The 230,686-nt window shown below is 46.0% G+C and carries 206 protein-coding genes, 7 tRNA genes, 1 other RNA gene, 3 pseudogenes and 1 riboswitch (2 of these 218 running past the window's edge); of the genes and pseudogenes, 84 read left to right on the top strand and 133 right to left on the bottom strand.

Features of this window, described 5'->3' with window-relative positions:
* From IC571_RS04840 to IC571_RS04815, 6 genes are all read right to left on the bottom strand, one after another.
* Positions 1–990: the 5' portion of a 2-isopropylmalate synthase gene (locus IC571_RS04840; RefSeq protein WP_215317677.1), read on the bottom strand. 558 nt of this gene lie to the left of the window's left edge; 990 of the gene's 1,548 nt are visible here — the first part of the coding sequence; its start codon is at positions 988–990; its stop codon lies beyond the left edge, outside the window.
* Positions 991–1,219: 229 nt separating this feature from the next.
* Positions 1,220–2,083, bottom strand: coding sequence for a CDP-diacylglycerol--serine O-phosphatidyltransferase (gene pssA / locus IC571_RS04835; protein ID WP_215317676.1), 864 nt, complete (start codon positions 2,081–2,083; stop codon positions 1,220–1,222).
* Positions 2,084–2,108: 25 nt separating this feature from the next.
* Positions 2,109–2,756 (bottom strand): phosphatidylserine decarboxylase, encoded by a 648-nt coding sequence (locus tag IC571_RS04830; protein ID WP_215317675.1) that lies wholly within the window; start codon positions 2,754–2,756, stop codon positions 2,109–2,111.
* Between the two features lie 39 nt (positions 2,757–2,795).
* Entirely contained in the window at positions 2,796–3,812 is a 1,017-nt protein-coding gene (gene ilvC / locus IC571_RS04825; protein ID WP_215317674.1) for a ketol-acid reductoisomerase, read from the bottom strand.
* Positions 3,813–3,867: 55 nt separating this feature from the next.
* Positions 3,868–4,359, bottom strand: a complete 492-nt coding sequence (gene ilvN, locus IC571_RS04820; protein WP_011902903.1) for an acetolactate synthase small subunit — start codon at positions 4,357–4,359, stop codon at positions 3,868–3,870.
* Positions 4,359–6,146: an acetolactate synthase 3 catalytic subunit gene (locus IC571_RS04815; protein WP_215317673.1), complete on the bottom strand. Its 1,788-nt coding sequence runs from the start codon at positions 6,144–6,146 to the stop codon at positions 4,359–4,361. Before IC571_RS04815 ends, ilvN begins: the two co-directional genes overlap by 1 nt.
* A gap of 191 nt (positions 6,147–6,337) precedes the next feature.
* Here IC571_RS04815 and IC571_RS04810 point away from each other — a divergent pair, with 191 nt between their 5' ends.
* The 4 genes from IC571_RS04810 to IC571_RS04795 are packed head-to-tail and all read left to right on the top strand — an operon-like array spanning position 6,338 to position 8,571.
* Positions 6,338–6,907 (top strand): RNA polymerase sigma factor, encoded by a 570-nt coding sequence (locus IC571_RS04810; protein ID WP_215317672.1) that lies wholly within the window; start codon positions 6,338–6,340, stop codon positions 6,905–6,907.
* Complete coding sequence (locus IC571_RS04805) at positions 6,904–7,371, top strand: DUF3619 family protein (RefSeq protein WP_215317671.1); 468 nt, start codon at positions 6,904–6,906, stop codon at positions 7,369–7,371. Before IC571_RS04810 ends, IC571_RS04805 begins: the two co-directional genes overlap by 4 nt.
* Positions 7,316–8,035, top strand: coding sequence for a DUF3106 domain-containing protein (locus IC571_RS04800; protein ID WP_251373511.1), 720 nt, complete (start codon positions 7,316–7,318; stop codon positions 8,033–8,035). Before IC571_RS04805 ends, IC571_RS04800 begins: the two co-directional genes overlap by 56 nt.
* Entirely contained in the window at positions 8,035–8,571 is a 537-nt protein-coding gene (locus tag IC571_RS04795) for an RDD family protein (RefSeq protein ID WP_215317670.1), read from the top strand. The genes IC571_RS04800 and IC571_RS04795 overlap by 1 nt, the downstream gene beginning before the upstream one ends.
* A gap of 17 nt (positions 8,572–8,588) precedes the next feature.
* Here IC571_RS04795 and IC571_RS04790 read toward each other — a convergent pair whose 3' ends face one another.
* The 8 genes from IC571_RS04790 to IC571_RS04755 form a co-directional block, all read right to left on the bottom strand.
* On the bottom strand, positions 8,589–11,087 hold the full coding sequence (locus IC571_RS04790; protein WP_215317669.1) for an ABC transporter permease: 2,499 nt from the start codon (positions 11,085–11,087) through the stop codon (positions 8,589–8,591).
* Positions 11,084–11,869, bottom strand: a complete 786-nt coding sequence (locus IC571_RS04785; protein WP_215317668.1) for an SDR family oxidoreductase — start codon at positions 11,867–11,869, stop codon at positions 11,084–11,086. Before IC571_RS04785 ends, IC571_RS04790 begins: the two co-directional genes overlap by 4 nt.
* 47 nt (positions 11,870–11,916) lie before the next feature.
* Complete coding sequence (locus IC571_RS04780) at positions 11,917–12,894, bottom strand: tripartite tricarboxylate transporter substrate binding protein BugE (protein WP_215317812.1); 978 nt, start codon at positions 12,892–12,894, stop codon at positions 11,917–11,919.
* A 12-nt stretch (positions 12,895–12,906) separates the two neighbouring features.
* The gene (locus tag IC571_RS04775; protein ID WP_215317667.1) at positions 12,907–13,533 is read right to left on the bottom strand and encodes a membrane integrity-associated transporter subunit PqiC; all 627 of its coding nucleotides are present in this window, start codon (positions 13,531–13,533) and stop codon (positions 12,907–12,909) included.
* Positions 13,530–14,465, bottom strand: coding sequence for an MlaD family protein (locus IC571_RS04770; RefSeq protein WP_215317666.1), 936 nt, complete (start codon positions 14,463–14,465; stop codon positions 13,530–13,532). The genes IC571_RS04775 and IC571_RS04770 overlap by 4 nt, the downstream gene beginning before the upstream one ends.
* Entirely contained in the window at positions 14,462–15,256 is a 795-nt protein-coding gene (locus tag IC571_RS04765; protein ID WP_215317665.1) for an ABC transporter ATP-binding protein, read from the bottom strand. Before IC571_RS04765 ends, IC571_RS04770 begins: the two co-directional genes overlap by 4 nt.
* Positions 15,256–16,446, bottom strand: a complete 1,191-nt coding sequence (locus IC571_RS04760) for an ABC transporter permease (protein WP_215317664.1) — start codon at positions 16,444–16,446, stop codon at positions 15,256–15,258. The genes IC571_RS04765 and IC571_RS04760 overlap by 1 nt, the downstream gene beginning before the upstream one ends.
* Positions 16,447–16,534: 88 nt before the next feature.
* A tRNA-Arg gene (locus IC571_RS04755) sits at positions 16,535–16,611 on the bottom strand.
* 18 nt (positions 16,612–16,629) lie between these two features.
* On the opposite strand from IC571_RS04755, the gene greB reads away from it, so the two are divergent.
* On the top strand, positions 16,630–17,130 hold the full coding sequence (gene greB, locus IC571_RS04750; RefSeq protein WP_215317663.1) for a transcription elongation factor GreB: 501 nt from the start codon (positions 16,630–16,632) through the stop codon (positions 17,128–17,130).
* A 17-nt stretch (positions 17,131–17,147) separates the two neighbouring features.
* Here the strand turns inward: greB and IC571_RS04745 are convergent, their stop codons facing one another.
* The 4 genes from IC571_RS04745 to IC571_RS04730 are packed head-to-tail and all read right to left on the bottom strand — an operon-like array spanning position 17,148 to position 21,408.
* The gene (locus tag IC571_RS04745; RefSeq protein WP_215317662.1) at positions 17,148–19,550 is read right to left on the bottom strand and encodes a bifunctional (p)ppGpp synthetase/guanosine-3',5'-bis(diphosphate) 3'-pyrophosphohydrolase; all 2,403 of its coding nucleotides are present in this window, start codon (positions 19,548–19,550) and stop codon (positions 17,148–17,150) included.
* 15 nt (positions 19,551–19,565) lie between these two features.
* On the bottom strand, positions 19,566–19,769 hold the full coding sequence (gene rpoZ, locus IC571_RS04740) for a DNA-directed RNA polymerase subunit omega (protein WP_215317661.1): 204 nt from the start codon (positions 19,767–19,769) through the stop codon (positions 19,566–19,568).
* Positions 19,770–19,813: 44 nt separating this feature from the next.
* The gene (gene gmk / locus IC571_RS04735) at positions 19,814–20,452 is read right to left on the bottom strand and encodes a guanylate kinase (protein WP_215317660.1); all 639 of its coding nucleotides are present in this window, start codon (positions 20,450–20,452) and stop codon (positions 19,814–19,816) included.
* A gap of 11 nt (positions 20,453–20,463) precedes the next feature.
* Positions 20,464–21,408 (bottom strand): YicC/YloC family endoribonuclease, encoded by a 945-nt coding sequence (locus IC571_RS04730; RefSeq protein ID WP_215317659.1) that lies wholly within the window; start codon positions 21,406–21,408, stop codon positions 20,464–20,466.
* A gap of 35 nt (positions 21,409–21,443) precedes the next feature.
* Between IC571_RS04730 and rph the strand changes: the two genes are divergently transcribed.
* The 3 genes from rph to hemW are packed head-to-tail and all read left to right on the top strand — an operon-like array spanning position 21,444 to position 24,010.
* Positions 21,444–22,184 (top strand): ribonuclease PH, encoded by a 741-nt coding sequence (rph, locus tag IC571_RS04725; protein WP_215317658.1) that lies wholly within the window; start codon positions 21,444–21,446, stop codon positions 22,182–22,184.
* Positions 22,185–22,203: 19 nt separating this feature from the next.
* Positions 22,204–22,827, top strand: coding sequence for an RdgB/HAM1 family non-canonical purine NTP pyrophosphatase (gene rdgB, locus IC571_RS04720; protein ID WP_215317657.1), 624 nt, complete (start codon positions 22,204–22,206; stop codon positions 22,825–22,827).
* Positions 22,820–24,010 carry a radical SAM family heme chaperone HemW gene (gene hemW / locus IC571_RS04715; RefSeq protein ID WP_215317656.1) on the top strand — a complete coding sequence of 397 codons (1,191 nt, stop codon included), beginning with the start codon at positions 22,820–22,822 and terminating at the stop codon, positions 24,008–24,010. Before rdgB ends, hemW begins: the two co-directional genes overlap by 8 nt.
* A 16-nt stretch (positions 24,011–24,026) precedes the next feature.
* Here hemW and IC571_RS04710 read toward each other — a convergent pair whose 3' ends face one another.
* A complete protein-coding gene (locus IC571_RS04710; RefSeq protein WP_215317655.1) occupies positions 24,027–24,830 on the bottom strand; it encodes an enoyl-CoA hydratase/isomerase family protein in 804 nt (267 codons plus the stop codon).
* A gap of 5 nt (positions 24,831–24,835) precedes the next feature.
* The gene (locus IC571_RS04705) at positions 24,836–25,816 is read right to left on the bottom strand and encodes a tripartite tricarboxylate transporter substrate binding protein (RefSeq protein ID WP_251373510.1); all 981 of its coding nucleotides are present in this window, start codon (positions 25,814–25,816) and stop codon (positions 24,836–24,838) included.
* A gap of 152 nt (positions 25,817–25,968) precedes the next feature.
* On the opposite strand from IC571_RS04705, the gene IC571_RS04700 reads away from it, so the two are divergent.
* Positions 25,969–27,210 carry a CaiB/BaiF CoA-transferase family protein gene (locus IC571_RS04700; protein ID WP_215317654.1) on the top strand — a complete coding sequence of 414 codons (1,242 nt, stop codon included), beginning with the start codon at positions 25,969–25,971 and terminating at the stop codon, positions 27,208–27,210.
* 72 nt (positions 27,211–27,282) lie between these two features.
* The gene (gene trpR / locus IC571_RS10535; RefSeq protein ID WP_215317653.1) at positions 27,283–27,579 is read left to right on the top strand and encodes a trp operon repressor; all 297 of its coding nucleotides are present in this window, start codon (positions 27,283–27,285) and stop codon (positions 27,577–27,579) included.
* On the opposite strand, the gene IC571_RS04690 is transcribed toward trpR, so the two are convergent.
* The 3 genes from IC571_RS04690 to IC571_RS04680 form a co-directional block, all read right to left on the bottom strand.
* Positions 27,534–28,136 carry a flavodoxin family protein gene (locus IC571_RS04690; RefSeq protein WP_215317652.1) on the bottom strand — a complete coding sequence of 201 codons (603 nt, stop codon included), beginning with the start codon at positions 28,134–28,136 and terminating at the stop codon, positions 27,534–27,536. The two genes, trpR and IC571_RS04690, sit on opposite strands and share 46 nt — an antisense overlap.
* A 101-nt stretch (positions 28,137–28,237) precedes the next feature.
* Positions 28,238–28,825 (bottom strand): aminodeoxychorismate/anthranilate synthase component II, encoded by a 588-nt coding sequence (locus IC571_RS04685; protein ID WP_215317651.1) that lies wholly within the window; start codon positions 28,823–28,825, stop codon positions 28,238–28,240.
* Positions 28,810–30,423: an anthranilate synthase component I family protein gene (locus tag IC571_RS04680; protein WP_215317650.1), complete on the bottom strand. Its 1,614-nt coding sequence runs from the start codon at positions 30,421–30,423 to the stop codon at positions 28,810–28,812. The genes IC571_RS04685 and IC571_RS04680 overlap by 16 nt, the downstream gene beginning before the upstream one ends.
* Positions 30,424–30,516: 93 nt before the next feature.
* Here IC571_RS04680 and IC571_RS04675 point away from each other — a divergent pair, with 93 nt between their 5' ends.
* Complete coding sequence (locus IC571_RS04675; protein ID WP_215317649.1) at positions 30,517–31,428, top strand: transporter; 912 nt, start codon at positions 30,517–30,519, stop codon at positions 31,426–31,428.
* A gap of 13 nt (positions 31,429–31,441) precedes the next feature.
* On the opposite strand, the gene IC571_RS04670 is transcribed toward IC571_RS04675, so the two are convergent.
* Both IC571_RS04670 and IC571_RS04665 read right to left on the bottom strand, forming a co-directional pair.
* Entirely contained in the window at positions 31,442–33,577 is a 2,136-nt protein-coding gene (locus IC571_RS04670; RefSeq protein ID WP_251373508.1) for an alkyl/aryl-sulfatase, read from the bottom strand.
* A 109-nt stretch (positions 33,578–33,686) separates the two neighbouring features.
* Positions 33,687–35,120 carry a sensor histidine kinase gene (locus IC571_RS04665; protein ID WP_215317648.1) on the bottom strand — a complete coding sequence of 478 codons (1,434 nt, stop codon included), beginning with the start codon at positions 35,118–35,120 and terminating at the stop codon, positions 33,687–33,689.
* A 188-nt stretch (positions 35,121–35,308) separates the two neighbouring features.
* On the opposite strand from IC571_RS04665, the gene IC571_RS04660 reads away from it, so the two are divergent.
* The gene (locus IC571_RS04660) at positions 35,309–36,205 is read left to right on the top strand and encodes a hypothetical protein (protein WP_215317647.1); all 897 of its coding nucleotides are present in this window, start codon (positions 35,309–35,311) and stop codon (positions 36,203–36,205) included.
* A 232-nt stretch (positions 36,206–36,437) separates the two neighbouring features.
* Here IC571_RS04660 and IC571_RS04655 read toward each other — a convergent pair whose 3' ends face one another.
* From IC571_RS04655 to IC571_RS04620, 8 genes are all read right to left on the bottom strand, one after another.
* Positions 36,438–36,689 carry a hypothetical protein gene (locus tag IC571_RS04655; protein WP_215317646.1) on the bottom strand — a complete coding sequence of 84 codons (252 nt, stop codon included), beginning with the start codon at positions 36,687–36,689 and terminating at the stop codon, positions 36,438–36,440.
* Between the two features lie 93 nt (positions 36,690–36,782).
* The gene (locus tag IC571_RS04650; RefSeq protein ID WP_215317645.1) at positions 36,783–36,935 is read right to left on the bottom strand and encodes a hypothetical protein; all 153 of its coding nucleotides are present in this window, start codon (positions 36,933–36,935) and stop codon (positions 36,783–36,785) included.
* Positions 36,936–37,002: 67 nt separating this feature from the next.
* On the bottom strand, positions 37,003–37,836 hold the full coding sequence (locus tag IC571_RS04645; RefSeq protein ID WP_215317644.1) for a hypothetical protein: 834 nt from the start codon (positions 37,834–37,836) through the stop codon (positions 37,003–37,005).
* A complete protein-coding gene (locus IC571_RS04640) occupies positions 37,826–39,352 on the bottom strand; it encodes a hypothetical protein (RefSeq protein ID WP_215317643.1) in 1,527 nt (508 codons plus the stop codon). Before IC571_RS04640 ends, IC571_RS04645 begins: the two co-directional genes overlap by 11 nt.
* 17 nt (positions 39,353–39,369) lie before the next feature.
* Positions 39,370–40,185, bottom strand: a complete 816-nt coding sequence (locus IC571_RS04635; protein ID WP_215317642.1) for a protein-glutamate O-methyltransferase CheR — start codon at positions 40,183–40,185, stop codon at positions 39,370–39,372.
* Positions 40,186–40,195: 10 nt separating this feature from the next.
* Positions 40,196–41,302 (bottom strand): chemotaxis response regulator protein-glutamate methylesterase, encoded by a 1,107-nt coding sequence (locus IC571_RS04630; protein ID WP_215317641.1) that lies wholly within the window; start codon positions 41,300–41,302, stop codon positions 40,196–40,198.
* Between the two features lie 123 nt (positions 41,303–41,425).
* The gene (locus IC571_RS04625; protein WP_215317640.1) at positions 41,426–43,981 is read right to left on the bottom strand and encodes a filamentous hemagglutinin N-terminal domain-containing protein; all 2,556 of its coding nucleotides are present in this window, start codon (positions 43,979–43,981) and stop codon (positions 41,426–41,428) included.
* A 19-nt stretch (positions 43,982–44,000) separates the two neighbouring features.
* Entirely contained in the window at positions 44,001–45,635 is a 1,635-nt protein-coding gene (locus tag IC571_RS04620; protein ID WP_215317639.1) for a ShlB/FhaC/HecB family hemolysin secretion/activation protein, read from the bottom strand.
* Positions 45,636–45,879: 244 nt separating this feature from the next.
* On the opposite strand from IC571_RS04620, the gene IC571_RS04615 reads away from it, so the two are divergent.
* Genes IC571_RS04615 through IC571_RS04605 form a run of 3 tightly spaced genes read left to right on the top strand, consistent with a single transcriptional unit; the run spans position 45,880 to position 50,717 of the window.
* On the top strand, positions 45,880–47,259 hold the full coding sequence (locus IC571_RS04615; RefSeq protein WP_215317638.1) for a hypothetical protein: 1,380 nt from the start codon (positions 45,880–45,882) through the stop codon (positions 47,257–47,259).
* 36 nt (positions 47,260–47,295) lie between these two features.
* Positions 47,296–49,245, top strand: coding sequence for a methyl-accepting chemotaxis protein (locus IC571_RS04610; protein ID WP_215317637.1), 1,950 nt, complete (start codon positions 47,296–47,298; stop codon positions 49,243–49,245).
* 8 nt (positions 49,246–49,253) lie between these two features.
* Positions 49,254–50,717, top strand: coding sequence for a mechanosensitive ion channel family protein (locus IC571_RS04605; RefSeq protein ID WP_215317636.1), 1,464 nt, complete (start codon positions 49,254–49,256; stop codon positions 50,715–50,717).
* A gap of 38 nt (positions 50,718–50,755) precedes the next feature.
* Here the strand turns inward: IC571_RS04605 and IC571_RS04600 are convergent, their stop codons facing one another.
* The 3 genes from IC571_RS04600 to IC571_RS04590 form a co-directional block, all read right to left on the bottom strand.
* Complete coding sequence (locus IC571_RS04600) at positions 50,756–51,223, bottom strand: putative 2OG-Fe(II) oxygenase (protein WP_215317635.1); 468 nt, start codon at positions 51,221–51,223, stop codon at positions 50,756–50,758.
* A gap of 242 nt (positions 51,224–51,465) precedes the next feature.
* Positions 51,466–51,553 (bottom strand) — tRNA-Ser (locus tag IC571_RS04595).
* Positions 51,554–51,587: 34 nt separating this feature from the next.
* Positions 51,588–52,724 carry an NAD(P)/FAD-dependent oxidoreductase gene (locus IC571_RS04590; RefSeq protein WP_215317634.1) on the bottom strand — a complete coding sequence of 379 codons (1,137 nt, stop codon included), beginning with the start codon at positions 52,722–52,724 and terminating at the stop codon, positions 51,588–51,590.
* A 142-nt stretch (positions 52,725–52,866) separates the two neighbouring features.
* On the opposite strand from IC571_RS04590, the gene pgi reads away from it, so the two are divergent.
* From pgi to nadC, 4 genes are all read left to right on the top strand, one after another.
* Positions 52,867–54,369, top strand: a complete 1,503-nt coding sequence (pgi, locus tag IC571_RS04585) for a glucose-6-phosphate isomerase (RefSeq protein WP_215317633.1) — start codon at positions 52,867–52,869, stop codon at positions 54,367–54,369.
* Between the two features lie 5 nt (positions 54,370–54,374).
* Positions 54,375–55,760 carry a phosphomannomutase/phosphoglucomutase gene (locus IC571_RS04580; protein ID WP_215317632.1) on the top strand — a complete coding sequence of 462 codons (1,386 nt, stop codon included), beginning with the start codon at positions 54,375–54,377 and terminating at the stop codon, positions 55,758–55,760.
* 39 nt (positions 55,761–55,799) lie between these two features.
* Positions 55,800–56,927 carry a quinolinate synthase NadA gene (nadA, locus tag IC571_RS04575; RefSeq protein ID WP_215317631.1) on the top strand — a complete coding sequence of 376 codons (1,128 nt, stop codon included), beginning with the start codon at positions 55,800–55,802 and terminating at the stop codon, positions 56,925–56,927.
* 80 nt (positions 56,928–57,007) lie between these two features.
* Complete coding sequence (nadC, locus tag IC571_RS04570) at positions 57,008–57,865, top strand: carboxylating nicotinate-nucleotide diphosphorylase (RefSeq protein WP_215317630.1); 858 nt, start codon at positions 57,008–57,010, stop codon at positions 57,863–57,865.
* Positions 57,866–57,879: 14 nt separating this feature from the next.
* Here nadC and IC571_RS04565 read toward each other — a convergent pair whose 3' ends face one another.
* From IC571_RS04565 to IC571_RS04545, 5 genes are all read right to left on the bottom strand, one after another.
* Positions 57,880–59,259 carry a TAXI family TRAP transporter solute-binding subunit gene (locus tag IC571_RS04565; RefSeq protein ID WP_215317629.1) on the bottom strand — a complete coding sequence of 460 codons (1,380 nt, stop codon included), beginning with the start codon at positions 59,257–59,259 and terminating at the stop codon, positions 57,880–57,882.
* Positions 59,260–59,343: 84 nt separating this feature from the next.
* On the bottom strand, positions 59,344–60,999 hold the full coding sequence (gene nadB, locus IC571_RS04560; protein WP_215317628.1) for an L-aspartate oxidase: 1,656 nt from the start codon (positions 60,997–60,999) through the stop codon (positions 59,344–59,346).
* 100 nt (positions 61,000–61,099) lie between these two features.
* Positions 61,100–63,994: a formate dehydrogenase subunit alpha gene (fdhF, locus tag IC571_RS04555; RefSeq protein ID WP_215317627.1), complete on the bottom strand. Its 2,895-nt coding sequence runs from the start codon at positions 63,992–63,994 to the stop codon at positions 61,100–61,102.
* A gap of 29 nt (positions 63,995–64,023) precedes the next feature.
* On the bottom strand, positions 64,024–65,826 hold the full coding sequence (locus IC571_RS04550) for an NADH-ubiquinone oxidoreductase-F iron-sulfur binding region domain-containing protein (protein ID WP_215317626.1): 1,803 nt from the start codon (positions 65,824–65,826) through the stop codon (positions 64,024–64,026).
* A 188-nt stretch (positions 65,827–66,014) separates the two neighbouring features.
* Complete coding sequence (locus IC571_RS04545; protein ID WP_215317625.1) at positions 66,015–66,239, bottom strand: hypothetical protein; 225 nt, start codon at positions 66,237–66,239, stop codon at positions 66,015–66,017.
* Between the two features lie 142 nt (positions 66,240–66,381).
* Here IC571_RS04545 and IC571_RS04540 point away from each other — a divergent pair, with 142 nt between their 5' ends.
* Positions 66,382–66,972 carry a DUF1080 domain-containing protein gene (locus IC571_RS04540; RefSeq protein WP_215317624.1) on the top strand — a complete coding sequence of 197 codons (591 nt, stop codon included), beginning with the start codon at positions 66,382–66,384 and terminating at the stop codon, positions 66,970–66,972.
* A 79-nt stretch (positions 66,973–67,051) separates the two neighbouring features.
* Here the strand turns inward: IC571_RS04540 and IC571_RS04535 are convergent, their stop codons facing one another.
* The 4 genes from IC571_RS04535 to acs form a co-directional block, all read right to left on the bottom strand.
* On the bottom strand, positions 67,052–67,357 hold the full coding sequence (locus tag IC571_RS04535) for a YciI family protein (protein ID WP_215317623.1): 306 nt from the start codon (positions 67,355–67,357) through the stop codon (positions 67,052–67,054).
* A gap of 27 nt (positions 67,358–67,384) precedes the next feature.
* Entirely contained in the window at positions 67,385–69,109 is a 1,725-nt protein-coding gene (locus tag IC571_RS04530) for an amidohydrolase (RefSeq protein WP_215317622.1), read from the bottom strand.
* A gap of 114 nt (positions 69,110–69,223) precedes the next feature.
* Positions 69,224–69,314, bottom strand: a tRNA-Ser gene (locus tag IC571_RS04525).
* 59 nt (positions 69,315–69,373) lie between these two features.
* On the bottom strand, positions 69,374–71,347 hold the full coding sequence (acs, locus tag IC571_RS04520; RefSeq protein ID WP_215317621.1) for an acetate--CoA ligase: 1,974 nt from the start codon (positions 71,345–71,347) through the stop codon (positions 69,374–69,376).
* Between the two features lie 176 nt (positions 71,348–71,523).
* Between acs and IC571_RS04515 the strand changes: the two genes are divergently transcribed.
* From IC571_RS04515 to IC571_RS04495, 5 genes are read left to right on the top strand one after another with little or no spacing between them, the layout of a single operon-like run.
* On the top strand, positions 71,524–73,047 hold the full coding sequence (locus tag IC571_RS04515; protein WP_215317620.1) for a fumarate hydratase: 1,524 nt from the start codon (positions 71,524–71,526) through the stop codon (positions 73,045–73,047).
* Positions 73,048–73,094: 47 nt separating this feature from the next.
* The gene (murI, locus tag IC571_RS04510) at positions 73,095–73,916 is read left to right on the top strand and encodes a glutamate racemase (RefSeq protein WP_215317619.1); all 822 of its coding nucleotides are present in this window, start codon (positions 73,095–73,097) and stop codon (positions 73,914–73,916) included.
* On the top strand, positions 73,913–74,596 hold the full coding sequence (locus IC571_RS04505) for an energy transducer TonB (protein ID WP_215317618.1): 684 nt from the start codon (positions 73,913–73,915) through the stop codon (positions 74,594–74,596). The genes murI and IC571_RS04505 overlap by 4 nt, the downstream gene beginning before the upstream one ends.
* A gap of 5 nt (positions 74,597–74,601) precedes the next feature.
* Positions 74,602–75,294 carry a MotA/TolQ/ExbB proton channel family protein gene (locus IC571_RS04500; RefSeq protein ID WP_215317617.1) on the top strand — a complete coding sequence of 231 codons (693 nt, stop codon included), beginning with the start codon at positions 74,602–74,604 and terminating at the stop codon, positions 75,292–75,294.
* 2 nt (positions 75,295–75,296) lie between these two features.
* Positions 75,297–75,710, top strand: a complete 414-nt coding sequence (locus IC571_RS04495) for a biopolymer transporter ExbD (RefSeq protein WP_215317616.1) — start codon at positions 75,297–75,299, stop codon at positions 75,708–75,710.
* A gap of 21 nt (positions 75,711–75,731) precedes the next feature.
* Here the strand turns inward: IC571_RS04495 and IC571_RS04490 are convergent, their stop codons facing one another.
* Together IC571_RS04490 and IC571_RS04485 are read right to left on the bottom strand one after the other, a co-directional pair.
* Positions 75,732–76,205: a hypothetical protein gene (locus tag IC571_RS04490; protein ID WP_251373506.1), complete on the bottom strand. Its 474-nt coding sequence runs from the start codon at positions 76,203–76,205 to the stop codon at positions 75,732–75,734.
* A 27-nt stretch (positions 76,206–76,232) separates the two neighbouring features.
* A tRNA-Leu gene (locus tag IC571_RS04485) sits at positions 76,233–76,320 on the bottom strand.
* 135 nt (positions 76,321–76,455) lie between these two features.
* On the opposite strand from IC571_RS04485, the gene IC571_RS04480 reads away from it, so the two are divergent.
* From IC571_RS04480 to purU, 4 genes are all read left to right on the top strand, one after another.
* On the top strand, positions 76,456–78,915 hold the full coding sequence (locus IC571_RS04480; protein ID WP_215317615.1) for a penicillin acylase family protein: 2,460 nt from the start codon (positions 76,456–76,458) through the stop codon (positions 78,913–78,915).
* 86 nt (positions 78,916–79,001) lie between these two features.
* Positions 79,002–79,415, top strand: a complete 414-nt coding sequence (locus tag IC571_RS04475) for a surface-adhesin E family protein (RefSeq protein WP_215317614.1) — start codon at positions 79,002–79,004, stop codon at positions 79,413–79,415.
* A gap of 14 nt (positions 79,416–79,429) precedes the next feature.
* Positions 79,430–79,801 carry a hypothetical protein gene (locus tag IC571_RS04470; RefSeq protein ID WP_215317613.1) on the top strand — a complete coding sequence of 124 codons (372 nt, stop codon included), beginning with the start codon at positions 79,430–79,432 and terminating at the stop codon, positions 79,799–79,801.
* A gap of 85 nt (positions 79,802–79,886) precedes the next feature.
* On the top strand, positions 79,887–80,741 hold the full coding sequence (gene purU / locus IC571_RS04465) for a formyltetrahydrofolate deformylase (RefSeq protein WP_215317612.1): 855 nt from the start codon (positions 79,887–79,889) through the stop codon (positions 80,739–80,741).
* A gap of 8 nt (positions 80,742–80,749) precedes the next feature.
* Here purU and soxA read toward each other — a convergent pair whose 3' ends face one another.
* The 6 genes from soxA to IC571_RS04435 are packed head-to-tail and all read right to left on the bottom strand — an operon-like array spanning position 80,750 to position 85,541.
* Positions 80,750–81,547 carry a sulfur oxidation c-type cytochrome SoxA gene (gene soxA, locus IC571_RS04460; RefSeq protein ID WP_215317611.1) on the bottom strand — a complete coding sequence of 266 codons (798 nt, stop codon included), beginning with the start codon at positions 81,545–81,547 and terminating at the stop codon, positions 80,750–80,752.
* Positions 81,544–81,873, bottom strand: a complete 330-nt coding sequence (locus tag IC571_RS04455; protein ID WP_215317610.1) for a thiosulfate oxidation carrier complex protein SoxZ — start codon at positions 81,871–81,873, stop codon at positions 81,544–81,546. Before IC571_RS04455 ends, soxA begins: the two co-directional genes overlap by 4 nt.
* 12 nt (positions 81,874–81,885) lie before the next feature.
* The gene (locus tag IC571_RS04450) at positions 81,886–82,350 is read right to left on the bottom strand and encodes a SoxY-related AACIE arm protein (RefSeq protein WP_251373505.1); all 465 of its coding nucleotides are present in this window, start codon (positions 82,348–82,350) and stop codon (positions 81,886–81,888) included.
* Between the two features lie 52 nt (positions 82,351–82,402).
* Positions 82,403–82,846 (bottom strand): sulfur oxidation c-type cytochrome SoxX, encoded by a 444-nt coding sequence (gene soxX / locus IC571_RS04445; protein WP_215317609.1) that lies wholly within the window; start codon positions 82,844–82,846, stop codon positions 82,403–82,405.
* An 18-nt stretch (positions 82,847–82,864) separates the two neighbouring features.
* Positions 82,865–85,081: a xanthine dehydrogenase family protein molybdopterin-binding subunit gene (locus IC571_RS04440; RefSeq protein ID WP_215317608.1), complete on the bottom strand. Its 2,217-nt coding sequence runs from the start codon at positions 85,079–85,081 to the stop codon at positions 82,865–82,867.
* A gap of 10 nt (positions 85,082–85,091) precedes the next feature.
* A complete protein-coding gene (locus IC571_RS04435; RefSeq protein WP_215317607.1) occupies positions 85,092–85,541 on the bottom strand; it encodes a (2Fe-2S)-binding protein in 450 nt (149 codons plus the stop codon).
* A gap of 136 nt (positions 85,542–85,677) precedes the next feature.
* On the opposite strand from IC571_RS04435, the gene IC571_RS04430 reads away from it, so the two are divergent.
* Both IC571_RS04430 and IC571_RS04425 read left to right on the top strand, forming a co-directional pair.
* Positions 85,678–86,025, top strand: a complete 348-nt coding sequence (locus tag IC571_RS04430; protein WP_215317606.1) for a CidA/LrgA family protein — start codon at positions 85,678–85,680, stop codon at positions 86,023–86,025.
* The gene (locus tag IC571_RS04425; RefSeq protein WP_215317605.1) at positions 86,018–86,746 is read left to right on the top strand and encodes an LrgB family protein; all 729 of its coding nucleotides are present in this window, start codon (positions 86,018–86,020) and stop codon (positions 86,744–86,746) included. The genes IC571_RS04430 and IC571_RS04425 overlap by 8 nt, the downstream gene beginning before the upstream one ends.
* A gap of 5 nt (positions 86,747–86,751) precedes the next feature.
* On the opposite strand, the gene IC571_RS04420 is transcribed toward IC571_RS04425, so the two are convergent.
* Entirely contained in the window at positions 86,752–88,101 is a 1,350-nt protein-coding gene (locus tag IC571_RS04420; RefSeq protein ID WP_215317604.1) for an aspartate aminotransferase family protein, read from the bottom strand.
* A gap of 82 nt (positions 88,102–88,183) precedes the next feature.
* Here IC571_RS04420 and IC571_RS04415 point away from each other — a divergent pair, with 82 nt between their 5' ends.
* Positions 88,184–89,164 carry a tripartite tricarboxylate transporter substrate binding protein gene (locus IC571_RS04415; RefSeq protein ID WP_215317603.1) on the top strand — a complete coding sequence of 327 codons (981 nt, stop codon included), beginning with the start codon at positions 88,184–88,186 and terminating at the stop codon, positions 89,162–89,164.
* Between the two features lie 19 nt (positions 89,165–89,183).
* Positions 89,184–90,773 (top strand): gamma-glutamyltransferase family protein, encoded by a 1,590-nt coding sequence (locus tag IC571_RS04410; RefSeq protein WP_215317602.1) that lies wholly within the window; start codon positions 89,184–89,186, stop codon positions 90,771–90,773.
* Here IC571_RS04410 and IC571_RS10515 read toward each other — a convergent pair whose 3' ends face one another.
* The 14 genes from IC571_RS10515 to scpB all read right to left on the bottom strand — a co-directional run bounded on the left by IC571_RS10515 (position 90,774) and on the right by scpB (position 107,742).
* The gene (locus IC571_RS10515) at positions 90,774–92,114 is read right to left on the bottom strand and encodes an ATP-dependent RecD-like DNA helicase (protein ID WP_215317601.1); all 1,341 of its coding nucleotides are present in this window, start codon (positions 92,112–92,114) and stop codon (positions 90,774–90,776) included. It lies immediately after the preceding gene.
* A gap of 54 nt (positions 92,115–92,168) precedes the next feature.
* A tRNA-His gene (locus tag IC571_RS04400) sits at positions 92,169–92,244 on the bottom strand.
* 54 nt (positions 92,245–92,298) lie between these two features.
* Entirely contained in the window at positions 92,299–93,384 is a 1,086-nt protein-coding gene (gene dusA, locus IC571_RS04395) for a tRNA dihydrouridine(20/20a) synthase DusA (RefSeq protein ID WP_215317600.1), read from the bottom strand.
* A gap of 108 nt (positions 93,385–93,492) precedes the next feature.
* Positions 93,493–93,747 carry a hypothetical protein gene (locus IC571_RS04390; RefSeq protein WP_215317599.1) on the bottom strand — a complete coding sequence of 85 codons (255 nt, stop codon included), beginning with the start codon at positions 93,745–93,747 and terminating at the stop codon, positions 93,493–93,495.
* Positions 93,748–93,781: 34 nt separating this feature from the next.
* Positions 93,782–94,690, bottom strand: a complete 909-nt coding sequence (locus tag IC571_RS04385) for a pseudouridine synthase (RefSeq protein ID WP_215317598.1) — start codon at positions 94,688–94,690, stop codon at positions 93,782–93,784.
* 10 nt (positions 94,691–94,700) lie between these two features.
* Positions 94,701–97,052 (bottom strand): Tex family protein, encoded by a 2,352-nt coding sequence (locus IC571_RS04380; RefSeq protein WP_215317597.1) that lies wholly within the window; start codon positions 97,050–97,052, stop codon positions 94,701–94,703.
* Positions 97,053–97,148: 96 nt separating this feature from the next.
* Positions 97,149–98,966: a translational GTPase TypA gene (gene typA, locus IC571_RS04375; protein ID WP_173955573.1), complete on the bottom strand. Its 1,818-nt coding sequence runs from the start codon at positions 98,964–98,966 to the stop codon at positions 97,149–97,151.
* Between the two features lie 59 nt (positions 98,967–99,025).
* Positions 99,026–99,937: a tRNA pseudouridine(55) synthase TruB gene (gene truB / locus IC571_RS04370; RefSeq protein WP_215317596.1), complete on the bottom strand. Its 912-nt coding sequence runs from the start codon at positions 99,935–99,937 to the stop codon at positions 99,026–99,028.
* A 1-nt stretch (position 99,938) separates the two neighbouring features.
* Complete coding sequence (gene rbfA / locus IC571_RS04365) at positions 99,939–100,307, bottom strand: 30S ribosome-binding factor RbfA (RefSeq protein WP_215317595.1); 369 nt, start codon at positions 100,305–100,307, stop codon at positions 99,939–99,941.
* A 12-nt stretch (positions 100,308–100,319) separates the two neighbouring features.
* The gene (gene infB, locus IC571_RS04360; protein ID WP_215317594.1) at positions 100,320–103,076 is read right to left on the bottom strand and encodes a translation initiation factor IF-2; all 2,757 of its coding nucleotides are present in this window, start codon (positions 103,074–103,076) and stop codon (positions 100,320–100,322) included.
* A gap of 13 nt (positions 103,077–103,089) precedes the next feature.
* Positions 103,090–104,571 (bottom strand): transcription termination factor NusA, encoded by a 1,482-nt coding sequence (nusA, locus tag IC571_RS04355; protein ID WP_215317593.1) that lies wholly within the window; start codon positions 104,569–104,571, stop codon positions 103,090–103,092.
* Positions 104,568–105,059: a ribosome maturation factor RimP gene (rimP, locus tag IC571_RS04350; protein ID WP_215317592.1), complete on the bottom strand. Its 492-nt coding sequence runs from the start codon at positions 105,057–105,059 to the stop codon at positions 104,568–104,570. The genes nusA and rimP overlap by 4 nt, the downstream gene beginning before the upstream one ends.
* Positions 105,060–105,243: 184 nt before the next feature.
* The gene (gene rluB / locus IC571_RS04345; protein WP_215317591.1) at positions 105,244–107,019 is read right to left on the bottom strand and encodes a 23S rRNA pseudouridine(2605) synthase RluB; all 1,776 of its coding nucleotides are present in this window, start codon (positions 107,017–107,019) and stop codon (positions 105,244–105,246) included.
* Between the two features lie 6 nt (positions 107,020–107,025).
* Positions 107,026–107,742, bottom strand: coding sequence for an SMC-Scp complex subunit ScpB (gene scpB, locus IC571_RS04340; protein WP_215317590.1), 717 nt, complete (start codon positions 107,740–107,742; stop codon positions 107,026–107,028).
* Positions 107,743–108,025: 283 nt separating this feature from the next.
* Between scpB and IC571_RS04335 the strand changes: the two genes are divergently transcribed.
* A complete protein-coding gene (locus IC571_RS04335; protein ID WP_371742909.1) occupies positions 108,026–108,841 on the top strand; it encodes a patatin-like phospholipase family protein in 816 nt (271 codons plus the stop codon).
* A gap of 28 nt (positions 108,842–108,869) precedes the next feature.
* Here the strand turns inward: IC571_RS04335 and IC571_RS04330 are convergent, their stop codons facing one another.
* The 5 genes from IC571_RS04330 to IC571_RS04310 all read right to left on the bottom strand — a co-directional run bounded on the left by IC571_RS04330 (position 108,870) and on the right by IC571_RS04310 (position 115,277).
* Positions 108,870–109,523 carry a C40 family peptidase gene (locus IC571_RS04330; RefSeq protein ID WP_215317588.1) on the bottom strand — a complete coding sequence of 218 codons (654 nt, stop codon included), beginning with the start codon at positions 109,521–109,523 and terminating at the stop codon, positions 108,870–108,872.
* A 138-nt stretch (positions 109,524–109,661) separates the two neighbouring features.
* Positions 109,662–111,299, bottom strand: coding sequence for an ABC transporter ATP-binding protein (locus tag IC571_RS04325; RefSeq protein WP_215317587.1), 1,638 nt, complete (start codon positions 111,297–111,299; stop codon positions 109,662–109,664).
* Entirely contained in the window at positions 111,296–112,321 is a 1,026-nt protein-coding gene (locus IC571_RS04320; RefSeq protein ID WP_215317586.1) for an ABC transporter permease, read from the bottom strand. Before IC571_RS04320 ends, IC571_RS04325 begins: the two co-directional genes overlap by 4 nt.
* On the bottom strand, positions 112,318–113,388 hold the full coding sequence (locus IC571_RS04315) for a microcin C ABC transporter permease YejB (RefSeq protein ID WP_215317807.1): 1,071 nt from the start codon (positions 113,386–113,388) through the stop codon (positions 112,318–112,320). Before IC571_RS04315 ends, IC571_RS04320 begins: the two co-directional genes overlap by 4 nt.
* A gap of 11 nt (positions 113,389–113,399) precedes the next feature.
* Positions 113,400–115,277 (bottom strand): extracellular solute-binding protein, encoded by a 1,878-nt coding sequence (locus tag IC571_RS04310; protein ID WP_215317585.1) that lies wholly within the window; start codon positions 115,275–115,277, stop codon positions 113,400–113,402.
* A gap of 50 nt (positions 115,278–115,327) precedes the next feature.
* Between IC571_RS04310 and fabI the strand changes: the two genes are divergently transcribed.
* From fabI to IC571_RS04280, 6 genes are all read left to right on the top strand, one after another.
* Entirely contained in the window at positions 115,328–116,113 is a 786-nt protein-coding gene (fabI, locus tag IC571_RS04305) for an enoyl-ACP reductase FabI (RefSeq protein WP_215317584.1), read from the top strand.
* Positions 116,110–117,447, top strand: a complete 1,338-nt coding sequence (chrA, locus tag IC571_RS04300) for a chromate efflux transporter (RefSeq protein ID WP_215317583.1) — start codon at positions 116,110–116,112, stop codon at positions 117,445–117,447. The genes fabI and chrA overlap by 4 nt, the downstream gene beginning before the upstream one ends.
* A 35-nt stretch (positions 117,448–117,482) precedes the next feature.
* Positions 117,483–118,367, top strand: coding sequence for a MaoC family dehydratase N-terminal domain-containing protein (locus IC571_RS04295; RefSeq protein WP_215317582.1), 885 nt, complete (start codon positions 117,483–117,485; stop codon positions 118,365–118,367).
* Between the two features lie 9 nt (positions 118,368–118,376).
* On the top strand, positions 118,377–119,753 hold the full coding sequence (locus IC571_RS04290; protein ID WP_215317581.1) for an MmgE/PrpD family protein: 1,377 nt from the start codon (positions 118,377–118,379) through the stop codon (positions 119,751–119,753).
* Positions 119,754–119,778: 25 nt separating this feature from the next.
* Positions 119,779–120,624: a CoA ester lyase gene (locus tag IC571_RS04285; RefSeq protein WP_215317580.1), complete on the top strand. Its 846-nt coding sequence runs from the start codon at positions 119,779–119,781 to the stop codon at positions 120,622–120,624.
* Positions 120,625–120,713: 89 nt separating this feature from the next.
* Positions 120,714–121,703, top strand: a complete 990-nt coding sequence (locus IC571_RS04280; protein WP_215317579.1) for a tripartite tricarboxylate transporter substrate binding protein BugD — start codon at positions 120,714–120,716, stop codon at positions 121,701–121,703.
* A gap of 69 nt (positions 121,704–121,772) precedes the next feature.
* Here the strand turns inward: IC571_RS04280 and IC571_RS04275 are convergent, their stop codons facing one another.
* From IC571_RS04275 to IC571_RS04265, 3 genes are read right to left on the bottom strand one after another with little or no spacing between them, the layout of a single operon-like run.
* Positions 121,773–122,396, bottom strand: coding sequence for a hypothetical protein (locus tag IC571_RS04275; protein WP_215317578.1), 624 nt, complete (start codon positions 122,394–122,396; stop codon positions 121,773–121,775).
* Positions 122,393–123,664, bottom strand: coding sequence for an exo-alpha-sialidase (locus IC571_RS04270; protein ID WP_215317577.1), 1,272 nt, complete (start codon positions 123,662–123,664; stop codon positions 122,393–122,395). The genes IC571_RS04275 and IC571_RS04270 overlap by 4 nt, the downstream gene beginning before the upstream one ends.
* A complete protein-coding gene (locus tag IC571_RS04265) occupies positions 123,661–125,406 on the bottom strand; it encodes a glycosyltransferase family 39 protein (RefSeq protein WP_215317576.1) in 1,746 nt (581 codons plus the stop codon). The genes IC571_RS04270 and IC571_RS04265 overlap by 4 nt, the downstream gene beginning before the upstream one ends.
* Positions 125,407–125,595: 189 nt before the next feature.
* On the opposite strand from IC571_RS04265, the gene IC571_RS04260 reads away from it, so the two are divergent.
* The 3 genes from IC571_RS04260 to IC571_RS04250 all read left to right on the top strand — a co-directional run bounded on the left by IC571_RS04260 (position 125,596) and on the right by IC571_RS04250 (position 127,778).
* On the top strand, positions 125,596–125,928 hold the full coding sequence (locus tag IC571_RS04260; protein WP_215317575.1) for a c-type cytochrome: 333 nt from the start codon (positions 125,596–125,598) through the stop codon (positions 125,926–125,928).
* 9 nt (positions 125,929–125,937) lie between these two features.
* A complete protein-coding gene (locus IC571_RS04255) occupies positions 125,938–127,212 on the top strand; it encodes an NAD(P)/FAD-dependent oxidoreductase (RefSeq protein ID WP_215317574.1) in 1,275 nt (424 codons plus the stop codon).
* A 107-nt stretch (positions 127,213–127,319) separates the two neighbouring features.
* On the top strand, positions 127,320–127,778 hold the full coding sequence (locus IC571_RS04250) for a phosphate-starvation-inducible protein PsiE (protein WP_215317573.1): 459 nt from the start codon (positions 127,320–127,322) through the stop codon (positions 127,776–127,778).
* 13 nt (positions 127,779–127,791) lie between these two features.
* On the opposite strand, the gene IC571_RS04245 is transcribed toward IC571_RS04250, so the two are convergent.
* On the bottom strand, positions 127,792–129,204 hold the full coding sequence (locus IC571_RS04245) for a TAXI family TRAP transporter solute-binding subunit (RefSeq protein ID WP_215317572.1): 1,413 nt from the start codon (positions 129,202–129,204) through the stop codon (positions 127,792–127,794).
* A 77-nt stretch (positions 129,205–129,281) separates the two neighbouring features.
* Here IC571_RS04245 and IC571_RS04240 point away from each other — a divergent pair, with 77 nt between their 5' ends.
* Positions 129,282–129,983, top strand: a complete 702-nt coding sequence (locus tag IC571_RS04240; protein WP_215317571.1) for a pirin family protein — start codon at positions 129,282–129,284, stop codon at positions 129,981–129,983.
* Between the two features lie 32 nt (positions 129,984–130,015).
* Here IC571_RS04240 and IC571_RS04235 read toward each other — a convergent pair whose 3' ends face one another.
* The 4 genes from IC571_RS04235 to IC571_RS04220 are packed head-to-tail and all read right to left on the bottom strand — an operon-like array spanning position 130,016 to position 133,725.
* Complete coding sequence (locus tag IC571_RS04235) at positions 130,016–130,987, bottom strand: tripartite tricarboxylate transporter substrate binding protein (protein WP_215317570.1); 972 nt, start codon at positions 130,985–130,987, stop codon at positions 130,016–130,018.
* Positions 130,988–131,006: 19 nt separating this feature from the next.
* Positions 131,007–132,056: an Ldh family oxidoreductase gene (locus tag IC571_RS04230; protein ID WP_251373504.1), complete on the bottom strand. Its 1,050-nt coding sequence runs from the start codon at positions 132,054–132,056 to the stop codon at positions 131,007–131,009.
* Positions 132,057–132,062: 6 nt separating this feature from the next.
* On the bottom strand, positions 132,063–132,797 hold the full coding sequence (locus IC571_RS04225; protein ID WP_215317569.1) for a GntR family transcriptional regulator: 735 nt from the start codon (positions 132,795–132,797) through the stop codon (positions 132,063–132,065).
* Position 132,798: 1 nt separating this feature from the next.
* Positions 132,799–133,725, bottom strand: coding sequence for an SMP-30/gluconolactonase/LRE family protein (locus tag IC571_RS04220; protein ID WP_215317568.1), 927 nt, complete (start codon positions 133,723–133,725; stop codon positions 132,799–132,801).
* Positions 133,726–133,872: 147 nt separating this feature from the next.
* On the opposite strand from IC571_RS04220, the gene IC571_RS04215 reads away from it, so the two are divergent.
* Positions 133,873–134,808 (top strand): 3-hydroxyacyl-CoA dehydrogenase family protein, encoded by a 936-nt coding sequence (locus tag IC571_RS04215; protein ID WP_215317567.1) that lies wholly within the window; start codon positions 133,873–133,875, stop codon positions 134,806–134,808.
* Here IC571_RS04215 and IC571_RS04210 read toward each other — a convergent pair.
* Entirely contained in the window at positions 134,795–135,940 is a 1,146-nt protein-coding gene (locus tag IC571_RS04210; RefSeq protein WP_215317566.1) for a mandelate racemase/muconate lactonizing enzyme family protein, read from the bottom strand. The genes IC571_RS04215 and IC571_RS04210 overlap by 14 nt on opposite strands.
* A 61-nt stretch (positions 135,941–136,001) precedes the next feature.
* Between IC571_RS04210 and IC571_RS04205 the strand changes: the two genes are divergently transcribed.
* From IC571_RS04205 to IC571_RS04190, 4 genes are all read left to right on the top strand, one after another.
* The gene (locus IC571_RS04205) at positions 136,002–136,964 is read left to right on the top strand and encodes a tripartite tricarboxylate transporter substrate binding protein (RefSeq protein ID WP_215317565.1); all 963 of its coding nucleotides are present in this window, start codon (positions 136,002–136,004) and stop codon (positions 136,962–136,964) included.
* Positions 136,965–136,991: 27 nt separating this feature from the next.
* Complete coding sequence (locus IC571_RS04200; RefSeq protein WP_215317564.1) at positions 136,992–138,539, top strand: UxaA family hydrolase; 1,548 nt, start codon at positions 136,992–136,994, stop codon at positions 138,537–138,539.
* A gap of 61 nt (positions 138,540–138,600) precedes the next feature.
* Positions 138,601–139,581 carry a DnaJ C-terminal domain-containing protein gene (locus IC571_RS04195; protein ID WP_215317563.1) on the top strand — a complete coding sequence of 327 codons (981 nt, stop codon included), beginning with the start codon at positions 138,601–138,603 and terminating at the stop codon, positions 139,579–139,581.
* Between the two features lie 4 nt (positions 139,582–139,585).
* A complete protein-coding gene (locus IC571_RS04190; protein WP_215317562.1) occupies positions 139,586–139,906 on the top strand; it encodes a chaperone modulator CbpM in 321 nt (106 codons plus the stop codon).
* Between the two features lie 4 nt (positions 139,907–139,910).
* Here the strand turns inward: IC571_RS04190 and IC571_RS04185 are convergent, their stop codons facing one another.
* A complete protein-coding gene (locus tag IC571_RS04185) occupies positions 139,911–141,827 on the bottom strand; it encodes an ATP-binding cassette domain-containing protein (RefSeq protein ID WP_215317561.1) in 1,917 nt (638 codons plus the stop codon).
* Positions 141,828–141,894: 67 nt separating this feature from the next.
* On the opposite strand from IC571_RS04185, the gene IC571_RS04180 reads away from it, so the two are divergent.
* Positions 141,895–142,491: an AAA family ATPase gene (locus tag IC571_RS04180; protein ID WP_215317560.1), complete on the top strand. Its 597-nt coding sequence runs from the start codon at positions 141,895–141,897 to the stop codon at positions 142,489–142,491.
* A 49-nt stretch (positions 142,492–142,540) separates the two neighbouring features.
* Here IC571_RS04180 and IC571_RS04175 read toward each other — a convergent pair whose 3' ends face one another.
* The 4 genes from IC571_RS04175 to IC571_RS04160 form a co-directional block, all read right to left on the bottom strand.
* Entirely contained in the window at positions 142,541–143,194 is a 654-nt protein-coding gene (locus tag IC571_RS04175) for an OmpW family protein (RefSeq protein WP_215317559.1), read from the bottom strand.
* A 167-nt stretch (positions 143,195–143,361) separates the two neighbouring features.
* Positions 143,362–144,777 carry an oxygen-independent coproporphyrinogen III oxidase gene (gene hemN, locus IC571_RS04170; protein WP_215317558.1) on the bottom strand — a complete coding sequence of 472 codons (1,416 nt, stop codon included), beginning with the start codon at positions 144,775–144,777 and terminating at the stop codon, positions 143,362–143,364.
* 6 nt (positions 144,778–144,783) lie between these two features.
* Positions 144,784–146,412, bottom strand: a complete 1,629-nt coding sequence (locus IC571_RS04165; RefSeq protein ID WP_215317557.1) for an NAD(P)/FAD-dependent oxidoreductase — start codon at positions 146,410–146,412, stop codon at positions 144,784–144,786.
* 27 nt (positions 146,413–146,439) lie between these two features.
* The gene (locus IC571_RS04160; RefSeq protein WP_215317556.1) at positions 146,440–147,426 is read right to left on the bottom strand and encodes a tripartite tricarboxylate transporter substrate binding protein; all 987 of its coding nucleotides are present in this window, start codon (positions 147,424–147,426) and stop codon (positions 146,440–146,442) included.
* Positions 147,427–147,504: 78 nt separating this feature from the next.
* On the opposite strand from IC571_RS04160, the gene IC571_RS04155 reads away from it, so the two are divergent.
* Together IC571_RS04155 and IC571_RS04150 are read left to right on the top strand one after the other, a co-directional pair.
* Entirely contained in the window at positions 147,505–148,053 is a 549-nt protein-coding gene (locus IC571_RS04155; RefSeq protein WP_215317555.1) for a YaeQ family protein, read from the top strand.
* Between the two features lie 9 nt (positions 148,054–148,062).
* Positions 148,063–148,473, top strand: a complete 411-nt coding sequence (locus IC571_RS04150; RefSeq protein ID WP_215317554.1) for a putative toxin-antitoxin system toxin component, PIN family — start codon at positions 148,063–148,065, stop codon at positions 148,471–148,473.
* A gap of 16 nt (positions 148,474–148,489) precedes the next feature.
* On the opposite strand, the gene IC571_RS04145 is transcribed toward IC571_RS04150, so the two are convergent.
* Positions 148,490–149,488: an LLM class flavin-dependent oxidoreductase gene (locus tag IC571_RS04145; protein WP_215317553.1), complete on the bottom strand. Its 999-nt coding sequence runs from the start codon at positions 149,486–149,488 to the stop codon at positions 148,490–148,492.
* A 29-nt stretch (positions 149,489–149,517) separates the two neighbouring features.
* On the opposite strand from IC571_RS04145, the gene IC571_RS04140 reads away from it, so the two are divergent.
* The 4 genes from IC571_RS04140 to IC571_RS04125 all read left to right on the top strand — a co-directional run bounded on the left by IC571_RS04140 (position 149,518) and on the right by IC571_RS04125 (position 150,723).
* On the top strand, positions 149,518–149,739 hold the full coding sequence (locus IC571_RS04140) for a hypothetical protein (RefSeq protein WP_215317552.1): 222 nt from the start codon (positions 149,518–149,520) through the stop codon (positions 149,737–149,739).
* Between the two features lie 12 nt (positions 149,740–149,751).
* Complete coding sequence (locus IC571_RS04135) at positions 149,752–149,952, top strand: SlyX family protein (RefSeq protein ID WP_215317551.1); 201 nt, start codon at positions 149,752–149,754, stop codon at positions 149,950–149,952.
* A gap of 68 nt (positions 149,953–150,020) precedes the next feature.
* On the top strand, positions 150,021–150,368 hold the full coding sequence (locus IC571_RS04130) for a phage holin family protein (RefSeq protein WP_215317550.1): 348 nt from the start codon (positions 150,021–150,023) through the stop codon (positions 150,366–150,368).
* Between the two features lie 13 nt (positions 150,369–150,381).
* The gene (locus IC571_RS04125) at positions 150,382–150,723 is read left to right on the top strand and encodes a zinc ribbon domain-containing protein YjdM (protein ID WP_215317549.1); all 342 of its coding nucleotides are present in this window, start codon (positions 150,382–150,384) and stop codon (positions 150,721–150,723) included.
* A gap of 20 nt (positions 150,724–150,743) precedes the next feature.
* Here IC571_RS04125 and IC571_RS04120 read toward each other — a convergent pair whose 3' ends face one another.
* Positions 150,744–150,962 carry a YdcH family protein gene (locus IC571_RS04120; protein ID WP_215317548.1) on the bottom strand — a complete coding sequence of 73 codons (219 nt, stop codon included), beginning with the start codon at positions 150,960–150,962 and terminating at the stop codon, positions 150,744–150,746.
* Positions 150,963–151,195: 233 nt separating this feature from the next.
* Here IC571_RS04120 and IC571_RS04115 point away from each other — a divergent pair, with 233 nt between their 5' ends.
* On the top strand, positions 151,196–152,017 hold the full coding sequence (locus tag IC571_RS04115; protein ID WP_215317547.1) for a hypothetical protein: 822 nt from the start codon (positions 151,196–151,198) through the stop codon (positions 152,015–152,017).
* A gap of 14 nt (positions 152,018–152,031) precedes the next feature.
* On the opposite strand, the gene IC571_RS04110 is transcribed toward IC571_RS04115, so the two are convergent.
* The 5 genes from IC571_RS04110 to IC571_RS04090 all read right to left on the bottom strand — a co-directional run bounded on the left by IC571_RS04110 (position 152,032) and on the right by IC571_RS04090 (position 156,849).
* On the bottom strand, positions 152,032–152,295 hold the full coding sequence (locus tag IC571_RS04110; protein WP_215317546.1) for a hypothetical protein: 264 nt from the start codon (positions 152,293–152,295) through the stop codon (positions 152,032–152,034).
* A gap of 29 nt (positions 152,296–152,324) precedes the next feature.
* Positions 152,325–152,412: transfer RNA gene (locus IC571_RS04105), tRNA-Ser, on the bottom strand.
* Between the two features lie 60 nt (positions 152,413–152,472).
* Positions 152,473–153,783: a serine--tRNA ligase gene (gene serS / locus IC571_RS04100; protein ID WP_215317545.1), complete on the bottom strand. Its 1,311-nt coding sequence runs from the start codon at positions 153,781–153,783 to the stop codon at positions 152,473–152,475.
* A 62-nt stretch (positions 153,784–153,845) separates the two neighbouring features.
* Positions 153,846–154,529 (bottom strand): outer membrane lipoprotein carrier protein LolA, encoded by a 684-nt coding sequence (locus IC571_RS04095; RefSeq protein WP_215317544.1) that lies wholly within the window; start codon positions 154,527–154,529, stop codon positions 153,846–153,848.
* Positions 154,530–154,536: 7 nt separating this feature from the next.
* A complete protein-coding gene (locus IC571_RS04090) occupies positions 154,537–156,849 on the bottom strand; it encodes a DNA translocase FtsK (RefSeq protein WP_371742898.1) in 2,313 nt (770 codons plus the stop codon).
* Positions 156,850–156,888: 39 nt separating this feature from the next.
* On the opposite strand from IC571_RS04090, the gene trxB reads away from it, so the two are divergent.
* Positions 156,889–157,845, top strand: a complete 957-nt coding sequence (gene trxB, locus IC571_RS04085) for a thioredoxin-disulfide reductase (RefSeq protein WP_215317542.1) — start codon at positions 156,889–156,891, stop codon at positions 157,843–157,845.
* 91 nt (positions 157,846–157,936) lie between these two features.
* Here the strand turns inward: trxB and IC571_RS04080 are convergent, their stop codons facing one another.
* Positions 157,937–159,997, bottom strand: a complete 2,061-nt coding sequence (locus tag IC571_RS04080) for a sodium-translocating pyrophosphatase (RefSeq protein ID WP_215317541.1) — start codon at positions 159,995–159,997, stop codon at positions 157,937–157,939.
* 171 nt (positions 159,998–160,168) lie between these two features.
* Here IC571_RS04080 and ppa point away from each other — a divergent pair, with 171 nt between their 5' ends.
* The 3 genes from ppa (at position 160,169) to IC571_RS04065 (ending at position 162,768) form a co-directional block, all read left to right on the top strand.
* Positions 160,169–160,705, top strand: a complete 537-nt coding sequence (gene ppa / locus IC571_RS04075) for an inorganic diphosphatase (RefSeq protein ID WP_215317540.1) — start codon at positions 160,169–160,171, stop codon at positions 160,703–160,705.
* Positions 160,706–160,738: 33 nt separating this feature from the next.
* Positions 160,739–162,358: an NAD+ synthase gene (locus IC571_RS04070; RefSeq protein WP_215317539.1), complete on the top strand. Its 1,620-nt coding sequence runs from the start codon at positions 160,739–160,741 to the stop codon at positions 162,356–162,358.
* Between the two features lie 71 nt (positions 162,359–162,429).
* A complete protein-coding gene (locus tag IC571_RS04065; RefSeq protein ID WP_173955517.1) occupies positions 162,430–162,768 on the top strand; it encodes a P-II family nitrogen regulator in 339 nt (112 codons plus the stop codon).
* A gap of 30 nt (positions 162,769–162,798) precedes the next feature.
* Here the strand turns inward: IC571_RS04065 and IC571_RS04060 are convergent, their stop codons facing one another.
* Together IC571_RS04060 and IC571_RS04055 are read right to left on the bottom strand one after the other, a co-directional pair.
* A complete protein-coding gene (locus tag IC571_RS04060; RefSeq protein ID WP_215317538.1) occupies positions 162,799–163,821 on the bottom strand; it encodes a helix-turn-helix domain-containing protein in 1,023 nt (340 codons plus the stop codon).
* A 101-nt stretch (positions 163,822–163,922) separates the two neighbouring features.
* Entirely contained in the window at positions 163,923–164,552 is a 630-nt protein-coding gene (locus IC571_RS04055; RefSeq protein ID WP_215317537.1) for a response regulator transcription factor, read from the bottom strand.
* A 230-nt stretch (positions 164,553–164,782) separates the two neighbouring features.
* On the opposite strand from IC571_RS04055, the gene ilvD reads away from it, so the two are divergent.
* The gene (ilvD, locus tag IC571_RS04050) at positions 164,783–166,474 is read left to right on the top strand and encodes a dihydroxy-acid dehydratase (RefSeq protein WP_215317536.1); all 1,692 of its coding nucleotides are present in this window, start codon (positions 164,783–164,785) and stop codon (positions 166,472–166,474) included.
* 92 nt (positions 166,475–166,566) lie between these two features.
* On the opposite strand, the gene IC571_RS04045 is transcribed toward ilvD, so the two are convergent.
* From IC571_RS04045 to oxlT, 6 genes are all read right to left on the bottom strand, one after another.
* Positions 166,567–167,049 carry a copper chaperone PCu(A)C gene (locus IC571_RS04045; protein ID WP_251373503.1) on the bottom strand — a complete coding sequence of 161 codons (483 nt, stop codon included), beginning with the start codon at positions 167,047–167,049 and terminating at the stop codon, positions 166,567–166,569.
* Between the two features lie 38 nt (positions 167,050–167,087).
* On the bottom strand, positions 167,088–167,564 hold the full coding sequence (locus IC571_RS04040; protein ID WP_215317535.1) for a TlpA disulfide reductase family protein: 477 nt from the start codon (positions 167,562–167,564) through the stop codon (positions 167,088–167,090).
* Positions 167,564–168,703, bottom strand: a complete 1,140-nt coding sequence (locus tag IC571_RS04035) for a sialidase family protein (RefSeq protein ID WP_215317534.1) — start codon at positions 168,701–168,703, stop codon at positions 167,564–167,566. The genes IC571_RS04040 and IC571_RS04035 overlap by 1 nt, the downstream gene beginning before the upstream one ends.
* A gap of 104 nt (positions 168,704–168,807) precedes the next feature.
* A complete protein-coding gene (locus IC571_RS04030; RefSeq protein ID WP_215317533.1) occupies positions 168,808–171,006 on the bottom strand; it encodes a TonB-dependent receptor in 2,199 nt (732 codons plus the stop codon).
* A gap of 69 nt (positions 171,007–171,075) precedes the next feature.
* A complete protein-coding gene (locus IC571_RS04025) occupies positions 171,076–171,447 on the bottom strand; it encodes a DUF2946 domain-containing protein (protein ID WP_215317532.1) in 372 nt (123 codons plus the stop codon).
* Between the two features lie 126 nt (positions 171,448–171,573).
* Positions 171,574–172,836: an oxalate/formate MFS antiporter gene (gene oxlT, locus IC571_RS04020; protein ID WP_215317531.1), complete on the bottom strand. Its 1,263-nt coding sequence runs from the start codon at positions 172,834–172,836 to the stop codon at positions 171,574–171,576.
* 620 nt (positions 172,837–173,456) lie between these two features.
* On the opposite strand from oxlT, the gene IC571_RS04015 reads away from it, so the two are divergent.
* Positions 173,457–174,053, top strand: coding sequence for an SHOCT domain-containing protein (locus IC571_RS04015; protein ID WP_215317530.1), 597 nt, complete (start codon positions 173,457–173,459; stop codon positions 174,051–174,053).
* A 60-nt stretch (positions 174,054–174,113) separates the two neighbouring features.
* Here IC571_RS04015 and IC571_RS04010 read toward each other — a convergent pair.
* From IC571_RS04010 to IC571_RS04000, 3 genes are all read right to left on the bottom strand, one after another.
* A tRNA-Thr gene (locus IC571_RS04010) sits at positions 174,114–174,189 on the bottom strand.
* Positions 174,190–174,204: 15 nt separating this feature from the next.
* The gene (locus tag IC571_RS04005; protein ID WP_215317529.1) at positions 174,205–174,684 is read right to left on the bottom strand and encodes a DUF1854 domain-containing protein; all 480 of its coding nucleotides are present in this window, start codon (positions 174,682–174,684) and stop codon (positions 174,205–174,207) included.
* Complete coding sequence (locus IC571_RS04000; RefSeq protein WP_215317528.1) at positions 174,681–177,038, bottom strand: ABC transporter ATP-binding protein; 2,358 nt, start codon at positions 177,036–177,038, stop codon at positions 174,681–174,683. Before IC571_RS04000 ends, IC571_RS04005 begins: the two co-directional genes overlap by 4 nt.
* A gap of 203 nt (positions 177,039–177,241) precedes the next feature.
* Between IC571_RS04000 and cphA (IC571_RS03995) the strand changes: the two are divergent.
* Positions 177,242–179,401 (top strand): annotated as a pseudogene (gene cphA, locus IC571_RS03995) (cyanophycin synthetase); the annotation flags it as partial.
* Between the two features lie 33 nt (positions 179,402–179,434).
* Positions 179,435–182,005 carry a cyanophycin synthetase gene (cphA, locus tag IC571_RS03990; protein ID WP_215317526.1) on the top strand — a complete coding sequence of 857 codons (2,571 nt, stop codon included), beginning with the start codon at positions 179,435–179,437 and terminating at the stop codon, positions 182,003–182,005.
* Between the two features lie 92 nt (positions 182,006–182,097).
* Here the strand turns inward: cphA (IC571_RS03990) and IC571_RS03985 are convergent, their stop codons facing one another.
* The 6 genes from IC571_RS03985 to IC571_RS03960 form a co-directional block, all read right to left on the bottom strand.
* Positions 182,098–183,093, bottom strand: coding sequence for a class 1 fructose-bisphosphatase (locus tag IC571_RS03985; RefSeq protein WP_371742897.1), 996 nt, complete (start codon positions 183,091–183,093; stop codon positions 182,098–182,100).
* Positions 183,094–183,175: 82 nt separating this feature from the next.
* Positions 183,176–185,785 (bottom strand): aminopeptidase N, encoded by a 2,610-nt coding sequence (gene pepN / locus IC571_RS03980; RefSeq protein ID WP_215317525.1) that lies wholly within the window; start codon positions 185,783–185,785, stop codon positions 183,176–183,178.
* Positions 185,786–185,832: 47 nt separating this feature from the next.
* On the bottom strand, positions 185,833–186,408 hold the full coding sequence (locus IC571_RS03975) for a TMEM165/GDT1 family protein (RefSeq protein ID WP_215317524.1): 576 nt from the start codon (positions 186,406–186,408) through the stop codon (positions 185,833–185,835).
* A gap of 98 nt (positions 186,409–186,506) precedes the next feature.
* The gene (gene ald, locus IC571_RS03970; protein ID WP_215317523.1) at positions 186,507–187,625 is read right to left on the bottom strand and encodes an alanine dehydrogenase; all 1,119 of its coding nucleotides are present in this window, start codon (positions 187,623–187,625) and stop codon (positions 186,507–186,509) included.
* Positions 187,626–187,634: 9 nt separating this feature from the next.
* Entirely contained in the window at positions 187,635–188,963 is a 1,329-nt protein-coding gene (locus IC571_RS03965) for an amino acid permease (protein ID WP_305848879.1), read from the bottom strand.
* A 314-nt stretch (positions 188,964–189,277) separates the two neighbouring features.
* Complete coding sequence (locus tag IC571_RS03960; protein WP_251373502.1) at positions 189,278–190,045, bottom strand: ThiF family adenylyltransferase; 768 nt, start codon at positions 190,043–190,045, stop codon at positions 189,278–189,280.
* Between the two features lie 20 nt (positions 190,046–190,065).
* Here IC571_RS03960 and pdxH point away from each other — a divergent pair, with 20 nt between their 5' ends.
* Positions 190,066–190,725 carry a pyridoxamine 5'-phosphate oxidase gene (gene pdxH / locus IC571_RS03955; protein WP_215317521.1) on the top strand — a complete coding sequence of 220 codons (660 nt, stop codon included), beginning with the start codon at positions 190,066–190,068 and terminating at the stop codon, positions 190,723–190,725.
* An 18-nt stretch (positions 190,726–190,743) separates the two neighbouring features.
* Here pdxH and msrA read toward each other — a convergent pair whose 3' ends face one another.
* Positions 190,744–191,316 (bottom strand): peptide-methionine (S)-S-oxide reductase MsrA, encoded by a 573-nt coding sequence (gene msrA / locus IC571_RS03950; protein ID WP_215317520.1) that lies wholly within the window; start codon positions 191,314–191,316, stop codon positions 190,744–190,746.
* Positions 191,317–191,392: 76 nt separating this feature from the next.
* Between msrA and IC571_RS03945 the strand changes: the two genes are divergently transcribed.
* On the top strand, positions 191,393–192,790 hold the full coding sequence (locus tag IC571_RS03945; protein ID WP_215317519.1) for an aldehyde dehydrogenase family protein: 1,398 nt from the start codon (positions 191,393–191,395) through the stop codon (positions 192,788–192,790).
* 18 nt (positions 192,791–192,808) lie between these two features.
* Here the strand turns inward: IC571_RS03945 and leuE are convergent, their stop codons facing one another.
* Complete coding sequence (gene leuE, locus IC571_RS03940) at positions 192,809–193,486, bottom strand: leucine efflux protein LeuE (RefSeq protein ID WP_215317518.1); 678 nt, start codon at positions 193,484–193,486, stop codon at positions 192,809–192,811.
* A gap of 264 nt (positions 193,487–193,750) precedes the next feature.
* On the opposite strand from leuE, the gene IC571_RS03935 reads away from it, so the two are divergent.
* Together IC571_RS03935 and IC571_RS03930 are read left to right on the top strand one after the other, a co-directional pair.
* The gene (locus tag IC571_RS03935; RefSeq protein ID WP_215317517.1) at positions 193,751–195,247 is read left to right on the top strand and encodes a DEAD/DEAH box helicase; all 1,497 of its coding nucleotides are present in this window, start codon (positions 193,751–193,753) and stop codon (positions 195,245–195,247) included.
* A gap of 2 nt (positions 195,248–195,249) precedes the next feature.
* Positions 195,250–195,822: a chorismate lyase gene (locus IC571_RS03930; RefSeq protein WP_215317516.1), complete on the top strand. Its 573-nt coding sequence runs from the start codon at positions 195,250–195,252 to the stop codon at positions 195,820–195,822.
* 26 nt (positions 195,823–195,848) lie between these two features.
* On the opposite strand, the gene IC571_RS03925 is transcribed toward IC571_RS03930, so the two are convergent.
* Together IC571_RS03925 and hemC are read right to left on the bottom strand one after the other, a co-directional pair.
* Complete coding sequence (locus IC571_RS03925) at positions 195,849–196,670, bottom strand: uroporphyrinogen-III synthase (protein WP_215317515.1); 822 nt, start codon at positions 196,668–196,670, stop codon at positions 195,849–195,851.
* Positions 196,671–196,697: 27 nt separating this feature from the next.
* Complete coding sequence (hemC, locus tag IC571_RS03920; protein ID WP_215317514.1) at positions 196,698–197,675, bottom strand: hydroxymethylbilane synthase; 978 nt, start codon at positions 197,673–197,675, stop codon at positions 196,698–196,700.
* A gap of 43 nt (positions 197,676–197,718) precedes the next feature.
* Here hemC and argH point away from each other — a divergent pair, with 43 nt between their 5' ends.
* The 3 genes from argH to IC571_RS03905 are packed head-to-tail and all read left to right on the top strand — an operon-like array spanning position 197,719 to position 201,220.
* Positions 197,719–199,137: an argininosuccinate lyase gene (gene argH / locus IC571_RS03915; RefSeq protein WP_215317513.1), complete on the top strand. Its 1,419-nt coding sequence runs from the start codon at positions 197,719–197,721 to the stop codon at positions 199,135–199,137.
* Between the two features lie 5 nt (positions 199,138–199,142).
* Positions 199,143–199,694, top strand: coding sequence for a TRAP transporter small permease subunit (locus tag IC571_RS03910; protein WP_215317512.1), 552 nt, complete (start codon positions 199,143–199,145; stop codon positions 199,692–199,694).
* Positions 199,691–201,220 (top strand): TRAP transporter large permease subunit, encoded by a 1,530-nt coding sequence (locus IC571_RS03905; RefSeq protein WP_215317511.1) that lies wholly within the window; start codon positions 199,691–199,693, stop codon positions 201,218–201,220. The genes IC571_RS03910 and IC571_RS03905 overlap by 4 nt, the downstream gene beginning before the upstream one ends.
* Here IC571_RS03905 and IC571_RS03900 read toward each other — a convergent pair.
* From IC571_RS03900 to IC571_RS03880, 5 genes are all read right to left on the bottom strand, one after another.
* The gene (locus tag IC571_RS03900) at positions 201,189–201,443 is read right to left on the bottom strand and encodes a hypothetical protein (protein WP_215317510.1); all 255 of its coding nucleotides are present in this window, start codon (positions 201,441–201,443) and stop codon (positions 201,189–201,191) included. The genes IC571_RS03905 and IC571_RS03900 overlap by 32 nt on opposite strands.
* A gap of 62 nt (positions 201,444–201,505) precedes the next feature.
* Positions 201,506–203,773, bottom strand: a complete 2,268-nt coding sequence (locus tag IC571_RS03895) for an arginine/lysine/ornithine decarboxylase (RefSeq protein ID WP_215317509.1) — start codon at positions 203,771–203,773, stop codon at positions 201,506–201,508.
* Complete coding sequence (locus tag IC571_RS03890; RefSeq protein ID WP_215317508.1) at positions 203,770–204,684, bottom strand: ion channel; 915 nt, start codon at positions 204,682–204,684, stop codon at positions 203,770–203,772. The genes IC571_RS03895 and IC571_RS03890 overlap by 4 nt, the downstream gene beginning before the upstream one ends.
* Positions 204,685–204,697: 13 nt before the next feature.
* Positions 204,698–205,264: a dCTP deaminase gene (gene dcd / locus IC571_RS03885; protein ID WP_173955487.1), complete on the bottom strand. Its 567-nt coding sequence runs from the start codon at positions 205,262–205,264 to the stop codon at positions 204,698–204,700.
* A 40-nt stretch (positions 205,265–205,304) separates the two neighbouring features.
* The gene (locus IC571_RS03880; RefSeq protein WP_215317507.1) at positions 205,305–206,156 is read right to left on the bottom strand and encodes a formate dehydrogenase accessory sulfurtransferase FdhD; all 852 of its coding nucleotides are present in this window, start codon (positions 206,154–206,156) and stop codon (positions 205,305–205,307) included.
* A gap of 144 nt (positions 206,157–206,300) precedes the next feature.
* On the opposite strand from IC571_RS03880, the pseudogene metG reads away from it, so the two are divergent.
* The 4 genes and pseudogenes from metG to panC form a co-directional block, all read left to right on the top strand.
* Positions 206,301–207,965 (top strand): annotated as a pseudogene (metG, locus tag IC571_RS03875) (methionine--tRNA ligase); the annotation flags it as partial.
* A gap of 109 nt (positions 207,966–208,074) precedes the next feature.
* Positions 208,075–208,263: a DUF3460 family protein gene (locus IC571_RS03870; protein WP_215317505.1), complete on the top strand. Its 189-nt coding sequence runs from the start codon at positions 208,075–208,077 to the stop codon at positions 208,261–208,263.
* Positions 208,256–209,119 carry a ScpA family protein gene (locus tag IC571_RS03865; RefSeq protein ID WP_215317504.1) on the top strand — a complete coding sequence of 288 codons (864 nt, stop codon included), beginning with the start codon at positions 208,256–208,258 and terminating at the stop codon, positions 209,117–209,119. The genes IC571_RS03870 and IC571_RS03865 overlap by 8 nt, the downstream gene beginning before the upstream one ends.
* Positions 209,116–209,967 (top strand): pantoate--beta-alanine ligase, encoded by an 852-nt coding sequence (gene panC / locus IC571_RS03860; RefSeq protein ID WP_215317503.1) that lies wholly within the window; start codon positions 209,116–209,118, stop codon positions 209,965–209,967. Before IC571_RS03865 ends, panC begins: the two co-directional genes overlap by 4 nt.
* A gap of 16 nt (positions 209,968–209,983) precedes the next feature.
* On the opposite strand, the gene IC571_RS03855 is transcribed toward panC, so the two are convergent.
* The 6 genes from IC571_RS03855 to IC571_RS03830 all read right to left on the bottom strand — a co-directional run bounded on the left by IC571_RS03855 (position 209,984) and on the right by IC571_RS03830 (position 216,682).
* Complete coding sequence (locus IC571_RS03855; RefSeq protein WP_215317502.1) at positions 209,984–210,916, bottom strand: methionyl-tRNA formyltransferase; 933 nt, start codon at positions 210,914–210,916, stop codon at positions 209,984–209,986.
* Position 210,917: 1 nt separating this feature from the next.
* Complete coding sequence (gene frc, locus IC571_RS03850; RefSeq protein ID WP_215317501.1) at positions 210,918–212,165, bottom strand: formyl-CoA transferase; 1,248 nt, start codon at positions 212,163–212,165, stop codon at positions 210,918–210,920.
* A gap of 128 nt (positions 212,166–212,293) precedes the next feature.
* Entirely contained in the window at positions 212,294–212,722 is a 429-nt protein-coding gene (locus IC571_RS03845) for a PAS domain S-box protein (protein ID WP_215317500.1), read from the bottom strand.
* Between the two features lie 120 nt (positions 212,723–212,842).
* Positions 212,843–214,093, bottom strand: a complete 1,251-nt coding sequence (frc, locus tag IC571_RS03840; protein ID WP_215317499.1) for a formyl-CoA transferase — start codon at positions 214,091–214,093, stop codon at positions 212,843–212,845.
* Positions 214,094–214,140: 47 nt separating this feature from the next.
* Positions 214,141–215,850 carry an oxalyl-CoA decarboxylase gene (gene oxc / locus IC571_RS03835; protein ID WP_173955477.1) on the bottom strand — a complete coding sequence of 570 codons (1,710 nt, stop codon included), beginning with the start codon at positions 215,848–215,850 and terminating at the stop codon, positions 214,141–214,143.
* A gap of 214 nt (positions 215,851–216,064) precedes the next feature.
* Complete coding sequence (locus tag IC571_RS03830) at positions 216,065–216,682, bottom strand: Crp/Fnr family transcriptional regulator (protein ID WP_215317498.1); 618 nt, start codon at positions 216,680–216,682, stop codon at positions 216,065–216,067.
* An 82-nt stretch (positions 216,683–216,764) separates the two neighbouring features.
* Positions 216,765–216,981, top strand: a riboswitch (cobalamin riboswitch).
* Between the two features lie 142 nt (positions 216,982–217,123).
* On the opposite strand from IC571_RS03830, the gene IC571_RS03825 reads away from it, so the two are divergent.
* The 5 genes and pseudogenes from IC571_RS03825 to IC571_RS03805 all read left to right on the top strand — a co-directional run bounded on the left by IC571_RS03825 (position 217,124) and on the right by IC571_RS03805 (position 220,938).
* Complete coding sequence (locus IC571_RS03825; protein WP_215317497.1) at positions 217,124–219,241, top strand: TonB-dependent receptor; 2,118 nt, start codon at positions 217,124–217,126, stop codon at positions 219,239–219,241.
* A 91-nt stretch (positions 219,242–219,332) separates the two neighbouring features.
* Positions 219,333–219,605 (top strand): hypothetical protein, encoded by a 273-nt coding sequence (locus tag IC571_RS03820; protein WP_215317496.1) that lies wholly within the window; start codon positions 219,333–219,335, stop codon positions 219,603–219,605.
* Positions 219,526–219,801: pseudogene (locus IC571_RS10530) on the top strand (cell division protein ZapA); the annotation flags it as partial. The gene IC571_RS03820 and the pseudogene IC571_RS10530, both read left to right, overlap by 80 nt.
* A 99-nt stretch (positions 219,802–219,900) precedes the next feature.
* Positions 219,901–220,119: non-coding RNA, 6S RNA (gene ssrS / locus IC571_RS03810), on the top strand.
* A complete protein-coding gene (locus IC571_RS03805) occupies positions 220,120–220,938 on the top strand; it encodes a sulfite exporter TauE/SafE family protein (protein ID WP_215317495.1) in 819 nt (272 codons plus the stop codon). It abuts the RNA gene before it with no gap.
* 14 nt (positions 220,939–220,952) lie between these two features.
* Here the strand turns inward: IC571_RS03805 and IC571_RS03800 are convergent, their stop codons facing one another.
* The 6 genes from IC571_RS03800 to IC571_RS03775 form a co-directional block, all read right to left on the bottom strand.
* Positions 220,953–222,476, bottom strand: a complete 1,524-nt coding sequence (locus tag IC571_RS03800) for a malonyl-CoA synthase (RefSeq protein ID WP_215317494.1) — start codon at positions 222,474–222,476, stop codon at positions 220,953–220,955.
* A 36-nt stretch (positions 222,477–222,512) separates the two neighbouring features.
* A complete protein-coding gene (locus IC571_RS03795) occupies positions 222,513–223,493 on the bottom strand; it encodes a tripartite tricarboxylate transporter substrate binding protein (protein WP_215317802.1) in 981 nt (326 codons plus the stop codon).
* Between the two features lie 150 nt (positions 223,494–223,643).
* Positions 223,644–224,948: a malonyl-CoA decarboxylase domain-containing protein gene (locus IC571_RS03790; RefSeq protein ID WP_215317493.1), complete on the bottom strand. Its 1,305-nt coding sequence runs from the start codon at positions 224,946–224,948 to the stop codon at positions 223,644–223,646.
* A 59-nt stretch (positions 224,949–225,007) separates the two neighbouring features.
* Positions 225,008–225,799, bottom strand: a complete 792-nt coding sequence (gene lgt, locus IC571_RS03785) for a prolipoprotein diacylglyceryl transferase (protein WP_215317492.1) — start codon at positions 225,797–225,799, stop codon at positions 225,008–225,010.
* A gap of 12 nt (positions 225,800–225,811) precedes the next feature.
* On the bottom strand, positions 225,812–226,276 hold the full coding sequence (locus IC571_RS03780) for a DNA polymerase III subunit chi (RefSeq protein WP_215317491.1): 465 nt from the start codon (positions 226,274–226,276) through the stop codon (positions 225,812–225,814).
* An 11-nt stretch (positions 226,277–226,287) separates the two neighbouring features.
* Positions 226,288–227,892 (bottom strand): leucyl aminopeptidase, encoded by a 1,605-nt coding sequence (locus IC571_RS03775; protein ID WP_371742906.1) that lies wholly within the window; start codon positions 227,890–227,892, stop codon positions 226,288–226,290.
* A gap of 189 nt (positions 227,893–228,081) precedes the next feature.
* Between IC571_RS03775 and lptF the strand changes: the two genes are divergently transcribed.
* The 3 genes from lptF to IC571_RS03760 all read left to right on the top strand — a co-directional run.
* A complete protein-coding gene (gene lptF, locus IC571_RS03770) occupies positions 228,082–229,197 on the top strand; it encodes an LPS export ABC transporter permease LptF (RefSeq protein ID WP_215317489.1) in 1,116 nt (371 codons plus the stop codon).
* A complete protein-coding gene (gene lptG / locus IC571_RS03765; RefSeq protein ID WP_215317488.1) occupies positions 229,194–230,348 on the top strand; it encodes an LPS export ABC transporter permease LptG in 1,155 nt (384 codons plus the stop codon). Before lptF ends, lptG begins: the two co-directional genes overlap by 4 nt.
* A 65-nt stretch (positions 230,349–230,413) precedes the next feature.
* Positions 230,414–230,686 carry the start of a CysB family HTH-type transcriptional regulator gene (locus tag IC571_RS03760; RefSeq protein ID WP_215317487.1) on the top strand. Its footprint extends 669 nt past the window's final position, so only the first 273 of its 942 coding nucleotides appear in the window; the start codon lies at positions 230,414–230,416; the stop codon falls past the right edge of the window.

The following is a 230,686-nucleotide window of genomic DNA, read 5'->3' as shown; positions in this document are numbered from 1 at the left end:
ACCCAACACGATCTTGTTGGTTGTCCAGCCCACATCTTCCGCACGCATGATTTCATAGGTTTCGCGATTCTTCAAAATACCGTCTTGATGAATGCCCGAGGCGTGTGCAAAGGCATTGGCGCCCACAACTGCTTTATTTGGTTGCACTACAAAACCGGTAATTTGAGAAACCAATTTAGAAGCCGGAACGATCTGGCTCGCATCGATGCCGCAAACCATATCAAAGTAATCTTTGCGAGTGCGCAAAGACATCACAATTTCTTCTAAGGCAGTATTGCCGGCGCGCTCACCCAAACCATTAATGGTGCACTCAATTTGACGCGCTCCACCAATCTTGACGCCAGCCAAAGAATTAGCCACCGCCATACCCAAATCATTATGACAATGCACTGACCAAATCGCCTTATCTGAATTCGGCACACGGGTGCGTAAGGTTTTGATGAACTCACCATATAACTCGGGAGTTGCATAACCAACTGTGTCGGGAATATTGATTGTTGATGCGCCCTCATTGATGACAGCCTCCACCACGCGGCATAAGAAATCCATCTCTGAGCGATAACCATCTTCCGCAGAGAATTCAATATCGGACGCCAAGTTTCTGGCAAAACGAATGGAGCGTTTCGCTTGCTCTAATACTTCTTCTGGAGACATGCGCAATTTGACGGCCATGTGCAATGGGCTTGTTGCCAAGAACGCATGGATACGTTTGGCATGAGCAGCTTGCAAGGCGTCAGCAGCACGTGTGATGTCCTTATCATTTGCTCTGGCCAATGAGCACACAATCGAATCCTTGACTGCGGCAGCCACCGCAGAAATCGCCTGAAAGTCACCCTCAGAGCTTGCTGCGAAACCAGCTTCAATCACATCCACCTTTAAACGCTCAAGCTGACGAGCAATACGAATCTTCTCGTCCTTGGTCATCGATGCGCCAGGGGATTGCTCACCATCACGCAAGGTGGTGTCAAAAATGATTACTTTGTCGCTCATCACTACTCTCCGGTTTACTTAATATCTCTTGAACAGCATTCAAAAACAAAAACCCCAGCAATTTGCTGGGGCTGGTATTTGTGGTTAATGAATGATCTCTATCTCATCAACTCAGGCCTTACCCGCCCCAAGCTTAAGGCTTAGTGCTAGAAGCAGTTTCCCGCTAGGAAGGCTGTTTAAAGGTGAGAAATTCATCAACATGGAATTAATATACCCCAAAAATAGGGATTTAGCTAAAACGTTTCCCACTAAGGCGTTCCCACGCCCAAATCACATAACCAGATGCGGAATACACCACGAATAAACCAAATAAGGTTAATGGCGGGTTCGAAGAAATCAGCACAAAGGTCAAAATCAATAAGACCATCACTCCAAATGGCACTCGATAGCGAACATCTAAAGCTTTACCGCTATAAAAACGCGCATTAGATACCATGGTTAAGCCAGCATAAACCGCAATAAAGAAGGTGATCCAAGGAATCGCTGAATCACGTACTGGAATCTTATTGTCATCAGCCAACCAGATGAAGCCTGCAATCAGAGAACCTGCTGCAGGACTGGGAAGGCCTTGAAAGAATTTCTTATCGACTACACCAGTATTGACATTAAAACGCGCCAGACGCAAAGCAGCGCCAGCGCAATAGGTAAATGCAGCAAGCCAGCCCCACTTGCCCAAATCTTTCAGGGCCCACTCATAAGCAACGAGTGCCGGAGCAACGCCAAATGAAACCATGTCTGCGAGGGAGTCATATTGCTCGCCAAACGCACTTTGAGTATTGGTCATGCGAGCAACGCGACCATCCATACCATCAAGCACAAGTGAGGCAAAGATAGCGATTGCCGCCACTTGAAACTGGTCATTCATTGCATTGACGATAGCAAAGAATCCACTGAATAAAGCCGCTGTAGTAAACGCATTCGGTAATAAATAAATACCCTTGCTGCGTAAACGTGGCTTCTCGGGAAGTAGCTCTTCTACTTCGTAATCCAGATCATCGCCTAGAGCTTCTGCCCATTGCCCATCATCAGAACCAAGACGGCGTGCATTGATGCGGTTACGATGAATGCGACCACGACGGCGAAATGTAGTCAAAGTATTGTCCGATGAATAAAAAGAATCAGTCTAAGCCAGGAACACGGGCCAAAGCAGTGTTCGTTGCAAATACTTTATCACCAACAGATACCAATGGTTCAGCGGTCAAGGGTAGATACACGTCTACACGTGAGCCAAAGCGGATAAACCCATAGCGCTCACCTGCTTTTAGGCGATCGCCAACATGGATATAACAGAGAATACGGCGTGCAATTAAACCAGCCACTTGTACCAAGGTCACTATTTGACCATTTGCGTCAATCACAACCGCATTGCGCTCATTTTCAGTAGAGGCTTTATCCAAATCGGCATTCACAAATTTACCTGGGAAATATTGAATTTCTTTCACCAAGCCATTTACGGAGCTGCGATTGGAGTGCACATTAAAAACGTTCATGAAAACACTGATCTTTAGCGCTTCACGACCAGCATAAGGATCGTTTGCAGTTTCAACAACCACAATACGTCCGTCAGCAGGCGATAAAACTAAATCGCGACCCAAGGCAGGAATGCGCTGAGGATCGCGGAAGAACTGCAGCACAAAAACAAAGATGATCCAGAAAGGCCATGACCATGCAATACCACCGAAGTGATGAATGATGAGGGCCATCACGCCCACTAGAGCCAAATAAGGCCAACCTTCTTTCGCAATAATGGGATGGGGATACATCATCTTTGTTCTGAGCCTTTGAAGTGAGGACTATAAATAAAATTAGTTCTTAGTCTGGTCAACTAACTTGTTCTTCGCAATCCAAGGCATCATGGCGCGCAATTTTGCACCAACTACTTCGATGTCATGCTCTGCATTCAAACGACGACGTGAGATCAATGTTGGAGCGCCTGCCTTGTTTTCCAAGATGAAGCTCTTCGCATATTCACCAGTCTGAATGTCTTTCAAGCACTGACGCATTGCGTTCTTCGTATCTTCAGTAACAACGCGTGGGCCAGTTACGTACTCACCATACTCAGCGTTATTGGAGATAGAGTAGTTCATGTTGGCAATACCACCTTCGTAGATCAAATCCACGATCAACTTGAGCTCATGCAAGCACTCAAAGTAAGCCATCTCAGGAGCGTAACCCGCTTCAACCAAAGTTTCAAAACCTGCTTTGATCAACTCTACTGCGCCACCGCAGAGAACAGCCTGTTCACCGAACAAGTCGGTTTCTGTTTCTTCACGGAAATTGGTTTCAATAATGCCGGCACGACCACCACCGTTAGCAGTTGCATATGACAAAGCCACATCACGTGCTGAACCAGATTTATCTTGGTATACAGCGATCAAATGAGGAACGCCGCCACCTTGTGAGTATGTACCACGAACAGTATGTCCAGGAGCCTTAGGGGCAATCATGATGACGTCCAAATCCGCACGTGGCTGAACTTGACCGTAATGAACGTTAAAGCCATGCGCAAAAGCGAGTGCAGCACCCTGCTTAATATTGGCATGCACTTCTTTGTTGTACACATCAGCGATTTGCTCATCTGGCAACAACATCATGACCACATCAGCGTCTTTAACAGCTTCAGCAACTTCTTTAACAGTCAAACCTGCATTAGCAGCTTTGCTCCAGGAAGCACCGTTCTTACGCAAACCAACAGTCACATTCACACCAGAATCTTTCAGGTTCAATGCGTGTGCATGACCTTGTGAACCGTAACCAATGATCGTGACTTTCTTGCCCTTGATAAGGGACAAATCTGCGTCTTTATCGTAAAAAACTTTCATGCTGTTTCCTTGTGTTGAAAAATATCGTTATTAGAGTAATAAATCAGTTAAAAAATTAGACCTTCAGAATGCGCTCGCCGCGCCCAATCCCAGATCCGCCTGAACGCACGGTTTCTAGAATCGATGCACGATCAATCGAATCAATAAAAGCATCCAACTTAGCGCCATCACCTGTTAATTCAATGGTGTAGCTCTTATCCGTGACATCAATAATGCGGCCACGGAAGATATCGGTTGTACGTTTGAGCTCTTCACGCTCTTTGCCTACCGCACGAACTTTGATCATCATGAGTTCGCGCTCGATATGAGGGCCTTCACTTAAATCAAATACCTTAACCACCTCAACCAAGCGATTCAAGTGTTTGGTAATTTGCTCAATGACATCATCAGAACCAAAGGTCACGATCGTCATACGTGAAAGTGATGGATCTTCAGTTGGCGCAACACTTAAGGTATCGATGTTGTAACCGCGAGCTGAGAACAAGCCAACTACACGAGATAAGGCGCCTGGTTCGTTCTCAATCAGTACAGAAATAATGTGTCGCATTACAGATCCTCACTACCCAAAAGCATTTCAGTAATACCCTTGCCTGCTTGAACCATAGGCCAAACGTTTTCTTCTGGGTCAGTCTGGAAATCCATGAATACGGTGCGATCTTTTAAGCGAATAGCCTCTTTGAGCGCGCCCTCAACGTCAGATTTTTTCTCAATACGCATACCAACGTGTCCATAGGCCTCTGCCAACTTCACAAAGTCGGGTAAAGAATCCATGTACGAACTAGAGTAACGCTTGTTATAGGTGAGCTCCTGCCACTGACGAACCATACCTAAGTAACGGTTGTTGAGTGACACGATCTTCACTGGAGTGTCGTATTGCTTACAAGTCGAGAGCTCTTGAATACACATCTGAATTGAGCCTTCACCAGTAATTGTGAAAACATCTTTCTCAGGGAATGCCTTCTTGATGCCCATAGCATATGGCAAGCCGACACCCATGGTGCCTAGACCACCAGAGTTAATCCAACGACGTGGTTTATCAAACTTATAAAACTGCGCAGCCCACATTTGATGCTGGCCAACGTCAGAGCAAATGAAGGCATCACCACCAGTGAGCTCCCATAATTTTTGAACGACGTACTGTGGCTTCACAATCTGCGATGCCTCGTCATACTTCAAGCAATCTTTTTTTCGCCACTCGTTAATCTGATCCCACCAGGCAGCAACTTTGTCACCATTCTTGCGTGGACCAGCAGCTTTGAGCTGAGCAGTCATCTCAACTAATACCTCTTTGAGATTGCCAACGATAGGAACATCAACTTTCACCCGTTTTGAAATAACGGATGGATCGATATCAATATGAATGATCTTGCGGGGATGGCTTGCAAAGTGCGCAGTGTTACCGATCACGCGATCATCAAAGCGCGCGCCAATTGCAATCAACACATCACTGTGTTGCATTGCCATATTGGCTTCGTATGTTCCATGCATGCCGAGCATGCCCAAAAACTGCGGACTTGTTCCAGGGAAGCCGCCAAGACCCATCAAGGTATTGGTAACGGGGTAACCCAATAAATCAGCAAACTCTTTGAGCTCTGACGCTGCGTCGGCAAGAATAATGCCGCCACCGGTATAAATATACGGACGCTCAGCCTCTTGCAACAAAGCAATCGCTTTACGAATCTGACCGCTGTGTCCCTTAACTACAGGGTTATAAGAGCGCATCTCCAGAGTCTCTGGATATACAAACGGACCCTTCGCTGCAGACACATCCTTTGGAATATCGATCAACACCGGACCTGGACGGCCTGTCTGTGCAATATGAAAGGCTTTCTTCAACACCATTGGCAAATCTTTCACATCCTTCACCAGGAAGTTGTGCTTTACCACTGGACGAGTAATACCAACAGTGTCTGCTTCTTGAAAGGCATCCTCACCAATCGCATAAGTTGGTACGTTGCCGCTGATGATCACCATTGGGATCGAATCAGTGTATGCAGTAGCAATACCAGTAACCGCATTCGTTACGCCTGGGCCTGATGTTACTAATGCAACGCCAACCTTACCAGTTGCACGAGCATAACCATCGGCCGCATGAACGGCTGCTTGTTCATGGCGAACCAGGATATGTTCGAATTTATCTTGTTTAAAAATCTCGTCGTAGATAAAGAGAACAGATCCGCCTGGATAACCCCAGACGTATTCAACGCCCTCTTTGTGCAGTGCATGCACGAGCATTTCAGCGCCAATCATTTCTGGAGGCGCTGCTACGGTATTTGTATTGGCTGAGTCTTTGTTAGCTTTAGTAGCTAAAAATTCGGCGCTGCTTGTATTCATTTCTTTCGTCCTTTGCAATTTTCGGCAAAAAATTGTTTAGTCTGTTCTATCCCCTGCTTATGGCCTGAGTTCGAACGGCGCTGCTACCGGAAAAACCACTTCGTAAATGAGAATCTAGGTAGTAAGCCCTATATTCTATAGCAATCCCCTAAAATGACCCAATTCTGAATGATTCAGGTGTAATCGACTGCATGGCATCCGCCCAAGAACTATCCGACTTTCTGAGTAGCGTTGAGCAGCGTGCTTTCAAGCAGGCGGTTTATGCCGTGCGCGATGATGACGCCGCAATGGATATTGTTCAAGATGCCATGATCAAGCTCGCAGAAAAGTACGGTGATAAGCCTGCCGCAGAACTGCCCCTACTATTCACCCGAATTCTGCAAAACCGCATCCATGACTGGTTTCGTCGTCAAAAAGTCCGCAACGCTTGGGTCACCCTCTTCTCCAACATGGGCAGAAAAGCTGATGAAAACGATGATTTTGACCCTCTAGAGTCACTTTCAGCGCCGGATGACAGCGAAATTCACCAAGATGGGGCAAAAAAGCTGGAAAAGAGTCAACTTTTACAGTCTTTGGAGTCAGAAATCGCTAAATTACCTGTACGTCAACGAGAAGCCTTCCTGATGCGTTATTGGGATGAGCTAAGCATTACCGATACTGCCAAAGCCATGAATTGCAGCGAAGGCAGTGTCAAAACGCATTGCTCTAGAGCAACGCAAACTTTAGCTAAAGCATTGAAATTAAAAGGAATTACCCTGTGAAGCACCTTGATGAAACCCTCAGCCCAATACAAGCCGATGAATTTGGTCGTGCAAGCGCCGCTCTTTTGAGCCAAGGCGCTCAGAACTTGCCTGCCAGCATCAAAGATCGTCTGTATGAGGCACGTAAAAAGGCTCTGGCTGCTCGTAAGCCGGAGAAGGTTCGCATGAAGAGTGCCGCCTTGGCCGGCTCTGGCAATTGGACTGGCAGCTTCAAATCTTCCAGCAATCTTTGGGACACCCTAGGTTGGGTAGCGCCACTTGTTGTCCTAGTATTTGGACTAATCGGCATTGCGCAATGGCAAAACGAATCTCGCATTAACGATATTGCAGAGGTAGACGCCGCCTTGCTGACGGATGATGTTCCACCAGATGCCTATGCTGATAGCGGATTTATGGTCTTCCTTAAAAATGGCTCACTCTCAGATTCCGAAGATTCTTCCAAAGAGTTATCGCCAAGCAAATAAGCTTGGACTTGATGGCTCATCTATGGGGAATATGAAAAACATCGCTAGCAAAGCCTTAGTAGCTTCTGCGCTAGCATGGCTGACCATAAGTGCATCCAGTGTTCTTGCACAAAGCACTCCCTCTTCCCATGGGAAAACTACCGCAATCCCTGCAAAGACTCCAGATGGAACCTGGGATAGCTTAAGCCCCGCTCAACAAAAAACGCTTGCTCCGCTAGAGAGCGACTGGGATTACATGCTTCCGGATAGTCGCAAAAAATGGATCTATGTAGCGAACTTATATCCCAAGATGTCATCCACAGATCAAGAGCGTCTGCAGTCACGCATGACCAGCTGGTCTAACCTATCCCAACGCGATCGTCGTATTGCTCGTGAAAACTATCTCATTAGCCTGAAATTCCCCGCCGAGAAAAAAGCAGAGGCATGGAGCGCTTATCAAAAATTGAGTGAAGAGCAAAAGAAGAAGCTGATGGAAATGGAGGCCAAGAAAAAGCCAACCGCCACCAATGCGCCAACCTTGCAACAGCATGCAATCCAACGTGAAACCACGCCTGCCCCAGCCGTGCCAAATCCACGCGCAGTTCAAGCAACAAGTCCTGAAGCTGGTTCATCCCCAAGCTCAGCGGCCCCCAGCAGCACAGAAAACCCCTCTTCTACAAATTAATGACGCCTACTGAGTTAAGCGCCTTACCTGCACCCCAGTTTTGGCGTCGCGTCTCTTGCTGCCTTTACGAACAACTTGTACTACTAGGGGTAATAGCTTTTACATTTTTGCTTCCCAATTTAGGGCTTGGTATTCTTTTTGGCGTTTCATTGCCAAGCTGGCTAACCTTTTTGTATTTGTATTCCGTGCTGGGCATTTATTTCGTTTGGTATTGGACAAAATCAGGACAAACCTTGGCGATGCAAACTTGGCGCATTCGTATGATCGGTGGAAATGGTTTCAATCTAACAAGACGTCAAGCGATTTGGCGCTATGTCTATGGATCCCTCTGGATTGTTCCCTGCGTATTCTTGCAGTGGATCTTTCATCTGGAAAAATGGCAAATCATTGAAATGCTCTTCAGCGTTGCCTTATTTTTTTGGCCGCTGAGTATTTTCTTGGATAGCCGAAGTCCTGCTGAACGCCAAAGCCTTCCAGACAGAATGGCTGGATCTAGATTGGTAGAGCTGCCTAAAAACCTTGTAACGCTTTCTTAAGGCTAATTTAGTTTAGGTCAGCACTCACGCAAGCATTGCACTGCTGTAGCGCCTTGAATGCGCTTCTGAAATCGATAGCCTGCCAACATCGTTGCCCCTACACCAAGCGCAAGACCCAAAGCAATGGCTTGTACAAAGGCATTAAATTCAATATCCATCACATAACGACCTAAGCACCAAGCTGCTAGACCTGCAAATATCCCTGCTAAAGCCCCTGCAGCTACACCGATCACCAATAACTCTGTCATTGCAATCTGCTTAAGCGTTTTTTGCGATGCGCCTATAGCTTTTAATAAATCGGCATTGCGATATCGTTCATCCTGAGTGGCTGCCATCGCCGTCATTAACACCAGCATAGAGGCAAGTAGAGTAAATACAAATAGCAGACCCAAAGCGGTTGTGAGTTTGTTCAAGACTTCCTGAATCTGCTGCAATGATGCTGAGACGTCCACCATGGTGACATTGGGATAGGCTTGGCTAATCTGAAAATCAAGACTCTCAAGATGAGGTGCTTGGTAATAGGAAGTAATCCAAGATTGCGGCATTGTGCCTAAGAGTGCTGGGGGCATGATGACAAAAAAGTTCACCCGCATCGAACTCCAATCCAATTTACGGATGGAAGTAATGGGCGCGCTGACAGTTTCACCAGCGACTTCATAAGTTAATTGGTCACCAAGCTTGAGCTTTAAGGTTTTGGCAATACCCGACTCAATTGAAATTTGTGGCTGATCCCCTGAAATCCACTCTCCCGACAGGATACGATTACCTTCAGGCAATTGATTTGTGTATGAGAGATTAAATTCACGATCGACTAATCGCCTTGCATTCTCATCCGAATAGCTACTAGGTGAAATATAAATACCATTGACTTGAACGAGACGCCCTCTGACCATAGGATAGAAGTCTAGCTTGGGTGCACCTGAGGCCTCAATCATTTTCGCTAGCTCTACTTTTTGATCCTCCTGCACATTAATCATGAAACGATTCGGTGCATTGGCCGGGATATTGCCTCGCCAAGCATTTAGCAAATCCTGCCTTAATAAGAAAATCAGAAGGATTGCCATGATGGCAATAGCGAGAGCCGTAATCTGCATCACCGCAAAACCAGAACGTCGCTCCATTGCGGTATAGGCAAAGCGCGTAGCAAAGTGACGCATCGACTGTTTAGAAACCAGCCAAAGAGCAGTGCGCGCACAAAGCAAAAAGATCAGCAAGGCGCCAATAAAACTCAGGCCCACCCACAGCGCCAATTTCCAATCCCGTGCCACCAACAGAATCAACATAGCGCAACTGACAAAAGCGAAGGCAAATACCCAAAGCATGGAAATACCAGAAAACTCAAATTCATTTCGAATCAAACGCATGGGTGACACCGAAGACAGACTCAATAAAGGCGGTCCAGCAAAAGCAAAGAGCAACGCCCAAGTAAAAGCCGCACTCCAGAGGATGGGGATCAAAGATGGGATTGGTAAAGCGGTAATTAGCAAATTACCCAACAATTGCGTCAGCGTTTCTTGAGCAAGAAAACCAACAATTGAGCCAATGACTGCAGATAAGACGCCCAGCAATAGCATAGTGGTCAACTGTTTCTTCAAGATGGTTCTTCTCGAAGCTCCAAAGCATTTCCAGGTTGCGCACACGTCTGCTTGACCGATTGCATAACGCCGAGCTGATAAAGCAATTGCCACCGCGCAAATCATGGCGGTGAGCAAAGCAACCAAAGATAAAAACTGCTCTGCTCTCTCTAGTGTTTTGCGCATCATGGGCTGCGCATTTTCGAGCGTTTCAATATGAATACCACGCAAGTGTTGTGTCTCAATCTGTTGATCCACCCATGAGCGATATGTGGCAACAGCATTATCGGAGCCCGAAAGCAACAATCGATACGTTACGCGGCTCCCCATGCCAATCAAGCCAGTTGATGGTAAGTCGTCCAAAGACATCATGACGCGTGGTGCGAAATTCATAAAGCCCGCGCCTCGATCAATTTCCCTAACAAGCACCCCTGTAATTAGAAATTGGCGATCTCCTAGGCGCAGTTGATCACCCTGCTTTATCTGCAAATTTCGGAGTATGGCGGGCTCTACCCATACCGTGCCAGGCGATGGGCCTTGCTTCTGCTCCACTTCTTTTGCTGGACTGGCGCCCACGGGGTAAATAGACAAGGTTCCGCGCAATGGGTAATTCGCGCTCACCGCTTTAATGGAGGCCAACTTACTTTGAGCAGCACTGCTGGCCATGCTTGGGAAAACAATTGTTTGCGCCGTCTCCAAGCCCAACCGATGAGCATGCCCAATCAAGTCTTGTGAAATAGGCTGATCGGCAACAACCAATAAATCCGATGCCAGAAGTTGGCGAGCATCAAATTCAAATGCACGATGCATTCGATCTGCTAAAAAACCAACGCTTGTTAAAGCGCTTACAGAAATCACTAATGCAGCAAGTAGCCACCTGAGCTCTTTAGAGCGCAGGTCTTGCCGTAAAACACTAAATGGATTTTGCAGCAGCGTAATCAAATCGCCTGAATCTGGCCGCCATCAATTCGCATAATGGTGCCAGTGATAAATGAGGCATTCTGACTTGCCAAGAAAGCAGCGGCATCACCATACTCCTTAGGGTCACCATAGCGACCCATCGGAATTTGACGCAAGCTAGCTTTGACGACTTCTTCGTAGCTGGTGCCTTCTCGCTTCGCACGGGCTTCATCTAGTTGACGTAGACGATCTGTAGCAACACGACCCGGCATGATGACATTAACCGTAATACCTTCAGCTGCAACCTCTGCAGCCAAGGTCTTTGACCAGCCCAACAGTGCTGCGCGCAATGTATTGGAGATGGCTAAGTTTTTAATGGGCGCTATCGCACCTGAAGTAGTGCTAGTAATGATACGACCCCACTTGCGTTGACGCATACCGGGTAACACACGATCGGTAATGGCGATCAGCGAGAGCACCATGTCATTAAAACTTTTTTGCCACAAAGCTGGATCTTGCCCTGCAGCAGGTGTTGGTGGTGGTCCGCCAGTGTTATTGATCAAGATATCAATGGGACCTAATTCTTTTTCAACTTGAGACACTAAACCATCAATCACCGAAGAATCAGAGAGGTCCCAGTTCAGCGCTAAGGCCACACCACCCGCAGCTTTAATCAGATCAACAGATTGCTGTAAACCTTCTGGATTGCGGCCAGTAACAGCTACTTTGACACCTTCTCGCGCCAAAGATACTGCCATTGCTTGACCCAAGCCACGGCTTGAAGCCATGACTAATGCTACTTTGCCTTTGATGCCTAAATCCATTTTGTCTCCACCTATTTTTATAGTTACTGACTTACTTCGTTTTGATCTTAATCCAAAGCTAATTTTTGTTTTGCTACGACTTCTTTGTAGACCGCATATTCCGCTTTAATCTCTTTAGAGAACGCTTCTGGTCCATTCACGTTAATGATGGAACCAGTTTCTTCAATGCGTTTTTTAACTGCTGGGTCCGCCACCACAACTTTCAAAGCTGCGTAGTATTTGTCCACGATATCTTTTGGAACACCAGCAGGTCCTAGCAAGCCGTAATACGCCATACGATTGACTGGCGCCAAGCCAACCTCAGAAAAAGTGGGGACGTTAGGCAGCTGGGCTAAGCGTTTGGGCGCAGCAATCACGATAGGAACTAATTTGACATCTTTCACGAATGGCAAAGTTGACGGCAAGTTATCAAAAATCATTGAGACCTGACCGCCTACCGTATCCGCTAAAGCAGGACCAGCACCGCGATAAGGGATATGCACGATGTAAACTCCGGCTAGACTCTTGAACAACTCTGTTTGCAAATGGCCAATACCACCAGTACCTGAACTTGAATAAGAATACTTTCCGGGATTTGCCTTCAAGACAGCCATAAAGGTTTTGAAATCCTTTGCCGGAAAGGAAGGGTTTACGGCAATGATGTTTGGGGTTGCGGCAATATTGCTAATTGCTGTGAAATCAGTAATGGGGTCATAACCAATTTTGGGATTAATCGCCGGGTTAGCAGCTGTAGTCGATACCGTAGCCATACCAATGGTGTATCCATCTTTTGGAGCACGCATCACCTCAAGTGCGCCAATCGAACCGCCCCCGCCCGCTTTGTTTTCCACAATCACTGGCTGACCCAGTTGACGACCTAGCGCATCACCCACAGCTCGAGCGATGATGTCAGTACTGCCGCCAGGCGCAAATGGAACAATTAAGCGAATAGGCTTAGTGGGAAAGCTTTGCGCATGAGCAAGCCCAACCAATCCTAAAGCCAAGATCGTTGAACTTAGTAATGTCCGTAAATTACTTTGCTTCATCATTCTGTATTCCTACATTCCTAAAGGTTTAGGTAAATTGCCTGCATATTGGTTCAGCGCAGACTCATACTCTTTAAAGATCTCAGCCAAAGCCTGTTGTTGACCTAGGACTAAAGCTTGAGGTGTATTGTCTTTCAATGCAATGCGCCTGGTGTAACGATTAGAGCCGAGCAAGGGATTCGTTTTTCCATCATTAGTTGTAGTTAAGAAAAACTCTACACTGACAACCGCCTCTGGCTTCACTCGATAGTCACCGTAAAACTCATTGACCGTAGCTTGCAATGTGTAATAGGGAAAGAAACTATTATTTTGACCTACGGTCGCCGCAAAGATATTCGTCTTGTTAATCCATTCCCGCTCAGCATTGCCAATCATCTCCGAAGGAATGTTCGAGTAAACGTTATAAAAGTCTCTCTCATAACGTTGATCACCAATGCGATACACCAAAGACTTACCGTCAAACGGAGGTGCAACATTGACGGACCCAATTTTTAACCAGTACACACTCTGCTGCTTTAGTGGTGCAGCAGTCCGTTGCGGCGCAACCAACCAACTGGTTGGGGTTACAGGCGCACGAGTAGGTAAAGAGCACGCAGTCAGAATGGCAACAAAGATGCCAGCAAATAGGTATTTGATCATTTCGCTGCTCCTGATTGAGTCTGAGCACCATTCATTGGCGGTGTGATGCGGGGTGGCGGCTCACCCCAAATCAAGCTTGCTGGTGACTGGCTGGCAATACGCGAAAACTCATTGAGTTGCTCGCTGGTTTGCTTCAGATTTTCAATGGTCAATTGTGTATCGCCCTGCATCGCTGTAATGGTTTGACGTAAGGCAACCACTGCACCAACCAATTCGCGCATTAAGACATTGAGCTCATCTTTATCTGTCACTTTAGCAATCCGCTCCAAAATAACATTCAAGTCTTTGACAGAATTAATCAGGCCTTGATTATTCTTACCATCACCCGCCATCAAAGTATTGAGGTTGCCCATTAGTTGATCAAACTTTTGCTGAGTGCCGTCAATATTGAGTTGGTTCATGCCGTCAATGAGCTTTTGAATTCCAGAGATGATTTCATCCGCTTGATTTGGAAGCGCAGGGATTACGGGATACTCCGGCTTCCAACTATAAGGCAGCTCTGAATTCTCGCTAGCAGTCTTAGGTAAAAAATCGAACTCAACGTAGTTCACTCCAGTGATACCCATGGATTTAACACGAGCACGCAATCCTTTTTTGACAAAATCCTGAATTTGATTGACGTCGACATTCTCTCCAAAAACCTGCATTCTCACAACCACATATTGGCGACGATCGTTATAGGGTATGTCTTTTTCGTACATATCCCCTGTTAAACCAATAAAACTTACTTGCCCAATCTTGACGCCCCGAAAGCGCACGGCAGCGCCAACATCTAAACCAGTGACGGATTGTTTGATGTAGGTCTCGACATAAAAGGACTTTTTAAATAATTGCCCGGAACCGAAAATCAAGATTACCGAAATCAATACAGCAATTGCGGCAATAACAAATGCGCCGAGACGGAAATAGTTAGGATTTGAGTTATTACTCATGCTGCGTCCTTAGTCGTAATGCGATTAAAGAATTGATGTACGCGAGGATCGGTGCTGGTATCGCGCAATACCTTGGGATCACCTTCAGCAATAATGCCTTTGGCGCCCTTATCCAACATAATGACCTTATCGGCAATCGCATAGATACTAGCTAGCTCATGCGACACAATTACAAAGGTGATGCCTAAATTTTTAGACAAATCCATGATGGTCTGATCTAGATCTGCCGACGTAATCGGGTCTAGGCCGGCAGAAGGTTCATCTAAAAATAAGATTTTGGGATCAAGAGCCATCGCCCTAGCAATGGCTGCACGCTTTTGCATACCGCCGCTAATCTCGCTAGGCATATACGACTCATAAGGAAGCAATCCAACAAGGTCGAGTTTGCAACGTGCCAGCAAATTCATTTGATCTTGCGTCAACTGGGTGTATTCCTGCATAAATAAGGTGACGTTGTCCAATAGATTCATGGACCCGAATAATGCCCCCTGTTGATACATCACCCCAAAACTCGTCATGATCTTTTGGCGATCCGATCCTTGCGCCTTAGTGATGTTTTGTCCCTCAATCAGAACATCGCCTGATAAGGGCTGATACAAACCAAAGAGATTTTTAAGAAGACTGGATTTTCCGCAACCCGACCCTCCCAAGATAACAAAGATATCACCGTTGTTTACCGTGAAATTGAGATCTTTCATCAACACATTCGAGCCATAACCCACAGTCAGGTTTTGCACATCAATTGCATATGGACTAGAGACGGCATTGAGATTGGCTACCGGCGTATTCATCAGAAACCCGTCTTATAGGAAATGACCGCAAAAATGCCGTCAACCAACACAATCATCACAATACTGCTCACTACCGCACGAGTTGCAGAGATACCTACTGCGGCGGCGCCTGTTCCAGTTTGCATACCTCTTAAACAGCCCATTGCAGAGACAACCACACCAAACATAGTTGCCTTCACTAAACCTGAAAAAATATCTTCTACATCTACGGCGCTCAACATGCCGTTATAGAAATTGACGAAAGGAATACCGTATATTTGCATTGTGCACATTGAGGCGATGATGCTCACAATATCCGCGTATAACGTCAGTACGGGCGCCACCAATATTCCAGCAAGCACTCTTGGCACAACTAAAAAGCGCATCGGGCTCAATCCGCCAGAAACAAGGGCGTCTACTTCGCTATTCACCGTCATCGTGCCAATCTCAGCCGCAAATGCCGCAGAAGATCGGCCAGCCAGCAAAATAGCGGTGATTAATGGCCCCATTTCGCGGACAATTCCAAGGGCTGCCAGAGGCCCCACGAAAGAAACGGCGCCAAACTGTTTCATGCCAATGGCTGCTTGGAAAGACAAGATCACGCCAATGAGGAATGCTACTAATCCCACAATTGGCAGCGCTGCAATTCCGGCTTCTACCGCAGCATTTACAAAATCGCCCCAACGCACCTTGGTAATGTTTCGTATAGACCAAAATAAATCAGAAGCTAGATGTCCTGCAAAGGTAACCAACCCAATCAGATCATCGATCAGGTTTTGCATAGCCATACCGGTGCTAACAAAAAAACTGCGCTTGGGTTTTGCAGCTGGAACAGGAAATAAATTGCTGATGGGATCAAACTCTTGTAGCAAGGGTTGATAGCGACTATTTAAACCTTGCAACTCAAATTGAGCCCCGGCTTTATTCTGAGCTTCTTCCACCCCAATTAAAAATGCAATCCCAGCACCATCCAAGGAAGTAACAGCAGTAGCATCGAATGTAAGAGTAGCCTTAGCAATATTTGCTTTTTGAATAGTAGCCAGCCATGCACTTTGTGAATCACAGATCTGCGTCCAGACTCCACCTAAGGTATAGACACTGACGACACCACTCAGCACAACTTTGACATGGTTAGCGTCTATCTGCGACCAAATTGCTATGGGGCTTGCAGAAGACTGAGAAACCGCAGAAATTGTGTCAGAAACGCTCATAAATGAACTATAAGGTATCGGCAAGAAACCTTCGTTAAATGCTCTAAAAATGAAAAGGGCCCAGTTTTTAACTAGGCCCTATATAAGGTGGTGCGGCTGGCAGGAATTGAACCCACGACCCCTTGGTTCGTAGCCAAGTACTCTATCCAGCTGAGCTACAGCCGCAACAGCCATAATTATGCCATGGAAGAGAAGAACTACATCACCCCCGCTGGTCACGAGCGGATTAAAGCCGAGCTCTTACAGCTCCTAAACCTTGATAGACCCGAGGTTGTCAAGGTGGTGCACTGGGCTGCCAGCAATGGCGACCGGTCAGAAAACGGGGACTACATCTACGGAAAAAAGCGCCTACGGGAGATCGATCGACGGATTCGATTTCTGAATAAACGTCTCGAAGTTGCCGTAGTGGTCGACAATTCTGCCCGAAAATCAGGCGAAGCCGATGCCGAGCAGATCTTTTTTGGCGCAACGGTCACCTACTCCCCGCTAGAAGGCAACGATGCCGAAAAAGAAACGGAGATCACGATTGTTGGGGTTGATGAAGTGGATCTTGAAAAGAACCGTGTCAGCTGGGTTTCACCTATAGCCAAAGCACTGATTAAATCCAGACTGGGCGATTGCGTCACCATTCAAACACCAACAGGCCCCACTGAAATTGAAATACTAGATGTACAGTACCGGTAAATTCTGAATATAGATATTTACAGTGCACGGGTACGAGTAACTCGCATCACATCAGGATTTGCTCTTAAGCTGCGCATGACTTTGGAGAGATGCAAACGATCAAAGACTTGAATCGTAAAGCGAATGGTGACTGAATCTTCTTTAAAGCGATCGTCCATCGACACATTCATAATGTTCGAGTCTGCGGCGGTCACGCTACTTGCAACACGTGCCAAGACACCTTTACCTTGTCTGGTATCAATCGCTAGATCCACTTCAAATTCGCGATTGAGGTCTTTGCCCCACTCTACCTCGATCCACTTATCGCTATCTTTTGAAAGCATGCGCAAGGCTACCGGGCAATCATTAGTGTGAACTTGTAAACCTTCGCCCTTACCCAGGTAACCAATAATGTTGTCACCAGGTATGGGGTGACAACAGGACTGAAAATGAATAGAGTTACCTTCACGCCCATCTACCAAGATGGCTTGGCGCTGGTGCTGTTGGATATCCTGGCTTGGGTTAACCCAATCGGCTGCGCCTAGTCGCATTTGTTCTGCGCCGCCTTCGTCATCAATCAAAATCTTTAGACGTATAGCCAGCTCTTGAGGTGAACGACGCCCCAAAGCAATATTGACGCAAGCCTCTTCACGGGTTTTATCTCCGGTCCAATGCATTAACTTCTCCCAAATCTCTGGAGTAATGAGTGCGGCATCAACACCTTGTTGGCGCAGGCTATTAGCCAAGAGACGCTCACCCAACTGCAAGGATTCTGAATAATGTTTGGTCTTTAGTGAATGGCGAATCGATGCCCTGGCTTTACCGGTTCGTACAAATGCAAGCCAACCAGGATTGGGTTGTGAGTTAGCAGAGGTAACGACTTCAATAATGTCACCATTTTTGAGTTCACTGCGTAAGGGTAATTGCAAACCATTGATCTTGACTGCAACGCAAGTATTACCTAAATCACTATGAATGGAATAGGCAAAATCTAAGGCGGTAGCGCCTCTTGGCAGAGCACGAATTTGGCCAGCCGGTGTAAACACATACACAGCGTCAGGGAACAAGTCGATCTTGACGTGCTCTAAGAACTCTTGAGAATCGCCACTACTATCCTGAATATCAATCAAAGACTGTAACCATTGGTGCGCACGGTTTTGCACCTCACTCATATCAGGCGTACCTTCTTTGTAAGCCCAGTGCGCTGCTACACCGGCTTCAGCCACAGCATGCATATCCGATGTCCGGATCTGGAACTCCACCGGCACTCCTGAGGGACCCAATAAGGTGGTATGTAAAGACTGATAGCCGTTTAACTTCGGAATGGCGATGTAATCCTTAAACTTGCCTGGCATCGGCTTATACAGAGAATGCAATATGCCCAATGCACGATAGCATTCATCAATTGAGCTGACTGTTACCCTAAAGGCATACACATCTAAGACCTGCGAGAAACTCACATGCTTGGTACGCATCTTGTTATAGATGCTGTAAAGCGTTTTTTCACGACCACGCAAATCAACTTGAAGATTGGCTTTTGCAAAAGCCATACGCGAGGCCTGCAAAATCTTCTCGACCATTTCTTTGCGATTGCCACGCGCCCGCTTCACCGCCCCTTCAATGACCCGAAAACGCATGGGCATGGAATAACGGAAACTCAAATCCTGTAAATCACGATAAATAACGTTAAGACCAAGACGGTGCGCAACGGGGGCATAGATTTCAATGGTTTCGGTAGCTACTCTGCGGCGCTTAGCCATCGGCACCGCGTCTAAGGTACGCATATTGTGGGTACGGTCAGCAAGCTTGACCAATATCACACGTACATCGCGCGCCATCGCCATGAACATTTTGCGAAAGCTCTCTGCTTGCGCTTCAGCATGACTTTGAAACTCCAACTTATCAAGCTTAGTTAAACCTTCAACCAGTTCAGCAACCTTGGTGCCAAACTTTTCAACTAAATCCGCTTTGGTGCTACCCGTATCTTCAATCACATCATGCAGGAGCGCTGCCATGATGGATGGCGCATCTAGTCGCCAGGTAGCGCAGAGCTCTGCAACAGCAACCGGATGCGTAATGTAAGGCTCGCCACTATGACGGTATTGCCCTAGATGGGCTGCATCGGCAAACTGAAAGGCTTTTTTAATCTGCGCAACTTCCTCAGGCTTCAAATAAGAAAGCTTAGAGAGCAAGCCATCTATTGAGACGACTTGGTGCTTTAAAGGACGATCAGGGGCTGAAGTCGGACCAAAGAGGTGGCGACTTGATTGTGCGAGCAGGCTCGCAATAATGGATTTCTTATTTGCTTTTAAGCTTGATGATTTTGCAGAATCGAGCGATTCTGATTCGAGCAAACTGCTTTGCTCTTTAGGCGAAGAACTGCCTACAAATTCCGATGTGTTTTTAGAACCAGATGGTCCTGTTTCTAGCGGGAGCTCCACACCGGAACTCCTAAATTACAAAGGTACTTTGGTCAGCATGTCACGGTCAGTCACACCTGCAGCTACTTCGCGCAATGCAACTACCGTAGCTTTATCTCTGGACTCAACTCGTGGAGTGTGACCCTGAACCAATTGACGTGCGCGATAAGTCGCAGACAAGACTAGTTCAAAACGATTAGGGATAGTTTTAAGGCAATCTTCTACAGTAATACGGGCCATGCTGAACTCACTTAAATTAGCTTCAATACCGATAGGATACCCGATTAGACCCCTAGACGCCGTAAAAGGGCTGGATTACGGGCCATAGATGGTCCAGAACGCAGGCGGCTGGAGGCCAGAATATGCTTCAAGTCCACTAGCGCCTGCTCAAAGGAATCATTGACCACGATGTAGTCTGCCTCATGGGCATGCATGAGCTCTACATGAGCGGCAGCCAAACGGCGTTCAATGGTTTCCTCGTCATCCTGTCCCCGCTTACGCAATCGCTCTTCTAAAGCCTCAATCGAGGGCGGAAAAATAAAGATCCACTGCACCGACGGTATCAGCTTACGAATTTGTTGGGCGCCCTGCCAATCAATCTCCAGCATCACATCATTACCGGCTTGCATCTGTGATTCGATCCACGGTTTAGATGTGCCATAAAAATGACCATGCACCTGCGCCCACTCTAAAAAATGCCCTTGATCGCGTTCCGCAATAAATGCTTCTTGAGAGGCAAAACGATAATCCTTGCCATCGACTTCACCAGGCCTTGGTGCTCGTGTAGTGGTTGATAAAGATAACTTCAGCGCAGGATCTTCGTTTAATAAGGCGTTCACCAAAGAAGATTTACCTGCACCCGATGGTGCAACAATCATCAACATGCTGCCTTGATAAGAAGGTGTCGAGTTTGAAGTGGTCATATATTGATAAATTACTCTAGATTCTGAACCTGTTCACGCATTTGCTCAATCAGAAGCTTAAGCTCAAGAGCAGCTTGCGTACACTCTTCAGAGACCGACTTAGAGCTCAGGGTATTGGCTTCACGGTTCAGTTCTTGCATCAGGAAGTCCAAGCGCTTGCCTACAGGGCCCTTACCAGCCAATGCTGTTCGCACAGTATTTAAGTGGGTCTTAAGACGAGCGAACTCTTCAGCTACGTCAATCCGCACTGCATACAGAACGACTTCCTGACGAATGCGATCCATCAGCTCTGCGCCAATGCCTTTACCCAGCTCTTGGCCAGCCAAAGATTCAGCTAATCGTTCTGTCAGTTTTTCTTGATACTGCGTAACATAGCCAGGCACCTTAGGTTCAATGCTGGCAATAATTCCATCCATCTTGGTGGTGATATTGGTGAGCACTGTTACCAAGGCCTTACCTTCTGCTTGACGACTATTCATCAATGCATCTAATGCAGCTCGCCCTGCTTCTACGGTTGCAGTAATCCAACCTTCTTCTTCACCACGAGGCTCAGCAACAATGCCAGGCCAACGCAAGATCTCGCCAATGCTCAGCTCTCTAGCTTTGGGAAAAATATCTTGGGCACGCTCTTGTAGTGTGTAAAGGGCATCAAGGCGGTCTTTGCTGATTGCTCCCAGAGCATGGGTATCGGTTTTAGGGGAACCGGATCCAGCATTAGAGCTATTGTTATTGATGCGCCATGCTGCCCGAAACTCTACTTTGCCTCGAGAAAGGCTTTGGGTCGTCAGTTCACGCAGGGCTGGCTCCGCAGCACGGCATTCATCTTGAAGACGAAAACCTAAGTCCAAAAACCGGCTATTTACAGCCCGGCACTCCACCTGCAGATCAGCCACCACCCCAGTCCCTAAGGAGACTTGGCGAGAAGCGCTGCCATAACCAGTCATGCTCGATATCATATGGACATTGTAGATTCTTTATTTAGGAACCCGTTATGAGCAGCTCCACCGTATCTAATATTGCCCGCCCTAGCGGTCGCAAACCCAAAGACTTACGTCCTGTGACGATCTCTCGCAGCTTTACTAAGCATGCCGAGGGTTCCGTTCTGATTGCCTTTGGCGATACCAAGGTACTCTGCACTGCCAGCATCCTCGATAAAGTGCCCCCACATAAGCGTGGCTCTGGCGAAGGCTGGGTCACCGCCGAGTACGGCATGCTCCCCCGCTCCACCCATACTCGCAGCGATCGTGAAGCAGCCCGCGGCAAACAATCTGGCCGCACTCAAGAAATTCAACGACTGATTGGTCGCGCAATGCGTAGCGTCTTTGATCTCAAAATCTTAGGTGAGCGCACCATTCACTTAGATTGCGATGTGTTGCAAGCGGACGGCGGTACACGCACTGCATCGATTACGGGTGCTTATGTTGCCGCTCGCGATGCCGTTAATCAATTACTCAAAGATGGCAGCTTAACGCAAGATCCCATCATCGATAGTGTTGCCGCTATTTCGGTAGGCATTTATCAAGGCGTGCCAGTGTTGGATTTGGATTACCCTGAAGACTCTGCTTGTGATACCGATATGAATGTCGTCATGACTGGTAAAGGTGGCATGATTGAAGTGCAAGGCACCGCTGAAGGCGCGGCCTTCTCTAGATGCGAGCTCACCGCCCTGCTAGACCTGGCAGAACAAGGTATTCATGAGCTCACGAAGCTGCAAATTCAGTCACTGAAATAATCTCCTAAGAGCATACTCAATGCAAAAGTTGGTTCTTGCTTCTAATAATGCAGGTAAGGTACGCGAGTTTGCTGCTTTACTTGCGCCTTTGCAGTTTGAAGTGATACCTCAAGGCGCGCTGGGTATTCCATCTGCAGAAGAACCGCATCACACTTTTGTTGAAAATGCCTTAGCAAAAGCAAGGCATGCAAGTGCAGCTAGCGGCTTACCTGCGCTTGCTGATGACTCTGGCATTTGCGCACATGCATTAAATGGTGCGCCAGGAGTTTTATCAGCTCGCTATGCCGGCGAACCGGCGAATGATGCAGCAAACAATCAAAAGCTCATTGATGAACTATCAGGCAAAACCAATCGCGGCGCACATTATGTTTGCGCTTTAGTATTTGTGAATAGCGCAAAAGATCCAGAGCCCTTGATTGTACAAACACGTTGGTATGGCACTTTTATTGACGAAGCTAAGGGTTCCAATGGTTTTGGCTATGACCCACATTTCCTCTTGCCAGAATTAGGCTTAACTGCCGCCGAGCTAGAACCCGAACAGAAAAATGCCATTAGTCACCGCGGTCAAGCATTACGTGAGCTCATCGCCCAGCTAGAATCTCGCAAACAGTCTCGTAAGGAATTGAAAACCTCAGGTGTCTAATTTACAAAGTCAGGCTGTTAGCCTGACAGCACTTCCGCCATTAGCGCTGTACATACACTTCCCTTGGTGTGAAAAGAAATGTCCTTACTGCGACTTTAATTCACATCAAATTAAAACGGATGGTATCAATCAATCGGGTTTTGATGAGAGGCGTTACATCAACGCTCTCATTGCTGATTTAGAAACTGAGCTACCAAATGTTTGGGGACGACAAGTGCACAGTATTTTTATTGGCGGTGGCACCCCCAGCTTGTTATCGCCCGAAGGCATGGATGAGTTACTCTGTGCCATTCGGGCACGAGTGAATTTAGAACCCGATGCCGAGATCACGATGGAAGCCAATCCTGGCTCTATCGAAGCAGAAAAGTTTGCCGCATTTGCAAAATGCGGAATCAACCGAGTTTCGATTGGCGTACAAAGCTTTGATGATGAAAAGCTCCAGGCATTAGGGCGTATTCATAATGGAGCTGAGGCTAAACGAGCTATCGCGATTGCGCTAGAGCACTTTAAATCCGTCAATCTGGATTTAATGTACGGACTTCCTAATCAAAGCCTTGAAGATGCCAAAGCAGATGTGCAAACTGCCCTCTCATTTGGCACACCCCATCTCTCGTTTTACAACCTGACTTTAGAACCCAATACTTACTTTGCTAACATCCCACCAAAGCTACCTTCTGATGATGTTGTTGATGGGATTTTTGAACAGAACTTAGACTTACTCACAAAGACAGGCTACACACGCTATGAAGTTTCAGCGTATGCCAAGAAGAATCAAGAGTGCAAACATAATCTCAATTACTGGCGCTTTGGTGATTACATCGGCATCGGTGCCGGCGCGCATGGCAAGATTTCATTTCCAGATCGCATTACAAGGCAAGTACGAGAGCGTCATCCAGAGGCCTATATGTCTGCCATGGAAAACAAAGGAAATGCACTCATCGAGTCCAAAGTGATTAAACCCAAAGACCTTCCTTTTGAATTTATGCTCAATGCCTTGCGTTTAACAGACGGGGTTGAGACCCATACCTTTAGCGAGCGCACTGGTTTACCACTGAGCGTGATTAGCAAAGGGCTTGAGCAGGCTAGCAAGAAAGGCCTGCTAGATCAGAACCCCAGCAAGCTCAAAGCAACCGAATTAGGTCTACGCTACCTTAATAATCTTCAAGAGCTGTTTTTAGACTGAACTAATAGCTGCTGGCTTACTTACCAGTCCAAGTCGGTGGCTCACCTTTTAGGAATGAGGCCACACCGTTTTTAAAATCTGCACTGCCATACGTTTCAGAAATCAAATCTGCACAGTCAGGCAATTGATTGCGCAGTAATCTGGCCAATGTGAGCTTGCTCGATTTTTGAGTAATCGGCGCCAATACAGAAAGTTTTTTTGCTAGTGCATCCGCTTCTTTAGCAAGATCTGCTTGCTCATAGGTAGCTAAGAGATAGCCTTGCCTTAGTAATTGCTCTGCAGATATCAGTTCAGCGAGAAGTAACATCCGCTTCACAATATTGATACCTAGGTGCGCAACTAGCCAAGCGATATTGCCTGCAGATAAACAATTACCCAAGGTTCTGGCAATCGGCACGCCAAACTTGGCGTCTGGTGTTGAAATACGAAAGTCGCAACAGCTCGTAATGGCCAAACCACCACCAACAGCCATGCCATCAATCACTGCAATGGTTGGTATAGGCAATAAGGCTAAAGGACTTAGGTAGTCATCAATACCCTCTTCATAACGTACACCATCCTGACCGCTATTAAAGCTGGCAAATTGCGCAATATCGCTACCAGAGACAAAAGACTTGCCGCCAGCACCGCGCAATATGGCCACCCGAATACTCAGATTATTTGCAATGTCCTGGCAAATCGTTTTCAGACTTTGATACATGCCAACCGTCATTGCATTGCGAGCGGCGACATGATCAAAAGTAATGTAAGCAAACTGGTCGCGTAACTCAAGAGTGACTTGTGCTACGCGTTCAGTACCTCCTTGCCCATCTGATGACATCAAACTTACTCAGCTTTAATGTTTAAGCTTTTGACTAAGCGTTGATATTTGAGCAACTCTGCATTGAGAAATAAACCAAATGCTGCCGGTGTTGCTGGGCCTTCCGGCTGCAATCCTTGAGAATCTAGCGTCTTCTTAATCTGCGGGTCAGCCATGGCTGTCTTTACTGCTTGGTCAATCTTATTGACCACTGCAGGATCCATGCCTTTAGGACCCATCACAGAGTACCAATTGGTCACATCAAAGCCTATGATACCGACTTCATTAAATGTAGGGACATTTGGCAATATCGATAAACGCTTTGGTGTTGAAATCGCCAAGGCTTTTAAGCTGCCATCTTTAATTTGCTGCAAGTTCGGTGGCAAGGTATCAAAGTTCATGGTGATTTGACCACCGAGTAAATCGATAATCGCCTGACCGCTACCTTTGTATGGAACGTGATTGAGTTGAATGCCGGCAATCTTGGCAAACAAAGCGCCGGCTAAATGCTGTGTACTGCCAATACCTGATGATCCATAAGTCATTTGGCCGGGATTGGCTTTTGCCAAAGCAATCAATTGTGAAACTGAATTGACTGGTAATGATGCTTTAACTACTAGCACATTAGGTACGTATCCCAAGTAAGTAATGGGTGTGAAATCCGTTGCTGGGTTGTAAGGAACATTGGTAAGGACATAAGGCGCAATCGCATTGGAATTGGAGTGCCCTACTAATAAGGTGTAGCCATCAGGTGCAGATTTAGCGATTTGATCTGCAGCAATCGTGCCCGCCGCGCCAGACTTGTTTTCCACAATAACGCTTTGACCCAGAATCTCGCCCATCTTGGGGGCAATCGCTCTAGCCACAATATCAGTACCGCCACCTGGTGCAAAACCCACAACTAAGCGAATGGGTTTTGTTGGGTAAGCAGATTGTGCAAAACCAACATTGGCACAAGCAAGCATGGCAAAAGCCAGCAATGCACGTGATGCAAGGGCTTTGCTCAAAACAGATTTAGTTATTAAATTTAGTAAGGAATTGTTCAAAATACGGTCTCCAAGATTCTTGTAGTGCTTCTTTAGTGTTGCGTTTTTATAGTGCTTTTGTAGTGTTTGCTACTATTGACCTCATTCTATACATAAAAAATAACGAGACATCCATGAATTCCCCTATATCTGCGCAAGGGTCTAGCTCAGGCCCTAGCCACCCCCTTCCTTTAGCTGGAGTGCGCGTACTTGACGTGAGTCAGGTAATGGCCGGCCCTTACTGCTGCATGCTGCTTGCCGACTTAGGGGCTGATGTCATCAAGATTGAGCCACCGGGCACTGGTGATCAAACACGTGGCGCGATGGGATTCAAGATGAAGGGCTCTGACAGCATGGGCTTTTTGAACATGAATCGCAACAAGCGCAGTCTGACCTTGAACCTCAAAACAGAAGCGGGTAAAAAAGTATTTTTTGAGCTTGTGAAAACGGCTGACATCTTGGTTGAGAACTATCGTCCCGGTGTCATGAAAAAACTGGGTATCGATTACCCTTCATTGCAAAAGATCAACCCTGGTTTGGTGTACGCAAGCATTTCTGGATTTGGTCAAAGCGGTCCATGGGCAGATCGGCCTGGTTTTGATTTGATGGCACAAGCTATGTCCGGCGTCATGAGTGTGACGGGTTATCCTGATGGCCCACCAGTAAAAGCTGGTGTTCCTGTTGCTGATATTGGTTGCGCACTCTTTGCTGTGTATGGCATTTTGTCTGCTTATATTGGAAAAACCAAAACGGGTGAAGGTCAATTTATTGATGCCTCCTTATTTGATTCCGCATTAGCATTCTCGATCTGGGATACAGCGCAGTATTGGGGCACTGGTGTTGAGCCCTATAAGCTCGGCACTGCCAATCATATGAGCGCCCCCTATCAAGCCATGAAAGCTGCCGATGGCCACTTTGTCATGGGCGCTACCAATCAAAAACTATGGAAGCTTTTATGTGACAAGATTGGTAGACCAGAGCTCTTTGAAGATGATAGGTTTAAAACTAATCCACTGCGCCTAGCCAATCGCAATGAACTTGCCGTGGAGCTGGAGAAAACTTTTGTTACGAAACCCGCATCTCAATGGGTGGATGAATTACTCGCTGAAGGCATCCCTGCGGGCCCCATTAATACTTATCCAGAAGCATTTGATAGCGAACACGGCAAGCATCGCAAGATGCGCATGGAGATTGATCATCCCATTGAAGGCAAAGTTCCTAATATTGGATTTGCAGTCAAGATGATGGGCACACCACAACAAGTTCGTAAACATCCGCCACTGCTGGGTGAACACAATGCGGAGTTACTGGCTGAGTTAGGCATTGCCGGTGATGAACTCAAAGCATTGGAAGCTGGTGGCGCTTTTAACGCTTAATCTCGTCTAATTAGCCAAATAAAAGAAGAATCAAATAAACTTCTAAAAATGTTAATTTAGAAAGGTGGTCCCATGAATCGGTTTAAGGCAAAAAATGCACTTATCGAGATTCTCTGCAGCATTAATCAGCCTAGCGAAATGGACTACTTTTTAAAACAAATATTAACGCACGCAGAGATTGATGATTTACTTGATCGAATTCGTATTTATCAAAATCTAGCATGCACGAACACACCTCAAAGAGAATGCGCAAAAATCCTCAATGTCAGCATCTCCAAAGTAACTAGGGGTGCATCGAATCTTCGTAAGGGAAATTCAAAAAACTACTGGAAATCAAAATTTCCTTGGGCTGATCTAGCAGATAAATAATTAAGTCGGTTATATATATCTTGCATTCTATCAACGGTTTGCCCCAATGCCTCGAGAGCTTCATAGTCCTCGTTAGCCTTACCAAGCATCCCCAAAAAGAGCGCCGGAAAACCTGAACCAGCCATAATCATTTTGTTCAGCATGATATTAAGCATGATTTGCGAATAGACGGCCGTATGACCATACCTTCTGCCGACTACAATAATCGCGGCTATCTTATCCTTGAGTGGTCGATCAAGAGGTCGTAAATACCCATATCCCACACGCTCTAAAAATGCCTGAAATTTACTATTCACTCCAAAGGCATGCATGACTGGCATATAAATTATTCCGTCTGCGGACAACATATCTTCCAAAATAATGGGCAAATCATCCCCAACTCCGCACGGCGAATACTGGCATCGATTGTCTGCATCACAAAACTCAATTCGCTTATCCGCCAAATGCACAAAAATACCAAACAACCCCTTACTTTTAAATTGGTCTTGCAATAAACCACAAATTTGATTGCTTAAACCATTTTTTCGAGAAGAACCAACCAATACACAAACTTTCATAAACTAACCCTACCAAATGAATCAGATTGGATGGCAATATCGAACCAACAAATAATCGATATTGAAATATAAAAACAACTAATGCATTACTCTAGCGCCAGCTAATGCTCTACATATGTCTTTATGAAGTTTTTGAGAATTTCGATCCCTTGTGAGGTTCCAATGCTTTCTGGGTGAAATTGGATACCTTCCGTCTTTAATAGCTTGTGTCTTATTCCCATAATGTAAGAATCATCATCAGACCTTGCTGAAACTGAAATGTCGGAAGATAAACTTTCATCCGATACCACAATAGAGTGATACCGCATAACAGAAAAATGATTTGGTAAATTCTGAAAACAACCTTTGCGATCATGGGTAATGCGACTGGTTTTTCCATGCATTAAATGTTTTGCGTAGTCTATTTTGCAGCCGTAATGAAGAGCTATTGCTTGATGACCTAAACACACCCCCAATACAGGCATATGACCAACATTTAGCTCCAGCAGCTTGCTGTAACCAGAATCTACTGGATGACCTGGGCCAGGACCAAGCAGAAGCATGTCGCCTGCTGACTCAGAAATAACCTTGAATAAATTCTCGTCATCTCGTCGATAAATATCAACAGTACAACCTAGGATCTGAAGATACCCGACCAAAATATGCACAAAACTATCATACGCATCTACAACAATTATGCGATGTGGCATGTAATCTCCTTATTAGTAATAGCTTTGAAGACGGAGGCCATCTTATGCAATGTTTCTAAATATTCGCTTTCTATCTTTGAATCTGCCACTATTCCGGCTGAAGCCCGCAAGGAATAAACTCCGTTGCGTTCGATTGCCGTCCTAATACAAAGAGCGGTATTTATATAACTTCCGCCCAACGCCATCATGCCGAGTGATCCTGCATATAAGCCACGAGAACTATCCTCTAATTCAGAAATCAGCTCAATAGCCCTTATCTTTGGAGTGCCAGTCATAGTACCTGCTGGAAATGCGGCTTGTATCACATCGAATTTATCAACATCATTATTAATGGATGCATTTACTGTTGATATGAGGTGATATACGTGCGAGTACTCTTCAACGGACATGAGCTCCTTAACTTTAAGCGTATTTGGATCTGAAACCCTGGATAGATCATTACGACACAAATCAACCAACATAAGATGCTCAGCAATTTCTTTTGCATTCGCTTGAAACTCACGCCGGGCATCATCTTTTGTTGCATAAGACGACTTACCAAGAGTGCCGGCGATTGGACGAATGGTCAGAATTTCATCGTCCATATAGATAAATGATTCTGGACTCGCCCCAATTACTTTATATTTTCCAGAATCAAAGAAGTACATATATGGCGATGGATTCATCACGCGTAATCTTGCATAAACCTCCAATGGCTCAACCTCTGCTGACACACCAATTTTGTGACCAATTTGAATCTGATAAACATCTCCAACGCGCACATGCTCTATGGCAATTTTGGCTTTTAATAAATAGGATGATTTTGAAGTTTCGCTCTGAAGAGAAAAATTTCCGTCAAAATCAGGAATTACAGAGATTGAGGGCTTGCGCTCACCTTCAATAAATGACAAATCAATTGGGCTAACTCCGTTAAAGCCATACTCATAGTGGATAACGCCATTTTCAGAAAATTCAATAACGTTTGAATAACAGATCAACTGAATATCAGGAATATCACCTGCTTCATATTTTTCAATATTCTCTATGTAGTGAATGGTGTTATATGAAAACACAGTGAAAGCCATAACCCCGCCATCTACGTGCTTAAATTGCTCATCCAATCTCCTTAAAAAGCTCCAAATATCCACTCTTTTCTTCAATTGGAAACATGTTGCATCCACACCAAGCTCGATATAGGGCTCGTTTGAGTAAAGAATTTTTACCTTCTTTTGTATTTCCTGATTCGCAGTAATAGTCACGTTGAGATCAATGACGCTGATGTTCAGCACAGGATTGACTCCAATAAGGGAAACCCTAGATGCCTCTGACTTTGCATTCATGGACTCTAATATGAGCAACTTCTCAGTTGGATATTGTTTATGCAACTCCAAATATATTGGATATACGCTCTCCATTAAATTTACTTCGTTTGTTGAAGCCCGCACATCGATCTTGCTTGATCTTTTGAATCGAATCATTTCTATCTCATGTATTGATGTATCGATACAACTGTACATCAATTTCATGCTTTGTTCAATCAGACAATTTGTCATCTTCAATAGGAAAGCAAATTGAGCCCCATAGGAATCTACAGATAAATCAATTGAATGTGCTGACAAATGAACGACGTGCATCCAGTCCGTCTTATTACACAGTGCGATTTCTTATAACTTTTAAAGGGGATTGCTTCCAAGCTTGTAAAATGTAAGCCAATGCGAGCACCGATTTCACGCCCTTTTCTCATTACAACAGTATTAGCTTTATGGCTATTAACCTATAAAGCCGCCTTTGCTATTGACTTGCAACCGAATGACATTGTTGCCCCGCCACCAGACATAACCGCTCTAACACTCACTTATTACAGCACCCAAAACACCACTTACTACAGCAATGGAACGGCGGTATCTAAAAGCCCCTACGGCAATCCTGTCATCAATACCAATAGTGGCATTACTCGCATCTCACACACATACAGTCTAGCGGGACTACCCGGGGTGAGCTATGTTCAATTACCTTATGGAACCGCTTGGCAAGCAGGCTCCTTAGCCGCTTATCCAGCAAGCACCGGAATTGGTGATACCGCGCTAGCCACTGCTCTTTGGCCATATTCCAATCATGAAACTCGCACTTACTTAGGACTTGCCGCATACCTTGGTCTACCAACAGGCACTTATAAAAGTAGCCAAGCATTTAACCTAGGACAAAACCGCTATTACTCGGATGTGCAGATGGGTTTTCAGACTCCCATTGTTGGCAAAGTTGACGGCGCAATTGCAGTAGACACCATGTTCTATGGTGGTAATAGTCAGTGTGCTGCAGCTTGTTTATCCCCCACCAATGTAGCCTTAAACCAAAAACCCCTCACCACCACTCAGGTAGGCCCCATTTACAACATCAACCAAATCTTTACGGTTGCCGCAAACTATATCTATGTGGCTGGTGGCGCACAGTCGGTTAACAATGTTTACCTGAACAATGTGATCAATACCCAGCGGTATTTACTGAGTGCTGTTGCTAGAACACCTTATGGGCGCTTCACTGTGCAGTACGGGCGTGACATGGAAATTAAAAACGGCTTTATGCAAACCGAGCTCTTGGCACTGCGCTACCACTACGCTTTTTAACGACACCTGAAGACTACTCACCCGCAGTAATAGCCAACTCCTGAGCAGCAAATGGATCTTGCGCTTTGGGTTTCATGTCCTCTTTTGCGGCTGGCTTGGGTTTAGTACCAGGCATCAACTCAAAATCGGGTTTAAAGATTGTCAAAGTAGACCTCAATTGATCAAAAGCTTTGCGATCGCCCTCAAACTTTGCCTTGCCCTCTGCTTGCAATTGATCAAATGTTGTTTGGCCACCCATCACTTTTTCGAGTTCACTGCGGTTAACAGTCAGCGTCAACGTGGGATTATTAGCCTGCTGACCTTTGATATTGGTCAGCGCAGAATTACTCATCTCCACCACGAATTTCTCACCATTATCTGGTGTCGATAGATTGATAGTGAAGTTCATGCCAGCAGCTTTCTTGCTATCCATGCTGATAGCTAATGAATTTAACCAAAGCTCGGTAGTCATCGCCTTAATCATGTCGGGGCCATTGGATTTTGGTGAAGCGCCCGAGGGCATACCATGGCGAAGTTCATATGCCGCACCCAAGAAACTATTGCGTACGCTTGGGCTTTCCTTTTGGTAACCAATTTGCTCAAAGATGTCAGCCAAGAAATCTTTAGCTGCGGTGCTATTGGGTTGTGCATAAACCAACTTATTCACAATCTCCATTGCTTCACGATACTTGCCTTGTTTATAGAGTTCACGGCCTTTGGCCATAATCTTCCCTGAGCCACCCATCATCTCGACATATAGAGGCGCCGAATCCTTTGGTGACAAAGGAATTAAGCTAGCTGGGTTGGCATCCCAATAACCAAGATAGCGATTGACTACAGCGCGACTGTTGTGCTCCTCAGAACCATGGTAGCTATGGGCTGCCCACTGAGATCTCAAACTCTCTGGTTGCTTGTAAACATTATGAATTTCATTAATCGTCACGCCATTATTGGCAAGATGTAAGACTTCGTTATTCAGATGCGCATAACTATCCCGCTGGGTGCGCATCACTTCTTGAATGCGCTCATTACCCCAGCGCGGCCAGCTATGAGAAGCAAATATCACTTGAGCTTCATTGCCGTAGCGATATAAAGCACTATTAATATTCTTAGACCATGCTAGAGCATCACGCACTAAAGCACCGCGTAGTGTGTAGATGTTATGAATCGTACCTGTAATATTTTCAGCAGCCCAAAATGCTTTAAATTGCGGAAAATAAGTATTCATCTCCGCTGGCGCTTCGGTGCCCGGAGTGTTTTGAAACTCCATCTCCACGCCATCAACCATCATTTTTTCAAATGGCTGGTTAATATAGACATTGGGCTCAATCAAGCCTAAGTTTCCAGCAGCAGTATTCTTACCAATCGATTGGTCTACGTGCCCAAAGGGGCTACGAGGCAATAAAACACCATACTGAAAGTACATACGACGGGTCATGGCGTTACCGGCGTAGACATTCTCGGCAACAGCATGATCCATAAAGCCTGCAGGTGCAATCACCTTTACTTTGCCACTTTTAACATCAGCCTCATCCACCACACCACGCACACCACCAAAGTGATCGCCATGGGAATGTGAATACACCACCGCTACGACTGGGCGTTTGCCAAGCTTTTCATTAACTAACTCTAAGGCAGCTCTAGCGGTCTCTTTTGCAGTGAGCGGATCAAACACAATCCAGCCAGTATCGGTTTTTACAAAACTGATGTTTGCCAAATCAAAGCCGCGTACTTGATAAATCTTGCCAGGCACAACTTCATAGAGACCGTAGCCCATATTGAGAATCGCTTGACGCTGTAGAGATGGATGAACACTATCAAAGTCTTTACCTTGAAGTAGAAATTCATAGCTACCCATGTCCCACGCAACGTTGCCCGCATCGGCCATAATCGACTTATAAGCAGGCGCTGCTATAAATCCACGTTTCGACTCCTCAAAGTCGCGCCTGTCTTCAAACGGCAAAGTTTTACGTAATCCATTCTGGAGTTCGACGGTGTAACTGGATGGCACCTTACCTTTAGGATCAAAGTGCTTGCCCTGCATTGCACCTGGATCTGCAACTACACCACCCCCGCCTGCAGCATATGCTGAACTTGCACTTAAGGAAGAAATAAGTAAGGCAAAAGCCAATGAAGAAGCGATAAGGATTGGGGTGGATTTGATAGACACAAAGAGTTCCAAAAATATGATTTCTGAAACTCCATGATAGGTTGCGTCCTACACATGGCAATTAGCCATTGGGCTAACTTAAATTACTCTAAGTACCTTGGTTAATATCTTAAATAGGCAAATCAAATACAAACTTAGCACCGCCGCCCTCATTCGACTCATAGGCAATAGAGCCGCCGTGACGGGTAACAATATGCTTGCATAGCCAAAGCCCTAGGCCCATACCTGACTGCTTAGTGCTAGAAAGCAATTCAAATAAGTGTCTTTGAGCCTCTTCCGATACCCCAGCTCCATTGTCCGCAATCACAACCTGAATAAAGCCATTATGAAGATGCTTGCCCTCAATCGTAATTTGCTTATTTACAGCCGAAGATGTGGCCAAAGATTGAATCGCATTGTTGATTAGATTTAATAAAACTTGCCGCATCTCTCCTGGATTGGCAATTGCTACTAGACCATTCTCTAAACGCAATGCAACCTGAATTTTCTTGGAAGTGATTTCGGGCTTAGTAATACTTAAAACGGATTGAATTAACTCGCCTACATTAATTTTTGCAGGACTCAAGGATTCATCAGAGAAAATCGATCGCAATGATTTAATAATGGCTGCAGCACGCTGATTATCGAAAAGTAATGTATCTAAAATCTCCTTTTGCAAGACTGGGTTCAATTCACCCTCGGCTAACTTCTTCTGCAAAAATTGAATGTTCAGACTTGAAGCTCCTAAAGGCTGATTTAATTCGTGTGCAATTGAAGCTGACAATGCGCCAGTACTAGCCGTTTTATTGGCCCTTAACAATGAAGCGATCAAAGACTCCCGCTCCTGCAATAAAGTCTTGATTTCCTCATTCTCTAGCTGAGACCGAGCATTTGATTTGGCAATTTGCTCAGCCCAGTAACTACCAATAGCAATATAAGACAAGGTATTCATCACCAGTTGGGTAATCGTAAATAGGATCAAGACTTGCGGAATCTGATCAATATGTCGGATTGTCAACGAAGAGATGACTAAGATAACAAAGCGACCAATTGCAAAAAATAATTCGGCTGAACTTGCATATTGCAAATAGGCTAGCTGGCTAGATGGCTCCATGTTCCTCTTTTTGCGCACTTCATATATTTGCCACACATAAAAGATGCTTGCCAAAACACACATGAAGCCAGTGCGAATCTCAAAGTTGCTAGCGTTTCGCATCCATTCAAAGATAAGCAAAAAAATAACTGCTGAGAAAGCAAATCCAACTTTCTGAGCCTTTGATACTGGACGGTTAAGAGAGTGACAAAATAAAGCCTGCAACACCGCCGCTAAATAAAACAAGGAATTACCAATGGTGAAATTAAAAGCGGGATTGGCAATATCGTCCACAGTGACGATACCTGCACCAAAAATAAATAAAGCAAGCATACTGGCAAGCAACGAGCTCATCCAATATGGGTTGGGTTTTACAGAATCTTGAGATCTAAAGTAGTGATAAATACCAAAAAATAGGCCCATCTGAATGATGGCCAAAATAAAGAAGTAAAGCGCTATCAATACCTTCATAGACACTATCGTACAACGAGCTAGATGTCTGAATGATAGTTTGGCATTATCCCTAAGGCTAGCAGCACCTAGGGTGACTTAAAATTGGCTTTGCCTTACTGTTGCCACATAGTGGCGTCTATCGCGATTTAATCATGCGGCTATATCCCCGATTCTTTGCCACGCTTTTTTATACATTGACTGCATTGATGAGCAGTGAATTACAGGCTCAGTCTGCTTTGTATAACGCTGCCAATAACTTTCTCAAAAAAAGAGCAGATGCCTTTATGACAATTACGGGGTACTCATTAACTCCTGATGTCACAACGGGTTCTTTATCGATTCGCAATGGTGGCGATGATTCTGATTTGAGAATGATCTCTCTTGGTGGCGGCGATCGCATTAGTGCGAACTTCCCGCTTTATTTAGAGGGAACAATGGCCATTAATCGCTACAACCCGACCTTTATTGATGGCATTGGCAGCAGTTCTGCTGCCGTCCCCGTACACTGGAACAGCGTTACCGGCACTGGCGGAATTGGCTGGGATTTTCCCATCACGGATGAACTGCGATTTAGACCGATTGCTAACGTCATGCTAGGACATCTGGAAAGTGATCTGTCCATCGCCTCTCGCGTCATCCAAAATCGTACTGGCGTTGATATGCAATTCCTCAATGGCGGTCGCATGAACTCTTATGGTCTTGGTGGATCCCTGATGCTCGATTATGAGAATTACAAACCCGATCAAGAGATTGATGTCGAGCTGCGCTATACCAATATCCCCGTAAAAACATTTGACACCTCTACTGCTGTTCAAGGTTCGGCAGATTCGCAAAGCCTTGCCATATGGGCTCGCAGTCGCATTCCTACACCCATTATGCTTCTAGATAGACCACTGCGAGCAGTATTTGAATTAGCTCATACTGAATTCTTAGGTGATCTTCGCGGGGCCTTGGGATTTGACTCGCTATCGTCTGTTGGCACCGGTATTGAATTAGACAGAAGCGCGTCTGATCCCCTCTTTAGCAGAATCAGAGTTGTCTTTCGTTATCAATTTGGACAAAACGTGCGTGGCACATCCATTGGATTGGCCGCTAGCTTCTAATAAAAAACCACCCGAAGGTGGTTGTTAGAATTTGGCGGATGGGCAATCAATTATCATACTTAAATGCACTTATAGAGTCGTCTCATATTCTCAATTTTCCAAAATTGATTCTGGGCAGCATCGAACTGCTCTGTAAAGTCACCTTTATGCGTAACTTGGAAAATATGCAATACCCTATGGGCTTGATCGTGTTTTGCTAGAGCAGCTAAGGTTAAAAAGTAAAATGCCTTCTTTAAATCTTGGGCGATGAACTCGCCTTTTCCGTATAAAGAGCCCAGTGTATAAGCGCACTGGCGACTGCCTTCATTAGCGCCAACAGCCAGAAGTCAGCACCACGCTCAACATTACGCGGAACGCCTTGCTCCATGCCGGTTCCGAGAACAAAAATACTGCCTAGATTACAGTACGCATCCATGACTTCGTGCTTAATGGCTTTTTCGTAATACTGCACAGCAATCTTATAGTCTTGCTTTATTAGCCCCATACCCTTTTCATGCATCAGCCCCACATTAAAGAGAGCATAACCATTGCCTAGCGAGCTACTAGAATTTTGAAATTCATAAAACTTGGCTAACTGCTATGCATTAAGCTTGCCATCCCAGCACATCTTGGTTAATGCGTATAGAGCGTCATCATTCAAATCATTCTGGGCCAAATCCATGAAGATTTCATATGCTGCATCATTGCGGCCACGCTCAAGATTGCTCTGTCCTAATTCGATTGATGCCACCCTATACTCCTAAATATTTTTTAAAATAAAGTAAAACATAATTCACCAAGGCAAGTTGGCGACAAAATTAGCGATTTGGTGATTCATCAAAGTAGCGATCTAGTGCTGAGATCACCTCTCTATCAGCCCCAAAGTACATATGATAACCACTGACACAGGGGTCATCCACATCATACTCCCCAGTTCCTATGGACACATATTTGATTTTAGCTTTATCAAACTGAATCAGCCGCTCATAAGTAGCATAAGCATTTTTTGGTTGAGTATTAATGCACCCATCTTCTTCATGGTGAAGAAAAAGCATAGGCATCGTCAGTGGCGGAGAAAAAGAAGTTTCATTACGAGCGGCACTAATAATTAAGCCGTCTACCATATTAACTTCGTTGGCTTCCTGCAGATAATGAACAAACGCACTCAAGCTCAAGGCACCATTACTATGACCCATTAGCCAAACCGGCAAGCCTGTTCGATTTTTATAGTATTGAACGACAGATTGAATGCGGGATAAATGGTCTGCACTACCTCTTTGAGTCATCCAATGCAGCTCACTTGGACTATCCATAAAAACAACATCAAACTTACCCGATGAAAGCTTTGGCTTTGTTAGTGCTATCAACATCTTCGAGAATGGATCAACCATTGCACCAGTGCTTGCCTTTAGGCCAATCCTGCCCCAGCCGCCAGACAGATAAACAATGACCCGTTTTGCTTTTACGCCCGAGTAATACATAGTCATGATAGGCTGACTTGAATATAAAACTCCAGATTGCAATGGGGGTACCGCTACAACACCTGATGCAACTCCATCAAATGATAGGTTTAATAAAAATACAAAAGCGAAAAACTTTAAGGCAAGCCGTTTGCGAATAATCAGAAAACCATTAAACAATTTATCGACCACGCCATTGCGGCAAAGACTCAAATGTAGCCAGTTTCTTCTCCAAGACCCACTGTGAATTCGCCTTTTCACTACCACTTAAAAACTTTTGACAGGCTGCACTGATGTTATTGTTAATGGCATTCTCGCCTAGACATGCCACCACCCTTTTAGCTTGCATAGGGCTCTGCCATAAACTTGCTCCAGGCAAAAAACTCCAGGTCAGACTGTTCCTGGAAATTTGTTTCAGTTGTGAATAGGTAAGTTGCTGCTCGATAGCAGCTCTCAGATACTCATTAGTCAAATCAATTCGAGAAATTCCTTGGTCATCAGATCCCAAAACTACTGGGACCCCAGCTTTAATGTAATCCCTCAAAGGACTATTTTTATCCTTTACATTCAAAATGACGTCGTTGCTAGTTAAGCAAATCTCGACTGCTACATTGTGGTCCTTCATGTACTGCATAGTTTCTAGTGCATTATCTTCATAGCCAATATCCACTCCGTGACCAATCCGGTTAGCCTTGGCAAGCTTCACCGCATCTTTGATGTGATGATGCAATTGCTCAGGAGGCACGGACCCAAATGCCAATTCACCTGCATGAAGAGTAATTCTTGTATTAGGTGAGATGCTATTTAAAAAAGCAATCATTTGCATCTGTAAGTCGTAGTCACGAAGTGCAACAGGGCCATCCTCAGGAGACACCAATCCAATCCCCACGATCCGTGGATCTACTTTTGATAACTCAAAGGCATACACTAGCTGAGCGTAAACCTCATTAGGCTGAGCATTGCGACTAGTTTGCAGTATATAGCGAATTTTTACTGCACAACCCGGTTGAGCGTCACCCTCTCCGCAGCGCATTCTCTTCTGGTAGGCATGGTCTACAGCATCTACATCGCGCGCTCCTTTTTCAACCAACTTGAATAGACCACTATCAATCAATTGATTCCGAATTTCATCAAAGTTTGACTGAGGGTCTAAATGATATTTAGCGCCCAACGCTTGAACTGCTTTACTCTGGATTGATACAGACAATTCGAGTAATTGAATGCTTTCCTTCGCTGCGCGATTAGCAACTTCTGCGAGCAGTATCGCCTGAGATTCGCTACTGGCTGATACGCCGCCAAATAAGGCAAAACTACCAAAAAATTGATCATGCCCTGTTCGATTACCGGCAGATAAATTTCTCACTGAGAGACCATCAATCGCTTTTTCACGAAAGTCCTTGGATATATCTTTCACCAAGAGATCTCCAGAACCGCTTTTACAGGGACTTGGATAAAGTCGATAAGTCAAATTATCTATGCAGTAATTTAAATTTTCAGCAATACTTAAGTAAGTTTCTGCATATACGGCGCCCGATAGATGGCTATGTAAATCTGCGCCTTTGGGCATTAACTGAAGAAATTGCCTGAGCATGACAGGCCTATCTTTATATTTTTCAAACCAAGTTGCGGCTGAAGTTATTTGCTGGGCGAAAACACTGCCAACGAAGAACATTAAAAAAAGCTGAGAAAGGTACAAAATTTTTTTCATGGGATTAAATATATAACTTAAATCGGTCGGTAGTAGAACGTTCCACCCAAATTCGATCTCACTAAGGAGTTTGTATTGGGCAAAATTTCAGAAGCGCCAACCACCAGAGCGCCATGATTTGAGTCAATGTAATTGGTAACCTTGTCCAAAACTGAAACTTGCGTTTTGTGATTGAAGTAAATCAACACATTTCTTAACATCACTAAGTCATACTTTTCTGGCATAGACCACTCCGAAATTAAATTTAACAAAGTAAATGTCGTCATCTCTTTGATGGGTTGATTAATTAAATAATTGCCACCGCTATCTAAGGAGAAGTATTTATCTTTGAAAAATTTGTCAATTCCACGATTCACTTCATGGGCGGTATAGATGCCAGCCTTGGCCTTATCGAGCATGGCCCTAGAGACATCGGTTCCATGAATGGTGATTTTCCAATCCCTTAATTCAGGGAAGAATTCGCTTATAAGCATGGCAACACTATAAGCTTCTTGCCCAGAGGATACTGCAGCATTCCATATGCGAATCGTCTTGGATGCTTGGTTATCTTTAATGATTTTTGGAATCAATACGTCTTTTATTCCATCAAATACATGTTTATCGCGAAAAAACGAAGTTTCATTGGTAATCAATAACTCAAATACCTTCCAATGAAGAGCGCCAATATCATTTTGCGTTAAATACTTTATCAGAGAGAGTACGCTATCAAAATCACTGCTCTCAATTATGGGCAATAAGCGAGACTCTATTAAATACTGCTTGCTTTCATCCAATGTGATGCCCAAATGTTCCTCAAGCAATTGATAAAACTTAGGCAAATATACTTTTAGCATCCTAGATACCTTACGCTAGATCTAGTTTGCATAAATTGATTTGCTCGGCAATTCCGTTAATGCTCATTACTTTTGAGGCTAGACCAGCATTGGAAACCGAACCAGGCATCCCCCACACCACACTACTTTGCTCGTCTTGAACAAAAATTAAACCTTTTTTCTCAGCGATTACATGACACCCATGCAAGCCATCTGAACCCATCCCCGTCAAGATAATCGCTAAAACTGCTGAGCCATAAACTTGAGATGCAGAACGAAAAAGTACATCCACCGAAGGGCGACAATTATTTTCGGGAGCCTTACTATTTAAGTGAATTGCAACGTCTTCCCCCACTTTTATTAACGTCATATGCAGCCCGCCACGGGCAATATATATCTTGCCTGGAATTGCTATTTCTCCATGCTCAGCTTCTTTGACTTCTGCGTTACTAATAGCGTCTAATCTGGTCGCCAATGAAGTAGTAAACCCTTCCGGCATATGTTGCACGATAAAAATTGGAATATTAAGCGTGGGTCTTACTTGCTTTAGTAATTCTATTAAAGCCATAGGGCCACCCGTTGAAGAGCCTATACAAATTGCTCGTACCCCACTCAAATGCTCAAGGTAAGTTCTCTCATTTTGATTCTCACTGTTTAAAGCCACGTCTAGTTGTGTATTAGATGAGGCTTTTCTGAGATTTAACTGTTTTCGAAATACTCTTTGTCCTGCATGCTTGATGATTTTTGAAATCAACTCACCCTCAATAACCCGACTAAGCTCAGAAATGCTTATATTTGCATGGTCTGGCTTGGCAACACAATCACTTGCGCCTACCGAGTAAGCCTCAACTGCAGCCTCACTATCACTGTGCGCATGAGAACCAAACACGATGATTGGTAAATCTGGATGATTTTCACGAATCTTTTTTAATGCTTGGATGCCATTTATTTTTGGCATTTCCGTATCAAGAATGACAACATCAGGCACTAACAAATCGACCGAGTTAGCTGCCTCCTCGCCATCAACCGCATAACCAACAACTTCAATTTGATCGGAACTCTTAAGACTCTTGGTGATAATTTTTCTAATGACTGCAGAATCATCAACAATAAGAACGCGTATCTTATTTGCAATCAAAATGTAAGTCCTTGAACATTCACTAAAATCTAATTTAGCAAATTGCGAAAGTTTAATTAATAAAAAGGCTTACCAAACCCAAAGGAATAGCAAGCCTAGTTAACCAAAAAATCTATTTTTCGATTAATTAAAGTTAATATAAATCGTCTTAAAGTTTTCTGGTTTCGCCCCTAAATCATTAACCGCTTGTCCAACAGCATTACGAACAACAGTAGCCTGATTTCCTTCAACATACCTTGCAGCCGCAGCATTCAAAGGCTTAATTTGCATACCTTGTTCGGTAGTTGTAGCTGTAAATGGCAAATTCGCACCTCTTACAGTTACAGCAAAGTTGGTTGAGCCAGTTTCTGCACCAGGTGCCCTGTAAACAGGATCAACAGTTCTCAATGACTTAACGTCAACGTTATTAGCCTGAGGCTTGATAGCGTACCCCTTCTCAATAACGGGAGCTTGACCTGGTTTGAGAATAACAACTTGCGAATTGACCACTGGAACCTGATCCCTGGTTGGAATATTTAAACCAGGCTGTTGATTTAAACGAGCAGCATTTGATTGAGCCTGATTAGCCTGCTGAGGTTCAGCATTATTACCGCCAGAGGGTGGCGTAGTTGTTGGGCTATTTCCACCTGGTGCAGGGGTATTGTTTCCGCCAGCTGGTGGGTTGTTATTGCCGCCTGCCGGAGGTGTATTTCCACCACCTTGACCACCGCCTTGGTTACCGCCCTGGCCACCTTGACCGCCTTGGCCACCGCCTTGGCCACCGCCTTGGTTACCACCTTGGCCACCTTGACCACCCTGGCCACCTTGGCCACCGCCTTGGTTACCGCCTTGGCCGCCCTGACCGCCTTGACCACCACCTTGGTTACCACCTTGGCCACCGCCTTGGTTACCGCCCTGGCCACCTTGACCGCCTTGGCCACCGCCTTGGTTACCGCCCTGGCCACCGCCTTGGTTACCGCCCTGGCCACCTTGACCGCCTTGAGCTCCGCCTTGGCCACCGCCTTGGTTACCACCTTGGTTACCACCTTGGCCACCTTGACCGCCTTGGCCACCGCCTTGGCCGCCCTGACCGCCTTGAGCTCCACCCTGGCCACCGCCTTGGTTACCGCCCTGGCCACCTTGACCGCCTTGAGCTCCGCCTTGGCCACCGCCTTGGTTACCACCTTGGCCACCTTGACCACCCTGGCCACCTTGACCACCCTGGCCACCTTGAGCTCCGCCCTGGCCACCTTGACCGCCTTGAGCTCCACCCTGGCCACCTTGACCGCCTTGAGCTCCACCTTGGCCACCGCCTTGGTTACCGCCCTGGCCACCTTGACCGCCTTGGCCACCGCCTTGGTTACCGCCCTGGCCACCTTGACCGCCTTGGCCACCGCCTTGGCCGCCCTGACCGCCTTGACCACCGCCTTGGTTACCACCTTGACCGCCTTGGCCACCGCCTTGGTTACCGCCCTGACCACCTTGACCGCCTTGAGCTCCACCTTGGCCACCGCCTTGGTTACCGCCCTGGCCACCTTGACCGCCTTGGCCACCCTGGCCACCTTGACCGCCTTGAGCTCCACCCTGGCCACCGCCTTGGTTACCGCCCTGACCGCCTTGACCGCCTGCCTGGCTCTTACCAGCTTCTACTTTTTTAACTTTTACAGATTTGGCGTCACCAACTTTTTTCTGATTAGAAGAGTTGTCTTCAATCATTCCCGAGCCAGAAGAATTTCCTTGAGGATTTGCCCCTTGAGAACCAGCAGCTTGTGCCGCTTGCCTTGCTTCAATTTCTGAATCATCTTCAGTAAGGTATTTAGCAGTAACGATGACATTTCCGCCGCCAGCAGAAATATCTCCATTTAATTTGTAAGCACCATATGGGGCGTTGATATAAACATTACCGCTACCACCAGCCCTAATGTTTCCACCAGCAGTAACTAGTGCTGTACTTGCCAGCCCTTGCCCCATTGAAGTTAATTCAATATGGCCGTTGGTGGTTGTAATTGAGCCTCTTGTATCCAAAATGGCCTGGACAGCAGACTGGCTTAAGTTGGTTGTTATTAAACCCGAGCTATCAATTGCTAATTGAGCGTTATCTGTTGCAAGCAAATGCACTTCTTTTGCAGCATTAATTGATCCACCAGCCGCCTGAGAAACATTTGGGGCAATAACAGCCAAAGAACCACTGCTTGTTGTAATCGATCCATTTAAGTTGATTGATCCAGCACTTCCACCATTTGTGAAGGTGTAGTTTGTACTGTTAAAGCTCGAGTCGGTAATTCCCAAAGTTGAGAAAACCGATCCAGCTGTAGATACAGTTGATCCAGCCCCAAAATAAATACCCTGCGGATTAACTAACCAAACGCCACCGTTAGAGGTAATAGTTCCGTAGACTTGACTAAGGGGTGCACCACTAACAACGTTATTAAGCAAAATAGAAGAAGAATTAGGCTGAACCACATTTAGAGTTGCCGCTGAACCAATGGAAAAGGTATTCCATGTTTGAATAGCTTTTGCTGCATTGGTTGTTACAGTCATCGTGTTGCCAGAGGTGGCAATCGAAGTAACGTTTGTTCCCGTTGCTGAGTATGTCGGCAAAGTCGTAGATGACGGCGGAGCAGACATTACCATGCCTGAAGTTGCCATCAAGAACGTAATAGCGGAAACTTTAAAAAATGGAGCTTTAACTTTTTTCATAATATTTTTGATTCTTGATTTAGAAGAATGTAGACAAACTTACCCAGACCCTACCGCTTTGCGTGCCATCATCTAGCAAAACACCGCCATTAAACGTACCTATGCGATGAGCATAAATAGCTTTTAACTCGTAATATCCCCACTTTTGTAGAGATAAGCTTACACCTGCACCACGGAGCATCCCACTCCCATAAATCGGATCAGAGATATCGTTACCCTGATCATAGAAGACGGAGGATTTGATGACTCCATAATCCCCCGCAGACGCTAGATCTTTTCCTAATTCCGCAGTAAATAAGTTGGCTTTATTAGCAAAAACAGCGGTTGGGCCATATGCTCTCACCGCATTGACACCACCAAGCGCAAATTGCTCAGAGCTATCTAATAAGTTGTCGGTGCGCTGACCAGACCAACTTAATAACAAATTAAACCCCGAGGGCAGGGACTGGGCCCTTACAAGACCAAATGTGGTTTTTTGATAAGCAGCAGGATTAGTGGTTGCATATCCTTGGTGAGGATATACCGTACCGTTGTAGTAGTAGTAATTACCAAAGGTTGAACCACCGTTTAAGAAATTATCTGTAATAGCGCCGCGTAAACCGACCTTTCCCACTTCAATATTTTCTATTTGAGCCTGGGTTCCAGCTACTGCCGTATAAAAGTCACGAGATGCATAACTTGCATCCGCATACAAATTTTTTCCAAATTGCAAAATTAAGGGGTACGAAAGATTTGCCTCATAACTTTGGTTATGGCCAGTACTGGCCAAAGAGGTAGCATTCGCTGAAGTTTGATAATTGGATGCTAAAACGTTCAGGCCACCAACTAAGCCGCTAACCCCAATCGGCCTTTTGTAATCGAGCATTCCCGCAACTAAGCTTTGGGTGGTTACGGTTCCCAGAACCGTTAATCGATCGCCAACACCCGTCAGATCATCCAGTTTAGATACTGCAGTCAATCGACCCTTACCGGTTGAGCTCGAGCCATAGTTATCAGCCACTACGTTCCAACGTACTGGCGCGCCCTCGGTTACTTCCAGATCCGCATCAATCAATCCTGGCTCACGACCTGGATTTAAAACCAACTTGGCTTTTACACCTGGCAAATCATTGATTAAGAGCATGGTTCGCTCAAAATCGAGCCTCTTAAATCCGCCAGTTTTAATCAAATCCTCAAAATATTGCTGAAGCACCTCAGGATCAATTCTTTTGGGATTACCCTTAATATTTACGACTTTATCGATCTTGCCGTTGTAAGCCAGCATCCGCACACGACCGTTGAAAATCTCCTGGTCTGGGACGATCACCCGAAATACGGGATAACCCTTAGCATGTACTAAATCTTCAATTTTTTGAGCCAATTCTTTGAGCTGGCTCATGCGAGAAATTTTCTTAGGGGCCATGAGGATTGCACTAATTTCATCAACCGGCACATCCTCTGGAACATCACCAACCAACTGGATTTGAGTAACCTCAACCGGCAAGTCCTCATTGGTACCCAGCGGAACAATCACACGCTTAGGTCTTGCCTCTTTCACCTCTAATACATTGGCAGGCTCAACCGAATTTCGAATGGTTTGATTGTTATCAATTAATTCGCGAAATACGTTACCGGAGTCAATCTGGGGCGCCGCTAAGGTTACGTGCCCAACCATAATCATTAAGAGAAATATCGCCCGACGAAGCAGGTCCGGTATAGAAAGAGAGAGGTTTTTCATTAATTTGGTGAGCGAAGCGAATGCCGATATATATAAGTGACTGAATAATATTGATAAATTCGAGCGATTTTACCGAAAATATCCCGTTAATTGATAAAAATCATAAATATGGGGCATTTATTTACAAGCAAGAAAAGTCCTTAGCGCACTCTATGAAGCACGATAGAATTGAGCCCCTGTTATGACTAAAAGCACCAAACCATCAAATTTACTCTTGAAGGACTCAAAAGAGCCTACGATGATTTGTTCTTTTGGCAAATCTCTTCGCAAATTTCCTATCTCATCAGTTGTGCTAGTTGAACCAACAGGCTTAATTGCACGCATACCATTTGGAAAGCCTCCTTTTGAGGGGTTGATGTCAGGAAATTTTGGGACAACACCAGTCTTCAATCTAAGCACCCATCTGGGCGAAAAAGAATCATGCGGCAAGTACTGCGTAATACTTCAAACCAAAAAGGGTCTTATTCGCCTATTGATTGATTCGATAGTCACATTAAATGCCAGTGACTACCTTGGCCACGATGAGATTCCTAGCATTGGGGGTGATATTGATGCACTACTTGAGGACTTTATTCTTCTCAATAAAAAATCGATTAACGCAATCGAATATGAGCAAGCCCTAGTAATGCCATCAAGGTCAGCGCTCATTTTGCAAGCTAATCAGAATCTATATGCATTTGATATTGAATGCGTAGACTTCATCGAGCACCACAAAAAAATTGATCAGCTTGATTCTTTTAAACAAATTGTTACCCTTCAAAACGATGATTTAGTAAAGGGAATCTCTTTAAGCAGGTGGCTAAAACAAGAAGGCGCCCAAGAGCAGAGAGAACTCTGGTCGATTGGATACTCTGATGCAAACTCATCAACCGTTATAACGGTTGAGAGCATCTTGGGCATTGAATCCATTCCTATCTCCCTATTCCATATTATTAGAGATGGGCAGAAAAAAATAATTTGGATCAATCACCCCAAATATGGGGCAACTAGATTGTTGAGCGTTGATGACATTACAAAGGATGGGGATGGCCCCATTCATGAGGGCATTTTCAAGTTGATTGACTCAAATCCACGCGAAAAGATTGGCTTTAATGAAATCAAAACAATTCAAAACAATGCCGGAATTGGCGTTAATCTTGGAATGTTTGACTTGGTACTACCAACTGAAGTGATTGCTCATGTTGATAATAAAACCTTGACAGCTAGCATCAAGCAAAAGCCTTTTAAGCGTGCTCTACCAACATTCGACTTATGCCAAATTACAAAACTGAATTCTGGCGAGTCGTCACATATAAATGAGCGGCGCGCGATTACAGTGCGAAACTCTGCAAATAAAAATCTTATATTTTTGGCGCCAAATATTTATGAACCAAGCAAATTAGCACCATGGGAGCCCCTTCCAATCATGCCCAAATCTGCCGCCAAAATATTTAGCGCTATTAGGGTTGAAAATGGGCGCTGTGAAATGCTGCTTAACTCCTCAGCGCTGTCCGACCCTCCGCCAACATCATTAAATAAAATTACTAAAAATGCATTTTGTGGCTGGTATCGCACTAACTAGCACATACATCAATATAAGCCCCTCAGGAAAGCAATCATGATAAAAAATCTCTCCATCAAGAACAAATTGATTTTGCTGGTGTCGCCACTACTTTTTTTTATATGCCTAATTGGCTGGGATGGCATGAAAACCACAACCGAAGGCGAAAAAGCTCTCACCACGATATATGTCGACCGCGTCGAGTGTCTTGGTCAACTACTCAACGTTCGTGATGGATATTCCATCTACATGATGGGGGCAACGCGTAAATTAGTAGCTAAATCTATTGGCTATGATGAGGCGCTTAAATCCTTTGATGAAGGTCAAGCCCTCATTGAGAAGGAATGGAAAACCTACTTATCAACCTATCTTGTGCCTGAGGAGGCTGCAAAAGCAGATATGGTTAAAGAAAAAATGCGCGCTGCGGAAGCAAGCTTAAGAACATTGCGTCAAAATATCAAGGACAGAGATGGTAATGCAATTGCCCGTTTCGCCGACAGAGGCTTAGCTGAAGCAATTGACCCAATCGTATTTCAACTATCCGACCTCTCCGCCCTACAGGTTCGAGTTGCCAAAGAGGTATACGACGAACATCTAGTTACAAGCTCATTGAGTAAAAAATTCCTTATAGCAATGATAGTACTTGCAATTGCAATCAGTTGCTACTTAGCCTACAAAATCATTTTTATGATTACCAAGCCGCTTGAAGTTGCAAACAATGCAATTGAAAAAATGGCAGTAGGTGACTTGAATATTGAAATCACTGACGACGGATCACATGATGAAATTGGTCAAATTATTAGATCTACTGCCGCAATTGCCAAAACCTTACAAAAGGTTGAGCGTGATTTGCGTGAACAGATCAATGCCGCCAAAGAAGGATCGCTCTCAGCTCGCGCTGATGCCAAGCAACATCCAGGGGCATTTGGAAATCTTGTTAATGGCGTGAATGAACTAATGGAAAATCTCACAGCTCCAATGAATGAGATCGCCAATGTAATGGCTAAATTAGCATCCGGCGATATTCGCGGGCGGATCACTGGAGATTATGCAGGAGAACTCAAGGCACTAAAGGCAAACGTCAACCGCAGTCTTGATGCACTTGTCTCTTTGCTTGACTCTATTAGTAATTTTGCAACAACGATTGCAAAAGGAGATTTAACTTACAAAATTGAAGGTAACTTCCAGGGCGAATTTGCGGCCATCAAGCAAAATCTAAATGCCGCCGTCGATCAGTTAAGTGGCGTTTTAAATAATGTAATCGAATCCACAGAAAAGGTAACTGTATCAGCCACTCAAACAAGCGCCGCATCTAAAGATGTATCTGAGCATGCCCATAACCAGACGGTAAATTTAGTGGAAATTTCCGCCGCCATCGAGCAAACCGTATCTGCAATCTCAGAAATTGTTCGCTCAACAGAAAAAGGTGCCACTCTTGCACAAAAGGCTGCCGATGCCGCTGAGAATGGCGAAGAAACGCTGAGCGTACTCTCTGAAACTGTCAATGGAATCTCCGAAAAGAATAAGCAGATTAATCAAATTAGCGAACTTATTGGCGACATTGCAGAAAAAACATACGTTCTAGCTTTAAATGCCGGATTAGAGGCTCTAAGGGCTGGCAATGAAGGTGCGGGGTTCGGCTTAATCGCTAACAAGATTACCGCTCTTGCCGAAGAGGTGGCTGAAGCCACCCGCTCCATTAAATCTTTAATTAGTGAGGCGACTGATACTGTTGAAGAAGGCGTACATGGAGCTGGCTCAGCCAAAACAGCCATTCATGAAATCGTAGATTTGTCTCGTCAAAATGGCACTACCGTTCAAAGCATCGCAACATCTGTCGAGCAACAAAACTCCATGATGAAAACACTCAAAGACAAAGTCTTAGAGCTCAAACTCATTGGGCAGTCTACCGCAGCGGCAGCAGAAGAAATCTCCGTGACCATGCAGGCCTTAGTTGGTACGGCGCAGTCATTGAAAAAAGAAACTGATCGCATTAAGACAAGCTAGGAAATATTTTGTCTACCAGCCCAAAATTAAAAAGTACGGTTCAGCAATTAGCGTTGCCGCTAATTGTGTCCGTTGCCGTGCTCTCTGTTTTTTATTTTGGTGGAGATGCCTATCAAGCATTCGGAATTGCTGCTGTTGACAGCACGAAGAAGTTCTTAAAGTATGTATTAGGTATTGTTGCCTTCATAGCAATAGGCTTGCTTTTAAATCGAATTGTTCGTCTGGTCGTTTTTGAGGGCATCATTCTCAGCGCCACCGGATTTGTCGTTCCAAAACTTCTCTCGCAAATTACCAGCCTACTGATTTTCATCATTACGGTTGCAGCATGCGCCAACATTGTTTTTGATCAAGACCTTACTGTTCTATGGGCCGCCTCAGGCGTAGCAGGTTTGGTTCTTGGTATGGCGTTAAAAGAGTTGCTACAAGACGTTTTTGCAGGCATTGCGCTCAACATTGACCGTAGCGTTGCAATTGGAGATTTTGTGCAGATACACAAGGCCGGGGATGACAAAATCGTTGGGCAGCTACTTGAAATTAGCTGGAGATCAACCCAGATCGAAGACACCAATGGCGAGGTTATCTCTTTTCCTAACAGCAAATTTAGCTCATTTACGATCACGAACTTTAGCGCATCTAAGGCCAGTGGTCGATCTGTATCTATCACTATCGATGGTCGCGTACCTACTGCTAGGGCTATGAGAATTTTGCAGTCAGCCACCATTGATGCCCTTACTGAAGTCATGGGCCAGTATGGCTCACTACCCAAAATTGGGATAAAAGCAATCAAAAATGATGGTGTTGAGTATTTAATTAACTTTGAGTCTGAGTATCAACATATCGCGGAAGCTACCTGGAAGATTCAACAAGCAGTTATTTTGCACTTAGCAAAGGCCGGCTTAAAACCTGCAGGCCATAAAACTGGCGAAGATCCAATAGCTGATGCTAGCTTTGCGGCCCCCGATAACGCTCGGCTTAGCGCACTTATTAGTGCAGCCCCAATCTTTAGAAATATTTCCGCTGAGGATTTAGCGATATTGGTTCAGCATGTCAGATTAAGAAGCATTCAAGCCGACAAAGTGGTGGTCCAAACCGGAGAAGTTGGAAGCGAGATGTACTTAGTATTAGAAGGCCTGCTTTATACCAGTGGTGGCCGAGCTGTTGCACACAGACCCTCATTGCCAAGCATCCTCAGGCCAGGCGATCTATTTGATGCATTTGCAACTCTACTTGGCAATGTTCATACAACCACCGTTAAAACACGCACACCGAGTTTGATCTGCGAAATTAGTGTTGCCGGCCTTCAGGATCTGTTTAATTCGAACCCCAATACACTGAACCAAGTTGCCAAAAACTTGATGGAGTTAGACATCAAATCGGGAATGATTTGGGATGAGGAGCGGTTTATGGCGATGACTGCACAAATGCACCATCTATTCCCTCCCGCTACTGTAAGCTCGAAAACCTTACAGTAAAAAGGTATTCGACCTGGAAATCAAAAACTAAAGCCCGCTTAACCAAAGTTGAAGGCAATTGATATGCGCTCATCATCATCTTCTTCAGTCAGGTTTTGCTCGACATAGTGACGTATGTAGGCCGGGAAAATAATTAATTTATTTTCATCGGTCGGAACGCTCCAAGTGCAATAGCTATTTGGATTTCTCTCGTCAACACGCAGGAAATCATCAAGGGGATCAGGACGCTCCATTACAAAACAACCAGAATTTTTTGGTGCCTTTAGGTATATAACTGCTGCAAAAAAGGCTGATGGGTGATTATGGCTAATGTTGTAATCGTATTTTTTATTAATATTTACCCAAAAACCACCATCTTTCGGTTTTTTCTTTATCCCAAATTGCTCATAGGCCTCAGTGATATGTTCGTATACGAGATCAAATAAAGGGTCAAACTCTGATATTTGGCCGCGATTATATGGAGGGCTCTGCCAGCCACCACGATTGCTTATAACAACATCCGACATATCGCAATCCCTTAAATTTCTGACAACCGAAATCAGATGAGACTGGTCAGGAAGGTTAGCCCAATAAAATTTAGTTTGAAATGGGATAACCTCGTTTAATAGACTACCACCCATATCCTATAGCTCCATTTACATATTTGAACATCTCTCAAATTGTACTTGGCATAGCAAGCTTAATTTTGGTAACAAATTTGGTAACAAGGATGTTGTATCTCTACAAACCCTTGTAATACCTATTGACTTGGCGGAAGAGGTGAGATTCGAACTCACGGACCTATTACAGTCGCCAGTTTTCAAGACTGGTGCATTCAACCGCTCTGCCACTCTTCCTTAGATGTGAAACTGGTTGGATTCAAGCCCTAGATTATAAAGAACTTTTGATTTCAGCCTCTAAATACTTAGCAATAGCCAAACTAGACGTTAATCCAGGCGACTCAAAGCCATATAGGTTGTAGAGTCCATGCATTCCGTGGTCACTGGGTCCATTAAAGCAAAAGTCCCCTGCTGGCGCATTAGGCGGAACAATTTTGGCCCTTACTCCCGAATAATCTGGCTGCAAAGCCCCATCTTTAAGACCTGGCCAGTAGCGTCGCACAGCCTCATAAAAGCCATCGCCTCGCTTTGGGTCTACCGTGTAATCAATCTGTTCTTCTGCATCAATATCCAGCCACTCGACATCAGGACCAAACTTGGCTTGTCCACCCATATCCAAGGTGAGATGCACACCAAGGCCACCAGGTTCAGGTATTGGATAGATTAAGTGGGTAAACGGCGATTTACCTGAAAGGGAAAAGTAATTGCCTTTTGCAAAGTAGGCTTTGGGTATTTGCTCTTTTGCCAATCCCTCAATTTTTTGTGCCACTGCTGGTGCGCTCATACCTGCGCAATTGATGAGTAATTTTGTTTGAATTTGCATTCCATCTACACCGCCAATTTCCAATTGATACCCAGCTTCGGCATTCTTGCCAATTGGCTTTCCGCTGAGCAATGGTGACTGGTAAGCAACCATGCCGCCCGCATCTTCAAAGCCTCCTAACAAAGAAAGCATATAACCGTGACTATCCACAATACCGGTAGTTGACGAGAGAATAGCTGCTGAACATTGCAGATTTGACTCAAGCGCCTTTGCCTCATCACCTGAAATCATTTTGATTTCAGGCACACTATTGTTTTGCGCTTTATACAAAATGGCCTGCAAATCATCGATTTGAGTTTGGTCAGCTGCAACGATGAGCTTGCCATACGGTTGTGTAGCGACTTGATGACTACGACAATATTCGTAGAGCAATCGATTGCCTTCAACGCATAACTTGGCTTTTAAAGAATCTTTTGGGTAATAAATGCCAGCGTGAATGACTTCGCTATTCCGTGCACTACTGACAGTGCCGAAAGCGCTTTCGCGCTCGAGCAAAATGGTTTCTCTACCTTGTAGTGCCATCTCCCTAGCTACAGCTAGACCAACTACTCCAGCACCAACGACAACACAATCAACCTGCTCCATCTATTTGTCTCGCCCTATTCTTTGTTCTGCGTCTTAGTTCTTTATCTTTGCTCTTAGTGTTTATTCTTAGCAAATATACTGAAATCCTAACATTTTCAGTGTTTTAAGGGGGTTTTCATAGAGTTATTGATAAAATCTAGCAATGTCCTCACGGCCTTCCCAAACTACACAAAACCTACCTAAAGCCGCTATTGCGGCAGTAGATGTCATTTTAGATACGGCCTATCAAAATATCAGTGCAGCGCAGTGGGAAAATCTCTTTTCATTTGCCCGCAAAGCAAAGCTTCCTGAATTTATTGCTGATATGTTTGCTGGCAAACATATTAACCAAAGTGAAGATCGCCCTGCACTGCACTCCGCACTGCGCAACCTTTCAAAAGACCCTGTTCTCCTAGATGGCAAAGATGTCATGCCAGCCGTGAGAGAAGTGTGGCATCGCATCGAAGCACTTTGCAATAAGTGGGTAGGCGTTACCGACGTTATTCATATTGGCATTGGTGGTTCTGACTTTGGCCCTCGTTTAGCAATTGAAGCACTTGCACACGTACCAGGCATTGAAAGCCATGGTATGCGCATGCATTTTCTGGCCAATATCGATACCGCAGAATTAACACGCATCCTTAATCGTGCACTACCGCATAGCACCAGAGTCATCATTGTTTCTAAGTCGTTCACAACTTTAGAGACCACCATGAACGCCAAGGCCGTAGTCGCCTGGCTCAAAGAGAATGACCTTACCAATAGCCAAATTAGCAAGACTTTATATGCTGTGACTGCTAATGTCCCAGCGGCTAAGGCATTTGGTGTTGAAGAAGAGCACATCTTCCCATTTTGGGATTGGGTCGGCGGTCGCTACTCGGTATGGTCAGCTGTAGGCCTGCCGATTGCATTGCAGTATGGCTTTAAGACCTTCGAAGAATTCTTGGCTGGCGCACATGCAATGGATGTGCATTTCAGAAATGCCCCTCTGGAAGAAAATCTTCCAGCCATCATGGCGCTTGCACTATTACACCAACAGGAAAAGTACCACATTAAAGCGTATGCTGCCATTCCCTATGCTGATGCCTTGGATTGGTTTCCGAAGTGGTTACAGCAATTGGACATGGAAAGTAATGGCAAGAGCATTGGCAAAAATGGCAAACCTGTTAAGCACTCATCGCCAGTAGTCTTTGGTAGCGCAGGCAGTAACGCACAGCATTCTTACTTTCAGCTCTTTCATCAAGGCCCTGAAATCATTCCGATTGATTTCATCGCGGTACGCAAGCCAATGAGTGATCGCCCAGAAGCTGTGGCGCATCACCGCATCTTATTGTCCAACTGTCTTGCACAAGCACAGGCCTTGGCTCATGGTAAGTCTGCCGACAATCCAAACGACGTTTATCCAGGCAAGCGCCCTAGCAACCTATTGTTGCTGCCCGAGCTCAATGCTTTTTATCTTGGAGCCCTGCTTGCCCTGCATGAGAACCGTGCAGCTACTTTAGGTGCATTGTGGAATATCAATAGCTTTGACCAACCTGGCGTGGAATATGGCAAAGTCCTTGCCAAACCAATTGAAAAAGCACTCAGTACTGGCGATAGCGATATTCAAGCAAGCGACAGCATCGACGCAGTTACTGCCGCGCGTATTAATCTTCTAAATCATTAATCTCTATGCAACTGTCACCATCGATTTTTAAAGCCTACGATATTCGCGGCATCATTGATCAAACGCTAGATCCATCAATTGCTAAGCTGATTGGCCAAGCATTTGGTACTGAAATGCGTAATCTTGGTGAAACAGAAATCGTGATTGGTCGCGATGGTCGCCTATCTGGCCCTAGCCTCATTGAAGCACTGACCGAAGGCCTGCTATCTACCGGTATTAATGTGATTGACCTGGGAATGGTTGCTACGCCAATGGTGTACTTTGGCGCCAATCAAGTGCTAGATGGCAAAAAACCCAAGTCCGGCATCATGATTACCGGCAGCCACAATCCACCAAACTACAACGGCTTTAAGATGGTTCTCGGTGGTGCTGCTATTTATGGCGATCAGATTCAGGATCTACGTAAGCGCATTGAAGCCAAAGACTTTGCTATAGGCAAAGGAGCACGCAGCACATTCGATATATTCCCGATGTACCTCAAGCATATTGTTGGCGATGTGAAATTGGCCCGCCCAATGAAAATTGCTGTTGATTGCGGCAATGGTGTTGGTGGCGCATTTGCAGGTCAATTATTTAGAGCGCTGGGCTGCGAAGTGCAAGAACTCTTTTGCGAAGTCGATGGTCATTTTCCAAATCATCACCCCGATCCAGCCCATCTTGAGAATCTGCAAGATCTCATTAAGAACTTACAAACCACTGATAATGAATTAGGTCTGGCCTTTGACGGCGATGCCGATCGTTTAGGCGTGGTTACAAAAGATGGTCAAGTGATTTTCCCTGACCGTCAAATGATGCTATTTGCCAAAGACGTACTCTCTCGCAATGCGGGTGGCCAGATTATTTATGATGTCAAATGCACTCGCAACTTAGCCTCTTGGGTTAAGCAGCATGGTGGTGAGCCACTCATGTGGAAAACCGGTCACTCTTTAGTTAAAGCCAAGCTCAAAGAGACTGGCGCTCCCCTTGCTGGTGAAATGTCGGGTCACATCTTCTTTAAAGACCGTTGGTTTGGTTTTGATGATGGTCTTTACACTGGCGCACGATTGCTGGAGATTCTCTCCAAAGAGAAAGATCCCAATAAAACACTCAACGACTTACCCAATGCCATCTGCACACCAGAATTACAGCTGGCTTGTGCTGAAGGTGAACCTTTTGAACTCTTGGAAGTCATCAAAGCCAATGCCAAGTTCCCTACTTCTGAATCCATTAACACCATTGATGGTGTGCGCGTGGAATATAAAGATGGCTTTGGTCTTGCAAGACCATCAAATACCACCCCAGTAGTGGTGATGCGCTTTGAGGCTGATACCGAAGAAGCGATTGCCCGTATTCAGGCAGAGTTTAAAGCGGTGTTTTTAGTAGCTAAACCGGATGCGAAGTTGCCATTTTAGTACTCGCACAAAAACCTGTGAAGTGAATTAAGATTTCATATGAATTCCACTGTAAGCACCCCAATTGCTTTTGATTACCCCCAGCAAGACTCCGCTGGAGTTACCTGCACTGCCCAAGCTTGGGCCAAAGTGCCGCCCCACCTCGCCGGTCCTGAGAAAGCAGCTGTTATTGCCCGCATTAAACAATTGCTTGTGGAGAAAGATGCTGCTTTAGTGGCGCACTACTATGTTGATGGAGACATTCAAGATTTAGCGCTAGAGACTGGTGGTTTTGTTGCTGACTCTTTGGAGATGGCCCGCTTTGGTAAAAATCACTCCGCTAAGAATTTAATTGTAGCTGGTGTGCGCTTTATGGGTGAGACTGCCAAGATTCTGAGCCCAGAAAAACGCATCTTCATGCCAGACTTAGATGCCACCTGCTCCCTTGATTTGGGTTGTGATGCTACTGACTTTGCCAAGTTCCGCGCTGCTCACCCTGATCGAGTAGTGGTGGTCTATGCCAATACCTCGGCTGCAGTAAAAGCTCAGGCCGATTGGATGGTCACGAGCTCCTGTGCTCTTGCGATTGTTCATCAACTAAAAGTGGATGGTAAAAAGATTCTATGGGCACCAGATCGCCACTTAGGTAGATATATTCAAGAGCAAACCGGTGCTGATATGTTGCTCTGGAATGGCGCTTGCATTGTCCATGATGAATTCAAGGCTGCTGAATTAGAGATCCTCAAAGCCGCTCACCCGAATGCCAAGATCTTGGTTCACCCTGAATCGCCACAAGCTGTGGTTGATTTAGCCGATGTCGTAGGCTCTACTTCTGCCATGCTCAAAGCCGTTGTTGAAGGCTCTGCCACTGAATATATTGTGGCAACTGATAAAGGCATCTTGCATCGCATGCGCCAACTTGCCCCCAATAAGAAACTCATTGAGGCCCCAACTGCTGGCAACAGTGCTACCTGCAAAAGCTGTGCGCACTGCCCTTGGATGGCCATGAATGGCTTACAGGGCATTTTGGATTGCTTAGAAAACGCCTCTGGTGAAATCTTTGTTGATGAAACCATTCGTACACAAGCTTTAGGTTGTATTGAACGGATGCTGGATTTCACAACAAGTCACCCTGAGCTCTTAGCAAAAGCGCAGCACGGCTTTGTTAAAAATATTGGCGCTGCTTAAGGTTTATTTAGTTGATTTAGTTCACTTCTTTTGGCTTTTGTTCATTGCTTATTTAATTACTCCATTTCTTTAATTTATTCATGTTCGACTTCAACGAAACCTTAGAGCAAGCTCGCCAACGCAATATTCATGATGCGTTGTTGGAAGATATGGGCATCTGTGATTGGACTGCCAAGCTGGTACCCAATAAATCAGTGCAAGCCCAATTGATTGTTCGCCAAGATGCGGTGCTGTGTGGAGTAGATTGGTTTGAGGGCACTCTTAAGAAATTAGATCCTAATGCCAAGGTTACGTGGCATTACATGGAAGGCGACATGATGAAGGCCGATACCAAGGTCTGCGATATATCGGCGGACTCTCAAGCCCTGCTCTCCGCTGAGCGCACCTGCATTAATTTTCTACAGACCCTATCTTGGACAGCTAGCATTACACGCCAACACGTCGATGCCATTGCTGGCGCGAGTCCTAACCCTAAGGGTTGTGCAGTACTTGATACTCGCAAGACTATTCCTGGATTACGCCAAGCCCAAAAGTATGCGGTGCGAATTGGTGGTGGCCAAAATCAACGTCTTACCCTATGGCATGGCATTCTGATTAAAGAAAATCATATTGCAGCAGCAGGTAGCGTGACTGCGGCTCTTAAAAATGCACAGGCCTTGAACTCTGGTGTAGATATTCAGATTGAGGTTGAGAATTTTGCCGAATTAGAAGAAGCACTAGCTGCTGGGGCTAAAAGCATCTTGATTGACAACTTTAATACCGATCAAATGAAGCAAGCAGTAGCCATCACTGCTGGCCGCGCATTGCTAGAAGCCTCCGGTGGAATCAATTTGGATCAAATGCGCGCTATTGCTTCTACAGGGGTAGATCGCATCTCTCTGGGCAAACTCACTAAAGATGTGATTGCGGTGGATTTCTCAATGCGCATCCTAGGTTAATTCTCTTTAACTCTTTAAGCCTCTTTGTCTTTATAGAGCATCTGCTTTTCTAGAGCATTACGAATAAATTCAATATTGTTTCGCAGACTATAGCAATCGGCTGTAGCAAGCTTGGATGCTTTCGAATTAAGAACTCTCAGCTCCATTGCATTGAGTACCTCAATATATTGCTCTAGCCGATTGGGATCAAAAGATTCCAACGTGTCTTTTTCAAACTTATCGAGCTCTTTGTATACCGAGTTAATCTGTTTTTTAGCTAAATTCGTTCGGTATGTCGGAATCGATTTAATAATTGGGTAGGCAAAAGCCGCAAATGGCAAGAGCAACACAAACATCCGCTCAATAAATTCGGCAAGCCAAAAAGGCAGATATTTCATCAGGGCTGGCATGCCCTTCTCGTAGTAATACTTGGCCTCACCACTTAAGGGCGCTTCGGTATTGAGGTAACTTGGAAATTGACCTGACTTAGCAAAGTAGGATTTTTTGCCATTGATCTCTTTAGCCGCTTCTAAGAAGAGCGCCTGGATCGCCGGATGAAGCCTGTCATCGATCAATAAATTCGTGGTTGTCGAGATCAGTTGTATCGGATGATCAGGAATATTTTTTCCCAAATCAAAGCCGCCCATAGGAACAGTCAGCTCCTCAAAATATGGCATTAAACGGGTATAAGCATTCGCTCTACCAAAGTTTGCCAAATGAATTTCCGGGTTTTTAATGAGCTTTTGAACATTCTTAGATTCAAAACCATCGACCAAGATGAGAGCATCAATCTCCCCGCGCAGCAATGCATCAACACCATCCGCATTTGGCAATGAAAGTAAGTTTGGGGAGTTTGCTGATATATCATTAAGCTTGAGAATGTTTAAAGCTTGAGTGTGCGTGCCGCTACCGACTGGGCCAATATTGATTTTGAGTTTGGCAATATCACGGTCCAAGATATGCTTAGTCTCATCGTATAGTTTGTGGCGATAGAAAACCCAGACTGGTTCAAAATCTACGCTACCCAAAGACTCTACGCCCGATAGATTATCGGCGCCAATGAGACCTCCCTGCACAAACGCTGCTTGAATTGGATCCTTACGATCAATCAGGCGCTGCAAATTTTCTTGAGAGCCATATGTTTCAACCAGCTCTAGGTGAATGCCTTTACTTTTAAAGTAGGTTTGATATTGCTCACCAAGGGCTTTGTAAGATCCGCCGACTCCCGTTGCCATCAGCACCTTATTAGGAGGGGCGGGTTTAGCAAACCACAGCAGAATACTCAGACCGAGCAATAGGAGAAACAGTAGTGGCCAGATTTCTTTTAAGAGGCTAAACCAGCTTTTTGCCTCATCGATCACCGTTTGATATACGGCGCCAATATGCTCAGAAACATCCTCTTTAAAGCTGGCCATAGGCACTCCTGAAATAGATGCTTTAGCTTAGCATTAAACGAGTTGGACTCGGATTAGTCTCGGTAATTCTGAAGCTTTTAGAGCTTAAGCTTCTGGAGCGCTCTCGGCGCCATCCACTTGCGGCGTCAGAATGGTTGGGTAGGACACTGCCCAGGTTCCAGGGTAATCACGACTGTAGTGCAATCCCCTACTTTCTCTACGCATCAGAGCTGAACGCACGATGAGTTCAGCACATTCGAGCAAATTACGCAATTCAATCAGGTCGCGCGTGACTTTAAAGTTCGCGTAATACTCCTGCACTTCGTAACGCAGCAACTTAATGCGATGTAGCGCACGCTCTAATCGGCGATTGGTTCGCACGATGCCGACATAGTTCCACATGAGTGAGCGCAATTCATCCCAGTTGTGCGCAATAACCACCTGCTCATCAGCATCCTCAACTTGGCTCTCATCCCAAAGGGGAAGATTTGGCACTTCTGGAGTATTGATTGCAGAAATATCATCGGCTGTCGCCTTACCAATCACAACACACTCTAATAATGAGTTACTAGCTAAACGATTGGCGCCATGCAAACCAGTATAAGTAGCCTCACCTACGGCATAAAGACCTGGTAAGTCTGTACGGCCCTTGAGGTCCGTGACGACACCACCACAGGTATAGTGCGCCGCAGGAACTACTGGAATAGGTTCTTTAGTGATATCCAGTCCCAAGCTTAAGCAACGGGCATAGATCATTGGAAAATGCTCTTTAATAAATGCTTCGCCTAAATGTGTGGCATCTAGGTGCACGTAATCTAAGCCGTGCTTTTTCATTTCAAAGTCGATAGCGCGTGCGACGATATCGCGAGGCGCTAATTCATTACGCTCATCATGCTCGGGCATAAAACGCGTACCGTTTGGCAGCTTTAATAAGCCACCTTCACCACGCATAGCCTCAGTAATCAAGAATGTTCTGTCACTAGGGTGATACAAGCAAGTTGGATGAAACTGAATAAATTCCATATTACCAACACGGCAGCCAGCACGCCAAGCCATAGCGATACCATCACCTGTTGCGGTATCAGGGTTGCTGGTATAGCGATAGACCTTACCCACACCGCCGGTAGCTAGCACGACCGACTTTGCAGCAATCGTTTCTACCCGATTATTTTGAATGTCTAGAGCGTAAACACCATAACAACGATTGGGTTTAGTGCGCTGTGTCTTGGCATCGAGGTGTCGATTGGTAATAAGATCTAAAGCAATCCAATGCTCCAGAATCTGAATATTTTTATGTGCTTTTGCCTTATCGAGCAACACTTCATGAATCGCTTTGCCTGTGGCATCAGCAGCGTGCGCAATGCGGCGATGACTATGTCCACCTTCACGTGTCAGATGCAAACCCATCGGACCAGATTTATCTTCTGTAAAGGGAACACCCTGCTCCACCAACCATTTAATTGCCTCGGCACTTTCTTCAGCAATGTAGCGTGCAGTAGATTCCACCACTAAGCCTGCACCTGCATTTAAAGTGTCGGCCACATGAGCATCAATACTGTCATGCTCTTTATCAACTACGCCAACGATGCCGCCTTGCGCCCATGCAGTTGCTGCTTCATTCAATCCACGCTTAGCCATCAAAATGACGGGCTGGCTCTCTGCCATATGCAGAGCAACTGTTAAGCCTGCAAGCCCTGCCCCAATAATGAGAACAGGCAACTCATTTTGAGTTTGCGAGGAAGATGGTTTGAAACTGGCCATAAGAGGGTTATTTTAAGGGGCAAATCTATTTTGGTTTTACCAAGTAAAAAGGCTCCAAAGGAGCCCTTTTACTGGTCTTATTACCGACACACCTTAATTCTTAAACGTTCACCATCAACTTTGGACCGTTAGGGGCATTGGTGCCATAACCCACCACCTTAGAAGGCTCACCACCCTTGCTTAACTTCACCGCGCAGTACTTAAACTCCGGAATCTTGCCAAACGGATCTAAGGCTGGGTTGGTAATGAGGTTAGCTGCTGCCTCATAGTAAGCAAATGGAATGAAGATAGCCCCTCTTGGTGTGCCATCATCTCTTCGTACATGAATACCAACCTCACCACGACGTGACTGGACAGTAATCACATCACCAGCAGATACGCCTAGCTGAGTCATATCTTCACCATTCATCGACACGGTCGCCATAGGTTCGATCGCATCCAATACCGTTGCACGACGCGTCATACTGCCAGTATGCCAATGCTCTAACTGACGACCTGTAATGAGTACAAATGGATAGTCGCTATCAGGACGCTCGTTTGCAGGAATGATGTCTGCTGGCACGAGTTTGACTTTGCCATCTGGTGTTGCAAAGGCATCATCAAAGACAATTGGTCGACCTGGATCTTCCAAAGATAGACATGGATAAGTGACGCTCGATTCTTTTACCAATCGATCCCAGGTAATGCCGTTGATAGCAGCGTGCATCGCTTGACGCATTTCGTCATACACTTCGGCAACACCAGCATCAGGGCCTTGGTAATTCCAATTCAGACCCATGCGCTTCGCAATTTCTTGAATGATCCACAGGTCAGCCTTAGCATCACCAGGAGGCTCGACTGCTTTTCTACCCATTTGCACCATACGGTCGGTATTACTTGCAGTGCCCACCTTCTCAGGCCAAGCGCTTGCTGGTAATACGACGTCTGCCAATAAAGCAGTTTCAGTCATGAAAATATCTTGCACCACTAAATGTTCAAGTGATGCGAGCGCATGACGCGCATGATTTAAGTCTGGGTCACTCATTGCAGGGTTTTCACCCTCAACGTACATGCCACGAATCTTATCGGGGTCGCTATCAGGCGCAGTAATCTTGTGCATGATTTCAACGACGGTATAGCCTGGCTTCTTATCCAGCGGTGTATTCCAGAACTTCTCAAACCAAGCATGCGCTTCTGGGTTATCCACGCGCTGATAGTTCGGGAACATCATCGGAATCAATCCAGCATCACTGGCACCCTGCACATTATTTTGACCGCGCAATGGATGCAATCCTGAACCAGGTTTGCCAATTTGACCAGTGATACTGACTAAAGCAATTAAGCAACGTGCATTGTCAGTGCCGTGAACGTGCTGACTCACACCCATGCCCCACAAAATCATGGCTGATTTCGTAGTAGCAAATTCTCTAGCGACTTCACGCAAGGTTTCTGCTGGAATACCGCAGATTGGCGCCATCACTTCAGGGCTATAGCCTTTGATGTTTTCTTTTAGGGCTTCAAAGTTATTCGCGCGATTGGCGATGAAATCTTTATCTGCCAAGCCTTCTTCAATAATCGTGTAGATCATGGCATTGAGCATGGCCACGTCAGTATCGGGCTTGAACTGCATGGTGCGCCAGGCATGCTTACTAATTTCAGTCTTGCGTGGATCACACAATACGAGTTTTGCACCTCGCTTAGCGGCATTCTTAAACCAAGTTGCTGCTACGGGATGGTTAGCAGTTGGGTTTGATCCAATCAACATGATCAAGCTAGAGTGCTCAACATCATTAACCTGGTTACTTACAGCGCCAGAGCCCACACCTTCTAATAGTGCAGCTACAGAGGAAGCATGACAGAGGCGAGTACAGTGGTCGACGTTATTGCTACCAAAGCCAGTACGAACCAATTTTTGAAACAAGTAAGCCTCTTCGTTACTACCTTTAGCAGAACCAAAGCCAGCAAGAACTTTGAGTCCATGTTTATCTTTGAGCTCTTTGAGTTTGCCGCCAGCAAAATCCAGCGCCTCTTCCCATGTCGCTTCACGAAAAATATCAGACCAATCTTGTTTACCTTCTAAGATCGATTCATCTTTTGGAACGCCTGATTTACGAATCAAGGGCTTAGTTAAACGCTGTGGGTTATGGATGTAATCCATACCAAAACGCCCTTTAACGCACAGACGATTATGGTTAGCTGGGCCATCACGACCCTCAACACTAACAATCTTGTCATTTTTGACGTTATAGGTAATCTGACAACCGACGCCACAGAATGGGCATACAGAATCAACCTTACGATCCACTGTTTGTGAACCGATCAAACCTTTTGGCATTAATGCACCAGTTGGGCAAGCCTGCACACATTCACCGCAAGCAACGCAAGTGCTCTCACCCATTGGATCATTCAGGTCAAATACGATTTCGCTATGCGCACCACGCATAGCGTAGCCAATCACATCATTAACCTGCTCTTCACGACAAGCACGTACACAACGATTACATTGAATACAGGCATCGAGGTTCACCGCCATCGCCGGATGAGAAAGATCGCTTGATACTTTTTCACGGCGTAGCGCTTTGAGTTCAGGACGCACACTCACATCCATACGCGCAGCCCAAGTGCTGAGCTCACCATGTTGATGTTTTTGCTCTTCTTCTTTAGAGTCACCTACCCACTTAAAGCCTTCATCAGGCATATCAGATAGCAGCATCTCCAGAACAAGCTTTTGACCCTTTAAGGCGCGCTCACTATTAGCCTTTACTTCCATGCCAGGTGTAGCGCTTCTGCAGCAGCTAGGAGCCAAAGTGCGCTCACCATTAATTTCTACTACGCAGGCGCGGCAGTTGCCATCTGGGCGATAGCCATCTTTAAAGCACAAATGTGGAATATCAATACCATGGCGTTTTGCGGCCTTGAGAATCGTTTCACCTTCATAGGAAACAATCGTCTTGCCATCTAACTTGAATTCAACAGTTTGCAAATCGAGTTCTTTTGGATTGGTTGGTGCGTTCATATTAGTCTCGTTCTTCCCTGATCTTTTACTTATACGATTTCTTGTGGGAAATATTTATGAATACAACGAATGGGGTTTGGCGCTGCTTGACCTAGACCACAGATCGAAGCATCAACCATCACAGTAGCCAGATCTTCAAGCGTGTCTTGATCCCAAGATTTGGCTTGCATGAGTTTTGCAGCTTTACCTGTACCTACTCGGCATGGTGTACATTGACCACAGCTCTCATGCTCAAAGAAGTGCATGACATTTAGCGCCATATCGCGCGCTTTATCTTGATTGCTAAATACCATTACGGCTGCAGAACCAATGAAGCAACCATAAGGTTGCAAAGTATCAAAGTCCAATGGAATGTTATTCATGGTTGCTGGCAAGATGCCGCCAGATGCGCCACCGGGCAAATAACCATAGAACTGATGACCGTCTTGCATACCACCGCAGTACTCATCAATGAGTTCTTGAATCGTAATGCCTGCTGGCGCTAGTTTCACACCGGGGTTTTTCACACGCCCACTGACGCTATAGCTACGCAAACCTTTACGGTCATGACGACCATAGGAGCTAAACCACTCTGGACCACGCTGCACAATATCGCGTACCCAATACAAGGTCTCAAAGTTATGCTCCAAGGTTGGCCTACCAAATAAACCGACTTGTGCAATATAAGGTGGGCGCATACGTGGTTCACCACGCTTACCTTCAATACTTTCAATCATCGCGGATTCTTCACCGCAAATATAGGCACCAGCACCACGACGCAATTCAATATTCGGAATTGCAAATGGAGGATTGGCTTTGAGCTTAGCTAATTCTTTTTCGAGTAGCTCACGGCAACCGTGATATTCATCGCGCAAATAGATGTAGCAAGCATCAATGCCCACGACATTGGCAGCGATTAATAAACCTTCTAAGAAGCGATGGGGGTCACGCTCAAGATAGGTACGGTCTTTGAATGTGCCTGGCTCACCTTCGTCAATATTGACCGCCATGAGCTTAGGCGCCGCTTGATCTTTTACGATGCGCCATTTGCGTCCTGCTGGGAAGCCTGCACCACCCAAACCGCGCAGACCCGAATTTTCCATCGCCTTGATGATGCTTTCTGCATCACGTTTGCCATCCACAATCTCTTTAGCCAAGGCATAACCACCCTTAGCGCGATAAGACTCATAACCAACATAGTCTGGAGACACTGCTTGATTCTCACCCTGAGGTGAAACACCCTTTTGAGCCAATTCTGCTGGCTCAAAGACCGCATCGTCATTTGCCAAAGGCTGAGTCGTCAGTTTGTTGTTAACTGCGGCTTTTACTTTGTCGGTGTTAGCAAAAATCACAGGGTATTGATGTACTACTGCCACTGGGGCTTGCTCACAACGCCCTACGCATGGGGCTGCAACCACATTCACATTAGGATTACCCAAGATCGCAGGCAACTTGGCTAATAAATTTTGTGCGCCCGCTAATTCGCAAGCAACGCCATCACACACACGCACAGTGATATCGGCAACCGGATCATTACCACGCACTACTTCAAAGTGATGATAGAAGGTTGCAACTTCATACACTTCAGGCATCGGCAAATTCATTTCTTTTGCCAAAGCCACTAAATGACGATCATGTAATGCACGGTACTCATCATTCAGCTTATGTAAATTTTCAATGAGCAAATCACGACGATGAGGTGCATTACCAATTAACTGTCGTACCTCTGCAATCGACGCGTCATCTGCTTGACGGCCTTTTAATTTACTTTTGCGACGAATGGTCTCCCGTAAATCATCTGCAGTTGCAACTGCAACCGCGTTGACTTCTTTGGAAGGCTTTGGGTGATTCATATTCTGTAGTCTCTGTTTTTATAAAGTTCGTTTTTATGTACTTCGTTTTCTGTATTTCGCGCTCGAGTGCTTATCCCCAAAAACTGGGTTTTTTGCTCATTAACAGCAGATTTTGGGTTATTTCTAGCCCTAAGTCCTTGACGGAGCTCAAGGGAGATTTAAAGGGCTATTTTAAGGGTAAACCCTAGTTATAGTAAGGATGGGGATGGCTGATCGCCTGGAGGCATTGAGTAATCTAACTTGCGCTCATAAAGCCTTGCTTTGTAGCAGTCCTGATAGCCTTTACTACCGATTTGCCAGCCAATCGAGGTGCAATCGTCCTGAGCCGCCTGCTCTATCGAGCCACAAGCAGTCAGGCCAATGGCCATAAAGGCAAGGGGAACCAAGGCTAGGCGCAAATTTGTTGATTTCATACCGCAAGTCTAATGGATTTTGATGCCTATCCAAGGCAAATTCAGCAAATTGAGCAAATTCAGGGAAAGCATCTACTTGTCTTCTTTAATTCTTATCAGTAACAATGGGTCACATTAAAACGAATAACAAAGTGGAGACCCCATGAAATTGACCCTCAAGAAAATCGCCTTCTTTTTTATCTGTTTGCATCTGGCGATTTGCAACCCCGCCATTGCTCAAAATCAGGATGGCTTCGTAGACCTAATAGATGGCGTTAGCCTAAGCGGTTGGAATATCGTGGGTAATGCTAATTGGGTCATTGGCAACGGCATCATTGAAGGCAATAAACCCATGGGATTTTTAGTCAGTACAAAGTCTTACAAAAACTTCATTATCAAAGCCGAGTTTTGGGCTGAGTCCAATACCAATAGTGGCATCTTTATTCGTTGCCAAGACCCAAATAAAATTACCGCTGCTAACGGATATGAAGTCAATATTTGGGATACCCGTCCCGAGCAAGCCTATGCAACCGGTGCGATTGTGGATGTTGCCAAAGTAAATCCAATTCACAAAGCAGGTGGTCGCTGGAATACGATGGAAATTGTGGCCAATGGCTCACACTTCAAAGTGAGTATGAATGGCGTTGTAACTGTAGGAGACGGACAAGATAGCCGTTTTGCAGAGGGCGTAATTGCACTTCAATCAGCAGGCGGAATTGTGAAATTTAGAAAGCTACAAATCAAACCGATTTAGTTTTAGTGACGCACATAACAATAAAGCCACCCAAGTATCGCCAGGGTGGCTTCTTTTTTTGATACGCGCATGAGCTCAATTATGCTGCCGGCGGAAATCCTACCTTTTGCGCCCACATATTATTAAATACATGAATAACGGGCTTTTCATATACACCTGCTTTAGTAAATGGCTCGTTACTGAGCCACTCATCTACTGCAGCCCTGCTTGGAAAATCCATCACCAAGAGACTTCCAGTAACCGTTTGACCATCTTCAGAAGTAAGTGGTCCAGCAAATGCCATGCGCTCAGCTTGCTGACCTAAATAAGCACGGTGCTCAGGCCGAACCTTCACACGTAAATCCGCAGTACCGGGTCTATCCATTAATAAAATTGCAAAAATCATGTCTTTTTCCTTAAGTAGTTTGCCGATTTACCAAGACTGCTTTTTACCGTCAATCCAAGTTTCTTTAACTTGGATATTGCGGATCTGATCCACTGGAGTCTTTTTAGGATTACTTGATAACACGACCAAGTCAGCCTGCTTACCCACCTCTAGACTGCCTACCTTGTCGTCAGAGAACATTTCATAAGCCGCATTGATGGTTACCGCACGAATCGCATCATCAACCGTGACGCGCTCATCAGGACCCAAAACTTTACGTGGCGCTTTTTGCCATAAACGTCCAGCACCTTCGGAAATGTAATTTAATGGGCCCACATTCGATACTGGAGAGTCGCTATGGTAAGCAAAGCGACCGCCTTCTTTTTTGAATGAGCCAGATGGATCAATGCGGTCTGCACGCTTAGGACCCACAATCTTGTCGTGAAATGCTTCACCCCAATAATCCACGTGTCCAATCGTAAAGCCAGGAATTACACCTAACTTCACCGCGCGCTTAACCTGCTCTGGAGTATTGATTGTGAAATGCTCAATCCGCAAGCGACGCGCCTTTGGATCAGGCGAGTTGGCTAGTAACTTAGCGTAAGTATTGAGCGTTTGCTCAATAGTCCGATCACCATTTGCATGGGTCGCAATTTGCCAACCTTGATCAAACACTGGCTTAGTCATTTTGTAAATTTGATCATCGGCGTAATCTAAGTTGCCGCGAAACTTAGTGTCCTTAGGATAAATATAGGGCTCATTGAGTGCTGCAGTAATGCCCTGAGTAGAGCCATCGGAAACAAACTTCACACCTACGAAACGCAACTTATCATCACCATCGTTTGGCTTGAGACCATTGGTGCCATTAGCTAACAACGGACCATACAAGTACGCTCTGACCCGAATGGGGAAATCATTGCCATGCGCAACAGCATTAAATAGTTTTACTTCATTATCCAAACCGAGCATCAAACCCAAAGTGATTTCTGCCGAAGTGGTCACACCCTTGGAGGCAATCATCTTGGCTGTTTTTTGCATTGCTGCGGCCAACTCTGCTTCACTCGGTGGAGGTACATGTTTTAAAACAGACAGAATGGCCGATGGCTCAACCACCACACCAGTTAAGCGACCTTGAGCATCCTTCATATAAATGCCGCCATCTCCAGGATTGGGCGTTTTATCGGTAATGCCAGCAAGCTCAAAAGCCTTATGGTTCACATACAAAATGTGGCCCGATTGATTCATGACGGCAATGGGCACCTCTGTCGAGACCTTATCGAGTACATCTGCAGTTAACTCAGCCATGAAGGGTTGCGTACGAGATGGATCAACACCAAATGCGCCTAACCACTGACCTTTTGGTAGCGTCTTTAATCTTGCTTTGAGTTTTTGACTAAGTGAATCCAAGGTATCGTACTGAGGTGTGAAGTTCGATAAATTGAGCCAGAGCACCTCTGTCATCGCCGTCATCACAATATGAATGTGCGGCTCTACAAAGCCCGGCATCAATGCTTTACCTTGAAGATCGACAACCTTAGTATTGGCGCCCTGCCAATTTTTTACCACAGCGTCTTTCTTACCAACCGCAACAATCTTGCCATCTTGGACAGCAAGCGCTTGAACTTCTTCGTTTTTAGCATTCACCGTCAGAATGGGTCCGCCATAAAAAATAGTGTCGGCAGACTGTCCAGCTTGATTGGTGGCTGCGTTAGCTATTTGCAAGCTAGCGATGAGGCCAAATGAGAGTAAAGCCCTTTGCATTAAACGTTTCATTTCAAATCTCTTCAAAAATGGATTGGATAGCTAAGCATAGCGGAAATTGAGATGCTTACAGATGGGTATTTTTATGGGCAAAAGAAAACCACCCGAAGGTGGTTTGGCATTACTTGGCGGAAGGGGCGGGATTCGAACCCGCGGTAGGCTATTAACCTACGCACGCTTTCCAGGCGTGTGACTTAAACCGCTCATCCACCCTTCCGGAACCGTTGATTATACGATTGCCGAAAGGGTTTTGCCCCAATTCCCAATAAAGACGGCTTAGAGAGACTCTTTAAGCTGCTCCAAGATTGCTGGGTTTTCCAAGGTGGATGTGTCTTGAGTGACTTCCTCGCCCTTCGCAATCACACGCAAGAGGCGACGCATGATCTTGCCTGAACGGGTTTTAGGTAAGTTATCACCAAAGCGAACATCTTTTGGCTTGGCAATCGGACCAATCTCTTTACCAACCCAGTTACGCAGTTCAGTAGCAACCTTCTTCGCATCTTCGCCAGTTGGACGACCACCTTTGAGGACCACGAATACGCAAATCGCTTCACCAGTGAGATCGTCTGGACGACCTACTACCGCTGCTTCTGCAACCAATGGGTTTGCCACTAAGCAAGATTCGATTTCCATCGTGCCCATACGGTGACCAGATACGTTCAGAACGTCATCGATACGACCCGTAATGGTGAAGTAGCCAGTCTCTTTGTTACGGATAGCGCCATCACCTGCGAGATAGAGGTTGCCACCCAACTCTTCTGGGAAGTAAGACTTCACAAAACGATCTGGGTCATTCCAAATGGTACGAATCATAGAAGGCCAAGGACGCTTGACTACCAAGATTCCACCGCTACCGTTTGGCACGTCATGACCGGCTTCATCCACAATCGCCGCCTGAATACCTGGTAATGGCAATGTGCATGAACCTGGAATCATTGGGGTTGCGCCTGGCAATGGAGAAATCATGTGACCACCAGTTTCGGTCTGCCAGAAGGTATCAGCGATTGGGCAACGTGAGCCACCCACATTCTCGTAGTACCACATCCATGCTTCTGGATTAATTGGCTCGCCAACTGAACCCAAGAGACGCAAAGAGGATAAGTCATAGCTCTTTGGATGCACTGCTTGATCGTTGCTAGATGCTTTGATCAATGAACGAATCGCAGTTGGTGCTGTGTAGAAAATCGTTGCTTTGTGTTTTTGAATCATGTCCCAGAAACGACCCGCATTCGGATAAGTTGGAACGCCTTCAAACACAATCTCAGTGGCGCCAACAGCGAGTGGGCCATAAGTAATGTAAGAGTGACCTGTTACCCAACCAATGTCGGCAGTACACCAGAACACATCGTTTGGTTTGATATCAAAGGTCCACTTCATTGTGAGAATCGCCCACAAGAGGTATCCACCTGTAGAGTGCTGCACACCCTTAGGTTTACCAGTAGAACCAGATGTATACAGAATAAAGAGTGGATGCTCAGCGCTGACCCACTCTGGCTCGCAAGTTGCTGCCTCATTGGCCACAATGTCTTGCATCCAAACATCACGGCCTGCTTTCATATCAATCGCGGTACCGGTACGCTTGCTCACGATGACATGCTTTACCTTGCCGCATTCACCAGTAGAGAGTGCTTCATCACAGATCGCTTTGAGTGGCAATGATTTGCCGCCGCGATATTGGCCATCAGCAGTAATTACCGCAACTGCGCCTACGTCGATGATGCGGTCACGCAATGCTTGTGCAGAGAATCCACCAAACACTACCGAGTGAATCGCGCCAATACGAGCGCATGCTTGCATTGCCACAATGCCTTCAATAGTCATCGCCATGTAAATAATGACCGTGTCACCAGACTTGATGCCCATCTTGCGCAGTGCGTTTGCCATTTTGCAAACACGCTCAAGCATGTCTTTGTAACTAACTTTTGTTACGGTACCGTCGTCTGCTTCAAAAATAATAGCCGTCTTATCACCAAGACCAGCTTCTACTTGGCGGTCTAAACAGTTATAAGATGCATTGGTTGTGCCGTCTTCAAACCACTTATAGAAAGGCGCTTTGGATTCATCCAAAACTTTAGTAAAGGGCTTTTTCCAGTAAATATTTTCTTTGGCGAGGCGACCCCAGAAACCGTCATAATCTTTTTCAGCTTCAGCGCAAAGCTTTTTATAAGCATCCATACCTGGAATGGCCGCGCTCTTAACGAAGTCTGCAGGTGGGTTAAAAACGCGGTTTTCTTGCTTTAATGGTTCCATGCTTCACTGCCCTCTATTAAATAAACAATGTTCTTTTTTTGCCAAAATGCAGCAAAATGATGGGTTCTGACCCCTCAAGAATTACGAAGATAAGTGAAAACACTTGGGATTTGCTCTATGGCAAACCCTTAAAATAGGGCAAACCTTACTAATAATGTGGAAATAACCCCAAAACCATGACTCAGATTAAACAAAACGACCTCATTCAAAGCGTTGCAGACGCATTCCAGTTCATCTCCTATTACCACCCTAAGGACTTCATTGATGCCATGGGTAAGGCCTATTCCCTCGAAAAAGGTGAGGCTGCTAAGGATGCAATTGCCCAAATTTTGACTAATAGCCGCATGTGCGCTGAAGGTCATCGCCCACTTTGCCAAGATACTGGTATTGCCGTAGTGTTTCTGAAGATCGGCATGAATGTGCAGTGGGCAGATGCCACGATGAGCGTTACTGAAATGGTGAACGAAGGTGTGCGTCGCGCTTACCTCAATCCAGAAAACACTTTGCGTGCTTCCGTATTAACTGACCCAGCAGGCAAACGTAAGAATTCCGGCGATAACACCCCCGCCGTTGTTCACTATGAAATTGTTCCGGGTGACGATGTAGAAGTGATTTGCGCCGCTAAAGGTGGTGGCTCCGAAAACAAAGCCAAGATGGTAATGCTCAATCCATCTGACTCGATTGTGGATTGGGTGGTCAAGACTGTTCCAACCATGGGTGCTGGCTGGTGTCCTCCTGGCATCCTGGGTATTGGCATTGGCGGCACACCAGAAAAAGCGATGCTCATGGCTAAAGAAGCTTTAATGGGTCCAGTTGATATTCAAGAATTGATTGAGCGCGGTCCGAAGAACCGTGTTGAAGAATTGCGTCTCGAGATCTATGACAAAGTGAACAAGCTGGGTATTGGTGCCCAAGGCTTAGGTGGTCTAGCTACTGTCTTGGATATTAAGATTTTGGATTACCCAACACACGCTGCTTCATTACCAGTTGCCATGATTCCGAACTGCGCAGCAACCCGTCACGTTCATTTCCATTTGCATGGTGATGGCCCCGCCAAACTCGAAGCGCCTTCTTTATCTGATTGGCCAGATGTCACTTGGACACCTGATGTTCAAAAATCCAAGCGCGTGAATTTAGATACATTGACTGCGCAAGAAGTGGCTAGCTGGAAACCAGGCGAAACATTGCTACTGAACGGCAAAATTTTGACTGGTCGTGATGCAGCACATAAACGCATTCAAGACATGCTTGCTAAAGGCGAAGAATTGCCAGTGAGCTTTAAAAACCGCGTTATCTATTATGTTGGTCCAGTCGATCCAGTGCGCGATGAAGTCGTTGGCCCAGCAGGTCCTACTACGTCTACCCGCATGGATAAGTTCACTGAAATGATGCTGGCCAAAACAGGCTTGATTTCCATGATTGGTAAAGCAGAACGTGGTCCAGTCGCAATCGAAGCTATTAAGAAACACAAATCTGCCTATCTCATGGCAGTTGGTGGCGCTGCTTATCTGGTATCAAAAGCAATTCAGACCTCTAAGGTGGTTGGCTTTGCTGATTTAGGTATGGAAGCCATTTACGAGTTTGAAGTCAAAGACATGCCCGTAACTGTTGCCGTGAATTCAGAAGGCATCTCCATGCATGAGACCGGACCAAAAGAATGGCAAGCGAAAATTGGCGGTATTCCAGTCAAGATTGCTTAATTCATTCTGCTTTATTGGTTTTGAATTGACCCTGAATTGGCGTTAAATTGTCATTAATCGGCGTCTTTGATTCTGGCGTTGGTGGCTTATCCATTTTGGATGAGGCACTGCGCCAACTTCCACAGCACGACTACATTTACTTAGCCGACTCTGCAAACGCGCCGTATGGTGAAAGATCTCCAGAGTGGATTGCGCAGCGCAGTTTGAGTCTTTGCAAATATCTTGCGCAGGCCGGGTGTGACGCCATCGTGGTAGCTTGCAATACTGCAACTGCGCAGGCGATTAAAGATATTCGTGCGGCTATTGCGATTCCGATAGTGGGTGTTGAGCCAGGTATTAAGCCTGCTGCCATGCAATCGGCCAATGGCATTGTGGGCGTCTTGGCAACTGAAGCTACTTTGAAGAGCGACAAGTTCAATGCCCTACTGTCTACGCTACCCGTTGATTGTCAATTTATTAAACAGGCTGGTGCAGGTTTAGTTCCCTTGATTGAAGCAGGCAAAGCGAACGATGGGGAAACTTTAGAGTTACTTGCTAAGCATTTAGAACCGATCCAAATAGCAGGCTCCGACACGATTGTCTTAGGTTGCACCCACTATCCATTTTTAAGAAAAGCGATTCGCAAACTGCTCGGTGACAAGATCACCCTGATTGATACAAGTGAGGCGGTGGTTAAACAACTCAAGCGCCAACTAGAGTCGCTTGCGCCCCACCAGCCATCCATCTCTGCCGACCTCCCTCAATTTGGTTCGGTACATTTTGTTAGCAGCAAGGATGAGCACGCTCTCCTCAGGATGGCGCAAGATTTGATGCATACCGATTTGAAGAACCATCGCGTTAGCACTACGCAATTGGGATCTGTGTCATGAGCGCATTTTGGCAAAAGGTTGATGATCATCTACCATTCACCAAAACCGAACGGATCATTATTGGTATTGTGCTGTTGCTACATGCTTTACCAGCTTTAGAATTTTTACACTGGACATCCAAACCGACTCACGTTGATGATGAGCGCGTCATGGCCAATCTAGTTAGTCCAGATACAGCTTCAAGCAAAAGCCAGCAACCTCCTGCACCGCCGCCGCCAAAACCCAAAGAAGAACCAAAAAAGAAAACGGTAGAAGAAAAGTCTTCTCAAAAGCCAACGCCAGCGCAAACTCAAAATACCCCTACGCAAAAGAGTGAATCATCCTCGCAAAGCCAGATGCAAAATGCCGCTATTGCACCTGCAACTGCTGGTGGCGCCAGTGGTACACCGATTCAAACGGACATTGGTAAACTGGTTGTCGTATTCCAGCCTGATGCTGATGCGTATTACCCTTCGTTCTCTAAAAGATCAGGAGAACAAGGAACGGTAGTAGTGCGTTTAATTATTTCCGAGACGGGTGATGTTGAAGATGTTGCAATCTTGCAATCGAGCACCTTCCCCAGACTGGATCGCGCAGCTACTGATATTGGTCGGCGTTATCGATTTAAACCTTTTTTAGTCAATGGCTCACCCCAACGAATTTCAACGAATCTTTTAATTAAATTTAACCTCAAGAATTAAGCGCTATGAATACACCATTTGGAATTGCAAATCTTTGGCTTGAAGGCGACGGCATTACCCGCTTTGTGGCGATTGCTCTGTTGGCATGCTCAATCATCACCTGGGTTATTTTGCTTACTCGCCTTTGGGAACTGCGCAACCTTCGCAAACTCAAACCAGAAGTGGATCAATTTTGGCATGCGAACTCATTTGAGCAAGGCTTACAGTCCTTTAGCAGTCCTGCTGCCAACCCCTACTATCAAATTGCCAAATCAGCGAGTGGCGCCTCTGTTCACCATCAAGGTCAATCAAGCAACCATCGTGAATTACTACAAACCTTGAACTATTCCGAGTGGATGGCAAGAAGCGTTAAAAACAGTATTGATGGCGTCGCTGCCAGCCTGCAAAAAGGACTCACCTTTCTGGGCTCTACGGGTGCAACCGCTCCGTTTATTGGCCTTTTTGGCACCGTATGGGGCATCTATCACGCTCTAATCTCTATCAGCAGCTCAGGAAGCGCCCAGATTGATCAAGTAGCAGGTCCGATTGGTGAGGCTTTGATCATGACTGCATTAGGTCTTGCTGTGGCGATTCCAGCGGTATTGGGATTTAATGCCATCAACCGCGCAAATAAATTGTTTGTTGCAGAACTCAATCGCTTTGGCAATGATCTACTGGCTTATTTTGTAACCGGTGCGCGCGTGAATTCCGGAGAATAAGTATGTCGTTTCATCTGCAAGACGATCAAAACGAAGACGCCATCATGGCGGAAATCAACATGACACCGATGGTGGACGTCATGCTGGTATTGCTCATCATCTTCATCATCACCCTCCCCGTTATTCAACAAGCGGTTAAGGTTGAGTTACCCAAAGCCAATAGCGTACGCAATGAAGTGAAGCCCGAGTCAGTGCAATTGACCATTGACGCCAAAGGTCAAATTTTTTGGAATAGCACTCAAATCGACCTCAAGACCTTTGATGGCTATGCAGAGAAAGCCGCCCAAAAAGACCCGCAACCAGAGATTAATTTACGTGCCGACAAAGCCGTAAAGTATGAATATGTAGCCCAAGTGCTGGCTGCATCGCGTCGCGCAGGCTTGACCAAACTAGGATTTGTTACAGAACCTAACTAGCGGTCTAAAGCAGTCTGCAGCTTATTTGCCAGTAACTCGGTAAGGCATCTTCGCTAGCGCGCAACTCTCTTCAGTAACTTGCGTGCCATTGCCAATCGTGGCGCCCAAAATGCCGCCTTGAATTTTTTCTACTTTTTTCAGCTTCCCTGTGATTGGGTCTAGCGTCATTTGTGTTGAAACTGTTCCTGCTGGATAAGCAACATCCATCACCTTTTCTGGTGCAAAACTTGCTTCAATCAAAATCACAATATTGGGACGAGCCATAGTCACGCTCTTAACTATTTGCTTACCGAATTCATCAGACTGATCTAAATCTCGATCATCTAGATATACCTTGGCCTTCTGGTTACCAGACGCCAAGGTAATTTTCATGTCGTACTCCTCCGTGTAATCCTTTTCTTTTCTTGTGCAACGAAACTCCATCACATCAATCGACCATGCAGATAGCGAGATTGCATACAAGCAAAGACAGACGAGGATTTTGGACAAATTCATAAGGGATGAATACAAGGAATTTGGATTTGGTGCCCGGGGCCGGAATCGAACCGGCACGACTGTTTAGGTCGCAGGATTTTAAATCCTGTGTGTCTACCGATTTCACCACCCGGGCTCGCACAAGCAATTACTGCCGCGCTATGTAAATCAAGACAGCCTGAATTTTAGCATGTGCGCCAGAAACTGCCCTAGGCGCCCCATAGCACTAAAGACCTACTGGCATGACGCCCAAAAACATTAAAATATTTATATGAAATCTCAGGGCAAGATAGCCAGCTTTTACAAACTCTTGCGACCGCTTCGCTTGGTTGCTGGGGTTCTTGCATTAGCAATTTTGGCCATTGTGCTCTTCTACCTCTACTCGGCACAATCCAGCCCATCAGGCAAAAGAACCATTAAAGGCCTGGGAGATAGCGTTGTCATTTCTTTTGATGAAGTCGGCATTCCCCATATCAAAGCCAATAGCCAAACTGATGCGCTATTTGCATTAGGCTACATTCATGCGACTGAACGCTCTTGGCAATTAGAAATGAATCGCCGCATCGCTAGCGGACGACTATCTGAAATCCTCGGCCAAGACACGGTCAGTATTGATCGCTTCATCAGAACTCTAGGTGTAAAACGGGCAGCAGAAAAGCAATTCGATAAATATCCAATTGCCACAAAGAGATTGCTCCAAGCATATGCTGATGGCGTCAATACTGGTAATGCCAGCTTAGGATGGGCGCTGCCAGTAGAGTATTTTTTAACTGGCTCTAAACCAGGTCACTGGTCACCTACCGATAGCGTTGCTTGGATGTTGATGATGGCCTATGACCTCGGTGGTAACTGGCAAAAAGAATTGCAGCGCCTTGAGCTATCACAATACCTGAGTACTAAACAAGTGTGGGAAGTAATTCAGCCCTATAGTCAAGGCGAGCTCGTAAGTAATATGGATTTCGCCAAGATGTACCACGATCTCAACGTATTTAATACAAACCCCAAAGGCGAGAACCCTAAATCCAAAAAATTACCCTCTACCGAACTGAGCGTCAATGATCTTCCCGGGGGCAAGGATGGCATTGGCTCTAACAACTGGGTTTTCAGTGGCAAGCTTACCGATACTGGTAAGCCTTTATTGGCAAATGATCCACACCTTGGATTGTCAGCGCCAGCCATTTGGTATTTTGCGCATCTTGATGCCCCAGGACTCAATGTGATTGGCGGAACATTGCCTGGCATTCCGGCGGTTGTGTTGGGCAGAACAGAAAAATTTGCATGGAGTTTTACCAACACCAATCCAGATGTTCAGGATACCTACTTAGAACAGTTGGATCCCAATAACCCAAGCATGTACCGTGGCCCAAATGGCATGCTGCCATTTACCGTCCGTCAAGAAATCATCGATATCAAAGGTGCGGCACCCTTAACATTTATTGTGAAAGAAACACGGCACGGTCCTGTGATTTCTGATTCGTATGCACGTGTGCAGCGTGTGATTGATACTGATCGATACGCACTTGCCCTTCGATGGACTGCACTGGATCACGAAAATCAATCCGTAGCCGGCTTGCTTGAAATGAATCGCGCAAAAGACCTAGATTCATTTAAAGCAGCCTTGCATAAAAATTATGCGCCAATGCAAAACGTGGTCATGGCTGATACCGAAGGAAACATCTCCTACCAAGCTGCAGGAGTAGCCCCTAAAAGAACTCTTCATCAAGGGCTGTATGGCATCGCTCCTGCGCCAGGGTGGGACAAGCAGTACGACTGGGCTGGCTACCTACCATTTGATCAATTGCCAGTAAGCAATAATCCTGAGCAGGGTTGGATCGCCACCGCAAACCAGCAAATCATCGCTGCCAATAATCCCAATCCCCTAACTGCCGACTGGGATGTGCCCACTCGTTATGACCGCATCGTGCAGCTAATCAAGGCAAGAAATGCTTTCGATACGCAGTATGTCAAAACCATGCAGAGCGATACACTTTCCCTCGGCGCCACCCCACTTTTGGAATTATTCAAATCCTCCCAACCCAAACACCCCTTGGGAACAAAAGTACTTGAGCTGATACAGAATTTTGATGGCAATATGAGCGCTGATAGTCCTAGCGCTCTGATTTTTAATGCTTGGGCCGATCAACTTACTCGTAATGTTTACTCTAGATTAAGTTACCTGTTTTTTGATAACTATGGTGCGCGCAACTTTCGCTATCCTTTAATTTCAGTTTTACAAAACCCCAATAGCCCTTGGTGCGATATTCCCAAAACACCTACCGTTGAAACATGTGCCGAATCTTCTAATATTGCTTTTGATCGTGCGTTGGAATATTTAAGCGATCAATATGGCAACGATCCAAAGTCGTGGTCATGGGGTAAAGCGCATACTGCTATTTCAGAACATCGCCCGCTAAGCAAAATACCTGTCTTAGGAAAACTCTTTAATATCACCACCCCATTTCCGGGCGATAGTTTCTCTATCAACGTAGGTCGACTTGAGCTTAATAACTCCAGCAATCCTTATGAAACCTTACAAGCCCCAAGTCTGCGCACTATTTATGACTTATCAGACCTTGAAAAATCCCTCTTTATTTATCAAGCTGGGCAATCGGGTTGGGTTCAAAGTCCTTGGTACCGCAATATGAGTTCACTATGGGCAAAAAATGAGTACCTCCCCTTACAAATGAAGCCTGAAAAGACTGCCCGCACTCTGGAGTTAAGTAATAAATAAATCGTATATGGCAAAGATACTGTTGCCGTATAAAATGTCATCTAGACAACATCGCTTGTGACATAGCTCATTTTTAAGGTAAATCAATGAAAAAGATTCTTCTTGGCACACTTACTGCATCAGCACTTTTTGTTGCTACCCATGGCACTGCTAATGCCGCTTGGAAAGAACTGGGCTCCAATGCCGTGATGACAGTGTATGTCGATCTAGATACCGTTCAAACACAGGGTGAGAAAACCCAAATCGTTTCGATGCTCGATTTTAAGAAACCAGGAACTAATCCAACCAATAAAGAGCCTGTTAACTCCATTATTGGCTTAAATGAATACGACTGCCCATCAGTAAGCTACCGCCCAATTGCTTATAAAGAATTTTCAGAAAACAAAGGGGCTGGTAAGGTTGTTTCAGAAAGCAATACCCCAGACAGCAAGTATGAGCCTGTAGTGAGCGAAAGTTGGACGGCTGGCGTATTTAATTCTGTCTGCAAAGTAGCGAAGTAAGTCCGACTTAATCTATGCGGGCATTTTGGGTTGCCTCGCTTTCGCTTTCGACTTCTTTAGTCAGTACAATCTATCTACAAGGTTGTGCTGCTCCACTTGCAGCAATCGGTGCCAGTAGCACAGCTGCCGCTAGCTCAGCTGGCACTAGCGTTGCGGCAGTTGCTGTAGCTAACCCAGTGACAGCAACTAGCGTAGCTTCCACAGTCACAACTGGTAAGTCACCTTTGGAGCATGCGGCGTCAGCGGCCACCAAAAAAGAATGTAGCTTCACGAATATTGTGGGCCCAAAGCCTATCTGCGAGGATATTCCTGTACCCAAAGTCATCGACAAAAGCGCACCGCTTTCAGGGCCGGCTGATCTACCAAAAGACCCTGCCAAACCTTAATTCAATAGAATTTGGCGATTGATGATGGCTAAAGGGCTAAAATCAGGGTTTACCAGCAGCACCCATATCCACACAAGCTCTAAAGATGACTACTGAAAACTATTACCTCACCCTAACTTGCCCGAATAAGCCTGGAATTGTGGCCGCTGTTTCCACTTATATCTTCCAAGCAGGTGGCGATATTGAGGAAGCACAACAGTTTGATGACAAAGCGTCAAAACGTTTTTTCATGCGCGTTAGCTTTAGCTGCCCAACTGATGGCAATACTCTACGATCTGGTTTCACAGAAATTGCTAAACGTTTTGAACTGACCTGGAATTTACGCGCAGTCAAAGACCTCAAGCGCGTACTCATCATGGCTTCAAAATTAGATCATTGCTTGGTGGATCTCCTCTATCGCTGGCGCATCGGTGAATTACCGATGATTGTCTGCGGCATCGTTTCCAATCACCCGCGTGATGTTTATGCCAGCATCGACTTTGCCGATATTCCCTTCTACCACTTACCTGTGACGCCTGATACCAAGCCGGCACAAGAAGCAAAGTTATTGGACATCATTGCCGACTCCAAGGTGGATATGGTGATCTTGGCACGCTATATGCAAATTCTGTCTGATGATTTATCTACCAAGCTATCGGGACGTTGCATCAACGTGCACCACTCTTTCTTGCCTAGCTTTAAAGGTGCAAAGCCCTATCATCAGGCGCATGCGCGTGGCATTAAGCTCATTGGCGCTACCGCACACTTTGTTACGAGTGATTTAGATGAAGGCCCTATCATTGAGCAGGACGTTACACGAGTCACCCATGGCGATACACCAGAAGACCTCGTGCGTAAGGGTCGAGATCTAGAACGTACAGTGCTTTCACGCGCTCTACGTTATTACCTGCATGATCGCGTCTTAATTAACGGCGCAACCTCAGTCGTTTTCTCAGACTAAACGCTTTGTTAGGGTCTCACCCCTGGAGACTCTAGGGGTAGCCCGCGTGCACGCCACGCAAGAAATAGTTCTAACTGCGCCATTTCAGGCGAACCATATTCATACTGCTGGGCCCTGACACCACTCATACAGTTGCGCAAACGGCGCTGTAAAGAACCCAAGGTTTGCCACTCTAGACGATAGATTGGATAAGCATTCGGATGGCCTTGTGGAATCACTGCGCCTCCCAATTTCAATCCAGCACGCTCTTCATGACACTGAGCACAAGATAGATTGAGCTGCCCCATTCTTTCGTAAAAAGATTTGCGACCTTGTTGCATTGCCATTTTGTTCTCGACAGTTTCACGCACAGCAATAGGCAAACCCTTTGATTGGTAAGCCACATAGGCAGTCAAGGCAAGGAGGTCTTTACTCTCATATGCCAGAGGGGGCAATGCCTGTGCTTGAGATCTGCATTGGTTAATTTGACCTTCTAGCGTTTGCAACTTACCCTTCATCATTTTGGGAAACACAGTGGCAACACCTCGCATCGACTTTTTCGCATCGCCATGACAACTCGTGCAGGCTTTTCCATTGCTCTCCGAAGGCTTGTTCCATAACGCCTCGCCATCGCCTACCCAAAACATCGCTGGGTTTAAGCTTGGATCATCTTGCATTGCCTTATTCTCAGCCGACATGAGCTCGTAACTCGACTGCGGCTTTGGCTTGCTATTTTCCGGTGCACCATAGACTGAAGTGATACTCAAACACAGTAAGCCTGATGCAATCAGTCTGATGTAGCAGACCCAACCCTTAGAGGCAATCATGTAACTGTTATATGAGCATGATTGATAGCTTCATAACCATCATCACCCACCCATCTAAATTCCAAATTACCGTTTTCAGTAGCAATGGTGGTGAAGATGATCAAGGGATTAGCTCCCGTACCAGGATAAAAATCCGCTCTAAAAACTTCTACATTGTTGTAGGTGCATGTAAATTCACGAATAATGTCGCGAGGAATTAATTTTCCGCCTTCGGTGTAACGAAACCCCGACTCCATATCGTGCTGTGCAATGGCCCGTATCTCCACAATCGAACCCTGCTTTGCAGTTGCCGGCATCGTAATAGAAGTGCGTGATGTTTTGCTCATAGTTTTAACCTTCTAGACCAGCTCTGTACAGGCAGAAAGCGTCACCAAAGTCTCGGCACTGCCTTGATAAAAATTACCATCGCTCATTTGAGCAATTGCCCATACCGTTTGACTGTCTGCCAAACGCACACGCGTGGTGATATTGGCGGTCCCTGAACGCGGCGTTAAATACACCGTGAAAATATTGGGCAAGGGATTACCTTCTGCTATGACATGGATGGATTTAACGTAGTTATTGGCAGTCATAGGGCTGTCGACACTGACCTTAAGAACAACCAGATTTCCATTTTCCACAAGCGGCGGAATTACCAACTTCACTTTGCCATCGATGATGGGTTTACCGCCAGTAATTTCTTGAATGACTTTACTTGCATCCTCTTTTTTAGCTAACACCGTTAAAGGACTAAACCAAGCTCCCAAAGCCAAAATGCCAATACTTTGAATTTTCTTTAACCACTGTCGACGACTTAATTGCATCTTCATAATTCGATAGATATTCTGTATTTACTGATTATTCTTTATTAATTCTTTATTGCTTGGCTTGTTGCAAAGCTAATAAAAATGCGACCACATCCTCAATCTCTTGTGCATTCAAAATGGTTTGATCTGCAAACTTATTTGCCACGCGATTTAAATGATCTGTACGGTAATACGAAGGCATGATGGTATTAGGATTGAAATAACTAGCGTTAACAATTCTGGCACGCAGCTGAGGAGCCGTCAAAGAAGCAACGCTACTTGCTAGATCAGGAGCTAAATTGCCCTGAAAACGCTCTTCCGGGAATGGCCCACTATGACAAAGAATACATAGCCCCGTTTGACGACTTAAAACAATCGCGCGACCATGTAGCGCATCACCAGGCGTAGTAGTCAGAGGCTTTTCAATCTGACCCGCAACGATCTCTTGCGCAAATACTCCAGAAAAACTAAGGGCGCCTAGCAATAAGATCGCTAGAACGCCCCTCTTACTCATCTAATGCAATTCTCTGAATTAAACGAGTTTGATGCCGCTGTTTTTCAGAGGAACAGTACGGTAACGCTTGCCGGTAGCACGGTAAATAGCATTAAGCACTGCTGGTGCTGCTACCGCAATCGTTGGCTCGCCAACCCCACCCCAATCCTTGCCGCCACCCTGAATAATGATGGTTTCGACTTTTGGCATTTGAGAGAGTCGAATCGAATTAAAGGTATCGAAGTTCTTCTGCACAACCGCGCCCTTCTCCAAAGTAATCTCTTCTTCAAAGAGAGCAGATAAGCCGTATACAAAAGAGCCAGATACCTGACGATTGACTTGTGCTGGGTTAACTACATAACCAGGATCAGTAGCAGCAACAATTCGATGAATCTTTACCTCGTTGCCATTTTTCACTGAAAGCTCACAAGCTGCTGCAACATAGCTACCAAATGAGCGCATCTGCGCAACACCACGGTAGACACCAGGGGCTGCAGGCTTAGTCCAGCCAATACCATCAGCAACCGCGTTCAATACCGCTTCTGCCCTTGGGAACTCCTTCATATGCTTGCGGCGGAACTCCACTGCATCCATACCCGTTGCTTCAGCCAATTCATCCATGAATGTCTCAATGAAAATGGCGTTTTGATTGACGTTAACACCGCGCCAGAATCCTGGTGGCACATGGGTGTTACGCATTGCATGGTCAATGGTCAAGTTGGGGAAGCTGTATGTAATGCCGTGCTCACCACTTGGCTCAAGACCTTGGAAGGTCAACGGATCTTTACCCTTATTTGCCGCCACAACTGCTGGACGTACGGCAGCCAAAATAGATTGGCCTGACAAACGCATATTTAAACCAGTGACATTTTTCTTGTCATCGATTGCTGCAGTCATTTTGCACATCATCACCGGATGGTAACGACCTTGAGTCATATCCTCTTCACGGGTCCAGATCAACTTAATCGGTGTACCAGGCATTTGCTTGGCAATATTCACCGCTTGAGTGGTGTAGTCCTGGAAAGCACCACGACGACCAAAGCCACCACCAAGATTCACTTTGTAGACATTGCATTTTTCAGCAGCCAAACCAGAAGCGGCAATCACCGCTGCCAAGGATGCTTCGCCGTCTTGGGTTGGCACCCAAGCTTCACAAGAATCAGGTGTCCACTTGGCAGTAGCAGTTTGAGGCTCAAGGGTTGCATGGTTTAAGAATGGATAGAAATATGTTGCTTCAATCTTCTTAGACGCATTAGACAAAGCAGATTTCACATCACCGTTGGTGTTATGTACAAATGCATCGTCCGCACTCAGACCATCCTCGAGCATCTTCTTAATGGAAGCGCTTGAAACATCGCCATTGGCGCCGTTATCCCAAACGATATTGACTTGATCTAAAGCGGTTTTAGCTTGCCAGAAAGTATCAGCCACTACAGCTACCGCTGAATCACCAACCTGCACAACCTTCTTAACGCCCTTCATGCTTTGGGCCTTGGCTGCATCGTAGCTCTTTACTTTGCCGCCAAATACAGGGGACTCTTTGATGTTAGCAACTAACATGCCAGGTATCTTGAGGTCAATGGCATAAACCTGACGGCCTGTGACCTTATCCGATACGCCATCAATACGATTGACTGATTTACCAATCAGCTTCCACTCTTTTGGATCTTTTAATGGAACGTCTGTTGGCACTGGCAGTTGTGATGCCGCTACAGAAACTTTTCCAAATGTTGTTTTGCGTCCTGATGGAGTATGGGTAATGACACTATTAGCAGCAACGCACTCTGAAGCAGGCACATTCCACTGATTGGCTGCGGCTTGAATCAACATCATGCGGGCAGCTGCACCACCCTTACGCACATATTGTTCTGAAGTACGAATACCGCGGCTACCACCAGTAGAGTAACTACCCCATACAGCTTTGCGCTTTAGACTTTCAGCTGGGCTTGGATATTCATAATTAACCTTCTTCCAGTCACACTCCAACTCTTCAGCAACCATCTGAGCCAAACCAGTAATCGTGCCTTGACCCATTTCAGAACGGACAATACGAACTACAACATCATCATTTGGCTTAATTACCACCCATACACCAATCTCTGGAGTAGCCAAAGGCGTCATAGAAGTAGTGCCTGTGCCCATGGCAGCATTTGCACTAGACATAAAGCTCAAGTCAAAGCCAATAGCTAAGCCCGTGGCAATAGCGCTAGAGCCAACTACAAACTGACGGCGGGAAGTATTAATTGCATTAGTCATGATTACCTCCTTAAGCCTTGCTAGCAGCATGAATCGCTGCGCGCACTTGTTGGAATGTGCCGCAACGGCAGATATTAGTGATGGACTCATCAATCTGAGCATCGGTTGGTTTTGGATTATTGCGTAGCAATGCGGTTGTTGCCATCACCATGCCAGATTGACAGTAACCACACTGAGGCACCTGATTATCAACCCAAGCTTTTTGTACTTTAGAAAGCTGACCGCTCTTTTCTAAACTCTCAATCGTTTCAATTTTTTTACCTTCCGCTGCAGCAACTGGCAAGGAGCAGCTACGCACCGCCTGGCCTTCAAACAACACAGTGCATGCACCACATTGACCAACACCGCAACCATACTTGGTACCAGTTAAGCCGATTTGCTCTCGTATTACCCATAGCAATGGAGTATCTGGATCAACATCCACTTTGTATTTTTTGCCATTGACATTTAAATCGGCCATTACGGTCTCCTATTAGTCTCTTTTTGTGTTCGTTTTAATAAATGAGGGGAGTAACCCCTTCGCTTTTGTGCCCTTATCTTAAACAAGAATTAAATTATTGCTATGCAACATAAATGAGAGCCTGTAATATCAATTCATGATTTTTGGCCTAGTTCAAATCCTCCTCTTTCAAAGCCTTGGTGAGCTGGTTTCCAAGTTCCTTCTACCCACTCTCCCGGGCCCAGTCATTGGGCTAGTGCTATTGGTTTGTTGGCTAGTCATTCGCAAAGGTATTAATGCTGAGCTGGCGGCGGTAGCGGACACTTTTAGCCAATACCTTGGCCTCTTATTTGTACCGGCTGCTGTTGGAGTGGTTTTATTTCTGCCGCAACTCAAGGCAAATGCCTTTGCCATCATTGCGGCCCTCGTTGGAAGTGTCATCCTCACGATAGGCTCAAGCGCTGTCGTTGTTCGCTTTCTGAGCAAGAAAGAAAGTCATGAGTGAAAAACATTCCATTGTAGAAATTTGGGTATACCTATCCGGTAGCCCCCTATTTGCACTCTTTATTACTTTAGCCGCTTATCAAATTGGGTTGACTATCTATAAACACTCAAAACAAAATCCACTAGCCAACCCTGTGGCAATTGCGATTTTGATTGTGGCCACCATCATTCAGCTTATTGATATGCCTTATTCAAGTTATTTTGAGGGCGCACAATTTATTCACTTCTTATTAGGCTCAGCAACAGTATCTCTCGCAATCCCAATCTACCGAGGACTCAATAGCCTCAAAGGTCGCTCTATTCCCCTGTTAGTTTCGCTATGCACGGGCGGCTTGGTGTCAATTGTGAGCGCGGTAGGAATTGCCACTCTCCTTGGAGCTGATAACAGTATTACTGGAGCTATGTACCCTAAATCCGTGACTGCGCCGATTGCGATGGGTATTGCAGAACGGATCAATGTCTCACCAACACTAACCGCTATCTTTGCAGTCAGCACTGGAATACTGGGCGCAATCTTGGCACCATTTGTACTGAATGCGCTTGGCATGAAAGCCTGGTGGCAACGAGGATTTGCAATTGGCATCGGCGCGCATGGCATCGGCACCTCACGTGCTTTTAGCATTCACCCTGAAGCAGGAACCTACGCTAGCTTAGCAATGGGAATGAATGGCGTTATTAGCGCCGTTGCTATTCCCATCATTTATCACGTATTGAATCGCTGAGATTATTAATTAAGTTTCATTGCAGCATCAACAGCATCGCCAAGAACGCTACAGAGAAATTCCACTTCCTTTGGCTCTGAAATAAATGGCGGACCTACAGCAATGGCATCACCAGCTACCCGCACTAGTGCACCGCGCTCAATGCAGGCCTCTAAAACCTTGAGGGCTCGCAAGCCTGGCTTACCCGCAATGGGCTCAAGCTCGACTGCCCCAGACAATCCAAAGTTCCGAATATCCAATACGCCTGTTTTCCCTTTCATGGCATGCAAGCCATTTTCTAGAACAGGCTCCAATGCTCTTGCGCGATTCACTAAATCATCTGACTCAAATATATCGAGCACCGCATGTCCTGCAGCAGTCGGTATCGGGTGTCCTGAATAGGTATAACCATGGAAGAATTCAATAGCCTGCTCTTGCCCACCATTGGCAATGATGGTGTCATAGATATCGCCACGTACTATTACTCCACCCAATGGAATCACGCCATTGGTAATCGCCTTGGCAAAAGTAATCATGTCAGGCACAACACCAAATCGATCTGCGCCAAAATTGGCGCCTAGGCGACCAAACCCGGTAATCACCTCATCAAAGATCAGCAAGATGCCATGCTTAGTACAAATCTCACGAATTTTTTGCAGATAACCTTGTGGGGGCACGATCACACCAGTTGAACCCTGCACAGGCTCTAAAATAACTGCTGCAATCGTATTGGCATCATGCAAGGCAACGATCTTTTCTAACTCATCAGCCAAATGGGCACCCCATGTTGGCATCCCTTTCGAAAACGCCATCTGCGAAAGATTTAATGTATGCGGTAAATGGTCAACACCAGGCATCATCATGCTCGCAAACATTTTGCGATTGGCAACCATTCCCCCCACTGAAATACCACCCATACCAACACCATGGTATGCACGATCTCGTCCAATCATGCGAATGCGAGATGCATTGCCCATGACACGGTGATATCCAATAGCAATCTTTAAAGCAGTATCAACGGCTTCTGAACCAGAGTTTGTAAAAAAGACTTTATCTAGACCTGCAGGAGCCATATCTGCAATACGAGTTGCTAAGCGAAAAGTGTCTTCACTTGCCATCTGAAATGCGGGGCAATAATCCATCGTTTCATATTGCTTAGATATCGCTGCACCAATACGTGGATCAGCATGCCCTAAAGGTGAGCACCAAAGCCCAGATAAGCCATCAAACAGCTTACGCCCGTGATCATCAACGTAGTAAGCTCCTTTTGCAGACTGCATGACTTTAGGGTGCTGATGAAAATAACGATTGGGAGTAAATGGCAACCAATAGGCTGACATATCCACCCCATTTAGGGTTTTATTGCTTGTGCTCATTTTGTTGTCTCTGCAGTTGACTATATATAGTTATATTGGAATATCTAATACTATATTACCCATTGAACTAGCGGAATCTGAAATGACCTTAACCAAATCCCTTCTATTCAGTATTGGCGTCTTAACAAGCTTATGCGGATCTGTTTTTGCTGCAAATGAAACTGATTGGCCTAAGAAGCCCATTGTTGCAATTGTGTCCTTTCCTGCAGGTGGCTCTACTGACATTTTTGCTAGAAGCGTCACTGCTCCATTAGCTGAAGCTTTAGGTCAATCCGTTGTGGTTGATAACAAACCGGGTGCAGGCGGAATGATTGGCCTACAAGCAGCAGCTAAGGCAGCCCCAGATGGCTATACGATTCACATTAGCGCCCTCACTAATCAATCGATTTCTTCTGCGCTATTTAAAAATCCTCCAGCGGACTTGCAAAAAGATTTTGTTCCAGTTGCTTTAATTGGCACCGTGCCACATTTGATCGTGGTCAATCCAACCGTTCCTGCAAAGAACCTTCCTGAGCTCATTGCGTTTATTAAATCTAAAAAAGGAAATTTCAATTACGCCTCTCAAGGTAACGGTAGCCTTTCTCACCTAGAGTCAACATTGTTTATGGAGCGTATTGGCGCTAGCGGTACACACATCCCCTATAAAGGCAGTAGCTTTGCACTACCTGATCTCATTGCTGGTAATACCTTGATGATGTTTGATAGTGTGACTGCCTCCCTGCCACACATTCAAAGCGGCAAACTGCGCCCAATAGCCATTGCTGCAGCAGACCGATCCCCTCTCATGCCAAACGTACCTACCTTAGGTCAAGACGGTATGAAGTCCTTTGATGTGGAAAACTTTTATGCGATTTATGCACCCAAGGGCACATCACCAAGTATTGTGTCTAAGTTGGAAAATGAAATCCGCAAGATTTTGACCAACCCTGACTTCAAAGCGCGCATGGCAACCCAAGGTATTCATCCACAATTTGCTAATTCTGAGAAGCTGGCTGAAATTACTGCTAATGAAGCAAATAAATGGGAGAAAGTAGTAAAGTCTGCCAATGTCAAAGTTGATTAAATTCCAGAAGAAGTAATTCATGTTAATTTCCCCTCCTTTCGGTGGCGGTCGCGCCCCAGTTCTAGCTAAAAATACCGTTGCAAGCTCACAACCGCTTGCCACTCAAGCGGGTATCGAAGCACTTCAAAATGGTGGCAATGCAGTTGATGCAGCCTTAGCCACAGCAATCACCCTCACGGTTGTCGAGCCCACCATGAATGGCCTTGGTGGAGATGGCTTTGCCATTTTGTGGGATGGCAAAAAAATTCATGGGCTCAATGCTTCAGGTCGCGCACCTGCAGCTTGGACCCCGGAGTACTTTTCTGGTAAATCTGCGATGGATTTAATTGGCTGGAATACCGTTACCGTGCCAGGCATGGTGGCTGGCTGGGTTGAGCTATCTAAAAAATTTGGCAAGCTGCCTTTTGCACAATTATTTAAGCGCGCGATTGATTATGCGGAGAATGGCTTTCCCGTTTCACCTGTTATTGCACGTCAATGGCGTGAAGCAATTCCTATTCTGAAAAATCAGCCTGGCTTTAGCGAATCATTCTTAATTGATGGCAAGGCGCCCCAAGCTGGACAAATCTGGCGCTATCCAGCACAAGCAAAAACCTTAAAAGAAATCGCTAGCACCCACGGCGAATCCTTTTACAAAGGCCCTCTTGCACAAAGCATTGTCGACTTTGCACAATCCACCGGTGGTTGCTTTACGATGCAAGACTTTGCAGACAACAAACCCGACTGGGTTGAGCCATTGGCATTTGATTATGGCGATTACACCCTTCTAGAGATTCCACCTAATGGCTCAGGCATTGCTGCACAAATGGCTTTAGGAATTTTGCAGGCAGCCAATGTGAAGCAATATCCCGCTAACTCTGCGCAACGCATTCATTTACAGATTGAGGCGATGCGACTTGCATTTGCCGATGCATACGCTTATGTGTCCGACACCCGCTCAATGCAAGTTCCAGCATCTAGCTTGTTAGATCGCGATTACCTTGCAAGCCGCGCTGCATTAATTGATCACCATAAAGCAGGAAGCTACGGTCCAGGCGACCCTCATTCTGGTGGTACTGTTTACTTATGTGCCGCCGATGAATCCGGCATGATGATTTCCTATATTCAGTCAAACTTCAAAGGCTTTGGCTCTGGCGTAGTTGCACCTGGAGGCATCGCTTTTCATAACCGCGGCATGAGTTTTAGCCTGCAAGATGGGCATCCCAATCAAGTTGGTCCAGGCAAACGTCCATTCCACACCATCCTTCCCGCCTTCTTAACCAAGAATGGCAAGCCCGCAATGGCATTTGGTGTGATGGGTGGAAATATGCAACCGCAAGGTCATATTCAATTTGTGATGCGCTTCGTAGATGAATACCTCAATCCACAAGCCTGCTCTGATACGCCGCGCTGGCGAATTGATGACTTAGGAAAACTCACTGTTGAGGCAGCGATGCCACAAAGTATTGTGGATGGACTCAGAGCCATGGGGCACGAAGTTGCAGTTCAGCCCGCTAACAGCTTAGATTTTGGTAGTGCTCAAGCGATTGCCAAATTAAGCGATGATGCAGTTTCTGCCTATATCGCTGGCAGCGACCATCGACGTGATGGTTTGGCGGCTGGTTTTTAATTACTGAGGCCTTGGCAGACATGCGAGATAAAAACGCTTAATTTCTTGATCGCAACTCACGTCTCTAGGTTCAATTGGTCTCTGTAAGCTAATGCCCTCGATGGTTTTGCAACGACTTAGGGCGACATAAACCTGCCCCGAAGCAAAAGCACCCGTTGAAAGATCTACTTTGACTTTATCAAGGGTCTTTCCTTGACTCTTATGAATCGTCACCGCCCAAGCCAACATGAGCGGTATCTGTACATAGGTACCAATGATGCTAGGAGATATTTTTCCTGACATCATGTCATGATCATAACGATACGATTCCCATTGGTGTCCAATTACCTCTACCGTATTGGAATAAGGCCCGTTTTGCACCATCACTTTGACCTTATCAGGCAACAGCTCGCGCACCACCCCAATCGTTCCATTAACCCATCGCTTCGGAAATCCTGGATCTGTTGCAGTAAACATCACCTTAGCGCCCACTTTAAGAGTGAGCTGATTAGGCGATGGTAGATTGCGATCATCCACATTGAACTTGCCAGTAGTTTTACCTGCGTACACCTTAGCATCCGCCTCAATTGCCTTCAGGCCGGCCGCATTAATCTGATCTGCTCTTGCATTGGTGGTAGTGAGCGTAATGGTTTGATCGTCAACTATCTGATCCTTGCGAAAGCATTGGGCATTTAGAGTATCAATTGCTTCATCAGCATCCTGATTAATGCGAATTTGATTTAACAAACTAGCAAAACTGGCATCCTTTTGACGAAAGATCTTGCTAAGCTCTACCATCGTGACATCTTTGCGGTGCAGAGCCATGGCGCAAAAGAAGTATGGACCTTCATATCCTCTATCTGCTAGCACCTGCATATCCGCAGCAGATACAACGGGCGGTAACTGAAATAAGTCCCCCACAAACATCACCTGAATACCGCCAAAAGGCTTTCCTTTTTGCGGTCCATTCTCACGTAAGAACAAATCCATGGCATCAACGACGTCTGATCGAACCATGGAGATTTCATCAATAATGAGTAAACGAATATCTTTATAGAGTCGCTTATCACGCAACGGCTTAATATCTTCTTCAGGAAAGATTAAACGCGGCGGCAACCTGAAGAAGGAATGAATCGTCACTCCCTTCACTTGCAAAGCGGCTACTCCTGTTGGGGCTACAACCACGACATTACCCGCAACGGTTTCTCGAAGATAGCCAATCAGCGTGGTTTTACCAGTACCGGCTTTACCGCTGACAAAGATATAAGGATCGCCACGATCAATGGCTTCAATGACAGCCTCATAATCAGGCGTGATTTCAATTTCGGAAGAATCAGTGAGTGGCTTGTTTGTGTTATTCATCTATACAGTGCAAGCCATGCATTTCTCCGCTTGGGGAGCGCTTTATTGATATTTTGGGGCGAACGACGGGACTCGAACCCGCGACAACCAGAATCACAATCTGGGACTCTACCAACTGAGCTACGTCCGCCTCTGAAGAAGGTGAAATTATAGCCTTTTTAGGCAAAAACCCGCTAAAACAGCCTTATTCTGCGGTCTCTACCTCAAAAGCAGCCCAATCACCAAGGGTTAGGCTAGCGTCAATAAAGAAGTCTGCAATGGCTGCCTTGCTTTGCACTTTGGCTAAAGCATGATGGTCTGAGAGTCGTTGACGCCAATAGCGTGAGCCTGCCCTGCCATGCGCCAATCCCAAAATATGCCTTGTAAAGGCCCCGATATAAAACGGCTTACCTTTCTCTCGACATTCATCAAACCAAGCTTGTACCTGTTTAACCAATGCAATCTGAATTCGATGCCACTCAGTTTCACTAAAGAGATAGCCTGCAGCATCGCCATTAGTATGGATTAAATCATCCCACCCCAAGAGCATTGCTGGGAAATGATAGGCAGCCCTACCAACCATAAATCCATCAAAGTCATCCCAATGACCGGCTATTTGCTCATTGGATTCCAAGCCACCATTTAGCAACACCTTTAAATTAGGAAAATGTTTTTGTGCATCTAGACGCAGTTGAGCTGCCACCTCATATCTCAATGGCGGCTTACTTCGATTCTCCTTTGGAGATAAACCTTTCAATACCGCGTTACGCGCATGAATCGTTACTTGACTAGCTCCAGCGTCAGCCACAGACATAATAAAGTTCAATGCGAATTGATAGTCTTCTTTTGAGCTAGATGCATCCATTGAATCGAGCCCCAATCGATGCTTTACTGAAATTGGAATATCTACAGCATCTTTCATGGCCTTTACACATTGGGCAACTAATTTAGGCTCCGCCATTAAGCATGCGCCAAATGCTCCACGCTGTACACGCTCCGATGGGCAACCACAATTAAGATCAATTTCATCGTAGCCCCATTGCTGAGCAAGTTCAGCAGATATAGCTAAATCATTTGGCTCAGACCCTCCTAATTGCAATACAACAGGATGTTGATCCTGCGAGTAATCTAAGTGGCGCGGTATATCACCATGCATCAGTGCGCCAGTTGTTACCATCTCTGTATATAAGACGGCTTCCTTGCTAAGTGAGCGGTGAAAAGAGCGGCAATGACGGTCTGTCCACTCCATCATCGGAGCAACCGCCATTCGCTTTTGTGGGGCACTATTCATAAACATCTATGCATTAATCGATGCTCTATTTTAAAGGCAACAGGGCAACCGTAGTTGCCCTGAATCCCAGTAATGCTGGTAAGACAGCGATCTAAATCCGACTCTAGATCACTTCATCTTTTCAAGCTTAGCCTCAAGCTCTGCGGCCAAATCCAGGGCGCCCATATAACCAGACTTGAGATGGCTTGGTAGGTCGGGATCGCCAACCATAGCACCCAATGTTTCAACCAGGCTAAAGACAATTCCCTTGGCAGCACCAATAGCAATGGTATTGCTCTTCACAGCCTCGTCGATATGGTTAACCGCATCTAAAAAGTAATCATGCCCTGGCAGGCCATCGGCACCCAATTCTTCTTTGCTCATTCTGATTGTTCCTTATATGCTTAAGTTGATAACTTCAATTTAATCCGAATTCCAATTCTTGACTACTAAAAAATTCTCTAGCTACACCCGTAATAGGGTCATCAAAGGATATAGCTTTAGCCAACAACTGTAATGGCTTTGTGAAATCAAGTTCGTATTCCTGATAAGGCGTAAGAACTGGATAGATTTGATCATTCTTAATCGGAATTTTTAGCGCATTCAGGTGTGCACGTAACTGATGCTTTTTTCCGCTACCTGGCTTCAAACGATATCTCGCCCAAGGATTGCTGATTTCAAGTAATTCAATCTGCGTATCTGAATTTGCCTCACCTTCCACCTCTTGCATTTGCAAAAAGTGCTCTGACTCTTCTAAGCGACTTCGATAAGTCAGCGGCAATCTTTTGATGAGCCCTTCAGAATAGGGCGCAATTGCCTCATACATCTTATTTACCATTCGATCGCGAAACAGATTTTGGTATTTACCCCTCTCACCTGGATTAATAGAGAAGATCACTAAGCCTGCTGTATCTCGGTCTATACGGTGAATTGGGCTCAGCGTCTGAATTTGGGTTTTCTTCTTCAGACGATTGAGTAAAGTTTGATGCAAATACAAACCGCTAGGCGTTACTGGTAAAAAATGAGGCTTATCTGCAACCAGCAAGTGCTCATCCTGAAAGAGGATGCGCTCTTCATACGGAATCTCTGGCTCACGAGCCAATCTTCTGAAGTAGTGCAAGTGTGTATTGGGTTGATAGGGGTCATGCGCCGCTAACGCGTGACCATCAAGATCAAGTATCAAGCCATCCGCAAAACGCTTTTCCCATTCAGCTGCTTCTATATGCGGAAATTGAATGATGAAAAATTGCAATACATTCAGATGGGATTGATCTGCTGGCAAATACACCCGCGATGCCGACACTCCCTCTGAATTCGCCTTGCTCATACTCTAAATACTACTTCTTGAGCTTTGCTAAAGCCATCGCCATTGCATTATTCATAGGGGCCGCCTGTCTTCGGTCCTCTTGTGGTCGCTTGATTTCACCCTGCCTTGGTCTGTTCTGGGTTTTTTGCTCTGGCTTAGGTCCTGCCTTAGGGGCTTCATCTGATAAACGCATAGTTAAGGCAATGCGCTTGCGCTTTTCATCAACTTCTAGCACCTTAACCTTCACTACTTGACCCGCTTTAACTACCGTGTGCGGATCCTTAACAAAGGTATTGGATAAAGCTGATATATGTACCAAGCCATCTTGATGCACTCCGATATCCACGAAGGCGCCAAATGCGGCAACGTTGGTCACCACACCCTCCAAAATCATATCGGTCTTCAAATCCCCGATTGTCTCAACACCCTCTTTAAAAGTAGCAGTTGTAAATTCTGGACGGGGATCTCTTCCTGGCTTTTCTAATTCTTTCAAAATATCAGTGACCGTTGGGACACCAAATTGCCCGTCAGCGTATTTCTCGGGCGACAAGGATTTGAGTAAATTGGCATCGCCAATGACATCCTTAACGCCCTTCTTAATATCTTTCAGGATTTTCTCAACCAATGGATAAGATTCCGGGTGAACTGCAGATGCATCTAAAGGATCTTGTCCATTCATAATGCGCAAGAATCCTGCTGCCTGTTCAAAAGTCTTTTCACCCAAGCGCGGCACGCCCTTCAAATCCGCTCTAGATTTAAATGCACCTTTGCTATCCCGATAGGCCACGATGCCTTCAGCTACCGTTGAGCTTAAACCAGAGACCCTTGCTAATAATGGGGCTGAGGCGGTATTCACATCAACACCAACCGCATTCACACAATCCTCCACTACCGCCACCAATGATTTTGCTAGCTGGGTTTGCATCACATCATGTTGATACTGACCCACACCAATAGACTTTGGATCAATCTTGACTAGCTCGGCTAGCGGATCCTGCAGTCTACGGGCAATAGAGACTGCACCGCGGAGGGAAACATCCATGCCAGGCAATTCTTTTGAAGCATATTCCGATGCGGAATACACCGAAGCGCCTGCTTCAGAAACCACAATCTTAGTAAGACCCAATTCAGGTTTGGCTTTAATCAAATCTTGCGCCAATTTATCGGTTTCTCTAGACGCTGTGCCATTACCAATGGAAATGAGTGTTGCCTTATGCTTCTCAGCCAACTTAGCTAGGGTCACAAGCGAGCCAGTCCAGTCATTTTTAGGTTGATGTGGGTAAATCACATCTGTATCAACGACTTTGCCAGTCTCATCAACGACTGCAACCTTCACTCCGGTGCGCATTCCAGGATCTAAACCAATAGTGACCCTAGGTCCAGCTGGAGCGGCCAGCAATAAATCCTTTAGGTTACGCGCAAACACATTAATCGCTTCGGTCTCTGCACGCTCACGTAAGGCAGTCATAAGCTCTGTCTCTAGATGCATAGAGCATTTGATGCGCCAGGTCCAACGAACGGTGTCCGCTAACCAAGCATCTGCAAGTCGACCCTCATTCTTAATCTTGAAATGATTTGCAATGCGTTGTTCGCAAGGGTTATGTGGTGAATCCCATTTAGGCTTCTCCTCTTCGCTATCAAGACGTAAACTCACCATCAGCATTTGCTCTCGACGACCTCGAAATAACGCTAATGCACGATGGGATGGAATAGCTTTGATAGGTTCAGAGTAGTCAAAATAGTCTGCAAATTTTTCACCTTCTTGTTCTTTGCCGGCTATCACCTTAGACTCAACCACACCATGATCTTGCAAATAGGTTCTTAGAGACTGAACTAAGCTAGCATCTTCAGCAAAACGTTCCATCAAGATTTGGCGAGCGCCTTCTAGCGCGGCCTTAGTGTCTGGCACGCCAGCATTGTCACCTTGATCGGTTTTAAAGGCCTCCTTAATGTATTTAGTAGCTTCTTGTTCTGGATCTAGATTTGGGTTGGCCAGTAAATCATTTGCCAGAGGCTCTAAGCCAGCTTCTAGGGCAATTTGAGCCTTCGTTCTGCGCTTAGGCTTGTAAGGCAAATACAGATCTTCTAGGCGCGTTTTATCTTCTGCCATCATGATGGCTTTGAGCAACTCAGGGGTCATCTTGCCCTGCTCTTCAATCGAGACCACGATAGTTTTACGTCGCTCTTCAAGCTCTCGCAAATAACTCAAGCGCTCTTCTAGTAGGCGTAACTGGGCATCATCCAAACCTCCAGTTGCTTCTTTGCGATAACGGGCAATAAATGGAACGGTTGCGCCCTCATCTAATAAAGCAATGGCAGCCGCCACTTGATTTGGTTTAGCGGATAGCTCCTGGGCAAGACGTTGTTCTATGGATGGCAACATGAATTTAATTTGGTTAATTTTCTATATTTGGAATATCGAATTCAATGAAGTACAAAAGCCACCCGCAGGTGACTTTTGTGGTGATGCTTGTTGTATTTATTCGCGTGATGCTTTTTTACGCTCATGCTCTTTGAGGTAGCGCTTGCGAATACGAATACTCTTCGGCGTTACTTCTACCAATTCGTCGTCGTCAATAAACTCAACAGCGTATTCCAAATTGAGTGCAATTGGTGGAACCAAGCGCACCGCTTCATCAGTACCGGAAGCGCGAACGTTAGTCAGCTGCTTACCCTTAATTGGGTTTACAACCAAGTCATTGTCGCGACTATGAATACCGATCACCATGCCCTCATACAATGGGTCGCCAGGGCTTACAAACATGCGGCCACGGTCTTGCAATTTCCATAATGCGTAAGCAACTGCTTCGCCATCATCCTGACTCACTAACACGCCGTTATGACGCTCACCCAAGATACCGTCCTTAGCAGGTGCATACGAATCAAATGTATGACTCATCAAACCATTACCGCGAGTCATGGTCATAAAGTCACCTTGGAAACCAATCAAACCACGCGCAGGAATGCGGTACTCTAAACGTGTACGGCCTTTACCGTCGCTCACCATATCGAGTAACTCACCCTTACGCTTACCCAAGTCTTCCATCACCGCGCCTTGAGTTGTGTCCTCAAGATCTACGGTCAAGTTCTCATATGGCTCCATCTTGACGCCATCTTCTTCATGGAAAACCACGCGAGGACGAGAAACTGCTAACTCATAGCCTTCACGACGCATTGTCTCCACCAAAATGGTGAGGTGCAATTCACCACGGCCAGATACTTCAAATACGGTGTCATCGTCAGTGTCTTTTACGCGCAAGGCCATATTGGACTTCAACTCACGATCCAAGCGCTCACGAATTTGGCGGCTAGTTACAAACTTACCCTCACGACCTGCCAATGGGCTGGTGTTCACCATAAAGTTCATGGTCAAAGTTGGCTCATCAATTTTGAGCATTGGTAATGCTTCAGGTGTATCTGGAGCACATACAGTAGTACCAATTGCTAAATCTTCAATACCGTTAATCAATACGATGTCACCCGCTTGCGCTTCATCAACCAATTCACGCTCTAAACCGCGAAACTTTAATACTTGGTTAATGCGACCCTTACGCTGCACACCCTCTGGACCATCCATAAAGACGACATCCATGCCTGGCTTTACAGTACCGCGATTGACACGACCAACACCAATCTTACCGACATAAGTGCTGTATTCAATAGAGGTGATCTGTAACTGCAAAGGACCATCCGGATTATCGTCACGCACTGGAACATGCTTGAGGACTGTGTCAAACAAAGGACGCATATCACCTTCACGAACATCATCCGTCATGCCGGCGTAACCGTTCAAACCAGAGGCATATACAACTGGGAAGTCTAACTGCTCTTCTGTAGCACCTAATTTATCAAACAACTCAAATGTGGCATTAATAACGTAGTCAGTACGTGCGCCTGGGCGATCCACTTTATTAATAACAACGATTGGCTTGAGTCCAAGAGCCAATGCCTTCTTGGTAACGAAGCGAGTCTGTGGCATTGGGCCTTCAACCGCATCAACCAACAAGAGCACACCATCAACCATCGAGAGCACACGCTCTACTTCACCACCAAAGTCTGCGTGTCCTGGCGTATCTACGATGTTGATGTGAGTGCCATCGTATTCAACCGCGCAGTTTTTGGACAAAATGGTAATGCCACGCTCTTTTTCAAGATCGTTTGAGTCCATGACGCGTTCGGCCACTTTCTCATTTGAGCGGAAGGTGCCGGATTGACGCAAGAGTTGGTCAACCAAGGTAGTTTTACCGTGGTCAACGTGGGCGATGATAGCGATATTACGAAGTGCGCGTTTAGTCATGTGAAGCTTCTAAAGTTAAAGATAATAAAAAATGGGTAGTTGGTTCTATTTGGGTTACCTTAATGTCCCTGAGAAATTAAACGCTTTGGATGCAATACCCCAGAGCGCCAATCAGCAGTGCCAATAAAATTATGTGGTGCAGCAGTGGCGCGATAAATGCGCACCAATGCCTCGATGGAAGGTAGATTGAGGGGCACACGTTGACCCATCTCTAGTCGTTTTGCTTGTTGCTCATCAACTGTTAAGTGAGGCAAGGTCTGCAACAACGCATCCACCGGAAGAATATAACTAGAGCTATCGTGCACAGCCTGTTGAATCGATTCAATCGTAAAAGAGTGCTCTAAGCTTAAGTGACCGACTTCTGTTCTGCGCAAACCCACTAAATGGGCACCACAACCTAAAGCGTTTCCGAGATCTTCGGCCAATACACGAATATAAGTGCCTTTACTGCAAGTGACCTCTAAAGTTGCTTGAGGCCAGGCAATATCAGTCCAACGAATTTTATGAATCACAATGTCACGCGGAGTGCGCTCAAGCTCTACTCCAGCACGCGCGTATTCATACAAAGGTTTGCCGTCACGCTTTAATGCTGAATACATTGGGGGTACTTGTGAAATCGCTCCGGTAAATTTTGGCAGTAAAGCGTCAAGCGCTTTCTGGATGTCGGCTTGATTTTCAAAAATAGGTAATGGCAGTTCTTCAATCACCAAACCTTCTACGTCGCCAGTATCGGTGCGAGATCCAAAGCGCACTTGTGCGATATAGGTTTTATCTGCTTCAAGTAAATCTTGCGAATATTTGGTGGCCTCACCCAAGCAAATCGGCAATAAGCCTGTCGCCATTGGATCCAAGGTTCCGGTATGGCCCGCTTTTTCAGCATTGAATGCGCGCTTTACTGCAGTGACCGCACCCTGAGAACTCATTCCTGCTGGTTTATCAAGCAAAACCACTCCGTCAATCCGCGTGGACATCTTAAGGATTCTCATCCTGATGATCGCTCTCTACCGCCTTATCGATCAATTTGGACATTTCAATACCGTGCTCTACAGAATTGTCATAGTGAAAATGTAGAGTCGGCACGGTATGGATATGCAAACGCTTAAATAACAATGAATGTAAGTAGCCCGCTTTTTCTTGCAATGCATTTAAAGCATGCTCAGGCTCTGCACCCAATACTGTGAAAAACACTTTGGCATGAGCCAAATCTGGAGAGAGCTCAACACTTTGCAAAGTGATTAGGCCCAAACTAGAGCTACGTAACTCACGTGGAATAAGCTCGGCCAGGTCTCGCTGAATTTGATCGGCGAGACGCTGGTTACGATGAGGACTAGTCTTGTGCATATCTACTACAAATTACAGAGAACGAGCAACTTCGGTTACTTCAAATACTTCGAGTTGATCGCCTTCTTTAATATCGTTATAGCCTTTTAGTGACAGACCGCACTCAACGCCGGCGCGAACTTCCTTTGCGTCATCTTTAAAGCGTTTAAGCGAATCGAGCTCACCAGACCAGATAACCACGTTGTCACGCAAGAGACGAACGCTAGATGTACGTTTAACAACCCCGTCAACCACCAAGCAACCGGCAATCGCGCCAACTTTAGATACCAAGAAGACTTGACGAATCTCTACCAAGCCAGTGATCTCTTCTTTCTTGTCTGGAGTCAACATGCCACTTAAAGCAAGCTTCACTTCATCTACCGCGTCATAAATAATGTTGTGATAACGAATGTCAACACCATTGTTTTCAGCCAGCTTACGAGCAGCCGCATCAGCACGAGAGTTAAAGCCAATAATGACAGCCTTAGAAGCAACCGCCAAATTCACGTCAGTCTCGGTAATACCACCCACAGCAGCGTGAACAATCTGCACCTTCACTTCTGGTGTAGATAGCTTCATTAAAGATTGAGCCAAGGCTTCTTGAGAGCCTTGTACGTCTGCCTTGATGATCAATGGCAGCAACTTCGCCTCAATCGCGCCCTCGCCCATGTTTTCCATCATGGTCTCAAGTTTGACTGCTTGTTGTTTTGCCAACTTCACATCGCGGAACTTACCTTGACGGAAGAGTGCAATCTCACGGGCTTTGCGCTCATCTGGAACAACCTGAACTGTTTCACCAGCGGCAGGCACTTCTGCCAAACCTTGGATCTCCACCGGAATAGAAGGACCAGCCTCATTACAAGGCTTCCCGTTTTCATCCAGCATCGCACGAACACGTCCAAAAGTGGATCCGGCTAACAACATGTCGCCACGCTTGAGCGTACCTGACTGGACCAGTACGGTTGCCACAGCACCCTTACCTTTATCCAATCTCGCCTCAATAACAAGGCCTTGAGCAGGCGCATCTTTAGGCGCCTTGAGCTCCAAGATCTCTGCTTGCAAGAGAACGTTCTCGAGCAATGCATCAATACCTTCACCAGATTTAGCGGATACAGGAACAAAAGGCACATCACCACCGTACTCTTCTGGAACCACTTGCTCTGCAACCAATTCTGTTTTGACACGCTCAGGGTTAGCTTCGGGTTTATCAATCTTATTAATTGCAACCACCAATGGCACGCCACCAGCAATTGCATGGTGAATCGCTTCCTTGGTTTGCGGCATCACACCGTCATCAGCTGCAACCACCAGAATCACAATGTCCGTAGCCTTTGCACCACGAGCACGCATTGCAGTAAATGCTTCGTGGCCCGGGGTATCGAGGAAGGTAATCATGCCGCGTGGAGTTTCCACATGGTACGCGCCAATATGCTGGGTAATACCACCGGCTTCACCAGATGCTACTTTTGCGGCACGAATCTTATCGAGCAAAGAGGTCTTACCGTGGTCAACGTGACCCATTACCGTAACTACCGGTGGGCGTGGCAACAACTCTGCATCGTGACCCTCAGCACCCAGATCAAGATCTGGATCATCCAATTTCGCAGCATGTGCACGGTGACCCATTTCTTCAACGATGATCATTGCCGTATCTTGATCAAGCACTTGGTTAATGGTGACCATCTGACCCATACCCATCAACAACTTAATCACTTCAGCACTCTTCACCGCCATGGAATGTGCCAACTCAGCAACCGTAACGGTTTCTGGTACATGCACATCGCGCACTATAGGCTCGGTAGGCACTTGGAAATTAGTATCGACATTGGCTTCAGCAACTTGACGTTGCTTTTTGCGAGCACCGCCAGTACGCCATCCACCCACACCACCAGAGCTATCACCACGAGTCTTTAATCCGCCGCCAGGCTTCTTAGCACCCTCTTCTTGCCATGTTGATGAAGTTTCAGAAGACTTGATAGTCTTGCCGCCAACCTTAGTTGGTTTTTTCTTCTCTTCAGCACCTTCTGCTTTTGCAGGCTTGTGTAGAGTACCTTTTTTCGCCTCTTCAGCGGCGACTTCGCTTGGCGCTTTTAATACACGCGCTGGCGCACTCATCATGTCGCGAATCGCCAAAGCTTCCGCTTCGGCAGCGGCACGGCGAGCACGAAGATCAGCCAATTCTTTTTCTTTGGCAGCAGCTAATTCTTTCGCTGCTTTCTCGGCTTGCGCCTTTTTCTCGGCCGCAGCTTCAGATGCCTCTTTAGAAGTTTGTTCTTCTTTTTCGGCTGGAGTCGCTACTTCTTTTTGACGCGCCTCTTCAGCAGCTTTCATTTCCGCTTCTTGACGAGCTAATAATTCAGCCTGACGAGTAGCTTCTGCTGCGCGCTTCTCCAACTCCTCTTCAGTCAGAATCGGTTTAGCTGGTGCAGCGCTAGCAGCCTTTGCTGGTTTTGCAGCTTCTGCGGCAGCAGGAGTTGCAGTCTCATCACCGCGCTTTACCAAGACCCGCTTTTTACGCACCTCAACCTGAACGGTACGGGTGCGCCCAGCAGAATCTGCCTGGCGAATCTCTGAACTCTCACGCTTAATCAGAGTGATCTTTTTACGAGCACCCGGTTCAGCATTGCCATGCGCTTTTTGCAAATACTCAAGTAAGGCCGTCTTGTCCTTATCGGTAATGCTCTCGTCCTCAGAACCTTTTTCGATCCCGGCTGCCTTTAATTGCTCCAAGAGGTCAGTCGCAGTTCTTTTCAGTTCCTTAGCGAGTACTTTTACTGTTGTTGTTGCCATGTACTACTTCCTCTCATGAAGTAAACCAATGTTCGCGCGCTTTCATGATGAGCGTTTTCGCAGTTTCTTCGTCAATTTGTGTTGCCTCTACTAGCTCATCAACAGCCAGTTCAGCGAGGTCATCACGGGTATGCACTTGATTGTCAGCAAGCTTGGCAATCAACTCTGTGGTCATTCCCTCTAGGGAACGCAAATCTTGCGACACTTCACCAATACGCTCTTCTTTTGCCAACTCCATAGTCAACAAAGAATCGCGTGCGCGAGTACGCAACTCATTCACAGTGTCTTCATCAAAAGAATCGATCTCTAACATTTCAGAGAGAGGCACATAAGCCACTTCTTCCAATGTATTGAAACCTTCTTCGATCAAAATGTCTGCAACTTCTTGATCAACGTCCAACTTGTCCATAAACAACTGGCGCACAGATGAAGCCTCTTTTTCAGTCTTCTCGGCTGACTCTTCAGGAGTCATGATGTTGATCTGCCAACCAGTCAAGTCACTTGCCAAACGCACGTTCTGTCCACTACGACCAATCGCGATTGCCAAATTCTCTTCATCAACCACAACATCCATCGCGTGACGCTCTTCATCAACCACAATTGAAGATACTTGGGCCGGAGCCAAGGCACCAATCACAAATTGCGCTGGATCTTCAGACCATAAAACGATGTCCACTGCTTCACCGGCAACTTCATTACGCACCGCAGTAACACGCGTACCACGAACGCCCACGCAAGTTCCAATTGGATCAATACGCTTGTCATAAGTAATGACGGCAATCTTTGCGCGTACGCCTGGATCACGAGCAGCACCTTTAATTTCTAAGAGGCCTTGTTCCATTTCAGGAACTTCGTTCTCGAATAACTTAATCAAGAACTCTGGGCATGTACGAGAAAGTTCAATTTGTGGGCCACGCGCTTCACGATCCACTTTAAGGATGTACGCGCGCACACGATCACCGGAACGCAAATTCTCTTTTGGAATCATTTGATCGCGACGTAGCAATGCTTCAACACGACCCGATTCAATAATCAAACCATTTTTGTCAGCACGCTTAACGGTACCAGTCATGACTTTCTCGCCACGCTCGAGGTAGTCATTCAAAATTTGCTCGCGCTCAGCATCACGAATGCGCTGCAAAATCACTTGCTTTGCTGCCTGCGCACCAATACGACCAAAAGCCAAAGACTCAATTTGCTCTTCGATGTAGTCACCTACTTCGATGTCAGCAATTTGCTCTTTAGCTTCAAATTGCAAGATTTCTTTATCTGGCTCCTGGAGTCCTGCTTCATCAGGAACTACCAACCAGCGACGGAAGGTTTCATATTCACCAGAATCGCGGTCGATCGATACACGAATATCCACGTCTTCGGTTGCATAACGTTTCTTTGTGGCTGATGCCAACGCCATTTCAAGCGCCTCAAACACAATCGCTTGATCAACGTTCTTTTCACGCGCTAGCGCGTCTGCCAACATGAGAACTTCTCGGCTCATGACTTTCTTCCTTTGAAATCAATAACAGGGACCAACCGAGTCTTATCGACCTCGGCTAAAGAAAACTCCAATTGAGACGGCTGACCATCAGCTGCCTCGAACACCAAACCAAATTTCGCATCAGGTGAACTCAATTCACCACTCAGCAAACCTTGCAACACACCACGAAAATTTTTACGGTTACCAACAGCAACGCGCAATTTCAAATCCACTTCCATTCCAGCGAAACGCTCAAAATCTGCGGCACTTTTCACTGGGCGGTCCAAGCCTGGAGAAGAGATCTCTAGGCGCTCGTAGGGAATGTTCTCGACTGGTAAGGTGTAGCTCAATTGATGGCTCACCTTTTCACAATCCATCACCGTGATCAATTGTTCGTAGTCAGGGTTTTCAATTGTGACGCGCAGCAGTCCACCGGCTTCACGCTCGATATCTACCAGCGTGTAACCCAGGTTTTCCAACTCTGCAGCGATGATCTGCTGATCTCTCACAACTTCCCTTCAAGCTAAAACGGCAAAAAAAAATGGGCTTCAAAGCCCATATTCTCGAAATTCAGAACAGGCCGACTTACGTTGATCGCAACATCAGTCGGTAACAACACTTGCAACTATTTGTGTTGCAAGACTTAAATTGTAGCGGATTTTTAGTGAGATTTCTAGGGAAAACTGTTAAAAATCAGAAGCTTTCGCCAGGATTTCGAGACTTTCTAGGTCCCTTATGAAAGGGTTTTTTACCCTTTGGCGCACCGCGTTTAGGGCCATTGCCTGGATTTTGTGGGTTTCCAGTGACAAAAGCAGACTGGCCATGGTGAACTTTTTTACTCTTATTTCGACCCTGGCCATTACCTGCCTGACCACCTTGCCCCGGTCTACCACCCTGTGTGCGACCACGGAATGGTCCGCGCCCATCTCCAGAGCCTCCAGCTTTGGCATTCTTGCCCTGATGGGTCATGCCATGATGACCGCTAGCAAGCGTTAAGGCGTCACGTGAGCCCCAATAAGAAACCGAGGTTTGCATCGGATCAGGCTGGAAATCTGCGCTCTCAGGATTACGGCTTTGACCACCAGAGTTGGGATTGCGACCCTTATCTTGGGGTTGCGGCATTTTTAAGCCAGCAGACTTCATCAAGTTATAGATACCACCAGCCTCTACCTCTTCCCATTTGCCGCGACGCAAGCGCGGTGGCAATAAGAACATGCCATAACGCGTACGAATCAAACGAGATACGGTGTGACCTACCGCTTCAAACATGCGGCGCACTTCACGATTACGACCTTCAGTCAATGCAACGTGATACCAACGATTGGCGCCATCGCCACCACCCATTGATAAACGCAAAAATCGTGCTTGCCCATCATCGAGCTTGATACCGCTCTTAAGTTGCGCAGTGTTCTCTTGACTTAGTTCACCCAAGATACGTACAGCGTACTCTCGCTCTACACCATAACGTGGATGCATTAAACGATTGGCTAATTCACCAGAGGTTGTAAATAACAATAAACCTTCTGTATTAAAGTCTAGGCGTCCTACCGCAATCCAGCGGCCTTGGCGAGGTTTTGGCAAACGATCAAATACAGTTGGACGACCCTCTGGGTCTGACTGACTGACGATTTCGCCGGCAGGCTTGTGATACAAAATCACGCGCGGTGGTTTTGTTTGTATCTTGCGATGAACTTGCTTCCCGTTAATACGCACCTGATCGGTTGGACCAATCCGTTGACCAATATGGGCTGGCAAACCATTAACCGATACACGACCTTGAATAATCAAGTCTTCCATGTCGCGGCGTGAACCCATACCAGCATCTGCCAACACCTTGTGCAACTTAACGGTATCTTCGTCTTCTGCTTCGTCATCCAATCCGTCAAGATCAGACCAGACTTCATCACGCAAACTCAAAGGCAATTCGTCAATATTGGCAAATTGCAAACTACTCATTTCTTCTTCGGTGGGTGCATCAGAATCTTCATCTTCACGCGAACGTTGTGCGCGTTGCGCACGGCGCTCTGCTCCAGTCTGATGAGAAATTTCACTCTCATTCAAACCTTCTGGATTTTTGGCTTCCACTACTTCTGGGGCATCTAGTGCAGCATCAAACTCACCAGATACTACAGAGGCAAATAAGGCCTCTACCTCTGCTGGATTCGGAGCGAACTTCGATCCATGATTACCGCCACCTTCACGTGAACCATTCTGTGCATCACCCTCACGACCCTCGCGGCCATCACGGCGTTGCTTATCTTTATTGAATGGGCGCTTCTTATTAAAAGGATGCTTACCCGTCCCGGCACGACGCGGGTGACGGGGACCCCGATCCTCACGCGAGCCACGCTCACCAGACTCTGACTGATCTGCACCCGCCTGTGGAGCAGAAGACTGATGGTCAGTGTGGCTAGGCGCTGTTGCTGCGGGAACTACTGGGGATGAATCGTTATCGTTGGAACTTGTCATTACAAATTATTTTGTTTCGTCTGTTTGTTCGTCAGACTCTGGGCTTGTTTCTTCTGCCGCTTCTTCTGAATTGCTCTCTACGGTTTCCTCGTTGGATTCCGAGATCTCAGTAATTTCAGTCACCGTAGCTTCTTCAATGACTACAGTTTCCACTGTTGCCGTTGGGTCAAACTCCATCACGGCTTGACCTAACTGCTCGGCAGCAGCCATTGGAGCCGCATCTTCCAACATCGGCAAACTTTGTAAATTGGTGAGACTTAAATCATCTAAGAATTGTTTTGTGGTGGCGTACAAACCTGGGCGGCCCACAGTGTCTTTGTGGCCAATCACTTCAACCCAACCACGATCTTCCAACTGTTTCATAACGTTACTGCTGACAGCAACACCGCGAATCTCTTCGATCTCGCCGCGTGTTACCGGTTGGCGGTAGGCAATAATTGCTAAGGTTTCCATCACCGCACGAGAATACTTCGGCGGCTTTTCTGGTGTAAGGCGATCTAAGTATTCGCGCATAGATAAACGGCTTTGGAAACGCCAACCAGTAGCAATGTGTACCAGCTCCATGCCTTTGTCATCCCATGCACTCTGTAATTCCACTAGCGCTTCATCAATATCTGCCGTGGTGATGTCTTCCACAAACAGACGTGACAGGTCAGCCACGGTGAGAGGCTCCTGTGCACACAGGAGGGCTGTTTCAATAACGCGCTTGTTGTGATCGTCCATAAAAATTGGGCTATCAGGAATGTCCTGAGTAGACTCTAGTAAATGTATTTCAGTAATGGGTTGGGTGTTTTCTAGCGACTACGGGCAATCCATCTGATTTCTAGTTTGGGAATTGTCCGCGCTGCACGAAGTCTTTTTCGTTCACCGTGAAACCATTATAAGGTAGGCTCAATACAATAGCCAAATGCATTCGAATTCATCAAAAACCCCGCTCAACCCATTGAACCCAGCCTCCCCCAAGCGCCGTAAAGCACTCGGCCTGGGATTGGCCTCTCTTTTAAGCATGGGAGGACTGAGCTCTTGCGGTTTGATTGGGTCAAAAAAGCCAGTAATTGGGTTGGTTTTGGGGGCTGGTGCTGCTAGAGGCTTTGCTCATGTGGGCGTCATTAAAGCGCTCGAGGCACAAGGTATCCGACCCGATATCGTCGTTGGCAGTAGCGCAGGTAGCGTCATTGCCGCCCTACTTGCCTCTGGAGTCAGCGGAAATGAGCTCAATCGACTTGCCTTGAACTTAGACGAGGCAACGATTGCTGACTGGGGATTGCCATTTGCAGGACGCTTTGGCGGACTTATTAAAGGCGATGCCCTACAAAACATGATTAATCGTGAAGTGCAAAATAAACCCATTGAACAAATGCGCATTCCCTTAGGAATCGTGGCAACAGAATTGCAGTCCGGTAAGGGCGTGTTATTTCGCACAGGAAACACCGGTCAAGCAGTTCGCGCCTCATGCAGTATCCCTGGCGTATTTCAACCAACGATTATTGGCGGTAAAGAATATGTGGATGGTGGTTTAGTTGCACCAGTGCCAGTGAGTTATGCAAGGCAAATGGGTGCAACTATAGTGATTGCTGTCAACATTTCTTCAGAGCCTGTTCATCAAGATGCTAGCGGTACATTTGGAGTACTCCAGCAAACGATCTCAATAATGCAAAGAAGCATTAATCAGTTTGAATTGAAAAGTGCCGATATCGTCATCACACCGCATCTAAAACAAATGAGCGGCAGTGACTTTAAGTCCCGAAATGCTGCGATTCTTGCTGGCGAAGTGGCCACACAAGAACAAATGGGGTTAATTAAGGAAAAGCTAAAGGGCTAAGCCTGATAAGGCTTATAGCGTATAGGCTCTATAGGCTACGAGACTTACGCTTGAGATTTTTAACTTCCTTCAACAACTCTTGACGCTCGCTGTCGTCCAAGTTGTCACTGCCGTCTAGGCGACGTGCACCATCAAAACGTTTATCCCAGTACAAGCTACCAAGATCATCTACGCGCACGCTGGTGCCCTTTGATGGTGAGTGGATAAATTTATTATCCCCAACATAAATACCAACATGAGAAAACGTTAGGCGCATCGTATTGAAAAATACAAGGTCGCCTGGTTGCAATTCTTCGCGACTAATTGGTTTACCAACACGACTCATTTGCGTAGACTTGCGTGGCAATAAAAAGCCTAACTTGTCTTTAAATACATAACCAACAAAGCTGCTACCATCCAATCCAGACTGCGGTAACTCCGCATCCCAGCGATAGCGCACGCCAATCACTTCCATTGCGCGGTTAATCAACTCTTCAGATTTCCCAGTAACGGTATCGGCAAAGCGATCAGAAACTTTAGCAATGTACGCCTTACCTGCTTGAAACATGCTCTCTTTTGGAACCGCTGTTTCAGCGACCGCGGGAGCATCTGTAGGTGTATCGGCTGCATGCGCCATGAAAGGCATACCCAGGACCAGAATGAGTCCTAAACTTTGCGAAAAAAGCGCTTTATTGAATGACATCCGACCAGTTTAACAAAGATAGCTACATTAACCAAGTTGAAGAGTATCTCTTAATATTTTGTTTTCATTAGTTTTTTTATCTTTATTACGGCCTTCGTTGGGTAAATATGCACCAAATATGAGCGCATGAAATGGCGCTTAGGTCAATTCAGCCGCCGCAAAGAGCTCTTTTGTATATACCTGCCGTGGGTGCTTGATGAGAGTTTCGGTTTCCCCAAACTCCACAACTCTGCCCTCTTTCAGCACCATCACCTCATGGGACATCGCTCGAATTACCGCCAAATCATGGCTAATCATGAGATATGCCAAGTTGTATTTCTTTTGCAGTTCAGAAAGCAAGGCAAGCACTTGTTTTTGTATAGAGACATCCAATGCCGAAGTCGGCTCATCTAACACCAAGATCTGTGGGCGCAAAATGAGTGCCCGAGCAATTGCGATGCGTTGACGCTGCCCACCAGAAAATTCATGCGGGTAACGATGCAATGCAGAACGATCAAGCCCAACTTCTTTAAGCATATCCACTACCCGAGATTCTCGCTCTGTCACAGATAGTTTTGGATGATGCACATCTAAACCTTCTGCGATGATTTGCAACACGCTCATTCGCGGAGATAGTGAACCAAATGGATCCTGAAAAATGACTTGCAAACTTGCGCGCATTGCACGGCGCTCAATCGGTTTTAGCAACTGCCAATCTTTACCAAGCACATCTACATTGCCAGAAACTTGAGCGGCAGAGTCGCCAAGCAAACCCAGCACAGCCATGCCAAGCGTGGTTTTACCAGACCCAGATTCACCGATCACACCGATCGTTTGACCCTGCTTTAATTCAAAGCTCACCTTCTTTAACACTTTATGTGGTGCAGCCTTTTTAAACCAGCCAACCGTTTCGAAACTTGGATAGGCAACCGACAACTCTTCAGTCTTGAGTAGCACTGGTGCCAGCGGCATTACCGGCGCAAGATTGCGAACGGGCTCGCTATTCACTAAAGCGCGTGTATACGGATCTACTGGATGATCAAACACTTGCTTGGTTGTGCCAACCTCAATTAAATTTCCTTGATTTAGAACAGCCACTCGCTGTGCAAAATGCTTCACCAAATTGAGGTCATGCGTAATTAATAAAATACTCATACCGCCATGTTCTTTGGACTCTTGTTGTAATTCTTTCAAGAGATCCAAAATTTGCATGCGCAAACTAACATCCAATGCGGTCGTTGGCTCATCGGCAATTAGCAGTCTGGGTTTGCAGGCCAAAGCCATCGCTATCATGGCGCGCTGTCGTTGCCCGCCGGATAGTTGATGGGGGTAGGAATGAAATCGTCGTTCTGGTTCTGGAATACCAGTTTTCTTAAGCAGGTCAATCGCGGCATCCATCGCATCTGCCTTTGAAATCAAGGGCTGATCAATCTGCACCGCTTCGATAATTTGATTGCCGATTGTGAATAGCGGATTTAAGGCCGTCATTGGCTCCTGAAAGATCATGGCGATCTCGCGCCCACGAATCTCCCGAATATCTTCAATAGACATAGGCAAGAGGTCTACTTCCTCTCGCCCATCGCGTTGCTTCCAGAAAATTTTGCCGTTCACTTTGGCGCCTTCGGGCTCTAACCTGAGTGGCGCTAATGCAGTCAATGTTTTTCCAGAGCTGGACTCACCCACCAAGGCCAGTCGCTCACCAACACCAATCTCTAGATTGAGATGATTTACGGCAAACTTTTCGCGACGCCCTGCACCAAACGAAATAGACAGGTTTTCATAACGCAACAGACTCATGAACGACCTCCGTTCATCAACCCGGCTTTGCGTGAGTCATAAGCATCGCGCAGTGCTTCACCCATAAAGGTCAGCAATAACAAGGTGCTTACCAAAACCACAAAAGTGGATAACGAAATCCACCAAGCATCAAGGTTGCCCTTGCCTTGCGATAGCAACTCTCCTAAGCTGGGCGTGCCTGGAGGAACTCCTAGCCCTAAAAAATCTAAGCTAGTTAGAGAGAGAATCGCTGCGCTCATGCGGAAAGGCAAAAAAGTGATCACCGGCGTCAAACTATTTGGCAGAATGTGGCGCCACATGATCTGCACGTTGGTTAATCCAAGTGCTCTTGCGGCTCGCACATACTCCAGAGCACGGTTGCGGAAAAATTCAGCGCGCACATAATCTGACAAACCCATCCATCCAAAAGCCGCTAGCAACAAAATCAACAACAAAACACTTGGATGAAAGATCGAAGCAAAAATAATCAGCAGATACAACTCTGGCATAGCGGACCAAATTTCGATCAAGCGTTGAGATATGAGATCAAACTTTCCGCCAAAGAAACCCATCAGTGATCCCGTGATAACGCCAACGGTAACACCCACGATCGTCAGCGCCAGACCGAAGAGAATGGATAAACGGAAGCCATAAATAAGACGAGATAGAACGTCGCGACCCCGGTCGTCAGTCCCCAACCAGTTCTGCCAGGATGGGGGCGCAGGATTAGGCGATGGCGCAAAGTAGTTCAGCGTCTCGTAACTGTATTTAATCGGTGGATAGATCGCCCAATTTCCGCCACTGGTGATGTTGTGGCGAATATCGGGATCTAAAAAATCCGTTGGGGTCGCAAAGTCACCACCAAAAACAGTTTCCGCTTGGTTATTCACAATCGGGAAATAGAAATGCCCGTCATAGCGAACGACTAAGGGCTTATCGTTTGCAATGAACTCCGCACAAAGCGACACTCCAAAAAGTGCAACAAAGATCCACAGGCTAATATAGCCGCGGCGATTTGTTTTAAAACGCTGCCAACGACTCATGACCCTCCTCCCGAACCAAACTGGATGCGAGGGTCGACATAGACATAGCAAAGATCAGAAATCAGCTTAGTAAATAAACCAATCAAGGTAAATAAGTAAAGCGTTCCAAATACAACTGGGTAATCGCGACGCATGACCGACTCATACGAAAGCAAGCCAAGTCCATCGAGAGAAAACAGGGTTTCAATCAGCAAGGATCCCGTAAAGAATGCGCCAATAAAGGCGGCCGGAAAGCCTGTCACCAGCGGCAACATCGCATTACGGAAAACATGCTTCCATAACACCTGCTTCTCGGTAAGGCCTTTAGCTCTGGCAGTCAACACATACTGCTTACGAATCTCTTCCAAAAAGGAATTCTTGGTCAGCATCGTGACAACCGCAAAACTACCCAATACCGATGCTGTGATTGGCAATACCAGATGCCATAGGTAATCCATAAGCCTACCAATCAGACTGAGCTCACTCCAGTCGTCAGAGGTAAGGCCTCGCAAGGGAAATATTTGTAGAAAACTACCGCCACCAAAAACTACTAGCAACAAAACGCCCAATACAAATCCTGGAATCGCATAACCGACCAGGATCATGGTGCTTGTCACCGCATCAAAACGAGAACCATCTCGCACTGCTTTCGCAATTCCCAGGGGAATCGAAACTAAATAGGTGATGAAGAATGTCCACAAGCCAATACTGATGGACACTGGAAGCTTGGACACTACTAAACGCCAAACACTTTCATGTTGATAGTAGCTATCGCCTAAATCAAATCTGGCAAATCGACCTAGCATCATGAAGTAACGCTCCAGCGGAGGCTTATCAAAACCGTAGAGCGCTTTTACCTCTTCCAATCGCTGCGCATCTACCCCCTGGCGACCGCGGTAGCTCGCACTAGCGCCTGCACCCGATGACTCACTACCGCCGGTTGCAGCGCCACCTTTGCCTTTAAGCTCCAACACCATTTGCTCGACTGGTCCACCCGGCACAAATTGCACCACTGCAAAGGTCAGCGTTAAGACACCTAAGAGTGTTGGGATCATTAACAGCAAACGCTTGAGGATATAAACGCGCATTTGAGCTTGCATTATTTACTTTCCTCTTTCCACCAGTTTTGCATAATCCACGGCTCCGCTTGGTAATACAGTGGTGGTTCTGGATAACGCATTTCCTTGCGGAAGGCGACACGATGAGTGGGGTTGTACCACTGCGGCACAACGTAATAACTATTCCACAAGACCCGATCGAGTGCACGCGCTGCTGTACGCAATTGATCTCGATTCTGCGCCCTGGTGATTTCTGAAACCAAGGCATCCACTACAGGCGATTGAATACCAATCACGTTATCAGAACCTTTTTCTTTTGCAGCCTGACTACCAAAACGATCCCATAACTCACTGCCCGGGTTTTGAGAATCCTGAAAACGCACTGTCGTCATATCAAAGTCATACTCATTCATCCGTTTTTGATGAAGCGCAAAGTCACTAGTGCGCACATCCACCTGAATCCCCAATTTTTCAAGATTACGAATATAAGCTGAGATTACCCTGAGGAAAAAGCCACCATCTTCAACAATCTCGAAGCGAAATGGCTCTCCTTTTTCATTACGTAAGGCACCATCGCGATATTGCCAACCTGAATGCATTAATAACTCTCTTGCCTTGCGCAAGTTTTGTCGCAAACTTGCTGGTGGCAGCGTAGATGGCGCTGCTGGCATGGGCCCAAATACCGCATCAGGTACCCATTGAGGGTATTGCGCCTTGAGAGACTTGAGTAATTTCAACTCGCCTTCTGTTGGCTTACTAGGTTCATCAAAGTTTGCGCTCAAATCGCTATTTGTAAAGTAACTATTAATACGACTGTATTGATCAAAAAAGATTTGGCGATTGAGCCACTCAAAATCCAATGCCAATCCTAAAGCTTGGCGAACTCTTGCATCTTGAAAAATCGGTCTGCGAATATTCATCGCAAAACCTTGCATGCCTGCGCCATTGTGATTGATAAACGCTTTTTTCGTCAGCGTTCCGTTATCAAATTTTGATCCCACATATCCTTTAGCCCAAATTTTGGCCCGGTACTCGACGATGGCATCAAACTCTCCCGCCTTAAAGGCTTCAAGACGAACGGCATCATCGCTGTATAGCTTATAGAGCACACGATCAAAGTTATAGAAGCCAACTCGAATATTAAGTGGCTTAGCAAGATGGTCAGCCCAATACTGCGGGTTCTTCTTATAGACAATGGATTTACCTGCCTTGAACGATTCAATTAAATAAGGTCCGCTACCGATAGGCGCCTCAAATGCAAGACTTTCAAATGGGGTCATGCTGCCATCAGGCTTCTTACCCCAGTTGCGCGAGAAAATTGGGAGCGTTCCCGCCAAAATTGGTAATTCTGAATTGTTATTTTTAAATTCAAAACGCACTAATCGATCTGAGAGAACCACTGCGGATGTAATGTCGGCAAACGTCGTTTTATAGCGTGGGTGCGCTTTGCCACTCATGAGCACATCAAAGCTGTATTTCACATCTGCTGCTAATACAGGACTCCCATCTGAAAATTTGGCTTCTGGGCGAATATGGAATGTGACTGACTTATGATCCTTTGCAACTTCAATGTCATCTGCAAGCAATCCATACACGCTTGAGGTTTCATCTGCACTACCCTCAGCTAAGGACTCAAACATCAATTCAATGCCGGGTGCAGTCACGCCGCGCAATGTAAACGGATTGAACTTATCAAAACTGGTTCGTTGTCCTGGGTTTGGCAAAACCAGGGTACCCCCTTTAGGGGCATTCGGATTGACATAGTCAAAATGGGCAAAGCCGTCCGGATACTTTGGTTTGCCGTACTGGGCAATCCCTTGAGCCGCCAATGCCACACTACTTGCCACCCCAGTCAGGGCAGCCAAGAGCACAAAATGGGCAATTTTCCGAAAAGGGGCAAAAGGAGTTTGGGCTGACATATATGCAACAATTGTAGATAGCAAATCATATTTGAAGCAAAGGACACAACATGGGCTTTCTCGCTGGCAAAAAAATCCTCATTACCGGCCTCCTCTCCAACCGTTCGATTGCCTATGGCATCGCTAAAGCCTGTCACCGCGAAGGTGCCGAGCTTGCCTTTACCTATGTCGGCGAGCGTTTTAAAGACCGCATCGTGGATTTCGCGAAAGAATTTAACTCCGAGCTCATTTTTGACTGTGACGTTGGTAGCGATGAGCAGATTTCTGCACTTTTTAAAGATTTAGCAAAATCCTGGCCACAGTTCGATGGTTTTGTACACGCGATTGGTTTTGCACCACGTGAAGCCATTGCCGGAGACTTCTTGGATGGTCTTTCACGCGAAGGATTCAAGATTGCTCATGACATTTCTGCTTACAGTTTCCCAGCTATGGCAAAAGAAGCATTGCCTATGTTGCGTGATAAATCATCATTGCTGACATTGACCTATCTCGGCTCAATGAAGAATGTTCCAAACTACAACACAATGGGTTTGGCAAAAGCTTCGCTTGAAGCATCTGTACGCTACCTGGCTGGCTCTGTTGGACCTAAAGGCATTCGCGCCAACGGTATTTCTGCTGGCCCTATCAAGACTTTGGCAGCCTCTGGCATCAAAGGCTTTGGCAAGATTTTGGAAGCGGTTGAGCAAACCGCGCCTTTGCGTCGTAATGTGACGATTGATGATGTAGGTAATACCGCTGCTTTCTTGTTATCCGACTTAGCAAACGGCATTACCGCAGAAATCATTTACGTTGATAACGGCTTTAGCCAAGTGATTGGCGGAATGGAAGAGGCTTGAGTTCATCCTCAACCATTAGTCTTCGCGAAGCCCTCAAGTTTTGGACCAAACTCGGCTTTATTAGTTTTGGTGGGCCCGCAGGACAAATCGCCGTTTTGCATCAAGAGTTAGTTGAAAAGCGTCGCTGGATTTCCGAGCGGCGCTTTTTACATGCCCTCAACTACTGCATGCTTTTGCCTGGACCAGAAGCACAGCAACTCGTTACCTACATTGGTTGGTTGATGCACCGCAGCTGGGGCGGCATTTTGGCGGGCAGCCTCTTTGTTTTGCCATCCCTCTTAATCTTGATTGCGCTGTCTTGGATTTACATCACATTTGGCCAAGTACCCTGGATCGCCGCTATCTTCTTCGGTATTAAACCAGCGGTGACAGCTATAGTCCTGCACGCCGCCGTCCGAATCGGCAAGCGAACCATACATAACTCTGCCCTTAAATGGATTGCGCTGTGCTCTTTTCTAGCAATCTTTGTATTGAACTTGTCTTTCCCCATCATTGTGTTGATTGCGGCAGCAATTGGCTACTGGGGCGGTAAACGCTACCCAGAATATTTCCAGCAATCGAATCATGGAAATAAAGAAGTTGCGCATTATGGCGCCGCCATGATTGATGACAACACCCCCACACCATTACACGCACAATTTCGTCTGCAAAAAACCTTGCTTCATAGCATGGTTGCTATTGCTTGCTGGATTATTCCAATTGGAGCTCTTGGATTGCTATTTGGCTGGATGACTCTGTACCCCAATATCGCCTGGTTCTTCACTAAAGCCGCCTTCTTAACATTTGGTGGAGCATATGCAGTATTACCGTATGTATACCAAGGTGCTGTCGATCATTTTCACTGGCTCAGTGCCAATCAAATGATTGATGGCCTTGCCTTAGGTGAAACTACTCCTGGACCACTCATCATGGTAGTTGCTTTTGTCGGCTATCTCGCAGGACATATTCAGCATCTCGTTGGCAATAGCAATCCATTTTGGTTTGGTGCGCTTGGTGCAATTGTGGCAACGTGGTTTACCTTCCTGCCCTCATTCTTTTTTATTTTGGTAGGCGGTCCACTAGTGGAGTCCACCCATGGCAAGCTCAGTTTTACAGCACCACTAACAGCAATTACCGCGGCCGTTGTCGGTGTGATTGTGAACCTAGGTCTATTCTTTGCTTACCACGTCTTCTTCCCCCATGGCATTGGCGGGTCTATCTCCTGGATCTCGATCCTCATTTGCGTACTAGCGGCTCTTGCCCTGTTTAAGTATCAAAAAGGGGTCATGACAGTTTTAGGCGGTTGCGCCCTTGCCGGTCTTTTAAGCCATCTGGCGAGCCTATTGCTTGGATGATCTAGCGCAATAGCATTTTTCTTAAGATTGGCATAATGGATGTTATGCGAATCGAACCTCAAACCATTACCCATCTTCAAGAGTGGCTTGGCAAAACCGAGACCTTATCGGATACCGTCACTGCAGCACCAGTGCGTGCACTTTCAGCAACACTAGATAGACCGGACCCTGAGCCGAGTAAAGGCAGCTTTCTTCCTGAGCTATGGCACTGGCTCTATTTCTTGCCTCACGCCCGCCAATCTGAAATCGGTCCCGATGGTCATCCTAAGCGCGGTGGATTTTTGCCGCCCGTACCGCTACCCCGCAGGATGTGGGCGGGTAGTCGCGTGCAATGGCTAGAACCATTAGCAGTTGGTGATGAGATTGAACGCATTTCTAAAATTGAATCCGTGACTCATAAATCAGGTCGCACAGGAGATTTGATTTTCGTATTAGTCAAACATGAAATTTCCAATCAAAAAGGCTTGGCGATTATTGAAGAGCACGACATCGTCTACCGCGATGCAACAGGTCCTGACGATAAACCAGTAGCACCAACACCAGCACCTCAAGATGCTAAATGGAGTAAGACCATTACTCCGGATGATGTCTTACTGTTTCGCTACTCTGCATTGACCTTTAACGGTCACCGCATTCATTACGATCGTAAATACGTCACTGAAGTTGAAGGCTATCCAGGACTTATTGTGCATGGCCCTTTGATTGCAACTCTTCTCGTAGACCTTGTGCGCCAAAGTATTCCGGGATGTAAGCTCAAGTGCTTTGAATTCCGCGCTATTCGCCCCACTTTTGATATCAACATCTTCAAAGTCAGTGCTAAACCAGATTTAGAAACAGATCCTTCGGGCAAAACAATTGCCATTTGGGCGCAAGACCATGAAGGTTGGCTCACAATGCAAGCCACTGCAGTTCTTGCATAGAAAGTCCTTATGACAACTGAACATTTTTCTCGTGAACTTGCCGCATTTGCGGCAAACCTCACCATCACTTCTATCCCAAACGAGGTTATTGAACGCGCTGAAGATTTATTGGTCGATTGGTTTGGCTCTGCGATTGCAGGCAAAGGCTCACGTCCTGTAGAAACGATCACGCAGTTTGCACAGCAAATGGGTGGCTTTGATACCACTCATGCAGGACTATCAGAAATCCTGATTACTCGCAAAACCTCGAGCCCATTTTTGGCGGCGATGGCTAATGCTGCTGCGTCACATGTAGCGGAACAAGACGATGTGCATAACGGTTCGGTTTTTCATCCAGCTACAGTAGTCTTCCCTCCAGCGCTCGCTTGTGCACAGGCTATTGGCGCATCTGGTGAAGACCTACTAGTAGCCGCTATTGCCGGGTATGAAGTAGGTATTCGGGTTGGTGAATTTTTGGGACGCTCCCATTACAAAGTGTTTCATACAACAGGCACTGCAGGCACGATTGCTGCCGCAGCCACTGTAGGGCGATTACTCAAACTCAATCCAGAACAAATGTTGCATGCCTTTGGTTCTGCAGGCACTCAATCAGCGGGCCTTTGGGAATTCTTACGAGATGCCGCAGACTCCAAGCAATTGCATACCGCTCATGCTGCCTCTACTGGATTGATGTCTGCCTATATCGCTCAATCCGGTTTTACTGGCGCGCAGCATATCTTAGAAGGTAAACAAGGATTGGCAGCCGGCATGTCCAATGATGCAGATCCTAGCAAACTCGTTGACCGCTTAGGCACTCGCTGGACCTTAGCAGAGACTAGTTTCAAATACCACGCCTCGTGTCGACACACCCACCCTGCTGCCGATGCACTACTTCAGGTGATGCTTGCACATAAGTTAAAACCAAGCGACATTGCCAAAGTAGAAACTCTCGTTCACCAAGGCGCTATTGATGTCTTAGGCCCTGTAATAGATCCCGCTACCGTGCATCAGTCGAAATTTTCTATGGGTACAGTCCTTGCTTTGATTGCTCACTATCAATTTGCCGGCCTACAAGAATTTGATCAACACTTCCATGATGATGCCATTTGTTTATTTAGAGATCGTGTCACCATGACACTGGATCCCGAAGTGGATTCTGCCTATCCACAGCGCTGGATTGGCAAGGTCAAAGTACATCTTCAAAATGGTCAAGTTTTAGATGGTCGTGTTGATGAGCCCAAGGGAGATCCAGGCAATACTCTCTCTCGACCTGAAATCACTGATAAAGCTCTGCGTCTCGCCGCATTTAGTGGCGGAGCAAATCCAGATGAAATGAATCAAGCAATCGATCTTTTGTGGAATATTCGCAAACAAAAAACAATTGGCAACCTTCTACCAAATAGTTAACTTCAATAGCCCACATCCTTACTCTATGAACCCTCTTAATACACCTCTCGGTTTTTGCTCTAATTTCTTATTCGTTCCCGGCACACGCCCAGAGCGTTTTATGAAGGCATTAGATAGTGGCGCCAGTGCTGTCATATTGGACTTAGAGGACGCAGTTGCGGAAGAGGATAAAGAATCTGCGCGCACGGCAATACGCTCTGCATGGTCGCAATTTTCGGATGAACAAAAGAAACGACTTGTCATCCGAACCAACTCACCAGGCTCAAAATTTTATGCAGCGGATTTAATATTGGCGCAAGAGTTGCAAGTAGCCTGCATCTTGATTCCTAAAAGCGAATCTTTAGATCAAATCAATGGTGCTGCGCTTGTTTTGCCTAATACGGCCATCATCCCGATGATTGAGACTGCGCTGGGACTACATCACCTCAATGAGATCGCAAACTCTAATCAAGTTTTGCGTCTCGCTTTAGGCAATCTAGATTTACAAGCTGACCTTGGCATGATTTGTGATGCACAAGAGACTGAACTCCAAACTGCGCGATATCAAATCGTTCTAGCCTCAAGACTGGCGCAAATTACCCCTCCTGTAGATGGGGTTACACCTTCAACGGATGACCTACCTCGCATTACTGAAGATGCCGAACGCGCTAAACGCATGGGTTTTGGAGCAAAACTGTGCATTCACCCTAAACAAGTCGCCATTGTTCAGGCCGCATTTATGCCCACAGAAGAGGAAGTTCACTGGGCGCAAAGAGTGATAGAAGCCGATCAAGCCTCTAAAGGGGGTGCAGTGAAATTAGACGGGAAGATGATTGATCGACCTGTGGTTCTTTTGGCCAAAAGAACACTAGCAATTGCTGGTAAACACTAATTTAGAAGCAAACTCTTTTTTGCCAAAAAATGGCAAAATATCCCCTCCAAGCAGTACAAAAATATTACATAACTACGGTGGGACTAATCATGAAATTCTGTAAATCCTTATTTGCGAGCGCCTGCGCGATTGCTGCAACGGCAATCTTGTCTAGTAGCGTTTTTGCCGCAGATGTTTATCCAAACAAACCGGTCACTTTAGTGGTTCCTTTTGCTGCTGGCGGACCAACTGATGCAGTAGCCCGCTTAATTGCGGTCCCTATGGGCAAGGAATTAGGTCAATCCGTGATTGTTGAAAACACGGTTGGCGCTGGCGGCACAATTGCAGCCACTCGTGTTGCCCGCTCTGCTCCAGATGGCTACATGATTTTTATTCACCACATGGGTATGGCTACTGCACCTGCTTTGTACAAGAAGCTGCCTTTTGATCCAATGAAAGATTTTGAGTACATCGGTCAAGTGGTTGATGTGCCTATGGTCTTGTTGGGTCGCAAAAACTTCCCACCAAACAATTTCAAAGAACTTGAGGCTTATATCAAGGCCAATAAAGAGAAAGTTACTTTGGCAAATGCTGGTCCTGGCGCAGTTTCTCAGTTATGCGGTCTTTTGTTTATGTCTCGTGAAGGCGTGGAACTGACAACTGTTCCTTACAAGGGTACAGGCCCTGCATTAACAGACCTCTTGGGCGGTCAAGTGGACCTCCTATGCGATCAAACAACCCAAACGATTCCTTATATCAAGGATGGTCTTGTTAAAACGTATGGCGTAACGACACCAAAACGCCTTCCTGCCCTTCCCAATGTTCCTACATTGGATGAGCAAGGCCTCAAAGGTTTTGAAGTCAAAGTTTGGCATGGTATGTATGTCTCTAAAGGCACACCTCCAGCAGTCATCAGCAAGATCAATAAAGCACTCAACGTTGCTTTGAACGATCCCGAAGTAAAAGCGCGCTTGGTTGAATCCAATATTGAAATCGTTCCTCCAGCCAAGAGAACTCCAAATGGATTAAAAGACCACCTAGAAGCAGAAATCAATAAATGGGGTCCAGTGATTCGTAAAGCTGGTGCTTACGCAGACTAATTAGCGCCTCATGAAAACAAAAGCCAGCGAATCTCGCTGGCTTTTTTTATGATTATTACGCTGACCTCTTTAGCCTGGTCTAAATAAATATCCGGATCGCGCCTTTTCTTTTCGCTGTTTCCATACCCCGCTCCACAGAGAAAACAAAGCCCAAATAGCCAAGACTGGATCCAATACGTAATCCCATAAGTTGCTAGATTCATGCAAATGCAGACTCCATGCAATGATGGCGACACCCATAATCCAAACGCCCTTAGTCCAGCCAGCAAGACCGCATATCAGAGCGAAGATGAGAATACCTATCAAAAAGATCATAGATCCATATCCCCATGCGTAAGGATCAAACATGCTGACACCTAAAGCGAATGGATAAAACACAATTGCCAAAATGCCAATAAGCCATTTAATAGGAGTTGGGGTAGCCTGATGATTGGGCAATAAAACACTCCAGAGCAATAAGGTAGTAACAATACTCAAATCACCAACGACGCCACGAACATAGCCCGCTAAAGGTAAGGCTAATGACATCCCTAAGGGCCAGAAAAAGAGATTGGCTAATAGCAAAACCAGCAAGACTTTGAGGGCAAATGGGATGCCGTTACGAGTAAAGTTTTGCAGCAACAAAATCACTAATACTGAACAGGTAATTGACATCTCCGCTAAGGCGATGGTCTGCATGAGAGCATTCGTCATTGCGCTTCTCCTGATTCAGCGGTAGATTGTTTTTCAGCTGGCGCTGGTAATTGTTTATATGCGCGGTCAAGCCATGCATTAGAAAAATACACATGTCGAATCTTTTTACGATCCCAGGTGTAAACCAAGTGCGCATCATCGCCATGCGTGCTCAACAAATATGGATATGAAAACTCTTTGCGCTCTAGTTCCGGTAAAGCCTCATCGTTTTCGATCGTTTCGATAATGTGCCAATCGCCCGACTTAGGGTTGCTCATCATTAACACCAAGCGATAACGGCCATTCTCAATATTATTCAGGGCCAGTAAATGCGCTCCGTTACGTAATAATACTCCCGCCACAGCAGAATTCGGATTGGCAATCTCTAAGTCACCCAATGATTGCCATGACTGACCAGCATTCTGAGTAACGCTGACTGGAATTTGCTTAGACTGCCCTGCACTGCGTGTCTGTCTAAAGAATGCACTCGCGTTTTGAGCATCGCCAGTAAACACAATTGGCTGTATTGATCCACGTCCTGAGCTCATGCGACGCTTATCCAATACTTGAGCTACATCTAATCTCAAAAATTCACCAAAGCGACCAATCCACTCGTGATAAGCAGGCAAACCCAAGCGACCATCTGCAAATGTCACTGTTGGTGACTTCACCAAGGTGCTCAGATTAAAGAATGGCGACGTGATTAATCGCTGAGGACGAGTCCATGTAACACCATCATCCTCCGAAAACATCGTTGAAATCGAGCTACCTGCCCAACCCCCAATCGATACCGTGACAAAGAATAATTGCAAACGTCCATCCGCAAGTCGTGCTGGCACAGGATTGCCGATTTTAGCGATATAGCGCGATAAGCCTTTTTCAGCGGTAACTCGATCAATCACCACACTGGGGGCACTCCAAGCATTCGATTTAGGATTAAATACCGCTGTATTAATCACCACGTCTGGAGCACCTTCACGGCTACCGGCGAACCAAAATGCTCGAATACCACCATCTTTCAGTTCAATGAGTGAGGCAGCATGTACGGAAGCAGCGCCAGTATCTGGCAACCAGTCCATATGGGGATTTGGGATTGCTGCTTGTGCCAGAGGCTTTGCTTTTGTATTGGTCGACTTTGATTCTGGAGCTTTATCCGCAGGCGCTTCGGTAGACTCCGCCTGAACGTTTTCACTACTAGCGAGCGGCGCCCAAGTCGGCTGCGCATCAATATGAATAAAGCCAAGCACTCCGGCTAGCAATAAGAAGCAAAATGCAATGACACGACTCATCTACAAACATCCTTCACATTCAACAAGTCTGGGTTAGTAGTTGGGTTTGCAGCTGAGTTTGCAGCTGGTGTAGCAAGCAAATATTCCGTCACAAAGAGATGCTCTCCAATTTTTCCGAGCAACATGGCTTTAATCTCTTCATCCGAGTGGCGTGCCCTCATTTCCATACGCTGGCCTAATATCTGACATGAATCGCATAAAGCCGGCGTAGTACCTATTGGCGTATGCACTGCAACGATTGGATAGGCTTTAGTAAGTCCCTCGACATCACCGGCATCCTTCGCGAGATAGCCATGCAATTGAGCGCCAGGAAGTACTAAGCGATACTCCTCATCTTTTGCGCGATAGTCACACGGTATCCATACATCCTTGCCCTGTACGCGTTCAATTGTTTCAGCAGAAAATCGGCCCAATTGACCTTCTAGTGGCGATAAGCTACTAGTTAAAGCGCAATACACCAAAAAACAGCCCATGAGGGCAAAGGCTTTGCACTGCTTGCGCCGAATCAATCCCGCAATCACAAGCAATGCACTCAGCACCATGAGTACCCAATGCTGCAAACCATAATGCCAAAGACCGGGCCCTCCCATAAATGCAGAGAACTGAAGATTGGCGCCAAGCCATATCAATAGCCCCAGTACGATCGCCTGCAACAGGAGTGCAATTCGGAATCCCCATAAAGGTAGACGCTCCCAATGCAGGGCAATCAACGCTGCAAAAGCTGGCATCACAGGCAAAAGATATCGACCCGAACGTTGGCTTGGCAAACTAAACACCAAGAAGAAAGCGGCAATCAGTAATAGCAATAACCTTTCCTCGTCAGACATGAATCGACGCTCACGCCAGCACTGCTGTAATGTTGAAACCAATACGAAGATGAATAAGCCAGCATTAGCGAGTGTGGTGAGTATCAACATCCAAATGCTGTCACCGCCGCGAATGAAATCCAAAACATAGTTAGAACTTCGAGCAGAGAACTTTCCGGCGTTTTCGCCAAGCACAAACTCCCGCCAAACCGCCTCTGGATTGGGGTCAAGGGCAAACCATAAAGAGAAAATACCAAGCGCAATGATGGCTAGCAGGACTAACTTGTATAGATCTCGAATCAGCGTTTGCGGAATACTCGACTTGCGCCAATGCCAGTAATACAAACCCAAAGCAAATGCGGCAGGAACAATATAAGCGAAGGACTTCGCAAATAAAGCAAAGCCTAAACACGCCCCAGCAAATAATGGGAAGAGTAATTTCGATTCAAAAGCACTCTTACCCCAATACAGAAGTGCAAAAAATGGCAGGCTCAACCAAAATACTTCTGGTGGATCCGTAAGAAATGGACGCCCATACCGATAAGTTGCAAAGAAAGCTAACCAAACCAATGCAGCCAAAAATCCAGTTTGTGTTTTACCGCTAAAGCGCCGCACGGAAACAAAAAGGAGTAACGCAGTTAGCGCGGTATATAAAACACTAGGCCAGCGTAAGCTTTCTAAACTCCATTGGCTTGCCCAGTGAGTGCTAGCGATACCTTGCCAAAAAATCAGCGGTGGCTTGGTATTTTTAATGCCATCCATTTGAGATTGAAGTGGCAACCAAGACCCCGATTCAGCCGTCATTCTCACAATATGCATATAGGGGTACTCGTCCCCGTTCTTCGGGGCGAAACGACTATCTAGACCATAAAGGTAGGCAAATACGGCCAAGACCAGGGTCAATAGAGCATATCGAAGGGTAAAGGAGCCACGCATACCTATAGTTTATAGGGGCAATGGGTTTGCGAAGGCAAAAATGGGTTCAAACCACATTGGATATGAGCATATATAAATTCCATCTTAAAAGAGAGCCCCATTTACTTTGTTCTTGATTAAGATAGTAAAAGCTTGATAAACGAGGTTGCCCTCCAACATAGGCGCCAATTCAGAATGGAGATTGTTCTCATGCAATGGAAGCAAATAAAGTCCCCTTTATACCTTTTGGGTTTTTTGAGTCTCTTCTTAAGCACTCATCAAATCCAAGCGCAGTCTGCAGACGCAAGCAACCTTTATCACCGTGGACTGGCCGCAACCTGCGCTAACTGTCACGGCACAGACGGAAAAGGCGTTGTAGATGGCGGCATGCCATTAATTAACAATCTAACGAGCGAGCAGATGTTGACTCAACTGAAGGCATTCAAATCTGGAGCACGTGAAGGAACCATCATGCCCCAACTCGCCAAAGGTTACTCGGATGAGCAACTTGAAATCATCGCCAAGCAATTGGGTAATAAATAGGAGCTCAACATGGATCGTCGACACTTTATTGGACAGAGCGCAGCTGGATTAGGCTTATTAGCAGGCTTTTCTGGGCAGGCACGTGCCAATCTACAAAAAGCAGAAATACTCGTGATTGGCGGAGGTTATGGTGGTGCCACCGCCGCCAAATATCTACGCCTCTTTTCTAATAACACGGCAAATGTGACATTGATAGAACCCAACGCCGCATTTATTTCATGCCCTCTATCCAACTTGGTAGTTGGTGGATCCCGCACTTTGGCTGATATTACTAGCCCATATGACAACCTAAGCAAGCGGAATGGTGTCAAGATTATTCAAGACAGCGTTAGTAACATCGATCCCGACAAAAAAACTGTCAAGTTAGCATCAGGCAAAACCTTACGCTATGACAAAGTCATTTTGTCTCCAGGCTCAAGTCTATTGATGAATAGTATTGAAGGTCTCGCTCAAGCCAATAAAGCGGGAGTGACATTGCAGGCATGGAAAGCAGGCCCTGAAACCGTGGCACTGCACAAGCAATTAGCTGCCATGCGGGATGGCGGTACCTTTGCTATCAGCATTCCAGAGGCCCCCTACCGTTGCCCTCCAGGACCTTATGAGCGTGCTTGCCAAGTAGCGAATTATTTCAAGCAATACAAACCAAAGTCTAAGGTTTTGATTCTGGATGCCAATCAGGATGTTGTCTCTAAAGGAGCGCTCTTTAAAAAAGTCTGGGCGGAACAGTATCCCGGCATGATCGAGTATTTACCAAAATACAACGTGACTGGTGTCGATGCAAAAACCAAAACGATTAAATTTGAAATCCAAGAAGACATTAAGGCGGATGTGCTTAATCTGTTGCCTGCGATGAGTGCAGGTGAGATTGCCGTGAAAACCGGACTTGCTAATGCCAATGGTCGTTGGGTTAATGTGAACTTCCTGAACTTTGAGTCAACAGCGCAAAAGGATATCCATGTGCTGGGTGATTCGATACAGGTTGCTTACGCAATGCCCAAATCAGGTCACATGGCAAATCAGCACGGCAAAGTTGCTGCAGCCGCGATAGTTGCTGAACTCAGCGGCTGGGAGGTGAACCCGGCCCCAGTACTAACCAATACCTGCTACAGCTTTGTGAATGCAAAAGAAGTGGTCCATGTGGCGAGCGTGCATCAGTACATCGCCGCGGAGAAGACGTTTAATCCTGTTCCCGGTTCTGGCGGCCTTTCGCCTGCCCCATCAACCCTGGAAGGAATCTATGCATGGGGCTGGGCCCACAACATTTGGGCAGACACCCTGGGTTGATCTGGGTCAACACTTATGAAAAAAAGGGGCGTATTTGCCCCTTTTTTTGTTTACTTATTGGCGCCGATAAATATACTGAGCTCAATAACAATTACGCAGGAGGCTTTATGAATATGACCCCAACCTCACCAAAAGATGCCACCAAAATTGAAGATGCAATTGAAAGATGGACAGTGCCCATTGGCAATCTATTTGTTTCACTCTTTCATCGAATTGCATTGTTTGGCATTGGTGCTGCGACAGTTTGGTCAGCTGCAGTTGCGTTTATGGGAATGGTCGGCAAAGGATCAGCCTCAATTGAGGACTTGCTCCTGTTATTCATTTACCTAGAAATTGGCGCCATGGTCGGAATCTACTTCAAAACCAATCACATGCCAGTGCGGTTCTTGATTTATGTTGCTATCACTGCGGTGACTCGACTCATTATCGACTTAGTAAATACCAAGCATGAGGCGGACATGGCCATCTTGCTCATGGGCGTCACCATTCTGGTTTTGGCTCTAGCTAATGCTGTCGTCCGCTATGCATCATTCAAATTTCCGAGTCGCCACGCGGACAACGAATAAGCAATAGCGAAGACTATAAATCTGAGCCCACACCCTCAGCAAACTGATAGGGGTGCACACCCCTGTTTAGGCAATTACGTACGTAATCAATACTGGTACGCAGGGTGTAATAGTCGCCAGCCAAGCGCTTGGATACTTTGATATTTAACGCTTGGTATTCCAATAAATCTAATTTTTTCAAATACTCATCTCGCTGGGCAGCATCAAAAGTTGCCAACAAGCCCTGCTCGAAGGTTTTTAATTCACCATACAGTCGATTAATCTTGTTGTACATCAACTTAGTTCTATAGCTTGGCAAAGCTCGAAGAACAGGATAAGCAATTACACAGAACGGTAAGAAGATAAATAAAAGACGGCTAATAAACTCCGCCATCCAAAATGGGAAGTACGCCGCAATGAGTGGGTAACTATTCTTTTCGTAGTGAACGGCTACTGGACTTTCTGGCCAGAGAGAATCTTTAAAGGATGGGAACTCTCCTCTATTCGCAAAAAAAGATTCTTTGCCATTAATTTCTCGAGCAGCCTCTAAAAAAAGAAACTGAATCGCCGGATGCATCCGATCATCGATCAACAAATTGGTTGTAGTTGCAATGAGCTTGAGATCCTGATCCGGAAAATTACGCTCCAAGCTAAACGACCCTTCTGGAACATTGAGGATATGCATATACGGCAATAATTTGGTAAACGCCTCAGCGCGCTTAAAGGTTGCTAAGTGCAATTCAGGGTCATTTAGTAAAGCCAGCACGTTAGGGGCATCTACGGCATCTACGATAAATGCGCCATCAATCTCCCCATTTTTCAAGGCCTTAACAGCCTTCTCACCGGGGTAGTAAACGAATTGCAAACCAGAACGATCTATGCCCGATGCTTTAATAATTCTCGAGGTTTGAGAGTGAGTTCCACTTCCCTCAACACCCACAGAAATCTTGCGAGTAGAAAAATATTTTGAGTGTCCAGCGATTACCTGAAATTCATTGCTTTTTACCTCTGGACCACGATAGAAGAACCAAATCGGATCATAAGCAATAGAGCCTAAGGATTGAATACCGCTAATATTTTTAGGTTGCTCTACTCCAGCCTGAACAAAAGCAGCTTGAACCGGATCATTTCGATCGCTTAAACGAATTAGATTTTCTTGAGCTCCCAGTGTTGGGACAAGCTCAAGGGTCACACCCTTTGTCGCAAAATACTCGGCATACTTTTTACCAAGAAGCTCATATGAGCCACCAGCTGACCCTGTGGCCATCTGTACATGCCTTGGTGGAGGTGGATCAGCGTACCACCAGATACCCATCAAAATCGCGAGCAAAAGAATCAGTAGTGGCCACGCCTCTTCCAAGAACTGGATGAAGTCAGACCATTTCTCCCTAATGGTCTCTGCCAACCCTAAAAAGGTTTCACGAGTGTTCTGCTTAAAACTTCCCATGCCCTACCATTTAGCAAATATTCCAAAAGCTAATGATAATGTGCTTAATACACAAATAATCAAGAATAAGCACCAATATGCTATTTATCCGCAAATCCCAAGATCGAGGCTATGCCGACCATGGTTGGCTCAAAAGCTTTCACTCCTTCTCTTTTGCGGGGTATCACGACCCCCAATTTATGGGCTGGGGAAACTTACGGGTAATTAATGAAGACCGGGTTGACCCAGGCATGGGCTTTGGAAAACATGGACATCGCAATATGGAAATCATTAGCTATGTTCTCTCGGGTGAATTGGCTCATGAAGACAGTATGGGCAATATCAAAGGCATACCCCCAGGCGATGTGCAACGTATGAGTGCTGGCACTGGAGTAATGCATAGTGAATTCAATCACGCCAAAGATCAAACTACCCATTTCTTGCAAATCTGGATTGAACCTAATCAGTTCGAAATTGCTCCAAGCTATGAACAAAAAACGATTCCTGCCAGTAATAAAGAGGGAAAGTTGTGTTTGGTTGCATCCCCTAATGGCGAGGCTGGATCAGTGAGCATTTCTGCGGATGCCAAAATGTATGCAGGACTATTTGATGGTGAGCAGTCAGCCAATCTCAAATTAGACCCAAGTCGCAAAGCGTATATCCATCTGATTCGCGGCTCACTTCACATCAATGGGCAGGAATTAAATAGTGGCGATGCCCTGCTAATCCAAGATGAATCCCAATTACAGATTTCCAATGGAAAAAACGCTGAAGTCTTGGTATTTGACCTCAGCGCTTAATCAGCAATACTGCAATAAGACTGGTTTTGAAATTAATCCAGTTTAATCTTGGCCTTTTCCATCACTACTTTCCATCTGGCGATATCGGAAAAATAAAGATCGGAAAACTGTTGGGTGTTCATCGGTGCAATTTGAACGCCCGCCTTTTGAAAACGTTCTTTCATTTCAGGTGTTTCTAGAATCTTCAAAGTGGCGTTGTTCAATGCCTTCACAATATTCTGAGAGGTGCCAGCTGGAACAAACATGCCCTGCCATAAAGCCATCTCATAGCCCTTCACCCCAGCCTCTTGAATAGTCATTAACTCAGGGGCGCCACTAAAACGATTCTTACTAGTAACAGCCAAGGCTCTTGCTTTATCCCCCTTATAGAGAGGCAGCCCCACTGGCATCCCGGCAAAGTAGAAATCAATTTGTCCGCCCACTAAATCAGTGGCTGCTGGTGAGCCACCTTTGTATGGTACATGGATAGCCTGTAATCCCGTAGTAGCAAGAAATAATTCACCTGCCATGTGATCAGAGTTACCAATGCCAGAAGAACCAAAACTCAATTTACCAGGATCCGCTTTGAGCATCGCCATTAAATCTGCCACTGTTTTTGCAGGCGAATTATTATTCACAATCAAAATGTGAGGGGTAGCAGCAACGCCCACTACAGGCAACAAATCCTTTTGGCCATTAAAGGGCAATTTTGGGTTCGCTGCTACATTGATCGCCAAGCCATTTTGCGCAAACAAGATGGTGTATCCATCTGGATTACTTTTAGCCACAGCTTCAGCAGCTAAGCTTCCTGCGGCACCGCCACGATTTTCAACCACGATGGGTTGCTTGAGTGCAATACTCAAATCATTCGCAATCATTCTGCCCACAATATCAGTGGAGCTACCTGGCGCATAACCAATCATCATCTTGATCGGTTTATCTGGATACGCAGCAAAGACCGTCCCCGCAAAAAGGCCAGTCAACACCATACTGATTGCTATGTTTTTATATATTTTTTTAAACATATTGTCTCCTCCAGAATATTTATAGGGCTAGAGTTGCAATTCCGCATTCTCTAGCGCAGGTATTGAGAGCATCCAAAAGCTCAGGTGAAACCGGGATTCCCAATTGCTGTCTTTCTGCCATTGTCTTAGCAGCACCCTCACCTGGCACGCGGATTTCTTTGACGCCAGGAAGAGTTGTTGAGTTTTTTAAATCATTTACTAGCTCGGTAACTCTAGCGATGAAGTCGTCCTTATTGCCAAATGCACTGGGGTCAACGGCAATAATCGTTTGTCCAGTATTGGTTACCAAATCATGGTGGGCATTGAAATCAATTGTCCCCTTGCCTACGGCTGCATTATTTAATGCGCCAGCCAGTAAGCCAATCATGACTGCTAATCCATAACCTTTATAACCACCAATCGGCAATAAAGATCCTTCAGCAGAACGCTTTGGATCCGTAATTGGCTTGCCTTGTTTATCGATCATCCAATCATCTGGAATGGATTCGCCCTTTTGTGCCGCGACTTTCACTTTTCCGTATGCAGCTACCGTAGTAGCGATATCTAAGAGCACAATCGGCTCTTTGCCAGCAGGAACGGCAATAGCGATGGGGTTGGTTGATAAGAGCAAATCAATTCCGCCCCATGGCGCCATGTGATTGGCATTGCCCACCGCCATGTATATCCCAATATAGCCTTGCTCAGCTAATTTACGTACATATACCGAAGCTGCGCCAGAATGATTTCCAAAATGACTTCCAATCCAACATACGCTATGTTGTTTTACCTTTTCAAGCGCGAGCTCTACTGCGCGGTTCATTACCAAATGACCTAATGCGTTATCACCATTAATTAATGCCGTCGCGCCCTGCTCTCGCTCAATATGAATATTGGGCTGTAGATTTACACCGCCCGCACGAATTCTCTTTAGGTATGCTGGTAACCGGAAGATGCCATGCCCATCAGCGCCAACCAAGTCTGATTTCACCATTAAATTTGCAATGATTTGCGCATCTGCTGCAGGCACTTTCTCCGCAACTAGCGCTCTAGCGATAAAACTTTCAGCATCTGCAATAGATAAATATTTCATGATGACTTATACCTCTGAGCTCGCTTTAAATTCCATGCTGTATTTGTACTTATTTTCTGGGTGATGCGTCACCGTTACTTCAAATAGCTTATCTTGATCATCAAAATAACGGCGAATAATGACTAAACACGACGCATTAGGCTCTATGTTCAACTTTTTAGAAATCACAGGTGATGCAGCTGCAGCATACACATCCACCTCTGCACGCTCAATACGAGCACCATATTTCTTTTCAATTTGCTCATACACCATCACTTGAGTGTGCTCGGGATCTTTTGTCAGCGATGCAAATTGAGGCAAGATGTAAATATCTGTCCATGCGATCACCTCCTCTAGGTGCTGGCGTTTACGTCTGCCTCCAATGTGGTACCAAGAGGAGCCCACTGGAGCGCCAACGATTTGACTCAGAGCATGATCAAGCTCGATATATTCTTCAACCAAGTTTTCACGATAGGTGTCGCGCGAATAACTCAAGATATCAATAGGAGAATTAAAGCTTTGCGTGAAGCGCCGCAATCTTTGGCGTGATACCACCTTTGTAGGTGCGCCTTGATGGCGATAAATCAATCCATTCGCCTCCAAAATCTGCAAGGCGTGTCGCAAAGTGTGTCTACTAGATTGAAAATCGCGACAAAGGTCAGCCTCAGCAGGCAAAACGGACCCTACGGGCCAGTCTCCGTTATAAATACGTTGCTCTAGCGTATTTGCTAGAGCCTTGTATAACGGTAAACGCTCAGACAATTTAGGAAAGTCCAAACATTTTTTTGCCAGCCACCGGCAAACGCACTTTCAAAATATCGCCTGATAAAGATTCGGTAATGTAGAGGTCTTTATTGTCAGGGCCACCAAAGCACATATTTGCCAAATGGTGATGATGTGGGTTCTCGGAGTAGATCAAATGGGTTGGCAACATATTGCTGTCAAATCTCCAGATGCCGATGCCAAGATGACATACCAACAATCCATTCTCAGAATCCATTTCAATACCATCAGGACCAGCAACACCACCTGTTAATTGAATAGCTACGCCCGTCTTCGAGACCGAGCCATCAGCCATCAAAGGCAGGCGCCAAATTTGCTGTGAGCGAGTCGCCGCAACAAATACGTGCTTCTCTTGCGTGTTTAATGTAATGCCGTTAGGACTTGGCACATTCAGAGCTAAACGATCTAATTGGCCATTTGCGCGCAATCTGAAAACGCGACCTGTTGGATCGGCAATACCAGTCTGACCTTGGTCTGTGAAATAGAGATCGCCATTGGATGCGAAGTGCAAATCATTTAAGCCTTTAAAGTTCTCGCTATACATCGAGCCCAAGATCGTTTCAATTTTTCCTGTTTTAGGATCTAAAGCAAGTAACCCTGCCTTGTAGTCGCAAATGAAGGCGCGGCCATCTTTATGAAACTTCAATCCATTTGGCCATCCGTCGTACTGAGTGATTAACTCCCAATTACCTTTAGTGTCGATTCTGAAAATGCGTCCAAATGGAATATCGACAAACCACAGGTTACCTTCGCGGTCAAAAGATGGCCCCTCTAAGAAGCACTCTACTTCTGCGCCTTGGCGGTTTGGATCTGACCAGCCAGTACGAGATTTCTTTCTAAATTTCTCTGGCATCGTTGCAAAAACTTCCGTTTTGATTTTTTCTACTGGCTGGAAGGGGTTATGCATGGTCACTTGTTGTCTCCTCGAATTAGTTATACGGATAAGTTAGTTTTTAAGGTTTCACTATTAAACCATAATTAGTGCTAATCTTACGCAATTATTGATTTACAAGCTTATCACCAAATCATTACTTAACCGTATAGGTTCACAAATATGAAATCTGTAGTCGTTGTTGGAACTGGGATTATGGGCGCAGGCATTGCCGCTGGGTTTTTGGCTCGCAGCGTTCCTGTAGTCATCTTAGGAAGAAGTTTTGAAAAAGCAGAGGCCTGCTTAGACAAGGCCCTCACCCTTGCAAAGAAAATTGGCGTGGAAGGAGACAATGCCACCAAGGATCAAGCTGACATCAAGAAACAGCAAGTCGTTGGAATATTAGAGGACTATCAGGGCTGGAATGATTGCCAATGGGTCATTGAGACTGTGGCTGAAAACCTGGCTTTAAAACAAGAAGTATTTAAATTCTTAGATCAAGTTGTCCCTGCAAATATTCCGATCGGTAGCAATAGCTCCGGTTTCCCAATCAGCAAGATTGCCGAGGGCTTAAAAACAGCCAACCGTATGATGGGCGCACATTACTTTATGCCCGCCGAAGTAGTGCCTTTAGTGGAAATCGTTATGGGCCAAAAAACGGATATTCAATACGCTGAACAAGCGTGTGAGCTCTATAGGTCAGTAGATAAGAAGCCGGTTCTGGTGAAGAAAGATATTCCAGGATTTCTGGCGAACCGTATTCAGCACGCCCTCATGAGAGAAGCATTGTCACTAGTGCAAGAAGGCATCGCCACTCCAGAGGATATCGATGATGCTGTACGTTATAGCTTTGGATTTCGTTACGCAGCCGTAGGCCCAATGACCCAGAAAGAAATCTCTGGCTGGGACGGGATGGCGAATGCTGCAAAAGAAATTTATCCATCGCTCTCGAACATCACTACCCTACCCCCAAAAGTTGTACAACTGATGGCCGACGGAAAGACTGGCATGAAGGCGGGTGAAGGGTTTCGCAAATGGAGTCCCGAAGAAATTACCAAGGTATCCGATTCCTACTCGCGCAGATTAAAAGCCGCGTTTGATGTCCTTAATATTGAATAGCGGAATAACCTTGAGCCAGCGCATTATTAACGCGATCGATATTTGGGGTAATGCCAACACCAACGGCATTCATTTGGGCGCTATCCAAATGACCCTGATTTGCTCGCAGCGGCTTGTCACAAATATCAAACTGTAGATATTGATTTGACATGCTAAATCCCCAAGGAACATTGCCCAAGGCAAAGCCAATCGAAGCGGTGGCAGCTCCCGATAAGGATGTCTCTGCAACTTTGCAAGCTAAATTGAGATTGAAGTGCTTCTCACGCAAAACTTGGGCGCAATTCCATGCCTCTAGTACCCCACCCGTTTTAATGAGTTTAAGACTTGCGCCATCAAAAGCTTCGGCCTTCATAAATGCGTCGATCTCATGGATGCCGTGGATAGATTCATCTAAAGCGATGGGAACTCTTGAGCGCTTCTTGAGCAACACAAAGTCCGCTAATGAAGAATTGGCATGTATTAATTGCTCGGCAAACGACAAGCCTTTTGCCTCAGAAGACTCGCAAAAGCGAATGGCATCAGCTAAAGACATGGCGCCATTAGCATCAACTGAAACAACATCACCGTCCAGCAGCTCTGATAACACCTTCACGCGATGCAAGTCTTCATCAAGTGACAAAAGTCCGATTTTAATTTTCCAATGCTTAAATCCTGCCTGGCGAAATGTTTTTGCATCCTCAATCTCTTTTTCTGGAGTACCGCCAAGCATTCTTAATAATGGAATATCTTTCGGGCTTGCTGGGGTATTTTCATTGTTTAGTGACCGTAAGTACTTCCATAGAGAAATTGCCTCTTTTTGCGTATATAAATCGAGCAGCGCCATTTCGATGCAAGATTTTGCCGATGGGTTGCCATATAACATTTTGTCTAGCTGGCTAGCAAAGCCCCTGGGGTCAGCCCATTCGGTTTCTCGCAATTTTTCCGCCAAGTATTTAACACTAGCTAGCAAACTATACAGCGTCTCACCAGTCATCAACGGCGCCACCGAAGCTTCACCCCAACCTTGGCGACCATCTTCATCTGTCAAGCGAACCAAAACGGTTTTGGCATCGACGATGACTTCCTTCGCCATCTTGATTGGCTCAATCAGCGGTATCGATAATGGAAAAATAACGGCCTGAGTAATTTTCATAGATAAAAATTAGCCAATACACTAAAAGAAATGATTAAAAAGAGAATTAGGGAGAACATACATGAGAAAAGTATTTTTAGCATTGTCGCTTATCAGTATTTGCTTTGCTATGAACGCGCAAGGTCAAGGTTACCCTTCTCAACCAATTAAATTGGTGATCCCATTTGCAGCCGGCGGCCCCTCAGACGTCCTTGCTCGAGGCTTTGCCCCAAAGCTTGGAGAGAATCTTGGGCAACCCATCATTATTGAAAATAAACCGGGTGCTGGCGCCAATTTAGCCGCAGAGTATGTTGCAAACTCCAAACCCGATGGATACACACTCTTCTTAATGATGGTTGGCACTCAAGCAATCAATGAGACGCTCTATAAAAAACTGAACTACAACCTCGTCAAAGATTTTTCACCAGTCTCTTTAGTTGCATCTTCGTCACTACTATTTGTTGCCAATCCCTCGGCACCATTTAAAACCATCCCCGAGCTAATTGCTTATGCAAAAGCAAATCCAAATAAGGTTAGCTTTGCTTCTTCGGGTGCAGGCACTCCATTGCATTTAGGCGGAGAATTATTTAATACACAAGCTGGTACCGACATACTGCACGTTCCTTATAAAGGTGCAGCACCAGCGCTGACGGATGTATTAGGAGGGCAAATTGAGACGGCATTAGTTGGCACACCTGCAGCACTTCCCTACGTTCGCTCTGGCAAACTCATCCCCCTAGGAATCACCAGCCTCAAGCGCTCACCTAATGCGCCTGATATTCCAGCGATCTCCGAATTCTTGCCAAAGTTTGAAGTGGAGTTGGTTTATGCGATTGTTGCACCAGCCAATACCCCGAAAGCCATTATTGACAAACTAAATTCACAACTCAATGTTGTATTAAATAATCCAGAAATTAAAACTCAGATTAATGGCAAAGGATTTGAGATTGTTACTAGCACCCCTAATCAGCTGGGTGATTACATCAAATCTGAAGTTGCCAAATGGGGTCCGATTGTGAAGAAATCGGGCGCTACTGCAGAATAATTACATTCCTCTACTAGAAAGCATTCCATGATTGAAATCTCTGAAAAAAAATTAGCCGGCCCAATCATCCGTCTACACCCAAATGACAATATTGTTGTTGCTCGAATAGACGTGGGTATTGGCACTGAAGTGCCTAGTGAAAACTTTACAAGTCGTAGCCAAGTGCCTGCTGGCTACAAAATTGCTGCCAAGAAGATTCTGAAGGGCGAACCGATTCTGAAATACAACGTTACAGTGGGCTTTGCCAATACCGATATTGAGCCTGGCACCATGGTTCATAGTCACAATACTGAATTTCGGGAATTTGATCGTGATTACGCGCACGCCAGTGAATATAAACCCACCCAAATGCTCCCTGAATCTGAACGCGCAACCTTTCAAGGCTATGTGCGAGCTAATGGCAAAGTTGGCACGCGTAATTTCATTGGTATTTTGTCGACTGTTAACTGCTCAGCCACAGTAGTAAACAAAATTGCAGAGTACTTCACGCCAGAACGTTTAAAAGACTTTCCTAATGTTGATGGTGTTGTTGCTTTTAGTCATAGCATTGGCTGCGGAATGGAAATGAGCGGTGAGCCAATGCAGTTACTACGTCGCACCATGGCTGGCTATGCTCGTCACCCCAACCTTGCTGCCGCATTAATTGTGGGGCTTGGATGTGAGCGTAACCAACTGAAAGGACTAATGGAGCAAGAGGACCTAAAAGAAGGTTCTAATTTGCACACCTTCATCATGCAAGAATCTGGTGGCACTCGCAAAACAATTGAAGCAGGCATTGAAGCGGTTAAAGCGCTTTTGCCAGAAGCTAATAAAGCGAAACGACAAACAGTATCTGCAAGTCACCTTACTGTAGGCCTGCAATGTGGTGGGTCCGACGGTTTCTCATCCATCACGGCTAACCCAGCACTAGGCGCAGCGATTGATATTCTGTCGCGCCATGGTGGTACTGGCATCCTGTCTGAAACACCTGAGATTTATGGTGTTGAGCACACTCTCACCCGCCGCGCTGCTAGCAAAGAGATTGGTGAAAAACTAATTAAACGTATTCGTTGGTGGAAAGATGAGTACTCCGTAGGTCGCGATGTGCAAATCAATGGTCAAGTGAGCCCCGGAAATCAAATTGGTGGTTTAGCCAATATTTTTGAAAAGTCATTAGGCTCTTCTATGAAAGGTGGCACTGGTCCGCTAATGGAAGTCTATAAATATGCCGAACCAGTGAATACCAAAGGTTTTGTATTTATGGATACCCCTGGGTTTGATCCCGTATCGGCAACAGGTCAAATTGCTGGAGGTGCCAACTTGATCGCCTTCACAACTGGACGCGGCTCGATGTTTGGATCCAAACCTGCACCTTGCCTCAAATTGGCTACCAATACCCCGATGTATCAGCGTCTCACTGAAGATATGGACATTAATTGCGGGGAAATTTTGGATGGTACGGTCTCGGTTCAGGAAATGGGTCAGCGCATCTTTGAGCTGTTTCTCAAAACTGCATCAGGCGAGCCCTCCAAGAGCGAGCTTTTGGGCCTAGGAGACTATGAATTTGTGCCTTGGCAAATTGGCGTAATGAGCTAATACGCCTGTAGAATTAATCCATTAACGCAGTAAAGATTCAGTTAAGGATTAATACAGGCTTATGAAATTTAGGGATTATTACGAGACCCTCGGTGTTGCCCGCTCGGCCACCGAGGCGGAAATCAAGTCGGCCTATCGCAAGATGGCTCGCAAATATCATCCAGACGTTAATAAAGAAGCTGGAGCCGAAGAAAAGTTCAAAGAAATTGGCGAGGCCTATGCCGTTCTGAAAGATACAGAGAAACGCGCAGCATACGATCGCTTTGGTGCCAACTGGAAAAATGGTCAAGACTTTACTCCCCCACCAAATTGGAATGAAGGCTTTGAATATTCAGACGGCGGATATCCAGGCGGTCATCCAGGCTATGGCGGCGGTTTTGAAGGTGATCAGAGTGAGTTTTTTGAGTCACTCTTTGGTAGAGGCAAGCATCGTCAAGGCGGTAAAGGTAGTCACACACGTCAAGGCATGAATTTCAAAGGCCAAAATCATCACGCCAAAATATTGATTGATCTTGCTGATGCCTATAACGGTGCTAAGCGAACAATTGCCCTACATATGCCAGCTATGGATGCCAGTGGTCATGTGATAACACAAGAGCGTAAGCTTGACGTGAGTATTCCAAAAGGCATTAAAGCTGGTCAGAACCTCAGACTCTCAGGTCAGGGCGGTCCAGGTGTTGGTGAAGGACCCGCAGGTGATCTCTATCTTGAAATTGATTTTCATCCAAACCCCATCTATCGCATTGACGGTAAAGATGTTTTCATTGATATCCCTCTGGCGCCATGGGAGGCCGCTCTTGGAACCACGGTCAATGTTCCAACTCCTGCTGGCTCAACCTTGGAACTCAAAATACCCGCAGGCACTGTAGCTGGTCGAAAAATGCGCCTGAAGGGCAAAGGCATTCCAAGCGCAGATCCTGGCGACCTCTATGTTGTTCCAACTATTGCGCTACCTCCAGCTGATACTGATGCACGCAAAGAAGCATATCAACAATTTGAGAAGGCTTTTGATTTCAACCCTAGAACCCATTTAAAGGGATGACGCCATGACACAAACCAACACCACCAATATCACTTGGATTGAAGGCAGCGTTGTTGAGAATGAAGTGCATATGAGCATTATCGAGCTCTCACACGCATCACGCACACCTCAAGATTTAATTATGGACTGGGTAACTGAGGGGGTCTTAAGCCCCACCGGCTCATCACCAGAAGATTGGCGCTTTGGAGGAGATTCTTTGCGTAGAGCAAAGACTGCCGCCCACCTCACCCATGATCTTGAACTCAATACTCCCGGCGTTGCTTTAGCACTTGATCTGCTAGATGAAATTGCCCAGTTGCGGTCTCAACTACATCGCAGCGAATAGACTTTTATGATTCTGAGCGACTCAATAAAGCTTCCCAACGCTGTAGCTTTTGCTCTAGTTGCTCAGTAATTTCACTCAAGCGGGCCTGCATACTGGCCGCTAACTCGGGTTCATTTTTATACAAATCAGGGTTGCTCATGGCAATCCCAATATCCGCCTGCTCAGTTTCCAATTCTTCAATTTGGGCTGGCAAACCCTCTAACTCTTGTCGCTCTTTACCGTTAAGCTTTTGTACATTGCTTTTAGCAACCGACTTAGATTCTGGCATGGAAGCAGGCGCAGCTTCTTGCTTGGCTGGACCTTTTGGAGTTAGCTTAGCTGCGCGTAATTGTTCAGAGCGGGCTTTCTGAATTTTCCAGTCTTCATAACCACCCTCATACTCTCGCCAAAAGCCATCGCCTTCATGAGCAATGATGCTGGTGACTACGTTATCCAAGAAATAACGATCATGACTCACTAAGAAAACAGTTCCCTTGTAGTCTTGTAGCAATTGCTCCAACAAATCGAGGGTGTCTATATCTAAATCGTTTGTAGGCTCATCCAAAACCAATACGTTGGCTGGCCTTGCAAATAAGCGAGCCAATAAAAGACGATTACGCTCACCACCAGACAAGGTGCTTATTGGTGAATTGGTTCTCTCTGGTGCAAATAAGAAATCGCTCAGATAACTTTTAACGTGCTTTTTATTGCCGTTAATTTCAATCCACTCACTTCCAGGGCTAATGTAATCCTCGAGTGAGGCATTTAGATTTAGCCCTTCACGCATCTGATCGAAATACGCTACCTCTATACGAGTTCCCATAGTGGCAGAGCCAGAATCTGGTGCAATCGTTCCCAGTATGAGTTTCAGTAGGGTTGTTTTGCCGGCACCATTGGGGCCAAGCAATCCCACCTTATCTCCACGCAATATCGTGGCCGTGAAATCTTTCACGATTGGCCTGTCATAAGACTTGCTGACCTCTTGCAACTCGGCAACAATCTTGCCACTTCGTTCGCCAGCGGACACTGCAAGCTTCACCTGACCCATGGCATCTCTGCGCTCGGCACGACTAGCGCGAAGTTTTTCTAGACGAGCGATCCGCGCTACGCTGCGTGTCCGCCTCGCTTCAACACCCTTCCGAATCCAAACCTCTTCTTGCGCCAAAAGCTTATCAGCCCTAGCGTTAGCTAAAGACTCTGCATTTAACTCCTGCTCTTTAAGCACTTCATATTGGGTGAAGTTTCCGGGATAGCTTCGTAAAATTCCACGATCAAGTTCCACTATCTGCGTGCAAACGTTATCCAAAAATGCACGATCGTGCGTAATCAGAATCACCGATCCTTGATACTCTTTCAAGAGTTCTTCTAGCCACGCAATCGAATCTAAATCCAAGTGGTTAGTTGGCTCATCCAATAACAAAACATCTGGCATCTCAACCAATGCTCTGGCAAGCGCTACCTGCTTTTTTGTACCGCCAGATAAAGTACTAATCTTGATGTCAGCATCTAAATGCAAACGATCCAGAGTTTCGTGAACACGCTGTTCCCAATTCCATCCGCTTAGCGCTTCAAGCTTGGATTGAACTTCATCTAAGCGATGATGAGATGCATCATCCCAGTCACCAACACTGAGCGCCTCATACTCCTCTCGCAAGGCCTTTGCCTCAGCCACTCCTTTGGCAACTGCCTCAAAGACAGTTTCTTCAGCCTCAAATATGGGCTCCTGGGGAACATAGGCAATGCGAAGCCCTTGCTGGTATTGCAAGAGACCATCATCCATTTTTTCTATACCGGCCAAAATCTTCAATAAAGAGGATTTACCAGTACCGTTACGCCCAATTAGGCCAACACGCTCGCCAGATTCGAGCGAAAAAGCGGTATTTGCTAGGAGATCTACGTGGCCAAAAGCCAGTTTTGCATCAGTTAGTACGATTAAAGCCATGGCGTCATTATCGTCACTTCAGAGAAACAGAAGAAATTTCTCTCAATTTCTGCGAGACTAATGACAAATGGTCTGCAAACTTACCCCCTCCACCCCCAGCCTCATCCTATTTGCAGGTCATGCTGGTACTGGGAAATCAACGCTAGCCAAAAAAGCGCTACCAAAGATTATTGAAAGGACCGGGGAAGACTTTTTCTTTTTAGACAAGGATACCGTCTATGGCGCCTTTAGCGCCCATGTGATGGAACTAACGACCCAGAACCCCAATGATCGCGATAGCCCCTACTACCTAGAAAATCTAAGGGATTGGGAATACCAAGGCTTAATTGATATTGCTCGTGAGAATTTATTACTAGGTGTCAATGTCATTTTGGTTGGGCCATTTTCAAAAGAGATTCAAAGCGGCCGCATGTTTAATCCCGAAGCCCTCGGAATCCCAAGTCAAACCAAGATTTCTATTGCCTGGATTGATCTTGAAGAAGGTGAAGCAAAGACTCGGATGGAGAAGCGCAAGGACCCTCGAGATCAATGGAAGCTCGCCCATTGGAATGAATATGTCAAACGCCGAATTGATCCGCCACCACATTCATCTATCGAGCGTTTTGATAATCTGCATTTTGATCAAGCGCATTTTGACGAATTAATAGGCCATTTAATCAAATAAAAATAGGGCCCCTCAGGGGCCCTATTTCAAGATACTAAGAACTGAATTCTTAGAACTTGTAAGTTACACCAACTGCTGGTACCCATGGGTTGAGTGTTAATGTACCAATGTTTTGCCCTGTACTTGCAGAGTTAACTTTAGTGTTCATCGTTATATATTTGACATCAAGATTCATGCCCCAGTTTTTGTCAAACATATAATCTAAGCCAACCTGACCCGCAAATCCGAAACTGCTGTTGCCAACAGTTAAGGCATTATTAATACCGCCAAAATTCCCAGTATTGCCAAATATTGTGTAATTCACGCCAGCACCAATGTATGGCTTAACAGCACCCAAATCCGTGAAATGATATTGGGCCAAGAGTGATGGAGGTAAGGCTGTAATCGTTCCACTCTTCTGTCCATTTAAGTTTGAATAAATATTAACGTTTTGCGGATAGGTTAAAACTAACTCAGCAGCAATATTTTTTGTGAAGAAATAGGTAATATCAAATTCAGGAATCCATTCCTTTTGTGCGCGAATATTTTGTGCTGCGACACCCAAATTTTGGCTATTTGCGTTATTAGATTGCCCGTTTTGAAAATCTAAGTAAGCTGCACGAACGCGCAACATCCAAGGATTCTCTTGTGCTTGAGCCTGTGCTGCGATTGGGGCTAAGGACGCCACTGCAGCCATTGCTGCTACTAGTGATTTAAGACGCATGATATTTCCCTTTTTGTTATCAATTTCGATAGGATCATTTTGAAATTGATACCCACGGGGCAATTTGACTTACATCAAACGATTAAGCATCGAGATTTTTTTATTGGTTTAAAAGCAACAATGTCTTGCTGCTTGTTTGATCTAGATCAAATTGACTGAGGTTTACCCTAAAGCACTTTGGAATACGTGCCTTTGGCCTGCGATTCTCTGAGGTGACGATCGAAAGTCATCGCAACACGCCTAGCTAGTAAACGGCCCTTAATGGGGACATTAAGCTCTGCTTCGTGCCACTCCAGCAAGCCCGCCTTTTCCAAGCCCTTGAGCTCTTCAATCTCTGCTCTGAAGTAAGTATTGAAGTCGATCTGATGTTCGTCTGCAAAGCGCTTCGTATCCAGATTGAATTGGCACATTAACTCGCCAATCAATTCGCGGCGCAGTAAATCATCTTGATCTAAGCGCAATCCCCGTAACACTGGAAGGTGGCCAGAATCTAATGCAGCATAGTACTCATCTAAAGTACGGACATTCTGGGAATAGCAGTCATCCACCTTACCAATAGAAGAAATTCCGAAGGCTAACAAGTCGCATTCAGCCTGTGTAGAGTAGCCCTGAAAGTTGCGATGCAACTTTCCTTCTCTTTGCGCTATAGCCAATTCATCATCTGGTTTCGCAAAATGATCCATGCCAATAAATTGGTAGCCCGCTTCATTCAAACGCTCAATCGTATTGGACAAAATATCTAATTTGGCCGCAGCAGGCGGAAGATCAACCTCCGCAATACGACGCTGTGGTTTAAAGATATGCGGCAAATGAGCATAGTTGTACACCGAAAGTCGATCTGGATTCATTTTCAGCACCGCATCGACTGTTTCTTTAAAAGTCTCAGGAGTTTGCTTTGGTAAGCCATAAATCAAATCAACACTGCGTGATTTAAAACCATACTTACGCGACCAGTCCATTACCGCCTGAGTCTCCTCAATCGTTTGAACACGATGCACGGCTTCTTGTACCGCTAAATTGAAATCCTGTACGCCCAAACTAATGCGGTTAAAGCCCAAATCAGCCAAAAGCTTGATATCTGCTTCTGATACCCTTCTCGGATCAATTTCAATCGAATATTCGCCACCCGGCAGCAAGTCAAAGTGCTGGCGAGTGTGCTGCATTAACTCGATCATCTCCTCATGAGATAAAAAGGTAGGTGTGCCCCCACCCCAATGTAGCTGAGTAATTGGAATTTTTTTCTGGGCGCCCATTGCATCACAAACCATAGCCATCTCTTTGGCCAAATACTTAATGTACTTAGCGCTTCTGCCATGATCTTTGGTAATGATCTTGTTGCAACCGCAGTAATAGCAAATGTTGGGGCAAAACGGTAAATGAAAATAAAGTGAGAGAGGCTCATTGATACTGGCCACTCGCTTGAGAGCCCCAAGATAGTCTTTTTCAGAGAATTCATTGTGGAAGCGATCAGCGCTTGGATAGGATGTGTAGCGCGGTCCATTAATGTCGAATTTCTGCAGCAACTCAGGATGAAACAAGACTTCTTTTTCTTGTGTATTTTCTTGAGTTACCGTGGAGCTCATGTTGACTTAATGATGGGTGGTTTCTTGCGATAGATAGTCTAATGCGACTGCTTCTGCTACTTTAATCCCATCTACGCCAGCAGACAAGATTCCGCCAGCATAACCAGCACCCTCTCCAGCGGGATAGAGGCCCTTGATATTAAGACTTTGAAAATTTGGTCCACGGGTGATGCGTAATGGAGAAGAAGTTCTAGTCTCGACACCAGTCAATACTGCATCTTTCATTGAAAAACCTTTAATCTGTTTTTCAAAAGCGGGTAATGCCTCCCTGATTGCCTCAATTGCATAAGGTGGCAAAGCTTGAGCTAAATCGGTTAAATGCACGCCAGGCCTATAAGATGGAATGACGCTACCAAACTCAGTTGAGGGTTTGCCTTCAATAAAATCCCCCACCAATTGGCCAGGCGCTTCATAGGTTCCACCGCCCAGCTCAAACGCCTTTGATTCCAGTTGGCGCTGAAACTCGATCCCTGCAAGCGGGCCACCTGGATAGTCCTCTGGTGTAATGCCAACCACAATTCCAGCGTTCGCATTGCGCTCGTTGCGAGAATACTGACTCATACCATTGGTTACTACGCGATTTGGCTCCGATGCAGCTGCTACCACAGTGCCGCCTGGGCACATACAGAAACTATAGACAGAACGCCCATTCTTGGCATGGTGAACTAGCTTATAGTCGGCAGCGCCAATCAATTCATTTCCGGCATGAGGACCTAAACGCGCTCTATCAATGAGGGATTGTGGATGCTCAATGCGGAACCCAACTGAGAATGGCTTGGCCTCCATAAAAACGCCAGCATCATGCAGCGCTTTAAACGTATCACGCGCACTATGACCCAAAGCAAGAACTACATGATTTGCTGGTAAATCAGGGTAGCCCTCAATTTTGACGCCAGTAATTTGCTCATTCTGAATATCAAAACCAATCACTTTTTGTGAAAAGCGGATCTCACCACCCAAATCAATAATTTCTTGGCGAATCTTCTCTACCATGCCTACTAAACGGAAGGTGCCAATGTGCGGTTTAGCAACATACTGAATTTCTGGGGGCGCTCCCGCCTTCACAAACTCATGAATAACCTTGCGCCCATAAAACTTAGGATCCTTAATTTGGCTATAGAGCTTGCCATCAGAAAAAGTTCCTGCCCCACCTTCACCAAACTGCACATTCGATTCTGGGTTCAGGATCTTTTTGCGCCACAAACCCCAAGTATCTTGCGTACGCTCACGAACTTGCTTGCCACGCTCGAGCACAATTGGCTTAAAACCCATTTGCGCCAATATCAAAGCGGCAAAGATTCCACATGGACCAAATCCAATCACCACCGGACGCAATGCTTTGCCAGCGTCAATGGTTGGTGGTGCTTTTGCTACAAAGTGATAACTGGTGTCTGGCGATGGCCTGATGTGAGCATCGTTGGAATACTTCTTTAAGACACTCTCTTCATTTTTTACCGAAACATCGATGGTATAGATAAAAGCAAGTGATACATTTTTACGAGCATCATAGCTACGCTTAAAGATCTCAAATGAAATCAATTCTTTTGCAGTTAAGCCCAGCCGCTTTAATATCGCACCCTCCAAAGACTCGGGGGCATGATCGATAGGTAATCGCAGTTCAGTAATTCGAATCATGAGGCTTAACTGTTCACCGTATTGGGCTTATTCAGGCTTTGCGCCTGATGCTTTAACAACTTTTGCCATACGGACATAATCCCCAACCAATAACTGATTAAATTCTCCAGGAGTTAAGCGGCCAATCTCAATCCCCTGACGTTTCATGCGCTCAATGATCTCAGGTTGCTTCAATATCTTGCTCATTTGGGATTGCATTTTGGTAATGATGTCTTGCGGAGTGCCCGCTGGTGCCAGCAATCCAAACCAGCTATCAAACACATAACCCTTTACGGTATTACCAATTGGAGGAACACCCGGCACGAATGGAGAAGGCTTCTCTGAAGAGACCCCCAAAAACCGAATGCGTGAATCATTAGCAAATGGCAAAGCAGCGACGTTTGCTGCAATGACTGCTTGAGCACGTCCTGCCAATAACTCTGCTATAGCGTCGCCTGTGCCCTTGGTTGGTATGTGTACCAGCTGAATCCCAGCCATACTGTCAAAATAAGCCATAGCTAAATGCGAGGCGCTACCATTTCCGGCGCTGGCATAGTTGTACTGCCCAGGATTTGCCTTTGCTAACGCAATGAACTCCGCCACTGACTTTGCAGGAAACTCTGAGTTTGTCATCATGACATAACTGCTTGTACCAATATAGGCCGCGCCAGTAAAGTCTTTAATTGGATCAAAGCTCAGTTTAGAAAAAAGGCTGCCATTAATATTGTGACTCGCTGCTGCCATCAGAAAGGTATATCCATCAGGACTAGATTTGGCAACAATGCCAGTTCCAACGGTGCCCCCTGCCCCTGCTTTGTTTTCGACAATAACAGCCTCACCTAAGGCGGCACCAAGCTCATTAGAAAACGATCGGGCAAGTGCATCCTGAACGCTGCCTGGAGAAAAAGGAACAATGATCTTGATAGGCTTGCTTGGCCAATTTTCTGCAGATTGAGCTAAGGGACTAAAAAATGTAGATACGCCAAGCAGAAGTGTCGCTACTATGCGAATTCTCCAAATCAAGCCGGCGATCATATGGACTCCAAGGATGGGATAAATTCCTAAAATGATACGGCAATCTGGGCTTGGTTGATTTAAAGGCGATAATGCCGCATGGCTCTTCGCGCAACCATTCATAAAGCCGACCTTCACGTCGCAGATTCAGACCGCCACTACTATGGCAGTCATTCCCTCACCATTGCCAAGCATCCCTCGGAAACAGATGAGCGGATGATGATCAGAATCATCGCTTTTGCTCTACAAGCCCATGAAGATTTAGTATTTACCAAGGGCTTGAGTGATACCGATGAACCTGATCTTTGGATTAAAGACCTCACCGATCAAATCAAACTGTGGATTGAAGTGGGTCAGCCAGATGAACGCCGCATCCTGAAAGCCTGCGGTCGATCAGATCAAGTCATTGTGTATTGCTACGGCGGACAAACCAGCAAAATCTGGTGGGATGGGATTGCGAATAAATTAACCCGTGCTCGCAATCTTCAAGTGATTGCGATACCTGCCGAACAGTCGCAGGAACTAAACAAGCTGGTAGAACGCAGCATGGTATTGCATGTCAACATTCAAGATGGTGAAGCTTATGTTTCTTCGGATCAAGGTCAGGTCACCATTACCCCAGAAATCTGGCGTACCAAACAAGATTAATTTGATTTGATGAAGACAGTCATCTTTGATACCAATGTACTCTTAGATATATTTGTCTTTAATGACTTTCGAGCCATTCATATCAAGGCGGCTTTAGAAGATAAGCAAGTAAAAGCGCTAGCCACGCCCAAGACAATCGAAGAGTTTGCAGATGTGATCTCTAGACCCCTATTCGCCCTCGAGAAATCCGCTCAAGAATATATTCTGAGTGAGTGGCGCAACTTAGCTACCATCATTGAAGATGAAACGTTAATCAGCGCACCGTGGAAATGCCGGGACCCAGACGATCAGGTCTTTTTAGATCTCGCCTTCACATCAAAACCTTGTGTACTACTCAGCAAAGATAATGAACTTCTCAAGCTAGCTAAAAAGGCTGCTACAGAGAGTATTTTTATTAGTGCTGACTACAGCACCATCTGAATTAACGCTTTGATTCCTAAAGGCTCTGAGCTGCTTGAGATGCAATCTCAAAAGATTTCAGTCGCGCTTGATGATCGAAGATTTGACCCGTGAACAAAATCTCATCAGCGCCCGTGCGCTCTAGCCATGTGCGCATTCCCTTGCGAATCGTTTCTAGAGAGCCCACTAGAGAACATTGCAGGGTATGGGCAGCGGCTGCTTGCTCATGCGGGTCGCAAAAATCATCCAAACTCTCAATCGGTGGGGGCAACTGACCTCTGGTATTACGACGCATGCGCACCACATTCTGTTGCAGGGTTGTGAAGAGATGTTGTGCTTCCTCATCGGTATCAGCCGCAACTACATTCACCACAAATGCAGAGTAAGGCTTTGCCAATTGCTCCGAAGGTTTAAATAATTCTCGATAAAGCGACATTGCTTCCAATAAATGATCTGGCGCAAAATGGGATGCAAAGGCATAAGGCAATCCAAAATGCGCCGCCAGCTGAGCACCATACAGACTGGATCCTAAAATCCAAATGGGTACATGAGTATTAGCCCCAGGAATCGCCTTCACTGCCTGCCCTTCTTGAATGGGGCCAAAATAATGCTGCAACTCACGTACATCCTGAGGAAAACGATCATCACTACCGAGTAAGTCGCGCCTCAAAGCTCTAGCAGTCATCTGATCAGTGCCAGGCGCCCTGCCTAAGCCTAACTCTATGCGGCCAGGATATATAGACTCAAGCGTGCCAAACTGCTCAGCAATCACCAATGGTGCGTGATTGGGCAGCATTACCCCACCAGATCCAACCTTGATACTCTTAGTCCCGCCGGCAATATAGCCCACCAACACAGCAGTAGCCGAACTAGCGTTACCAGTCATATTGTGATGCTCGGCTACCCAATAGCGCGTATAGCCCCACTGCTCAGCATGCTGAGCCACATCCAAGGAATTTCGCAATGCATCAGATGCGGTAAATCCTTGAGGTATAGGAGATATGTCTAGAATTGAGTGCGGAATGGAATTTGCCATTACTAAATCATACCGAGAAAGCGCGTTTTATGAGCAAACCCAAAATGGCCGACCCAGATGATGGAACCTTCAAGCCTGGAGCAAAGTTGCGACACATAAAGACTGGTGGTTTTTATAAAGTGCTTTTGCTAGCCAATGTTGAAGCTACCCTTGAGCCCGCTTACGTCTATGAATCGATGCAGTCCCACGATTTTTGGATTAGACCAAAAGCGGAGATGGAGGATGGTCGATTTGAACTCATCTCAGAATAAATAAGGCAAGCAATGACAGACGATCGCATCACTAACCTCGAAATCAAACTCAGCTTTGCTGAAGACCTTATTGAGAAGCTCAATGAGACGGTCTATAAACAGCAGCAACAAATTGAATTTCTCTATAGGGAGCTCAAAGCCATCAAAGAACAGGCTAGCGCTAGTAGCTCAGGTGGTGGCAGCCTGAAAGATGAAATTCCGCCGCATTATTGATGCGACTGATACCATATCACTACATCACTTGAAGAATTGATAAATAACCTAAATCAAAGGAGTGCAATATGGGCAACTTAACGCTGTTTTTAGTTCAATGGGGTCTAACCTCTCTGTCCCTATGGGTGGCTAGCTATATTTTCAGTGGCCTCAAGTTTGCTGATGGCGGCTCTCTGTTAATTGCAGCATTACTACTCGGCTTTGCCAATGCGGTTGTAAAGCCCCTACTCATCCTATTTACACTCCCATTAACGATTGTGACTATGGGGTTGTTCCTCTTGGTAGTAAATGCTTTGGTATTAATGTTGGTATCTGCACTAGTTAGCGGGTTTACGATTTCCAGTTTTTGGACTGCGTTTTTCGCCAGCATCTTTATCTCCATCTTCAGCCTCTTTGTAAGCGGCCTCGTTTTTTAAGAACGCTATCTCCATGAGCACTGACAATCTTCCAAAATGCCCTGCTTGCCAAGAGGATATGACTTATCCAGACGGCGAAAACTATGTTTGCGCCCAATGCGGGCATGAATGGCCTATGGCCGTAGTTGAGGAAGAAGATGCCGGTTTAATTGTCAAAGATGCAAATGGCAACTTACTAGCTGATGGAGATACCGTCACACTGATTAAAGACCTCAAAGTGAAGGGCTCCTCCACCACCCTTAAGGTAGGCACCAAAATCAAAGGAATTAGATTGGTTTCAGGTGATCATGAGGTCGATTGCAAAACAGAAGCAGGCAATATGTTGTTAAAAGCCTGCTTCTTAAAGAAGGCTTAGCGCCCTCTTTTTCAAAGTAACTAGGCGGCGCTAGCTTTCTTAAGCACTGCGTAGATTTGATCCTTCAAGAGTAGTTTTTCCTTCTTTAAAGTTTCAATCTCTTCCGGAGTGCTCGGCTCCTTGTGATCTTCCATGCGAAGAATCTTGGCATCTAGATTATTGTGCTTATCAAATAAATGAGAAAAGTGACGGTCAGTAGTTTTGAGTCTAGTAATTAATTCACGATATTCCGGAAACATAGAATCTCCCATTTAAAAGTAATGAAAACAAACCGTGTCGTGCATTCAGCATGTTCATAAAAAACTCACGGCACAGTTTTAGTGTATCAACCTCAATCCTGAAGAACAACCCATTCAGTAATATTTATATATTTCTGGGGTCATTGGTTTTGCATGATTAATTTGCAGTAACATTAATAGATTAATCGCTATAAATACTCACTTAAATAAACAAACGATAAGGGCAACAAATCATGGCTACAAAAAAGGCACCGGCAAAAAAGAAAGTGGCTGCCAAGGCGGTGAAAAAAACGCCCGCAAAGAAAGCAATTAAAAAGACTGTAGCCAAAAAGGCAGTAAAGAAACCGGCAACCAAGAAATCAGCAGTCAAAAAAGTTGTCGCCAAGAAAGCCGCACCTAAAAAACCTGCGGCTAAAAAGACTGTTACCAAAACAAGCAAAAAGACTACAAATAAATCGCCTAAGGTAGATCAATACGGCCTAGAGAAGGATGATGAGTTTTATGGCCTGTACTTTGCTAAATCCACTAAAAAGGGCTTAGTTGAAGTGAAGCCCTGCACTTTCTCGCTCATGTATTGGTGGAAAGGATTGCTTGGCTATCCAGACATGATTGAGATTTCCAAGAACAGCAATACTGCCATGCTGCAATTTGAATCCACATTTGGTGGCGGAGATTCCGGCGAAACGGAATTAACCGAGCAAGATGTGTTGGATATCGACCATATCATTGAAGTGGATGAAGAGGAAATGCTGGTATCGCTCTACTCTTATGTGCCCATTCCAATTCCCAACAAAGTATTGGGAGCTATTGAGCTTTCTGTTCTCAACATTAATCCTGAAACGCGTTATGGCAGCCTAGAGATTTGTACCACCGAGAATGAAGATGGTGAAACGGAGCACTTCTTACGCTACCGTGCAGCTACTTACCTGCGAGGAATCAAATCTGGCAAGGTGGAAGCCATTGAAAACATGGTCACCAATGGTTCTGAATTCTTTGGTCTTGCTTTAGATGCGATGTGCGTCAACAAATCCATCAAAAAGTGGCTATTAAGCTAACTTACTAAGCCTTACTATCTACAGAGATAGTTATATGTCATCGGAAAACGGTCATTGATCGTTTTCCGGCTATCAATAATCGTCACGCTACGCTTTCCTAACTTCTTGCATTCTGCAAGAGCAACATCTTGAGCCTCCTCCTCTTTGGAATCCTTGGGAGCATGCACGCCAATAGTCCCATCAGATTGCTGATACACCCCAAAACGACTTGGTGGAGTTGAGCAGGCACTAATTGAGGCCGCAATCAAGGTTAAGAAGAAAAAACGTGAGAAATTCATATTGAATTCCTAAAGTGAAAATGAAAATATGGCGGAGAGGGCGGGATTCGAACCCGCGATACCTTTCGGTATGCCTGATTTCGAGTCAGGTACATTCGACCACTCTGCCACCTCTCCGAACCGAAAGGAAATTATAGCTTTGGGGTGGTTTTTGAGTGCTTGTGCTGATAGGCCTACTTAAACTGGCTTAAGAACTTCTAGACCGCCTAAGTAAGGCTGCAACGCCTTCGGGATTGCAATGCTGCCGTCTACTTGCTGTTTATTTTCAATCAGCGCAACTAATGCCCTGCCCACGGCCAATCCTGAACCATTGAGGGTATGAACTAATTCTGGTTTACCTTGACCTGCTTTGAATCTAGCTTGCATACGACGCGCCTGAAAATCTCCCATACTCGAGCAAGAACTAATTTCGCGATACGCTTTTTGCGATGGCACCCAAACTTCTAAGTCATAGGTCTTAGTACTTCCAAATCCCATGTCACCAGTGCAGAGCAATACTTTTCTATATGGCAACTCAAGCAACTCTAGAATTTTTTCTGCATGACCAGTCAAATCCTCTAATGCCTGCATTGAATCTTCCGGCTTGGTAATTTGCACCAATTCAACTTTGTCAAACTGGTGTTGACGAATCATGCCGCGCACATCGCGGCCATAACTACCCGCTTCTGAACGGAAACAAGGCGTATGGGCAACAAACTTTAATGGCAGATTATCTGCATTCACAATCTCATCACGCACAAGATTAGTTACCGGCACTTCTGCAGTGGGGATAAGGTAGAAATTTTCTGTTTTTGCTTCGCCACCTTCGTTATCTCCACCCATTTGACGGGGAACCTTGAAAAGATCTTCTTCAAACTTGGGCAGTTGACCGGTGCCACGCATAGATGCAGCGTTGACCATGTAAGGCGCATAGACCTCTTGATAACCATGATTGGTCGCATGTGTATCAATCATGAATTGCGCTAGAGCGCGATGTAATCTTGCAATCGGACCTTTGAGGACTACAAATCGTGAGCCACTAATCTTTGCAGCGACTTCAAAATCTAATCCCAATGGGCCACCAAGATCAACGTGGTCCTTAATCTCAAAATCAAAAATGGGCTGTTCGCCCCAACGTTTGATTTCTTTGTTTTCGGTTTCATCTTTACCAGTTGGCACAGACTCATCTGGCAGATTTGGAATACCCATCAAGAAGTCTGATATCTCAGCTTGCAAAACTGCCAAACGTGCAGCCCCAGATTCCATATCCACATTGACTTGAGAAACTTCCGCCATTTCAGCGGAAGCATCTTCGCCCTTGCCCTTCTTCATTCCGATTGCTTTAGATAGCTGATTACGCTTAGCTTGCAGTTCTTCGGTGCGAGTTTGCAAAGATTTGCGCTCGGATTCCAGCGTATTGAATTTCTCAACATCCAACTGAAATTTGCGAGTAGCTAAACGTGCCTGTACTGCGGCGATATCTTTACGAAGAAGTTGCGGATCAATCATGTAATGCTCGATGGGCTAAAGGTTATCTATTTAGGGGTTTTTATTAAGTCTATTTATAGGCTCTAGTTTAAGCGCAAGACTTCAGCCCCTGCGGGAGGTGTGAAATTAAAGCGATTGGCTGGTAGATTGACGTTTAACTGGATTTGATCCAATGTCACTAAAACCACACTGCCCAAGCCATCTACCAGCTCTAAAGCCTTTGGCAAGCCATTGCTCATGCCGATCGATATCTTTGTATACGGCAGGTCATTTTTATTCTTAGCACTTGGATCTTTTTTAGGTACCAAGGCAACCCACTTCATTCCTAGGCGCTCTTCACCATCAATCAAGTCGAAATGTTGATCTAGTGAAGTTTCACCAAACAATATTGCTGCTGGGGTTGCGGCTAAAGCTTGGCCTGCAGGACGAATGGTTGCTTGATTTAGATCTTTATCCCACAAGACCAATTGACTTCCATTGGTAATGAGTTTTTGTTCATAAGGCTTTTGCGTATCCCAAACAAAGCGACCTGGTCGTTGAAATACAAAATGGCCTTGCGTTTGACGCACCACTTTCAGGCCTTTATCTTGTGGCTCATTTGCCTTAGGTGCTCGGAGTTGTTGCTGAACAAAATCACCTTCAGCAGTTTTGGAATTGCGAACAAATTGGCGTAATTGCTCGGCACCTGTCTCACCCTCAGCTAAGGTTGCACTAGAGAGCACCGTGCAAGTAACGCCAACGAATACCGCAGACCAGAATTTTTGCAAGAGGAACTTACTCCGAAGGGCGATGCAGAATCTCGCGATTACCGCCGTTGCCCATCTTAGAAACGAGGCCTGCCTTTTCCATATCCTCTAAGAGGCGGGCTGCACGGTTATAGCCAATGCGGAGATGACGCTGGACCAAAGAGATCGATGGACGCTTATTTTCTAGAACAATGGCTACCGCTTGATCATAGAGTGGATCCGCTTCACCGCCACTCTCTCCAGTGAGTGCATCTATATTGGATTCATCGGCACCCTCGAGCACACCGTCAATATAGTTGGCTTCGCCCTTCTCCTTGAGCCATTCAACCACGCGATGCACTTCATCATCCGATACAAATGCGCCATGCACACGAACTGGCAATCCAGTACCTGGGGCCATGTACAACATGTCACCCATACCCAAAAGCGTTTCAGCGCCTTGCTGATCCAAAATCGTACGGCTATCAATCTTGCTACTCACCTGGAATGAAATTCGTGTCGGTACGTTCGCCTTAATCAAACCAGTGATCACATCTACGCTTGGGCGTTGTGTGGCCAATACCAAATGAATACCAGCGGCACGTGCCTTTTGCGCAATACGAGCAATCAACTCTTCAATCTTCTTGCCAGAGACCATCATCAGGTCAGCCAACTCGTCGATCACAATCACAATCACTGGCGCTTTGTAGATTGGCTCTGGATCTTCAGGGGTCAAGCTAAATGGATTAGTGAGTTTCTCGCCCTTCTCTTCCGCTTCGGCAATCTTCTTGTTAAAGCCCGCAAGGTTGCGTACGCCAAACTTACTCATCAGTTTGTAACGACGCTCCATCTCATTCACGGCCCAGTTGAGCGCGTTATACGCCTGCTTCATATCGGTTACCACTGGGCAAAGCAAATGCGGAATCTTGTCGTAGATTGCCATCTCCAACATCTTAGGGTCGATCATGATGAGGCGCACTTCATCAGGCTTCGCCTTAAAGAGGAGTGACAAAATCATGGCATTGATACCCACTGATTTACCAGCACCCGTAGTACCTGCTACTAAGCAGTGTGGCATCTTGGCGAGGTCGGCAACCATAGGACTGCCAGAGATATCTTTACCTAATGCAAGAGTCAATAAGGAATGGTTATCGTTGTATACCTGCGAAGTCAAAATCTCAGAAAGATAAACAGACTGACGCGTTGGGTTTGGCAACTCCAAAGCCATGCAGGTTTTACCTGGAATGGTTTCCACTACTCGCATACTCACAACACCCAATGAGCGAGCCAAGTCACGCGATAAGTTCACAATCTGACTACCTTTTACGCCAACCGCTGGATCAATCTCATAGCGAGTGACTACAGGGCCGGGATAAGCGGCGATAACAGTTACTTGTACATTGAACTCGGCTAGCTTGCGTTCAATCAAGCGTGAGGTGAATTCCAATACATCTGCTGAGATGGTTTCCTTCGCTTCCGGAACTGGATCCAACAATGCTAGTGGCGGCAATTCTGAATCTGGGATATCCACAAATAGGGGTTGTTGCTTCTCGCGCTCAACACGAACGCTCTTTGGAATCTCCACTGGCGCACGCACAATCTGAACAGGTGCTGCAACTTCAACGCGCCCACGTATCTCTTCAACAAACTCTTCACGCTCTTCAGCAGCAGCTTCACCCAGCTTACGATCCTCTTCGCTATCGCGACGCTCACGAATGCGGTAATAAGACACCTCTAAGAAGCGCCCTACTTTTTCAGCAACATCAAGCCATGAGAAATGCAAGAACAGGGAAAGTCCTGCGCATAAACCAAAGAGCAAAACTAAAGTGGCGCCTGTAAAGCCTAATGACATTTGCATGGGGTCGCCAATCAACTCCCCCAAAATGCCACCTGGCGGTCTTGGTAATTCCCAGCTTAATGAATGCAGACGAATCGATTCAAGGCCCATGCTACAAATTAAGGTCAGACCAAAGCCCAACCAACGCATTAATAAAGAATCTGGTTTTGCCTCAGGATCTGGTGGCAACGGAATACTCCAAAGCTCGCGCCAGCCCTGCAGAACACGACGACCAAACAGAACAACCCACCAAAAAGCGGATATTCCGAAGATGTAGAGCATTAAATCAGCTAAATAAGCGCCAAAACGACCACCTAGATTCTTAGGGGTCTCAAAACTGGCGTGCGACCAGGCGGGGTCCGCCTTGGAATAAGTAAGCAATATGGCAAATAAGCCCAAACAAAGACCTAGAGAGATAAACCAGCGGGCCTCCAAGAGAAGGCGGGGCATCCTACCCTGCCCATCGCCACTAGGGGGTTGGGGGGTCGTTTGGGTCTTAGACTTTGGGTATACGGTTCTCGCCATGTTCTGCCGATTGTAAACAAGCAATTCTATAATTTGGATATGACTACAAATACCCCAAAACACTCCAAAGTTCTCATCCTCGGATCCGGTCCTGCAGGCTATACGGCCGCGGTTTATGCCGCCCGAGCCAATCTGAAGCCCACCCTTATTACTGGCTTGGCTCAAGGGGGTCAGTTAATGACCACCACTGACGTTGAAAACTGGCCGGCAGACCCTAATGGGGTGCAAGGCCCAGAGCTAATGGATCGCTTTTTAAAGCATGCTGAGCATTTCAATACTGAAATCATTTTTGACCACATTCATACTGCCGCCCTCAAAGAGAAGCCTATCCGCCTTGTTGGTGATGCCGGAACCTATACCTGCGATGCATTAATCATCTGCACAGGCGCTTCTGCTCAATACATTGGCCTACCAAGTGAGGAAGCTTTCATGGGTCGTGGTGTTTCTGGATGCGCAACTTGCGACGGCTTCTTCTATCGCAATCAGGATGTGTGTGTTGTTGGTGGCGGTAATACCGCTGTTGAAGAAGCGCTATACCTCACTGGCATTGCTAAGAAAGTAACTGTCATTCATCGTCGCGATAAATTTCGCGCCGAACCGATTCTGAATGATCGCCTAATGGCAAAAGTTGCTGAAGGCAAAGTGGAACTGAAATTGAATTCCACTCTTGATGAAGTTCTCGGTGATGAAAAAGGCGTCACTGGTGTACGCATCAAAAAACAAGATGGCAGCACTGAAGAGATTGCTGTAACTGGCGCCTTTATCGCTATTGGCCATAAACCCAACACTGAGCTATTTGTTGGCCAATTAGATATGAACAATGGCTACCTCAAGACCCACTCAGGTCTCGAAGGCAATGCAACCACTACCAATATCCCTGGTGTATTTGCTGCGGGTGATGTCCAAGACCACATTTACCGTCAAGCTATTACTAGCGCTGGTACAGGCTGTATGGCTGCATTGGATGCACAGCGTTATTTGGAGTCACTTTCCTAAAAGGAATTCTGCTAAGTAATGAAAACGCCTAGCAATGCTAGGCGTTTTTGTTTGTTGCAACTACTTCAGTTGCGCATTGTTTAACGCGTGCTTATCGTGTAATCACTGGTAGTAATGGAACGATGAGCAAGGCAACGATGTTAATAATCTTGATGAGTGGGTTTACTGCTGGACCAGCGGTATCTTTGTAGGGGTCACCTACAGTATCACCAGTCACAGCTGCTTTATGCGCTTCAGAACCTTTACCGCCGAAGTTACCTTCTTCGATATATTTCTTGGCATTATCCCAAGCGCCACCACCAGTACACATCGAGATTGCTACAAATAAACCAGTCACGATGGTTCCCATCAATAGACCACCTAGTGCAGCAGGTCCAAGCAATAGACCTACAACGATAGGCGCAACTACTGGCAATAAGGAAGGAATAATCATTTCCTTGATCGCAGCTGAGGTGAGCATATCTACTGCCTTGCCATATTCAGGCTTTGCAGTACCAGACATGATTCCCGGAATATCGCGGAACTGACGACGCACCTCTTCCACTACCGCGCCAGCACAACGACCAACTGCCTCCATCGCCATAGCGCCAAATAAGTAAGGAATCATGCCGCCAATGAAGAGGCCAATAATCACCATGTGATTAGATAGATCAAAGGAGACCTGCTGACCAATACCCTCTAATGCATGGGTATAGTCTGCAAAGAGCACCAGTGAAGCTAAGCCAGCTGAACCAATGGCGTAACCTTTGGTTACTGCTTTGGTTGTATTGCCAACAGCATCCAATGGATCGGTAATATCGCGTACAGCTTGTGGCAATCCAGCCATTTCTGCGATACCACCAGCGTTATCGGTAATTGGGCCGTAGGCATCAAGTGCAACCACAATGCCTGCCATAGACAACATCGCTGTAGCTGCAACCGCAATGCCGTACAAACCAGCTAACCAGTAAGCAGCAAAAATCGCGGCACATACAAACAGCACTGGATAAGCAGTTGATTTCATCGAAATACCTAAACCAGCAATGATGTTGGTACCGTGACCTTTAGTTGATGCTTCAGCAATATGCTGTACCGGATTAAATTGAGTACCTGTGTAGTACTCGGTAATCCATACCAATGCAGCAGTCAACAAGAGCCCTACTACAGTTGAACCAAATAAGCGCCACTGACTACCTGGAATACCCAATGCATCGTCAGGCATGATGAAATTGGTAACAAAGTAGAAAGCCACTAAAGATAAACCGCCTGCAATGATGAGGCCTTTATACAATGCTGGCATCACATTCTTCATGCCAGGGCTTGCTTTAACAAAAGAGCAACCAATGATGGAAGCAATGATGGATACACCACCAAGAACCAATGGATAAATGATTGCTGCTACTGGGGCACCAGATACCATCAAAGATCCTAAGACCATTGTGGCAATCAGCGTCACCGCATACGTTTCAAACAAGTCAGCCGCCATACCTGCGCAATCGCCAACGTTATCGCCAACGTTATCGGCAATCACTGCTGGATTACGCGGGTCATCTTCTGGAATCCCTGCTTCGACCTTACCAACGAGGTCAGCACCGACGTCTGCACCTTTAGTAAAAATACCGCCACCCAAACGGGCAAAGATTGAGATCAAAGAAGATCCGAAGGCCAAACCAATCAATGGATGTAAGACTGAAGAGAGATCTTGTCCTGCGCCAATGGAAACCAAGAACATAAAGAACAGGCCAACACCCAAGAGTCCAAGACCTACTACTAGCATGCCAGTAATAGCTCCACCTTTAAATGCAACATTCAGCGCTTCGTTCATTCCCTTGGTAGCAGCTTCAGCAGTACGCACATTAGCGCGTACTGAAACATTCATACCGATAAAACCACAAGCACCGGAAAGAACTGCGCCAACAACAAAGCCGATTGCGGTTGCAAGATCCAAAAAGAGCGCCATCAAAATAGTGAGAACTATTCCCACAATGGCAATCGTTTTGTATTGGCGCGATAAATACGCTGCCGCGCCCTGCTGAATCGCCTCTGCAATTTCTTGCATTTTGGCGTTGCCTGTACTTTGCTTCAAAATCCAGCCGCGCATCACAAAACCGTAAATTACGGCTAGGACACCGCATGCTAAGGCAAAATACAAGCCTAAAGTGACATTACTCATGCTTGAACTCCCTAAAGTTAGTCTTTATTGTTTTATCTACTAGCGCTTAGGTCGACCAGGTTTGCGAAGGCTTTAAACTATGGTCTTTAAGCTGTATCAGTATGTAGCAGAATTACCCCTGAGCCCCCTCTCGAGGATCAGGGTATTTACTAATCACTATTCGGAGTATTTATGAGTCTCGACAACGTCAAGCCAGGTAAAAAGATCCCAGAGAGCTTTAACGTCATTATTGAAATCCCAATGAATGCGGATCCAATCAAGTATGAAGTGGATAAAGAGAGTGGCGCTATTTTTGTCGATCGCTTCATGGGTACTTCCATGCACTATCCATGTAACTATGGTTACATCAACAAAACTATCGCCGGTGATGGCGACCCTGTTGACGTACTCGTGATCACTCCATTTCCATTAATTCCTGGCGTGGTTGTGAGCTGCCGCGCAATTGGCATCTTAATGATGGAAGACGAAGCAGGACAAGACGCAAAATTATTGGCAGTTCCAGAAGATAAGATTTTGCCAATCTACACTCACTGGCAAAAACCAGAAGATATGAACCCATTGCGCTTGAATCAGATTCAACACTTCTTCGAGCACTACAAAGATCTCGAAAAAGGTAAATGGGTCAAAGTGAAGGGTTGGGGTGGCGTTGCTGATGCCCATAAAGAAATCCTTGAGGGTATTGAGCGTTACAACAAAGAGCACGCTTAATCCTTAAACACTTATTAGGCTTTGTGATTCGGAGTGAGCGCGCAAACCATCGCCCTAGCCCAGATCAACCCATTACTGGGCGATTTGGCTGGCAATGCGCAGCTCATTCTCAAAGCCGCCCAGGAAGCTAGCGCCAAAGGCGCTAAGCTCCTTGTTACGCCAGAGCTCTCGCTCACAGGCTATCCACCAGAAGATTTATTGCTGCGCCCTGCTTTTATTCAAGCAGCTACGCAAGAGCTAGAATTGCTCTCCAAATCACTAACGCAATTTCAAGACCTCACAGTCATCGTCGGGCATCCCAAAAAAACTGAGATTGGCTTACAAAACTATGCGTCTGTATTGCGCAATGGCAAGGTGATTGCAGGTTACGCTAAACAAGAATTACCAAACCATGAAGTCTTTGATGAAGTACGTTACTTCGTGCCTGGAAATGAAGCCTGCGTATTTGAATGCGATGGTGTTTCCTATGGCGTGATTTTGTGTGAGGATGCCTGGCATGCTGGACCAGCAAAGCAAGCGCACGCTGCTGGCGCACAAATTCTATTGGTACCAAACGCATCACCCTATCACCTCAAGAAAGAGGCTTTGCGTATTGATGTTTTGCGTAGTCATATTGCGCAAACCCAAATGCCCCTGGTTTATGTCAATGCTGTTGGTGGCCAAGATGAACTTGTCTTTGATGGCGGTTCATTTGCTTTAAATGGCCAAGGCAAAGTGGTAATGGCGATGCCACAGTTTGAATCTGCCCTTGGATTTGTCAATGTCAATGCTGCTGGCGAGCTTGAGACTGGATTTATTACTGCAACGCAAAGCGTAGAGGCGCAAGCCTATCAAGCCCTTGTTTTAGGCGTGCGCGATTACGTCAATAAGAATCGCTTTCCTGGGGTCATTATTGGTTTATCTGGTGGCATTGATTCTGCCCTAGTGCTAGCAATTGCAGTAGATGCCCTTGGTGCCGATAAGGTGCGCACTGTCATGATGCCTTCACGCTATACCGCCGACATCTCGTGGATTGATGCCCGTGAAATGGCAAAGAACTTGGGCGTCCAATACGACGAGATTCCGATTAGCGGTCCTGTTGATGCACTAGAAGCATCTTTAGCAGAACAATTCAAGGGCATGTCTGTGGATGCCACCGAAGAGAATATTCAGGCACGTGTTCGTGGCACTCTGTTAATGGCCCTTTCAAATAAAACTGGTCGATTAGTTTTGACCACCGGCAATAAAAGCGAAATGGCTGTCGGCTACTGCACTCTCTACGGCGATATGGCTGGTGGCTTTGCCGTAATTAAAGATATTGCCAAGACTTTGGTCTATCGTCTGTGTGCCTATCGCAATAGTATTGCGCCAATTATTCCGGAGCGCATTTTGACGCGCGCGCCCTCTGCTGAATTGCGACCCGATCAAAAAGACCAAGACAGCCTACCCTCTTACGAAGTGCTCGACGGCATTGTTGAACGCTATATGGAACAGAATCAATCTATCGCCCAAATTATTGCTGCTGGCTTTGATTCTGAAAGCGTAGAAAAAGTGACGCGCTTGATTAAGCTAAATGAATACAAGCGTCGCCAAGCACCACCCGGGGTTCGCGTCACTACCCGCGCTTTTGGTCGTGACTGGCGCTATCCCATCACATCCCAATTTAGAGCCTAAAGTGCTCATGGAAGGCCAAATTTGGCACTTCTTTCCAGTTCTAGGTATGATTACTGCATTAGGGGGAATACATGAAACTCATTACATCAATTATTAAACCGTTCAAACTCGATGAAGTTCGTGAAGCACTAGCTGAAGTTGGCGTTACTGGCCTTACCGTAACTGAGGTAAAGGGTTTTGGCCGTCAAAAAGGTCATACCGAACTCTACCGTGGCGCTGAATATGTGGTCGACTTCTTGCCGAAAGTAAAGGTTGAGGCAGTTGTTCCAGGTGATCGTGTTGAAGCAGCAATCGAAGCAATTACCAAAGCTGCACGTACCGGCAAAATTGGTGATGGAAAAATCTTTATCACTCCAGTTGAGCAAGTGATTCGTATTCGTACTGGCGAAACCAACGAATCCGCAGTCTAAGAATCTAACTTAGACTGAAGTAATCCCGTTTCAACGAAACTGGGAATCTGTGGGAGCCAATGGCTGAATGATTTCAGCTGGCTCCAAAAGAATATTCTTTGCAGTGATATTTGATAGGCGTACTTTTACGCCTTGATAATAGATGTCAACCTGAGCCGCGCCCGAAGTCAACACCTTTAATGGTGGCTTGCCATATACGCTGGTACCCACTCCAGCTTCTAATGTTTTATTTTGAGTCTTTCCGCTCGCATCCACAACGCAAACCGTTTGCGCAGTTTTGGACTGCAAATACACCATATCGCCTGCCTTTTTAGGGGCATCTGGCTTATAACTAACCGCCGCAGCGTCTGCGGGTGGGCATTCTATTGACGGGGCTGGGGCCGGTGCAGCCGCAGCTACAACTGGCTCTGGGGTGCTCGCTGGTGGTGTTACCTTGGGATCTGCGGGTACATCAACAGGCGCTGCCGCTTGAGATTGCTCCACAACCACCACTTCTTCTTTGACTACCTCTGGAAAAAATAAGGGGCGCAAATTAATAATTGAAAACACAAGCGCTGCTGCAACACCCGCAAGAATATACAACTTCCGCTTTGGATTTTTTGAGGCGGAACTTTGATTAATCGCTTGTTGAGATGACACAAATTTCTTTACGTCGTCCGCTTTTTTAGGTGCACTTGTCTTAATCGACTTTGATGAGTCTGTATCAGTAGATTGAACTACCTTAACTACTTTTTCTGAATCTTTAGCTTCTTCTTTGGCTTCTTCTTTGGCTTCTTTGGCCTCTTTTTTAGTCTCTGCTTTATTAGGCGTTACTACCCCAAAATCAAAAGCGTCTTCTTCTTTCAATTTGAGCAAGCCTGCAACCTTTTTTGCTGCGGTAACTTTTACCTGAGGTCCGTAAAAGGTACTGGTCTCACCATTTTCAATTTGCTCAATTTGGCGCACTGATAAACATGCCATCCCAGATAAATCTTTGGTGCTTAAACCAAGACTTTCTCGAGCCTTCTTAAAGGCCTCTTTTTTAATTTCAGGAAGTTTGTTTGGTGTATACACTTGCCAGAATTGATTTTGTTCAATTTAATAGATTTGATACTAATCCCATAATGGCATAGAAGTAATTAGCCGTATAGACAATTATTGGGCTCAAACTAGACTCAAGCGGTCAGAGGGTGATTTTCGAGATCCGACTCCAAGTACTTTTTCACCAAAATTTGCAATGAATCGGCATGCATCTTTTCCATTACCCTGGCTTTGTGCACCTTAATCGTTGCGTCTGTGGTCCCTAGTTTGACTGCAATATCTTTATTTAATAGGCCCTTGACCAACCAAACGCAAACTTCCCGCTCTCTAGGCGTAAGCCTCTCATAATCTCGCTTGGTTTCAACATCAATAGAGACGCGTCTTAATTGACGGCTATCAAAGTCCACTGCGTCGGCTACCGCCTTTAATAGCTCTTCTAAGTTAAAAGGCTTAAATAGAAAGTCGAGGGCCCCTTTTTTAAGGCCCTGAACGATTTGATGGGGGTGACTTTGGCCGCTCACAAACACGATCGGCGTTTTGCGACCTAATTTCAAAAGCGCTTCCTGCAAATCCAAGCCAGTCATATCTGGCATTTGCATGTCTAACAAAATAACTGCTGGAGATACTGGAACGGACTTTTCTATAAAAACCCTCGCAGAGGCGTAATCCTCAACGAGATAGCCTAACTCTCGCAACATCCTAGTGAGAGACAAGCGCATAGACTCGTCATCATCAATTAAATAAACATGGCCGACTTTAGTCATTGAATTCAAAGGAAAAAGTATTCGATGGGTAAATGTACTGTAGCCAGTTTCATGAAGCTATTAGCTGTCAGGCTAACATTTACCACTTAAACTAGGGTCTGAGCCACTATTTAATACTGCAGCGCAATATATATCAAGGCGATATTGGGCGAACTGCCAACAAATACGGCACTTAGCATCTCACGGCACAATAGAGCCTTTCGAAATCATCTTTTTCTGGAGTAATTAGCATGAAACGCCTTAATGAACGCTCTCGCATGGTCACCGAGGGAGTTGCCCGCGCACCAAACCGCTCGATGTATTACGCGATGGGCTATCAAGAAAAGGATTTCTTAAAGCCAATGGTTGGTGTTGCTAATGGCCACTCCACTATCACCCCTTGTAATAGTGGCTTACAAAAATTAAGCGATGCGGCTGTTACCGCACTCGAAGAAGCTGGCGCTAAAGCACAAATGTTTGGTACGCCAACGGTGTCTGATGGCATTGGCATGGGTACTGAAGGCATGAAGTACTCACTCGTTTCACGCGAAGTGATTGCCGATAGTATTGAAACTTGCGTCAACGGCTTATGGCAAGACGGCGTAGTGGTGATCGGTGGTTGCGATAAAAATATGCCAGGCGGCATGATGGCAATTGCTCGTACTAATGTTCCAGCAATTTATGTATACGGCGGAACCATTAAGCCAGGCCATTACAAAGGCAAAGATTTGAATATTGTTTCTGCATTCGAGGCAGTCGGTGAGTTCACATCCGGTCGTATGAATGAAGAAGATCTAAAGGGTGTGGAGCAGCATGCCTGTCCTGGTAGCGGCTCTTGTGGCGGCATGTATACCGCCAATACGATGAGCTCTTCCTTTGAAGCGCTTGGCATGAGCCTCCCCTACTCCTCTACTATGGCGAATGAAGATGCCGAGAAAGTAGCAAGTGCCGCTGAGTCTGCACGTGTTCTCGTTGAGGCAATTAAAAATAACTTACGTCCACGCGACATCATTACCAAGAAATCCATTGAGAATGCGGTCAGCGTCATCATGGCTGTTGGTGGATCCACCAATGCAGTATTGCATTTCTTGGCCATTACTAGCGCCGCAGAAATCGATTGGACGATTGATGACTTTGAGCGCATTCGTAAACGTGTTCCCGTCATCGTTGATATGAAACCATCCGGCACTTATCTTGCAACCGATTTACATCAAGCTGGTGGCATTCCACAGGTGATGAAGATTTTGTTGGATGGCGGCTTGTTACATGGTGATTGCATGACCATCACCGGCAAAACGATTGCTGAAGTATTAAAAGATGTTCCTTCAGTGCCACGCGCTGATCAAAAAGTCATTCGCACTTTAGACAATCCTTTGTACAAGCAAGGTCACTTGGCCATCTTGAAGGGCAATATCTCACCAGAAGGCTGCGTTGCCAAAATTACCGGCTTAAAGAACCCATCCATTACTGGTCCTGCTCGTGTATTTGATTCAGAAGATGATGCGATGGCAGCCATCATGGCGCAAAAGATTAAAGATGGCGATATCGTAGTAATTCGCTATGAAGGCCCCAAGGGCGGTCCTGGTATGCGTGAGATGCTCTCACCTACTTCAGCCCTAGTGGGTCAGGGATTAGGTGAGTCTGTAGGCCTTATTACTGATGGCCGTTTCTCAGGTGGCACATGGGGTATGGTTGTTGGTCACGTGGCTCCTGAAGCTTATGTGGGAGGCACTATTGCACTTATTCATGAAGGTGACTCAGTAACGATTGATGCCCACAAGTTATTAATCCAGCTCAATGTCAGCGAAGAAGAAATCGCTAAGCGTCGTGCAGCATGGAAGCAACCTAAGCCACGTTATACCCGCGGCTTGCTGGCCAAGTACGCCAAACTGGCAAGTACCGCAAGTAAAGGCGCAGTTACAGACTTGAACTTAGATCTGTAACTAAGCAATCAATCAAGCGAAAAAGAAGTTAAAAAAACAAAGCCCCTAGATAAAACTAGGGGCTTTTTGTATGTCACTAAAGTTAATGCAACTCAATGCATATTGTGCTGAGCACCCATGGCATTCACGGGCATCTTTACTTCAAGCTCCCCTGCCTTCGCAAATTTCAGCTTTACGGGAACGGTTTGGCCAGCGGTAAATGGGCCCTTGAGATTTAAAAACATCAAGTGATAGCCGCCCGGCTTTAATTCAACGGCACCACCAGCGGGAACAGCAATATCTTTTACTTGGCGCATTCTCATGACATTTCCGTCCATTGCCATCTCATGTAATTGCACTTCGCCCGCAGCTGGAGAGCTTGCTGACAGCAATTGATCAGCTGCATTGCTCTTATTTTCTATCTTCATAAAACCGCCAGCTACTTGCTGGCCAGGAGCGGTAGCACGTGTATAGGCACTTTCGATTTTGATTGCATCCGTTTTGACGGTTTTTGTAACACCTTGTGCCATTGAGGTACTCGATAGAGCAAACCCAAGAGTGCCAATAGCAATCACTTTATATAAAAATTGTTTCAAATTACCCTCCTTAAGAATTTATTGCCTTGCCAGCTAAATTAGGCGCTAACTAAATACCATTGCTTTAATTTATTGAAATCCATAGTGCCCGTTTTTCGAGTAACCTTCCCGTTTTTATCAATCAGCAATGTCATTGGCGTTTCACCACGCCATTTGGGATCAATCTCGTAGCGCAAAGCATCATCAAATGGTGACGCCAATGTATAAGCATTAGCAGCAGTAAGGCCGCCAGAAGACATCATCTTGGAAGCGCTGTCAGGAGACACGTCATCGACCTGTATAAAAATAATCTTGGCGTTCTTATTTTGAGCAATAAACTTTCCCCATTGCGGCATTTCTCTAGCGCAAGGAGCGCAAGTTACACCCCAAAAGTGAATGATGACTGCTTGGCTAGCGTATGGCTTAGTAATAGCCTTCCAATCACCCCTTTGGTAACCCTTGATGGAATTACTTTGTGCGAACCCTGATTGAATAAAGATACATATCAAGGAAATGAGTAAAAAGAACTTTTTCATTATTTTGAGTTTAATGGAATAAATTGGTAGCCATCATCGCGAGTAAGCCAGGAAAGATATACCTCATTACCTTGGTTTAATAACAATGGATGATCGCTATATCCAGCTGTACTAGAAACCATTGCTGGCATAGACCATGTCTTCCCATCGTCAAATGATTTCTTGAAGTGGATTGCTGTATGCACCCCATCAAATTCTTTCCATACCAACCAAATAGAGTTACCTACTGCTAACAAATAGGGCCTTGAGATATTTGCATCTGCTGCACCAATGCGTTGTGGTTTTGTGTATGTCTCACCCTGATTAACAGAGCTAGCGTAAAACACTCCCGAACGATTGCTTCCTTGCGTAAACCAAGCAACATGTATCTTTCCAGATTGAGAAATAGCAATCGTAGGCCCGTGATGCGGACAAGCATCTGTTTTCCACCCATCATTAGAAACGCGGCGAATTTGTCCGGGCCCTGATGATGTGATGATTTGGCTAGCATGATCACGTATTCCACCGGCGAAGATTGCACGGTAGACAATTTCTATGCCGCCTTTAGGATCCCCGCTTGCGCCAATTCGGCAACACTCGCAACTTGCTTCGTTAGCAATTCTTTCAGGTGAAAAAATCGCTCCACCATCCCCAGAAAAAGAGTATGCAATAGAACCGCCTAGACGTTGCTGCCCCGCCTTTTTAGCATCGGCTACTAAGCGTTTATCAATCCATGCCACAAAAATTGTATTGTCTGGCTGAATCAATACAGATGGAAATCGCTGACTAGCTGAGTTATTCACCAAAGACTTTGGTGCCGAGAATGTCTTGCCGCCATCATTCGAAATTGAGGTGTTGATTTGTGCGTTCCAATTGGAATCTTTGAAGAAAGCGTATGCTAAAAATACTTTTCCTTTGGAATTGGCAACAATTTGAGGTCTGGCATCAGTGCCAGAATCTAAGGAACCGCCATGTTGAGCGACGACCACTGGAGATGCAAATGTTTTCCCCCTATCGGCCGACTGTGCCACAGAAACCTGCCCTCCAGCAGTCCATGCTAATAACAAACTACCGTTTGGCAACATGAATGGTGTCGCTGCATTAGCACACTCTAGACCTGAACTTGTGCACGCAGCAGGCTTAGTTGAAGAGCTCATCATATGAGATGAGTGATCCATTTGGGCATAGACAAAATTAGACAATAGCGCCGCCAAAGTACTTAAAAAAAGCACTTTGAAAGCAGGATAGGTCAAAAATGATGTCATTAGAAAATAATACGCGCACCAACATTAATTGATTGTGGCATGCCCAATATATAGCTCGTATTGTTGGATCCCGTACCAAAAGTAATATATTGTCGATTGAATAAGTTGACTGCTGATGCATAAATCGTGGCATTTTTAGTCATCTCATAATTTGCGCGCAACCCAACTACAGCATATGCAGGCACGGGCAAAGTATTGGAGGTATTCATCCAAGAGCTACCAACATAACGAACAGTAGCAGTCAGACTGGCCTGCGGAACTGGGTAATAGGTAATACCGCCGCCTAGCAAATTCTGCGGCACTCCTCCTAACTGCTTAGCCGTTGGATCGCTTGTTGCGCTCATAGTCAGCTTAGTGCTCGTGAACGCATAATTCGCGTCTGTAGCCCATTGCGAGTTAATGTCATGATGAAATTGAAACTCAATACCCTGGCTAAGTAAATTTTGATTGTTAGTGTAGTAACTCAGGCTTTGTGCTGATGCACAAGCACCATACTGACCAGTCTGACCGGTCCAAGTGGTGGATGCCCCGCATAGCTGTTGAGCCAAAGCTTGGTCAACGCTACTATTTTTATTTAGAGAATATGAGGCTACTGCATTTTGAATGTAGTTATTAAACCCTGTTAATTGGGCAAAGCCACCCTTCCATCGATAATCGGTGCCAATCTCATAACCTGTCATTGTTTCAGGGGTCAGATTTGGATTCGCAAATGAATAACCATTACCAGAACCATAACTACGCAGAGTGTTATTCATACCTGGAGCGTGAAATGCTTGGTAAGCAGCGGATCGAAGATCCCAATTACCGCTCAATTTATAGAGCAAACCTAAAGTTGGACTAAGTTGCGTCTTACTCTGACTTGGGATGTTTTGATAAACCGGACTGACCCCATTCGATCCAGCATTGTAGTAATCAGGCGTTTGACTATTCCACTGGTCGATGCGAGCCGCCAACGTTGTCTCCAGTGGGAAAGATTCTGCTTTTGATTTGATCTGACCCATCAAACCATAAAATGTTTGCTGACCCTTTGCATAGTTCACTGCAGACGAAGTGCCATTATTCAGTAAATTATTAGTTTGATTCGAGCCACTAATATTACGCGCATCCACAGCAACAACGTATTGATTGACTAAGCCAGCAAGATCTTTTGTGTACTGAGCTGAAGCGCCTACAGTACTATATGGATCTTTATAGTTTGCATTGATATATGGCGTATTGGCTGGAATTCCATTAGAGGCGCTTGTGCTAGTGGAACCATTTTGCTTATTAAAGCCCGTATTTTCATAAAAGAAATTCACATCCACTTTAGATCTGTTATCTAAACGTGTTGTTGTTCCAGCAGCCAAATCGGTTTCCTGCATGATATTCGTTGCAAATGCATATCCAGAAGATAAGTCTGACATCGTGTGGTAACCAGCCCTAAAAAATCCAGTGGTTTCTTGACTCGCCTTGAAGTAGCCTTGAAGCCTCATATTGGAGTTATGGGAACTTGCGGGACCTTGACTATTCTTGATGCTATTTGGCGCCGCTGGTGAAATCGTTGCTATCTGTTGATATCCATCGGTAGCGAAATAGTCAGCAGAAAATCGCAACTGTAGTGCATCTGAAACCATTAAATCTTTTGAGGCTGCAACATTTCCAGTGCCATAGGATCCAATACTTGCAGACGCCTCTTGCTGGCTATTGACTGGGGTTTTGGTCTTGATATTGATTACGCCACCCATGCCATAGTTTCCCCACAGACTGGAGACGCCGCCACGAATAAATTCAACCGTTTCAATAGATGACATGGGAACTAAATTCCATTGAACGGTGCCATAAAAAGCATCATTAGCTGGCAAACCGTCGATTAATACGAGGGTTCTAGCATTCCCAAGACCACGTACGTTAATACTTTGGCCGGTTGGATCCTTTTGGTAGTAAGGCTGATCATTCAAGATAACGCCAGGTACGTTTTTTAAAACTTGATCGACGGTCTGGTCTGGCGAAGTCTCGAGAACCTCTTTTGTCAAAACCGTTGTATTTAATGGAACTTCATCCAATGGCGTACCAGATCGTGTAGCGCTGACAACGACATTACTCAACTTTTGGTCGTAGTCCGGTGGCGGTGCAATTTGAGCAAAAACTACCGAACTTATTGTCATCGAACTACATAACAAGCCAATACTGGCGCCAATTTTCTTCTTCTGTAACTGCATTACTTTTCCACACAATATTTCGGCAACATGATTGCCAATTACATAGCTCGGCTATGCCCTAAGTTTTATTTAGGCTTGTGATGGAGGGGCTGCTGAAGGAGGCGTTACCCAAACGTTGAGTGGCTTGGGTGATTGATAGAAAAGTTTTGGAAGCAACGCAAATGATGTTGGCGCCGCAAAAGTAAGATTGGTATTGAATACTGGTGTGATAGCAGCATGAGTTACGCAGTATGGGCATGGCTGCACAGCATTGCCTGCCTCTTGATCATCCAGCTGAACGTCAACTTGCATCTTGCTACCATCAACCGAACAAATCTCCATAGCAAAACCATGACCACCCTTTGCAAGTGACACCGCTTGCGAAACCGCTGGTGCAAGCGCGCTCATTGCAATTGCCAAAGCGGCAATCCAGTGAATGAGGCGGTTTTTATGGAAATTCATGATGGAAGGATTTTATCTGATCCAAGCAACCAACAAGCACTTGCCCCCCTTCTCTAACTCTTATCTCATATTTTGGACAAATAAAAAGGGGTCCGAAGACCCCTTTCTGTTGGTATATGAACCAAATTACATATTAGCTGAACGCTCGATGAGCTTGCGACGCATTGGGCGCAATACAAACCAAGCCAAGATTGCAGCAGTTCCGTTCAAGAAACTAGCAACCCAGAAAACCGCTTCCCAACCACCAGTAGCAGTTACCAGTACGCTAGACAATGGAACGAGCAAAGATGCAGTTCCTTTTGCTGTGTAAAGTAATCCTGCGTTACCAGCAGCGTAGGTTGAACCGAATGTGTCTGCGTTGGTTGATGGGAACAAGCTATAGATCTCGCCCCATGCAAAGAACACTAAACCAGTCAACAGAACAAACATGACTGGATCACGACCGAGGTAGTACAAGCCAAGAATACCCAAGCACTCAAATGTGAAGCACAGAGTCATGGTTTGCTCGCGACCAATCTTGTCAGATACCCAACCAAAGAAAGGACGAGTTAAGCCGTTCAATACACGGTCAACTGTCAAAGCGAATGTCAAAGCAGGCAATGCCAGACCCATCAAGCTCACAGTTACGCCAGCGATTTGGAAGTCTTTAGCAATTGGACCCAACTGTGCAGTAGCCATCAAGCCACCAGCGGCAACCATCACAAACATGATGTACATGATCCAGAACACTGGCTGCTTCACCATTTCCATTGGACGGAAGTCTTTGCGTGTCTGTACAACCGCTGCTTTTGCACTAGTAATAGCGCTCTTAATTGGCTTAGAGAGCAACAAGCTAAGAACTACTACGATCACACCCTGACCAATACCGAAATACCAGAACGCATCTTGGTAGCCTTGGTTTGCAATCATGTTTGCAATTGGAATCACAGTCAATGCAGAACCAGCACCAAAGCCTGCTGCAGTCATGCCAGCAGCCAAACCACGACGATCTGGGAACCATTTCAATGCATTACCAACGCATGTGCCATAAACAGCACCAGCACCAACACCGCTCACAGCAGCTGCTGTGTAGAGCATTGTTAATGTCTCAGCATGAGCATTCATCATCCAGCCAAGACCGCACAAGATGCCGCCGCCAAACACTACTGGACGTGGGCCAAATTTATCAACGAGGTAACCTTCGATAGGCACCAACCAAGTTTCAGTCAATACGAAAATCGTAAACGCAACTTGAATCGCTGCACGACCCCAGCCAAATTTGGCATCAATTGGGTTTACAAACAAGGTCCAACCGTACTGCAAGTTTGCAATCATCGACATACAAATAATGCCGATTAGTAGCTGAAACCAACGGCCTCCAATTGGCCCAGTAGTTTGCGTACCGCTCATCTAAATCTCCTATTTATGCTTTTGTAAATTCTTAAAAAATCACCCTAAATAAAAGGGTTACGTGATTTTTAAGCATTTGGTTAAAGTTAATCTTGACGTTAATCAAGATTCCCCCAAAACCCCACTAGTGATTACCCTCCTTAAATCCTTTTAAAAATAAGGGGTATTAGGGGTTAGTTTGCCGATTTAACCTAAGGATGCGGGTGGAAATTTTCAATAAAAAAGCCACCCGAAGGTGGCCTTTTTAATTGCGTAATTTTTAAATTACATGCCGCGATAAGCGCCGTCAAAATCATAGTGACGAGGAGCCTGCTCTTGGCTAGTTGTGCTTTCTGTAAAAAGCTGGTTAATCATATTCAACAGTACAGTCATTTGAATCTCCTTAAGGGTTAGTACCTAGAGTATAACCCTAATATTATTGCGATGCAACAAACAGGCAGGAACTCAAGAATGGGGGCTAAAGGCCTAGAAAACACGATAAGTATCTGTTTTTATTGTATTTTTTAGCTCATATCATTTAATGAAAAGAGGCTAACAGGGTTTTGCTCTACTGCTTGGGTAATTTTTATCCAATTCCGAAGGCTAGAATAATTCTAAGATCCATAAGAAAAAAGCTTGAAATGAAAAAACTAATTGCGCTAATCACCTCCATCTCTCTCCTGTCGATGTCGATCCTTGTAACTGGTTGTGCAAGTTCAGTTGCCAATCCAGTGCCAGTAGCTCAGGTTGGCGATGAAACAAAGACTTGTGATGCGATAGCCAATGAAATGCAAAAAATGGTTACAGCCCAGGAGACCGCCGCTGGAGACAAAAACACTCAGATTGGAACCAATGCTGCGCTTGGTGTAACTGGTATCTTTTTGTTAGGCATCCCATGGTTTTTCATGGATCTTGGCGGTGCTGCTACAGCAGAACAAAAAGCCGCAAGAGCTCGCTATGAACGCTTAGAGCAAATGCAAATTGATAAGAAGTGCCCTGCTACCCCAGTTGTTGCCCAAGAAGATGTAAAAGATGGATTGCCAGTTGTGAGAACAACAACTCCCGAGAAGCCATCGCCAGCTAGAGCCGCAATTACACCAGGAGCCAAGCCAATGGCTGCAAGTGATGTCCCTAACCCCGCTAAAAAGCTGGAGGACCTAAATACCATGCTCAAGAAAAACTTGATTACTCAAGAGGAGTATGACGCCAAGAAAACTGAAATATTGAAGAATCTTTAAGCGACCAAAAGATTAAAGGCCTCGGCAAAACTTCAAACTGAGTTCCTTCAGGAAGACCAATGGTGCCGCTTGCCGGAATCGAACTGGCGACCTTTTCATTACGAATGAACTGCTCTACCAACTGAGCTAAAGCGGCTGAATTGGATAAATTCTAGCGGAAACGGTCTAAAAACTTCTTGCTGGTCTTGTCTAGCTGGGTGGAGTCTTTAATTAGGAACTGCAAGCCGTTTGAATCGGCAATCAGCAGTGTATTTCCAGCGATTCTACGAATATCTTCCTCGCCTTTTAATCGAATCCGTGTTGGTCCACGATCAGTTTCAATATCCCAAATACTAGGGGTAGCAAAGGTAGAGACTCTGGTGATTTTTTCAATCACCGGCATAAATTCACGTGCGGCTAATTCTTCCTCAATAAGCGCTAGCTCTGCTTTTGGAATATCGGTCACGCTTGGATACCAACAGACTTCTTTGCCTGATTGGTTCATGATTCCAATACCAACACTGGCTGCAGTGATTGGAAACGCTCTGACTGGATGAACGCCAATATGCGACGTCCCTTTTGCATCAACAAAGACTAAACGCCCCAGCGAATCACGATGCAATGCATTGGCGGATTGATGATGTTGCGTCATACCCCTCCCCCAATATTTTTCGCGATGACTTGCAAGGATTCTTCTTGTCTTTCTGCTTGTTTTTCTTCTGCAGTCTCTTCCAAACTTTCACCGATTGCACCGCCCTCAACCAACTCTGCAGCATGGCGCAACTGTGCTTGGTACAAGGTGTAATAAGCGCCTTGCGCCTCCATCAACTGCTCGTGAGAGCCAATCTCCACAATCTCGCCTTTATCAAGCACCACCAGGCGATCAGCCTTTCTCAAGGTAGATAGACGGTGCGCAATGGCGATGGTTGTGCGTCCCTTAACTAGGTTATCCAAGGCCCGCTGAATTTCTTTTTCGGTAGTGGTGTCAACTGATGAGGTAGCTTCATCCAAGATCAAGATGCTTGGATTAATCAGTAATGCCCTGGCGATTGAAATACGTTGGCGCTCACCACCGGAAAGCGACTGACCGCGTTCGCCTACTAGTGAGTCATAGCCAAGTGGCAGACGTAGAATAAATTCGTGGGCATGTGCAGCGCGAGCAGCTTCAATAATTTCTTGTCGAGTTGCATCAGGCTTGCCGTATGCAATGTTCTCTGCAATTGTTCCAAAGAATAAAAATGGCTCTTGCAACACGAGACCAATACGCTTGCGATAGTCAGCAATACCAATACTGCGAATATCGCGCCCATCTAATGCGATAGAGCCAGAGCTAACGTCATAAAAACGACAGATCAAGTTCACCAAGGTGCTCTTACCTGAACCGCTATGGCCCACCAAGCCGACCATCTCGCCAGGAGCAATCTCCAGATCAATTCCTTTCGATACGGCACGGTTGCCATACCGGAAGCCCACTCCACGCATCGTGATTCGGCCTTGAACAGGACCTAAAGGCGCAGGATTGATCGGCTCGGGAACGCTTGATACATGATCCAGAATGTCAAAGATACGCTTTGCACCAGCAGCCGCTTTTTGGGTATGGGAAACAATGCGGCTCATAGAATCCAAACGTACATAGAAACGGCCAATGTACGCAAGGAAGGCAATCAAGACACCCACTGTCACTTTTTGATGTGCTACTTGCCAAATACCAAAGCCCCATACGACCAATAAACCCGTTTCAGTCAACAACGTCACCGTAGGAGAAAACAAACCCCAAACGCGATTGACGCGATCATTGATTTGTAAATTGTGCTTATTGGAATCTACGAAACGTTTGAGTTCACGATCTTCTTGCGCAAACGCTTTGACCACGCGAATTCCTGGAATTGTGTCAGCCAAAATATTGGTGACTTCAGACCAAATACGATCGATCTTTTCGAAACCAAAACGCAACTTGTCGCGCACCACATGAATCATCCAAACAATAAATGGCAGCGGCGCTAGAGTAACCAATGCCAGCAAAGGATCAATTGAGACCAAGATCGCTGCGGTCATCGTGATCATGAGTACATCGGTCGCAAAGTCAAGCGCGTAAAGGGAAAGGAAGACGCAGATGCGATCTGTTTCAGCGCCAATGCGGGCAATTAAGTCGCCAGTACGCTTGCCTCCAAAGTACTCAAGCGAGAGTTTTAGCAAGTGTTCAAAAGTAGTATTGCGAAGGTCTGCGCCAATACGTTCACTAACCAATGCAAGTAAGTAAGTCTTCCACCAACCCAGACCCCAAGCAACTATTGCAGCACCAAATAGGGCCAACAAATACATGCTTGCCAAATGAAAATCAATTGGATTGCCCTTCTCATATGGAATCAATACGTGATCCATCAATGGCATTGTGAGATACGGCGGTATTAAAGTTGCACCAGTAGAGAGCAGCGTTAATACAAACCCCAGTAACAACTGATTTTTATAAGGCTTAGCAAAACGCCAGAGCTTAAATAAGGTCCAAGTTGAAGGAGGTTTATCGTCTTCTGGATCGCAGGTAGGACAAACATCGGAGTTTGCAGGTTTGGGACTTAAACAAGCCGGACAAACTTGCTTGTCATACTCGCTTAGCTCACCCTCACTTTGCTGACTACCTTGAGTCAACTTTCTGAAAGCAGATTGAAGACGCAACACTTGTGGATTCACTGCTAGTGTGAAATACCAAATCCTTTTCAAACTATCGGCTAACTCGAGCCTTAAATGACCTACGCCTGCATGATCGCCATGAAGTAAGCGCTCTTCTGCATCAACCGCCCAAGACTCAAAATGCTGCCCATCAGTCCAAATTAAAAGCCGATCTGTCAGCACCAACAGGCTTTTGTTAAAACGCAGATCCGCATCTAAATCGAGTTCAACCCATGCCAACAAGGCTTCTTCGGACCGAATAGGCGATTTTTCACCCCTCAAAATGGCTTGCCAGTGGCTTGGCAAAGCAGGAGCAAAAGGTAGGATTTCTGGCTTCATTAAGCTCAAAAGTATAGTGGAGCGCAATTTTTTAGATTTATTGTCTCTGTCAACTTTAGGGGGTAGAAAACCGTTAAATTAGTGTATTCAGCTTTTTTGTGTATTTTTGCCATTTTTGTGGATTTTCAATAAAACTAGAACTCAGAGACAGCCTGCTCCTCCCAAGCCTCTTACCTTGGCATGGATCCCTCGCTACACCATAAATGCCCCAGTTATTAGATAAATCCATTGAAATCCTAAGCGTCAAGCATCTTCGTGGTCCCAATATGTGGACCTACCACCCCGTCATTGAGGTGTGGATCGATATTGGCGATCTTGAAGACTACCCTTCAAACCTCATCCCAGGCTTTTATGACCGCCTAGTAAAGGCACTCCCAAGCCTAGTTGAGCACCGTTGCAGTTATGGTGAAACTGGCGGCTTTCTTAAACGGGTTGAAGAAGGCACTTGGCCAGCTCACATCATGGAGCACCTTACGCTGGAATTACAAAATCTCGCGGGGATACCTGGTGGATTTGGTAAGGCTCGCGATGGTGATCGTCGCGGCGTTTACAAAGTTATGGTGAGCGCCATTAATGAAGAAGTGACTCTTACCGCACTAAAGTACGCCCGCGATCTTTATTTGGCACTCGCCCAAGATAATCAAGACTGCTTGGCGTTAGTCGAAGACATTATTGAAAAGTTACGCGATATTGGCGATGACTTATTACTTGGCCCCAGTACCGCATGTATTGTGAATGCCGCTGAAGAGCGTGGCATTCCATCGATCCGTCTTTCTGAAGGTAATTTGGTTCAATTGGGTTATGGTGCAAAACAACGGCGCATTTGGACTGCTGAGACAGATCAAACTAGCGCCATCGCAGAAACGATTTCTCGCGATAAAGATTTAACCAAAAGCTTGTTGCGTAGCGCAGGTGTTCCAACCCCTGAAGGTAGAACCGTTACCAGCCCTGATGATGCATGGGAAGCAGCACAAGACATTGGCCTGCCAGTAGTGGTCAAGCCAATCGACGGCAATCACGGTCGTGGCGTATTTATCAATTTATATACGCAGCAAGAGATTGAAGCAGCCTATGCTGTAGCAATTGATGAAGGTAGCGAAGTTTTAGTTGAGCGTCATATTGTTGGTGACGAGCACCGCTTACTCGTTGTGGGCAACAAAGTAGTTGCCGCCGCAAAAGGTGAAACCGTTTGGGTAACCGGTGATGGCAAACATACCGTTCGCGAACTCATCCAGATTCAGATTAATTCCGATCCTCGCCGTGGCACTGCCGAAGAACATCCTTTAAATCCCGTCAGAATTGATTCTGCCGTTGAATTAGAGCTAGCTCGTCAAAAACTCACTGGTGATAGCGTACCCGCTTTAGATCACAAAGTACTTATTCAAAGTAATGGCAACGTGGCATTTGATGTCACTGATTTAGTTCACCCTGATGTTGCTAGTCAGGTTGCCCTAGCAGCCCGTGTTGTTGGCTTAGAAATTGCCGGTGTTGACCTTGTAGCACAAGACATTAGTCGTCCACTAGCAGAACAAAATGCAGCGATCGTTGAGGTCAATGCTGGTCCAGGCTTATTAATGCACTTAAAGCCTGCCAGTGGAAAACCACAGCCCGTTGGAAAAGAGATTGCAAATCACCTCTTCCCTCCTAGTGTTGACTTCAGGGTTCCTTTAGTTGGCATTTGCGGTCAAAGCGGCAAGACGCCTGTTGCTGAAATGGTGGCTCACTTTTTACGCCTTACCAACGTCTATGTCGGCTTATCTTGTAGCAAGGGCTTGTTCTTTGGCAATCGCGCTATTCCGAATACCAATGGATCCAATTGGGAAAATGCGCGTCGTACTTTATTGAACCGAGCAGTTGAGGCTGCGGTGATTGAAAACAATCACCTATCTATGTTGATCGAGGGCTTAGCTTACGATCGCTGCCAAGTTGGCGTTGTTCTAAATGTTGATCCAAAAGCCAACTTCCCTCAATACGCAATCTATGATGAAGACCAAGTCTTTAGCATTGTGCGTACGCAGATTGATGTGGTGCTTCCAACTGGTGTTGGTGTGCTTAATGCAGATGACGCAATGTGCGTCCAAATGGCTGAGCTTTGTGATGGTGAAGTGATTTTCTTTAGCGAGAATCCAGACTCTGAGGCAGTTAAAACCCATATACAAAATGGTGGTCGCGCCGTGCTCGTAGGTAAACAACAAATTACCCTGAAATCTGGCAAGCTGGATCAAAAATCAATTCCAGTACCAAGACATTCTGAATCAAATACCACTACACCTTGGAAGACCATGAATCTGGGCGCTGCCATTGCAGCCGCCTGGGCCTTGGATATTCCGTTTAACGTGATTGAAGCTGGCGCACAAACCTTTGTGCCAGACGCAACAACAATAACAGGGGCTTAATTGGAAATCACCCGCATTCGCATGTTGCGCGGCCCAAATTTATGGAGTCGCCACACTGCATTAGAAGCCATTGTCACTTGTGATGTGAACGAGCGCTCAATCGATGCTATCCCTCAGTTTGAAACCAAAATTCGCGAACGCTTTCCGCAACTCGGTAGTATGCGTCGTGGTGGACTAACCGACCCGCTCTCACTTGCCAACGCCCTAGAGCATGCCGCTCTGGGTTTGCAAGCCCAAGCAGGTTGTCCCGTGACATTTAGTCGCACTGTACAAACTATTGATGAAGGCGTGTATCAAGTTGTTGTGGAATACATTGAAGAAGTAGTCGGCCGGATGGCATTTGATTTTGCCTTCGCGCTGATTCAGGCTACTCTGAATGACGCTCCTTTTGACTTGGCAGCTGCCCTATCAGAATTAGAAGCACTTTATGAAGATGTCCGATTAGGACCAAGCACTGGCTCCATTGTGGATGCCGCCGTCCAAAGAAATATCCCTTACCGCCGCATGACCGAAGGCAGCATGGTGCAATTTGGTTGGGGCAGCAAGCAAAAACGGATTCAAGCTGCAGAAACCAGCGATACCAGTGCGATTGCAGAAGCCATTGCACAGGATAAAGAGTTAACCAAGAACTTATTAGCAGCTGCAGGCGTATCCGTTCCTATTGGTGAGGTAGTTACCACAGCCGATGAAGCCTGGCGTGCAGCCCAAAAAATTGGTGGTCCTATTGTGCTTAAGCCAAAAGATGGCAATCAGGGCAAAGGGGTTGTAGCTAATATTCAAGCCGAAGAAGAAGTACGCGCTGGCTTTGAAGTGACGCAAGCTTTTGGTCGTGAAACCATTGTTGAGCGTTACCTTCCAGGCGCAGACTACCGTCTTCTTGTTGTGGGTAATCGCTTATCAGCAGCCGCTCGTCGTGAACCCGCTCAAGTGGTAGGCGATGGCAAACATACAGTTGCTGAGCTAGTTGAAAAAGAAAACCAAAATCCTTTGCGTGGTGATGGCCATGCTACCGCCCTTACCAAGATTCGTTTTGACGACATTGCACTAGCCCACTTGGCAAGTAATGGATTATCGCCACAATATATTCCCAAAACTGGTGAGCGCGTATTGCTGCGTAATAACGCCAACCTCAGTACTGGCGGAACTGCTACCGATGTAACCGATGATGTGCACCCTGATGTTGCTGCGAGTGCGGTTGCAGCAGCGCAAATGATTGGCCTTGATATTGCTGGTGTCGATATTCTGTGTGAGTCAATCTACAAGCCATTAGAACAACAAGGCGGCGGCATTGTTGAAGTCAATGCAGCACCTGGATTGCGCATGCACCTTAAGCCCTCCTACGGAAAAGGTCGACCTGTTGGCGAAGACATCATCAACATGATGTTCCCTCCTGGTGAAGATGGCCGTATTCCAGTAGTGGCGGTGACCGGTACTAACGGCAAGACCACTACTGTTCGTTTAATTTCTCATCTCCTAAGTGAAACCGGTTTGCGAGTTGGCATGACCGGTACCGATGGCGTGTATATCAATCATCGCCTGATTGACACCGGCGATTGCAGCGGCCCAAAGAGTGCTCGTAATGTATTAATGCACCCTGACGTAGACGCTGCCGTCCTAGAGACTGCTCGTGGCGGTTTATTGCGTGAAGGTCTAGGTTTTGATCGCTGTGAAGTAGCCGTAGTGACCAATATTGGTGAAGGTGACCATTTAGGCTTGAACTACATTACCAGTGTTGAGGATTTGGCGATTCTCAAACGCGTGATTGTGCAAAACGTTGCCCCTACTGGTGCTGCTGTACTTAATGCTGCAGACCCCATGGTTGCCAAGATGGGAGACAAGTGCTCTGGTCGTGTCATTTTCTTTGCTCAGAACCAATATCACCCCGTTATTACCGCACATCGCGCTAAAAACAAAAAAGTCATTTTCTTTGACGGCACTTATATTGTTGCCTCAAAGGGTTCGCGTGTAATGTATCGCTTCCCTGTTAGCGAAATCCCATTGACACAAAATGGTGTTCTTGGTTTCCAGGTTGAAAATGCGATGGCTGCAATTGGCGCTGCATGGGCGCTTGGTCTGGATGCAGAAAAAATTGCGCACGGATTAAATAGCTTTGAAAGCACAGCAAACTCCGTACCTGGTCGCTTTAATCAATTCAAACATAAAGGCGCCACCGTCATTGCTGACTATGGCCATAATCCCGATGCCATGCGTGCCCTAACCAGCGCAATTGAAGCGATGAAACCCAAAAAGAGTCATGTGGTTATTAGTGGTGCAGGCGATCGGCGCGATGAAGATATCCGCGATCTCACCCGCATTCTTGGTAACGCATTTGATAATGTGATCCTCTATCAAGACGCGTGTCAACGCGGCCGTGAAGATGGCGAAGTGTTAAAACTTTTGCGAGAAGGCCTGGTTGATGCAACTAGAGCAAAACAAGTCACAGAAATTCATGGGGAATTTTTGGCTATTGATGCGGCCTTAAATGAAGTTTCTGAGGGTGATATTTGCCTAATTCTGATTGATCAGGTTGAAGAGTCGCTGGCTTACCTCAAAGAGAAGGTTCAACCCTAGCAGACTAAATTGATCAAGCTTCACTTAATAAAAAACCCAATCAGATGATTGGGTTTTTTATTTGATCTCGGAATTTAATCCGAAAATATTACTCATGCATGGTAATGACGCAAAAGATCAACCTCTTCCTTAGACCCAAGTATTACTGAGACACGTTCATGTAGATCAGTAGGCTGCAAATCCATAATCAAATCCTTACCATTTGTAGAGGCACCACCAGCCTGCTCTACAAGAAAGCTCATTGGGTTAGCTTCGTACATCAGGCGCAATTTACCTGGTTTATTTGGCTCGCGCTTGTCCCATGGGTACATAAACACACCACCACGAGAAAGTACACGATGTACATCTGCCACCATTGATGCAATCCAACGCATATTGAAATCTTTTTCTCGTGCGCCACCAACTCCAGCAAGGCACTCTTCAACGTAGCGACGCACTGGATCAGCCCAATGACGCATATTGGACATATTGATAGCAAATTCCTTGGTTGAATGGGCAATCGTCACAGCATCTTTAATGAGTAAGAACTCACCTGTTACTTTATTTAGCGTAAACATCACTACGCCATCGCCCAGTGTTAAGGCCATCGTAGTTTGGGGTCCATACACAACATATCCAGCAGCTACTTGATGACGACCAGATAATAAAAAGTCAGAGGTTTGCAGTGGCGCTTGTGGATCCCGCTTTTTGAGAATCGAGAAAATCGTCCCGATGGAGACATTGACATCAATATTGGATGAGCCATCGAGTGGATCAAATAACAATAAATAGTCACCTGTACCCTGAACAGGAACTGGCAATTCCATTTCTTCAGATGCCAAACCAGCCAATGATTGGCAACCCTTGACGCCTTCAATCAATAAATCATTCGCAATGATGTCGAGTTTTTGCTGAACTTCACCCTGCACATTCCCAGTACCAGCAGAACCTAGTAAGCCAATTAATGCCCCTTGAGCAACTTCATGACTGAGGGTTGAGCAAGTATTTACAACCGCGGCCAATAAATCCTGGAGGCCAGCTGGCACTGCAGCCCCTTTTGGCTTAGTTGCTGCTAAATACTGCTTGAAATTGGTATGGGTAGAAGACAAAACGATTTCTCCGAAGATATCTACTGGGGCGCAAGATGCTAATAGCCTCTATTTTGCCCTGTTATCTAAAAACTCCACAAAATTAAGCGCCCAAGGCCTTGCCAACGACCTCTTTCACATCTGGGGAGAGGGTCTGACAAGCAGCAACCTTCTCTAGAGCGGCTTTCATTTTGTCCTGATAGGGTTGGGCAAATAAACGCCAGCGATCAAGTGCTCTAGCAAGGCGAGCCGCAACCTGAGGGTTGATTGGATCCAGAGCCAAAACGCTCTCCGCCCAGAAAGCATAACCACTACCATCTACCTGATGAAAGCTTGCCGGGTTGTTAGCGCAAAACACATGAATCACGCTACGAGCTCGATTAGGGTTATTTAACTTGAAGGCTGGGTGTTCGCGCAAGCGCTTTACCTCGCTCAACGTAGACTCAAGACCTTCCACTGGTGGGCGACTCGACTGCAATGCAAACCACTTATCAATTACGAGCGCATCATTGGTAAAACGATTGAAAAAATCTCCTAGACACTCAGTGGCACCTTTTGAACCATGCATAACCAAAGCAGAGAGCGCAGCATAACGATCGGTCATGTTGTCGGCAATCTGATATTGATTGCGTGCCATCGGCGCCCAAATGTTTGGATCCGCTTCTAACAACATATTTAAGGCCAGATTCTTAAGAGCCCGCTTACCAGAATTGACGGCATCTGACTTAAAGGGTCCTGGAGTTTGATTCTGCTGATAGAGTGCCGCCCACTCTAATTGCAACTGCTTGGCAAGTGCTTTACGGAAGGCGCGGCGCGCGGTAAATATCTTCTGCGGATCAACGCTTTCACACTGTTCATATAAATAAGACTCCGCAGGCAAGGTCATTACGAGATCCTTGAAGGCTGGATCAAGAGCGGGATCTAACAAGATTTCACGATAGGCATCAACGAGTGCTGAATCTGGCAAGCGATTATTCAAAATCATTTGCATGGCTAGCTTTTGACCCGCCTCCCATCGATTAAATGAATCGTCATCACTAGAAAGTAGCGTCAACAAATCTTCCTCGGATTGCTCAAAATCAATATTGACTGGTGCGGAGAAGTTTCGATTGATTGATAAAACTGGTCGATCTTCAATCAGATCAAAGGTCCATGTTTGTGTTGGCTCCGTGAGCTCTAGCAGTTGCTCCACTTGATCATTGCTAGCAGTAATTAGGCGTACTTTCAGCGGAATATGAAATGGCTTCTTCTCTACTTGACTAGGAGTGGGCGCACAACTCTGACTTAATGTAAGGCGATATTGTTTTTTTGCGGCATCGTATTGTTCTTGGACTTTTACGCGAGGCGTACCTGCCTGGCTATACCAATTCTTGAACTGTGTTAGGTCTCTGCCATTTGCATCGGCCATCGCCGCCAAGAAATCGTCGCACGTTACCGCCTGACCATCATGACGCTGAAAATACAAGTCCATCCCTTTACGGAAGCCATCTCTTCCTAGTAAGGTCTGATACATCCGTACAACTTCAGACCCCTTCTCATACACAGTCACCGTGTAAAAGTTATTGATTTCTTGATACTCATCGGGACGAATGGGATGTGCCATGGGACCCGCATCTTCTGGGAACTGTAATTGGCGCAACAAACGGACATCTTCAATACGCTTGACCGCTTTACCAGAATCGCTACCCATTTGATCCGCGGAAAACTCTTGATCCCGAAATACCGTTAAGCCCTCCTTCAGGGATAGCTGAAACCAATCTTGGCAAGTGACGCGATTACCCGTCCAGTTATGGAAATACTCATGGGCAACGACACTCTCAATATTGGCAAAGTCTGCATCCGTAGCAGTTTCAGGCTGCGCTAAAACAAACTTGGTATTGAATATATTCAATCCCTTGTTTTCCATTGCGCCCATATTGAAATCACCAACGGCAACGATCATGAAGCGCTCCAGATCTAGCTCAAGACCAAAACGTCTCTCGTCCCAATGTATTGATGCAATCAAAGAATCCATCGCGTGACGGGTCTTTTGTAAATCATGGGGTTCAACCCAGATTTGCAGTAATTTTTTTGCCCCACTGCTAGTAGTAATCGTTTCTTCGATGCATTCGAGCTTCCCGGCTACCAAAGCAAATAGATACGATGGCTTTGGAAATGGATCTTCCCATGTGGCGCTATGCCATCCGTTTGGTAATTTTTCTTCTTTAAGCAAATTACCGTTTGATAACAATACGGGGTACTGCGCCTCAGGCGCCTGCAAGGTCACTCGATAACGCGCCATGACATCTGGACGATCCAAGAAATAAGTAATTTTCCTAAAGCCCTCTGCTTCACATTGGGTAAAGAAATTTCCATTGGAAACATACAGACCCATCAGGCTGGTATTTTTCTCCGGCACACAAATCGAAATGATTTCAAGGGTAAATTTCTCCTTGCCATCATGAGGTAAGGAGTGAATCGTTAAGGTTTCGGGTGTGAGTTCGAAATGTCGATGCGCATCGCCATTAATTCGTAGGCTCACAAACTCTAATTCTTGACCAAGCAATACCAATGGCGCGCCTGGTTCAAAGCTTTTGCCTGGCAAAACTTCAATCTTGCTCTTAACAATCGTGCGCGCAGGATCCAGCGCAATATCTAATTCCACCTGATCAAAGGTGTAAACGGGAGGACGGTATTCGAGCCGACGAAAGCTCTGTGCTAAATCAGTTTTCATGGGCCTATTTTAAGTCCTAGGCCAATCCAATGCAGAAGACTAGCTTCCTAATTCCACAGCAAAGTCACTGCCCCAATCGAGATAAAGGTGAGTGCAGCAACGCCATGCACCCACTTAATTGGCATCCGCTTGGTAAATTTTTGACCTAGCCAAACTGCTGGCGCATTAGCCAACATCATTCCAAGAGTAGTACCAATCGTTACAGCCACCACATCTTCATATTTTGCGCCTAGGGCAATAGTGGCGATTTGGGTTTTGTCACCCATTTCCGCTAGGAAGAAGAGCACCACGGTGAGCACAAAGACCTGAAGAGCTCGATCCACTACTTTTGAATCAGCCGCATCATCAATATGATCGGGCACCAATAACCAAAGACCGATACCTAAGAAGCTTAAGCCCAAAATCCATCGCATGACATCTGGCGAAACCAAAGTCATGAGCCAATGGCCCAATAGAGCAGCACAGGCATGATTAGCAATCGTTGCAATCAAGATGCCAGCAATAATGGCTAGAGCTTGCTTGGGATAGCGAGCCGCCAACATTAATGAAAGTAATTGGGTTTTATCACCCATCTCTGCTAGCGCAACTACGCCAGCAGAAAGGGTTACAGCAGAAAGATCCATGAGCTTAGTCGGTTAATTTCATCAGAATGTAGTCAGTTTAAATGCCTTTGATGACTATTCGATGATTTTGCTTACCCACTCACCCATGGATCAATGCTTTAGGCTGCCAATAACTCCTCAGCCAAGGCAAAGCCTAACCCTTGCGCCTGAGCTACAGGCTTCGAAGTTAGGATCCCTTTATGAACGCTTAAGCCATTGCGCAAATGATGATCAATCGACAACGCTTTGATAACACCGCGATTTGCTAACGCCTCTACATAAGGATAAGTAGCATTGGTTAAGGCAAAGGTAGATGTTCTAGCAACGGCACCTGGCATGTTCGCAACACAGTAATGCAAAACCCCATCCACTATAAATGTGGGGTCAGCATGTGTCGTTGGCTTTGAAGTCTCAAAACAACCACCTTGATCAATTGCAACGTCTACAACGACTGCGCCCGACTTCATCTTTTTAATCATCTCTCGACTCACCAGCTTAGGAGCAGCGCCTCCTGGCAACAAAACCGCACCGATAACCACATCAGCCTCGCCCACTTCCTGCTCAATTAGCAAGTTATCCGAGTAGAAGGTGCGAACCCGATTTCCATAAAACTGATCGATTTGCCGCAACCGATCTATATCGCGATCAAAGATGCAAACATCCGCCCCCATACCAACGGCAATTTGCAAGGCATTACGCCCCACTACCCCCGCACCCAGAATGACGACTTTTGCTGGTGACACACCCGGCACGCCAGCCATTAAAACACCCAAGCCTCCATGCGTCTTTTCCAAATGGGCAGCAGCAGCCTGAATCGACATGCGTCCTGCTACCTCACTCATAGGTGCCAATAGTGGCAAAGCACCATTGAATGCAGTCACAGTTTCATAGGCGATACAGCTAGCGCCCGATTGAATCAGTGCTTTGGTTTGAATCGGATCCGGTGCAAGATGAAGATAGGTAAATAAAATTTGATCTTCACGCAACATCGCGCACTCTTGTGGCTGAGGCTCTTTTACTTTCACAATCATCTCTGCCTTCTTGAATACTTCGGCAGCGCTATTGATGAGCGTGGCGCCAGCAATCCGGTATGACTCATCGCTCAGGCCAATTTGCTCACCTGCGCCACGTTGAATTAAAACCGAATGCCCCTGTTTACATAGCCCGCTGACATTGCCAGGCGTTAACCCAACCCGAAACTCATTGTTTTTTACTTCTTGTGGAACACCAATAATCATGTTGATCTCCTATGATTTAAATGCACGTTGCGTTTTTGTTTTGCGATGTAAGCCCACGATGTAGAACATTGCGAGATACACGCCCAGTAAGCACGGACCCAATATCAAAGCTATCCGCGCATCCTCATGAAAGCCCATCAGCACTACAACCAAACAGATGAATGCCAAAGCAAACCACGAGGAATAAGGCCACCACGGAGCGCGATAACCGAGCTCAGCCACTTGCTCTTTTGTTAAAGAGCGACGGAATTTCATTTGGGTAAACAGAATGGCAATCCATACCATCAGACCTACAAAAGTCACGGCGGCCATAATGTACTGAAAGGCCTTATCGGGTACAAAGTAGTTCAAGACCACGCCCGACATACAAACCGCCACGGTGGCCATCACGGCGCGATGCGGAACTCCGTACCTTGAGAGCTTGGCAAATGATGCGGGCGCATACCCATTAGTAGATAAGGAATACAACAATCGACCGCCACTAAAGATTCCAGCATTACAAGATGAAAGTGCCGCGGTAATCACTACGAAGTTGATGAGCCCAGCTGCTTCACGCAAACCAATGCGCTCGAACATCACCACGAAAGGGCTGCCCTGCTGACCCACTTCATTCCATGGGAAGATGGCCAAGATCACCAAGATCGCACCCATGTAGAAAATCAAGATTCGCCATGCCAATGAATCAATTGCCATTGGAATGGTTTTCTTTGGATTTTCAGCTTCGCCAGCAGAAAGACCGATCATCTCAATACCAACGTAGGCAAATAAAACCATTTGCAAGGAAAACAACATTCCCTCAACACCATTCGGGAAAAAGCCACCATGCTGCCAAAGATTGCTTAAGCCAATTGGCTGCCAATTATTCGTAAAACCAAAGAGAATGACAGAACCACCCAATGCAATCATGGCAACGATTGCAACAACCTTGATCAGCGCAAACCAAAACTCAAACTCGCCAAATACTTTCACGGCGATGAGATTGATTAAACCCATCAACACAATCGAAGACAAGGCCCAAATCCATTGCGGTACTTCAGGAAACCAAATGCCCATATAAATACCGACAGCGGTCACCTCGGCAATACCCACCACAATCCAATAGGTCCAATAGCCCCAACCCACCATATAACCTGCGAGCGGTCCAACATAGCTATTGGCATAAGCAGCGAAAGACCCCGCTACGGGTTCGTGCACAGCCATTTCACCCAAGGTGCGCAACACAATGAAGGCAACGATTCCTGCAAGCAAGTATCCCAAGAGAATGGATGGGCCTGCGATTTGAATAGCGCTAGCGGATCCTAAAAATAAACCGACGCCAATCGTCGATCCTAAAGCCATCAAACGAATGTGTCGTACTTTGAGGTGGCGTTTCAAGCCAGTTTGTTCAGTCTGCAAAAGAGACCTCCTTTCGATTTACTGTTGGCGGTTTACCAACGAAGCAAAGTCTAGGGAGGAGTTTTGCTATTCACTAGAGGGAGAAAGTTCCTAAAGTGATTAAAAAGAGAAATATGAATTTAGAAAATGAAAATTGTCTTTAAAAACAATTGCGCTCTATCAGGAATTTATTTATGCCTGCAAAAGAATCAGTAATTTCCTACAGGGAATCCCCTTAGGAATTTCTGCTCAATTCAAGATGCCAGATCACCAGCGAGCTATTGCTGATCATTGCCAATTAAATTCAGAATCTCTGCTGCAGCAGCTAAGCCACAAGCCGCAGTCACCATAACCGTAGAACCATAGCCTGAGCAGGCTAACCCACCGGTAGAAGCGCCTGATCTTGGCTCGTGAGAGTAAATCGCCCGAATACCAATCTTGTGCTTTAAATTTCTTGAGAATCCATGATCTTGTCGCAGACCTTGGCGTACTTTTGCTAACAATGCGTCTTGCTCAGTTCGCGATAGATCATCACAACGCACTGCTGTAGGTTGGGTCTTTCCCCCTGCAGCGCCACACATGACTAAAGCACGGTTATGCGCTCGAGCCCAAACGGATAATGCAATCTTGGTTTGCACGGAATCCGTTGCATCTAAGACATAGGCATTTGCTGGGATGATGCGATCTAAATTATCTGACTCTAAGAATTCATCGCACACCGTTAAATGAATATCGGGGTTGATCTGCAAAATGCGTTCAGCCATCGCTTGCACTTTCGCTTTGCCATACTGCCCTTCTATGGCATGCAATTGGCGATTGGTATTACTCTCTGCAATGTGATCTAAATCTACTAAAACGAGATGGCCAATTCCTGTACGAGCAAGCGACTCGGCAGCCCATGAACCAACCCCGCCAAGTCCAGCTACCACTACCGTGGCATTTTGGAACTTCAGGCGCAGATCGGATCCATAGAGTCTAGATACGCCCCCAAAACGGCGATCTTCAATGCTGCTTTCTGCCTTCATTTCTGTCTTGTTTTCTGCCATAGCCTCTTTATACTGAATAAATGAACTCCATTGCCCAGCTTCGCAAAAACTATACCCTTGGACAGCTTTCGGAAACCGAAGTACCCCATCAACCACTACCCCTCTTTCAACTGTGGTTTGACCAAGCAATCAAAGCGGAGTGTCCAGAACCCAACTCAATGACGCTGGCCACTGCCGATCAAGCAGGAAATCCATCAGCCCGTATTGTCTTACTAAAAGGCGCTGACGAAAATGGCTTTACGTTTTTTACCAACTACGAGAGCCAAAAAGGCAAAGAATTAGCCTCTCGCCCACAGGCAGCGCTACTCTTTCATTGGCATGAACTGGAGCGACAAGTGCGCATTAAAGGCATTGTTGAAAAAGTTGCCGCTTCTGAAAGTGACCAATACTTTCATTCGCGGCCAGCCGCATCACGGATCGGCGCCTGGGCTTCACCCCAGAGCGCAGCCATCCCCAATCGAGAATTCCTTGAGGCCGCGGAGAAAAAATTCAAAGCTGAGTTTGGTCAAAACCCACCTCGACCAGAACACTGGGGCGGTTACCGTTTGCGACCTACTGAGATTGAGTTTTGGCAAGGTCGCCCTTCTCGATTACATGATCGCATCCACTACCAACTCAGGGGCGAACCTCGGGACGAACTCAGCGGCGACAAGTGGGAAATCAATCGACTTGCACCCTAAGTCCTGTTGGCACTTAGCTTACTGATATTTCGGGGCGATTAGAGATTGAAATTTCGTCCTGAATTTTTCTAGCTTAGGCGCAACCACAAATGCGCAATATCCCTGGTTAGGGTGTTGCTGAAAATAATTCTGGTGATAGTCTTCCGCTGGATAAATGATTGGCGCAGATTCAATTTGCGTAACCACTGGATTGCGATAAATCCTTGAAGCTTCCAGCTCACGAACTACCTCTTGAGCAATGTTAAGTTGCTCATCGCTATGGGTAAAAATTACTGAGCGGTATTGCGTACCATGATCATTGCCTTGATAGTTCAAAGTAGTGGGATCATGAATCACAAAGAAAATCTCCAAAAGATCTCGATAGGTAATTACTTGAGGATCAAACTCGATATCCACGATTTCTGCATGGCCTGTGGTGCCTGTACATACCGCCTCATAAGAGGGACTTGGTAACGCCCCGCCAGCGTAGCCAGAAACCACCGTTTTAACCCCCTGTATTTGCTGGTAAACAGCCTCAAGACACCAAAAGCAACCGCCGCCCAAGGTGGCTCGCTCAAGATGGGATGGGTTTTTATCGAAAGATTCATTCATAGCTTTATCCTAATGCCTTATTGAAATCCCTGCCAAACCTAAATCATCACCTTATTTATCCATTAATTAATACGCCATGAATCGCTTCACCATTCAGCTTGATGAAATCAAAGCAGCCTATGCGGCTGAACCCAATCCCAGCATCGAAGTTCGACTCGAGCGTATTGGGCGAATTGAAAAAATGATTAAAGCTAATGAAGAAAAGCTATGCAAAGCGCTCACCGCGGATTTTGGCGTACGCCACCCTATGGAAACGCGACTTGCTGAATTTCAGATGGTGTATCAAGCCTGCAAGTTTGTACGCAAGCATTTAAAGGATTGGATGAAGCCGGTGCAAATGGAAACGCCATCGCATTTAGGATCCTCTCAAGCATGGATTGAAAGTCAATCGATCGGTGTCGTTGGCATTATCAGTCCATGGAACTATCCAGTACAGCTAGCACTTCTGCCAGCCATCTCCGCTTTTGCAGCAGGTAATCGTGTTTGGCTCAAGCCATCAGAGCGCAGCTCTCGCACCTCAGGGTTCCTGGCTAGCCTTATCCAGGAATACTTTCACCCAACTGAATTTTGTGTGAGCACTGGTAGTGCTGAGGTAGCCGAGCAATTTGCCGCCCTACCCTTTGCCCATCTTTTCTTCACGGGCTCTGAAGCCATTGCTAAGAAAGTAATGCGGGCTGCCTCTGAAAGCCTTACACCCGTTACTCTGGAGCTTGGCGGTAAAACTCCAGCAATAGTTGACCCTTCTGCCAAGCTTAAAGATGCGGCCGAGGCTATTGTGTATGGCAAATTACTCAACAATGGTCAGACCTGTGTTGCACCAGATTATGTATTAGTAGAAGCTCATCAACTTGAGGCTTTAGTTAAAGAATTACAGATTGCAGCACAAACACAATCTAGCAATCCTGAAGAATTAACTGGACCAATCGATGATATTCAATTGCAGAATTGGCAGCATTTATTAAGTGATGCGATTGATCGTGGCGCCAAGCCCATTGCACTTCTTCAAAATCCTGGAGCTGGCGCACGTCGCTTTGAACCAGTTGCTCTCATTCATACTCCAGCAGATGCGAGGGTATTGCATGAGGAAATTTTTGGGCCAATCTTGCCAATTGTTGTTATTGAAAACACAAGCGCGGCAATTACTTACATCAATCAAAGGCCAAACCCATTAGCCCTTTATTGGTTTGGCAAAAACAAAAAGCAATTAGAGCAAGTGTTACAAGAAACTCGCTCTGGTGGCGTAACAATTAATGATGTCTTCTTGCATGCCGCCATTGAGAACCTACCGTTCGGTGGAGCAGGCGCCAGCGGCATGGGCAGCTATCACGGGAAAGCTGGATTTGATACCTTTAGTCACCAAAAATCCATACTAGATGTTCGGGGCTTCTTAGGAACTGGGCTCTTCAAGGGCACTAAACCCGCTCGCCCACCCTATGGGAACAAGACAGCGCGATTATTAAAACGTTTGCAGTGAGTTGATCGACTGCTTCGATCAGGCCAATGCCAATCGAATGGCAAAACTGATAAATAGAATTCCGGTAATAAGCCACAGGGCTGCCGCCAAACGCTGACGGCTTTGGAAATAGCTCGAGAAATATTGGCCCGCAAAAATTAAGCCTGTTAGGTAGGCCATACTCATCATTTGCAGAACAACTGCAAGATACATAAAGGTATATGCAGGATAAGCAAAGTCTGGGCGAATAAATTGCGAGAAGAATGCAATAAAGAAAAAGATCGCCTTGGGATTGGTTAATGAGAGTGATAAAGCCGCGACCAATGGATGCAATTGCATCAGGCGCGCTTGAATTTCATAAGCGCCCGTTTTTGCAGAAGAGATCCAACGTTGTTGCCCACTACGCAATAATCCGAGACCCATCCACCCTAAGTACAAGGCGCCAGCAATCCGCACCGACTGAAAAAGCACTGGGGATGACATCAACATTGATGCCGCACCCAAAGCAATAGCGATCATCAGAATAGAGTCGCCGATAAAAATACCAATCGCGCCCCAAGCACCATGGCGCCATCCCTTTTGTGTAGAAATCGTCAGCACATAAAGCGAGTTTGGGCCTGGCAACAAAATAATGAGCAAGGTTCCCAGCAAATAGCTTGAGAAATCCGCTATTCCGGCATTTGCTGGCGATAAAAGGGTAAATGCACTCCATTCCATCCCCACATCATAATTAATTCGGGAAAACCCTTGTAATTACGCACTCAGAGTGTCATAATGAGAGGCTTTTTTAAGCAATATGATTCATCGCCCCCCAGCTATATTTCAGCGCACCGTTTAGAAGCTATAAGCCCTAAACCCCGGGACAACCGGAAACAAAATCGCGCTGCCGCCTGTCTGATGGTCGATGCCCTTGACCATCGCACTTCAAAAAACATAAGTGCAACATACGGAGACATCTCTCAAAAGGAGATGTGTAATAGCATGACTTTTTCTAAAGAAACTAAACAGACTGGATCTGAATTCCAGAATTTCGCCTTAGCGGCGCCACTACTTAAAAACATTGCAGAGCTCGGCTTTACTCAAGCCACTCCTGTTCAAGCACAGGTTATTCCTGCGGCTTTAGAAGGTGGAGATTTATTGGTTAGCAGCCAAACTGGTAGCGGGAAAACCGCAGCCTTTTTATTGCCAATCATTCATCAACTCATTGAAGACAACCCTAAAAACTCACCAGTTCCAGGTCGCGCACAACCTAAGATTCTTGTGCTCTGCCCTACTCGTGAGTTAGCACAACAAGTTGCTGCTGATGCGGTAAATTTCGTGCGTGGCATGAAAGGTATTCGCATTGCCACAATCATGGGCGGTATGCCTTATGGCAAACAAATTCAAGCCCTTAAAGGTGCTTTACTGGTAGTTGCTACCCCAGGTCGATTGCTGGATCTATGTGATAGCAAAGCAATTCGCTTAGATGATGTACAGCAACTAGTAATCGACGAAGCAGATCGCATGCTCGACATGGGATTTGCTGAAGATCTAGAAGCGATTGATCAACGCTGCGCAGGTCGCAAGCAAACCTTAATGTTCTCTGCAACCTTTGCACCCAAGATCATGTCTTTGGCAAATGAGTTGACTACGGATGCAAAACGCATTGAGCTTGCACATGCTGGTGAAAAGCACGCCAATATTGAACAGAAATTGCACTGGGCTGACAGCATGTCTCACAAGCACAAGTTGCTAGAGCACATTCTGGCCGATGCCTCTTTGGATCAGGCTGTGGTGTTTGCAAGCACGCAAGTAGAAAGCGAAAAGATTGCTGATACATTGCGCTCTAATGGCTATGAGGCAACTGCACTCCATGGCGCAATGCCCCAAGCAGTTCGCATGCGTCGTCTAGAGTCCTTGCGTAAAGGTCACACCAAGATTTTGGTCGCAACCGATGTTGCTGCTCGAGGTATTGACGTACCACGCATTAGCCACGTGATTAACTTTGGTCTACCCATGAAACCGGAAGACTACACACACCGCATTGGTCGTACTGGTCGTGCAGGTCGCAATGGGGTTGCCATTACCTTGGTTGAGCATCGTGATCGCGCGAAGATTCGCAATATTGAACGCTTCACCCAGCAAGACATCGTTGCTTCTGTAATCGCAGGACTGGAGCCACAAGCTAAACCCAGTTTTGGTGGTGGCAATCGCTCTGGTGGCGGCCGTTCTGGTAATCGCTCCGGTGGTGGCTTTGGTGGCAATCGCTCCGGCGGTGGCGGTGGTAGCGGTGGTGGTCGTTATGGCTCTGGCGCACGATCTGAATCCCGTTTTGGCGGAAATAAAGATGGTGGAAACCGTTTTGGTGACTCCCGTCCAAGCCGCTCAGCCGATTCACGTCCTGCACGCTCTGCAGACTCTCGTCCAAGTCGTCCAGCGGGTCCTCGCTTTGCGAAACCCAAGTCTGGCAGCCAACGTCGTAACTTTAGCGGTAGCTAAATATGTCTCACCGTAATCGTCTCCGTTCTGCATGGAATCGAGTCGATTCCGGTGAAATTCATCGGGCGCCACTTCAGTGGCAGCCATGGTTAAGCGACACCGGGTCACTTACGCAAAAGATTGAGAAAGCGATTGGCCAAAAGTTAACCGTTAAGGTTTTACGAGATCGCCCTCAATCTTTGCATGATGATGAACTCCTTTCATTTCGGAACAGAATTAAACGTTGCCGAGTGAGAGAGGTATTGCTCTGTGCCAATGAAACACCACTCGTCATCGCCCGCAGCATCATTCCTACCTTGAGTTCAAGTGGTAGCAATCATTCGATTTTGCGCTTAGGCACAAGGCCTCTTGGGGCGGTTCTGTTTAGCAAAACTCGGATGCATTCAAAGGCTAGGCCTTTGCGTGACATTGCGCGCATCGATCAGGGTAGCCCGCTATGGAAGGGATTTAACAAGAGTGGCATCACATTGCCCTCGCCTCTTTGGGCGCGCCGCACCCTATATCGCTTAAAGGGCCATCCAATTTTGGTCAACGAAGTTTTTCTTCCGGCCCTACTCGAATACAGCGCATCTTGATTGCGTACAAGTAGGATGCAAAACGCCTACATCGAGAGCCAAGTTACTGCGGCTTTCATCATGGCTTCATCGCCCGGTTCCGTTGTGAAGACTTCACCAAAACCAATCGCTTCAGCTGCATCTGTAATATTGTCATGCGGGCATATTGCCGATGCATGGCTTAGATTTTGTGCAAGCTGATCTTTTGCAACGACCCCCAAATATCGCACCGCTTCTGAAGAGGTCAATATCCACAGCGATGTTGAAAAGTCCATTGCTCTAATGGACTGCCACGCAGGATTATCAAGATCTAAAGGAATACGAGAATAGGTGGAAATGGCTTCTACTGTAGCTCCAGCCTTTTTAAGGGTATCGGCGAGCCACTCACGGCCACCATCGCCTTTAAAGAGAATAATTTTTTTGGTAGTCCAATCCCAATCAAGCTTTTGCAATTCTTGCCACAAGCCTTCAGAATCCCATTGCCCATTATCTTGTGGCATTAGCACTGGAGTGGGAGATTTCTCAAGACCAATTCCATGATTATTTAATGCTAAGCGACTACTTCCACCCATGACCCCTATGGGAATGATCTTCTTAGAAAAATCTTGCCAGTTACGCTCAAGTAAGCGCATCACACTTTCAATCGCATTTGGACTAACAAAGATAGCCAAATCCGCATCCTTTAGTGCGCTAGCAATATGGTCAGCTAACTGTTCATTGTCTTTTGGAACAATTGTTAACAAAGGTAAAGAAATAATATTGACCGATGATGAGTTGATACCGCTTTGTTCAATCGCTTTATGCAGCAATTCCACTTGCTGCCGCGCTTGACCACTCGGCCTGGTAATCACAATAGATTTAGAGCTCATGATGGCCATGGCTATGAATTCGAGTTTCTATTTTGCAATTTTGGGGATCAAGTCTGCAGCGCCCTGCGCAATTAGATCTTGAGCCACTGTTAAACCAAGTGCTTCAGCATCGGCAACGCTATTAACCTTTGCATTGCCAGTAGCCAAGCAGAAAGTCTTGCCATCGGTACTCGCAACAAAAGAACGAATATCCATCTGTTGATCATTCCACTGAGCGTAAGCTGCCAAAGGCACTTCACAGGAACCGCCTAACTGACGAGACACCATACGCTCAGCAGATACGGCATATAAAGTTGCAAGATCATTTAATGGCGCCAACCATTGCTTGATATTGGGATGTTTACTGAGCGTTTCGATACCCAAAGCGCCTTGGCCCGCTGCTGGTGTGTACGGATCATACGGAAGGTAATCTCGAATACGACTCTCTAATCCCAATCGTTTCAAACCAGCCGCCGCCAAAATAATGGCTTGATACTCACCACGATCCAACTTACTCATTCGCGTATCTAAGTTGCCCCGCAGAGGAACAATTTCTAGATGGGGAAATTTTGCGCGCAATACAGATTCTCGACGCAAACTGGACGTGCCCACAATTGCACCTTTTGGAAGCGCATCTAAACTAGCGTAATCATTTGACACGAATGCATCCCTGGCATCCTCCCTTGCCATAACGCAAGCAAGCTCAAATCCCTCAGGCATCACCATAGGGACATCTTTAAGAGAGTGAACCGCTAGGTCAGCACGACCATCCTCTAGCGCAGTTTCTAATTCTTTTACAAAAAGACCTTTACCCCCCACCTTGGAAAGGGCTCGATCCAAAATTTGGTCGCCACGGGTTGTCATTCCCAAAATCTGAACATCGCATGCTGGATAGAGCTTTTTTAGGCAATCGCGCACGTGTTCAGCCTGCCACATGGCCAATCGGCTCTCACGGGAAGCAATGACTAGGCGCTCAGGGGCTAACTGAGCGGCTACTAGGGGCGAAGAATTCAGGGAATCAGACATAACATTTAAAATAATCAAAGACCTACACCAATATACTGTGTTTATGAGCTCATCCAAAAATTCCCTTGCCAATAAAGCCCAAGCCTGGTCGGCCCGTTTTACCGAACCGGTTGACGAACTCGTTCAGCGTTATACAGCCTCTATTGGTTTTGATCAACGTTTTGCGCTAGTCGATATTGCTGGATCTTTGGCTCACGCCCAGATGTTGGCTACTCAAAAGATTATCAGCGCCCAAGATCTGGCTGATATTGAGCGTGGCATGGCTCAAATCAAGAGTGAAATTGAAGCAGGCAAATTTAACTGGCAGCTCGCTCTGGAGGATGTCCATCTCAATATCGAAGCACGCCTCACAGAACTAGTGGGCGATGCAGGCAAACGCTTGCATACCGGTCGTTCACGTAACGATCAAGTCGCCACCGATTTACGTTTGTGGTTAAGAGGCAGCGTAGATGAAATTGCGACGAGCTTAAAAGTACTACGTACCGCTTTATTGGATTTAGCAGAAAAGCATGCTGCTACGATCATGCCTGGTCACACGCACTTACAAGTTGCGCAACCTATTACCTTTGGTCATCACTTGATGGCCTACTTTGAAATGTTCAGCCGCGACGCAAGTCGTCTTGCTGATCTGCGCGCACGCTTTAACCGCTTGCCTTTGGGTGCAGCTGCACTGGCAGGCACCACCTACCCCATCGATCGCGAGCAAGTGGCTAAGACACTAGGCTTTGATGGCATCTGCAACAATTCTTTAGATGCTGTGTCAGATCGTGATTTTGCGATTGAATTCTGCGCCTTCGCCTCTATTTTGATGATGCACGTTTCACGTCTTTCTGAAGAGCTAATCCTCTGGTTAAGCCCTCGCTTTGGCTTTATTGATTTACCAGATCGCTTCTGCACTGGCAGCTCCATCATGCCCCAGAAGAAGAATCCTGATGTTCCAGAATTGGCGCGCGGCAAGACTGGGCGCGTCTATGGTGATTTAATTTCTTTGCTAACCCTGATGAAGGGTCAACCTCTGGCTTACAACAAAGATAACCAAGAGGATAAAGAACCTTTATTTGATGCAGTCGATACTGTGCAAGATACCCTGCGTATCTTCGCCGATATGGTGCCGCATATTGAAGTAAAAGCAGATGTCATGAAAGCGGCTGCTGAAGAAGGCTTTGCAACCGCCACCGACCTAGCTGACTACCTGGTTAAAAAAGGCTTGGCCTTCCGAGATGCGCATGAGGCGGTAGCCCATGCAGTTAAAGCCTGCGTTGGCAGAAACTGCATGTTGACCGACTTAAGTCTGTCAGAGTTACGCTTTGCATGTGGCTTAGATAGTCGCCCTGAACTTATCGGTGATGACGTATTTAAATTACTCACGGTAGAAGGTTCTGTGCAATCCCGCCAGCATGCTGGTGGCACAGCCCCAGCCCAAGTACTCGCCGCTATCAAGCGGGGTCGCGCAGACCTCTAATCAGCATGGGGTTTTGGAACAAAATCTCCCAAGCAATTGATCGTATCAATCAATTGCTTGGCGGTGCAGCCAGCATCATGATTTTGCTCTCTTGCGTCGTTTCCGCTGCGAACGCATTACTACGCTATGGTTTAGATATCAGCAATAACTGGCCGCTGGAATTGCAGTGGTATTTATTTAGCGCAGCTGTCATGCTCGGCGCCTCTTACACACTCAAACGAAATGAGCACGTACGAGTTGATCTCATCTACTCGCAACTCTCCGATCGTGGTCGTATTTGGCTAGACTTATTTGGTTTTATTTGCTTCTTGATGCCCGCTTGCCTACTCTTTACCTGGCTCTCGTGGACCAGCCTGTTTTACCCCTCTTGGCTCATCTCTGAAGGCTCTTTAAATTCTGGGGGTCTGGCTCGCTATCCCATTAAGTTCATCGTGCCATTTGGTTTCTTCATGCTGAGCCTGCAAGGCTTATCTGAAATCATCAAACGCATTGGCGCACTCAAAGGTGAATACACCTTGTCCGCTGAAGATCTTCATTACGAAAAGCCCATGCAATGATTCCATTGGAGTGGATGCCCCCTCTCATGTTCGGCGGATTGATCATCTTTATGCTGATCGGCTTTCCGGTTGCATTTTCATTAATGGCTGCAGGATTATTCTTCTCCATTATTGCGATGAGCGAAGGATTTTTTGGGGTTGCTTTTTTACAAGCCATTCCACAACGAATCTTTGGCAGCGTTCTAGCGAATGATTTGCTGCTCGCCATTCCCTTCTTTACCTTTATGGGAGCGATTCTGGAGCGTTGTGGTCTCGCAGAAGAGATGCTGGACTCAATGGGTCAGCTCTTTGGCCGAGTGCGAGGCGGCCTTGGTTACTCCGTCATTATTGTTGGCTTTATTCTTGGCGCCATTACAGGTACGGTAGCCGCCCAAGTGATTGCTATGGCGATGATCTCGCTTCCAGTAATGATGCGCTATGGCTATAACATGCGCTACGCTACAGGCGTTCTAGCAGCTTCAGGAACCATTACACAGTTAGTACCTCCATCATTAGTGCTCATCGTTCTAGCGGACCAGCTAAAAACCCAAAGCGGCAGCGCAGATGTTGGCAGCATGTATCTTGGTGCATGGGGCCCGTCCCTTTTGCAAATTGCTTTGTTTGCGCTTTACACCTTCTTCCTCTCACGCATTCGTCCAGATTATTTGCCACCTGTTCCGGAAAGCGATCTCACCCTTAAAGGCTGGGCTTTATGGAAAAAATGTTTGATGGGCATCATCCCATCCGCAGTCCTCATCTTCTTGGTACTCGGTACCATCATGACTGGTATTGCCACCCCAACCGAATCTGGTGCGATGGGTGCGATGGGTGCCCTTTTGCTCGCTTGGCTACGTCGCGCAAGCATTCCCAATCTCTCAGGGCTTATTAAAGAGTCCTATCAAAACACCATGCGCATCACTGCCATGGTCGTGTTTATTTTGATTGGCTCAACTTGCTTCTCGGTTGTCTTCCAAGGTGTTGATGGTGGTCGCTGGGTGGAGGAACTGTTCTCGAATTTACCTGGTGGCTGGGTTGGCTTCTTGATTGTCGTTAACCTCTTTGTCTTCTTCTTGGCGTTCTTCTTGGACTTCTTTGAGATTGCATTTATTGTGGTGCCCATGCTGGCACCGGTGGCCGTTAAATTGCTCTCACCCGTATTGCTCGAGTCTATGAATGGCAATCCCCAGTCAGCAGCAAGCGCAGCTCTTGTTTGGTTTGGGGTGATGTTGTGCGTCAACATGCAAACCTCATTTATGCACCCACCTTTTGGTTTTGCCTTGTTTTATCTCAGGGGTGTTGCCCCCAAAGAGGTAAAGAGTAGCGATATCTATTGGGGCGCATTACCTTGGGTAGCCTTACAACTTGTCATGGTGGTACTGGTTATGGCTTTTCCAGCAATGGTGACCACTTTCCTAGATAAACCTGCAGCGGTAGTGCAAAGTCAGGAATTTAATTTCACAGAATCCGACGAAAATAAACCAGAGCAATCCAATAAAGTGGATGAAGATGCTCCAGTTACTTTTCAATTAGATAGGCCTGGTAAATAATTCCAGCCTTAGATCGTTGTTTTTTACCCCGAGAATATTCCAGCATCGATGCACTAAGGTGTATTGCATTGGTCGGCGATTGCAAAAGATATAAAGTGTCATTAGTTTCGCCTGGCGAACTATCAGGAAATGCTGAGGCGATAGGTGGAATATTTTTTGTTCTTGTCTTCTTCACCGCATAATTTCCTTGTAAATAGAAATCAGCAAAGATACATAGCTTCATTTAGATTTGCAAACAAAAACCCCGCATCTGCGGGGTTTTTATATCAAGAGTCAGAATTCCTTTTATAGGGTGATATCCGGCTGCTGTCGCACGCAGTCGACATAGTACTCACTACGTCCATCCACATCCGCTTTAACCAAGCCATGAATATCGGTCTCAAAGCCAGGGAACTTCTCATTAAAGTCCCTCGCAAAATAGAGATAATCCACGATGCGTTTGTTAAAGCGCTCACCTGGAATGAGAAGTGGAATACCAGGAGGATAAGGTGTAACCAACATGGCGGTCACGCGACCGTCCAATTGATCCAATGGAACGCGATCGACTTCTTTGTGCGCCATTTTTGCCCAAGCCTCTGAAGGCATCATGGCTGGCTCCATATCCGATGTGTACATCTCAGTAGTCATACGAGCCACATTACGGCTCTTATAGAACTCATGGATTTGCTGGCAAATGTCTTTCAGACCAACGCGCTCATAACGTGGGTGCTTCGCCACGAACTCTGGCAAGACTTTCCACAGCGGTGCATTTTTATCAAAGTGATCTTTAAATTGTTGCAACTCCGTTACCAGAGTATTCCAACGACCTTTGGTGATGCCGATGGTGAACATAATGAAGAAAGAATATAAGCCGCACTTCTCCACGATCACACCATGCTCAGCAAGATACTTAGTCACGATACTTGCTGGAATACCCATCGAGCCAAAATTACCTTCAATATCAAGACCGGGGGTGACTACTGTAGCCTTAATCGGATCAAGCATATTGAAGCCCTTGGCAAGTTTGCCAAAGTCATGCCAACTTGCATTCGGCTCCAACACCCAATCAGAGCGCTCGCCAATACCCTCTTCGGCCAAATGATCTGGGCCCCAAACCTTAAACCACCAATCTGCGCCAAACTTATCATCTACTTCACGCATGGCGCGACGGAAATCCATTGCTTCAGCAATAGATTCTTCAACCAAGGTAGTCCCGCCAGGAGATTCCATCATCGCTGCAGATACGTCGCAAGACGCAATGATGGCGTACTGAGGGCTGGTTGAGGTATGCATCAGATAAGCCTCATTAAAACAATCCTTATCCAGCTTGTGCTCTTCAGCATCCTGTACCAACACTTGTGAGGCCTGAGATAAACCTGCCAAGAGCTTGTGGGTTGACTGGGTAGCGAACATCAAGCTCTTCTTGGTCCGCTTACGGTCAGCGCCAATCGCATGCATATCTTTATAGAACGGATGAAATGCAGCATGTGGCAACCAAGCTTCGTCAAAATGCAAAGAATCAACCTTGCCATCCAGCATCTCTTTGATCATCTCCACGTTGTAAACGATACCGTCGTAGGTGCTTTGCGTCAGCGTCATCACACGTGGAACAACGTTCTTGTTCTTGATGAACGGGTTGGCATCAATTTTCTTTTTGATGTTGGCCCACTCAAATTCCTCTTTTGGAATTGGACCAATAATGCCAAGGTGATTACGGGTTGGCATTAAGAAAATCGGGATTGCGCCCATCATCGTGATCGAATGAATCACTGACTTATGGCAATTACGATCAACCAAGACAACGTCACCAGGGGCAACGGTGGAATGCCAAACAATTTTGTTTGAAGTCGATGTTCCATTGGTTACAAAGAACAAATGATCTGAATTAAAGATGCGGGCTGCATTGCGCTCGCTCTGGAGGACTGGTCCAGTATGGTCCAGGAGTTGACCCAACTCCTCCACCGCATTACATACGTCAGCGCGGAGCATATTCTCACCAAAAAACTGATGAAACATGCGTCCTACAGGACTCTTTAGAAATGCAACGCCCCCTGAATGGCCAGGGCAATGCCAAGAGTAAGAGCCTTCAGATGCGTAATTGGTTAAGGCACGGAAGAATGGTGGCGCCAATGAATCCAAATACACTTTGGCTTCACGAATAATGTGGCGCGCAACAAACTCAGGAGTATCTTCATTCATGTGAATGAAGCCATGTAATTCGCGCAAAATATCGTTAGGCATGTGGCGCGAGGTACGGGTCTCACCATACAAGAAGATGGGAATATCTTCATTGCGCTTGCGCACCTCAGTAATAAACGCACGCAAGTTATTCAATGCAGGAAGATCATGATCCTCAGAATCTGAAACAAACTCTTCATCATCAATAGATACGATAAATGAAGAAGCACGGGATGCTTGTTGGGCAAATGAGGTCAAGTCGCCATAGCTAGTTAAGCCAATGACCTCCATACCTTCGTTCTCAATCGCCTCGGCGAGGTCGCGAATACCCGAACCCGAAATATTCTCTGAGCGAAAGTCTTCATCAATAATGATGATTGGGAAACGAAATTTCATAAATACTCCCCTGCTGTTTTGTCCGATGTGTTCGGAACCCACTTCTCAAAATTGGCTAGATCAATGACCCGCCCACCATCTGGCAAAACCGTGACTATATCGATAAATGACGCATTTTGCTGCACATCCCGAGGCAAGTAAACATGTCGGGCATAAACTTGGTTGGCGAGGCTCTCGTGATAGCCCGTAAAGGTAATTAAGAGGTGCCAATGGCCATTGAGCGCGCTATTACCTAAGAACTCATTTAAGGCACTAGATTCATCCAGGCTATGCATTGCAGTCCACGTCAAAGAGAAGACTGGACTCTCTGAACGATGGAGTGGCAACTCAACTGATCTCCGATAGCGCTCGCCCTCTGCTGTCATGCTCTCAGCAATTAACCATAGGCGAAGTTGAGCCTCCACAATATGCGAGCTACGATCATTGGCAACGCGAAACTTTAAGGTTTTGATGCCATCATGATTACCCACTACCGCTACTTTCGTGAATCGCACACCAGCCGTTGGTCGTGTAAATCGAGCGAACGCTAAACCCGTTGTTAAAGCTGAGTACACAATTCCAAAGAATGCCTCGAATGTCACGATTGAGTTTGGCCAATGCCCTACTGGCGTCATCTGACCATAACCAATGGTTGCCATAGTTTGTACGCTAAAGAAAAATACATCAATCAATGAGCCTGGGGTTGTATTGGTGATCGCGCCTGGTCCACAGGCTAAGTAGGCCAATGCAAATAAGAAATTGGTACCCAAGTAGACACAAATCACTAAGAGCAAAAACTTGCTCCAGCTTGTGCCTAACAACCAATGATAGAAATTGTTTTCTGGACGCGCTACGGCCGAACGCGTCAGCGTGGCGCGGTATTCATCGAGGTTGATCCGCTCGGGGCGGCGACCCAGGTGAAATTTTTCCACTACCGTGAATGAATTAGGTCTTAGGCAGGGTTACGCCCCGCTGACCTTGATATTTACCACCACGATCTTTATAGGATGTGCCACAAACTTCGTCACTCTCGAAGAAGAGTACTTGCGCGCAACCCTCACCCGCATAAATTTTGGCGGGCAATGGTGTGGTGTTAGAAAACTCTAAGGTGACATAACCTTCCCACTCTGGTTCGAATGGGGTTACGTTCACAATAATGCCGCAGCGTGCATATGTGCTTTTACCAACGCATACAGTTAAGACGCTACGAGGAATCTTGAAATACTCAACGGTTCTTGCTAAGGCAAATGAGTTTGGAGGAATGATGCAAACATCACCCTTGAAATCCACAAAGGATTGCTCATCAAAGTTTTTAGGGTCAACAATTGTGCTGTTGATATTGGTAAAGATCTTAAATTCGTCTGCGCAACGAATGTCATAGCCATAACTTGATGTGCCATAACTTACGATTTTGTTGCCTGAGGCGTCTTGGCGAATTTGCCCAGGTTCAAATGGGCTGATCATGCCTTGCTCGCCCATGCGGCGGATCCAGTGGTCAGATTTAATAGTCATGGGCGAATTGTAAAACCTTCGACCCCTACTGCCCATGAAATTATGGGGTTTTTGGACTAAAAACCACCCGCTCTGGGGCGTTGTAGATCTCAAAGTGTTTGCCCGAACAACGGGACAGGATGCTGAGGTTTGTCTTACGCGCCAGCTCTAAGCCCATCAGAGTGACCCCTGAGCGGGTTAGCAAGAATGGGATGCCCATCTGGGCGCCCTTGATCACCATCTCCGAGGTAAGGCGCCCTGTGGTAAAGAAGACCAAATCTCTGCCAGGTTTATTCGCCAGCCACATCAAGCCTGAAATCGAGTCCACCGCATTGTGACGCCCTACATCTTCAATCAGGTGCAATAGACGCACACCATGCTCACCCTCGCGCTCAAATACGGCGCAGGCATGAACTGATCCGGACTTTTTGTAAATCGTGTCATGAACCCGAATGTTCTCAACTAGGGCAATGATGGCCTCTTGGGTGAGCTTGGGGCCGTCTGGCAAGCGAATCTCTGCCATCTCCTCCATGAGGCCACCAAACATCGTGCCCTGACCACAACCGGTAGTGACAACGCGCTTGCTCGTTAAGGCGTCGATATCCACCGTACTGCGCCGAGTCTTCACCGCCGCCGAATCGGTTTCCCAGTCCACCTGAATACTTTCAATATCATCCGGCGATTCCACCAAGCGTTGATTGCGCAGGTAGCCCAAGACCAAAGCTTCGGGAGCACCTCCCAAGGTCATCAAGGTCACCACCTCACGCTTGTCCAGATAAATCGTCAGTGGACGTTCCCCAGGAATATGAGTTAACTTGCGACGCCCTGCCTCATCCAAAACCTCGACCTCGTGCACCAAGGGCACTGAAGCGCTGGACATTTGAATGGTGGGTTTTGCAGCCTCTACGGACATGAACTACCTTCTAAATCGGGGGTGAGCACTATTTTATCGACACTAAACGGATCTTTACTTTAACCGCAGACTAAAATCACTGCTCAAGCCATCATAATGTTGGATTAAGCCCCAATTTAACCTTTCTTCAATCATCCGCTTTACATGAGTAGCTCACAGCGCCGCCTTCTCGTTACCTCCGCCCTGCCGTATGCCAATGGTCAGATCCATATTGGCCACTTGGTGGAATACATCCAAACTGATATTTGGGTTCGCTTCCAGCGCATGCGCGGCCATGAGGTTCATTATGTTGGCGCCGACGACACCCATGGCACACCCATCATGCTGCGCGCCGAGAAAGAAGGGTTGACTCCTAAAGAATTAATCGCGAATGTTTGGAAAGAACATAAACGCGACTTCGACAATTTTCTGATTTCATTTGATAACTACTACACCACTGATAGTCCTGAGAATGAAACACTCTCACAAAGCATCTACCTCAAGCTACGCGATGCAGGGTTGATTGAGAAGCGTGCTATTGAACAGGCATACGATCCAGTCAAAGAGATGTTCTTACCAGATCGTTTCATTAAAGGTGAATGCCCGAAGTGTGGCGCAAAAGATCAGTACGGCGACAATTGCGAAAAATGTGGTGCTACTTATTCCCCAACGGATTTAAAGAACCCGTTTTCAGTAGTGAGTGGTGCAACTCCAATCAAGAAAGTCTCTGATCACTATTTCTTTAAATTATCCGATCCACGTTGCGAAGCTTTTTTACGTGAGTGGACACAAGTAAAAACACCGCTGCAATCCGAAGCCCGTAATAAGATGAAAGAATGGGTTGGTGAGCCTGGCGATAGCAAATTAGGCGACTGGGATATTTCTCGTGATGCCCCCTATTTCGGCTTTGAAATCCCCGATGCACCTGGTAAATACTTCTATGTCTGGCTGGACGCGCCAATTGGCTACTACGCCAGCTTCCTCAATTACTGCCAAGCCAAAGGCCTGAATTTTGATGAGTGGGTCAAGCCTGACACCACTACAGAGCAATACCATTTCATTGGTAAAGACATTCTGTATTTCCATACCCTGTTCTGGCCAGCCACTTTGCAATTTGCAGGCTACCGCACGCCAACCAATGTATTCGCTCATGGATTCTTAACCGTTGACGGCGAGAAGATGAGTAAGTCACGTGGTACGCTCATTTCTGCAAACAGCGTGATTGAGTGCGGCTTTAATCCTGAATGGTTCCGCTATTACTTTGCTACTAAGCTTAATGACAGCATGGAAGATTTAGATTTAAATCTTCAAGACTTTGTTGCGCGTGTGAATAGTGATCTGTTAGGTAAGTACATCAATATTGCAAGCCGTAGTGCCGGTTTCTTGGTGAAGCGTTTTGGCGGCGTTGTTTCTGATGAAGCAATGGGTCACCCCTTGTTAAAAGAAATTGCAGACGCCAGCGAAAAAATTGCGGCACTCTACGAGGGAAGAGAGTTTGCCAAAGCCTTGCGTTCGATCATGGAGCTTGCAGATAAGGTAAACGGCTTTGTTGATGAAAACAAGCCTTGGGAAATCGCTAAGGATCCAGCCCGTGAAGCTGACCTACAAAAAGTCTGTAGCGTGACCCTAGAAGCATTCAGAATGCTCAGCCTTTATTTAAAGCCAATCATCCCGAATGTGGCTGCCGGTGTTGAAGAATTTTTGTCATTGAAACCCCAGTCTTGGTCTGACATCGCCACACCGCTCTCAAGCAAAAACCCAATCAAGCCCTACAAGCACCTCATGACCCGGGTTGAAGCCCCACAAATAGAGGCTTTACTGGCTGCAAACTTGTAAAAATCGGTCTAAAAAGCACCTATAATGGTGCTCATAGACCTCAATGTGCATTAGCCTTTAACTTTATAAGTTATTGAATTTATTGAGTATTTTAGGAAACGTCATGGCAAGATACCAATCCGAATTCACCCAGTTCTTAAATGAACTGAAGACCCAAAAACCACATCTGGAGGCTGACCAACAAGCTGGTCGCGCCCTACTATGGGACAAGGAGCCTCTGACTGTCGAAGACCAACGTCGCGCCAAAGCAGCCAAACTCAAACAACGCGCCTACGTTTACTCGAATGACTGAGCCAAATTCTCAGCCAATTCCGGATTTACTAGATAGCACCCCATCGGTCACCGATGGTATGTCGGAAGCGTTCGCCAAGCTTTATGGCGAACCACTGTTTAAGCTTCCAAACGATTTATACATTCCGCCTGATGCATTGGAAGTTTTCCTTGAGGCCTTTGAAGGCCCGCTCGATCTTTTGCTGTATTTGATTCGTAAGCAAAACTTTAATGTTCTCGATATTCCGATGGCGCAGGTTACACAACAGTACCTCAGTTACATCGACCAAATTCGTCATCACAATCTTGAGCTCGCTGCAGAATATCTACTGATGGCCGCCATGTTGATTGAAATTAAATCACGCATGTTGTTGCCAATGAAGAAGGCTGACAGTGAAGAGGAAGTGGAAGATCCACGCGCAGAGCTAGTTCGTCGCCTACTTGAATATGAGCGCATGAAGCTGGCCGCTCAAGAGCTCGACCAAATTCCACAGCATGGACGTGACTTCCAAGTGGCGCATGGTTTTGTCGATACTACCGTTGCAATCACATGGCCAGAAGTCAATTTAGAAGACCTACAAATGGCCTGGCGCGATGTCTTGCACCGCGCTAAGTTAACTCAGCACCACACCATCACTCGTGAAGAACTTTCTGTGCGTGACTTTATGACCCGTATTTTGCGTCGCCTGCAAAATACCCGCTTTATCGAATTTAGCGAACTATTTGAAGATGCCATCAAGTCTGGCAAGGGAATTCCAGTTGTCATTGTCAACTTTATTGCCATGCTGGAACTTTCTCGCGAATCTTTGGTGGAGATCACCCAAGCAGAACCCTACGCACCAATTTACGTTCGCCTAGCCTACACTCCTGTTGCATGAAAATCATTAGCGATATTCAAGAACTGCGCGATCATTTGCGCGGCCAAAATCGCGCCTCCTTTGTGCCCACCATGGGTAATCTCCATGAAGGCCATCTATCGCTGATGCGCCTGGCAAGGCAACATGGTGATCCAGTAGTTGCCAGCATCTTTGTGAATCGCTTACAGTTTGGCCCAAACGAAGATTTCGATAGCTACCCTCGCACGATGCAGACCGATATTGAAAAGCTTGAAAAAGAAGGTGTGTATATCTTATTTGCACCTACTGAGCGCGACCTCTATCCACAGCCACAAGAGTATCGAGTAGATCCGCCTCAACAGCTTGGTGACATCCTTGAAGGCGAGTTCCGCCCAGGCTTTTTTAAGGGCGTGTGTACCGTAGTTTTAAAACTCTTTTCCTGCGTCCAGCCCAAGGTTGCCGTGTTTGGCAAAAAGGATTATCAGCAGTTGATGATCATCCGCCAAATGGCCAAACAATTTGCTTTGCCAGTAGAGATTATTCCTGGCGAAACCATTCGCGCTGATGATGGCTTAGCGCTCTCTTCCCGAAATGGCTACCTCTCTAACGAAGAACGTGCGGAAGCACCTGAACTACAAAGAGCGCTCAAACAAGTGCGTGAACAAGTATTGCAACTCAGTTCACGAAACGCCAATGCAATATCCGAGATTGAAAAAGCAGCAGTTGCCAATTTAGCAAGCCGGGGTTGGAAGCCTGATTACATTGCCATTCGTCAGCAAAGCAATCTTGCGCCCGCTTCAAATGAAAACCTACAAGCAGGCGAGCCTCTAGTCATTTTGACTGCCGCCAAACTTGGAAAAACTCGCTTGATTGATAACCTAGAGATTTAATTCTCTAGGCATCAGCTTACAGGGCGAAGAACTGCCCTACTTGTAGACTCAACTCTTTAGCCAACTCTGCGCCATTCACCTTGCCAGCCGCACCTTTTGCTTTGAGTACTTCGATCTGCCCACCATGACAGGTCACAAAGAATGAATCCAAAGTGATTTGAGTTACCTCACCTGGCTTGCCCTTAACGGCACCGAAAGTTGCTGCAATATGCTTATGACAATCGTAGATTTGTACTTTTTGCTCACCAAACTTGGTCCATGCACCCGGCGCAGGGTTGCATGCGCGAATCAAGTTATAGATTTGGCTAATGTGCGATGCCCAATGAATCTGAGCGGCATTGGCATCAAACCAACCTTCGTAATTTGCTTGTGACTCATCTTGCACGATTTCTTGATGCTTACCTGCCACCACGAGATCAGCGGCTTCCAACAGGGCTTTGACACCAATCGGAAATAAATGATCAAAGTAAATTTTTCCAAGAGTGTCATCCGGTCCGATGGCCACTTCTTTTTGCAAAATCACTTCGCCTTCATCCAAGCCATCGGATGGGCGGAAAATAGTCAGACCCGTTTTTTCCTCTCCCAATGCAATTGCCCAGTTGATGGCGCTTGGGCCACGATACTTTGGCAATAAAGATGGGTGGTACTGAATTGTGCCGTGCTTTGGAATTTTGCAAAGCTCTTGCGGAACAAACTGCAACACATAAGCCATGACGCAAATATCCGCCTGGCTATCAATCATTGCCTGAGCCGCCTCAGGACTTTTGAGCGAAGCAAATTGCAAGGGATGAAGCCCCCTTGCAATTGCAGCTTCTTTTAAAACTTCTGGCTTGCTTGATTTGGGATTATCGGGTGGGCAGAAGACGGCAACCACTTCATCGCCGCGATCCAAAAACGCCTCTAAAGCCGCTTTACCGAAATCCGCACTCCCAATCAAAGCAACCCGCATCTTAGATCACCTTACTGTGACGAAGTTCGATAAGATCATCTGTAGAGTATCCAAGCTCGCTCAGAATCTCATCAGTATGTTCACCGAGTAATGGTGAGCGTGTCACTTCTGTTGGGCTATCTGACATCTTAATTGGATTGCCAACGGTCAAATACTTTCCACGAATCGGATGATCCACTTCCACTACTGTTCCTGTAGCGCGTAATGCTGGCTCTTCTGCGATTTCTTTCATCGACAAAATGGGGCCGCACGGAATGTCATACTTGTTCAAGATATCCATAACTTCAAACTTCGTCATGGTCATGGTCCACTTCTCAATCTCAGCGAAGATTTCCATTAAGTGTGGCAAGCGTGCCATCGGTGAGGCGAAGCGAACATCAGTAATCCAATCTTCACGACCAATCACTTTACAAACTGCTTCCCATACCGGAGCTTGAACAATCACATACATATAGGCATTAGGATCTTTTTCCCAGCCCTTACATTTCACAATCCAACCAGGTTGACCACCGCCAGAGGCATTACCAGCGCGGGGTACAGAGTCACCAAACTCGCCGTTAGGGAACTGTGGGTACTCTTGCATCAATCCATTGCGTTCTAGGCGCTGCTGATCACGCAACTTTACGCGGCACAAGTTCAACACCGCATCTTGCATCGCCGCCAATACCTTTTGGCCACGACCTGAATGGGTACGCTGATACAAGGCAGTCACGATGCCCAAGGCCAAATGCAAGCCAGTGCCGCTATCGCCAATTTGCGCGCCCGTAACCATGGGAGGACCATCATCAAAACCGGTTGTAGAAGCAGAGCCACCAGCACACTGTGCGACGTTCTCATACACCTTGCAATCTTCGTATGGACCAGGACCAAAACCTTTTACAGATGCCATGATCATCATGGGGTTCAACTCTTGAATACGTTCCCAAGAAAAACCCATGCGATCGAGTGCGCCTGGAGCAAAGTTCTCAACAAGAACATCACACTCCTTAATGAGACGCTCCAGAATTTCTTTACCTTTTTGAGTCTTCGTATTTACTGTGATGGAGCGCTTGTTGTGGTTCAACATCGTGAAATACAAGCTATCAGCATCAGGAATATCACGCAGCTGTCCGCGTGTCGCATCCCCTTCCCCTGATTTTTCTACCTTAATTACATCTGCGCCAAACCAGGCCAACAACTGCGTACAAGTTGGCCCTGATTGAACGTGCGTAAAGTCGAGGATTTTGACCCCTTCTAGTGCTTTTGCCATGGTTTAAGTCCTAATAAGAATGAAAATTTTGAATTAGGACGATTTTACCAGCGGGGGCTACTGGGAAACGGCATGTGCTTAATTTTTAAGCACACTCTACAGTCAAAGCCTACAGGAACTGCATACAACTAAGTTGTTGGATTCTCTAGGTCCGCAATGCGCTTTTTCAGAGCTCTTTCCTCGGCAAACCGAGCAGTCTCATCCCGAATAATTGCCACGACGCCATTCGCCTGGTGATTCGCATCAAATAGCATTCCAACAGTAAATGCGATCGAGAGTGTGTTGCCATCCTTATGCTTAGCAGGAACCTTCAGCAAAGAAGTGCCATAACGAGTTGTGCCTGTCTGCATTGATTTGCTATAGCCTTCGCTATGTCGTTGACGCTGACGTTCAGGAACAATCAAGTCCAAAGTCTGGCCTAAAGCCTCTTCTTCGGTGTAACCAAAGATGCGAGTGGCAGATGGATTCCACAAGACAATTTTTTCATTGGCGTCTGACACGATAATCGCATCACCAACACACTCTACCAACTGGTGTAAATCAATACTGGTTTTCATATTCTCAGTCTAAAACGATTTGCCAATATCTGCAGAAGTATTTCTTCTGAGATTAATAAGTAATAAAAAAGGCGCTCACGAGGAGCGCCTTAGAGATACTGCAATTACAGATGGTTCTTATTAAACTGCTTTTGCTGCGTGCAATTTAGCGATGTCATCAGCGCTGTAACCAAGGTCAGACAACACTTCATCAGTGTGCTCACCCAATACAGGAGATGGCTTCACATCGATTTGCAAATCAGAGAACTTGATTGGGCTACCAATAGTCAAGTACTTACCACGAACTTTGTGGTCAACTTCAACAATCGAACCACTCTTACGCAAGTCTGGTGATGCAGCCAATTCTTTCATAGAGAGAACTGGAGCGCATGGAATATCGAACTTGCGGAGAATGTCCACAGCTTCGTATTTAGTCTTATCTTTGAGCCAATCTTCAATAGTTGCGAAGATGTCAAAAATCTTATCTTGACGAGCTTCAGCAGTCATGTATTTAGGATCTGTTGCCCACTCTGGTTTGCCCAAAGCCTTAGTAATTGGCTCCCAAGCGTGACCTTGAATAGTGAAGTAGATGTATGCGTTTGGATCAGTTTCCCAACCTTTACACTTCAACACCCAACCTGGCTGACCGCCACCACCAGCGTTACCGCCACGTGGAACGACATCAGAGAATGAGCCGTGTGGATACTGTGGATACTCTTCCAAGTAGCCAACTTTGTCCAAACGTTGTTGATCGCGCAACTTCACGCGGCACAAGTTCAATACAGCGTCCTGCATTGAGCAAGATACTTTTTGGCCACGGCCAGTTTTTTCACGTTGCATCAATGCAGTCAAAATACCAATTGCCAAGTGCATACCAGTATTAGAGTCGCCCAAAGCAGCAGCAGAAACAGTAGGAGGACCATCCCAGAAACCAGTTGTAGAAGCAGCACCACCAGCACACTGAGCTACGTTCTCATACACTTTCAAATCTTCGTATGAGTGGCCATCGCTAAAGCCTTTTACAGAAGCCATGATCATTTTTGGATTCAATTCTTGGATACGCTTCCAAGAGAAACCCATACGATCCAAAGCACCAGGACCGAAGTTCTCAACCATTACGTCAGAAGTCTTGATCATCTTCTCTAAAACTTCTTTACCTTCTGCAGTCTTAGTATCCAATGTCAATGAGCGCTTGTTACCGTTGAGCATTGTGAAATACAAAGCATCAGCGCCTGGAATATCGCGCAATTGGCTACGAGTAACGTCGCCAGCACCTGGACGCTCTACTTTGATCACGTCTGCACCGTACCAAGCCAACAACTGAGTACATGCAGGACCTGCTTGTACGTGTGTGAAGTCAATAATGCGAATACCATCTAATGGTTTAGTCATGCTTGTTTCTCCTTAAGTATTTCTTGTTTGCTTCTAAATTAATTAAATTACTTCTTAGCAGCTGCTGTAGATGGGTTTAAGTTTGTTAAACGTCCACTTTCAGTACCTGCGGTCTCATCAATAACAGCATTGATAAGAGCTGGTTTACCGGCAGCAATTGCTTCTGTTAATGCTGCTTCTAATTCTGCTGGAGTAGTTACATAGTAGCCAACACCACCAAATGCTTCAATCATCTTGTCGTAACGCGCATCTTTAACGAACACGGTTGGCGCAACATCCGCACCACCAGTTGGGTTTTGATCTGTGCCGCGATACACACCATTGTTGTTAAACACAACGGTTGTGATTGGGAGCTTGTAACGGCAAACAGTTTCTAATTCCATACCGCTGAAACCGAAAGCGCTGTCACCCTCAACTGCCACTGTTGGCAAGCCGCTGGTAACGGCTGCGCCGATAGCGTAGCCCATACCGATACCCATAATGCCCCAAGTACCAGAGTCAAAACGCTTACGTGGCTTGTACATATCCACGATAGCGCGGCAGTAATCCAAAGTATTAGCGCCTTCGTTTACCAAGTTCACATCTGGGTTCTTCTTGATCACATCACGAATTACGCGTAATGCGCCGTGGAAGTTCATTGGATTAGCTTCTTTAGCCAATGTCTCAGCCATCTTCGCTGTGTTCTTCTCTTTCTTCTCGGTAATTGCAGCAATCCATTCAGCGCTTGGCTTTGGAACAGCAGAAATACCCTTCAAGAGTTCACCAACGCATGAACCGATATCACCAATCAATGGTGCAGCGATTTGCACGTTGCTATCGACTTCGTTTGCTTGAATATCGATTTGGATAAATTTCTTAGGATCTTTACCCCATGTCTTGCCTTTACCGTGCGCAAGCAACCAGTTCAAACGAGCACCAACCAACATCACCGCATCAGCCTCGGCCAATACGAATGAACGTGCTGCAGAAGCAGACTGTGGATGGTTATCTGGCAACAAACCTTTTGCCATAGACATTGGTAAATAAGGAATGCCAGATTTTTCGATCAAATCACGAATTTCTTTATCAGCTTGTGCATAAGCAGCACCTTTGCCCAAGAGAATCAATGGGCGCTTAGCACCTTTGAGCACATCTAATGCACGAGCAACTGCATCAGCAGCTGGGATTTGACGTGGAACTGGATCGATTACCTTGAAGATAGACTTCTTAGCTTCTTCAACAGGCATAGTTTGAGAAAGCAACTGTGCTGGCAAGTCCAAATACACACCGCCTGGACGACCAGAAACGGCTGCACGAATCGCACGAGCAAAACCAATGCCGATATCTTCGATGTGATTAATACGATAAGCAGCTTTACAGTATGGCTTAGCAGCATTGAGCTGATCCATCTCTTCGTAGTCACCCTGCTGCAAGTCAACGATCTCGCGTTCGCTTGAACCAGAAATCAAAATCATTGGGAAGCAGTTCACAGTAGCGTTTGCTAGTGCAGTCAAACCATTCAAGAAACCTGGCGCAGAAACAGTCATGCAAATACCAGGCTTTTGTGTCATGTAACCAGCAATCGCTGCAGCATTACCTGCGTGTTGCTCGTGACGGAAACCAATGAAGCGCAAACCTTCTGCCTGAGCCAAACGGCAAAGGTCAGTAATTGGAATACCAACAAGACCGAAAATAGTATTTAGGTCGTTTGCTTTCAAGGCATCGATAACGAGGTGAAAGCCATCTGTTAACTGGGTGTTTTGATTATCTGTTGTCATAGTTGTGTATGTGAATTGCAGGTATAGCCCCAACATTCGTCAAGGCAATTTAGCTTGCGCTACCGTCTCCAATAAAGTTATTAATCGCACAACGGGTTTTGGGACCCGCTTAGGCTGAGGTGAATATTAGGCTTGAGGGTCTAGATCATCATTGACTTCGGTCAATTTCCCTCAAATCCTTGATCCTAAAGGGGGTTGTCGACTTCCAAAAGGCTTAAATGAAGAGCTCTTTATGCTTGGTTTTGAGGCGGCTCAAGGTCTCTGGGGAGAGGTTTAAATAAGCAGCCAGCTCTTTCTTAGGGAGGAGCTCAAAGAGGTCCTCGTACTTACGTAAAAAGCGCTCTACCCGACCTGGTGCATCAAGCATATGTAAAGTAATCGTATGAGCCATGATCTCACTCATCAGGCGCATCACTTCAAACTCGAAGCTTTCCTTTAGCGACTTGTGCTCTTCCAGAAACTCTGCCCATTTTTTGAGGGGCATGCGAGCCACACGGGCTTTGGTAACGCTGGCAATGCTATATGGGGCCGCGGTCTTCAGGCGCCAAGCGGCATAGCTAGTCTCAATGTCTTTTTCAATGGCAAAACGCAAGATCATCTCTTTGGCATCAGCGCTAGAAACGATACGCTTGAGGATTCCATCCAGCACAAAGTACTGCTCCATCTGATGATCACCCTGGTGCAACAAGATCTCGGACTTTTTGAGATCTGAAATCTCTAAATGGCGCTCTAATTCCGCCATTGCAGCCGCATCTAAGCTATTGAGTACACAGTTTTGACTCAACTGAAGGCGAATCAGGTTTTTTTCGGGGTGCTTATCTAATGCGGTCATGAATCCTTCATCCTAGACCCATATTGTAGGCTTTTTTGGCACAAAAAGCGGGCATTTCAGCCTAAAACCCCAGCAAGATAGGCTAGAATTGCGGGGTCGTGGTGCCATATTGCAATGCAATAGGGTTAAACGGGAAACACTAAACGTGTGCTGCCCCCGCAACGGTAAGTAAATGCCTCTTTTATAAACACTTGAAGAGGTCAGGAATCTGAAAACGCCACTGTGCGCGTCAATCGCATGGGAAGGCCAGGTTCTGAGATTTACTAGCCCGGATACCGGCCAAGACAGGTGGAATTTTGCGGACGGGGAACTTCGCGCGCCGATGACAGCGCCCTATCTTGCGATCTGACGCCCAATTGACGCCAATCTCCTGCACAAGAAATTCTGTTCGACCCAGCTTACGGGGAAGTGAGCCAGGTATTCGACAACAGAAAGTTAAAAATGAAACAGCAGTTCAGTAAGAAGAAAATTGCCTTGCTTTGTGGCATTGCATATTCACTCATAAGCCCCAGCAATACATTCGCACAAAACTCTCAGTCAACAGTCATAGTCACTGGATCACGTTTTGCAGAAAACTTAAATGAGGTGCCGGCAAATGTAAATATCATCACCCGCGAGGAAATTGAAAATTCAAGCTCGAACACAATCCCTCAAGTACTCTCACAAATTGGTGGTCTACGCGTTTCAGGATTAAATTCAAGCTCATTAAATTTAGATGCCTCGGTTGATATGGGTGGATTTGGCCCTACAGGCAACAGTACGACCGCCGTTTTGGTGGATGGCATTCGCATAAATCCTATTGACTCAGGAAACATCGATTGGGAATCCATTCCAATCGACTCCATTGAACGCATCGAAATACTTCAAGGGGGCGCCAGTGTGCAGTACGGTAACGGCGCTGTCGGTGGCGTTATAAATATCATCACTAATGGCGGCAAAAAAAGCATTAATCAGGCATCCACCACTTATGGCAGTTGGGGAACCTCCATCAATAATGCTGTTTTTAAAAATGCCGTTGGTGAGACGACTTATCAGCTCAGTGCAAATACATCAAATACAAATGGATGGAGACCCAACACCGCCGCAAACGCATATTCGATAGATGGAAAAATTTCGCAGAACCTAGGAAATGGGGATCGATTATTTTTCGATGTTTATTACGCCTATACAAACTCACAACTAGCAAGTCCAGTGGTTGGACTTGTTGGGTCTGGCAACCCACTATCAGTCCGACCACAAAATGCTGGAAATAATTTGACTACAAATAATTCAGGATTTAGACAGGGGCTTACGAAAACAATAGATGAGAATTTTGTTGCAGAGCTTGATACTTCATACAACAAAAAAACTACATTCGCTTACACACCCCAAGCAGATTACTTTGCTGACGCATATACCGCGGGCTCAGCAATGAACAATAAACTTCAAGGCTGGCAACTTGCAGTGTCACCCCGAATTAAAGCAAATATTTCCAATATAGGCACCACTATAGTTGGCTACGATTTCTCAAAAGCAAATCAAGCCGGAAGCAATAGTTACAGCCCACAATCTCAATCAACTATTCTTGCAAACCAAGCAGATAACGGAGGTACTTACTACAACAACTTAATTAGTGACTCACAAAGCGCAACTCAAATCAATAATTCAGTCTACATAATCCAAAAAGTACCTTTCAATAAGATATTCGAAGCAAGCGGTGGATTTCGAAGACAAGTACAACAAGCCTCAACATCGAGCACATCAATTTCTGCGGCGAATGGCACTGTAACCAATAATCAACAATATTCCGCCAATGCTGGAGATGTTGCATTAAATGCCAATTACCTCCCTGGCCAAAGGGCGTACATCAAATGGAATCAATCGTTTAGATTTCCAAACATTGATGAGTACTGGGGATTTTCATATGGACCACCTCCCAATTACACAACCACTATGGTTTTTAGCGGAATCCTACAACCACAAACTACCCAAACCTATGAAATTGGTGGCAACTGGACGATGTTGGGCTCTCGACTAACTTCGTCGCTTTTTAAATCAATGACGCAAAATGAAATTAGTTATAACCCAGCAACTGGTTATAACTACAATTCTCCATACCAAACTAACCGCACTGGCGTTTTATTCGATATAGCATCTAACCTAGGAACCTCATGGAATATTGGAGCTGGTGGAAAGTATCAAAAATCATATTATGCCAACGGCCCATATTCGGGAAATGCAATTCCTATAGTTCCAGACACACTTCTCAACGCTAGAGCAAACTATATGATTACAAGCAATTGGACTCTGGGTGGAGTTGTAAACTACGTAAGCAATCAACACTACGATACTGGCCCAAGTTATTACAGCGCCTCTCCTGTAATGCCTTCATATGTTGTAGGAGATATTTTTACATCCTATAAATTTCAGGCTTTAGAAGCCCGTTTTACTATCAAGAATGTGGGTAACGCACAATACTCTACCTACGGAACTGCACCGAGTAATGTCTCAAGTAAGTACTCTTACTACCCTAGCGAACCTAGATCAATTTACGCAACATTAAAATACAGCTTTAATTAATCAATTCAGCGATAGACTCGGTTTGGACTGCTCCTTTAGCCTCCAAACTGAGATCACGCCATTCGTCTGCGCCTAAGGCTACAATGCCCATATGAGCGAGCCAACCTCCCTACCTCCCAGTCTTGATGACCTGAGTACGTCACTTCAGCGTTTGTCTGAAAAGATTTCTCTCATTCAAGATGCTGTGCGTAATCTGACACAGAGTCGTGTGCAACTTGAGGGCAAGATTGAGGATGCTCAAAAGCGAGTACAACGTATCTTGAGTCGTTTGCCTGAGCAAAACGATGGACGCCAACTCAATTTACTTGGCGAAACAATTCCAACAACCAATCCAGAGGACGACAGTGAGCCAACAACGCATTGAAGTAACTCTTGCCGGTCAGAAGATCACTCTAGCCACCAGCGCAGAACATGAACCACTGCTTCGTGCAGCCTGTGTATTGGTTGATGAACAAATTCAACTGGCGATTAGCGGTGGCAATCGCAGTATTGAGCGCGCTAGCATGATGGCCGCTCTCAAAATTGCTGGCGATCTAATTAAGTTACAAAATAATCAAACGCAACAAAGTCCTTCTTCGAATGTGAGCTCCGATGAAGTTACTCGTCTTCAAGCAGAGATTCGCGGTCTTGAGGAGCAGGTAGACACTTTGATGCAAACCCTTTCCCTGCCTGGTTCGCCAAGGCCAATAGTTCCTTGAACCGATGCGCAAGCATCCGGAACGATCTTTACCTTGTGGGCGTGAGCGTTTTGCGAGTTCACAGTACCAACTTAGACTTGGTTACTCCCTGAGTTCCTTAATGCACCCGAAACAAAGTAGCCGTTCCACCTTGAACCTTTGGGTTCAGGATGACGGCCTAGCGGCTAAGGCGGGGAATTCATGTTACTAAGCGATATCTTGATGCTGATGCTTTGCGGAAGCATCTCTGGATTTTTAGCGGGACTTCTGGGCATTGGTGGCGGCATGATCTTGGTGCCGTTCATGATCCTTGTTTTTAATCACCTCGGCTTTAATCAAGAGGTGATTGTGCACATGGCTATTGCTACAGGCATGGCTACGATTTTGTTTACTACCTCTTCAGCAATTTGGGCTCACCATAAACATGGCTCAATTGATTGGAAGCTCGTTGCCGCACTTAGCCCCGGAATGGTTTTTGGTGGCCTCATTGGTGGCAGTGAATTATTTGAAGCACTTAAGACTTCTTGGCTTTCATTATTCTTTGCCATCTTCATTGTCTACACATCGATTCAGATGCTGTTGAATAAAAAACCTACCGCAGGCAGAGATCTACCTGGCGTTATTGGTCTTTTCTCCTTTGGTGCCTTCGCCGGCGCTTTAGCTAGCTTGGTTGGCGCAGGTGGCGCCTTTATTACCGTGCCATTTATGCTTTGGTGCAATGTAAAGCCCCACACAGCAATGGCAACCTCTTCAGGCCTGGGACTTCCAGTCGCAATGGCTGCAACTCTTGGTTATATGTATGGCAGCTGGGGCAACCCCAATCTTCCAGAAGGCTCAATGGGATTTGTTTATTTACCTGCAGTAGCCTGCATTGTGATCGTAAGTATCTTTACAGCCCCCTTTGGTGCCAAGATGGCCAGGAAACTGAACGTCGCTCAACTCAAACGCGTCTTTGGCATCATGCTGTTTTTCCTTGCAGCCTTCATGTTCAATGAAAGCCGCAAGGCATTTGGTTTCTAAACAGCTCTAGTTTATTAACTACTGTATTGCTGGCGCAGAATATTCTTCTGCACTTTACCCATCGCATTACGAGGTAAATCTGCAACAATCTCCAAGCGCTTAGGTATCTTAAAGTTCGCAATCTGAGTTTTTAGAGTGGCGATCATCGCTTCGGAATTTAATTTAGCGCCCTTCTTAGGCACAACGATTGCCATAACTGCTTCACCAAAATCAGGATGCGGAATACCGATCACGGCGCTCTCATCAACGCCATCCATATCATCAATAAAGCCTTCAATTTCTTTTGGATATACGTTGTATCCACCAGAAATAATCAAGTCTTTACTACGACCAACGATGCATAAGTAATCGTTTGGAGCTTTGCCGCCATTTGCTTCTCCGCCCCAGCGACCTACGTCACCAGTCTTAAACCAACCGTCCTTAGTAAATTCTTCTGCGGTCTTTTCCGGCATACGCCAGTAGCCCTTAAATATATTTGGGCCTTTTACCTGAATGCTGCCGATTTCATTTACACCACAGGGCTTATTGTTTTCATTGACTACACGCACCTTCACGCCCGGCAATGGCAAACCAACAGAGCCGCCTACACGTGCACCTTTGTATGGATTGGAAACCAACATCACGGTCTCACTCATGCCGTAGCGCTCCAATATCGGCTGTCCAATCACCTTTTTGAAGGTATTAAAGGTTTCAGTCAGCAATGGTGCAGATCCTGAAATAAACAGGCGCATATTGCGGGTTACCTTCTTCGTAAATCCTTTATCAGCCAACAGGCGCACATAGAAAGTGGGTACACCCATTAATACAGTGGACTTTGGCATGTGATGGATTAACTGCGATACGTCTAAGCGTGGTAACCAAATCATCTTGCTACCGTTGATCAATGCACCATGTGCCGCCACAAAAAGACCGTGTACGTGGAAAATAGGCAAAGCATGCAAAAGTACATCGCCTTTTATCCAACCCCAATACTTTTGCAATACCTGGGCATTGCTATACAAGTTCTTGTGGGTCAACATCGCGCCTTTGCTACGCCCTGTAGTACCAGAGGTATACAGGATGGCAGCCAAATCATCATCTTTAGTGGCAACTGTCTTAAATACATCGCTCAACTTACCCGCACGCTCGAGCAAGCTACCCGTACGATCATCATCTAAGGTGAGAACATGTTTGGTTCCCGCTTTAGAAGCAACTTTCGATACCCAGGAATAGTTCTTGCTACTGCACACCACTAATGCAGGCTCAGCATTCTCAATGAAATATTGCATCTCAGCTGCTTGATAAGCGGTATTGAGCGGCAAATAAACATAACCAGCACGGATGGTTGCCAAATATAAGAAGAGAGCTTCCGGAGATTTCTCAACCTGGACTGCGACTCGAGCACCAGCCGGGAGCTTCAAGCTCTTTAATAAATTTGCCAGCTTGGCAGTAGCACGCTCTAAATCACTCCAGGAGTAATACAAACCATCATGGGTTTCAATCGCGCAGGCTGATTTATCTTTTGGAAAGCCTTTTTCCAATACTGAATACAAATTCATTGAAGCCTCTAATTAAACAATTTTAAGAATGAAGTATTAATCTAATTTCGCACCCGATGCTTTTGCTACAGCCGCCCAACGTTTAATGTCAGCTGCCACAAATTTGCCAAAAGCATCGCCTGACATATTCGGAGTATCTGAGCCATTGTTAGTCCAGATTGTTTTCAAGTCAGGGGTATTAATTGCTTTTTGTACTTCAACAATCATTTTGTCAATAATTGGCTGTGGTGTTCCCTTTGGAGCAAATAGACCATACCAAGTGGAAACCTCATAACCGACTAAACCCGCTTCAGCCGCAGTAGGAATTGAAGGAAAGCCAGGAGCACGCTTTTGAGATGCAACTGCTAAAGCAACAATTGAGCCATTCTTAATCTGCGCTGCAGATGATCCTAGTCCGTCAAACTCGACATCAACCTGCCCCGCAATCAGATCCTGCATTGCGGGCCCAGCGCCGCGGTAAGGAATATGCGTAATGAAAGTTTTCGTCAGCATCTTAAATTGCTCCCCAGCCAAATGGTGAGAGGAGCCATTTCCAGCACTAGCGTAATTAAATTTACCTGGATTCTTTTTCAGCAGATCAATAAATTCTTTCAGGCTTCTGACTTGTACATTCTTAGGATTCACCACGATTACCTGCGGTGGATTAGCAACCATTGCCACAGGAACAAAACTCTTTTCGATGTCGTAATCCAATGCGGGGTACATAGCAGGAGCAATCGCATGGTGAGCGGCGCCCATAAAGAATGTATAACCATCTGGCGCTGCTTTTGCTGCGATTGAGGCACCCAATGTGCCACCGGCACCACCACGGTTATCAATCACAATTTGTTTGCCCAACTGTTTTGTCAATTGCGCCGCTAAGGGTCTTGCAAAAGCATCTGTTCCCCCGCCAGCAGGGAAAGGAACAATAAATGTAATGGGCTTATTTGGCCAATCTTGCGCGATTGCGACCATAGGGGTCAAACACGCAATTAGCAGAACCTTTTTAAACCAGGTCATTAATGTTAAATACTTCATCATTTTGTACTCCTCCGTAGCCTACATCGATCTTTATATTTTTTATATACAACCGCAATACTGCTTTGGGACATGTCGTTCCTGCGCTTTTGGCATTTTAGAACGAATACCTCAAATTTTCCTCTGGAAACATCTCCCGCTATTTCACGCTTACAACTGCATTAAACGCCCTACCGCACGTGAATAATCAATTTCTCCATGAGTAAATCGCTCATGATTCTCTTCAACAGAAGAGAGATCATATAAATAATTGACCATCAAAGAGGCTGATTGGCGCAAGCCTTTGCGCGATAAATCCCCCGCCCAATTAATTTGATGCAATTTAGCGCCATTACCCAAATGAAATTTAGCTACTGGATTACCGTTTCTGCCAGCTGATCCCAAGGCCAAATAAATACTGGCAAGACAAAGCAAAGCGGACTTTTCTTTTTCTGTCGCGGAATCGGGATGCCATCCAGCACTCAGTCGCTCAGCCCAGGATCGCTTAGCAAGATCTAACACCTCCAAAGATTGCTCTCGAGCTAATCGAACGGCTGGCTTTAATTGCACGCCCGTTTTCTCATCACTAATATCAGCGCCCGCAGCAACCCAGTCCATAAATCCTGGAATAGGAGAAAGTGTTACAAAGGTTTTAATTCCAGGGAATTCGGCATGCAATTTCTCGGCGACGCGCTTAATTAAGAAATTCCCCATCGAGACGCCACGTAAACCGGGTTCGCAGTTACTAATGGAGTAGAAGGCAGCAACTTTGTATTGAGAGGTTTGGTGCACAGTCTCCGCTTTTTTATCCACCAAAGGGGTAATGACTGCAGGAATTTCAGGGAGCAGAGCGACCTCAACGAAGATCAATGGCTCATTGGGCAACTGTGGGTGAAAGAAAGCAAAACAACGACGGTCAGGCTGCAGGCGCCTGCGCAGATCATCCCAACCGTCAATGGCATGAACTGCCTCATGCTGAATCAACTTTTCCAAGACTTCTGCTGGGGACTTCCAGTCCACCTGATGCATTTTCAGAAAGCCGGGGTTAAACCAAGAAGATAAGAGATGACGCAAATCAAAATCCACCGCAGTCAACTCAGGCTGCTTATCTAAGAGTTGCAATAAATCACGACGCATTGCAACTAAGTCGGCAGTTCCATTGGTTGCACGATTGAGGCGACGAAATAATTCTTGTCGTGGTGGCTCAGTCACGCGTTGCAACTTAATATAGTTACGCGCACTAGCCTCACTAGAAAAGTTTTGCGCTGCTGCCACTACAGCAGCAGGGTCTGGATTTAATTTCTCGAATAAGAAAGTAAAAAACTTAAGATGCTGATCTTTAGTGAGTTTGCGATAGTTATTAAAGACGTCATCAGCCATGCTCAAGGCGTTTGACTCACCTCGCTCGGAAATCAGACGATTTACCGCACCAGTGACTCGTGAGAAATATCGCGCTTTTGCTAGCTTTTCAAGCATTTAAGTAACCCTCTAATAACCTACAAAGATTAAACAGAATCGTACTGCACTCTATTAAATTATGTAGCCAAAGACGCCGACCGGCGTTGTATTAGATAGATACCAAACACGATCATCGGCACGCAAAGCCACTGACCCATAGATAAGCCAAGACCCAAGAGGCCTAGAAAAGCATCAGGCTCTCTAGCGTATTCCGCCAAAAAGCGGCACAAACCATAGCCCAGCAAGAACAGACCTGAGATTTGCCCCACTCTTCTAGGCTTGCTTGCGTAGATCCATAAAACTAAACCAAGTAAGACACCCTCACCCAGTAATTGATAAATTTGCGATGGGTGACGCGGCACGGAATCTACCAAAGGGAATACCATCGCCCAAGGCAAATCTGTTGGCCTGCCCCAAAGCTCACCATTAATAAAGTTACCAAGGCGCCCGAAAGCCAATCCAAACGGAACTAAGGGAGCAACCAAATCACTCACAACAAAAAATTGCGTACCCTTCTTTTTTGCGAACCAAAGCAAAGCAATTAACACTCCCAAGAGGCCGCCATGGAAAGACATACCGCCTTCCCAGATCTTCAATATATTCAGCGGGTGTGAAAAATAAAACCCAGGCATATAGAACAAGGTGTAACCAATGCGGCCTCCTAGCACTACGCCCAAGACGCCAGCAAACAGTAAATCCTCTAAATCTTTATAGGTCCAACCCAAGGCTTGATAACGTGGCGCGCGAATACGCAAACGACCTAGCAATAAGAATTGGGCAAATGCCATGAGATACATCAACCCATACCAGTGAATCGCAAAGGAACCAATGCGGATTGCGGCAGGGTCAAACTGTGGATGAATCAACATGAAAAATCGAAATTAGCTTTTAGATTGGTCAAAGTTATGCAGTTCATGACCAAGCTCGCGATACGCTTTATAGCGCTCGCGCCCTGCTAAACGCTCAGCCTCATTGACCGTAACTACCTCAACAATACGTGGAAACCTTGCTACCAGCGCCGGCACATCAGCAGGCATACGCACACCCAGATGAATCATGACATCGGCATGCGGAATGGAATCAAGTGAAGGTGAGGCAAAGCTCTCACTGAGCACAATTGGGTTTTCAGCGGCAGCTTCATCGTCAATGAAACAGTGCGGCAAAAAATCCACAGGACTAAACGACCAAAGTAATTCGTCGAGTTTTTTTAAATCCGCCTTTTCACCAACAATCACGATATTGCGAACGGGCTGACCTTCTGGTGTGGCACTCCAAATTTTGCGCGTCAAGCGACACGCATATTCCAATTTGTCAGCTACATTGCTGTGAAAATCAATTCTTGCCATAGTTGCTAGATTTATTTTTGCTCAAGCAAGAAATTCACCAACAAAGGTACAGGGCGTCCGGTAGACCCTTTAGCCGCCCCACTCTTCCATGCAGTGCCGGCGATATCCAAGTGCGCCCATTTGTATTTTTCGGTAAAGCGTGAGAGAAAGCATGCCGCAGTAACGCTGCCAGCAGGACGACCACCAATATTGGCCACATCCGCGAAATTGGACTTCAACTGCTCATGATAGGCAGCATCCAATGGCAATCTCCATACCGTATCCAAAGAGTCTTGACCTGCTTTGGTGATGGCATGAACTAAATCCTCATCATCTGAGAACAAGCCACTATGAACATGACCCAAGGCAATCACACAGGCACCTGTCAGGGTAGCAATATCAATCACTGCCTTAGGCTTGAAGCGCTCAACATAGGTCAGCGCATCACACAAAATTAAACGGCCTTCTGCATCAGTATTCAGAATCTCAATCGTTTGCCCTGACATACTCTTCACAATATCGCCAGGACGTGTTGCCTTACCTGATGGCATATTTTCACAAGTGGGGATGACGCCAATGACGTTCTTCTTCAACTTCATTAACCCAGTGGAATACATTGTTCCGATCACGGATGCAGCACCGCACATGTCGTATTTCATTTCATCCATGGCTTCACCTGGCTTTAATGAAATCCCACCCGTATCAAAAGTAATTCCTTTGCCCACCAACACAATAGGCGCTTCACCCGCCTTACCACCTTGATGACGCATCACGATAAATTGAGGTGGCGTTTCAGACCCTTGAGCCACAGACAAGAAAGACCCCATACCCAAAGCCTGGATTTGTTTGAGGCCAAGGACTTCTACTTTGAGCCCTGCCTTCTTGGCCAAGCCTTGCGCTGTTTTTCCTAGATAAGTAGGCGTGCAAACATTCGGCGGCAAGTTACCTAAATCCTTCGCTAGGTTCATGCCCTCGACCATCGCGCCACCTTGCTCCACAGCAAGTTTCAACTCTTTTGCACACGCATCATTACCCGCAAACACCAATTGCTTGAAGGTATCCGCCTTATCTTTGGCTTTAAATTTCATGGCGGGCTGGCGCACGCCAAAACGATAAGCCTGATCACCTGCATACTGAATTGTCAGACGCACTTCTTGACCAATTGTTTCTGTCGCCTTTGAATGCGTAAAGCTTGGAGCAAACCAAATTGCATTCTCGATAGAGCCACCACTTAATGCTTTTAATCCTGCGCGAGCAACTTTAGAGTAGGCACGAAGACTGCGATCGGATGCTAAGTGCAAATCACCTAAGCAAATCAGTAGCACCCGTTTCGCTTTCACAGCATTGGCAGACCATGATTTGTCCGCTCTTAATACGCAAACCGATGCTGGTTTGCTATCTAGATCACCCAATACGTTAGCGTGAGCAACAGCCCCGCCTAACAACGTATCTAACTCAGCCAAAAGGCCCGATTTTGTTTTTGCACCCTTTGCGCCAGCAAATCCATCCAAATCCGTTTTGGCATAAGCTAAAACCAAACAATCTGTCGCCTGAGCCAATAGGGTCTTTAGGCTGGATTTAAGAGATTTGACGCTTTGAAGGTCTGCTTGAGAGAAAATCTTGGTACTAAATTGAATAGTCATGATGGATTGCGTTATTTATTACAGTGTTTTAGGTCGATTAAGGGCTAAAGCTACAAATTGACGTTGTTTATCCATTATCCTCCGACATGAGATTAACCTAATTTGTCTAAGCCCACTGATCAGCAATCAAGCCCCAAAAGCCAAAACTTAGCCCGAATTTAGCCCCAGACAAATACCCCGCCCATGATCTTCAAAAGTGCCCTACGCCGCGAACTTAGCTTTACTACTGGTGGGGTCTTTTTAGTACTGGTAACCATTATGGTGACAACCTTGGTGATTCGAATCCTGGGTTATGCAGCTAACGGCACCGTCAACCCAGAGGACGCAATCGTTCTAATCGCCTTAGCCACCTTGGGCTACCTTGCTGTTTTATTGACCGTTTCACTATTTGTTGCCACTCTCATCGTCTTGGTGCGTTGGTACAAAGATTCCGAAATGATTGTTTGGTTTGCTAGCGGTCTGAGCATTAGTAATTTGATACGGCCGATCTTGCAATTTGCTACGCCACTCATCATTGTGATCGCCCTCCTCGCGCTGTTTGTCTGGCCATGGGCTAATCGAGAAACAACACTTATTAGCCAACGCTTTCAACAACGAGATGACGTCTCAATGGTAAGCGCAGGGCAATTCAAGGAGTCCGCTCGTGCGGAGCGCGTTTTCTTCATTGAAGAGCTTGATGTCGATAAGAGTGAAGTGAAGAATATATTTGTTGCGGATAACAAGAACGGGCGTCTTAGCATTGCTGTCGCATCTACTGGATTTATTCAAAATTCGGAAGGCGGAGAAAAATCGATTGTTCTGCGCAATGGTCGTCGCTATGAAGGCTATCCCACAGAGCCCGATTTCCGAATCTTGGAATTTAATGACTACACGACAAAGATTCGGAGTAAGGAAGCATTGGCTCCAGCACCCCGCGATAGAGAAAAAACGATTTCTGAGTTACTCAACGATGGCAATCCGAATGCGATTAACGCAAACCGCGCAGAGCTACTCTGGCGAATTGGCCTGCCACTCATGGCATTGGGCTTGGTGCTAATCGCTATACCGCTTGCCTATGTAAACCCCCGCCTCGGTAACTACACCGCCATGTTTTATGCGGTTCTCATTTATTTGATTTATAGCAATCTACTCAATCTGACCCAAAATTTTGTTGCTCAAGGTAAGTTCAGTGTGTTTGTTGGTATCTGGCCTATTCACATACTGGCCTTACTGATTGCAACCATGTTGATTCGTAATCGCATCAATCCTTCTGTGAAGTGGTGGCGCCGTCAGTTGCCTGCTGCATTGGCCAAAAAATGAAATTGCTCTTCCCCTACATCTACGAACGCTATTTAGCCAAGCAAATTTATATTGCGTTTGGCTTTATTTTGTTTGCCTTGGTAGCGCTGTTTCTGTTTTTTGATATCTTGAGTGAACTCGGATCAGTACAAGGTAGCTATACCCTTCCGTTGGCGCTCTTGCATGTCTTATTGAAAGCACCTGGTCGTATTTCAGAGATTATTCCGATCGCAGGTCTAATCGGCAGTATTTATGTATTTGCCATGTTAGCCAGCCAATCTGAATTCACCATCTTGAGAATTGCTGGACTCGACGTCAAACGGGGTCTGATTGCGCTGACTAAGATATCCGTACCACTGGTCGTGCTAACGCTGGTGATGAGCGAATGGGCCGGCCCTTATGCCGAGAACAAATCAGAGCAGATCCGCATGAAGGCGTTGGGCGCCACTTACTCATCCCAATTTAAGACTGGCGTTTGGGTGAAAGATCGTCTGCGTGATGAAGATGGTAGCGGCCCCGTGCGGCCCGGAGTTCGTTATGTGAACGTGGGCAATGTCGATAAGGACAATGAGATTCGCAATATCCGCATGTACGAATTTAACGATACCTACAACCTGCTATCCATTCGTAGCGCACCTTCTGGTCACTTTGATGAGAGCGGCATCTGGGTTCTCAACGATGTAACTGAGACCCGCTTCAAAGAAACTAAACAATCGGATCCACTCAATCCCGTATTTAGCGCACAAACCTTAACCCACCCCATCTTGACGCTGGAGTCAGAAGTAACGCCACAGATTCTGAATGTGCTGTTAATTAGTCCGGAAAAAATGTCGATTGTGAGTCTGGCTCGCTTTATTGCGCATCTTCAAGAAAATAAACAGGATGCCAAGCGCCATGCAATCGCCTTTTGGAAAAAAGTGGTCTACCCCCTCACGATTTTCGTGATGCTTGCTTTAGCCCTTCCGTTTGCTTACTTAAAGGTACGCGCTGGTAGCGTCGGTATTAAAGTTTTTGGCGGCATCATGCTGGGCATGAGCTTCCAACTCTTTAATTCTTTATTCTCGAACGTGGGCTTACTCAGTGCATGGCCAGCGCTATTAACAGCACTGATTCCCCCGATGCTCTACTTCCTCTTGGCCCTTGCTGCGCTGAGATGGGTTTCTAAAGCCTAATATCTAAAATTCATATAGAATCTACTCCATATATCTATGTAGATATATGGATAGGAGTCCTTTTCATGAATTTGCATCAATTTCGCTTTGTCCGCGAAGCTGTTCGGCAGAACTTTAATTTGACGGCTGCAGCAAAAGCCCTTTTTACGTCTCAGCCCGGCGTTTCTAAAGCCATCATTGAGCTAGAAGATGAACTCGGTGTAGAAATTTTCCGCAGGCACGGCAAACGTATTCGTTCGCTAACAGAGCCCGGCAAACGCATCTTGGTTTCTATCGAGCGCATTTTGGATGAAGTGGAAACATTAAAGCGCGTGGGTAAAGATTTTGCGAGTCAAGAC

This window comes from Polynucleobacter sp. MWH-UH2A, from assembly GCF_018687195.1.
Taxonomy (GTDB): Bacteria; Pseudomonadota; Gammaproteobacteria; order Burkholderiales; family Burkholderiaceae; genus Polynucleobacter.
This window is presented reverse-complemented; position numbering and strand designations above follow the sequence as displayed.

Bases quoted from the DNA above. Each gene is read 5' to 3' on its own strand.
- pdxH (WP_215317521.1), top strand. From the start codon at position 190,066: ATGAACTCCATTGCCCAGCTTCGCAAAAACTATACCCTTGGACAGCTT.
- trxB (WP_215317542.1), top strand. From the start codon at position 156,889: ATGACTACAAATACCCCAAAACACTCCAAAGTTCTCATCCTCGGATCC.
- IC571_RS04830 (WP_215317675.1), bottom strand. From the start codon at position 2,756: ATGATGTATCCCCATCCCATTATTGCGAAAGAAGGTTGGCCTTATTTG.
- IC571_RS04475 (WP_215317614.1), top strand. From the start codon at position 79,002: ATGAAAAAGATTCTTCTTGGCACACTTACTGCATCAGCACTTTTTGTT.
- IC571_RS04660 (WP_215317647.1), top strand. From the start codon at position 35,309: ATGAGCAGTGAATTACAGGCTCAGTCTGCTTTGTATAACGCTGCCAAT.
- ilvD (WP_215317536.1), top strand. From the start codon at position 164,783: ATGAAACGCCTTAATGAACGCTCTCGCATGGTCACCGAGGGAGTTGCC.
- IC571_RS03805 (WP_215317495.1), top strand. From the start codon at position 220,120: ATGTTACTAAGCGATATCTTGATGCTGATGCTTTGCGGAAGCATCTCT.
- IC571_RS04610 (WP_215317637.1), top strand. From the start codon at position 47,296: ATGATAAAAAATCTCTCCATCAAGAACAAATTGATTTTGCTGGTGTCG.
- rbfA (WP_215317595.1), bottom strand. From the start codon at position 100,307: ATGCACAAGACTAGTCCTCATCGTAACCAGCGTCTCGCCGATCAAATT.
- typA (WP_173955573.1), bottom strand. From the start codon at position 98,966: ATGACTAAACGCGCACTTCGTAATATCGCTATCATCGCCCACGTTGAC.
- IC571_RS04545 (WP_215317625.1), bottom strand. From the start codon at position 66,239: ATGAAATCAACAAATTTGCGCCTAGCCTTGGTTCCCCTTGCCTTTATG.
- nadC (WP_215317630.1), top strand. From the start codon at position 57,008: ATGTTCGACTTCAACGAAACCTTAGAGCAAGCTCGCCAACGCAATATT.
- IC571_RS04140 (WP_215317552.1), top strand. From the start codon at position 149,518: ATGAGCAAACCCAAAATGGCCGACCCAGATGATGGAACCTTCAAGCCT.
- IC571_RS04655 (WP_215317646.1), bottom strand. From the start codon at position 36,689: ATGGGGCTAATAAAGCAAGACTATAAGATTGCTGTGCAGTATTACGAA.
- greB (WP_215317663.1), top strand. From the start codon at position 16,630: ATGGAAGAGAAGAACTACATCACCCCCGCTGGTCACGAGCGGATTAAA.
- IC571_RS04315 (WP_215317807.1), bottom strand. From the start codon at position 113,388: ATGCGCGTTTATATCCTCAAGCGTTTGCTGTTAATGATCCCAACACTC.
- IC571_RS04285 (WP_215317580.1), top strand. From the start codon at position 119,779: ATGAACCCTCTTAATACACCTCTCGGTTTTTGCTCTAATTTCTTATTC.
- IC571_RS04250 (WP_215317573.1), top strand. From the start codon at position 127,320: ATGAATATGACCCCAACCTCACCAAAAGATGCCACCAAAATTGAAGAT.
- hemN (WP_215317558.1), bottom strand. From the start codon at position 144,777: ATGAGCTCCACGGTAACTCAAGAAAATACACAAGAAAAAGAAGTCTTG.
- IC571_RS04065 (WP_173955517.1), top strand. From the start codon at position 162,430: ATGAAACTCATTACATCAATTATTAAACCGTTCAAACTCGATGAAGTT.
- IC571_RS04310 (WP_215317585.1), bottom strand. From the start codon at position 115,277: ATGTCAGCCCAAACTCCTTTTGCCCCTTTTCGGAAAATTGCCCATTTT.
- IC571_RS04325 (WP_215317587.1), bottom strand. From the start codon at position 111,299: ATGAGTCTGTTGCGTTATGAAAACCTGTCTATTTCGTTTGGTGCAGGG.
- IC571_RS04710 (WP_215317655.1), bottom strand. From the start codon at position 24,830: ATGTCATCAGATGGGCAAGGAGGTACTGAACGCGTAGCACAAGTCACT.
- IC571_RS04145 (WP_215317553.1), bottom strand. From the start codon at position 149,488: ATGGCAAATTCCATTCCGCACTCAATTCTAGACATATCTCCTATACCT.
- pepN (WP_215317525.1), bottom strand. From the start codon at position 185,785: ATGAAAACTGATTTAGCACAGAGCTTTCGTCGGCTCGAATACCGTCCT.
- IC571_RS04235 (WP_215317570.1), bottom strand. From the start codon at position 130,987: ATGTTTAAAAAAATATATAAAAACATAGCAATCAGTATGGTGTTGACT.
- IC571_RS04800 (WP_251373511.1), top strand. From the start codon at position 7,316: ATGGCTCACTCTCAGATTCCGAAGATTCTTCCAAAGAGTTATCGCCAA.
- IC571_RS03945 (WP_215317519.1), top strand. From the start codon at position 191,393: ATGAATCGCTTCACCATTCAGCTTGATGAAATCAAAGCAGCCTATGCG.
- IC571_RS04220 (WP_215317568.1), bottom strand. From the start codon at position 133,725: ATGCATAACCCCTTCCAGCCAGTAGAAAAAATCAAAACGGAAGTTTTT.
- gmk (WP_215317660.1), bottom strand. From the start codon at position 20,452: ATGACCACTTCAAACTCGACACCTTCTTATCAAGGCAGCATGTTGATG.
- IC571_RS04110 (WP_215317546.1), bottom strand. From the start codon at position 152,295: ATGAATTTCTCACGTTTTTTCTTCTTAACCTTGATTGCGGCCTCAATT.
- IC571_RS04665 (WP_215317648.1), bottom strand. From the start codon at position 35,120: ATGAAGGTATTGATAGCGCTTTACTTCTTTATTTTGGCCATCATTCAG.
- IC571_RS04415 (WP_215317603.1), top strand. From the start codon at position 88,184: ATGACCTTAACCAAATCCCTTCTATTCAGTATTGGCGTCTTAACAAGC.
- pgi (WP_215317633.1), top strand. From the start codon at position 52,867: ATGTCCTCACGGCCTTCCCAAACTACACAAAACCTACCTAAAGCCGCT.
- trpR (WP_215317653.1), top strand. From the start codon at position 27,283: ATGAATCGGTTTAAGGCAAAAAATGCACTTATCGAGATTCTCTGCAGC.
- IC571_RS04795 (WP_215317670.1), top strand. From the start codon at position 8,035: ATGACGCCTACTGAGTTAAGCGCCTTACCTGCACCCCAGTTTTGGCGT.
- IC571_RS04685 (WP_215317651.1), bottom strand. From the start codon at position 28,825: ATGCCACATCGCATAATTGTTGTAGATGCGTATGATAGTTTTGTGCAT.
- IC571_RS04125 (WP_215317549.1), top strand. From the start codon at position 150,382: ATGAGCACTGACAATCTTCCAAAATGCCCTGCTTGCCAAGAGGATATG.
- IC571_RS04270 (WP_215317577.1), bottom strand. From the start codon at position 123,664: ATGAGTCGTGTCATTGCATTTTGCTTCTTATTGCTAGCCGGAGTGCTT.
- IC571_RS04280 (WP_215317579.1), top strand. From the start codon at position 120,714: ATGAAATTCTGTAAATCCTTATTTGCGAGCGCCTGCGCGATTGCTGCA.
- IC571_RS04435 (WP_215317607.1), bottom strand. From the start codon at position 85,541: ATGGCCGATTTAAATGTCAATGGCAAAAAATACAAAGTGGATGTTGAT.
- infB (WP_215317594.1), bottom strand. From the start codon at position 103,076: ATGGCAACAACAACAGTAAAAGTACTCGCTAAGGAACTGAAAAGAACT.
- IC571_RS04455 (WP_215317610.1), bottom strand. From the start codon at position 81,873: ATGAGCAAAACATCACGCACTTCTATTACGATGCCGGCAACTGCAAAG.
- IC571_RS04330 (WP_215317588.1), bottom strand. From the start codon at position 109,523: ATGTCATTCAATAAAGCGCTTTTTTCGCAAAGTTTAGGACTCATTCTG.
- IC571_RS04190 (WP_215317562.1), top strand. From the start codon at position 139,586: ATGACACAAACCAACACCACCAATATCACTTGGATTGAAGGCAGCGTT.
- IC571_RS04625 (WP_215317640.1), bottom strand. From the start codon at position 43,981: ATGAAAAAAGTTAAAGCTCCATTTTTTAAAGTTTCCGCTATTACGTTC.
- IC571_RS03965 (WP_305848879.1), bottom strand. From the start codon at position 188,963: ATGGCTTTAGGATCGACGATTGGCGTCGGTTTATTTTTAGGATCCGCT.
- IC571_RS04320 (WP_215317586.1), bottom strand. From the start codon at position 112,321: ATGAGTCGTTGGCAGCGTTTTAAAACAAATCGCCGCGGCTATATTAGC.
- IC571_RS04420 (WP_215317604.1), bottom strand. From the start codon at position 88,101: ATGAGCACAAGCAATAAAACCCTAAATGGGGTGGATATGTCAGCCTAT.
- rdgB (WP_215317657.1), top strand. From the start codon at position 22,204: ATGCAAAAGTTGGTTCTTGCTTCTAATAATGCAGGTAAGGTACGCGAG.
- IC571_RS03910 (WP_215317512.1), top strand. From the start codon at position 199,143: ATGGGGTTTTGGAACAAAATCTCCCAAGCAATTGATCGTATCAATCAA.
- IC571_RS04035 (WP_215317534.1), bottom strand. From the start codon at position 168,703: ATGATGAGCTCTTCAACTAAGCCTGCTGCGTGCACAAGTTCAGGTCTA.
- msrA (WP_215317520.1), bottom strand. From the start codon at position 191,316: ATGAATGAATCTTTCGATAAAAACCCATCCCATCTTGAGCGAGCCACC.
- IC571_RS04265 (WP_215317576.1), bottom strand. From the start codon at position 125,406: ATGCGTGGCTCCTTTACCCTTCGATATGCTCTATTGACCCTGGTCTTG.
- leuE (WP_215317518.1), bottom strand. From the start codon at position 193,486: ATGGAATGGAGTGCATTTACCCTTTTATCGCCAGCAAATGCCGGAATA.
- IC571_RS03830 (WP_215317498.1), bottom strand. From the start codon at position 216,682: ATGACCGCATTAGATAAGCACCCCGAAAAAAACCTGATTCGCCTTCAG.
- ppa (WP_215317540.1), top strand. From the start codon at position 160,169: ATGAGTCTCGACAACGTCAAGCCAGGTAAAAAGATCCCAGAGAGCTTT.
- IC571_RS04275 (WP_215317578.1), bottom strand. From the start codon at position 122,396: ATGACGAATGCTCTCATGCAGACCATCGCCTTAGCGGAGATGTCAATT.
- oxc (WP_173955477.1), bottom strand. From the start codon at position 215,850: ATGACAACAGATAATCAAAACACCCAGTTAACAGATGGCTTTCACCTC.
- fabI (WP_215317584.1), top strand. From the start codon at position 115,328: ATGGGCTTTCTCGCTGGCAAAAAAATCCTCATTACCGGCCTCCTCTCC.
- IC571_RS03820 (WP_215317496.1), top strand. From the start codon at position 219,333: ATGAGCGAGCCAACCTCCCTACCTCCCAGTCTTGATGACCTGAGTACG.
- IC571_RS04385 (WP_215317598.1), bottom strand. From the start codon at position 94,690: ATGAGCAAGGCGAATTCAGAGGGAGTGTCGGCATCGCGGGTGTATTTG.
- IC571_RS03930 (WP_215317516.1), top strand. From the start codon at position 195,250: ATGTCTCACCGTAATCGTCTCCGTTCTGCATGGAATCGAGTCGATTCC.
- IC571_RS04640 (WP_215317643.1), bottom strand. From the start codon at position 39,352: ATGAAAAAAATTTTGTACCTTTCTCAGCTTTTTTTAATGTTCTTCGTT.
- IC571_RS04120 (WP_215317548.1), bottom strand. From the start codon at position 150,962: ATGTTTCCGGAATATCGTGAATTAATTACTAGACTCAAAACTACTGAC.
- truB (WP_215317596.1), bottom strand. From the start codon at position 99,937: ATGTCCACGCGGATTGACGGAGTGGTTTTGCTTGATAAACCAGCAGGA.
- ilvC (WP_215317674.1), bottom strand. From the start codon at position 3,812: ATGAAAGTTTTTTACGATAAAGACGCAGATTTGTCCCTTATCAAGGGC.
- lptF (WP_215317489.1), top strand. From the start codon at position 228,082: ATGATCTTCAAAAGTGCCCTACGCCGCGAACTTAGCTTTACTACTGGT.
- scpB (WP_215317590.1), bottom strand. From the start codon at position 107,742: ATGGACGATCACAACAAGCGCGTTATTGAAACAGCCCTCCTGTGTGCA.
- IC571_RS04700 (WP_215317654.1), top strand. From the start codon at position 25,969: ATGAATTCCCCTATATCTGCGCAAGGGTCTAGCTCAGGCCCTAGCCAC.
- nusA (WP_215317593.1), bottom strand. From the start codon at position 104,571: ATGAGCCGAGAAGTTCTCATGTTGGCAGACGCGCTAGCGCGTGAAAAG.
- IC571_RS03960 (WP_251373502.1), bottom strand. From the start codon at position 190,045: ATGGCAGAAAACAAGACAGAAATGAAGGCAGAAAGCAGCATTGAAGAT.
- IC571_RS04185 (WP_215317561.1), bottom strand. From the start codon at position 141,827: ATGGCTTTAATCGTACTAACTGATGCAAAACTGGCTTTTGGCCACGTA.
- IC571_RS04335 (WP_371742909.1), top strand. From the start codon at position 108,026: ATGGGAGGACTGAGCTCTTGCGGTTTGATTGGGTCAAAAAAGCCAGTA.
- IC571_RS04590 (WP_215317634.1), bottom strand. From the start codon at position 52,724: ATGGAGCAGGTTGATTGTGTTGTCGTTGGTGCTGGAGTAGTTGGTCTA.
- IC571_RS04200 (WP_215317564.1), top strand. From the start codon at position 136,992: ATGATTGAAATCTCTGAAAAAAAATTAGCCGGCCCAATCATCCGTCTA.
- IC571_RS04155 (WP_215317555.1), top strand. From the start codon at position 147,505: ATGGCTCTTCGCGCAACCATTCATAAAGCCGACCTTCACGTCGCAGAT.
- fdhF (WP_215317627.1), bottom strand. From the start codon at position 63,994: ATGAACGCACCAACCAATCCAAAAGAACTCGATTTGCAAACTGTTGAA.
- IC571_RS04620 (WP_215317639.1), bottom strand. From the start codon at position 45,635: ATGGTTGGGCACGTAACCTTAGCGGCGCCCCAGATTGACTCCGGTAAC.
- IC571_RS04135 (WP_215317551.1), top strand. From the start codon at position 149,752: ATGACAGACGATCGCATCACTAACCTCGAAATCAAACTCAGCTTTGCT.
- IC571_RS04530 (WP_215317622.1), bottom strand. From the start codon at position 69,109: ATGAAACGTTTAATGCAAAGGGCTTTACTCTCATTTGGCCTCATCGCT.
- nadB (WP_215317628.1), bottom strand. From the start codon at position 60,999: ATGGCCAGTTTCAAACCATCTTCCTCGCAAACTCAAAATGAGTTGCCT.
- IC571_RS10515 (WP_215317601.1), bottom strand. From the start codon at position 92,114: ATGAATAACACAAACAAGCCACTCACTGATTCTTCCGAAATTGAAATC.
- acs (WP_215317621.1), bottom strand. From the start codon at position 71,347: ATGGAACCATTAAAGCAAGAAAACCGCGTTTTTAACCCACCTGCAGAC.
- soxA (WP_215317611.1), bottom strand. From the start codon at position 81,547: ATGATTGCCTCTAAGGGTTGGGTCTGCTACATCAGACTGATTGCATCA.
- IC571_RS04000 (WP_215317528.1), bottom strand. From the start codon at position 177,038: ATGAAGCCAGAAATCCTACCTTTTGCTCCTGCTTTGCCAAGCCACTGG.
- IC571_RS03800 (WP_215317494.1), bottom strand. From the start codon at position 222,476: ATGAATTTGTATTCAGTATTGGAAAAAGGCTTTCCAAAAGATAAATCA.
- IC571_RS04260 (WP_215317575.1), top strand. From the start codon at position 125,596: ATGCAATGGAAGCAAATAAAGTCCCCTTTATACCTTTTGGGTTTTTTG.
- frc (WP_215317499.1), bottom strand. From the start codon at position 214,093: ATGACTAAACCATTAGATGGTATTCGCATTATTGACTTCACACACGTA.
- IC571_RS04210 (WP_215317566.1), bottom strand. From the start codon at position 135,940: ATGAAAATTACTCAGGCCGTTATTTTTCCATTATCGATACCGCTGATT.
- IC571_RS04090 (WP_371742898.1), bottom strand. From the start codon at position 156,849: ATGGCGAGAACCGTATACCCAAAGTCTAAGACCCAAACGACCCCCCAA.
- rph (WP_215317658.1), top strand. From the start codon at position 21,444: ATGAGCAGCTCCACCGTATCTAATATTGCCCGCCCTAGCGGTCGCAAA.
- IC571_RS04500 (WP_215317617.1), top strand. From the start codon at position 74,602: ATGAATACACCATTTGGAATTGCAAATCTTTGGCTTGAAGGCGACGGC.
- IC571_RS04180 (WP_215317560.1), top strand. From the start codon at position 141,895: ATGGTCTGCAAACTTACCCCCTCCACCCCCAGCCTCATCCTATTTGCA.
- IC571_RS03790 (WP_215317493.1), bottom strand. From the start codon at position 224,948: ATGCTTGAAAAGCTAGCAAAAGCGCGATATTTCTCACGAGTCACTGGT.
- IC571_RS04765 (WP_215317665.1), bottom strand. From the start codon at position 15,256: ATGAATACGCCGGTAGCCAATCTCAATGCCGTCTCTAGTCCATATGCA.
- IC571_RS04230 (WP_251373504.1), bottom strand. From the start codon at position 132,056: ATGAAATATTTATCTATTGCAGATGCTGAAAGTTTTATCGCTAGAGCG.
- IC571_RS04380 (WP_215317597.1), bottom strand. From the start codon at position 97,052: ATGTTGCCATCCATAGAACAACGTCTTGCCCAGGAGCTATCCGCTAAA.
- nadA (WP_215317631.1), top strand. From the start codon at position 55,800: ATGAATTCCACTGTAAGCACCCCAATTGCTTTTGATTACCCCCAGCAA.
- IC571_RS04615 (WP_215317638.1), top strand. From the start codon at position 45,880: ATGACTAAAAGCACCAAACCATCAAATTTACTCTTGAAGGACTCAAAA.
- hemC (WP_215317514.1), bottom strand. From the start codon at position 197,675: ATGTCTGATTCCCTGAATTCTTCGCCCCTAGTAGCCGCTCAGTTAGCC.
- IC571_RS04030 (WP_215317533.1), bottom strand. From the start codon at position 171,006: ATGCAGTTACAGAAGAAGAAAATTGGCGCCAGTATTGGCTTGTTATGT.
- IC571_RS04150 (WP_215317554.1), top strand. From the start codon at position 148,063: ATGAAGACAGTCATCTTTGATACCAATGTACTCTTAGATATATTTGTC.
- IC571_RS04245 (WP_215317572.1), bottom strand. From the start codon at position 129,204: ATGGGAAGTTTTAAGCAGAACACTCGTGAAACCTTTTTAGGGTTGGCA.
- IC571_RS04785 (WP_215317668.1), bottom strand. From the start codon at position 11,869: ATGGATTTAGGCATCAAAGGCAAAGTAGCATTAGTCATGGCTTCAAGC.
- purU (WP_215317612.1), top strand. From the start codon at position 79,887: ATGACTACTGAAAACTATTACCTCACCCTAACTTGCCCGAATAAGCCT.
- soxX (WP_215317609.1), bottom strand. From the start codon at position 82,846: ATGAGTAAGAGGGGCGTTCTAGCGATCTTATTGCTAGGCGCCCTTAGT.
- IC571_RS04810 (WP_215317672.1), top strand. From the start codon at position 6,338: ATGGCATCCGCCCAAGAACTATCCGACTTTCTGAGTAGCGTTGAGCAG.
- frc (WP_215317501.1), bottom strand. From the start codon at position 212,165: ATGGCAAAAGCACTAGAAGGGGTCAAAATCCTCGACTTTACGCACGTT.
- IC571_RS04040 (WP_215317535.1), bottom strand. From the start codon at position 167,564: ATGAAAAAGTTCTTTTTACTCATTTCCTTGATATGTATCTTTATTCAA.
- IC571_RS04130 (WP_215317550.1), top strand. From the start codon at position 150,021: ATGGGCAACTTAACGCTGTTTTTAGTTCAATGGGGTCTAACCTCTCTG.
- IC571_RS04240 (WP_215317571.1), top strand. From the start codon at position 129,282: ATGCTATTTATCCGCAAATCCCAAGATCGAGGCTATGCCGACCATGGT.
- IC571_RS04290 (WP_215317581.1), top strand. From the start codon at position 118,377: ATGACAACTGAACATTTTTCTCGTGAACTTGCCGCATTTGCGGCAAAC.
- IC571_RS04505 (WP_215317618.1), top strand. From the start codon at position 73,913: ATGAGCGCATTTTGGCAAAAGGTTGATGATCATCTACCATTCACCAAA.
- IC571_RS04005 (WP_215317529.1), bottom strand. From the start codon at position 174,684: ATGACGCAACATCATCAATCCGCCAATGCATTGCATCGTGATTCGCTG.
- IC571_RS04115 (WP_215317547.1), top strand. From the start codon at position 151,196: ATGGCTACAAAAAAGGCACCGGCAAAAAAGAAAGTGGCTGCCAAGGCG.
- IC571_RS04780 (WP_215317812.1), bottom strand. From the start codon at position 12,894: ATGAAGCAAAGTAATTTACGGACATTACTAAGTTCAACGATCTTGGCT.
- IC571_RS04550 (WP_215317626.1), bottom strand. From the start codon at position 65,826: ATGAATCACCCAAAGCCTTCCAAAGAAGTCAACGCGGTTGCAGTTGCA.
- IC571_RS04205 (WP_215317565.1), top strand. From the start codon at position 136,002: ATGAGAAAAGTATTTTTAGCATTGTCGCTTATCAGTATTTGCTTTGCT.
- IC571_RS04450 (WP_251373505.1), bottom strand. From the start codon at position 82,350: ATGCAATTAAGTCGTCGACAGTGGTTAAAGAAAATTCAAAGTATTGGC.
- IC571_RS04080 (WP_215317541.1), bottom strand. From the start codon at position 159,997: ATGAGTAATGTCACTTTAGGCTTGTATTTTGCCTTAGCATGCGGTGTC.
- IC571_RS03925 (WP_215317515.1), bottom strand. From the start codon at position 196,670: ATGAGCTCTAAATCTATTGTGATTACCAGGCCGAGTGGTCAAGCGCGG.
- IC571_RS04775 (WP_215317667.1), bottom strand. From the start codon at position 13,533: ATGATCAAATACCTATTTGCTGGCATCTTTGTTGCCATTCTGACTGCG.
- IC571_RS04440 (WP_215317608.1), bottom strand. From the start codon at position 85,081: ATGACTAATGCAATTAATACTTCCCGCCGTCAGTTTGTAGTTGGCTCT.
- IC571_RS04635 (WP_215317642.1), bottom strand. From the start codon at position 40,185: ATGCTAAAAGTATATTTGCCTAAGTTTTATCAATTGCTTGAGGAACAT.
- IC571_RS04410 (WP_215317602.1), top strand. From the start codon at position 89,184: ATGTTAATTTCCCCTCCTTTCGGTGGCGGTCGCGCCCCAGTTCTAGCT.
- lgt (WP_215317492.1), bottom strand. From the start codon at position 225,799: ATGTTGATTCATCCACAGTTTGACCCTGCCGCAATCCGCATTGGTTCC.
- oxlT (WP_215317531.1), bottom strand. From the start codon at position 172,836: ATGAGCGGTACGCAAACTACTGGGCCAATTGGAGGCCGTTGGTTTCAG.
- IC571_RS03975 (WP_215317524.1), bottom strand. From the start codon at position 186,408: ATGGATCTTTCTGCTGTAACCCTTTCTGCTGGCGTAGTTGCGCTAGCA.
- IC571_RS04535 (WP_215317623.1), bottom strand. From the start codon at position 67,357: ATGATTTTTGCAATTTTATTAATGGATAGACCCGGTACTGCGGATTTA.
- dusA (WP_215317600.1), bottom strand. From the start codon at position 93,384: ATGAATAGTGCCCCACAAAAGCGAATGGCGGTTGCTCCGATGATGGAG.
- serS (WP_215317545.1), bottom strand. From the start codon at position 153,783: ATGATTGATCCGCAACTTCTTCGTAAAGATATCGCCGCAGTACAGGCA.
- IC571_RS04600 (WP_215317635.1), bottom strand. From the start codon at position 51,223: ATGTCGGATGTTGTTATAAGCAATCGTGGTGGCTGGCAGAGCCCTCCA.
- rpoZ (WP_215317661.1), bottom strand. From the start codon at position 19,769: ATGGCCCGTATTACTGTAGAAGATTGCCTTAAAACTATCCCTAATCGT.
- IC571_RS03870 (WP_215317505.1), top strand. From the start codon at position 208,075: ATGGCAAGATACCAATCCGAATTCACCCAGTTCTTAAATGAACTGAAG.
- IC571_RS04165 (WP_215317557.1), bottom strand. From the start codon at position 146,412: ATGATTCGAATTACTGAACTGCGATTACCTATCGATCATGCCCCCGAG.
- IC571_RS04255 (WP_215317574.1), top strand. From the start codon at position 125,938: ATGGATCGTCGACACTTTATTGGACAGAGCGCAGCTGGATTAGGCTTA.
- IC571_RS04425 (WP_215317605.1), top strand. From the start codon at position 86,018: ATGAGTGAAAAACATTCCATTGTAGAAATTTGGGTATACCTATCCGGT.
- IC571_RS04025 (WP_215317532.1), bottom strand. From the start codon at position 171,447: ATGAATTTCCATAAAAACCGCCTCATTCACTGGATTGCCGCTTTGGCA.
- IC571_RS04540 (WP_215317624.1), top strand. From the start codon at position 66,382: ATGAAATTGACCCTCAAGAAAATCGCCTTCTTTTTTATCTGTTTGCAT.
- IC571_RS03845 (WP_215317500.1), bottom strand. From the start codon at position 212,722: ATGAAAACCAGTATTGATTTACACCAGTTGGTAGAGTGTGTTGGTGAT.
- ilvN (WP_011902903.1), bottom strand. From the start codon at position 4,359: ATGCGACACATTATTTCTGTACTGATTGAGAACGAACCAGGCGCCTTA.
- IC571_RS04495 (WP_215317616.1), top strand. From the start codon at position 75,297: ATGTCGTTTCATCTGCAAGACGATCAAAACGAAGACGCCATCATGGCG.
- ald (WP_215317523.1), bottom strand. From the start codon at position 187,625: ATGATTATTGGTGTTCCACAAGAAGTAAAAAACAATGAGTTTCGGGTT.
- IC571_RS03825 (WP_215317497.1), top strand. From the start codon at position 217,124: ATGAAACAGCAGTTCAGTAAGAAGAAAATTGCCTTGCTTTGTGGCATT.
- argH (WP_215317513.1), top strand. From the start codon at position 197,719: ATGAGCTCATCCAAAAATTCCCTTGCCAATAAAGCCCAAGCCTGGTCG.
- IC571_RS04515 (WP_215317620.1), top strand. From the start codon at position 71,524: ATGACTCAGATTAAACAAAACGACCTCATTCAAAGCGTTGCAGACGCA.
- IC571_RS03900 (WP_215317510.1), bottom strand. From the start codon at position 201,443: ATGAAGCTATGTATCTTTGCTGATTTCTATTTACAAGGAAATTATGCG.
- IC571_RS04430 (WP_215317606.1), top strand. From the start codon at position 85,678: ATGATTTTTGGCCTAGTTCAAATCCTCCTCTTTCAAAGCCTTGGTGAG.
- rluB (WP_215317591.1), bottom strand. From the start codon at position 107,019: ATGACAAGTTCCAACGATAACGATTCATCCCCAGTAGTTCCCGCAGCA.
- IC571_RS03865 (WP_215317504.1), top strand. From the start codon at position 208,256: ATGACTGAGCCAAATTCTCAGCCAATTCCGGATTTACTAGATAGCACC.
- IC571_RS04160 (WP_215317556.1), bottom strand. From the start codon at position 147,426: ATGATCGCCGGCTTGATTTGGAGAATTCGCATAGTAGCGACACTTCTG.
- IC571_RS03895 (WP_215317509.1), bottom strand. From the start codon at position 203,773: ATGAAATTTCGTTTCCCAATCATCATTATTGATGAAGACTTTCGCTCA.
- IC571_RS04195 (WP_215317563.1), top strand. From the start codon at position 138,601: ATGAAATTTAGGGATTATTACGAGACCCTCGGTGTTGCCCGCTCGGCC.
- IC571_RS04565 (WP_215317629.1), bottom strand. From the start codon at position 59,259: ATGGCCAGCTTTAAAGAGGATGTTTCTGAGCATATTGGCGCCGTATAT.
- IC571_RS04815 (WP_215317673.1), bottom strand. From the start codon at position 6,146: ATGAATACAAGCAGCGCCGAATTTTTAGCTACTAAAGCTAACAAAGAC.
- IC571_RS03905 (WP_215317511.1), top strand. From the start codon at position 199,691: ATGATTCCATTGGAGTGGATGCCCCCTCTCATGTTCGGCGGATTGATC.
- IC571_RS03780 (WP_215317491.1), bottom strand. From the start codon at position 226,276: ATGGCAAGAATTGATTTTCACAGCAATGTAGCTGACAAATTGGAATAT.
- IC571_RS04690 (WP_215317652.1), bottom strand. From the start codon at position 28,136: ATGAAAGTTTGTGTATTGGTTGGTTCTTCTCGAAAAAATGGTTTAAGC.
- IC571_RS04055 (WP_215317537.1), bottom strand. From the start codon at position 164,552: ATGACTAAAGTCGGCCATGTTTATTTAATTGATGATGACGAGTCTATG.
- IC571_RS04470 (WP_215317613.1), top strand. From the start codon at position 79,430: ATGCGGGCATTTTGGGTTGCCTCGCTTTCGCTTTCGACTTCTTTAGTC.
- IC571_RS03795 (WP_215317802.1), bottom strand. From the start codon at position 223,493: ATGAAGTATTTAACATTAATGACCTGGTTTAAAAAGGTTCTGCTAATT.
- IC571_RS03935 (WP_215317517.1), top strand. From the start codon at position 193,751: ATGACTTTTTCTAAAGAAACTAAACAGACTGGATCTGAATTCCAGAAT.
- IC571_RS04215 (WP_215317567.1), top strand. From the start codon at position 133,873: ATGAAATCTGTAGTCGTTGTTGGAACTGGGATTATGGGCGCAGGCATT.
- IC571_RS04760 (WP_215317664.1), bottom strand. From the start codon at position 16,446: ATGAGCGTTTCTGACACAATTTCTGCGGTTTCTCAGTCTTCTGCAAGC.
- IC571_RS04675 (WP_215317649.1), top strand. From the start codon at position 30,517: ATGCGAGCACCGATTTCACGCCCTTTTCTCATTACAACAGTATTAGCT.
- IC571_RS04580 (WP_215317632.1), top strand. From the start codon at position 54,375: ATGCAACTGTCACCATCGATTTTTAAAGCCTACGATATTCGCGGCATC.
- panC (WP_215317503.1), top strand. From the start codon at position 209,116: ATGAAAATCATTAGCGATATTCAAGAACTGCGCGATCATTTGCGCGGC.
- IC571_RS04730 (WP_215317659.1), bottom strand. From the start codon at position 21,408: ATGATATCGAGCATGACTGGTTATGGCAGCGCTTCTCGCCAAGTCTCC.
- dcd (WP_173955487.1), bottom strand. From the start codon at position 205,264: ATGACTATTAAATCTGACCACTGGATCCGCCGCATGGGCGAGCAAGGC.
- IC571_RS03880 (WP_215317507.1), bottom strand. From the start codon at position 206,156: ATGTCCGTAGAGGCTGCAAAACCCACCATTCAAATGTCCAGCGCTTCA.
- IC571_RS04390 (WP_215317599.1), bottom strand. From the start codon at position 93,747: ATGAGCAAAGAAGAATTGGGTGCCGATGGCCTGCCAGGGCATGATTAC.
- IC571_RS03855 (WP_215317502.1), bottom strand. From the start codon at position 210,916: ATGCGGGTTGCTTTGATTGGGAGTGCGGATTTCGGTAAAGCGGCTTTA.
- IC571_RS04015 (WP_215317530.1), top strand. From the start codon at position 173,457: ATGAAAAAACTAATTGCGCTAATCACCTCCATCTCTCTCCTGTCGATG.
- IC571_RS04490 (WP_251373506.1), bottom strand. From the start codon at position 76,205: ATGAATTTGTCCAAAATCCTCGTCTGTCTTTGCTTGTATGCAATCTCG.
- IC571_RS04175 (WP_215317559.1), bottom strand. From the start codon at position 143,194: ATGCGTCTTAAATCACTAGTAGCAGCAATGGCTGCAGTGGCGTCCTTA.
- IC571_RS04480 (WP_215317615.1), top strand. From the start codon at position 76,456: ATGAAATCTCAGGGCAAGATAGCCAGCTTTTACAAACTCTTGCGACCG.
- IC571_RS04295 (WP_215317582.1), top strand. From the start codon at position 117,483: ATGGATGTTATGCGAATCGAACCTCAAACCATTACCCATCTTCAAGAG.
- IC571_RS04770 (WP_215317666.1), bottom strand. From the start codon at position 14,465: ATGAGTAATAACTCAAATCCTAACTATTTCCGTCTCGGCGCATTTGTT.
- lptG (WP_215317488.1), top strand. From the start codon at position 229,194: ATGAAATTGCTCTTCCCCTACATCTACGAACGCTATTTAGCCAAGCAA.